Source organism: Acidovorax sp. ACV02, from assembly GCF_014851475.1.
Taxonomy (GTDB): domain Bacteria; phylum Pseudomonadota; class Gammaproteobacteria; order Burkholderiales; family Burkholderiaceae_C; genus Acidovorax; species Acidovorax delafieldii.
The window spans coordinates 113774-341568 of the sequence record NZ_JACUZU010000002.1; the positions used below are offsets into that span (position 1 = coordinate 113774).

203 protein-coding genes and 2 pseudogenes (1 of these 205 cut by a window edge) are annotated in these 227795 nt (G+C 65.8%); 97 read left to right on the forward strand and 108 right to left on the reverse strand.

What is annotated here, in order from left to right; genetic code table 11:
* Positions 1 to 580, forward strand: partial view of a TIGR03915 family putative DNA repair protein gene (locus IB236_RS04430; RefSeq protein ID WP_225580973.1) — the 3' portion only. 410 nt of this gene lie to the left of the window's left edge; only the last 580 of its 990 coding nucleotides appear in the window; the start codon falls outside the window, past its left edge; its stop codon occupies positions 578 to 580.
* Here IB236_RS04430 and IB236_RS04435 read toward each other — a convergent pair.
* Together IB236_RS04435 and IB236_RS04440 are read right to left on the reverse strand one after the other, a co-directional pair.
* Positions 474 to 1475 carry a pyridoxamine 5'-phosphate oxidase family protein gene (locus IB236_RS04435; protein WP_192419102.1) on the reverse strand — a complete coding sequence of 334 codons (1002 nt, stop codon included), beginning with the start codon at positions 1473 to 1475 and terminating at the stop codon, positions 474 to 476. The genes IB236_RS04430 and IB236_RS04435 overlap by 107 nt on opposite strands.
* Positions 1472 to 2113 carry a glutathione S-transferase family protein gene (locus tag IB236_RS04440; RefSeq protein WP_056742952.1) on the reverse strand — a complete coding sequence of 214 codons (642 nt, stop codon included), beginning with the start codon at positions 2111 to 2113 and terminating at the stop codon, positions 1472 to 1474. Before IB236_RS04440 ends, IB236_RS04435 begins: the two co-directional genes overlap by 4 nt.
* A gap of 117 nt (positions 2114 to 2230) precedes the next feature.
* Here IB236_RS04440 and IB236_RS04445 point away from each other — a divergent pair, with 117 nt between their 5' ends.
* Complete coding sequence (locus IB236_RS04445; RefSeq protein WP_056742950.1) at positions 2231 to 3169, forward strand: LysR family transcriptional regulator; 939 nt, start codon at positions 2231 to 2233, stop codon at positions 3167 to 3169.
* Between the two features lie 85 nt (positions 3170 to 3254).
* Entirely contained in the window at positions 3255 to 3581 is a 327-nt protein-coding gene (locus IB236_RS04450) for a hypothetical protein (RefSeq protein ID WP_056742947.1), read from the forward strand.
* Between the two features lie 140 nt (positions 3582 to 3721).
* On the opposite strand, the gene IB236_RS04455 is transcribed toward IB236_RS04450, so the two are convergent.
* From IB236_RS04455 to IB236_RS04485, 7 genes are all read right to left on the reverse strand, one after another.
* A complete protein-coding gene (locus IB236_RS04455) occupies positions 3722 to 4102 on the reverse strand; it encodes a hypothetical protein (RefSeq protein ID WP_156400932.1) in 381 nt (126 codons plus the stop codon).
* The gene (locus IB236_RS04460) at positions 4086 to 4562 is read right to left on the reverse strand and encodes a peptidylprolyl isomerase (RefSeq protein ID WP_056742942.1); all 477 of its coding nucleotides are present in this window, start codon (positions 4560 to 4562) and stop codon (positions 4086 to 4088) included. Before IB236_RS04460 ends, IB236_RS04455 begins: the two co-directional genes overlap by 17 nt.
* A 161-nt stretch (positions 4563 to 4723) precedes the next feature.
* Positions 4724 to 5803 carry a pirin family protein gene (locus tag IB236_RS04465; RefSeq protein WP_192419104.1) on the reverse strand — a complete coding sequence of 360 codons (1080 nt, stop codon included), beginning with the start codon at positions 5801 to 5803 and terminating at the stop codon, positions 4724 to 4726.
* 226 nt (positions 5804 to 6029) lie between these two features.
* Positions 6030 to 7475, reverse strand: a complete 1446-nt coding sequence (locus IB236_RS04470; protein ID WP_192419106.1) for an MFS transporter — start codon at positions 7473 to 7475, stop codon at positions 6030 to 6032.
* A gap of 149 nt (positions 7476 to 7624) precedes the next feature.
* Positions 7625 to 8113, reverse strand: a complete 489-nt coding sequence (locus tag IB236_RS04475; protein ID WP_192419108.1) for a DUF1579 domain-containing protein — start codon at positions 8111 to 8113, stop codon at positions 7625 to 7627.
* Between the two features lie 33 nt (positions 8114 to 8146).
* Positions 8147 to 8806, reverse strand: a complete 660-nt coding sequence (locus IB236_RS04480; RefSeq protein ID WP_121943837.1) for a glutathione S-transferase family protein — start codon at positions 8804 to 8806, stop codon at positions 8147 to 8149.
* A gap of 44 nt (positions 8807 to 8850) precedes the next feature.
* A complete protein-coding gene (locus IB236_RS04485) occupies positions 8851 to 9279 on the reverse strand; it encodes a VOC family protein (protein WP_099731825.1) in 429 nt (142 codons plus the stop codon).
* A gap of 112 nt (positions 9280 to 9391) precedes the next feature.
* Here IB236_RS04485 and IB236_RS04490 point away from each other — a divergent pair, with 112 nt between their 5' ends.
* A complete protein-coding gene (locus IB236_RS04490) occupies positions 9392 to 10057 on the forward strand; it encodes a TetR/AcrR family transcriptional regulator (protein ID WP_056742934.1) in 666 nt (221 codons plus the stop codon).
* A gap of 127 nt (positions 10058 to 10184) precedes the next feature.
* On the opposite strand, the gene IB236_RS04495 is transcribed toward IB236_RS04490, so the two are convergent.
* A complete protein-coding gene (locus IB236_RS04495; protein ID WP_192419110.1) occupies positions 10185 to 11171 on the reverse strand; it encodes a YafY family protein in 987 nt (328 codons plus the stop codon).
* 136 nt (positions 11172 to 11307) lie between these two features.
* Between IB236_RS04495 and IB236_RS04500 the strand changes: the two genes are divergently transcribed.
* Entirely contained in the window at positions 11308 to 12036 is a 729-nt protein-coding gene (locus tag IB236_RS04500) for an NIPSNAP family protein (RefSeq protein ID WP_192419112.1), read from the forward strand.
* A 51-nt stretch (positions 12037 to 12087) separates the two neighbouring features.
* Positions 12088 to 12624 (forward strand): hypothetical protein, encoded by a 537-nt coding sequence (locus IB236_RS04505; protein WP_192419114.1) that lies wholly within the window; start codon positions 12088 to 12090, stop codon positions 12622 to 12624.
* 99 nt (positions 12625 to 12723) lie between these two features.
* Here the strand turns inward: IB236_RS04505 and IB236_RS04510 are convergent, their stop codons facing one another.
* Positions 12724 to 13635 carry an oxidoreductase gene (locus IB236_RS04510; protein WP_192419116.1) on the reverse strand — a complete coding sequence of 304 codons (912 nt, stop codon included), beginning with the start codon at positions 13633 to 13635 and terminating at the stop codon, positions 12724 to 12726.
* Between the two features lie 157 nt (positions 13636 to 13792).
* On the opposite strand from IB236_RS04510, the gene IB236_RS04515 reads away from it, so the two are divergent.
* Positions 13793 to 14776 (forward strand): LysR family transcriptional regulator, encoded by a 984-nt coding sequence (locus IB236_RS04515; RefSeq protein WP_056068123.1) that lies wholly within the window; start codon positions 13793 to 13795, stop codon positions 14774 to 14776.
* 178 nt (positions 14777 to 14954) lie between these two features.
* Here IB236_RS04515 and IB236_RS04520 read toward each other — a convergent pair whose 3' ends face one another.
* Positions 14955 to 15752, reverse strand: a complete 798-nt coding sequence (locus IB236_RS04520; protein ID WP_056067920.1) for an SDR family oxidoreductase — start codon at positions 15750 to 15752, stop codon at positions 14955 to 14957.
* A gap of 141 nt (positions 15753 to 15893) precedes the next feature.
* On the opposite strand from IB236_RS04520, the gene IB236_RS04525 reads away from it, so the two are divergent.
* Positions 15894 to 16820 (forward strand): LysR family transcriptional regulator, encoded by a 927-nt coding sequence (locus IB236_RS04525; RefSeq protein ID WP_056067918.1) that lies wholly within the window; start codon positions 15894 to 15896, stop codon positions 16818 to 16820.
* A 76-nt stretch (positions 16821 to 16896) separates the two neighbouring features.
* Positions 16897 to 17598 (forward strand): aspartate/glutamate racemase family protein, encoded by a 702-nt coding sequence (locus IB236_RS04530; protein ID WP_056067916.1) that lies wholly within the window; start codon positions 16897 to 16899, stop codon positions 17596 to 17598.
* Between the two features lie 6 nt (positions 17599 to 17604).
* Here the strand turns inward: IB236_RS04530 and IB236_RS04535 are convergent, their stop codons facing one another.
* The gene (locus IB236_RS04535) at positions 17605 to 18585 is read right to left on the reverse strand and encodes an alpha/beta hydrolase (protein WP_192419118.1); all 981 of its coding nucleotides are present in this window, start codon (positions 18583 to 18585) and stop codon (positions 17605 to 17607) included.
* Between the two features lie 36 nt (positions 18586 to 18621).
* Positions 18622 to 19194 (reverse strand): hypothetical protein, encoded by a 573-nt coding sequence (locus IB236_RS04540; RefSeq protein ID WP_192419120.1) that lies wholly within the window; start codon positions 19192 to 19194, stop codon positions 18622 to 18624.
* 257 nt (positions 19195 to 19451) lie between these two features.
* Here IB236_RS04540 and ompR point away from each other — a divergent pair, with 257 nt between their 5' ends.
* Complete coding sequence (gene ompR / locus IB236_RS04545; protein ID WP_192419127.1) at positions 19452 to 20216, forward strand: two-component system response regulator OmpR; 765 nt, start codon at positions 19452 to 19454, stop codon at positions 20214 to 20216.
* Positions 20213 to 21601, forward strand: a complete 1389-nt coding sequence (locus tag IB236_RS04550) for an ATP-binding protein (protein WP_056742914.1) — start codon at positions 20213 to 20215, stop codon at positions 21599 to 21601. The genes ompR and IB236_RS04550 overlap by 4 nt, the downstream gene beginning before the upstream one ends.
* A 142-nt stretch (positions 21602 to 21743) precedes the next feature.
* Here IB236_RS04550 and IB236_RS04555 read toward each other — a convergent pair whose 3' ends face one another.
* Positions 21744 to 23702, reverse strand: a complete 1959-nt coding sequence (locus IB236_RS04555) for a sigma-54-dependent Fis family transcriptional regulator (protein WP_056742912.1) — start codon at positions 23700 to 23702, stop codon at positions 21744 to 21746.
* A gap of 314 nt (positions 23703 to 24016) precedes the next feature.
* On the opposite strand from IB236_RS04555, the gene IB236_RS04560 reads away from it, so the two are divergent.
* Together IB236_RS04560 and IB236_RS04565 are read left to right on the forward strand one after the other, a co-directional pair.
* The gene (locus tag IB236_RS04560; protein ID WP_192419129.1) at positions 24017 to 25540 is read left to right on the forward strand and encodes an aldehyde dehydrogenase family protein; all 1524 of its coding nucleotides are present in this window, start codon (positions 24017 to 24019) and stop codon (positions 25538 to 25540) included.
* Positions 25541 to 25721: 181 nt separating this feature from the next.
* On the forward strand, positions 25722 to 26099 hold the full coding sequence (locus IB236_RS04565; RefSeq protein ID WP_192419131.1) for a DUF779 domain-containing protein: 378 nt from the start codon (positions 25722 to 25724) through the stop codon (positions 26097 to 26099).
* Between the two features lie 102 nt (positions 26100 to 26201).
* Here IB236_RS04565 and IB236_RS04570 read toward each other — a convergent pair whose 3' ends face one another.
* On the reverse strand, positions 26202 to 28172 hold the full coding sequence (locus IB236_RS04570; protein ID WP_192419133.1) for a methyl-accepting chemotaxis protein: 1971 nt from the start codon (positions 28170 to 28172) through the stop codon (positions 26202 to 26204).
* A gap of 323 nt (positions 28173 to 28495) precedes the next feature.
* On the opposite strand from IB236_RS04570, the gene IB236_RS04575 reads away from it, so the two are divergent.
* Positions 28496 to 28936, forward strand: coding sequence for an acyl-CoA thioesterase (locus IB236_RS04575; protein ID WP_099731809.1), 441 nt, complete (start codon positions 28496 to 28498; stop codon positions 28934 to 28936).
* Positions 28933 to 29904, forward strand: coding sequence for an EamA family transporter (locus IB236_RS04580; RefSeq protein ID WP_192419135.1), 972 nt, complete (start codon positions 28933 to 28935; stop codon positions 29902 to 29904). Before IB236_RS04575 ends, IB236_RS04580 begins: the two co-directional genes overlap by 4 nt.
* A 48-nt stretch (positions 29905 to 29952) precedes the next feature.
* Here IB236_RS04580 and IB236_RS04585 read toward each other — a convergent pair whose 3' ends face one another.
* From IB236_RS04585 to def, 12 genes are all read right to left on the reverse strand, one after another.
* Positions 29953 to 30945, reverse strand: coding sequence for a succinylglutamate desuccinylase/aspartoacylase family protein (locus IB236_RS04585; protein WP_192419137.1), 993 nt, complete (start codon positions 30943 to 30945; stop codon positions 29953 to 29955).
* Positions 30942 to 31916, reverse strand: coding sequence for a tripartite tricarboxylate transporter substrate binding protein (locus tag IB236_RS04590; RefSeq protein ID WP_192419139.1), 975 nt, complete (start codon positions 31914 to 31916; stop codon positions 30942 to 30944). Before IB236_RS04590 ends, IB236_RS04585 begins: the two co-directional genes overlap by 4 nt.
* A gap of 169 nt (positions 31917 to 32085) precedes the next feature.
* Entirely contained in the window at positions 32086 to 32985 is a 900-nt protein-coding gene (locus IB236_RS04595) for a LysR family transcriptional regulator (protein ID WP_192419141.1), read from the reverse strand.
* A gap of 99 nt (positions 32986 to 33084) precedes the next feature.
* Complete coding sequence (pyrF, locus tag IB236_RS04600; RefSeq protein WP_116748285.1) at positions 33085 to 33909, reverse strand: orotidine-5'-phosphate decarboxylase; 825 nt, start codon at positions 33907 to 33909, stop codon at positions 33085 to 33087.
* 185 nt (positions 33910 to 34094) lie between these two features.
* Entirely contained in the window at positions 34095 to 34652 is a 558-nt protein-coding gene (locus IB236_RS04605; protein ID WP_056742900.1) for a FlgO family outer membrane protein, read from the reverse strand.
* Entirely contained in the window at positions 34649 to 35335 is a 687-nt protein-coding gene (locus tag IB236_RS04610; RefSeq protein WP_060985874.1) for a hypothetical protein, read from the reverse strand. The genes IB236_RS04605 and IB236_RS04610 overlap by 4 nt, the downstream gene beginning before the upstream one ends.
* Positions 35336 to 35551: 216 nt before the next feature.
* Positions 35552 to 36751 (reverse strand): phosphoglycerate kinase, encoded by a 1200-nt coding sequence (locus tag IB236_RS04615; protein ID WP_056742896.1) that lies wholly within the window; start codon positions 36749 to 36751, stop codon positions 35552 to 35554.
* 83 nt (positions 36752 to 36834) lie between these two features.
* A complete protein-coding gene (locus IB236_RS04620; protein WP_192419143.1) occupies positions 36835 to 37170 on the reverse strand; it encodes an AzlD domain-containing protein in 336 nt (111 codons plus the stop codon).
* Positions 37167 to 37940, reverse strand: a complete 774-nt coding sequence (locus tag IB236_RS04625; RefSeq protein WP_369817443.1) for an AzlC family ABC transporter permease — start codon at positions 37938 to 37940, stop codon at positions 37167 to 37169. The genes IB236_RS04620 and IB236_RS04625 overlap by 4 nt, the downstream gene beginning before the upstream one ends.
* Before the next feature lie 47 nt (positions 37941 to 37987).
* Entirely contained in the window at positions 37988 to 38962 is a 975-nt protein-coding gene (gene fmt / locus IB236_RS04630; protein ID WP_192419145.1) for a methionyl-tRNA formyltransferase, read from the reverse strand.
* 62 nt (positions 38963 to 39024) lie between these two features.
* Entirely contained in the window at positions 39025 to 39531 is a 507-nt protein-coding gene (locus IB236_RS04635; RefSeq protein WP_192419147.1) for a hypothetical protein, read from the reverse strand.
* Positions 39531 to 40040: a peptide deformylase gene (gene def, locus IB236_RS04640; protein ID WP_056067873.1), complete on the reverse strand. Its 510-nt coding sequence runs from the start codon at positions 40038 to 40040 to the stop codon at positions 39531 to 39533. The genes IB236_RS04635 and def overlap by 1 nt, the downstream gene beginning before the upstream one ends.
* A gap of 199 nt (positions 40041 to 40239) precedes the next feature.
* On the opposite strand from def, the gene IB236_RS04645 reads away from it, so the two are divergent.
* Positions 40240 to 41442 carry a LysM peptidoglycan-binding domain-containing protein gene (locus IB236_RS04645; RefSeq protein WP_192419149.1) on the forward strand — a complete coding sequence of 401 codons (1203 nt, stop codon included), beginning with the start codon at positions 40240 to 40242 and terminating at the stop codon, positions 41440 to 41442.
* 79 nt (positions 41443 to 41521) lie between these two features.
* Positions 41522 to 42688 (forward strand): DNA-processing protein DprA, encoded by a 1167-nt coding sequence (gene dprA / locus IB236_RS04650; RefSeq protein ID WP_192419157.1) that lies wholly within the window; start codon positions 41522 to 41524, stop codon positions 42686 to 42688.
* Positions 42689 to 42815: 127 nt separating this feature from the next.
* On the opposite strand, the gene IB236_RS04655 is transcribed toward dprA, so the two are convergent.
* The 5 genes from IB236_RS04655 to IB236_RS04675 all read right to left on the reverse strand — a co-directional run bounded on the left by IB236_RS04655 (position 42816) and on the right by IB236_RS04675 (position 52386).
* Positions 42816 to 45212, reverse strand: coding sequence for a DUF1631 domain-containing protein (locus IB236_RS04655; RefSeq protein ID WP_192419159.1), 2397 nt, complete (start codon positions 45210 to 45212; stop codon positions 42816 to 42818).
* Positions 45213 to 45229: 17 nt separating this feature from the next.
* The gene (gene secF / locus IB236_RS04660) at positions 45230 to 46180 is read right to left on the reverse strand and encodes a protein translocase subunit SecF (protein ID WP_099731795.1); all 951 of its coding nucleotides are present in this window, start codon (positions 46178 to 46180) and stop codon (positions 45230 to 45232) included.
* Positions 46181 to 46192: 12 nt separating this feature from the next.
* Positions 46193 to 48076, reverse strand: coding sequence for a protein translocase subunit SecD (gene secD, locus IB236_RS04665; protein WP_099731794.1), 1884 nt, complete (start codon positions 48074 to 48076; stop codon positions 46193 to 46195).
* A gap of 106 nt (positions 48077 to 48182) precedes the next feature.
* Complete coding sequence (gene yajC / locus IB236_RS04670) at positions 48183 to 48518, reverse strand: preprotein translocase subunit YajC (protein ID WP_015016243.1); 336 nt, start codon at positions 48516 to 48518, stop codon at positions 48183 to 48185.
* Positions 48519 to 48816: 298 nt separating this feature from the next.
* Positions 48817 to 52386 (reverse strand): indolepyruvate ferredoxin oxidoreductase family protein, encoded by a 3570-nt coding sequence (locus tag IB236_RS04675; RefSeq protein WP_192419161.1) that lies wholly within the window; start codon positions 52384 to 52386, stop codon positions 48817 to 48819.
* Positions 52387 to 52573: 187 nt separating this feature from the next.
* On the opposite strand from IB236_RS04675, the gene IB236_RS04680 reads away from it, so the two are divergent.
* Positions 52574 to 53059 carry an Lrp/AsnC family transcriptional regulator gene (locus IB236_RS04680; RefSeq protein ID WP_056067858.1) on the forward strand — a complete coding sequence of 162 codons (486 nt, stop codon included), beginning with the start codon at positions 52574 to 52576 and terminating at the stop codon, positions 53057 to 53059.
* 73 nt (positions 53060 to 53132) lie between these two features.
* Here IB236_RS04680 and IB236_RS04685 read toward each other — a convergent pair whose 3' ends face one another.
* Positions 53133 to 54356 carry a murein transglycosylase A gene (locus tag IB236_RS04685; protein WP_192419163.1) on the reverse strand — a complete coding sequence of 408 codons (1224 nt, stop codon included), beginning with the start codon at positions 54354 to 54356 and terminating at the stop codon, positions 53133 to 53135.
* On the opposite strand from IB236_RS04685, the gene IB236_RS04690 reads away from it, so the two are divergent.
* Together IB236_RS04690 and IB236_RS04695 are read left to right on the forward strand one after the other, a co-directional pair.
* Positions 54289 to 54432, forward strand: coding sequence for a hypothetical protein (locus tag IB236_RS04690; protein ID WP_192419165.1), 144 nt, complete (start codon positions 54289 to 54291; stop codon positions 54430 to 54432). The genes IB236_RS04685 and IB236_RS04690 overlap by 68 nt on opposite strands.
* A 197-nt stretch (positions 54433 to 54629) precedes the next feature.
* Positions 54630 to 55280, forward strand: a complete 651-nt coding sequence (locus IB236_RS04695; protein WP_056067856.1) for an OmpA family protein — start codon at positions 54630 to 54632, stop codon at positions 55278 to 55280.
* Positions 55281 to 55316: 36 nt separating this feature from the next.
* Here the strand turns inward: IB236_RS04695 and IB236_RS04700 are convergent, their stop codons facing one another.
* The 4 genes from IB236_RS04700 to IB236_RS04715 form a co-directional block, all read right to left on the reverse strand.
* The gene (locus tag IB236_RS04700; RefSeq protein ID WP_056067854.1) at positions 55317 to 55946 is read right to left on the reverse strand and encodes a response regulator transcription factor; all 630 of its coding nucleotides are present in this window, start codon (positions 55944 to 55946) and stop codon (positions 55317 to 55319) included.
* A gap of 86 nt (positions 55947 to 56032) precedes the next feature.
* Positions 56033 to 58081 (reverse strand): nitrogen regulation protein NR(II), encoded by a 2049-nt coding sequence (locus IB236_RS04705; RefSeq protein ID WP_370539882.1) that lies wholly within the window; start codon positions 58079 to 58081, stop codon positions 56033 to 56035.
* Positions 58078 to 58893 (reverse strand): carbon-nitrogen hydrolase family protein, encoded by an 816-nt coding sequence (locus tag IB236_RS04710; protein WP_192419166.1) that lies wholly within the window; start codon positions 58891 to 58893, stop codon positions 58078 to 58080. Before IB236_RS04710 ends, IB236_RS04705 begins: the two co-directional genes overlap by 4 nt.
* Positions 58890 to 63053, reverse strand: a complete 4164-nt coding sequence (locus tag IB236_RS04715) for a YhdP family protein (RefSeq protein WP_192419168.1) — start codon at positions 63051 to 63053, stop codon at positions 58890 to 58892. Before IB236_RS04715 ends, IB236_RS04710 begins: the two co-directional genes overlap by 4 nt.
* Positions 63054 to 63196: 143 nt before the next feature.
* Between IB236_RS04715 and glnE the strand changes: the two genes are divergently transcribed.
* The 15 genes from glnE to IB236_RS04790 all read left to right on the forward strand — a co-directional run bounded on the left by glnE (position 63197) and on the right by IB236_RS04790 (position 82461).
* Positions 63197 to 65962, forward strand: coding sequence for a bifunctional [glutamate--ammonia ligase]-adenylyl-L-tyrosine phosphorylase/[glutamate--ammonia-ligase] adenylyltransferase (gene glnE, locus IB236_RS04720; protein ID WP_192419170.1), 2766 nt, complete (start codon positions 63197 to 63199; stop codon positions 65960 to 65962).
* Between the two features lie 256 nt (positions 65963 to 66218).
* On the forward strand, positions 66219 to 66902 hold the full coding sequence (locus IB236_RS04725) for a CerR family C-terminal domain-containing protein (RefSeq protein WP_192419172.1): 684 nt from the start codon (positions 66219 to 66221) through the stop codon (positions 66900 to 66902).
* A 7-nt stretch (positions 66903 to 66909) separates the two neighbouring features.
* Entirely contained in the window at positions 66910 to 68292 is a 1383-nt protein-coding gene (locus IB236_RS04730; protein WP_192419174.1) for an efflux transporter outer membrane subunit, read from the forward strand.
* 267 nt (positions 68293 to 68559) lie between these two features.
* Positions 68560 to 69774 carry an efflux RND transporter periplasmic adaptor subunit gene (locus IB236_RS04735; RefSeq protein ID WP_192419176.1) on the forward strand — a complete coding sequence of 405 codons (1215 nt, stop codon included), beginning with the start codon at positions 68560 to 68562 and terminating at the stop codon, positions 69772 to 69774.
* A 12-nt stretch (positions 69775 to 69786) separates the two neighbouring features.
* Positions 69787 to 72927: an efflux RND transporter permease subunit gene (locus IB236_RS04740; protein ID WP_192419178.1), complete on the forward strand. Its 3141-nt coding sequence runs from the start codon at positions 69787 to 69789 to the stop codon at positions 72925 to 72927.
* A gap of 106 nt (positions 72928 to 73033) precedes the next feature.
* The gene (locus IB236_RS04745; RefSeq protein ID WP_192419180.1) at positions 73034 to 74245 is read left to right on the forward strand and encodes an HD-GYP domain-containing protein; all 1212 of its coding nucleotides are present in this window, start codon (positions 73034 to 73036) and stop codon (positions 74243 to 74245) included.
* A gap of 330 nt (positions 74246 to 74575) precedes the next feature.
* A complete protein-coding gene (locus IB236_RS04750; RefSeq protein ID WP_056742863.1) occupies positions 74576 to 75160 on the forward strand; it encodes a glutathione peroxidase in 585 nt (194 codons plus the stop codon).
* A 244-nt stretch (positions 75161 to 75404) separates the two neighbouring features.
* On the forward strand, positions 75405 to 76715 hold the full coding sequence (locus tag IB236_RS04755) for an NAD(P)/FAD-dependent oxidoreductase (protein ID WP_192419182.1): 1311 nt from the start codon (positions 75405 to 75407) through the stop codon (positions 76713 to 76715).
* On the forward strand, positions 76712 to 77503 hold the full coding sequence (locus tag IB236_RS04760; RefSeq protein ID WP_086928480.1) for a DUF1365 domain-containing protein: 792 nt from the start codon (positions 76712 to 76714) through the stop codon (positions 77501 to 77503). The genes IB236_RS04755 and IB236_RS04760 overlap by 4 nt, the downstream gene beginning before the upstream one ends.
* 35 nt (positions 77504 to 77538) lie before the next feature.
* A complete protein-coding gene (locus tag IB236_RS04765; protein WP_056057551.1) occupies positions 77539 to 78771 on the forward strand; it encodes a cyclopropane-fatty-acyl-phospholipid synthase family protein in 1233 nt (410 codons plus the stop codon).
* 50 nt (positions 78772 to 78821) lie between these two features.
* Positions 78822 to 79355, forward strand: a complete 534-nt coding sequence (locus tag IB236_RS04770) for a chalcone isomerase family protein (RefSeq protein WP_056057555.1) — start codon at positions 78822 to 78824, stop codon at positions 79353 to 79355.
* On the forward strand, positions 79352 to 80650 hold the full coding sequence (locus IB236_RS04775; RefSeq protein WP_192419184.1) for an MFS transporter: 1299 nt from the start codon (positions 79352 to 79354) through the stop codon (positions 80648 to 80650). The genes IB236_RS04770 and IB236_RS04775 overlap by 4 nt, the downstream gene beginning before the upstream one ends.
* A gap of 25 nt (positions 80651 to 80675) precedes the next feature.
* Positions 80676 to 81218, forward strand: a complete 543-nt coding sequence (locus IB236_RS04780; RefSeq protein ID WP_192419186.1) for a DUF3833 domain-containing protein — start codon at positions 80676 to 80678, stop codon at positions 81216 to 81218.
* Entirely contained in the window at positions 81215 to 81997 is a 783-nt protein-coding gene (locus IB236_RS04785) for an SDR family oxidoreductase (RefSeq protein WP_192419188.1), read from the forward strand. Before IB236_RS04780 ends, IB236_RS04785 begins: the two co-directional genes overlap by 4 nt.
* Positions 81998 to 82005: 8 nt before the next feature.
* The gene (locus tag IB236_RS04790; protein ID WP_192419190.1) at positions 82006 to 82461 is read left to right on the forward strand and encodes a nuclear transport factor 2 family protein; all 456 of its coding nucleotides are present in this window, start codon (positions 82006 to 82008) and stop codon (positions 82459 to 82461) included.
* 181 nt (positions 82462 to 82642) lie between these two features.
* Here the strand turns inward: IB236_RS04790 and IB236_RS04795 are convergent, their stop codons facing one another.
* From IB236_RS04795 to IB236_RS04830, 8 genes are all read right to left on the reverse strand, one after another.
* Complete coding sequence (locus tag IB236_RS04795; protein WP_056742851.1) at positions 82643 to 83548, reverse strand: sugar phosphate isomerase/epimerase; 906 nt, start codon at positions 83546 to 83548, stop codon at positions 82643 to 82645.
* Between the two features lie 16 nt (positions 83549 to 83564).
* Positions 83565 to 84464, reverse strand: a complete 900-nt coding sequence (locus IB236_RS04800; RefSeq protein ID WP_192419192.1) for a VOC family protein — start codon at positions 84462 to 84464, stop codon at positions 83565 to 83567.
* Positions 84465 to 84501: 37 nt separating this feature from the next.
* The gene (locus tag IB236_RS04805; RefSeq protein ID WP_108497021.1) at positions 84502 to 85410 is read right to left on the reverse strand and encodes a shikimate dehydrogenase; all 909 of its coding nucleotides are present in this window, start codon (positions 85408 to 85410) and stop codon (positions 84502 to 84504) included.
* Between the two features lie 81 nt (positions 85411 to 85491).
* A complete protein-coding gene (locus tag IB236_RS04810; RefSeq protein ID WP_099731779.1) occupies positions 85492 to 86496 on the reverse strand; it encodes a TRAP transporter substrate-binding protein in 1005 nt (334 codons plus the stop codon).
* A gap of 55 nt (positions 86497 to 86551) precedes the next feature.
* The gene (locus IB236_RS04815; protein WP_192419194.1) at positions 86552 to 87832 is read right to left on the reverse strand and encodes a TRAP transporter large permease; all 1281 of its coding nucleotides are present in this window, start codon (positions 87830 to 87832) and stop codon (positions 86552 to 86554) included.
* Positions 87833 to 87859: 27 nt separating this feature from the next.
* Positions 87860 to 88444, reverse strand: coding sequence for a TRAP transporter small permease (locus tag IB236_RS04820; RefSeq protein ID WP_146870580.1), 585 nt, complete (start codon positions 88442 to 88444; stop codon positions 87860 to 87862).
* A gap of 224 nt (positions 88445 to 88668) precedes the next feature.
* Positions 88669 to 89385: a TetR/AcrR family transcriptional regulator gene (locus IB236_RS04825; protein ID WP_146870579.1), complete on the reverse strand. Its 717-nt coding sequence runs from the start codon at positions 89383 to 89385 to the stop codon at positions 88669 to 88671.
* Positions 89386 to 89491: 106 nt separating this feature from the next.
* Positions 89492 to 90106 (reverse strand): glutathione S-transferase N-terminal domain-containing protein, encoded by a 615-nt coding sequence (locus IB236_RS04830; RefSeq protein WP_056742845.1) that lies wholly within the window; start codon positions 90104 to 90106, stop codon positions 89492 to 89494.
* A gap of 132 nt (positions 90107 to 90238) precedes the next feature.
* Here IB236_RS04830 and purB point away from each other — a divergent pair, with 132 nt between their 5' ends.
* Genes purB through IB236_RS04845 form a run of 3 tightly spaced genes read left to right on the forward strand, consistent with a single transcriptional unit; the run spans position 90239 to position 93921 of the window.
* A complete protein-coding gene (purB, locus tag IB236_RS04835; protein ID WP_056056582.1) occupies positions 90239 to 91618 on the forward strand; it encodes an adenylosuccinate lyase in 1380 nt (459 codons plus the stop codon).
* A 45-nt stretch (positions 91619 to 91663) separates the two neighbouring features.
* Positions 91664 to 93358: a hypothetical protein gene (locus IB236_RS04840; protein WP_192419196.1), complete on the forward strand. Its 1695-nt coding sequence runs from the start codon at positions 91664 to 91666 to the stop codon at positions 93356 to 93358.
* 2 nt (positions 93359 to 93360) lie between these two features.
* Positions 93361 to 93921 carry a YaeQ family protein gene (locus IB236_RS04845; protein WP_056742839.1) on the forward strand — a complete coding sequence of 187 codons (561 nt, stop codon included), beginning with the start codon at positions 93361 to 93363 and terminating at the stop codon, positions 93919 to 93921.
* An 84-nt stretch (positions 93922 to 94005) separates the two neighbouring features.
* On the opposite strand, the gene IB236_RS04850 is transcribed toward IB236_RS04845, so the two are convergent.
* Positions 94006 to 94311, reverse strand: coding sequence for a hypothetical protein (locus IB236_RS04850; RefSeq protein ID WP_056056585.1), 306 nt, complete (start codon positions 94309 to 94311; stop codon positions 94006 to 94008).
* A 52-nt stretch (positions 94312 to 94363) separates the two neighbouring features.
* A complete protein-coding gene (locus IB236_RS04855) occupies positions 94364 to 94804 on the reverse strand; it encodes a DUF3717 domain-containing protein (protein WP_099731773.1) in 441 nt (146 codons plus the stop codon).
* 524 nt (positions 94805 to 95328) lie between these two features.
* Here IB236_RS04855 and IB236_RS04860 point away from each other — a divergent pair.
* The 3 genes from IB236_RS04860 to IB236_RS04870 all read left to right on the forward strand — a co-directional run bounded on the left by IB236_RS04860 (position 95329) and on the right by IB236_RS04870 (position 97057).
* Positions 95329 to 96084, forward strand: a complete 756-nt coding sequence (locus tag IB236_RS04860; protein ID WP_099731772.1) for a TerC family protein — start codon at positions 95329 to 95331, stop codon at positions 96082 to 96084.
* Between the two features lie 86 nt (positions 96085 to 96170).
* A complete protein-coding gene (locus IB236_RS04865) occupies positions 96171 to 96629 on the forward strand; it encodes a hypothetical protein (RefSeq protein ID WP_192419198.1) in 459 nt (152 codons plus the stop codon).
* A 74-nt stretch (positions 96630 to 96703) separates the two neighbouring features.
* Entirely contained in the window at positions 96704 to 97057 is a 354-nt protein-coding gene (locus IB236_RS04870; protein ID WP_192419200.1) for a phage holin family protein, read from the forward strand.
* Here IB236_RS04870 and IB236_RS04875 read toward each other — a convergent pair.
* On the reverse strand, positions 97025 to 98503 hold the full coding sequence (locus IB236_RS04875) for a M48 family metalloprotease (RefSeq protein WP_192419201.1): 1479 nt from the start codon (positions 98501 to 98503) through the stop codon (positions 97025 to 97027). The two genes, IB236_RS04870 and IB236_RS04875, sit on opposite strands and share 33 nt — an antisense overlap.
* Before the next feature lie 65 nt (positions 98504 to 98568).
* A complete protein-coding gene (gene tfpZ / locus IB236_RS04880; protein WP_192419202.1) occupies positions 98569 to 99327 on the reverse strand; it encodes a TfpX/TfpZ family type IV pilin accessory protein in 759 nt (252 codons plus the stop codon).
* Positions 99328 to 99393: 66 nt separating this feature from the next.
* Here tfpZ and moaC point away from each other — a divergent pair, with 66 nt between their 5' ends.
* Together moaC and IB236_RS04890 are read left to right on the forward strand one after the other, a co-directional pair.
* The gene (gene moaC, locus IB236_RS04885) at positions 99394 to 99882 is read left to right on the forward strand and encodes a cyclic pyranopterin monophosphate synthase MoaC (protein WP_192419203.1); all 489 of its coding nucleotides are present in this window, start codon (positions 99394 to 99396) and stop codon (positions 99880 to 99882) included.
* Positions 99883 to 100379: 497 nt separating this feature from the next.
* Positions 100380 to 102668, forward strand: coding sequence for a tetratricopeptide repeat protein (locus tag IB236_RS04890; RefSeq protein WP_192419204.1), 2289 nt, complete (start codon positions 100380 to 100382; stop codon positions 102666 to 102668).
* Between the two features lie 12 nt (positions 102669 to 102680).
* Here IB236_RS04890 and IB236_RS04895 read toward each other — a convergent pair whose 3' ends face one another.
* The 10 genes from IB236_RS04895 to sucC all read right to left on the reverse strand — a co-directional run bounded on the left by IB236_RS04895 (position 102681) and on the right by sucC (position 115751).
* A complete protein-coding gene (locus IB236_RS04895) occupies positions 102681 to 104417 on the reverse strand; it encodes a PglL family O-oligosaccharyltransferase (protein WP_192419205.1) in 1737 nt (578 codons plus the stop codon).
* An 88-nt stretch (positions 104418 to 104505) separates the two neighbouring features.
* Positions 104506 to 105000, reverse strand: a complete 495-nt coding sequence (locus IB236_RS04900) for a pilin (RefSeq protein ID WP_192419206.1) — start codon at positions 104998 to 105000, stop codon at positions 104506 to 104508.
* Between the two features lie 318 nt (positions 105001 to 105318).
* Entirely contained in the window at positions 105319 to 106107 is a 789-nt protein-coding gene (locus tag IB236_RS04905) for an MBL fold metallo-hydrolase (protein ID WP_192419207.1), read from the reverse strand.
* A gap of 10 nt (positions 106108 to 106117) precedes the next feature.
* Complete coding sequence (locus IB236_RS04910) at positions 106118 to 108382, reverse strand: CHASE2 domain-containing protein (RefSeq protein ID WP_192419209.1); 2265 nt, start codon at positions 108380 to 108382, stop codon at positions 106118 to 106120.
* A 73-nt stretch (positions 108383 to 108455) separates the two neighbouring features.
* Positions 108456 to 109106 carry an FHA domain-containing protein gene (locus IB236_RS04915; protein ID WP_056056604.1) on the reverse strand — a complete coding sequence of 217 codons (651 nt, stop codon included), beginning with the start codon at positions 109104 to 109106 and terminating at the stop codon, positions 108456 to 108458.
* Between the two features lie 41 nt (positions 109107 to 109147).
* Positions 109148 to 109936, reverse strand: a complete 789-nt coding sequence (locus IB236_RS04920) for a Stp1/IreP family PP2C-type Ser/Thr phosphatase (protein ID WP_116748326.1) — start codon at positions 109934 to 109936, stop codon at positions 109148 to 109150.
* Positions 109937 to 109953: 17 nt separating this feature from the next.
* Entirely contained in the window at positions 109954 to 112584 is a 2631-nt protein-coding gene (locus IB236_RS04925; protein ID WP_225580975.1) for a CHASE2 domain-containing serine/threonine-protein kinase, read from the reverse strand.
* A 263-nt stretch (positions 112585 to 112847) separates the two neighbouring features.
* Complete coding sequence (locus tag IB236_RS04930) at positions 112848 to 113534, reverse strand: TerC family protein (protein ID WP_056056608.1); 687 nt, start codon at positions 113532 to 113534, stop codon at positions 112848 to 112850.
* A gap of 144 nt (positions 113535 to 113678) precedes the next feature.
* On the reverse strand, positions 113679 to 114575 hold the full coding sequence (gene sucD / locus IB236_RS04935; protein WP_056056609.1) for a succinate--CoA ligase subunit alpha: 897 nt from the start codon (positions 114573 to 114575) through the stop codon (positions 113679 to 113681).
* Positions 114576 to 114590: 15 nt separating this feature from the next.
* Positions 114591 to 115751 (reverse strand): ADP-forming succinate--CoA ligase subunit beta, encoded by a 1161-nt coding sequence (gene sucC / locus IB236_RS04940; RefSeq protein WP_192419213.1) that lies wholly within the window; start codon positions 115749 to 115751, stop codon positions 114591 to 114593.
* Positions 115752 to 115954: 203 nt separating this feature from the next.
* Here sucC and argC point away from each other — a divergent pair, with 203 nt between their 5' ends.
* Positions 115955 to 116887 (forward strand): N-acetyl-gamma-glutamyl-phosphate reductase, encoded by a 933-nt coding sequence (argC, locus tag IB236_RS04945; protein ID WP_192419215.1) that lies wholly within the window; start codon positions 115955 to 115957, stop codon positions 116885 to 116887.
* Positions 116888 to 116942: 55 nt separating this feature from the next.
* Here the strand turns inward: argC and recX are convergent, their stop codons facing one another.
* A complete protein-coding gene (recX, locus tag IB236_RS04950; RefSeq protein WP_192419217.1) occupies positions 116943 to 117401 on the reverse strand; it encodes a recombination regulator RecX in 459 nt (152 codons plus the stop codon).
* Positions 117402 to 117485: 84 nt separating this feature from the next.
* Positions 117486 to 118562, reverse strand: coding sequence for a recombinase RecA (recA, locus tag IB236_RS04955; RefSeq protein ID WP_056057577.1), 1077 nt, complete (start codon positions 118560 to 118562; stop codon positions 117486 to 117488).
* A 140-nt stretch (positions 118563 to 118702) separates the two neighbouring features.
* On the opposite strand from recA, the gene IB236_RS04960 reads away from it, so the two are divergent.
* Entirely contained in the window at positions 118703 to 119224 is a 522-nt protein-coding gene (locus IB236_RS04960) for a MarR family winged helix-turn-helix transcriptional regulator (RefSeq protein WP_192419220.1), read from the forward strand.
* Here IB236_RS04960 and IB236_RS04965 read toward each other — a convergent pair.
* The gene (locus IB236_RS04965) at positions 119197 to 120144 is read right to left on the reverse strand and encodes a LysR substrate-binding domain-containing protein (protein WP_192419222.1); all 948 of its coding nucleotides are present in this window, start codon (positions 120142 to 120144) and stop codon (positions 119197 to 119199) included. The genes IB236_RS04960 and IB236_RS04965 overlap by 28 nt on opposite strands.
* Before the next feature lie 107 nt (positions 120145 to 120251).
* Here IB236_RS04965 and IB236_RS04970 point away from each other — a divergent pair, with 107 nt between their 5' ends.
* The gene (locus IB236_RS04970) at positions 120252 to 121217 is read left to right on the forward strand and encodes a tripartite tricarboxylate transporter substrate binding protein BugE (protein ID WP_056057580.1); all 966 of its coding nucleotides are present in this window, start codon (positions 120252 to 120254) and stop codon (positions 121215 to 121217) included.
* A gap of 165 nt (positions 121218 to 121382) precedes the next feature.
* A complete protein-coding gene (locus tag IB236_RS04975) occupies positions 121383 to 122315 on the forward strand; it encodes an N-formylglutamate amidohydrolase (protein WP_192419224.1) in 933 nt (310 codons plus the stop codon).
* A gap of 24 nt (positions 122316 to 122339) precedes the next feature.
* On the opposite strand, the gene IB236_RS04980 is transcribed toward IB236_RS04975, so the two are convergent.
* The 3 genes from IB236_RS04980 to IB236_RS04990 form a co-directional block, all read right to left on the reverse strand.
* The gene (locus IB236_RS04980; protein ID WP_192419226.1) at positions 122340 to 123551 is read right to left on the reverse strand and encodes a serine hydrolase; all 1212 of its coding nucleotides are present in this window, start codon (positions 123549 to 123551) and stop codon (positions 122340 to 122342) included.
* 100 nt (positions 123552 to 123651) lie between these two features.
* Positions 123652 to 125064 (reverse strand): HAMP domain-containing sensor histidine kinase, encoded by a 1413-nt coding sequence (locus IB236_RS04985; RefSeq protein WP_225580976.1) that lies wholly within the window; start codon positions 125062 to 125064, stop codon positions 123652 to 123654.
* Positions 125061 to 125717, reverse strand: coding sequence for a response regulator (locus IB236_RS04990; RefSeq protein WP_192419227.1), 657 nt, complete (start codon positions 125715 to 125717; stop codon positions 125061 to 125063). Before IB236_RS04990 ends, IB236_RS04985 begins: the two co-directional genes overlap by 4 nt.
* 149 nt (positions 125718 to 125866) lie before the next feature.
* On the opposite strand from IB236_RS04990, the gene IB236_RS04995 reads away from it, so the two are divergent.
* From IB236_RS04995 to IB236_RS05005, 3 genes are all read left to right on the forward strand, one after another.
* On the forward strand, positions 125867 to 126541 hold the full coding sequence (locus IB236_RS04995) for a response regulator transcription factor (protein WP_056056624.1): 675 nt from the start codon (positions 125867 to 125869) through the stop codon (positions 126539 to 126541).
* Positions 126542 to 126621: 80 nt separating this feature from the next.
* On the forward strand, positions 126622 to 128073 hold the full coding sequence (locus tag IB236_RS05000; RefSeq protein ID WP_056056626.1) for a sensor histidine kinase: 1452 nt from the start codon (positions 126622 to 126624) through the stop codon (positions 128071 to 128073).
* A 152-nt stretch (positions 128074 to 128225) separates the two neighbouring features.
* Entirely contained in the window at positions 128226 to 129230 is a 1005-nt protein-coding gene (locus tag IB236_RS05005; protein ID WP_192419230.1) for an MBL fold metallo-hydrolase, read from the forward strand.
* 31 nt (positions 129231 to 129261) lie between these two features.
* Here the strand turns inward: IB236_RS05005 and IB236_RS05010 are convergent, their stop codons facing one another.
* The 4 genes from IB236_RS05010 to IB236_RS05025 all read right to left on the reverse strand — a co-directional run bounded on the left by IB236_RS05010 (position 129262) and on the right by IB236_RS05025 (position 132199).
* Complete coding sequence (locus IB236_RS05010) at positions 129262 to 129753, reverse strand: DUF6882 domain-containing protein (protein ID WP_225580977.1); 492 nt, start codon at positions 129751 to 129753, stop codon at positions 129262 to 129264.
* 262 nt (positions 129754 to 130015) lie between these two features.
* Entirely contained in the window at positions 130016 to 130747 is a 732-nt protein-coding gene (locus IB236_RS05015; protein WP_192419237.1) for an SPOR domain-containing protein, read from the reverse strand.
* A gap of 46 nt (positions 130748 to 130793) precedes the next feature.
* Complete coding sequence (locus IB236_RS05020) at positions 130794 to 131648, reverse strand: biotin--[acetyl-CoA-carboxylase] ligase (RefSeq protein ID WP_192419239.1); 855 nt, start codon at positions 131646 to 131648, stop codon at positions 130794 to 130796.
* Positions 131645 to 132199, reverse strand: coding sequence for an SET domain-containing protein (locus IB236_RS05025; protein ID WP_192419242.1), 555 nt, complete (start codon positions 132197 to 132199; stop codon positions 131645 to 131647). The genes IB236_RS05020 and IB236_RS05025 overlap by 4 nt, the downstream gene beginning before the upstream one ends.
* A gap of 119 nt (positions 132200 to 132318) precedes the next feature.
* Here IB236_RS05025 and IB236_RS05030 point away from each other — a divergent pair, with 119 nt between their 5' ends.
* From IB236_RS05030 to IB236_RS24280, 6 genes and pseudogenes are all read left to right on the forward strand, one after another.
* Entirely contained in the window at positions 132319 to 135228 is a 2910-nt protein-coding gene (locus IB236_RS05030; RefSeq protein WP_192419243.1) for a DNA topoisomerase III, read from the forward strand.
* A complete protein-coding gene (locus tag IB236_RS05035; protein WP_056057588.1) occupies positions 135228 to 135446 on the forward strand; it encodes a hypothetical protein in 219 nt (72 codons plus the stop codon). Before IB236_RS05030 ends, IB236_RS05035 begins: the two co-directional genes overlap by 1 nt.
* An 85-nt stretch (positions 135447 to 135531) precedes the next feature.
* Positions 135532 to 136308 carry a helix-turn-helix transcriptional regulator gene (locus IB236_RS05040; RefSeq protein WP_225580978.1) on the forward strand — a complete coding sequence of 259 codons (777 nt, stop codon included), beginning with the start codon at positions 135532 to 135534 and terminating at the stop codon, positions 136306 to 136308.
* A gap of 115 nt (positions 136309 to 136423) precedes the next feature.
* Positions 136424 to 137026: a YbhB/YbcL family Raf kinase inhibitor-like protein gene (locus tag IB236_RS05045; protein WP_192419246.1), complete on the forward strand. Its 603-nt coding sequence runs from the start codon at positions 136424 to 136426 to the stop codon at positions 137024 to 137026.
* A gap of 67 nt (positions 137027 to 137093) precedes the next feature.
* Complete coding sequence (locus IB236_RS05050) at positions 137094 to 137444, forward strand: DUF4124 domain-containing protein (RefSeq protein WP_192419248.1); 351 nt, start codon at positions 137094 to 137096, stop codon at positions 137442 to 137444.
* 147 nt (positions 137445 to 137591) lie between these two features.
* Positions 137592 to 137837, forward strand: a pseudogene (locus tag IB236_RS24280) (DUF2834 domain-containing protein); the annotation flags it as partial.
* A 53-nt stretch (positions 137838 to 137890) separates the two neighbouring features.
* Here the strand turns inward: IB236_RS24280 and IB236_RS24285 are convergent.
* A complete protein-coding gene (locus tag IB236_RS24285) occupies positions 137891 to 138721 on the reverse strand; it encodes a helix-turn-helix domain-containing protein (protein ID WP_370539890.1) in 831 nt (276 codons plus the stop codon).
* 194 nt (positions 138722 to 138915) lie between these two features.
* On the opposite strand from IB236_RS24285, the gene IB236_RS05060 reads away from it, so the two are divergent.
* Positions 138916 to 139671, forward strand: coding sequence for a tyrosine-protein phosphatase (locus tag IB236_RS05060; RefSeq protein WP_192419763.1), 756 nt, complete (start codon positions 138916 to 138918; stop codon positions 139669 to 139671).
* A gap of 36 nt (positions 139672 to 139707) precedes the next feature.
* Here the strand turns inward: IB236_RS05060 and IB236_RS05065 are convergent, their stop codons facing one another.
* A complete protein-coding gene (locus tag IB236_RS05065; protein WP_192419250.1) occupies positions 139708 to 141015 on the reverse strand; it encodes an MFS transporter in 1308 nt (435 codons plus the stop codon).
* A 307-nt stretch (positions 141016 to 141322) separates the two neighbouring features.
* Between IB236_RS05065 and IB236_RS05070 the strand changes: the two are divergent.
* From IB236_RS05070 to IB236_RS05080, 3 genes and pseudogenes are all read left to right on the forward strand, one after another.
* Positions 141323 to 141799: pseudogene (locus tag IB236_RS05070) on the forward strand (nuclease-related domain-containing protein); the annotation flags it as partial.
* Between the two features lie 143 nt (positions 141800 to 141942).
* On the forward strand, positions 141943 to 143448 hold the full coding sequence (locus IB236_RS05075; protein ID WP_192419251.1) for a hypothetical protein: 1506 nt from the start codon (positions 141943 to 141945) through the stop codon (positions 143446 to 143448).
* A gap of 235 nt (positions 143449 to 143683) precedes the next feature.
* Positions 143684 to 145105 carry a DUF2130 domain-containing protein gene (locus IB236_RS05080; RefSeq protein WP_192419252.1) on the forward strand — a complete coding sequence of 474 codons (1422 nt, stop codon included), beginning with the start codon at positions 143684 to 143686 and terminating at the stop codon, positions 145103 to 145105.
* 106 nt (positions 145106 to 145211) lie between these two features.
* Here IB236_RS05080 and IB236_RS05085 read toward each other — a convergent pair whose 3' ends face one another.
* Positions 145212 to 145808: a flavin reductase family protein gene (locus tag IB236_RS05085; protein ID WP_056742760.1), complete on the reverse strand. Its 597-nt coding sequence runs from the start codon at positions 145806 to 145808 to the stop codon at positions 145212 to 145214.
* 325 nt (positions 145809 to 146133) lie between these two features.
* Here IB236_RS05085 and IB236_RS05090 point away from each other — a divergent pair, with 325 nt between their 5' ends.
* Positions 146134 to 146517, forward strand: coding sequence for a VOC family protein (locus tag IB236_RS05090; protein ID WP_056056657.1), 384 nt, complete (start codon positions 146134 to 146136; stop codon positions 146515 to 146517).
* Here the strand turns inward: IB236_RS05090 and IB236_RS05095 are convergent, their stop codons facing one another.
* The 4 genes from IB236_RS05095 to IB236_RS05110 all read right to left on the reverse strand — a co-directional run bounded on the left by IB236_RS05095 (position 146518) and on the right by IB236_RS05110 (position 150154).
* Entirely contained in the window at positions 146518 to 147129 is a 612-nt protein-coding gene (locus IB236_RS05095; protein ID WP_192419253.1) for a hypothetical protein, read from the reverse strand.
* Positions 147130 to 147154: 25 nt separating this feature from the next.
* Positions 147155 to 147976, reverse strand: a complete 822-nt coding sequence (locus IB236_RS05100; protein WP_192419254.1) for a DUF899 domain-containing protein — start codon at positions 147974 to 147976, stop codon at positions 147155 to 147157.
* Positions 147977 to 148160: 184 nt separating this feature from the next.
* The gene (locus IB236_RS05105) at positions 148161 to 148853 is read right to left on the reverse strand and encodes a PQQ-binding-like beta-propeller repeat protein (RefSeq protein ID WP_192419256.1); all 693 of its coding nucleotides are present in this window, start codon (positions 148851 to 148853) and stop codon (positions 148161 to 148163) included.
* A 44-nt stretch (positions 148854 to 148897) separates the two neighbouring features.
* Positions 148898 to 150154: a helix-turn-helix domain-containing protein gene (locus tag IB236_RS05110; protein WP_192419257.1), complete on the reverse strand. Its 1257-nt coding sequence runs from the start codon at positions 150152 to 150154 to the stop codon at positions 148898 to 148900.
* A 124-nt stretch (positions 150155 to 150278) separates the two neighbouring features.
* Here IB236_RS05110 and IB236_RS05115 point away from each other — a divergent pair, with 124 nt between their 5' ends.
* The 7 genes from IB236_RS05115 to IB236_RS05145 all read left to right on the forward strand — a co-directional run bounded on the left by IB236_RS05115 (position 150279) and on the right by IB236_RS05145 (position 155258).
* Positions 150279 to 150899: a trans-aconitate 2-methyltransferase gene (locus IB236_RS05115; protein WP_192419261.1), complete on the forward strand. Its 621-nt coding sequence runs from the start codon at positions 150279 to 150281 to the stop codon at positions 150897 to 150899.
* A 29-nt stretch (positions 150900 to 150928) separates the two neighbouring features.
* Positions 150929 to 151738: a tRNA-uridine aminocarboxypropyltransferase gene (locus tag IB236_RS05120; RefSeq protein ID WP_370539883.1), complete on the forward strand. Its 810-nt coding sequence runs from the start codon at positions 150929 to 150931 to the stop codon at positions 151736 to 151738.
* 225 nt (positions 151739 to 151963) lie between these two features.
* Positions 151964 to 152380: a hypothetical protein gene (locus IB236_RS05125; protein WP_192419263.1), complete on the forward strand. Its 417-nt coding sequence runs from the start codon at positions 151964 to 151966 to the stop codon at positions 152378 to 152380.
* 245 nt (positions 152381 to 152625) lie between these two features.
* Entirely contained in the window at positions 152626 to 153504 is an 879-nt protein-coding gene (locus tag IB236_RS05130) for a PA4780 family RIO1-like protein kinase (protein ID WP_056742748.1), read from the forward strand.
* A 63-nt stretch (positions 153505 to 153567) separates the two neighbouring features.
* Positions 153568 to 154068 carry a GNAT family N-acetyltransferase gene (locus tag IB236_RS05135; protein ID WP_192419265.1) on the forward strand — a complete coding sequence of 167 codons (501 nt, stop codon included), beginning with the start codon at positions 153568 to 153570 and terminating at the stop codon, positions 154066 to 154068.
* 155 nt (positions 154069 to 154223) lie between these two features.
* The gene (locus IB236_RS05140) at positions 154224 to 154475 is read left to right on the forward strand and encodes a hypothetical protein (RefSeq protein ID WP_056056666.1); all 252 of its coding nucleotides are present in this window, start codon (positions 154224 to 154226) and stop codon (positions 154473 to 154475) included.
* Positions 154476 to 154685: 210 nt separating this feature from the next.
* A complete protein-coding gene (locus IB236_RS05145; protein WP_192419267.1) occupies positions 154686 to 155258 on the forward strand; it encodes a DUF1439 domain-containing protein in 573 nt (190 codons plus the stop codon).
* A 13-nt stretch (positions 155259 to 155271) separates the two neighbouring features.
* Here the strand turns inward: IB236_RS05145 and uvrA are convergent, their stop codons facing one another.
* On the reverse strand, positions 155272 to 158337 hold the full coding sequence (gene uvrA, locus IB236_RS05150; protein WP_192419269.1) for an excinuclease ABC subunit UvrA: 3066 nt from the start codon (positions 158335 to 158337) through the stop codon (positions 155272 to 155274).
* A gap of 134 nt (positions 158338 to 158471) precedes the next feature.
* On the opposite strand from uvrA, the gene cysC reads away from it, so the two are divergent.
* The 5 genes from cysC (at position 158472) to IB236_RS05175 (ending at position 162898) form a co-directional block, all read left to right on the forward strand.
* Positions 158472 to 159068, forward strand: a complete 597-nt coding sequence (cysC, locus tag IB236_RS05155) for an adenylyl-sulfate kinase (RefSeq protein ID WP_146870749.1) — start codon at positions 158472 to 158474, stop codon at positions 159066 to 159068.
* A 194-nt stretch (positions 159069 to 159262) separates the two neighbouring features.
* The gene (locus tag IB236_RS05160; RefSeq protein ID WP_056742744.1) at positions 159263 to 160441 is read left to right on the forward strand and encodes an MFS transporter; all 1179 of its coding nucleotides are present in this window, start codon (positions 159263 to 159265) and stop codon (positions 160439 to 160441) included.
* 126 nt (positions 160442 to 160567) lie between these two features.
* A complete protein-coding gene (ssb, locus tag IB236_RS05165; protein ID WP_056056677.1) occupies positions 160568 to 161122 on the forward strand; it encodes a single-stranded DNA-binding protein in 555 nt (184 codons plus the stop codon).
* Positions 161091 to 162080, forward strand: coding sequence for a hypothetical protein (locus IB236_RS24290; RefSeq protein ID WP_225580980.1), 990 nt, complete (start codon positions 161091 to 161093; stop codon positions 162078 to 162080). The genes ssb and IB236_RS24290 overlap by 32 nt, the downstream gene beginning before the upstream one ends.
* Before the next feature lie 104 nt (positions 162081 to 162184).
* Positions 162185 to 162898, forward strand: coding sequence for a Bax inhibitor-1 family protein (locus tag IB236_RS05175; protein WP_192419271.1), 714 nt, complete (start codon positions 162185 to 162187; stop codon positions 162896 to 162898).
* A 136-nt stretch (positions 162899 to 163034) separates the two neighbouring features.
* On the opposite strand, the gene mnmA is transcribed toward IB236_RS05175, so the two are convergent.
* Positions 163035 to 164204, reverse strand: coding sequence for a tRNA 2-thiouridine(34) synthase MnmA (gene mnmA / locus IB236_RS05180; protein WP_192419273.1), 1170 nt, complete (start codon positions 164202 to 164204; stop codon positions 163035 to 163037).
* Positions 164201 to 165142, reverse strand: coding sequence for a LysR family transcriptional regulator (locus IB236_RS05185; RefSeq protein WP_056056686.1), 942 nt, complete (start codon positions 165140 to 165142; stop codon positions 164201 to 164203). The genes mnmA and IB236_RS05185 overlap by 4 nt, the downstream gene beginning before the upstream one ends.
* Before the next feature lie 190 nt (positions 165143 to 165332).
* Between IB236_RS05185 and IB236_RS05190 the strand changes: the two genes are divergently transcribed.
* The 3 genes from IB236_RS05190 (at position 165333) to IB236_RS05200 (ending at position 168654) form a co-directional block, all read left to right on the forward strand.
* Positions 165333 to 166424, forward strand: a complete 1092-nt coding sequence (locus IB236_RS05190) for a 4-oxalomesaconate tautomerase (RefSeq protein WP_192419274.1) — start codon at positions 165333 to 165335, stop codon at positions 166422 to 166424.
* Between the two features lie 78 nt (positions 166425 to 166502).
* Positions 166503 to 167501: a tripartite tricarboxylate transporter substrate binding protein gene (locus IB236_RS05195; RefSeq protein ID WP_192419276.1), complete on the forward strand. Its 999-nt coding sequence runs from the start codon at positions 166503 to 166505 to the stop codon at positions 167499 to 167501.
* A gap of 88 nt (positions 167502 to 167589) precedes the next feature.
* Positions 167590 to 168654: a porin gene (locus IB236_RS05200; RefSeq protein ID WP_192419277.1), complete on the forward strand. Its 1065-nt coding sequence runs from the start codon at positions 167590 to 167592 to the stop codon at positions 168652 to 168654.
* Positions 168655 to 168775: 121 nt separating this feature from the next.
* Here the strand turns inward: IB236_RS05200 and IB236_RS05205 are convergent, their stop codons facing one another.
* Positions 168776 to 170437 (reverse strand): L-lactate permease, encoded by a 1662-nt coding sequence (locus tag IB236_RS05205; protein WP_056056694.1) that lies wholly within the window; start codon positions 170435 to 170437, stop codon positions 168776 to 168778.
* A gap of 349 nt (positions 170438 to 170786) precedes the next feature.
* Here IB236_RS05205 and IB236_RS05210 point away from each other — a divergent pair, with 349 nt between their 5' ends.
* The 5 genes from IB236_RS05210 (at position 170787) to IB236_RS05230 (ending at position 176923) form a co-directional block, all read left to right on the forward strand.
* Entirely contained in the window at positions 170787 to 171779 is a 993-nt protein-coding gene (locus tag IB236_RS05210; RefSeq protein WP_015016336.1) for a LysR substrate-binding domain-containing protein, read from the forward strand.
* Positions 171780 to 171971: 192 nt separating this feature from the next.
* Positions 171972 to 173438 (forward strand): FAD-dependent tricarballylate dehydrogenase TcuA, encoded by a 1467-nt coding sequence (gene tcuA / locus IB236_RS05215; RefSeq protein ID WP_192419278.1) that lies wholly within the window; start codon positions 171972 to 171974, stop codon positions 173436 to 173438.
* Positions 173425 to 174606: a tricarballylate utilization 4Fe-4S protein TcuB gene (gene tcuB, locus IB236_RS05220; protein ID WP_056056699.1), complete on the forward strand. Its 1182-nt coding sequence runs from the start codon at positions 173425 to 173427 to the stop codon at positions 174604 to 174606. Before tcuA ends, tcuB begins: the two co-directional genes overlap by 14 nt.
* A gap of 39 nt (positions 174607 to 174645) precedes the next feature.
* A complete protein-coding gene (locus IB236_RS05225; RefSeq protein WP_056056701.1) occupies positions 174646 to 175623 on the forward strand; it encodes a tripartite tricarboxylate transporter substrate binding protein in 978 nt (325 codons plus the stop codon).
* Positions 175624 to 175789: 166 nt separating this feature from the next.
* The gene (locus IB236_RS05230; RefSeq protein ID WP_158236093.1) at positions 175790 to 176923 is read left to right on the forward strand and encodes a DUF3089 domain-containing protein; all 1134 of its coding nucleotides are present in this window, start codon (positions 175790 to 175792) and stop codon (positions 176921 to 176923) included.
* Between the two features lie 48 nt (positions 176924 to 176971).
* Here IB236_RS05230 and IB236_RS05235 read toward each other — a convergent pair whose 3' ends face one another.
* The 4 genes from IB236_RS05235 to IB236_RS05250 all read right to left on the reverse strand — a co-directional run bounded on the left by IB236_RS05235 (position 176972) and on the right by IB236_RS05250 (position 180440).
* The gene (locus IB236_RS05235) at positions 176972 to 177469 is read right to left on the reverse strand and encodes an NUDIX hydrolase (RefSeq protein WP_056743200.1); all 498 of its coding nucleotides are present in this window, start codon (positions 177467 to 177469) and stop codon (positions 176972 to 176974) included.
* A 315-nt stretch (positions 177470 to 177784) separates the two neighbouring features.
* Positions 177785 to 178285 carry a GNAT family N-acetyltransferase gene (locus IB236_RS05240; RefSeq protein ID WP_056742711.1) on the reverse strand — a complete coding sequence of 167 codons (501 nt, stop codon included), beginning with the start codon at positions 178283 to 178285 and terminating at the stop codon, positions 177785 to 177787.
* 17 nt (positions 178286 to 178302) lie between these two features.
* Positions 178303 to 179007, reverse strand: coding sequence for a riboflavin synthase (locus tag IB236_RS05245; RefSeq protein WP_056056705.1), 705 nt, complete (start codon positions 179005 to 179007; stop codon positions 178303 to 178305).
* Between the two features lie 77 nt (positions 179008 to 179084).
* The gene (locus IB236_RS05250; RefSeq protein WP_192419279.1) at positions 179085 to 180440 is read right to left on the reverse strand and encodes an esterase-like activity of phytase family protein; all 1356 of its coding nucleotides are present in this window, start codon (positions 180438 to 180440) and stop codon (positions 179085 to 179087) included.
* Positions 180441 to 180620: 180 nt separating this feature from the next.
* On the opposite strand from IB236_RS05250, the gene IB236_RS05255 reads away from it, so the two are divergent.
* Positions 180621 to 180872 (forward strand): hypothetical protein, encoded by a 252-nt coding sequence (locus IB236_RS05255; RefSeq protein ID WP_056056709.1) that lies wholly within the window; start codon positions 180621 to 180623, stop codon positions 180870 to 180872.
* A 20-nt stretch (positions 180873 to 180892) separates the two neighbouring features.
* Here IB236_RS05255 and IB236_RS05260 read toward each other — a convergent pair whose 3' ends face one another.
* The 7 genes from IB236_RS05260 to IB236_RS05290 form a co-directional block, all read right to left on the reverse strand.
* Positions 180893 to 182611 carry an NAD(P)-binding protein gene (locus IB236_RS05260; protein WP_192419280.1) on the reverse strand — a complete coding sequence of 573 codons (1719 nt, stop codon included), beginning with the start codon at positions 182609 to 182611 and terminating at the stop codon, positions 180893 to 180895.
* Positions 182612 to 182622: 11 nt separating this feature from the next.
* The gene (locus IB236_RS05265; protein WP_192419281.1) at positions 182623 to 183615 is read right to left on the reverse strand and encodes a two-component system response regulator; all 993 of its coding nucleotides are present in this window, start codon (positions 183613 to 183615) and stop codon (positions 182623 to 182625) included.
* Positions 183612 to 187364 carry a PAS domain S-box protein gene (locus IB236_RS05270; protein WP_192419282.1) on the reverse strand — a complete coding sequence of 1251 codons (3753 nt, stop codon included), beginning with the start codon at positions 187362 to 187364 and terminating at the stop codon, positions 183612 to 183614. The genes IB236_RS05265 and IB236_RS05270 overlap by 4 nt, the downstream gene beginning before the upstream one ends.
* A gap of 122 nt (positions 187365 to 187486) precedes the next feature.
* Entirely contained in the window at positions 187487 to 189061 is a 1575-nt protein-coding gene (locus tag IB236_RS05275; RefSeq protein WP_056742696.1) for a polyamine aminopropyltransferase, read from the reverse strand.
* A gap of 77 nt (positions 189062 to 189138) precedes the next feature.
* Positions 189139 to 189357, reverse strand: a complete 219-nt coding sequence (locus IB236_RS05280) for a DUF350 domain-containing protein (RefSeq protein WP_015016355.1) — start codon at positions 189355 to 189357, stop codon at positions 189139 to 189141.
* A 70-nt stretch (positions 189358 to 189427) separates the two neighbouring features.
* Entirely contained in the window at positions 189428 to 190942 is a 1515-nt protein-coding gene (locus IB236_RS05285) for a DUF4178 domain-containing protein (RefSeq protein ID WP_056742694.1), read from the reverse strand.
* A 114-nt stretch (positions 190943 to 191056) separates the two neighbouring features.
* Positions 191057 to 192106, reverse strand: coding sequence for an SPFH domain-containing protein (locus IB236_RS05290; RefSeq protein ID WP_056056717.1), 1050 nt, complete (start codon positions 192104 to 192106; stop codon positions 191057 to 191059).
* A gap of 275 nt (positions 192107 to 192381) precedes the next feature.
* Between IB236_RS05290 and IB236_RS05295 the strand changes: the two genes are divergently transcribed.
* Positions 192382 to 192654, forward strand: coding sequence for a DUF2061 domain-containing protein (locus tag IB236_RS05295; RefSeq protein WP_056056719.1), 273 nt, complete (start codon positions 192382 to 192384; stop codon positions 192652 to 192654).
* 218 nt (positions 192655 to 192872) lie between these two features.
* On the opposite strand, the gene IB236_RS05300 is transcribed toward IB236_RS05295, so the two are convergent.
* Both IB236_RS05300 and IB236_RS05305 read right to left on the reverse strand, forming a co-directional pair.
* The gene (locus tag IB236_RS05300; RefSeq protein ID WP_015016359.1) at positions 192873 to 193178 is read right to left on the reverse strand and encodes a flagellar basal body protein; all 306 of its coding nucleotides are present in this window, start codon (positions 193176 to 193178) and stop codon (positions 192873 to 192875) included.
* A gap of 94 nt (positions 193179 to 193272) precedes the next feature.
* Positions 193273 to 194253: a LysR family transcriptional regulator gene (locus tag IB236_RS05305; RefSeq protein WP_099731720.1), complete on the reverse strand. Its 981-nt coding sequence runs from the start codon at positions 194251 to 194253 to the stop codon at positions 193273 to 193275.
* Between the two features lie 130 nt (positions 194254 to 194383).
* Between IB236_RS05305 and IB236_RS05310 the strand changes: the two genes are divergently transcribed.
* The 7 genes from IB236_RS05310 to IB236_RS05340 all read left to right on the forward strand — a co-directional run bounded on the left by IB236_RS05310 (position 194384) and on the right by IB236_RS05340 (position 202055).
* Positions 194384 to 195745 carry an aspartate aminotransferase family protein gene (locus tag IB236_RS05310; protein WP_108496902.1) on the forward strand — a complete coding sequence of 454 codons (1362 nt, stop codon included), beginning with the start codon at positions 194384 to 194386 and terminating at the stop codon, positions 195743 to 195745.
* Between the two features lie 29 nt (positions 195746 to 195774).
* Positions 195775 to 196404: a DJ-1/PfpI family protein gene (locus tag IB236_RS05315; RefSeq protein WP_192419284.1), complete on the forward strand. Its 630-nt coding sequence runs from the start codon at positions 195775 to 195777 to the stop codon at positions 196402 to 196404.
* Positions 196405 to 196474: 70 nt separating this feature from the next.
* Positions 196475 to 197995, forward strand: coding sequence for a CoA-acylating methylmalonate-semialdehyde dehydrogenase (locus tag IB236_RS05320; protein WP_108496904.1), 1521 nt, complete (start codon positions 196475 to 196477; stop codon positions 197993 to 197995).
* Positions 197996 to 198398: 403 nt separating this feature from the next.
* A complete protein-coding gene (locus IB236_RS05325; RefSeq protein WP_056742688.1) occupies positions 198399 to 200741 on the forward strand; it encodes an NADP-dependent malic enzyme in 2343 nt (780 codons plus the stop codon).
* A 154-nt stretch (positions 200742 to 200895) separates the two neighbouring features.
* Positions 200896 to 201303, forward strand: coding sequence for a ribonuclease domain-containing protein (locus IB236_RS05330; RefSeq protein WP_056056729.1), 408 nt, complete (start codon positions 200896 to 200898; stop codon positions 201301 to 201303).
* A gap of 138 nt (positions 201304 to 201441) precedes the next feature.
* Positions 201442 to 201867, forward strand: a complete 426-nt coding sequence (locus IB236_RS05335) for a barstar family protein (RefSeq protein ID WP_015016366.1) — start codon at positions 201442 to 201444, stop codon at positions 201865 to 201867.
* On the forward strand, positions 201846 to 202055 hold the full coding sequence (locus IB236_RS05340; protein ID WP_015016367.1) for a hypothetical protein: 210 nt from the start codon (positions 201846 to 201848) through the stop codon (positions 202053 to 202055). Before IB236_RS05335 ends, IB236_RS05340 begins: the two co-directional genes overlap by 22 nt.
* A 275-nt stretch (positions 202056 to 202330) precedes the next feature.
* Here IB236_RS05340 and rsmA read toward each other — a convergent pair whose 3' ends face one another.
* From rsmA to IB236_RS05355, 3 genes are read right to left on the reverse strand one after another with little or no spacing between them, the layout of a single operon-like run.
* Complete coding sequence (gene rsmA / locus IB236_RS05345) at positions 202331 to 203110, reverse strand: 16S rRNA (adenine(1518)-N(6)/adenine(1519)-N(6))-dimethyltransferase RsmA (protein ID WP_192419286.1); 780 nt, start codon at positions 203108 to 203110, stop codon at positions 202331 to 202333.
* A gap of 55 nt (positions 203111 to 203165) precedes the next feature.
* Complete coding sequence (locus tag IB236_RS05350; RefSeq protein WP_192419288.1) at positions 203166 to 204599, reverse strand: peptidylprolyl isomerase; 1434 nt, start codon at positions 204597 to 204599, stop codon at positions 203166 to 203168.
* 3 nt (positions 204600 to 204602) lie between these two features.
* Entirely contained in the window at positions 204603 to 206984 is a 2382-nt protein-coding gene (locus IB236_RS05355; RefSeq protein ID WP_056742682.1) for an LPS-assembly protein LptD, read from the reverse strand.
* A 153-nt stretch (positions 206985 to 207137) separates the two neighbouring features.
* Here IB236_RS05355 and IB236_RS05360 point away from each other — a divergent pair, with 153 nt between their 5' ends.
* The 3 genes from IB236_RS05360 to IB236_RS05370 all read left to right on the forward strand — a co-directional run bounded on the left by IB236_RS05360 (position 207138) and on the right by IB236_RS05370 (position 210513).
* Entirely contained in the window at positions 207138 to 208292 is a 1155-nt protein-coding gene (locus IB236_RS05360; RefSeq protein ID WP_225580981.1) for an aminoglycoside phosphotransferase family protein, read from the forward strand.
* A gap of 99 nt (positions 208293 to 208391) precedes the next feature.
* Positions 208392 to 209156, forward strand: coding sequence for a 16S rRNA (uracil(1498)-N(3))-methyltransferase (locus tag IB236_RS05365; RefSeq protein ID WP_099731712.1), 765 nt, complete (start codon positions 208392 to 208394; stop codon positions 209154 to 209156).
* 199 nt (positions 209157 to 209355) lie between these two features.
* Positions 209356 to 210513 (forward strand): diguanylate cyclase, encoded by a 1158-nt coding sequence (locus tag IB236_RS05370; RefSeq protein ID WP_099731711.1) that lies wholly within the window; start codon positions 209356 to 209358, stop codon positions 210511 to 210513.
* Here IB236_RS05370 and IB236_RS05375 read toward each other — a convergent pair.
* Both IB236_RS05375 and IB236_RS05380 read right to left on the reverse strand, forming a co-directional pair.
* Positions 210497 to 211051 carry a DUF3617 domain-containing protein gene (locus IB236_RS05375; RefSeq protein WP_099731710.1) on the reverse strand — a complete coding sequence of 185 codons (555 nt, stop codon included), beginning with the start codon at positions 211049 to 211051 and terminating at the stop codon, positions 210497 to 210499. The two genes, IB236_RS05370 and IB236_RS05375, sit on opposite strands and share 17 nt — an antisense overlap.
* 129 nt (positions 211052 to 211180) lie before the next feature.
* Positions 211181 to 212479, reverse strand: a complete 1299-nt coding sequence (locus IB236_RS05380) for an acyl-CoA dehydrogenase family protein (protein ID WP_192419290.1) — start codon at positions 212477 to 212479, stop codon at positions 211181 to 211183.
* 208 nt (positions 212480 to 212687) lie between these two features.
* Between IB236_RS05380 and IB236_RS05385 the strand changes: the two genes are divergently transcribed.
* Both IB236_RS05385 and IB236_RS05390 read left to right on the forward strand, forming a co-directional pair.
* Positions 212688 to 213449, forward strand: a complete 762-nt coding sequence (locus IB236_RS05385) for an SOS response-associated peptidase (protein WP_192419292.1) — start codon at positions 212688 to 212690, stop codon at positions 213447 to 213449.
* A 268-nt stretch (positions 213450 to 213717) separates the two neighbouring features.
* The gene (locus IB236_RS05390) at positions 213718 to 214491 is read left to right on the forward strand and encodes a hypothetical protein (RefSeq protein WP_192419294.1); all 774 of its coding nucleotides are present in this window, start codon (positions 213718 to 213720) and stop codon (positions 214489 to 214491) included.
* Positions 214492 to 215258: 767 nt separating this feature from the next.
* Here IB236_RS05390 and IB236_RS05395 read toward each other — a convergent pair.
* The 7 genes from IB236_RS05395 to IB236_RS05425 are packed head-to-tail and all read right to left on the reverse strand — an operon-like array spanning position 215259 to position 222920.
* The gene (locus tag IB236_RS05395; RefSeq protein WP_116748390.1) at positions 215259 to 215867 is read right to left on the reverse strand and encodes an alkylhydroperoxidase domain protein; all 609 of its coding nucleotides are present in this window, start codon (positions 215865 to 215867) and stop codon (positions 215259 to 215261) included.
* Positions 215864 to 216520, reverse strand: coding sequence for a CMD domain protein (locus tag IB236_RS05400; protein WP_192419296.1), 657 nt, complete (start codon positions 216518 to 216520; stop codon positions 215864 to 215866). The genes IB236_RS05395 and IB236_RS05400 overlap by 4 nt, the downstream gene beginning before the upstream one ends.
* A complete protein-coding gene (locus tag IB236_RS05405; RefSeq protein WP_192419298.1) occupies positions 216517 to 217620 on the reverse strand; it encodes a putative FMN-dependent luciferase-like monooxygenase in 1104 nt (367 codons plus the stop codon). Before IB236_RS05405 ends, IB236_RS05400 begins: the two co-directional genes overlap by 4 nt.
* On the reverse strand, positions 217553 to 219271 hold the full coding sequence (locus IB236_RS05410; RefSeq protein WP_192419305.1) for an ABC transporter ATP-binding protein: 1719 nt from the start codon (positions 219269 to 219271) through the stop codon (positions 217553 to 217555). Before IB236_RS05410 ends, IB236_RS05405 begins: the two co-directional genes overlap by 68 nt.
* Positions 219268 to 220248 carry an ABC transporter permease gene (locus IB236_RS05415; protein WP_192419307.1) on the reverse strand — a complete coding sequence of 327 codons (981 nt, stop codon included), beginning with the start codon at positions 220246 to 220248 and terminating at the stop codon, positions 219268 to 219270. Before IB236_RS05415 ends, IB236_RS05410 begins: the two co-directional genes overlap by 4 nt.
* Positions 220249 to 220259: 11 nt before the next feature.
* Complete coding sequence (locus tag IB236_RS05420) at positions 220260 to 221201, reverse strand: ABC transporter permease (RefSeq protein ID WP_192419766.1); 942 nt, start codon at positions 221199 to 221201, stop codon at positions 220260 to 220262.
* A 60-nt stretch (positions 221202 to 221261) separates the two neighbouring features.
* Positions 221262 to 222920 carry a TIGR04028 family ABC transporter substrate-binding protein gene (locus IB236_RS05425; protein WP_225580982.1) on the reverse strand — a complete coding sequence of 553 codons (1659 nt, stop codon included), beginning with the start codon at positions 222918 to 222920 and terminating at the stop codon, positions 221262 to 221264.
* 324 nt (positions 222921 to 223244) lie between these two features.
* Between IB236_RS05425 and IB236_RS05430 the strand changes: the two genes are divergently transcribed.
* Entirely contained in the window at positions 223245 to 223829 is a 585-nt protein-coding gene (locus IB236_RS05430; RefSeq protein WP_192419311.1) for an OsmC family protein, read from the forward strand.
* A 26-nt stretch (positions 223830 to 223855) separates the two neighbouring features.
* A complete protein-coding gene (locus tag IB236_RS05435) occupies positions 223856 to 224668 on the forward strand; it encodes a VOC family protein (RefSeq protein WP_192419313.1) in 813 nt (270 codons plus the stop codon).
* A 111-nt stretch (positions 224669 to 224779) separates the two neighbouring features.
* Here the strand turns inward: IB236_RS05435 and IB236_RS05440 are convergent, their stop codons facing one another.
* Positions 224780 to 226828, reverse strand: coding sequence for a family 2A encapsulin nanocompartment cargo protein cysteine desulfurase (locus tag IB236_RS05440; protein WP_192419315.1), 2049 nt, complete (start codon positions 226826 to 226828; stop codon positions 224780 to 224782).
* Between the two features lie 6 nt (positions 226829 to 226834).
* Positions 226835 to 227767, reverse strand: a complete 933-nt coding sequence (locus IB236_RS05445; RefSeq protein ID WP_056742658.1) for a family 2A encapsulin nanocompartment shell protein — start codon at positions 227765 to 227767, stop codon at positions 226835 to 226837.
* Positions 227768 to 227795 lie beyond the last annotated feature (28 nt).

Here is a 227795-nt window from a genome sequence, read left to right on the forward strand (position 1 = left end):
CTTTGTGCGCTTCCGGCCCGTGGTGGAACCCGACGGACAGACTCTGCACATGGCCTGGTTCGAGCCCGACCACTACATCACCGTGGCCAACGCGGGCTTCTTCATCCGCCGCTTCACACAGATGCGCTGGGCCATCCTCACCCCCGACGCCAGCGTGCGCTGGGACGGCCAGCAGCTGCACACCGGCCCCGGCGCGCAGCGCAGCGACGCGCCACCACCCGACGCAGGCGAGGCGCTTTGGCTCACCTACTACCGCCACATCTTCAACCCCGCGCGGCACAAGCTCAACATGATAAAAAAGGAGATGCCTACGCGCTACTGGCACAACCTGCCCGAGGCCGCGCTCATCACCGAGCTGGCGCAGACAGCACACGAGCGCAGCGCCAAGATGGTGGAGGCCGAGGCCACCGTGCCGCGCAGGCGCATCGCGGGGACAACAACACCCCGTGCGCGGCCCGCTGGTGGTGCGCCACTCAGTCCAGCGCCGCCTCGCGCATCACCCGGAACTGAGGGGCCGACACCGGCGGTGTCCAGCGCCACGGCAGCACCTGCGGCCGCCACAGGGCGCGCAGCACCGTGAGGCGTAGCACACGCTGTGCACCGGGCCAGGCAGCACGCGCTGCGCGGTCCCACAGCACCTCGGCCTGTACGGCAATGTGCAGCAAACCGCCCTCTTCATAGTCCACCACCAGCAGGCCTGCCAGCGGGTGCAGCGCAAGGTTGCCCAGGGTGTTGAAGAACTGGTTGCCAGGGTAGTCCGGCAGGCTCAGCACCACGCCGGCCTCCGTGTGCGCCACCTGCACAAAGCCCGGCTCACCGCCCCGGTGCGATACATCCACGCCTTCGCTGTGCCCGGCACCAGGGCGTGGCGCCGAGGCACTGGCAATGAACAGGGTGTCGGCACGCTGCACGCGCGCGATGGCGTCGGCGTCCAGTCCGGCCCCCAGCCACTGCACCGGGCCCTGAGCGACCAGCGCAGCGCGCAGGCCTGGCTGCCGCGCCTGGATGTATTTGGGGCAGTTGCCAAAGCTCTGCACCACCTGCACGCCCAGGCCGGTATCGCCAAACGTTGCCACCCGCCCGTTCATGCGGTTGCGCCGCCGCGTGTGCGGCTCCAGCCCCAGCACGCCCACGGCCGCACCTGGCGCCAGGTGTGCGAGCACCGGGTCCTTGGAATCCGGCGCGGTCGCGATCTGCATGCGCTGCGCATCGGGGGTGTGCACAAACCCGGGCGGTCCGGCAAGCATCGTGGTCCACGGCTGGCCTTGTTCATCCAACGTCCCCAGCAGCAAGGTGGGCAGCTTTTCAAACAGCTCGCGGTGCTGGTCGGGCATGTGGTCGCGCAACACCATGGCACCCACGGCCGCCATGCGCTCGCGCACGCCCACGCGCGCCTGCAAGGCCTGCTCACCGGGGTGGAATGCCTCGGGCGGCACCGGCACCCCAACCGATGCAGCGGGCACGGTGGCTGTCATGCCGTCACCTGCTCGGCAGCGGGCAGCTGGTCGGCCAGCACCGGATAGCCCGGCAAGGCCTGCATGCGCGCCACCCAGGCCGCAATGCGCGGGTAGGCATCCAGCGGCAGCCCTGCCAGGTGGGCCTGCGAGGTGTAGCTGACCATGGCCACATCGGCCAGGCTGGGCGCTGAGCCCCCGAGCAACCAGGCCCGCCCCTGCAGTTCGTCCTCCATGAAGGCGAGCAGGCGCTTGCCGGTGGCCTGCGCCACCTCGTTCACGGCACGGCCCGTCAACGTCGCAAAGCGCGGCCCCCCAATGCCCGGCGCCAGAAAGCCCGCCGCCAGGCTGAACCAGCGCTGCAGCTGCGCCTGCCCCACGGCGTCTTGTGGCAGCCAGGCACTGCCGGGGGCGTAGCGCTGCACCAGATACACCAGGATGCCATTGCTGTCGCTCAGCACCTGGCCCGCGTCCACCAGCACGGGCACCTGGCCCAGCGGGTTGAGTGCCAGAAACTCCGCGCGCTGGTGTTCGCCGCGCAGCAGATTCACATCAATCAGTTCATAGGGCAAGCCGAGCAGGGACAGCATCAGCTCCACGCGATGGCAATGGCCCGAGATGGGCATACGGTACAGCTGGAGTGGGGTGGAGGGGAACATGGTGAAGCCTCGTCGGTGGGTGAGTGAAAAGATGCCTCGACGATATCTATTGCAAGCTGCGATGTGAATAGCCAATCGCCGCTTTTCATAATTGCGGCATCCGCAATAATGGGTTGCATGGACTATCTCGACACCCTGCGCTGTTTTTTGGCCGTAGCGGACGCTGGCGGCTTTGCCGTGGCGGGGCGGCGGCTGGGCTGCTCCGCCACGGCCGTCACGCGCGCCATTGCGGCGCTGGAGGCGCGGCTGGGTGTGCTGCTGTTCCAGCGCAGCACGCGCATGGTGCGGCTGACCGAGGCGGGCGAGCGCTTCTTGCACGACTGCCGCCCCCTCCTGAACGACCTGCACGAGGCCGAGCAGGCCGCCAGCGGTGCACAGGCCGAGGCCCAGGGGCTGCTGTCCATCACGGCACCGCAGATGTTCGGCATCCAGCACGTGGCGCCCATCGTGCAGGGCTTTTTGCAGGCCCAGCCGCGCGTGCAGGTGCGCACGCTGTTCGTCAACCGCCTGGTGCACTTGCTCGATGAAGGCATGGACGTGGCCATCCGCATCGCGCACCTGCCTGACTCCGGCCTCACTGCCGTGCAGGTGGGTGCGCTGCGCCGCCTGGTGGTGGCGTCTCCCGCCTACCTGGCGCAACACGGCAAGCCACGCCACCCGGCCGACCTGAGCAGCCACCGGGCCATCGGCTTCGCCTTTGACGCACGCACGCCAGCGCCCTGGAAGTTTCGCGATGGCGCCACCGGCCAGCCGCAATTCACCTGGATCAGCAACAGCAACGAGGTGGACATTGCCGCCGCAGAGGCAGGCATCGGCCTGACCCGCTGCCTCGCCTACCAGGCCGCAGCCAGCCTGCGCGCAGGGCGCTTGCGCATCGTGCTGGCCGACCACGAACTGCCACCCGTGCCCGTGCACATCGTGTACCCCGCAGGCCGGCGGGCCCCGGCGAAAGTGCGCGCCTTTGTGGAATGGGCACGCGAACGCTTGACCAAGGAGCCGGTGCTGAACGGGCGCGGTCTGGGGCGCGGTAACGCCTTGTTGCCAATGACTTCGTAACCTGTCATCGCAACGCCTCCGAGCGCCGTTGCATAGCTAAGTCCGACGCTGTGTCGGGCGGTTATCCGATCTGAAAGGATTTCTCATGAACAAGCTCCTCGCTGCCCTGCTCGCCGGTTTCTTTGTGACCGCATCGTTTGCCCAAGCCCCTGCGGCCCCCGCAACGCCAGCAACCCCCGCGAAGGCCGCGGCGCCTGCGACCCCTGCCACATCGGCCATGCCTGCCACCCCAGCGACTCCAGCCACGCCCGCCACACCAGCGGTCAAAGCCGAAGCCAAGCCCGCAGTAACGCCAACCGCCACCGCGTCTGCCCCTGCAGAAAAGAAGACAGAGAAGAAGGCGAAGGCCAAGAAGACCAAGGCAACGGCAGAGAAAAAAGCCGACGCTGCCAAGCCTGAAGCAGCCAAGTAATTCACAACGCTTCACCGAACAAAAAAGCCCGCAATGCGGGCTTTTTTGTTGGATAGTTTTGTTGATGAAGGATCCGTCGACACGCACCAAGCAGTGCAGGAGTCAAGCCCGGTGCATTGCCATTGCACTTTGCCTGCGCGTCACACAGGGCTGGTGAACCAGATCGCCGCCAATGTGATCGCCAGCACCACGCAGCTCACCAAGGCTGACGCGGTCCGGCCAGGTGCCTCGTCGAATTCAAAGTGCAGGATGGCAGACACCGTGTCGCCCACCGCGTCCGCCGCGCGCTCGCGAAAAACAACGCCCCATGCTGCAAAAGCACCGCCGGAGTACTGCACCCAATGACGCAGCACGGGGTCCATGCCGGGACCTGAGTAGTTCAACGAGTGCGCCACCCCATACAACCACCAGCCCGCGATACCAATGATCGAGCCAAAGAAGGCACCGATCAGCGCATATCCCAAGCGATCAAGAAGCCCGTGCAAGACTCGGCTCCGCCGACCATCAATGGTGATGGCCATGCGCACCATGCACATGGCGGTGCGCAACTTCTTCGGGGCTGGCGGCGCGCACTTCGGTGACCTTGCAGCTGAAGGTCAACGCCCGGCCTGCCAGCGGGTGGTTGCCGTCCAGGTGCACTTCGGGGCCCTTGATCTTGACCACGTTGAACACGGCGGGCTGGCCGTCGTTGCCCACGCCTTGCAGCTGGCCGCCGACCTTCACGCCGGGCGGGAACTCGCTTTTGGGAATGGTGCGCACCAGGCTTTCATCGCGCGCGCCGAAGGCGTCTTCCACCGCCAGCTGCAGTGTGGTGCTGAAGCCCACGGCCTGGCCATCGAGTGCGGCCTCGACCTTGGGGAAGATGTTTTCGTAGCCACCGTGCAGGTACGACAGGTGCCCCGCATCCAGCGGCTTGCCCTGGGGCGTGGTGACCTTGTAGGTGATGGTGACGGCGGAGTCTTTGGTGATGGTGGTGGCCATGGTGGTGCTTGCGCTTTCAGGCGGTGAAGAATCGGCGCGGGGCTGGCAGGGGTATACCACCAGCCGCCACGCGGGTCAGAACGAAACCCCGGATTGTCCACGAGGCGCCGGACGGCTGCCGCAGCGCCCCGTGAAAGCTTGGCAGGGCCTGGAGAACAACCCTATGCGCCCGACAGGGCCTCGGCCGGGCGCTCTTCCTCCGTCTGGCCCGGGTAGCGCGCAAAACGCCGCGCCTCGGTGCCGTGCACCGGGTCCTGGTCGGGCCAGGGCCAGCCGCCGAACTGGGTACGGCGGTAGTCGTTCATGGCCTGCATGATCTCGGCCTGTGTGTTCATCACAAACGGGCCGTACTGCGCCACGGGCTCGGCGATGGGCTGGCCCTGCAGCAGCAGGCATTCCAGCGGCGTGGCGCCGGTGTTGGTCAGCTGCCAGTCCTGCCCGGCCACCAGCTCCAGCGCGGCGTGCTGGCCCACGTCCTGCGGGCCCACGCGCAGGCTGTCGCCCACAAAGAAGTACAGCATGCGGCGCGCGCCCTGGCCGCGCGCGGCGGGCAGCGTCCACTGCGCGCCGGGGTCCATGCGCAGCGTCCAGATGGCCACATCGCCCTCGGGCTGCGAAGCCCAGGACTCGGGTGGCGGCGCCAGCGGCGCAGGCGCGCCGGGCAGGGCGCCCGCCACCACCGTCACCGTGGTGGCACGGCCTGCGTCGTCGTGGTGGACCAGGCGCGGAATGCGCTCGTTCCACAGCATGGTGAAGTGCGGCTCCACCATCTTGTTCTTCGCGGGCAGGTTCAGCCAGATCTGGAACAGCTCCAGTGGGTTGGGCTCGGTGGCGTTGAGCAGCGGGAACATCTCCGAATGCACGATGCCCTTGCCCGCCGTGACCCACTGCACATCGCCCCCGCCAAAACGCGCGGCGGCGCCCAGCGAGTCGGAATGGTCGATGAGGCCCTTGCGCACGAGGGTCACGGTTTCAAAGCCCCGGTGCGGGTGGCCCGGAAAGCCGGGCACGGTGTCGCCGTGGTACATGCTCCAGCCGTCCTTGCGGCTGAAGTCGCTGCCGATCTGGCGGCCCTCCAGCGACACGGCGGGCGCAAACGCGCCGTTGCCTGCGGGGTAGGCGTCGTCATGGTGGGCGCAGAACAGGAACGGGTCCATCGTGGGCCACAGCGGACCCAGCGCCTGGGCCTGCACGACGGGCAGGCTGGCGGCAGACGAAGACACGGTGGGGGAGGACGACATCAAGGACTCCTTGGGTTTGCGCCACCGGCTATCGGGCAGCACGCCTGCCAAAGATAAGGCCAGCGGCCGCTTTCAGAAGTGCGCTGGGTGGAACAGTGCGGTGCGGCATACAGGACAGTGCCGCACCGCAGGCGCACACAACTTCGCCACCATTTCAAGCCAAAATGACTGCATGCGCTATTGGAATATGCCCGATCAGCTATCAATTAAATAGCACCATATCTCCTCACACGGCACCCGCGTGGGAAGGCGCGGCGGCGGACGGCTGCGGTGCCGGGCGCAACACGAAACCCCCCAGCACGGCGGCCACCAGCGAGCACAAGGCCGACACCCAGAACGCCAGCTGGTAGCCCGCATTGAGCGCCTGCTGCACGCTGGCCCCGGCCTCGCGCAGGTGGTCGGTGCGCGCATCGGCCAGGCTGGCCAGGATGGCGAGGCCCAGCGCGCCGCCCATCATGAACGCGGTGTTGACCACCCCCGAGGCCAGCCCCGAGTCTTCGGGCTTCACATCGCCCATGGCGGCCAGCAGCAGCGGGTTGAGCGCAATGCCGGCGCCCACGCCCAGCAGCAGCATGCCGGGCAGCACGTGGACCACAAACCGCCCCTCGGTGGGCGCCAGCGCAAACAGGGCCAGACCCACCGCCGCCAGCAGCAGCCCCCAGCCCAGCGTGCGGCAAATGCCAAAACGCATCACCACCCAGGCCGACAGCCCCAGCGAGCAGCCCGCCATGATGAGGTTGGACGGCAGGAACGCCAGGCCCACCTGCATGGCGTCGTAGCCCAGCACCAGCTGCATGTACAGCGCCGACAGAAAGAACCACGCAAACATCGACGCCGCCCACAGCACGCCCACCACGTTGGAGATGGCCAGGTTGCGCAGCCGCAGCAGCGGCAGGGGCACCAGCGGCGCAGCCACATGCGACTCGATGAACAAAAACGCCGCCAGCAGTGCCACCGCCGCCCCCAGCAGCCCCAGCGACTGCAGCGAGGTCCACCCGGCCGCGTTGCCGTTGACGATGGCGTACACCGCGAGCATCAGCGACGCGGTGATGGTGACGGCGCCCGCCACGTCCAGCCGCTGCCCGTGGGCCTGCCCCTTGCCGCCCGGCAGCAGCGCCAGGCAGGCCAGGTAGATGGCCACGCCCACGGGGATGTTGACCAGAAAGATCCAGTGCCAGCTCAACGCGCTGGTGAGCACCCCGCCCAACAGCACCCCAATGCTGCCGCCCCCGGCACATACAAAGCCGTAGACACCCATGGCGCGCGCACGCTCGCCGGGCTCGGTGAACAGATTCATGATGAGCGACAACGCCACGGCCGACACCACCGCGCCGCCCACGCCCTGCACCGCGCGCGCCGCCACCAGCAGCCCCTGCGTATTGGCCAGCCCGCAGGCCAGCGATGCGATGGTGAACAGCGTGATGCCCGCCAGGAACAGCCGCCGGTGGCCGTACAGATCGCCCAGCCGCCCACCCAGCAGCAGGCAGCCGCCAAAGGTGAGCATGTAGGCGTTGACCACCCACACCAGCGAGGTTTCGGTAAAGCCCAGGTCGGCCTTGATGCTGGGCAGCGCGACATTCACGATGGTGGTGTCGAGCACGATCATCAGCTCGCCCAGGCACAGCAGGATGAGTGCGGGCCAGCGTGCGCGGCCTTCGATGCGGAGGGTCATGGGACGGTGGAAATCAAAAGAGATTGGCAGCGCAGTGTGTCACGCGCGTTGCACTTGCGACTGGCGGAGGGCCATGCCAGTGCGCCCGTGGAGCTGGCTTGGCCAGTCCACCGGGTGCGTCCCCCTCCAGGGGGAAGCCGCGCAGTGGCTCAGGGGGTTCGCGTGTACTTGGCTTGCATGAACTGCTTCCAGCTGCCGTCCGGCTGCTGGCCGAACGAGGTGAGCGTGCGCTCGTTGGCGCTGACCAGGGTGATCACGTCCCGGTAGCGCATGGTGGCGCCGTCGGCCTTGAAGCTGGGGCCTTCGGTCTCCAGCGTCAGCACCTTCTGGTCGGCATCCAGCGTGCCGCGGTACACCCACATATGCGTCATCATCGAGCCCACCCAGGTGCCGACAAACGCCTGCTGATCCGGGTCGTAGCCCAGCGTCATCAGCATGCGGGCCTCACCACCCCCGCCGGGCATGGAGCCCGCCCCTTCGCACAGCACCCACAGGCTGCCCAGCGCGCGCACTTGCTCGGTGCCCCGGCTTTGCGCGGGGGGCTGGTCCGGGCCCATGTCGGCCAGGGATTCGCAGGTCCAGTCGCCCAGCAGCTGCTGCAGCCAGCGGTGCATGGCGTGGGGTTCGGGATTCATCATCGGAGTCTCCTGATGCCGTGGTGCGGGCGCTGCTCAGTCGCGGTCGGGCGCACCGAGCGGAAAGTAATGGCGGTAGGGGCGCCCGCCTTCCACCGCGCGTGCAAACGAGGGGCGTGCCAGCAGCCGGGCACGGTAGGCGCGCAGCTGCGGGTAGGTGGCCGCGATGGGGTGCGTCCAGTCGGCATAGAACAGCGAGGGCGCCGCAGCGCAGTCGGCCAGCGAGAATGGCTCGCCCGCCGCCCAGGTGCGCCCTGCCCACATGCCCTCCAGCCAGGCGTAGGCTTTCTCCAGCTTCTCCGCAGCCCAGGCCACGCCTTCTGCCTTGCGCTCGGCGTTGCCGGTCAGCGCGGCATTCACCGCGTGCTGCACCGGGGCCATCACGTGCAGGTCAAAGAAGCGGTCCATGAACCGCACGTCCAGTGCCGCCCGGGGGTCGGCGGGAATCAGCGGCACAGGCCCCGGGTGCGCGAGCTGCAGGTGCTCGATCACGATGCTGCTTTCCACCACCGTGTGGTCACCGTCCACCAGCACCGGAAACTTCGCCAGCGGCCAGTGGCGCAACCAGTCGGCGGAATGGCTGACGGGCTCTGCGGGGTCAAGATTGAGCAGTTCGAACGGTGTCCCGTTCTCGTACAGTGCGATCAGCACCTTCTGGGTGTAGGACGAAAAAGGGTGGCCATAGAGAGCGAGCATGCGGGTTCCTGTGGGGGAGTCGGTGGTAGTGATGGCGGTTGCACTCATTCGGGGGCCACCACCATCCAGGGCACGCCAAAGCGGTCGGCCACCATGCCAAACGCCTGCGAGAAAAAGGTCTTGGTGAGCGGCATCTGCACCTTGCCGCCATCGGCCAGCGCATCGAAATAGCGCTTGGCATCGGCCGCATTGGCGGGGCTCAGCGCCAGCGAGATGCCCTGGAAGCTGGCGTGGCCCGAGCCCATGCCGTCCGACGCCATGATCTGCGTGTCGCCCACGGTGAACGAGGCGTGCATGACCATCTCGGGCGTGGGGCCCGGGCCGCTGCCATCGGCGCAGCCCTCGCCGGCGGCGGGCTCGGGGTTGTCCTTGTAGCGCATGAGCATGGTGACTTGGGCGCCCAAAGCGTGGCGGTAAAACTCCAGCGCTTCATCGCAGCGGCCTTCGAACATCAGGTAGGGCTCGACTTTCATGGGGGTCTCCTGGGGAACATGGACGGGGCAGGAAGGGTTTCGGCGTGCAATTGTGAACACCGTCCACAAACAATAGCAAAGATAATGGACAGTGTCCACATCCCAACGATCCATGACCGTAAGCACCCGCAACAAAGCTGCCCCCTCCAGCGCACCCGCCGCACGCGCCACCTACCGCCACGGGGATCTGCACCGTGCGCTGCTGGACGCGGGCATCGAACTGGCGCGCCAGGGCGGGCCGGATGCGGTGGTGCTGCGCGAGGCCACACGCCGCGCGGGTGTGGCGCCCAATGCGGCCTACCGCCATTTCGCCAACCGCGACGACCTGCTGGGCGCCGTGCGCGCCGCTGCCGTGGCCGCCGCCGCGCGGTCCATGGAGGCCGAGCTGGCCCTTGTGCCCACCACCGGCACGCCCACCGAGCAGGCCCACGCCAAGGTGCGCGCCGTGGGCGCCGGCTACCTGCGGTTTGCGCACACCGAGACGGGGCTCTTTCGCACCGCCTTCGGTGGCCGCTTCACGGTGCAACAAACCCCCGACCCCGCCATGGGCGGTGCCACGGGGCTCAACCCCTTCCAGCACCTGAGCGCCGCACTGGACGACCTGGTGGCCGCGGGCGCCCTGCCGCCCGGGCGCCGCCCCGGGGCCGAATACCTGGCCTGGTCCACCGTGCATGGCATGGCGCTGCTGGCCATCGACGGGCCGCTGCGCGGCACGCCCCAACAGATGCTGGACCTGCTGGGCCAGCGGTTGCTGGACATGGTGGAACGGGGGCTGTGAGCGCACCGCGCACGCCGGGTCCACTCAAGAACTGCCTTGGTGCAGGCTTCGATGGTCCTATGGGCCGGTAGCGACCACAAACAATGCCCTTGCCGCTATCTAATTTGCAGCAGATATTTCCCATGCCTCATCCGGCGGCCAGCCCATACAGCCGCGCCGTGGCCTGCACCCGCGCCACCAGCGCGCGGCGCAATGCCACGGGCCGCAGCACTTCCACCTGCGGCGACAACCGCATCACCTGCCCGCAGGCATGCTCCACCGACTCGATGGGGATCGTCACGGCCGTGCGGCCGTCCTTGCGGCGGGACGGTGGAGCGGCAGCCACAGCACGCGCCACGGCGCTGCTGAGCGCGCGCAGACCGCGCAACCCTTCGGGCGTGGCCAGCAGTGCGGCCTCGCCCGTGTACAGGCCTGACTCAAAACGCCGGATCGACGCGGCCCAGTAGCCCGGCAGGTCAAAGCGTGCGGGGCGCCTGGCTGGTTGGTTCAGCGCTGTGGCCGCGAGGATGTTCGACACCCGGTAGGTGCGTGGCCCGCGCGTGTCGGCTCCCGTGGGTAAGGCCACCAGGTACCACACGCCCGCTTTCAGCACCAGGCCCAGCGGGCTCACCGTGCGCTCTGCCGTGCGCGCCCAGCCCTCATAGCGCAGGGTGATCTGGTGGCCGCTCCACACGGCGGCTGCCATCGTGGGCAAATGCGGCGTGGGGTCGCTCTCGCGGTACCAGTCCACGGGGTCCAGGTGCAGGCGTGTGCTCACGCGCTGCGCGTCGTCGCGCCAGGCGGCGGGCAGTGCGGCCAGCAGCTTCAGGCGCGCCCCCGCCACATCGCCGCCCAGGCCCAGGTCCTGCGCAGGGCCGGGCAGGCCGCTCAAGAAAACGGCCTGCGCCTCCGACGGCGTGAGGCCTGTGAGCGTGGTCTTCCAGCCCGGCAGCAGCGCAAAGCCACCGTGGCGCCCCCGCTCGGCATAGATGGGCACACCCGCAGCGCTGAGCTGGTCCACATCGCGGTATAGCGTGCGCACCGACACCTCCAGCGCCTCGGCCAGCGCCTGCGCGCTCATGCGGCCACGCGTCTCCAGCAGCATCTGGAGGGACAACAAACGGCTGGCGCGCATGGGTTTTGGCAGGGGTGGTGCAAAAAGACAGAACACCAAAGATAGCGCAAATACCTGCCATGGGTTGGCAGGTATTGGTGCGCACACTGCAGGCCTGTCTTGCCTTGTTGCCCCCCATACCTTTTCAGGAGCCCTCATGCCCACCACCGATCCCCACGCCATCGTTGAACTGCGCCAGTACACCCTGCACCCCCAACAGCGCGAGGTGCTCATCGACCTGTTCGACCGGGAGTTTGTGGAAACCCAGGAGGCGGTGGGCATGCGCGTGCTGGGCCAGTTCCGCGACCTGGACCGGCCCGACCAGTTCGTCTGGCTGCGCAGCTTTGCCGACATGCAGGCGCGCCACCGCGCGCTGGAGGGCTTCTATGGCGGCCCCGTGTGGGCGGCACACCGCAACGCCGCCAATGCGACCATGATCGATTCGGACAACGTGCACCTGCTCTGCCCCGCCTGGCCCGGCGCCACGGCGGCCCTGCCACACCATGCAAGGCCGCAGCCCGGCGCGCAGGGTGCCACCGCTGGCGTCCTGCAGGTCACCGTGTTGCCGTTGCGGGAACCCGCCACACCACCACTGCTGGACTTCTGCCGCCACCGCATGACGCCCACCCTGCAGCGCGGTGGCGCGCGCCAGATCGCCTGGTTCTGCACCGAGCCCAGCCCCAACACTTTTGCCCGCCTGCCGGTGCGCGAAGGCGAACCCGTTCTGGTGGGCCTGGCCCTGTTTGGCGACGAGGCTGCGCTGACATCGTTTACCGACAGCGGGGCCTGGGCGCGTGACGTGGCGCCCGGTCTTGCGCCCTGGCTGGCGGCAGAGCCCGAGGTGCTCCGCCTGCAGCCCACCGCGCGCTCGGCGTTGCATGCGTGACGCACCCGCACACCTCTCCCCCTGATGCATCAACCACCACGGAGCCCCACCATGTCCACCCCAGCCCGCCTCACTCCCATCCCGTCGCCAACCGTGGCGCCCAGCGCTGCGCGCGACTTCGACTTTCTCATGGGCCCCTGGCGCATTCGCAACACGCGGCTGGTGCGCAGGCTCGCGGGCTGCCACGACTGGGAGGTGTTCGACGCCACGGGCACCGCACATCCATTGCCCGGTGGCATCGGCAACTTCGACGACTTCACGCCGCTGGCATGGAAGCCCGGCTACGTGGGTATGGCACTGCGTGTGTTCAACCCCATGACGCAGCGCTGGAGCATCTACTGGCTGGACAACCTCACGGGCGGCCTGGACCCGGCCAATGGCCTGCTGCTGCCGCCCGTGGTGGGTGGCTTCCAGGGCGGTGTGGGCCTGTTTGAAGGCGAGGAGCTGTTCGAGGGCCGCCCGGTGCGCGTGCGCTTCGAGTGGTCGCAGATGCACACCGGCGCCCCGCGCTGGCAGCAGGCGTTTTCGGACGATGGCGGCGCGACCTGGGAGGTGAACTGGGTGATGGAGTTTGCACGGCCTGTGTGAGCGTGGTCAGCCCCCAGCACCGGCCCAAAAATGGGAGACCCAACAGCCCCTGCCGCCTGATGGCAGGGTGCTGCCAGCTACCCCAAGAGGAGCAGGGACTCACGCCGCCTGAAGCGCGGCTTCCTGCACCGGGAAGTCTGTGGACGCCGCCACCGCACGCCACTGCGCCGTCTCTTTTGCCACAAAGGCATGTTTGTCGGCGATGGTTTGGAGCGTGTCCGTGCCCAGCGGCAGGCGCAGCGGCGGCGTGGGGCAGGCCACCAGCTGCATCACGGCCTGGGCCAGGCGCACCGGGTCGCCGGGCTGGTTCAGGTTGATGCGGCGGGCGGCCTCGCGCACGGCACCGACGCTCTCGGCGTAGTCGTCCAACACCCGGGGCGACACGGCCAGCGAGGCGCTGTCCAGAAACTCGGTGCGGAAGTACCCCGGCTCCACCACGGTGGCGTGGATGCCCAGCGGCGCCAGCTCGGCATGCAGCGCCTCGGTGATGCCCTCGACCGCAAACTTGGTGGAGCAGTACAGACCAAACCCGGCGGCCGACTGCACGCCGCCCAGCGAGGAGATGTTGACCACATGCCCGGCGCGGCGCGCGCGCATAGCGGGCAGCACGGCGCGGGTCACATGCAGCAGGCCGAACACGTTGGTGTCGTACAGGCGCCGCACCTCGTCGGCGGTGGCCTCTTCCACCGCGCCCAGCAGGCCGTAGCCTGCGTTGTTGACCAGCACGTCGATGCGGCCGAAGCGGTCGAGCGCCGCGCCTACGGCATGGCGGGCCTGGGCCTCGTCGGTCACGTCCAGCGCCAAAGGCAGCAGGGCATCGTGTGCGCCCAAGCGCTTTTCAACCGAGGCGGCATCGCGTGATGTGGCGACCACGGCATCGCCCTGGGCCAGCGCGGCCTCGGCAATGCGCGCGCCGATGCCACGCGAGGCGCCGGTGATCAGCCAGACGCGGGGGTACGAAGAACGGGGGGCGGTCGTGGCTGTGGTGGGGGTGGTGTGTGCGGCGTTCATGACAGGTCCTTGAGGTGGTGTTGAGCAATGGGCGGTGCCCATGGCGGTGGACTTTAGGCAAGCCATTGCCATGCGACTAGCCCATAATCTCTGGATTCGTTCGCAAGCAATACTTGCCAATCCACCACGCAGCCGCCCCGCACAATGCCTGTCCACCATGGCCATCAATGAACTGCGCGCCATCGCCAACTTCGTCAAGGCCGCCGAGCTGGGCAGCCTGCGCCAAGCGGCGGCAGCGCAGGGCATCACGCCACAGGCGTCCAGCCAGCTGCTGGTGCAGCTCGAATCGCACCTGGGCGTGCGACTGTTCCACCGCACCACGCGCAGCCTGAGCCTGACCGAAGAAGGGCGCCAGTTCCTGGCGTCGGCGCAGCCGGGCCTGGCCACGCTGCAGCACGCGGTGCAGGGCGCGCGGCGCGGGCGTGAGGCAATGGCAGGGCCGCTGCGCATCGTGGCGCCGCGCTCCATCCTGCTGGAGGTGATCTGGCCGGTGCTGCACGAGTTCTGCCGCCGCCACCCGCTGGTGGAGCCCGATGTGCAGCTGGACGACCGCATCGGCAACTGGGTGGAAGACCGCGTGGACGTGGGCTTCCGCTCGGGCTACCCGCCCGAGGGTGGCGTGGTGGCGCGGCGGCTGCTCACGCTGCAGCTCATCGTGTGCGCCGCGCCCGCCTACATCGCACGCCACGGTGCGCCGGCCAGCATCGACGACCTGGCGCAGCACCGCTGCAGCGGCTTTCGCCATGCGTCCACCGGCAAGCCCATGCCCTGGGAGTTCCAGGTGGGCGACGACATCGTGGCGCGCACCATCCACCCCACGTTCTGCACCAACGACATCGAGGTGGAGGCCCGTGCGGTGCTGGGCGGCCACGCGGTGGGCCAGCTGGTGGGCGTGACGGCCGCGCCGCTGGTGCGCAGCGGCCAGTTGGTGCCGCTGCTGCCCCAGCATGTGGCGCAGCACCTGGCGCTCTACGTGTACTACGGCAGCCGCACGGCGCTGCCAGCGCGCGTGCGGGCCTTCATCGACCTGGCGGTGGAGATGATGGCCAACAACCCCGCCTACCTGCTCACGCCCAAAGAGCTGACGACCCACGGCCCGGCTGTACAGAAAAAGCCCCGGGCGCGAAAGCCCACGCAGTGAGCGCCGTGCTGACAGCTCAGAAGGTGTGAACGGATCCGGCGTGTCCGAGCAGGCCGCTAAAACACGGCCGGTCTAGGCGCAAAGCACAGCCATAGCGCGGGCTATGGCGAGCATTTGCAACGACGAGCGGGCGTGTTTTGGCGGGATGAGCGGGCATGATGGGTTCGTTCACACCTTCTCAGGCCGCAAAGCCGCCGTCGATCAGCAAGCTCGCCCCCGTCACCATGCCCGATTCCGGCCCGGCCAGATAAGCCACCATGCCCGCGATCTCATCGGGGTGAGCATGGCGGCTCAGGGCCATCAGGCCGTGCATGTCGCCCGCCATGGGGCCGTCAGCGGGGTTCATGTCGGTGTTCACGGGGCCGGGCTGCACGTTGTTCACCGTGATGCCACGCGGGCCCAGGTCGCGCGCCAGGCCCTTGGTCAGGCCGACGATGGCGGCCTTGCTCATGCCGTACACGCTGAATCCGGCCCACGGCACGCGGTCGGAGTTGGTGCTGCCGATGGTGATCACGCGGCCATAGGCACCGCCCTGGCCCATGTGGCGCACGGCGGCCTGGGTGGCTACGAACACGGCGCGCACGTTGACGTTAAGCGTGTGGTCAAAGTCGGCCAGCGCAAAGCTGCCGAGCTCACCCGCGATGGCGACGCCCGCGTTGTTGACGAGGATGTCCAGGCGGCCCAGCTCGCGCGCGGCGCGGTCCACCGCCTGCGTGAGGGCGACGGCATCGGCGCTGTCGGCCTGCAGGGCCAGGGCCTTGCCGCCGCTCGCAGCAATGTCCGCCACCAGCGCCTGCGCAGGCGCTGTGGAGCTACTGTAGGTGAAGGCCACGGCCGCCCCGTCGCGCGCCAGACGCCGCACGATGGCCGCGCCAATGCCGCGCGCGCCGCCGGTGACGAGCGCGACCTTGCCCGCCAGCGGGCGGCCAGGCGATGAAGGGGCGGAGACCGGGGATGTTTCAGACACGGAAGACATGGTGTTGTTTCTCCAACGAGATGCATGCAGAAAATGGTTCGCAACCGAACCGGGAAGACCTGCAGTGTCAGAAAAACACTCATGCTCCGGTAGCCATGAATGGGCTGTATATCTTTCAACCCTTGGTTGAAAATACACCGCATGCAGCCCCTCAGCCACCTTGAATCCTTCGTACAGTCCGCCCAGGCGGGCAGCTTTTCGGCCGCTGCACGGCTCATGGGCCTGACGCCCGCCGCCGTGAGCAAGAACGTGGCGAGGCTGGAGGCCAGCCTGGGCGTGCGGCTGTTCCAGCGCAGCACGCGCAGCCTCACGCTGACCGAGGGCGGGCAGCGCCTCCTGGCGCAAGTGGGCCCGCCACTCACCGCCCTGGCCGATGCGGTGGACCACGCGGCCGAGGCCGAGCAGCAGCCAGCGGGCACGCTCAAGGTCAGCATGGGCCAGGCCTTTGGCCGCGCGTACCTGGTGCCGCTGCTCACCGAGTTCCTGCAGCGCTACCCGGCCATCCAGCCCGACTGGCGCTTTGAGAACCGGCAGGTGGACTTGATCGGCGAGGGCTTTGACGCCGGCATTGGCGGCGGCCTGAACCTGAACCCCGATATGGTGGCGCGCACGCTGGGTCCCATCCACCTGGTGGTTGTGGCCGCACCTGCACTGCTGCAGGGCCGTAAGCGGGCACCACGCCACCCGGCGGACCTGGCGCAGTGGGATGGCATTGCACGGCGCAACATCCGCACCGGGCGCATCAACCTCACCACGCTGCGCAACAAGGCGGGCGATGCCGCCCCCGTGGAGCTGCGCCCGCGCGTCGTGTTCGACGACCCCGAGGCCATGTGCCAGGCCGCGCTGATGGGCCTGGGCGTGGCCGTGCTGCCCATGCCGTTTGCGCAGCCCTGGCTGGCGCGGGGCGACCTGGTGCGGGTGCTGCCCGGCTGGTGGGCCGATGCAGGGCCGACCTCGCTGTACTACCCCAGCAAGAAGCTGCTGCCCGCCCGCACCCGGGTGTTTGTGGACTTTGTGCTGGAGCAGTTCAGCACGCGCGGATTTGCGCAAAGGGTGCGCGGGGACTGACGGGCACAGCGTTGGACCCGGGCCACGGCAGCGCGGTGGCAATAATGGGCCTTTGCAACCGCTCTGGACCACCGTCATGCCCCAACACATCGGCATCGTGGGCTGCTCCGCCGAAGGTGCCGCCCTGTGTTACCGCACCCTGTGCGCCGAAGGCGCCGCATTGCTGGGCCGCCCGCATGCGCACCCCGAAGTGACGCTGCACACGCCGTCGCTGGCCGACTATGTGGACTGCCTGGACCGGCATGACCTGCAAGGCGTGGCCGACCTGATGCTGGCCTCCGCCCACAAGCTGGCGCGTGCAGGCGCAGATTTTCTGATCTGCCCGGACAACACCATCCACCAGGCGATGGACCGGGTGCTGCCCCACTCGCCGCTGCCCTGGCTGCACATTGCCGAGGTGGTGGCGGCCGAGGCGGCAGCGCGCGGCCACCGGCGCCTGGCGCTCACCGGCACGCGCTGGCTGGTGGACAGCAACGTGTACCCCGACGCGCTGCAGGGCCGGGGCCTGCAATGGGTGCGCCCCACGGAGGCCGAGCGCAGCGAGATCAACCGCATCATCATGGACGAGCTCGTGCCCGGCGTCATTCGCCCCGAGGGCGTGGCCCTGTTCCAGCAGATCATCGCCCGCATGCAGCGCGAGGACGGCTGCGATGCCGTGGTGCTGGGCTGCACCGAGATCCCGCTGATCCTGAGCGACGCCAACTCCCCGCTGCCCACGCTGGACTCCACCCGCCTGCTGGCCCGTGCCGCGCTGCGGCGGGCCGTGCAAGCGGACTGAGCGCAACTACTTGAGCCGCTGCGCCACCACCGCATCCAGCGAGGCCATGAAGGTCTCCACGGCCCGCGTGTAGGCGCTCTCCAGGCCCAGCTGCGCGTTGATCTCGCCGTGGGTCAGCTCCTGCGGCAGCACCTCGGCACGGCCGCCCAGGTCGCGCACGCGGCGGGCCATGCCCTGGGCCTGCAGGCAGGGGTGGTCGGGGCGCTCGGTGGAACAGACCAACTGGAACGGCGGCACCGGCCCCGACAGCGCGTGGTACGGCGACACTGCGGCCCAGAACAACGGGTTGGCACCCATCACCTCGTCATAGAACGGGTAGTGCGGCGCGGTCATCACCACCGGCACATTGAGCGCCGCGCTGTCCAGCGACACCGTGCCCAGCCAGGGCCAGGCCCCCTCGCGCTGGGCCAGGGTGGGCGATGCATTGATGAGCGACACCAGGTGCGCGCCCGCTGAGTGCCCCATCAGGATGAACCGCGATGCATCGGCGCCCCAGCTGGCGGCGCGGCTTTGGGCGGCGGCCAGTGCCATGGCCACGTCCTGCGCCTCCTGCAGCACGTTCACGGCGGGGTACAGGCGGTAGTTCACCGAGATGAACACAAAGCCCTTGGGCACCCAGCGCGCCACCTTCTCCTGCACCACGCGGGACATGGCCTTGTCGCCCGTGCGCCAGGCGCCGCCATGCACCATGAAGATCACCGGCGCGCGCGTACCGCTGGCCACCGCAGCGCTGCTGGCGGCTCCGCCAGCGGCGAGCAGGTAGACATCCATGCGCTGCAGCGGGTCCGCACCATAGGGCACATCGGCCACGCGCTGCACACCGGCGGGCAAGGCCGCAGCGGTGTCGCGCACCTGCGCGAAAGGCCCCAGCCCCCGCAGCTGGGCGTGGGCGGGTGGGGTCAGCACAGCGGCGAGCGCACACAGCGCTGCGCCCAGGCCTGTGCGCAGGGAGGCGATCGCGGAGAGCGGGGTGGAAGGACGGAACATGCGGGATCTCCTGGCTCAAGGATGGAAGGTAATGGATCAGGGCCGCGCAGGGCAGGCCATCGGGGCGCCGCTGGCGTCAAAGCAGCTGGCGCTGCGGGTGCGGCCGGTGTCTGCGGTGTACGAGCTGCTGGTCTGCACGCTGTTGCCGGTGGCTGCGCTGGTGGCCGTGGTGGTGCGGCCCTGGGTCACGCTGCCGTCGGCGCTGCGCGTAGCGGCGCCCGTGCTCTGCAGCGTGCCCCGGTCGCCCTGAGCGGCCAAGGTGCTGCTGTGGCTGGCCATGCCATCGGCATTCCTTGCGCTCTGGCCCTGGCGCACCGCCATGGCGCCGTTGGGGCCCACCACGGCAGCGCCGCTGCGCACACTGCCGTGGCCCTGGCCGTCGGTGGACACGCTGCGGCCGCGCAGCACGCCCCCACCGCCCGGCGCTGCGCGGACCACGCCGGTGCGGGCGGTGGTGCTGCCGTCGGCGTTGTGCTCCACCGTGTGGCGGCTGCGTGCGTTGGCATCGTTCGCTGCCAGAAGCAACAGTGCAGCCACGGCCAAGGCGGCCAGCAGCATGGCGCGGTAAGTGGCAACGGGGGCAGTTGGTGTCGGGACGGAAGGGAACATGGCGGTCGGCTCCTTGCAACAGAACAGGGGGTACGAAGCAGCGGGGTGCTGCTCTGGCCTGAACTATGGCCACCAGGTATGAGCCAGTTGTGGCGCCCGATGCACGATGTATGACAAAGCATGACAAACCACCGGCGCGTGTCATGCGTTGTCATGCACCGGAGCACCTGCCCGCGCTGGCACCCCGTGTTTTCGGCCCTACCATTGGCACGCAGCCTTGGCTGCACCCACCCGCTGCCACACCCACACACCGCCCCATGACGGAAGCCTTGGCCAAGATCCTGGTCGCCGACGACGAACCCGACCTGCGTGCGCTGCTGCAGCGCTACCTGAGCGACCAGGGTTACAGCGTACGCACGGTCGATGGCGCGGGCCCGCTCGATGCGCTGCTGCAGCGCGAGCGCTTTGATGTGCTGGTGCTCGATGTGATGATGCCGGGCGAGGATGGCCTGTCGATCTGCCGCCGCCTGCGAGCGCAGGGCGAGACCATTCCCATCCTGATGCTCACGGCCAGGGGCGACCCCGTGGACCGCATCGTGGGCCTGGAGATGGGCGCCGACGACTACCTGCCCAAACCCTTCAACCCGCGCGAGCTGCTGGCCCGCATCCAGGCCATGGTGCGCCGCCAGCGCCTGCTGGGTGCACACACCGGGCCGCGCCAGACGGGCGGACGCATTGCGTTTGGCGCATTCACGCTGTGGCTGGACGAGCGCCGGCTGGAGCGCAACGGTGGCGAGGACGGCCAAGGTGCGCAAGACGTGCCCCTGACCACGGGCGAATTCGCGCTGCTGCAGGCGTTGGCACAGCAACCGCACCGGCCCCTGGGCCGCGACCGGCTCATCGCACTGGCCTATGGCCCCGACCACACGGCCACCGACCGCAGCATCGATGTGCAGGTGATGCGCCTGCGCAAACTCATCGAGGCCGACCCTGCCCAGCCGCGCCACATCCGCACCGTGTGGGGCGTGGGCTATGTGTTTGTGCCGGATGGCGCAGCGCCGGGCGGCGGAGGCAAGCCATGACGCCCTCCGCCACACCCCAAGCCACCGGGGGCTGGTGGCCGCGCAGTCTGCTCGGGCGCAACCTGCTGCTGATGGCGGTGCTCATCGTGCTGGGCCAGCTGGTGGCGGCCGTGCTGGTGCGGCAGATGATCTTTCAGCCCCGCGTGGCACAGGTGGCCGATGGCGTGGCGCGCAATGTGGGCGCGCTGCGCGCAGGGCTGCAGGCGCTGCCCCCGGCACAGCGGGCCGCATTTGTCGAAGCCTTCAACCAGCAGGCTGTGCGGTCGGCCCCGCCGGTGGCGGCGGAGAACGCTGCGCGGCGTGCGCTGCTGTCGCCCATGGAGCGGCAGTTTGTGCAGGCGGTGTCGCGCCGCCTGGGGGCGGACGATGCGGCAACGAACACTTCGCAACCCGTATGGCGCCGCGACAGCACGGGCGTGCTGGCCCTGCGTGTGGTGCACCAGGGGCCGGAGGGAGCGGAGACCTATTGGCTGAACCTGCCCAGCGTGTTCCCCACGCGCGAGTTCACCGGCGCCTGGCTGGCCGCCACGCTGGCCAGCATGCTGCTGGCGCTGCTGGGGGCCTGGTGGCTGCAGCGGCACATCAACCGCCCGCTGGCGCAGGTGGTGGCGGCGGCCCGGCAGCTGGCGCAGGGCCAGCCCCCAGCGCCGCTGCCCGAAGACGGACCCGAAGAAATCGCCACCGTGGGCCGCAGCTTCAACCACATGGCGCACAGCCTGGCCGCGGCCGAGCAGGAACGCGCGCTGATGCTGGCCGGGGTGTCGCACGACCTGCGCACCCCGCTGACCAAGCTGCGCCTGGGCGTGGAGATTGCCGGTGCACAGGTGGATGCGCCCCTGGCCGCGAGCATGGCGCGCAGCATCGACGAGATGGACGGGATCGTGGGCCAGTTCCTGCAGTTTGCGCGGGTCGGTTCCAACGCAGGCGAGGCCGAGGTGCCCACCCCGGCATCGCTCAACGACCTGGCCCAGGCCGTGGCCGAGGCGCAGGCCGATCATGGGCGCACCGTGCGGCTGGCGCTGGGCACGCTGCCCGACGTGCCGGTGCGCCCCCAGGCCCTGCGCCGCGCGCTGGACAACCTGGTGGAAAACGCCTGGCGCCACGGCACGCCGCCGGTGCTGCTGCGCACGGGGGCGGATGCCGACGGCGTGTGGCTGGAGGTGCAGGACCAGGGCCCCGGCATCGCACCGGCAGAGCTGGACCGCATCCGCCAGCCCTTTGCGCGCGGCGATGGCGCGGCACGCTCGGGCACGCCGGGCGCGGGGCTGGGCCTGGCCATCGTGGAACGCGTGGTGCGCAGCCACGGCGGGCGGCTGGAGCTGTTCAGCACGCCGGGCGCGGGGCTGCGCGCGCGGCTGGTGCTGCCACGGGGCGGGCAGGCCTGAGAGGTTGATGCCACCCGACGTGCCCTGCGCACGCCCTGGGCATGCTGCGCACTGAAAATTCAGCCAAAAGTGCCACAAGCGCTATTGCGATATGCCGCAACAGCTATCAAATGAATAGCAATTCAGTAAGTCCGGCAGACCCTCAGGCCACCGGCATCTTCAGTTTGCGGTACAGCGTCTGGCGGCTGATGCCCAGCTGGCGAGCGGCCTGCGACATGTTGCCGCGCGCAGCCTGCAGCGCCTGGTCGATGGCGGCCTGGGACAGCTGCTGCAGGCTCAGGCTGGCAGGCAAGCCGTCCACACCAGTGCCCGCTGCAGCATCGCTGCGCGGACCGGCGGGCACCGCCGTGAGGGCCTGCACCAGGTCGTCGGGCATGTGCTCCCAGCCCAGGGTGTCTTCGCCCTCGGCCAGCATGGCGCAGGCGGTGCGCAGCACATTGGCCAGCTGGCGCAGGTTGCCGGGCCAGGGGTAGGCGGCCAGGCGGGCCAGCAGGTCGGGCGCCACCTGCACCTCAAAACCCAGGCCCTGCTCGGTGGCCAGGTCGGCCAGCAGGCGCTGCAGCAGCGCCACAAAGTCGCTGCGCTCGCGCAGTGCGGGCAGCTGCACCGTGAGGCCGTTGATGCGGTAGTACAGGTCTTGCCGAAAGCGCCCCTGTTCCGCCGCCTGCATGAGCTGGTTGTGCGTGGCGCAGACCAGCGCAAAGTCCACCGGCACGGCCTTGCTGGCGCCCACGGGCGTCACGCTGCGCTCTTGCAGCACACGCAGCAGACGGGTCTGCAGGGCCAGCGGCATGTCGCCGATTTCGTCGAGAAACAGCGTGCCGCCATGGGCCTCACGCAGGCGGCCCAGGTGGCCCTCCTTGCGCGCGCCGGTGAAGGCACCGGCCACATGGCCGAAGAGTTCGGATTCGATCAGGTGCTCGGGGATGGCTGCGCAGTTGATGGCCACAAACGGCGCATCGCGGCGCGGGCCGCTGGCGTGCAGCGCGCGCGCAAACACCTCCTTGCCCACGCCCGACTCGCCCTGCACCAGCACCGCAATCGGTTTGCCCACCACGCGGCGGGCCTTGTCGGCGGCGGCGCGCCAGCGCGCGTCGCCGGTGTCCAGCTGGGCCAGGGCGTCTTGCTGGGGCGCAGCAGTCGCCGCAGCGGTGGGCCGTGTGGGGGTGGCGACCCAGGCGGCGTCCATCTGCACCTGGGCAAACAGCAAGGCGCCTTGCAGTGTGCGCAAAGCCTGCGGCTGTTGGGGGCGGCGCTTGTGGTGCGAGAGCAGGTCATCCAGCCGCACGTCCAGCACCCGCTCCAGCAAGGTGGCGCCCACGTCCCCCGCATGCAGGCCCAGCTGCGCCAGGGCCACGCGGTTGGCACCCACGATCCAGCCGTCGGCCGACACGGCCACGATGCCCTCGGCCACGCTGCCAATGCCCTCGGGCGCGCTGTGCAGGTGCAGCCGGATGTTGCGTTTGCAGGTGGCCGCCAGCAGGCGGTTTTCGATCATGCGGGCGGCCGTGCTCACCAGGCCCAGCGTGTGGGCGTGGCCGTGGCGGTAGTCGCCCGAGATGTCGAGGATGCCCAGCAACTCGCCCGCGGCCGACAGGATGGGCGAAGCCGCGCAGGTGAGAAAGTTGTTGCGCTCCAGAAAATGCTCGCCGCCGTGCACCTCCACCGCGCAGGCCTCGGCCAGCGCCGTGCCGATGGCATTGGTGCCCCGGTGGGCCTCGTGCCAGGAGGCACCGCTGGTCAGCGCCACGCGCTCGGCCTTGTCCACAAAGTACGGATCGCCCAGCGTGTGCATGAGCATGCCGCGCCGGTCGGCCAGCACCACCACGCTCTGGCTGTGGCGCACTTGCTCGAACAGGTATTCCATCACCGGCCGCGAATGCGCGAGCAGCTCGGGGTTGCTGGCCAGCACCTGGCGCAGCGTGCCGCTGCTGGGGTGGTCGATGGCCTGCGGCCGCCCGGTGGGCAGCAGGCCGGCCGCCATGCTGCGCGACCAGGAGCGCGCCAGGCGCTCGTCCACCAGGCCACTGGGGCACTGGCCAGAGTCCAGCAGGTGCTGGCGGGCCTGTCGCAGGGCGACGGGGGAAGTGTTGGGGCGCACGCTTTGTCTCCGTGCGGGCTCAGGGCGGCCCGCTTGTGGTGTGTGGGCCAGTATGGCGGGCTCGACGGCGTGGGGCAAGGGTGTGGGCGCACGCGGTGTGCCAACTGTTCCATTTCGTGACAGGTGTCGCGGCCCGGCACACCACGATGCGGGCGGCTGCAACAGGTGTCCGCCCTGGACGGCCGAAAAAAAACCAATGAAATCAACACTTCGCGCGCCGTGGCCTGCTGGCATGTGTTTTGAGTAAGGGGTTGGCATCGGACAGGCTCCACCGAGTCCGCCCGATGCACACAACCATCGCAGGAGACAACACCATGACCGTTTACGCAGCCCCCGGCGCCGCTGGCGCCAAGATCACCTACAAGCCCCGTTACGACAACTTCATCGGCGGCAAATTCGTGCCGCCCGTCAAGGGCCAGTACTTTGATGTCATCACGCCCGTGAGCGGCAAGGTCTACACCCAGGCCGCGCGCTCCACGGCCGAAGACATCGAACTGGCCCTGGACGCCGCGCACGCCGCCGCCGACAGCTGGGGCAAGACCGATGCCGCCACGCGCGCCAACATCCTGCTCAAGATCGCCAACCGCATCGAAGAAAACCTGGAGCGCCTGGCCTACGCCGAGACCGTGGACAACGGCAAGGCCATTCGCGAGACGCTGAACGCCGACATCCCGCTCACCGTGGACCACTTCCGCTACTTTGCGGGCTGCGTGCGTGCGCAAGAAGGCGCCTTGAGCAACATCGACGAGAACACGGTGGCGTACCACATCCAGGAACCGCTGGGCGTGGTGGGCCAGATCATTCCGTGGAACTTCCCCATCCTGATGGCCGCCTGGAAGCTGGCACCCGCGCTGGGCGCGGGCAACTGCGTGGTGCTCAAGCCTGCAGAGTCCACCCCCATCTCCATCCTGATCCTGGTCGAGCTGATTGCCGACCTGCTGCCGCCCGGCGTGCTCAATATCGTCAACGGTTTTGGCCGCGAGGCGGGCATGCCGCTGGCGCAGAGCAAGCGCATCGCCAAGATCGCGTTCACCGGTTCCACCAGCACCGGCCGCGTGATTGCGCAGGCCGCTGCCAACAACCTGATCCCCGCCACGCTGGAGCTGGGCGGCAAGAGCCCCAACATCTTCTTTGCCGATGTGATGGACAAGGACGATGCGTTTCTGGACAAGGCGATTGAAGGCCTGGTGCTGTTTGCGTTCAACCAGGGCGAGGTCTGCACCTGCCCGAGCCGCGCGCTGATCCAGGAAAGCATCTACGACCAATTCATGGAGCGTGTCTTGAAGCGCGTGGCCGCCATCAAGCACCAGAACCCGCTGGACACCGACAGCATGATGGGCGCGCAGGCCAGCAAAGAGCAGCTCACCAAGATCCTGAGCTACCTGGACCTGGGCAAGCAGGAAGGCGCCGAAGTGCTCGCCGGTGGTGGCCAGGCCCACCTGGGTGGCGACCTGGAAGGCGGCTACTACGTGCAGCCCACGCTGTTCAAGGGCCACAACAAGATGCGCATCTTCCAGGAAGAGATCTTTGGCCCCGTGCTGGCCGTGACCACCTTCAAGGACGAAGCCGAAGCCCTGGCCATTGCCAACGACACGCTGTACGGCCTGGGCGCCGGTGTGTGGAGCCGCAACGGCAATGTGGCCTACCGCATGGGCCGCGCGATCAAGGCCGGCCGTGTGTGGACCAACTGCTACCACGCCTACCCCGCGCATGCGGCGTTTGGCGGCTACAAGGAGTCGGGCATTGGGCGTGAGACGCACAAGATGATGCTGGACCACTATCAACAGACCAAGAATTTGCTCGTCAGCTACAGCGAAAACAAGCTCGGCTTCTTCTGATCTGGGGTGGCGGTCCAAAAACCGCCCCTGGCGTCGTTGCTCCTTCTGGCCGTGGCGCTGCCACTGTCTGCGACGGAGGCGCCTAGCCAGAGACGGTTTGTGAACCGCTGGAAACGTTTCTACTGACGCGGCTCGTTGTTCCAACTGGCCGCGTTTTTTGCATTGCACGCTGGAGACAACCATGGTCGAAAAAGTCATCGCCACCCCTGCCGCGCTGGAGCTGGTGGCCTTTCTGCAAGCAAAGCATGGCCCTGCGCTCATGTTTCACCAGAGTGGCGGCTGCTGCGACAACAGCGCGGCCAACTGCTATCTGCCGGGTGAGATCACGATGGGCGCAGGCGATGTGTACCTGGGCGACATCGGTGGCTGCCCGTTCTACATCGGGCGCGCGCAGTACGAGACCTGGAAGCACACGCAGCTCATCATCGATGTGATCGAAGGCACGGGCGGCACGTTTTCGCTGGAGGGGCCGGAGGGCAAGGCCTTTCACACGCGCTCGCGGGTGTTCACCGACGCCGAGCTGACCGAACTGGGCATCGCGCACGGGCCTGCGGCGTGACCCCCCGGGGGCTGTACGGCCCTCCATGACGCCCCTTCATGCCCGCTCCTGCGCATTTCGGGTCATTCAGACCGGTAGCGCTAGTGCAATATGCCGCTGCAGCTATTGAATTCGTAGCACGCCTGCGGCCGTGCGCCCGCCGCCATCGTCCCCCAGGCGGAACACCGACACCACGTGCACCAGGTCTTCGGCCTGGTTCTTGAGGCTGCTGGCGGCGGCGGCCATCTCTTCGACCAGTGCAGCGTTCTGCTGGGTCACCTGGTCCATCTGCGTCACGGCCTCGCCCACCTGGGCCACGCCCAGGGACTGTTCGTGGCTGGCGGCGCTGATCTCGCCCACGATGTCGGTCACGCGGCGGATGGCGCCCACCACCTCGCTCATCGTGGCACCGGCGCGGTCCACCAGGGCGCTGCCCTGGGCCACGCGCTCCACGCTGGCGCTGATGAGCGTCTTGATCTCGCGCGCGGCCTCGGCACTGCGCCCGGCCAGGCTGCGCACCTCGCTTGCCACCACCGCAAAGCCCCGGCCTTGCTCGCCCGCGCGGGCCGCCTCCACCGCGGCGTTCAGCGCGAGGATGTTGGTCTGGAACGCGATGGAGTCGATCACGCCGATGATGTCGGAGATCTTCTGCGACGAGGCGTTGATGCCGTGCATGGTGTCCACCACCTGCGCCACCACTTCACCGCCCTGCACGGCCACGGTGCTGGCATTGGCGGCCAGCTGGCTGGCCTGCTGGGCACTGTCGGCGTTCTGGCGCACGGTGGCGTTGAGCTGCTCCATGGACGCGGCGGTTTCTTCCAGCGCGCTGGCCTGGCTCTCGGTGCGGGCCGACAGGTCGGTGTTGCCCTGGGCAATCTGCACGCTGGCGGTGGCCACGCTTTCTGACCCGCTGCGCACGTTGCGCACCACCTGCGTGAGTTGTGTGCGCATCTGCTGCAAGGCCTCCAGCAACTGACCCACCTCGTTGGTGCCATGGGCAATGGGGGCGCCGCTCAGGTCTCCCTGCGCCACGGCGCGTGACAGCGCCACGGCCTGCGACAGCGGCCCGGTCATGGAGCGCACGAACACCAGCGCCATCGCACTGGTGGCCGACAGCGTGATGACCAGGGCCAGCGCCACCCACAGCAGGTTGCGCTGCAGCCCCGCCACGCGCGCCTGCAGCGCCTGGTCCAGGCTGGTCATCGACAGGTTGTTGAGCGCGTTCAGCGCCTCGATGGTGCGGGTGAACGCGTCAAAGTAATCCTTGGACGGCAGCTGCAGCTCCGTGGCGTTGAGGATGTCGCGCTCCACCATCTGCAGCGACTGCTGGATCTGCCCTTGCACGGCCTGCACGCTGCTGCCCAGCGCGCGCTGCAGCTCGGCGTTGCCCTGCAAGGCGCGGTCCAGCCCCCGGAAGGTGTCGCCCTGCAGTTCGGCCACGCGCTGCTGCAGCACCAGCAGCTGGCCCTTGCCCTGGGGCGTGAGCTCGCGCTTGCCCAAGGCGCTGGCGCCCTGGGCGCGCAGCATGCCCAGCTTTTCTCCCAGCATGGGGGCTTGGGCCAGCGACGCCTGCACCAGCGCGTGGGTGTCGGCCTCGGGGTCGATCTGCAGGCCATAGGCATGCACCAGCGCCTCGTTGAGTTGCAGCAGCGTTGCGATGAGCTGGGTGTGCTGCGCCGTGCTTTGCACCTGTTCGATGCTGCGCGCGGCCACGGCCTGTTCCAGGGTGCGCCAGGTCTGCTGCGCCTGGGTCCAGGCCGCCATCTGCGCCGCAGGCACCTTGGCGGCGGCAAAGCGGGCGCTCACGTCGTCCAGGGCGGTGTTGACCGCATCGCGCGCGGCGGGGCGGCGCGCGGCCAGCGACTCATCGCCGCCCAGCATGCCCACCGACAGGCCCCGGTGCACCTGCATGCGCTGCACCAGGTGCGTGAGTGCCTGGGCAGGGGCCACGCCCTGCGCCTCCAGGCGCGCATGGTCGATGGCGTGGAGGGAGTCGCGCACCACCAGGTAGGTGGGCAAGGCGCTCATCATGAGCCCGATGGTCCCCAGAATGAGGAATTTTTCGAGCAGGTTCAAACGGTGAAGCAATGACATGGCAGTGGGCGCAGGCAACGCGGCGTGCGCAATGGAATAGGCCCCAGGGGCGGGTGTCGGCACCGCCGACTGGACAGCAGCCCTCTCAAGAACGTGTGAACGATCTCGCAGGGGATCACCGACACGCTCTGAAGGCCAAACGGAATGGTTCTCAATGTAGGGACGTGTCCGCAGTAGGGTTTTGACTCAGGTCAAGTCACGCAGAGCTTCCCCGCCCGTGGCGGGACGGCCGGCATCGGGCTGTGTGCCGGTGCGCAGAGGGGCTACGGCCGCCGGGGCGCTGGAGAATAATGAACACATCCCCATCCTTTGGAGCCCCTGGCATGCACTCGATCACCCTGCGTTTCCTGGCGTCCCAGTCCACCCTGCCTCAGGCGGGCCGCGTACCCGGTGGCACGGTGCTGCGCTGGGTGGATGAGGCTGGATTTGCCTGCGCCAGCGCCTGGGCCCAAGGGGATTGCGTGACCGAATTTGTGGGCGGCGCCCACTTTGTGCGCCCTATCCGGCCGGGCAATCTGGTCGAGGTGCACGCGCGCCTGGCTTACACCACCGACACCAGCATGTGCCTGGCGGTGGAGGTGCGCAGCGGCGCCGTACACGGCGCGCCGCTGGAGGACGTGGTGCACTGCGTGGCCGTGTACACCGCCGTGGATGCCAGCGACCAGCCGCGCACCGTGGACAAATGGAGCCCCGAGACGCCCGGCGACATTGCACTGGCCCAGCGTGTGAAGGCGCACATCGACGCAGCGCGCGCGGCGCAATGACCGGCGCAGCACAGGCCGCACCCGCGACCAGCCCGCTGCGGGCGCGCGACCTGCTTGCGGCGCTGGTGGTGGTGATCCTCTGGGGCGTGAACTTTGTGGCGATGAAGTGGGGGCTGCGCAGCTTCAGCCCGTTCCAGCTGGGTGCCGCGCGCTACCTGTGCGCGGCCCTGCCCCTGGTGCTGCTGGTGCGCCCGCCACGCATGCACTGGCGCTGGGTGCTGCTGTTCGGCTTGTTCCAGGGCGTGGGGCAGTTCGGCTTTTTGTTCATCGGGCTCAAGGTGGGCATGACGGCCGGGCTGGCCAGCGTGCTGCTGCAGACCCAGGTGTTCTTCACGGCGCTGCTGAGCTTTGCGCTGTTGCGTGAGCGGCCGGGGCTGCCGCTGCGCGTGGGCATGGGGCTGGCCGCACTGGGGCTGGTGTGTTTTGCGATGAACTATGTGGGCCCGGGCTCCGGCATGGGGGTGGCGGTGGCCACCACGCTGGCGGGCCTGCTGCTCACGCTGTGTGGCGCGGCCATGTGGGCATCGTCCAACATCGTGGCGCGGCTGGCGCAGCAGCACAGCCCGGGGTTTGATCCCTTGGCCTTTGTGATCTGGAGCAGCCTGGTGCCGGTGCTGCCGTTCATGGCGCTGTCCGCCCTGTTCGACCCTGACGCCGCGCGCTGGCTGCAGTGGCAGACGCTGGCCAGCGTGCCGCTGCTGTCATGGGCCGCCGTGGCCTACCTGGGCTGGGCCGCCACCATCGTGGGCTACGCGCTGTGGACCAACCTGCTGCAGCGCTACCCCGCCAACCGCGTGGCGCCATTCAGCCTGGCGGTGCCGGTGGTGGGCCTCACCGCAGGCTGGCTGCTGCTGGACGAGGGCGTGGCGCCCTGGCAGTGGGCGGGCATTGCGCTGGTGGTGGCCGCGCTGGCCTGTGTGGTGCTGGGGCCCAGACTACAAGCCAAAATGGCCGGTAGCGCTGGTTGAATATGCCACAGCAGCTATCAATTGGATAGCATTCAGCCGCAGCACCGGCTACAGCAACCTGCGCCGCGCAAAGCGCACCACGGTCACCCCGGCACGTGCCTGGCGCACCGAGGGCATGACCAGCACGCAGTCGTCGTACGGAGTGACCACCGGCACGCCGTCGTTGTCACCAATCACCGTGCCCGCCTTCTCGAACACTTCCAGGCCCGTATACGGCGCCACGAAGCGGAAGGCGCTGCTGGTGGCGACCACGGGGCCGGTCACCTCCAGCGCCCACTGGCGCGGTGCGTCAGGCAGGCGCCAGCCGGGCAGCTGCTGCGCCAGCGCGTCGGCGCTCAGGGCACCGGACTGTTCGACAAAGCGCACACACTGGTCCTGCGCCACGGCGCGGCTGGCCGGGTCGCCATGGAAGCCACATTCGATGAGCAGCGAGCGGGTGCCGTTGTCGTCCAGGTCGCCAAACCGGCCGTAGTCACGCATGCGCACGCCGTCCTTGTGGCCGGCGTCCACCACGATGTGTTCGGGCGAGCGCATGGCACGCGCCAGCGCCAGGTTGCGCGGCTGGATGCCAGTGAGCAGCAGCGGCGCCGAGGGCTCGTGCATGGAATGGATGTCGAGCAGCCAGTCGGCCTGCGCCACCCACGGGCGCAGTGCGGCGGCGCGGCGGCGCTCGTTGGTGTTGGCCGCGTCGATGCGCTCGTCCAGCCACTGGCGGTTGAGGTCTTCGTCGGTGAAGCGCGAGGCGTCGTGGTTGCCGGGGTCAAACCGGTCGAAGGCGTCGAGGTTGCAGAACGCAAGCGTGAGCGTGCCCTGCTGCGGGCGCACACCGGCGTCGAGCAGGCCTTTGAGCGCCCAGGCGCCGCACAGCTCGTTGCCATGCACCAGGGCGCTGATCATCACGTGGCGGCCGGGCCGGCCCGAGTCGAAGTGCCACACGCCTTCGGTGCCGGTGTTGCCAACACGCCAGGCGCCGATGTCGGGGGCGGGCAGCGCAAACACCAAGGGTTGCACGGATGCGCGGGGAAGAGTGCTGCTGCTCATTCTTCGATCTTGGCGAATTCAACAATCTTCTTGTACTTGGCCACTTCGGTGGTCAGGAACTGGTCGATGTTCACGGTGGGCGAGGCCACGGTGGACCCGCTGGCTTCCATCTTCTTGCGGAAGTCCGGCGATTGCAGGCTGTCGGCCAGAGCCTTCTTGAGCTTGTCGGTCACCGGCTTGGGCAGGTTGGCCGGTGCCATGAGCGCAAACCACACGCTGATGTCCACGTTCTTGTACTGCGGCGACTCGGCCAGCGCCGGGATGTCGGGTGTGGTGGCAGAGCGCTTGGCCTCGGTGGTGCCCAGTGCAATCACCTTGCCGCTCTTGATGTGCGGCAGGCCGCTGGAGAGCACGAACACGCCGTACTCCAGGTTGTTGCCCATGAGGTCGCTGGTGAGCGGCGCCACGCCCCGGTAGGGGATGTGCGTCATGAACAGCTTGCCTTGCTCCTTCACGGCCTCGCCCGCCAAGTGCAGCGCCGTGCCCACGCCCGAGCTGCCGTAGCTGAACTTGCCAGGGTTCTTGGACACCTTCTGCGTGAACTCCGCCATGTTCTTGACGCCCGCGCCGGTGGAGGCCACCAGCACCAGCGGCTGGGAGGCAATGAGACCGATGGCGGTGAAGTCCTTGATGTCGTACTTGACCTTCTTGGTCACGAGCTTGTTGATGGCGATCTCGTTGTTGGCGCCCACCAGCAGGGTGTAGCCGTCAGGTCCGGCGTTGGCCACCTTCTGCGCGCCGATCGCGCCACCGGCACCGCCCAGGTTCTCGATCACCACCGGCACGCCGAGCTTGTTGCCCAGCTCGGTGGCCACGGTGCGCGCGGTCAGGTCGGTGCTGCCGCCGGGCGGGTAGCCCACCACGATGGTGATGGGTTTGCTGGGGTAGGCGTCTTGCGCGATGGTAGGGACAGCGAGAACGGCCAGGCCGCACAGCAGTGCAGCACGGCGCAGGGGGTGGGCGGTGGTCATGGTGAAACTCCTTGGCAAAGGCGTGGGGCTGAATGGGGCGGGTGAGATATGGATTGGATTGTGAAAAACCGGCTCCTGGCTGTTGGTGCCAAAACGGCACCAGGTCGTGCTGATTCACCATGTCGGCCGCGGGGAAACCCGCAGGTCTCTCACGGTGGACACACACTCATCAGCGCTGCGCCAGGGCCTTCCACAGTGCCTCGGCCAGCGGCCCCAGACGGCGCTTGGGGCGGTACAGGCGCACGTCAAAACGCACCTCCATGCGGGCGTCACCCGCCAGCGCGAGGCGCTGGGCCTTGCAGTCGGCAAACACCATGGACCAGGGCAGCCACGCAACGCCCAGGCCTTTTTGCACGTATTCGTAGTGGGCGTCGGCCGAGTCGCACTCCACCACGCGCTGCAGCCGGGGCGCATGGGGGTTGTGCGCCAGGTGGTCTTCCACCAGCCGCCCCAAGGCCAGCTGGGGGGCGTAGGCCAGGTAGGGCACCAGCGTGGCGTCGGGCCCGAACCGGTGCAACGCCTGCCCCTGCGCCGTGGCGCGCGAGACGGGCACCAGCCGGTCGGAGGCCACCGTCAGGTGCGTGAACTGCCGCGCATCGAGACGGATGGCCAGGGCCGGGTGGTGGTACACGAGCGAAAAATCAGCCTCGTTGCGCTCCAGCATGCCCACGGTGTCGGCCAGCGCCCGGGTGCGAATGCACAGCTCGCCGCCTTGCAAAATGGGCTGCAGGCGCACCAGCCAGTCGGCCACCACGGTGCGCGCCAAGGTGCGGCCCGTGGCCAGGGTCACGGTGCGGGCCTGCCGCCCGGCCAGGCTTTGCAGCTCCTCGTGCGACTGGGTGAGGTTGCGCACCATTTGCCCGGCGGTGTCCAGAAAACTTTGCCCGGCGGACGTGAGGGTGACGGGGCCGCCGCTACCGCGCTCCACCAGCGGCGTGCCTGCCCAGGCCTCCAGCGCGCGGATGCGCCGGCCAAACGCGGGGTGGGTGACATGCCGCAGCTCCGCCGCGCGGGTGAAGCTGCGCTCCTGCGCCAGCACGATGAAGTCTTCCAGCCATTTCAACTGCATCGTCGGCTCCTGGAGGGGCGGCTGTCCGGTCGGTGGGCTGGTGCCTGGGCTGTGCCGGCCCCGTTAGAGGACCAGACACCGCGGTCGGAGTGAGAGGGCTCAGCCCCGGGCAGCTTCCAGAACGCCTCGGGTGCGCATGGCTTCGGCACGCGCAGCCGCAGCAAAGTCCTCGCCTTTGGACGCGTAAAGAATGGCCCGCGACGAGTTCACGATGATCGGCCCGTCACTGCGCAGCCCGGCGCGCACGGTGGCGGCGGCATCACCACCCTGGGCACCCACGCCCGGAATCAGCAGCGGCAGCGTGGGCGCGATGGCACGCACGCGCTCGATCTCCTGCGGGTAGGTGGCGCCCACCACCAGGCCAAGCTGGCCGTTCTTGTTCCAGGGGCCTTGCGCCAGACGCGCCACATGCTCGTACATGAGCGGCTGGCCCTCGACGCTGGCCAGGCGCTGGGTCTGCAGGTCGTCGCCGCCGGGGTTGGACGTGCGGCAGAGCAAAAACGCGCCCTTGCCGTGGTAGGCCAGATAGGGCTCGATGGAGTCGAAGCCCATGAAGGGCGACAGCGTGACGGCATCGGCACCGTAGCGCTCGAAGGCCTCCTTGGCGTACTGCTCGGCCGTGGAGCCGATGTCGCCGCGCTTGGCGTCCAGGATCACCGGCACCTGCGGTGCGTTGGCCCGCATGTGCTGCATCAGGCGCTCGAGCTGGTCCTCGGCACCATGCGCGGCAAAGTAGGCGATCTGGGGCTTGAAGGCACACACCAGGTCGGCGGTGGCGTCCACGATGGCCGCGCAAAAGTCATAGATCTTGCGGGGGTCGCCCTGCATCGCGGCGGGAAACCGCGTGGGTTCAGGGTCCAGGCCCACGCACAGCAGGGAGTTGTTCTGTGCCGTGGCGTCGCGCAGCATGTCGGTGAAGTTCATGGGGCGTGATTTTAGGTGGGTGGGCACGGGATGCCCCCGCCGGGGATCGTGATCGTCGAGGAGAGGCTCTGCGAAGCGGAGGTTTCGGGCACCCCGGGGTGTGCCGATGGGCAACAAAAAAGGCCGTCGAGACGGCCTTTTTGCGGTAGCACAGGGAGCAACAAGTCCCTGGTGAGAACGAAAGATCAGCGGGGCACAGCCAACAGGCGTTGCACGTCGCGGTCGTTGGGCAGCGCGTAGTCGTAGCCACGCACGATGCGGCTGTCTTCGGTGCGCACCAGCTTCAGGCTCACGTAGGTGTAGTTGGCGGCCGCCGAGTAGGTACCCACCAGCACCAGCGAGGCGTTGTGGTTGCGGGCAATGTCCTTGATCTCACGCGACAGCAGCAGCTCGCCCTGGCCTTCGCGCACGAACACGTCACCGCGCAGCTTGATTTCCTTCACGTTGAAGCCGCTGGCAGCCATGCTGGTGGCGTACTGCTCGGACAACGTGCGGCCCAGCGGGGCGGCGCGGCTGAGGTCGTTGACGTTGACCACGGTGGCCACGAGCACGGGCCCGCCACCCAGCGAGTTCATGTCGAAACCGGTGGTCAGCTTGGTCACCGCGTCGCGGCTGCTCTGGATGAACTGGCTGCTGGCGGCTTCCTGGTAGGTGGGCTCGACGCGCACCGGCGCAGCGTTGTTGGCGCAACCGGCCAGCACCACGCCGGCCAGCACCGTCAGAAGAAGTGCGGGGGTTTTCATTGCGAGACAACCTTCATGTTGACGTTCTTGTACGAGGGGCGCGTGAACAATGGGGTGTCAGCGTTTTCCAGGTAGTACACGTCGGTCTTGCGGGCCAGGTACTGGCCGCCGCGCGTGACGGTGGTGGTCAGAATCAGCTCGGTGTTGGTCGGGCCACCGGAGTTGATGCTGTTGGCATAGTCGGCGGCGATCGACAGACCCAGGCCTGCGGCCAGCTGGGCGTCGATGTGCTCATGGCGCAGGCCGTAGGCGGCAAACAGGCCTGCAGCCAGCATGGTGAACTGACCAGGGATGAAATGCGGGCGGTCGCTGTTGTGACGCACGACCTGGATACCGTAGGAGACTTCCAGGGCCTGGCCCAGGTTCTGCTGCACCACGGCGCCGTTCTGGACCAGTTTGGTGATCAGGAACTCGCGGAAGGCGGTTTCAAACTGCGTGGCATTGGCGGGCAATGACACATGCAGGGGGGTGTTGGGGGCCACGCCGGCCTTGTCCAGGGTGCCCAGCGTCTGATTGACCACATCGCGCGAGACCAGGTCCCAATGTCCGGCGGAGCGAACCTTGGGCTGCGAGGTGTACTCGAAATTTTCCGCGACGGGAATAGGCGCCCTCTGTGCGCACCCCACCAAAGTTGCCACAGCGCCAGCCAGCACGGCCAAGCTGATTGCCTTTGAAAACGACATGATTCCCTCCTACGGACTGAATTTGCGAGGATCCGAACAGATGCGACCCGCACGATTGAAAAATAATTCTGGGCGGTATCCTCAACAAAAACAAGAAAAAATTACGCTAACTACGCTCCGGCGTACACAGTTCGTTGTTTTTGGTCACAGTTGTGTGCCGATGCAAGGCGTGTAAGCAGGCAGAGCCACCTTTGCGATGGCCCGCCTTGCATTTGCTTACACGGAAGCGGCTGCGCGCTGCTCCAGGATGTCGAAAGCGGGCAGCTTTTTGCCTTCCAGCACTTCCAGGAAAGCGCCGCCACCGGTGGAGATGTAACCCACCTGTTTGTCGATGCCGTACTTGGCAATGGCGGCCAGCGTGTCGCCACCGCCGGCGATGCTGAAGGCCGAGGATTCGGCAATCGCCTTGGCGAGTTGCTTGGTACCGTTCTCAAAAGCGGCAAACTCGAACACGCCCACGGGGCCATTCCAGACGATGGTGCCAGCAGACTTGAGCTGGGCCGCGAGGCGGGCAGCAGTCTCGGGCCCGATGTCCAGGATCATGTCGTCGGGCGCCACGTCCGTGGCGGCCTTCACCGTGGCGGGGGCATCCGCAGCAAATGTCTTGGCCACGACCACGTCCGTGGGGATCGGCACCTCGGCGCCACGCGCCTTCATGGCAGCCATCACGGACTTGGCGGCGTCCAGCAGATCGGGCTCAGCCAGACTCTTGCCGATGGGCAGGCCTGCCGCCAACATGAAGGTATTGGCAATGCCACCGCCCACGATGAGCTGGTCCACCTTGTCGGCCAGGCTTTGCAGGATGGTGAGCTTGGTGGACACCTTGGAGCCCGCCACGATGGCCGCCAGCGGGCGCTGAGGATGGGCCAGGGCCTTGGTCAGGGCATCGATCTCGGCCGACAGCAGCGGGCCGGCGCAGGCGATGGGGGCGTACTGGGCGATACCGTAGGTGGTGCCTTCGGCGCGGTGGGCGGTGCCAAACGCGTCGTTCACGAAGATGTCGCACAGCGCGGCCATCTTGCGTGCCAACTCCTCTTTGTTTTTCTTCTCGCCCACGTTCAGGCGGCAGTTTTCCAGCAGCACGATCTGGCCGGGGGCCACTTGCACACCGTCCACCCAGTTGGCGACCAGCGGCACTTCACGGCCCAGCAGTTCGGCCATGCGCTGGGCCACGGGGGCCAGGGAGTCCTCGGGTTTGAATTCGCCTTCAGTCGGGCGGCCCAGGTGGCTGGTGACCATGACGGCGGCACCGGCGTCCAGCGCCATGCGGATCGCGGGAATGGAGGCACGGATGCGGGTGTCTTCAGTGATGTTGCCGGCATCGTCTTGCGGCACGTTCAGGTCGGCGCGGATGAAGACGCGCTGGTTGCGGGCCTTGCCCTGGGCGCACAGATCGGAAAAGCGAAGGATGTTCATGGGGGAAGGTTTCCTGGAGGGGCCGGTGGATCAGGGGCGCCATTTTAGGCGGCCCTGCTGACGCGGCCGGCCGCCGCCAGCACCTACCAGCCCCATCCGATGTGCAGTGGCAGATACACCGCCATGCCCACCACAATGGTGCCCAGGATGCCCCGGCGCCAGAAGTAATACACGCTGGCGAACAGCACGGCCGGCAGGCGTGCGTCCATGAAGGTGTCGATCAGCTCGCCCTGCACCATGAGGATCTCGGGTGCAATGACGGCGGTGAGCGCGGCCAGCGGGGCATATTTGAGGCCCCGCTTGAGCCAGTCGGGCAGGGGCAGCTCACGCTCCGGGATCATGAAGAAGGAGCGCGACACCACCGTGATCACCGCCAGGCCCACAGTGGCCAGCAAGGGATAGATCCAGGACCAGCTCATGGGTGGCGCTCCTCGCGCAGCGGCACCACATCGCCCGCCTCGACATGCTCGCGCTCCTCGGGCGGCATGACGCTGTCAGCGGGCACCAGCAGCAACTCGGGTTGGCGACGGCGGCGGTCCACGGCCTCCATCAGCAGTCCCGCGGCCACGGCGGCCGCCAACGCCACCAGGATGTTGAGCTTGAGCGGCAAGGCAAACGCAGCAATCGCTGCAGTGGCCGCAACGCCCGTGGCGAGCCAGGTGGCCCGGTCGAACAGCAGGGACAGCAGCACGCCCAGCAAGGCCAGCACCCCCGCAAAACCCAGCCCCCAGGACAGGGGCACCGCGTTGGCCAGCAGGATGCCGGCGATGGACGGCACCTGCCAAGCCAGCCAGTTGGTGGAGGCCGCGCCCCAGAAATACGGCACCTGCTCCGGGGCCGGCCGGGGTTCCGGAAAGCGCTTCATGAACGCCACATAGATCACGTCCCCGCTGAAATACCCCACGGCCAGGCGCTGGCGAAGCGGCAGGTGCGCAAAGTAGCTGCGCCACATGCTGCTGAAAATCACAAACCGCAGGTTGACGCAGGCGGCCGTGAGCCACACCACCCACAGCGGCGCGCCCACGGACAGCAGCGGAATGACGGCGAGCTGGGCGCTGCCGGCATACACCAGCAGCGACATGAACACGGCCATGCCGACCGACATGCCACTTTTGACCATGGCCACCCCGGTGACCAGCCCCCAGGCTGCAATGCCCAGCGAGGTACCGGCCATGTCGATGGCGGCCATTCGGAAGGAGGGGTGGCGCAGTGTCCGGCCCAGCGCAGCAGACACGCTCATGCAGGGTTTGCGCCCAGCACCATGCCCGGCTGCAGGTCAAAGCCGCGCAAGAAATCAGCCGCCGCCAGCCGCTTGCCACCCGCCCGCTGCAGCGTGGTCAGGCGCAACGCCGTGCCGCTAGCGCATGCGACGGTCACTCCCGCGCCATCCGCAGCCAAAATCTGCCCGGAGCGCTGGTCGGATTTGCCTTGAACGCTATCAATTGCATAGCTCCAGATCTTGATCGTCTCGCCGTTGCACTCGGTGCTGGCCCCCGGGAAGGGATCGAACGCGCGAATGCGCTGGCCAATGACTGCGGCAGGCAGTGTCCAGTCGATCGTGCTCTCGGCCTTTTCGATCTTGTGGGCGTAGGTGATGCCGTCTGCCGGTTGCGGCACGGCAGTGAGGCCACCGCAGGCGGCCAGCTCCAGCGCCTCGACGATCATGCGACCCCCCAGCGCGGCCAGGCGGTCGTGCAGGGTGACTGTCGTATCGCCCGGGGCAATAGGCAGGCGCTCGGTCAGCAGCATGTCGCCCGTGTCCAGCCCTGCATCCATCTGCATGATGGTGACTCCGGTTTCGGCATCGCCTGCCTCGATGGCGCGGTGGATGGGGGCGGCGCCGCGCCAGCGCGGCAGCAGGCTCGCGTGGATGTTCAGGCAGCCCAGGCGCGGTAGATCCAGGGTCCACTGCGGCAGGATCAGCCCGTAGGCGGCCACGACCATCACATCGGCCTGGGCTGCGAGCAGGGCTTCGCGCGCTGCAGCGGCATCCTCGGGGTATTTGCCATCCAGGCGCAGGCTGCGGGGCTGTGCGACAGCAATGCCGTGCTCCAGTGCGCATTGCTTCACAGGCGAGGCCTGCAGCTTCATGCCACGGCCAGCGGGGCGATCCGGTTGCGTCAGGACCAGTGGAACGGTGAAGCCTGCAGACAACAGCCGCTCCAGGGCCACACGGGCGAATTCGGGGGTACCAGCAAAAATGACTCTCATGAAAGCAGATAGCGGCTCAGGTGGGCGCGGGACTCAGTGGCCCAGCGGGACCACCCATCCAGTCAATCGCGCGCGTTGTCAAAATTCGGCGGTTCGTCGGTGAACAACACCTGGCGCACCCCCCCTTGGCGATCCAGGTGCACATGGGCCTGTCGCAGGTCCGAGTTCTGCCGGAAGCGGTAGGTCCAGATATCACCATCAAAGCGCGCCACCTGCTCGACACGCAAGGGCATTCCGAAGGTGTTTTGCAGGTCGGCACGGGTCCAGGTGCCCACGGGTAGGTTCTCGAATCGCTGCTGCGTGAGCACCTGCTCGTTGCGCACCAGCCGGCCGCTGGCATCAAAGTCGAGGTTGTAGGCGGCAAACCCGGCGGGTAATTCCGAGTACAGCAGCCGCTCGCCTGAGGGCAGCGCTATCGTGGCGGTTGGCGGGCCCAGGCGAGCGATCACTTCGGCCCGCAACGCGCCGGGCCGTTCGCGGGCCGGCAGCACACAGCCCGCCAAATGGCAAGCCAGCGCCACCAGCGCCAGCACTCTGACGCCCCGGCGGACGCAGAGCGCTGCGCGCATCACCCGCGCGCCTCCCGCTGCTGCTTGACCATCTTGGTCTTGATGCGGTTGCGCTTGAGGGGGGAGAGGTATTCCACAAACACCTTGCCCATCAGGTGGTCCATCTCGTGCTGGATGCAAACCGCCAGCAGTCCGTCGGCCTCGATGACGCGGGACTGGCCCTGAGCGTCCAGCGCGCGCACATGCACCGCGTCAAAACGCTCCACGCCGTCATAAATGCCAGGCACCGAGAGGCAGCCTTCTTCGTTCAGGTGCTTTTCGGCGCTGGTCCAGACCAGCTCGGGGTTGATCAGCACCAGGGGCTGGTCGCGCTCCTCCGACACGTCGATGACCACCAGCCGCTCATGCACATCCACCTGGGTGGCCGCCAGGCCAATGCCGTGTGCGTCGTACATCGTGGCCAGCATGTCGGCCACCAGCGTGCGAATGCGGTCGTCCACCGCCTGGACGGGGCGGGCGACCTTGTGAAGCCGGGGGTCCGGGTAACAGAGAATGGGAAGGATTGCCATGGCTGCAGGTAAGAGATGTCGCTATTTTCGCCACTTTTGCGGCCTACTGCCGCCTTGCGAGCCAATAATCGTTGCCGAATCAAGGGCTTGAGCAGAGAATCTAAGAAGCTTTGTAACGTATTTGCCCGGCCGCACGCCTGCTTTGTGCGCCGAGGTGCCAGCGAGGGGGCGTTTCCCAATGCATGAGAAAAGGAACAACATGACGGCATTCACCAGCGTGCGGCGGACCGCCCTGGGCGCGCTCACCATCATTGCTGGCGCCCTGCTGGTCATGCCGGCCCAGGCCCAGAACTACCCCATCTCCAGCGGCCAGCGCGCCACAGCACAGCAGGTGTCCGAGCGGGGTGTACCGCTGGAAGAGCTGGCGCCCAACGCCCCAGACACCTACACCGTGAAGCGGGGCGACACGCTCTGGGGCATTTCGGGCATGTATCTCAAGCGCCCATGGCGCTGGCCCGAGCTCTGGGGCATGAACCTCAAAGCCATTCCCAACCCGCACCTGATCTTCCCGGGCCAAACCCTGTACCTGATCAAGGAAGACGGTTATGCCCGGCTGAGCACCAGCCGCTCCAGCGAACCCGAAACCGTGCGCATCTCGCCCCGCACGCGCAGCGATAGCCTCGCTGATTCGGCGCTGCCCACACTCAAGCAGCACCTCATCGAGCCCTTCCTGGTCGAGCCCCTCGTGGTGGACGAGCAAGTGCTGTTGCGCGCCCCACGCGTGATCGCAACAACCGACGAGCGTGTGTTGATGGCGGCCGGCGACCGCGCCTATGTGCGTGGAGATGCGACGGCGCCCATGCTGGCCGAAGCGGGCGAGCCCCGTTACTACCGCGTGTTTCGCAATGCCGTAGCCCTCAAGGATCCCATCTCAGGCGAGGTGCTGGGATATGAGGCCCAGTACCTGGGCAAGGCGGAACTGGTGCGCGGCGAGTCGTTTGAGGAGATTCCGAATGGCAAGGGCGGATACACGGCGGAATATATCCCTGCCACTGTGGATCTCTCAGCCACCAAGGAGGACGTGCGCGCGGGAGACCGCCTCCTGCCAGCACCGGCCCGACCCTTCATGAGTTTCACCCCGCGAGCGCCCCAGATCGAAGTCGATGCGCGCGTAGTATCCATCTATGGCAGCTCTGCAGTGGCCTACGCGGGTCAGAATCAGGTGGTAGCCATCAACATGGGTTCGCAGGACGGGCTGGAGCCTGGCCATGTGCTCAGCCTGCTGACCAAGGGTGACCGCATCAAGGACATGACGGACGACAAGAAGGCGATGGTCAAGCTGCCCAGTGAAATCAACGGCACGGCCATGGTGTTCCGCACCTTCGAGCGCGTGTCCTATGTGCTGCTGCTGGAAATCCGCAACGGTGTGCGCGTAGGCGACCGCTTGCTCAACCCCAAGTAACGCTGAGGGCCCGCAGTTCCTATCGCCGCGCGGGGTTCCTTCGCTGCGGTAATCAGGCTGCCGCGCCGCATTGGTATCCATGGACCACGACGAGCTCGGCGCCTGGCTGCGGCTGACCTTAACGCCAGGCATTGGCAACGGTGCCGCGCGGCGACTGCTGGCACGCTTTGGCTTGCCGCAATCCATCTTTCAGCAGACCGAAGCCGCCCTGCAACTCTGTGTGCCCGCCGCGCAGGCCAAGGCGTTGCGCGAGATTCCGCAGGGGTGGGAAGCCCTGTGGCAGACCACCGCCCAATGGCTTGCCAGTGCTGTGCCACAAGGCCCCGCGCGCGCCATCGTGAGCCTGGGCGACCTGCGCTATCCGCAGGCCTTGCTGGACACGGAAGACCCACCGCTGCTGCTCTACCTCATGGGCCCGGCATCACTGCTGGAGCACCAGCCTTTTCCCAGCGATCGCTGCCTGGCTGTGGTCGGGAGCCGCAACCCCACCGCCCAGGGCGCAGAGAATGCTCGCCTGTTTGCCCGGGCGCTGCACAGCGCAGGCTTGACCATCGTGTCGGGGCTTGCGCTGGGGGTAGACGCTGCCGCCCATGAAGGTGCGCTGGACTCGGCGACGCCCCCTTGCGCAAGGGCCGCCACCATCGCCGTGGTGGGCACCGGGCTCGACCGCGTGTATCCGCGCAAGAATCTGGACTTGGCCCATCGCATTGCAGCACTCGGACTGATCGTCAGCGAGTACCCCCTGGGTACTCCACCGCTGCCAGGTAACTTTCCCAAACGCAACCGCATCATTTCGGGCCTTTCGCAGGGCACGCTGGTGGTGGAAGCCGCACTGGCATCGGGCTCGCTGATCACAGCCCGCATGGCGGCCGAGCAGGGGCGTGAAGTGTTTGCCATTCCAGGTTCCATTCATGCACCGCAGTCACGCGGCTGTCATGCGCTGATCCGTCAAGGCGCCAAGCTGGTGGAGTCTGCCCAGGATGTACTGGAAGAACTCAAGATCCCCGCCACCACTATGTCCGGCCTGCCCCACGAAGGCGCGAACGCCGTGGGAGTCGCTGTATCGGACGGCAGCGAAGACCCCGTGCTCGCCGCCTTGGGCTACGACCCCATGGGGCTGGATGCTCTGGTCGCCCGCACGGGCATGGGCGCATCGGCCTTGCAGGTGGCCCTGCTGGAACTGGAACTCGACGGCAGCATTGCGCGGTTGCCGGGGGGGTTGTTTCAGCGGGTCGGCAGGGGCTAGCTGATCGCTCCGGGATCGCCCGGGGCCAGAGGAGCGCAACGGATGCCAACACGCATCCCGGATAAAAGCGCCTGTTGACGATCTCACAGGAGATCTCACACAGGCTCTGAGCAACGCCTGCGGGGGCTCAGTCCAGCAATCGTTCCGGGTTGGCGTCCAGCTTGGCCAGGGCATCGCGCGTGGCGCGCAGCGTGAGTCCTTCCTCGTCCTGGGCCACCAGCAAGCCAGCCTGCAGGTACGCCGCCAGGCGGCGCAACTGGATCAGGTAACTGCTGCCATCCACCGCAGCAAACAGGTGCAACTGCTTGCGCTGGCTTTGCCAGGCGTACTGCACCTGGGCCGATGCGCCGTTGTGGTCCAGCGTATACCAGGTGCCAGGCTGCAGATCCTGCGCCCAGGCCACCATGGCATCGTCCACCGGAGCACCGTTGTCAGCAATCACGTGGATGGACGAGGCGTCGATGCCGAGCATCATCTCGATGTTGTCCGCATTGAGCGGCATGTCACCCAGTGTGGCATCACTGATGAAGTCTTCGAGGTTGGCCAGGCGTTTGGCCATGGCATCGATGTGCGCCTGGGGAATGGACGCCGTCTTGGACAAAAAGGCGTCGGCCAGGGTGTCTGTCAACACTTTGACCTGCGCATCCTGCGCCGCGCCGTTCACGCCCAGCAGGGTCAGCCCTTGGCGCAGACGTTGCAGCAGCGCGGGCAGGTTCTGGATGACCTGGGCCCGGTCGCTGCGATTGGGTTTGGCGCTGGCGGCCCAGACGAGGTCTGCTGCCGTGCGCTTGAAGGCCACCGTGTCGGCATGTTGAGGGCCATCACGCACGGCCGACAGCGCCAGCACCTCGGCCCAGGTCTTGAACAGGAACTCGCGGATCTCGTCGCGCACCGGCATGTCGCGCAACATGGTGCGCAGCTCGATGGTGTACTGGATCGCCAGCGTTTCCCGTTGCTCGACCTGCTGGGCGACGCTCACCAGGCGCGAGGTGACCTGCTTTTCGGTCAGGAACTTGGCCAGGAATTTCTCGAACTCGTCATAGACGAGCTGGAAGACGCGGCGTCCGGTCTCGGGGTACTGCTCGATCACCTGCACCACACGGCGAATCTCGGCTTCCAACGCGCTGCCATTGATGCTGGTCGCGTCAAAACCGAGTACGCAGGCACCCATGCGGTCGATCAGCTTGCGGGCGGGATGGTCGAGATTGCTGAAAAATTCGGGCTCTGCCAAGGCCACACGCAGCACCGGCACCTGCAGCCGGGCAAACCACACCCGTACGGCGGGCGGTATCCGGTCCTCTGCGAGGATGCTCTGGAACATCAACGCCACCACCTCGATGATGGCCTTCTCGCCCGAGGTGGTCGCTTTCTTCTTGAGTTCGGTGGAGCGCTCCCGCACGGCGCCCACCAACTGGACCACGGCTGCAGGGCTGTAGTCCTCCATCAGCGTGGCCACGCCACTGTAGTAGGTGTCCGCATGCACGCGGTGCGCCGTGAGCGCATGGGCCAGCGCGGCCGAAGCGGGGGGCGCATTCACCATGTCAAAGCCGGTGGCGGGCTGCGTGAGCAGCCGCCGCAACTGCCCCATGACACCCTGCGCACGCTGGCGTGCCCGGGCGAGCGGCGTCATGCCCGTGGCAAAGGCCGTGGGCATTCCGTGTTGTGGCCGGGGGTAGCCGCCATGTCCGGGGGGCGGCATCTGCGTGCCCGGTGGCCCCATCGGCCGAGCCCCAGCGGGCATGCCGGGAGGCTGCTGCACACCTCCGCGCGCGGCCATCATGGCCTGGCGGGTCTGCGCCAGGGCCTGCGAAGCCAGGCCTCCAGAACCCGAATCGCCCCCGCCACTGCCCGTGGCGGTGCCCCCCTGCGTGCGGCGTACCTTGGATTTGAGATCGACCTGCGGCGTGATGCCCTGCTCTACGTAGAACACGTTGACCGCCTGGTAGTGCTTCTGAAGCAGGTTGGCCAGCTCGCGCTGCAGGGGGTCCACCACGGTTTGCAGGTCCGTGCGGGGTAGCCCTGCCTCCACCCATTGTTCCACCAGCAACAGGCATACGGTGTCGGGTCGCAGGATGTCGCCACTGTCTAGCTCCTGCCCCTCCAGCGACTGGGTGCGCTGGCGCAAGGTGTCGAACTGATGGCTGACCTGCTCGTTCACCGTCAACGCCATGCGCGAGGCGAGGATCTTGTTCTCGACCACATCGTCGCTGAGCAGCTCGAACTGACTGAGCCCACCACCAGCCGCCAGCTGGCCACGTGTAGAGCTGACGTGGGGAGCCAGCGCCTCTTGCCAGGCCTTGCCGGCGCGCTCCGTCCATGCGGAATGTTTTTGCTGGTACTGCAGCCACGCATCCCGGCGCGACTGCATCTCGCGGGCTGTACCCGTCTGGTTCATCAACGCGGTGAGGAAGTCCTGGACGGTCTTGTCCAGATCCACCAACCCTCCACAGATCCCCTCTACAAACCGCTGGCGCGCTTGGCGGGCCAGGCGGCGTTGCGGAACAGAAGGGGGCGTGGTGTGCATGAACAGATATTAGCGGGTCAGACGGTAGCTCCGGCATGGGGATCGTTGGGATCCCCCTCCTTTTTGGCGGGCTTGACGAGGTCCTCGCGCTTGACGCCCAGCCACATGGCAATAGCCGCCGCCACGAACACCGAGGAATAGATACCGAACAGGATACCGATGGTCAGCGCCAATGCAAAGTAGTGCAAGCTCGGGCCGCCAAAGAAGAACATCGACAGCACCATCGCCTCGGTGGAGGCGTGGGTGATGATGGTTCGACTCATCGTGCTGGTGATGGCGTGGTCGATCACCTCGTGCGTGGTCATCTTGCGGTACTTGCGGAAGGCCTCGCGGATCCGGTCGAAGATCACGACCGATTCGTTCACCGAGTAACCCAGCACTGCGAGCACGCCGGCGAGCACCGACAGCGAGAACTCCCACTGGAAGAACGCAAAGAAGCCCAGGATGATCACCACGTCGTGCAGGTTGGCAATGATTGCAGCGACGCCGAACTTCCACTCAAAGCGGAAGGCCAGGTAGATCACGATGCCCACGACCACCATGGCCAGCGCCATCAGGCCGCCGTGCACCAGTTCCTCGCCCACCTGCGGGCCTACAAATTCGGTGCGACGCAAGATCACTGCGGGGTCTGCAGCCTTCAAGGCGCCCAGCACCTGCTCGCTCTGCTGTGCGGACGTCACGCCCTTTTGCACGGGCAGGCGGATCATCACGTCACGCGAGGTGCCGAAATTCTGCACCTGCACGTCGGGGTAGCCCAGTGCGGCCACGGTGTCGCGGACCTTGGCCAGTTCGGCGGGCTGGCTGTAGGCCACTTCCATCACGGTGCCGCCCGTGAACTCCACCGACAGGTGCAGCCCACGCGTAAGCAGGAAGAACACCGCCAGAGCGAAAGTGATGAAGGAGATCGCGTTGAAGACCAACGCGTGCTTCATGAAAGGGATGTCTTTGCGGATACGGAAGAATTCCATGGTCTTCCTCCTTTAGTTTGTCTTGGCCACAGCACTATCGGACTCAGGCTTCCACACCTGACCGATGGCCACGCTCTTGAGCTTCTTCTTGCGGCCGTACCACAGGTTCACCAGGCCACGCGAGAAGAACACTGCCGAGAACATGCTGGTCAGGATGCCGATGCAGTGCACCACAGCAAAGCCACGCACCGGGCCGGAGCCAAATGCCAGCAGCGCCAAGCCCGCGATCAAGGTGGTCACGTTCGAGTCCAGGATGGTGGCCCAGGCACGCTCATACCCCGCGTGGATGGCCGCCTGGGGCGACACACCCTCGCGCAACTCTTCGCGGATGCGCTCGTTGATCAGCACGTTGGAGTCAATCGCCACCCCCAGCGCCAGCGCCATGGCAGCGATGCCGGGCAGCGTGAGCGTGGCCTGCAGCATGGACAAGATGGCCAGCAGCAGCAGCACGTTCACCGCCAGCGAGACGGTGGAGAAAATGCCGAACAGTGCGTAGTAGATGCACATGAACACCGCAATGGCCACCATGCCCCACACCACGCTGTGGATACCGCGCTCGATGTTGTCGGCGCCCAGGCTGGGGCCGATGGTGTATTCCTCGATGATTTCCATGGGCGCGGCCAGCGAGCCAGCGCGCAACAGCAGGGCGGTGTCGTTGGCCTCGGCCGTGGTCATTCGGCCCGAGATCTGCACGCGGCCGCCACCGATTTCGGAACGGATGACAGGGGCCGTTACGACCTCGCCCTTGCCCTTTTCGAACAGCACGATGGCCATGCGCTTGCCCACGTTCTCGCGCGTAATGTCCTTGAAGATGCGGGAGCCCTTGGCGTCCAGCGTGAGGTTGACAGTGGGTTCCTGCGTCTGGCCGTCAAAGCCCGGCTGCGCATCGGTCAGGTTTTCGCCGGTCAGGATGACCTGCTTCTTGACGATGACGGGCTGGCCGTTGCGTTCCAGGTAGCGCTCGGAGCCGAACGGCACGGGGCCACGGCCTGTCTCTGCAGAACGGGCTTCGGTGCCCTCGTCCACCATGCGCACTTCCAGCGTGGCGGTGCGGCCCAGGATGTCCTTGGCCTTGGCGGTGTCCTGCACGCCGGGCAGCTGCACCACGATGCGGTCCAGGCCCTGCTGCTGGATCACGGGCTCGGCCACGCCCAGCTCGTTGATCCGGTTGTGCAGCGTGACCATGTTCTGCTTGAGCGCCTGCTCCTGCACGCGGCGTGTGGCCTCGGGCTTGATCGAAGCGCGCAGCTTGAACTCAGTGCCTTCTGGCGTGGTGGTGACCTGGAGATCGGCGAACTGGTCGGCGATCAGGTTGCGCGCGGCCGTGGCCGTGGCTTCATCGCGCACCTTGATGTCGATGGACTGGCCATCGCGGCTGATGCCGCCGTGGCGGATGTTCTTGTCGCGCAGTGCCGTGCGGATGTCACCCGCATAGGACTCGGCCTTCTTGGTCAGCGCCGCCTGCATGTCCACCTGCAGCATGAAGTGCACGCCACCGCGCAGGTCCAGCCCCAGGTACATCGGATTGGCGTGCAGGGCCTTGAGCCACAGCGGCGAACGCGACACGAGGTTGAGGGCCACGATGTAGGAAGGGTCGTTGGCGTCAGGCACCAGCGCCTTCTGGATGGCGTCCTTGGCCTTGAGCTGGGTGTCGGGCGTGTCGAAACGCGCGCGCACCGAGTTGCCCTCCAGCGCCACAAAGTCAGGTGTCACACCGGCGGCCTTGAGGGCTTCTTCCACCCGCTGCTGCACGGCGGTATCCACCTTGATGGTGGCCTTGGCCGACGACACCTGCACAGCAGGCGCCTCGCCAAAGAAATTGGGCAGGGTGTACAAGGCCCCCACCAGCAGCACGATCACCAGGATCGCGTACTTCCAGACCGGATAACGGTTCATGATCGCGCTCTCACCTCAGTTGTGCTGGCGCCCTACGCGCCAGCGCCCCCTGACCCCGCGCCCGGACGGGCCGGGGCGCGCAGCGCCTCAGGGGGATGTTCATGGATTACTTGACGGAGCCCTTGGGCAGCACCTGCACCACAGCGCTGCGCTGCATTTGCACTTCCACGCCACTGGCGATCTCGATGTGCAGAAACCCTTCGGACAGGCGCGTCACCTTGCCCACGATGCCACCGGCGGTAGCCACTTCATCGCCCTTGGCAATGGCGTCGATCATGGCGCGGTGTTCTTTCTGGCGCTTCATCTGGGGGCGGATCATGACGAAGTACAGCACCACAAACATGAGCACCAGGGGCAGCATGCCGGTCAGAGAGGACATGATGTCACCGCCGCCAGCGGCTGCGGCAGGTGCGGTTTGGGCGAAAGCGGAAGAAATAAACACGGACTGGACTCCACAACGGATGGTCAAAATTCACACAACCCGCCCACACCAAGCGCCAAAGCGCCTGCGGGGGCAGAACAGGGCATTGTATGCGGCGCCTCGAGCGCCGCCCAAGGGGGAAGACCCAAGCGCGCAGCGGGTGTTTGCCACCTGCGGGCCCCACAAGGGCCTGCCAGCGGAAATACAGGCCAAAAACGGGTGATGCGCTAGGGATTCATGCCTCGATAGCTACACTATTAATAGCAAAAGCCCGCACAGAGGCGGGCTTTGTGGGAGACACTGACGGCAGAAGGACCTATCAGGCGACCTGACGCTGGACCGGGGCGCCCGTGCGCCACTGGGCCATCAGGCCGTCCCACTTGGGACGCGCCGCCTTCAGGTGCCGTTCCTTCACGTGGCCGTAACCACGGATCTCTTCGGGAATGCGGGCAATTTCCACCGCCAAGGCCAGGTTGTCAGCGTTCAGGCGGGCCAGCAGCTCGTCGACGCAGGCGCGGTATTCGACGATCAGTGCACGCTCCATGCGGCGCTCCTCGGTCTTGCCGAAGATGTCCAGTGCCGTGCCGCGCAGGCCTTTCATCTTGGCCAGCAGGCCGAAGGCGCTGCGCATCCAAGGGCCAAACGGCTGCTTCACCAGCTCGCCCTTGTCGTTCTTCTTGGCGGTCAGGGGTGGTGCCAGGTGGTGCACCAGCTTGTAATCGCCTTCGAACATGTTCGCGATCTTGTCCGTGAAGGCCTTGTCGGTGTGCAGGCGCGCCACTTCGTACTCGTCCTTGTAGGCCATGAGCTTGAACAGGTAGCGGGCCACAGCCTCAGACAGGCGGGTGCCGCTGCCCAGTTTTGCTTCCGCCGCCTTCACTTTCTCGACGAAGGCCTGGTACTCGGAAGCGTAAGCGGCGTTCTGATAACCCGTCAGGAACTCCACGCGCTTGGCCACCATCTCGGCCAGCGACGGCTTCTTGACGAACTGGATCACTTGCGCGGCCTGGAACAGCGCCTGCACCGCCGCCAGGTCGTGCGCGCAGCGGCGGCCCCATTCAAACGCAGCCTTGTTGTTGTCCACCTGCACGCCGTTCAATTCCATGGCGCGCATCAGCGATGCGTAGGTGAGTGGCACGCGGCCCTTTTGCCAGGCGTAGCCCAGCATCAGCGGGTTGGTGTAGATGCTGTCGCCCAGCAGCTGGGTGGCCACTTGCTCGGCGTCAAAGCTGCCCACACCTGCCGCGCCCACGGCGGTGGCAATGGCGGCGTCGCAGTTGCCACCAGGGAACTGCCAGTCCGGGTTGTTCACAAACGCCGCCGTAGGCGTGCTGTGGGTGTTGAGCGCTACAAAGGTGCGGCCGGGCTGCATGACAGCCAGGGTGTACTTGTGCGCGGCCACGATGGAGTCGCAGCCGATCACCAGGTCGGCCTTGGCGGTATCAACCTTGGTGGTGTAGATGGCGTCGGGGCGATTGGCGATCTGGATGTGGCTCCAGGTAGCGCCGCCCTTTTGCGCCAGGCCCCCGGCGTCCTGCGTGATCACGCCTTTGCCATCGAGGTGCGCGGCCATGCCCAGCAGCGAGCCGATGGTGATCACGCCCGTGCCGCCCACGCCGCCCACCACAATACCCCAGGCGCTTTCAGCCACGGGTAGCACGGGCTCAGGAATGAAGGGCAGCGCCGACAGGTCGCCCTTCTTCTCCTTCTTGGGCTTCTTGAGCTGGCCACCTTCCACCGTCACAAAGCTCGGGCAGAAGCCGTTGACGCAGGAGTAGTCCTTGTTGCACGTGCTCTGGTTGATCCGGCGCTTGCGGCCGAACTCGGTCTCCACGGGCTCCACGCTCAGGCAGTTCGACTTCGTCGAGCAGTCGCCGCAGCCCTCGCACACCAGGTCGTTGATGACCACGGTCTTGTCAGGGGTGGCCAGCTTGCCGCGCTTGCGACGGCGGCGCTTTTCGGTGGCGCAGGTCTGGTCGTAAATGATGGCCGTGCAGCCCTTGATCTCACGGAACTGGCGCTGGATGGTATCCAGATCGTCGCGGTGGTGCACCGTCACGCCATCGGCCAGGGCCACACCGTCGTATTTGTGCGGCTCGTCGGTCACGATCACGAGCTTTGCCACACCTTCGGCCTTGAGGCTGTTCATGATCTGCAGCACCGAGTGGCCCTCAGGCCGCTCGCCCACCTGCTGGCCGCCGGTCATGGCCACGGCGTCGTTGTAGAGCACCTTGTAGGTGATGTTCACACCCGCCGCAATGCTCTGGCGAATGGCCAGCAGGCCGCTGTGGAAGTAGGTGCCGTCGCCCAGGTTGGCGAAGATGTGCGCGTCAGTGGTGAAGGGCTGCTGACCGACCCAGGTCACGCCCTCGCCGCCCATTTGCGTGAAGGTGCTGGTGCGGCGGTCGGGCATCCAGTTGACCATGTAGTGGCAGCCAATGCCGGCGACGGCGCGGGAGCCTTCGGGCACGCGGGTGCTGGTGTTGTGCGGGCAGCCGCTGCAGAACCACGGAGCGCGTTCGCCCGTGTCCACCTTCAACTCCGTCATGGCGCGTTCGCTGGCCTCGATGATGGCAAGGCGTGCCTCCATGCGGGCCACGATGTCAGAGGGCACACCCAGCTTCTTGAGGCGCTTGGCAATTGCCTTGGCGATGATGGCGGGCGTGAGGTCGGCCTTGGCGCGCAGCAGCCAGTTCTGGCTGGGGTTGGGCATGCTCCATTCGCCGCCGGTGGCGTCGCCCTCGGGCTCGTCGAACTTGCCCAGCACGTTGGGACGCACATCGGGGCGCCAGTTGTACAGCTCCTCCTTGAGCTGGTATTCGATGACCTGGCGCTTTTCCTCCACCACCAGAATCTCTTGCAGGCCCTGGGCAAAGTCACGCGTGATGGTGGCTTCGAGCGGCCACACCACGTTGACCTTGTGTACGCGGATGCCCAGGCTGCGGCAGGTGTCGTCGTCCAGGCCCAGGTCCACCAGCGCCTGGCGCGTGTCGTTGTAGGCCTTGCCGCTGGCGATGATGCCGAAGCGGTCCTGTTTGCCTTCGATGACGTTGTAGTTGAGCTTGTTGGCGCGGATGTACGCCAGGGCCGCGTACCACTTGTAGTCCATGAGGCGCGCCTCCTGCTCCAACGGCGCATCAGGCCAGCGGATGTGCAGGCCGCCGGGCGGCATCACGAAGTCCTCGGGCATCACGATCTTCACGCGGTCCGGGTCGATGTTGATGCTGCTGGACGACTCCACCACCTCCTGAATGGTCTTCATGCCCGACCACACGCCCGAAAAACGACTCATGGCAAAGGCGTGCAGGCCCATGTCCAGAATTTCTTGCACGCTGCTCGGGAAGAACACCGGCGTGCCGCAGGCCTTGAAGATGTGGTCGCTCTGGTGCGCGGCCGTGCTGCTCTTGCTGATGTGGTCGTCGCCCGCAATCGCGATCACGCCGCCGTGCTTGGCGGTGCCCGCCATGTTGGCGTGCTTGAACACGTCCGAGCAGCGGTCCACGCCCGGGCCCTTGCCGTACCAGATGCCGAAGACGCCATCGAACTTTTTGCTTTGCGGGTACAGGTCGAGTTGCTGCGTGCCCCACACGGCCGTGGCGCCCAGTTCTTCGTTCACGCCGGGCTGAAAGACGATGTTGTTGGCCGCCAGGTGCTTCTTGGCGGCCCACAGCGCCTGGTCGTACGTGCCCAGGGGCGAGCCCCGGTAGCCACTGATGAAGCCCGCTGTATTGAGCCCCGCCGCCGCATCGCGCTGGCGCTGCAGCATGGGCAGGCGCACGAGGGCCTGCACGCCGCTCATGAAGGCGCGGCCCTCGCCCAAGGTGTATTTGTCATCCAAAGTGACCGTCTCTAGCGCTTTGCGGATGGACTCGGGCAGGGGGGCGTTCATGGCTATGTCTCCAATGGCTTTTGTGGGGTCCGCGCCTTGTGGGCACGCTGGGGCAGCACCTGCGGCCCGTTTAGGGCCACGGCACTAATGTGCAGGTAAGTGTATGTCTGCGCCGCTGATATGTCTTTGCGTTCTGTGCCGTGTTTAGGCTATTCTGAGAAAGGATCTTTCTCTTTTCTGCCACTTTGTGAACACTCTCGACAAATTCGATATCGCCATCCTCAACGAGCTGCAGGCTGACGCCCGACTGACAAATGCCGAGCTGGCCCAGCGGGTGGGCCTGTCGGCCGCACCCTGCTGGCGCCGCGTGCGGGCGCTGGAGGAGCAAGGCTTCATCAAGGGCTACCGCGCAGAGATCGACCGGCACAAGATCGGCCTCGGGGTACTGGCCTTCGTGCGGCTGGATGCAGACCGCAGCACGGGCAACCTCACGCGCAAGATGGAGGAAGCCATCCGACAGATTCCGGAAGTGGTGTCGTGCCACTACATCAGCGGCACCGGCACCTTCGAGCTGCAGGTGGTGGCACGGGATCTGGACAGCTTCTCGCAGTTTGCGCGCGACGTGCTGCTGAACCTGCCCAATGTGAAAGACATGCACACCAGCTTCTCGCTGGGTGAGGTGAAGGCCAGCGGGGCGCTGCCGCTGACACACCTCACACGCACACGGGCTTGAAGGCGCGCCGCCCTGGCTCTGCCAGCTCCAAAAGGCAGGGCAGATTGGGGCCACGCCTCATTTCATGAGCGCCTCAGCGCGGCCACAGCGCCCAAAGGCGCAAGTTCTGCTTGAGCCGGCCCGCGATGTCACCCGCCTCTGGCCCCCAACCCGTGAAATAGTCCGCACGCACTGCACCGAGGATGGCGCTGCCTGTGTCCTGTGCGAGCACCAGGCGGTTGAGCTGCACCTGCGGGCCGGACGAAGCCAGCCACACGGGTGTGCCGTAGGGAATGCTCTGCCGGTCCACCGCAATCGATCGGCCCGGCGTCAAGGGCACGCCCTGCGCACCACGCGGGCCAAACCCGGCGTCCAGCGGGCTCAAAGGCTCTTCGCGGAAGAACACATAGCGAGGGTTGTTCCACAGCAGCTCATTGGTGCGCTGGGGGTTCGCGGCCACCCAGGCTCGGATGCCCGGCCAGGTCGCATCGCGCGTCAGGCCCTGGTCCAGCAGCCAGCGGCCCACGCTCTGGTAGGGCTGGTCATTGGTGCCTGCGTAGGCTACCCGCACCAGCGAGACCGAGCCATCGGGCTCGGTGATGCGCAGACGGCCCGACCCCTGGATGTGCAGCACCATGGACTCGATGGGATCACGCAGCCACGCAATGGCCCGACCCGCGAGCGCGGCCTGGGCCTCCGGCAGGGTGTCAATCTGCTGGCGGGTGTACCAGGGCTTGCGCGCCCCCAGGCTGGCGGGTACCCGATAGATAGGCACCGTGAAGCCATTGCCGGGCTGCCGTGCCGCGTCCATCATGGGTTCGTAGTAGGCCGTCAGCAGACCATCGGCGTTGCCGTCAGTGGCCTCGACGCGGTAGGGCTGCAAGCGTGCGATGAGCCAGGCGCGCTGCTCATCGGCCGTGGCAATGCTCAGCTGCCGGACCTCGCTGCACAGCGCAGTGAAGGGCGGCTGGGGCCGCTCGCAGCTCTTGATCCACGCGTTCCAGGCTTCGTGCAGCGCGTCTTCGGTAAAGCCCGGCAGCTCGGCCCAGCGCACGGGAATCCAGCGGCTTTTGGGCTGCACCATGGGAGATGGCAGCGGGCCGGTGTCGCCCGGCAGCACCACCGCACTGGGCGGCTGCGGCGCAGGAGTGCCCCCAGGGCGTGCGGGGACTGGGGCAGGGGGCGTGGAGCAGGCGGCCAGCGTTCCTACAATCAGCGCGGTTAACGCAACGCGCAGGAGTGTCAATTTCATGGGGCTGATTTTGCTTGAAGCGCTGCTGGCGCTGGTGGTACTGGTGGCTATCGTGTGGTGGACCATGTTCTCGGGCCGCAAGGGAGGGGAACTGAAGTCCCCACCGCCCGCCGACAGCGACAAGCATCCGCCATCGCCTTGAACGGGCAGTGGGTTGCGCCCCAGGGACGGCCCTGTCCTACAACCGATGGGCCAGCGCGCCGATGGCACAGCTTCATTGCGGGCCCCACGATGGCGTGAGCTGGGTGACGCCACTGCACGGGACGCGATAACGCTCCGACAGCGCGGCGGGCGCAAGGCCCGCCCACCCAGCGCCACCGCTTTTCAAGGAGCACACACATGCGCACACACATTCAAATTCTCGGCGCTGCCGCCGCCATCGTTCTGGTCACCGGATGCGCCAGCATGGATGACACCCAGCGCCGTACGGCCACCGGAGCGGGCATTGGGGCGCTGGCAGGCGCGGTCATCGGCTCCGCGACCGGCGGCAGCGCCGGGACCGGCGCCGTGGTGGGGGCCGGTGTCGGGGCACTGGGCACCTACATCTGGTCGCAAAATATGGAGCGCCAAAAGCGCGAGATGGAACAGGCCACCCAGGGCACCGGTATCGCCGTGACCCAGACGGCTGACAACCAGCTCAAGCTCAATATCCCCAGCGACATCTCGTTTGCCGTGGGCCGCTCGGACATCCAGCCCAACTTCGCGCCGGTCCTGGACCAGTTTGCCGCAGGCCTGCGCAACAACCCGAACACGGACGTACGCATCGTGGGGCACACCGACAGCACAGGCAGCGATGCCACCAACAACCCCCTGTCGATGGACCGCGCCGCAAGCACCCGCAGCTACCTGACAGCGCGCGGTGTGGATGGCCGCCGCATCGTGATCGAAGGCATGGGCGAGCGTTACCCCATCGCTACCAACGACACCGCCGAGGGCCGTGCGCGCAACCGGCGGGTCGAGATTTTTGTGGGCGAACGACCACGGGGCTGATCGCCCGGACTGCGAACTCCCCGTCAGAAGGTGGACTCAGTTACCCGTGCGCAGCAGGTTGGCCAACTCCACAGCGGACTTGACCTGCATCTTGTCGAACACCCGTGAGCGGTGAACCTCGACCGTGCGCACGCTGATGTCGAGCTGGTCAGCGATGAGCTTGTTGGGAAGACCGGCCACCACCAGGTCCATCACATCACGCTCCCGCTCGGTCAGTTCGCTCAGCCGCACCTGCAAGTCACTGCGTTCGCGCACCTGGGCCAGCCGCTCGGCCGATTGGGCGAGTGCCTGCTCGATGCGGTCCACCAGCGCGTTGTCGGAAAACGGCTTCTCGCAAAAATCAAAGGCCCCCCGCTTGACGGTGTCCACGGCGGTGGGCACGTCCGCATGGCCAGTGAGAAAGATCACCGGCATGGTGGCCAGGTCGCCCCGCGCGGCCAACACGTCAAACAGTGCCAGCCCGCTCATGCCAGGCATACGCACATCCAGCAGCAGGCAACAGGGCTGGCGTTGGGGGGGCCGCTTTTGCAGCATGGCATCGAAGGCTTCGGCCGAATCAAAGGACTCGCTGGGCAGCCTGCGCGAGCGCAGCAGCCAGGCCAGCGCCTCGCGCACGCTGGCGTCATCGTCCACGATGTACACGGTGGCGTTGGTGATGGGCTCCATAGATCAGTTCAGTTGTCCATTGCAATGTCAGTCACGCGCAGACGATGAAAGCACCAAAGCCCCATCGCTGGCAGCCGTAACGTGCCTCAGGGGGTGGGTCCATTGTTCACGGGCAGCGTGAAGGTAAATACCGTACCACGGGGCTCATTCGGCGCAAATCCGAGAAAACCGCCGTGTTGTTCGATGACGGTGCGGCACATGCTCAACCCCAAGCCCATGCCCTCCGGGCGGGTGGTGAAAAACGGGGTGAACAGTTTTTCTGCGACCTCAGGGGGAATCCCGGTTCCCACATCGGTCACAGCAAATTCAATCCAGCCGTTATGCGGATTGGAGGCAGCACGCCGCACCCGGATATCCAGCACGCGATTGCGCACGCCGGGATCATCCATCGCCTGCATGGCATTGCGCGCCAGGTTCAGCAACACCTGCTCCACCATCGTACGGTCACACAGCGCGGGCGCCAGGCCCTGCTCCACCGATGTGTTGACGCGCACGCCCAGTTTGCGGGCCTGCAGGCTCACCAGCGGCAGGATGGCATCGAGCAATTGCTGCGCATGCACTGCCTCACGGGCTTGGTCGCGGCGCCGGACGAAGTCGTGAACACTTTTGATCACTCGGCCCGCTCGCTCGGCCTGGCGGGCAATCTGGCGCATGGCCATGCGCACATCCTCCAGCGCGTCGGGCTCGGGTACAGACGCACTGGCGGGAGTGGCATGTTCCAGCAGGTTGATGGAACCATTGGCGTAGCTGGAGATGGCGGCCAGCGGCTGGTTGAGTTCATGGCTGAGCAACGAAGCCATCTCGCCCACCGTGGCCAGCCGCGCCGTGGCCTGCAGCCGCTCCTGCGAGGCGCGGGACAGCTCCTCCACCCGGCGCTGTTCACTGATGTCCAGGAACGCGCTCATCCAGCCGGTGTGCTGGCCTTGGGCATTGATGAGCGGGGCCTCGATGATCAGCACGGGAAACCGCGTGCCGTCCTTGCGCATGAACTCGGACTCAAATCCCTCGCGCGGCGGCATGGTGCCGGCAAAACGGATGGCCTGGCGCTGGCGGTATTCCTCCACACGCTCGGGGGGCCAATAGGGTGCCGACATGCTCAGGCCCAGCAGCTCCTGCGGGCTGAAGCCCACCATCTCGCAGAAGGCCGGGTTGACGTAGGTGATGCGCCCCTCCAGGTCGCGCGCGCGAAGCCCGGTCACCAGCGAGTCCTCCATCGCCTTGCGAAAGGCCAGCGCATCGGCCAGGTCACGTTCGGCGCGCAGGCGGCGGCGGTTGTCGCGCACCAGCACCACCATCACCGTCACCAGCGCAATCGACATGGCCGTGACCAGGGCCGTCAACACATTGGGGAACAGGCTGGGTGCACTGTGCCAGCTGTCCATGCGCAGCACCAATGTACTGCCTGGCAAGTCCAGCAGATGCTGCGCCGAGAACATGCGCGACCCCCGTCGCGCCGCTCCCAACACCGCCAGCCGGGTGCCGTCAGCCTCTGTGAAGGAGGCTTCCTGGCTGCGCGTGAGGTTGTGCCCCACCAGATTGGCCAGGATGTCCTGCAGCGCATACGTCGCGACCAGATACCCCATGGTGCGTCCGCTGGCAGACAACGGAACACACAGCTCCATCATCTCCGAGCCCAGGCCGTCACCATGGGGCTGAAAGTAGCTGCTGGAATACGCTGGCCCCCCCAGGCGACGCGCGTTGGCACAGGCGATAGTGAGGTCCGACTGGCCACTGTCGCGCAGCCGCATGTCCCAGGCCACCGGGCGGTAGGGCGACTGCACGTGGGTGCGCATGCGCAGATTCGCATCGCGCAGCTCAATGCGCACGAGCTCGCGCCGGTTACGCAGCAGGTCAGACGCCTCGACCTCCCAGGCCAGATGGCTCGGGTTGTCGCTGGGGAGTGCCTGCAGGCTTTGCAGGTTGTGCGTCAGCGCGGTGCGGATGTCCGAGACTGCATCGGCTGTGTCCCGCTCCAGGCGGGTCTGCACCTGGCTGGCTTCATAGCGCCCGGCAAGCCACACCATGGTGGCAAGCATGGACACCACAAGCAGTACCAGCGCCGTCCATAACGACCAGCGACGCCAGGCTCCGCGCCAGAGCTGCAGCAGGGTGCGTTTGACGGGCGTTGGCTTCACAGCACGCGGTGGGTCAATGCGGGCAGCTGAGCGCGCACGGCACTCAGGCGCTGCGCGTCCAGCTCGCCGGCTACCACGCCAGCGCCTTGATCGCGCTGCGCGATGATGCTGCCCCAGGGGTCCACCAGCATGCTGTGGCCCCAGGTATGGCGGCCGTTGGCGTGCACACCGCCTTGGGCAGGGGCCAGCACATAGGCCAGGTTTTCCACCGCGCGGGCACGCAGCAACACTTCCCAGTGCGCCTGACCCGTGGTGTGCGTGAAGGCGCTCGGCACCAGCAGCAGGTCCGCACCTGCGCGGGCATGCGCGCGGTACAACTCCGGAAAGCGCAGGTCGTAACACACGGACAACCCCACCCGCCAGCGCTGACCGCTGCGCGCTTGCAGATCAAACTGCACCGGGGTGTCACCGGCGTCGATGACACGGCCTTCGTCGTACTGTTCAGCGCCGTTGCTGAAGCGAAAGAGATGGATCTTGTCGTAGCGCGCCACACAGGCACCCGTCGGGTCGAAGACCAGCGTCGTGTTGCGCACACGGTCCGGCGTACCCGTGGCCATCGGCAGCGTGCCGCCCACGATCCACATCTCAAGCGCGCGCGCGGTATCGGCCAGAAACTGCTGGATCACTCCGGAACCAGCGGTCTCGCGCAAGGCGAGCTTGTCAGTGTCCTTGTGCCCCATCAGGCAAAAATACTCCGGCAGCACCGCCAGCTCAGCGCCGCCCTGCGCAGCCTGTTCCAGCAGCTGGCGCGCAACGCGCAGGTTATCGTCCAGCGCGATGCCAGACACCATCTGGATGGCGGCGACTTTCATGAAGGTTCTCCAGTCTTGGGGGGTGGGTTGGCCCGGGGCGTCGCCTCGGTGGCAGGGCTCGATTCGCGCCCGCGGCGGGCCACGCGCACCACCCGCGGGTCGGCCCAGGTGCCATCGATGCGGAATTCCTGCGTGGCAGCCTCGATGAGCGGACCGCGCAAAAACACCTGTGCCAAAAAGCTGCCCAGACCAATCACCGGGTTGATGGCTGTGGCTACAAGCGACGCCGTCATGGCGTTGATCTCTGGCACCACCACCACACGCAGGTCCTGCGTCTCCTGGTCGATGTTGGCGCTGCCTTCCATCAGTACGGCCGCATTGACACCCTTCATCTGCAGGTTGTTGGTGGTGGCCACGCCGCGCTCGATGCGTACATCACCGCGTACAAAATCAAACGCAAAACCTTCACTGAACACATCGCGAAAATCCAGTGTCAAGCGGCGCGGCAATGATTGCAGGCTGAGCACGCCCAGCAGCTTGGCCAGACCAGGATCAGCCTTCAGAAACTGGCCGGATTCGACATTCAGGTTGATCTGCCCCGTCATGCTGCGGTAATCGGGGCTGAAGGGAGCGCCAATCCAGCCCACCTGCCCTTCCATGCGGCCCTTGCCGCGCCGCACCACGTTGGCCATGCCCAGGCGGGCCAGCAGATCGCCCGAGTCGCGGATATCGAGCTTGAAGCTGAGCACGGTGCGCCGCTCGGCCGAACGGGGGCCTGCAGAGGCTGCATTGAGCACCGCCCAGTTGCCGTTGGCAGTGAAAGCTGCTTCGGGCGCCGTGATATTGAACTTGGACAGGCGCCATTCGCGCTGCACCCCCTCGCCGCCCCGGTTCTGGGCCTCCATCTCCACCCGTCCCAGCCGCTTGCCACGCAGCTCGAAATCCTCCACGACGATGTCCAGCGCAGGCAGGTTGCCCGGTTGCTCGTTGAGCAGTTCTTCGACCTGGGTCACGTCGCTTTGCGGCATGTTCACACGCGACAGCCGGGCAAACAAACGGCCGTTGCTGAAGTCGGGCGATCCGGGCTGGCGGTACTCCAGGTAGCCATTGAGTTCGGTGGCATCGAGGTTGGCACGCCAGGTGGAGCCGTCGCGCAGCGCACCTGCCACCACGTTGTGCAGCGTGCGGCCTTGCAACGTGAGCTCGCGCGCGCGCAGCGCCAGGGTGGTGGGCAGATAGTCCTGTGCCACGGCCTGCCCTGCAGGCGTGGTCGCCACTGCGGCACCCCGGGGGGCGGACTCGGCGGCAGTGGCCCGGGCGAGCACCTCGTCCCAGGCGTCCACATCCAGCTTGCCCTGGTTGATGTTGGCAGCCACGCCTTGCGCGGGCATGGGGGCGGACTCGCCATTGCTCAGGCCCACACCGATGGCGCCGCGCAGCACGCGCGGCTGGGCGCCGCTCAGGTCGCGCACATAGGTGGCCGATCCAAGCGGCCCCAGGTCCAGCACGATCTGGTCCCGCAACGGGGGGGCACTGCTCCCGTTGCCGTTGCCGTTGCTGCTCGCCAAGCCCACCAGTGATTCGCGCGCCACCTGGTTGTCAAAGCGCAGGGGCAGGCTGCTGTCCGCCGTCTTGCCCAGCGGGGGCGGCAAGGCCAGGGCCAGGCCCTGCAGGCTGGTGTTGACCTGCAGCTCGGGCACCCCCCGGCGAAACGACAGGGCCAGCGTGTACGGTGCGCTGCCGGTGGCACGCCGCGCCAGTTGCGACAACATGCCCAGCTGCGGGGTTTGCTGCAGGCCTTCGGCCGTGGCGGTGCCCTGCGCACGGATCTGCACCGCCGACTCGGTGGCCGGGGCATTGGCCGCCAGCGCACGCATGCCGCCTTCCAGCCGCACGGGGCCGCCCAGCGCCTGGGCCTGCACATTGGACAGCGAAAACCCGGTCTCGCTGAACTGCACCGCGCCCCGTACGCGGGTGAGTGCAGGGGTGTCGGGGGTGATGCGCAGCTCGTTGCCCGCCAGCGTGACGCTGCCCTGCACCTTGGATTTGTTGATGTCGCTGATGGGCAGGCTCAGTCGCAACTGAAAGTCGGCATTGCCCGTGCCGCTGGCCTGCTCCAGCGCATTGCCCGTCATACGGCCCAGCGGTGACGTGGTCATGAGCGTGAGCAGCTCTGCCAGCGGGCCGCGTGCATCGGCGCTCACGCCCACCACGGTGTGCGCCAGGTCTGGAATGCGGGCATCTACCTTGGACAGCCGCAGGCCCTTGCTGCCAGCAAAACCGCCACTGGCGCCGCGCACCTGCATGGACGAACGCTCAAAAATCAGCTCGCCGCCGAGGTCAGTCAACGCAGGCCAGGGCAGGGTGCCCGCAGGCTGCAGCGCAGTAGGAACGTAGGCATAGGTCACGTCCTTGACGCGCGCCGCAATGCGGAATTCGCCCTGCTTGGGATCGTTGAAGGGCAGGTCGTGCAGATCGCCCTTGACGCGGAACTGCACATTGCTGGCGCTGCCGGCGACCACCGCATCGCGCACATAGTGACGCGAATCGGCAGGAATGGACAAGGGCAGGTAGCGGTGCACCCGGGTGCCGTCGGCGCGGTGCAGCGTGCCCGTGAGGTCCAGCACCCCCGGAAAGCGTGACCGGTGGGGCGCCTTGGATGCGTCGCTGGTGTGCCAGGTGGCACGGGCATCGCCCTGCGCATCGGCGTTGGCGAACTGCACATCATTGGCCTGCACGGCAATACGGCTGCCGTCCAGCTGCCAGCGCACGTCGGCACTGAGCCGGTCCAGCGGCAGGACGGGTTCCTCGAACACCCCTGGCAGGACCAGCGCACCTGACGCCATGGTCAGTGCCGCCTTGCCCCCTGCCTGGTTCATGTCGATGTCCACATTGGCGCCACGCAGACCCAGGTGGGCGGGGGCCGAGCCATCCGTGGCACCCGCCAGTGCCAGCCCCTGGATACGCCCCTTGACCTGGTACTGCTGCAACGCATCCAGAGGCCCCTTCCAGGTGGCCTGGATCTCGCCCACCAGTCCTTGGGGCGTGTAGGTGCGCAAGGCGTCGTGGGCGACCGTCCCCAGCGGCAGGCGGCTCGCCACCTGCGCCAGGGCTGCCAGGTCCAGCCGGTCAGCTCGCAACTCGCCTTGCGCCAGGGCCTTGCCGTTGGCATCGGTGTGCACCAGCCGCAAGTTGCCACCGGGCCAGGTCAGGCCGTCATCGGTCTGGAACTGCAGTGCCTGCGTCGAGAACTCAAAGCCGCCGGTGAGCCTCCGCCCCCCCAGCCGGCCCTGGATGGAAGGAAGAACCAGCGGGCGCAGATCGGCGGCCAGCGTGGTGTTCACATCGGCCAGCGCCAGGTCGGCCGTGCCCCCCACCACCTGGCCGCTGCGCACATCGGCCCAGGCCCGCAACGCGCCCCGGCCCTGCGCCACCTCGATGCCCACATCGGCGTGGTGCCGCAGATGCGACACATCGACCCGCGTGAAGTGCGCAAACACCTGACCGTTCCAGTGCTTCCAGTTGCCATCGCGGGCGCGCAGCAGCGGCGCGCGAAACAAACCCACCAGGCTGAAACGGTCCCCCCATTCCGGCGGCGGCGTGGCATCCACCCGGAGGTTGTGGCGCCAGTTGCCGTTGCGCAAAACCAGATCCACCTTTTCCAGCGCCAGCTCGGGAGCGCCGCGCTGCTCATCGGTCCAGCGCACCGTGCCGTCCTTGATGTAGACCTCGCCCTGCGAGAACAACCAGTCGGCCGCCGCACTGCTGTCGCCCTGGTTCTGGGCAAACTCCAGCCCCGCCACATAGATGCGTCCGTCACTCGCCCGTCGCACATCCAGGTCGGGGCCTTCGATGTAAAGCTGCTCGAACCCCCACTGCAGCAGCGAACGGGGTGACAGCGCCACCACCACACGGGGCAGGCGCAACGCAGTGCGGCCCGAGGCATCCAGCAGCGCGACATCAGACAGCTCGATGGACGGGATCAGCCCCTCGGTGCGGGCCACGATGGCGCCGATCTGCACGGGAACCCCCAATACCCGTGCGGCCTGCGCCTGCAACTGTGGGCGGAAATCACCGATTCGCGGCACAATCCAGCCATGAAGAGCCCCCCATGCGATGGTCAGCAACAGCCAGAAGGCGAGCAACAAGCCCAGCGACCACCGTGCAAAACCTGCGACTATTTTCAGCAGGCGTGAGGGGTGCGAGGTGGGATCGATCATGGTGAGATGGAAAGTGGCAGGAATTATGACCCGCAGCCCTGGCGTGGGTTCACTCGTGACCCGAGTGCCCAGTGAGCTTTTGTATGCCGTCGGGCCCGCAGACCAGCACCCCGCTTCCCGTCCAACATCCGGCTGTGGCTGCCATGCATCCTTCTCTGTCTGACCCCCGCTGCCATCAGCCCCTGCCCGAGGGACCTCTGGCCGAGCATTCCCGCTTCTACCAGCGCCTGCACCGCCGCTACGCCAACGACCTGCCGCTGCTGCCACCCGGTGTTCCGGTGCTTGCGACCATGGAGCAGGCCTACGACGCTCTGTGCGCGCGTGGCTGCGACACCGGGACCGCGCTGCGGGTGCTGCGCCAGCTGGTCATGGAACGACTGATCCAGCTGGACTGCGAAGCGCAGACACCGCTGGCCGACATCACCCGGGCTGTGACCGAACTGGCCGAGCTGGCCCTGGACCGCGCCTGCCAGCAGGCCCGCCGCGAGCTGGACGAACGCCATGGTGCCCCGCGCGGCCCACAGGGCCAGCCCGTGCAGCTGTGGATCATCGGCATGGGCAAACTGGGCGCCCGGGAGCTCAATGTCTCGAGCGACATCGACCTCATCTATGTGTATGAGCACGATGGCGAAACCGCCGGCATGCCCGATGGCCGGGGCCGCATCTCCAACCACGAATACTTTGCGCGCGCCGTCAAGGCCATCTACAGCCTGGTGGGCGACACCACCGAGCATGGCTTCGTCTTCCGGGTGGACCTGGCCCTGCGGCCCAACGGCAACTCGGGCCCCGCATCGGTGTCCCTGGCCGCGCTGGAGGAATACCTGCAGGTGCAGGGCCGCGAATGGGAGCGTTTTGCCTGGCTCAAAAGCCGCGTGGTGGCCCCCCGCGAGTGCATCGGCCGCCCCGAGGTGCAGGCCCTGCGCGGCGTGGTGCTGCCGTTTGTGTTTCGCCGTTACCTGGACTACAGCGTGTTCGATGCGCTGCGCTCACTGCACAGCCAGATCCGGGACCATGCGTCCAAACGCAGCGCCGGGCACCCCGAGCGTGCCAACGACGTCAAGCTCTCGCGCGGCGGCATCCGCGAGATCGAATTCACCGTGCAGCTGCTGCAGGTGGTGCGCGGCGGGCAGTTCCCCGAGCTGCGCCGCCGCCCCACACTGGATGCGCTGCAGCGCCTGGCCCATGCGGGCCTGATGCCGCAGGAAACCGCCGACGCGCTGGCCCGGGCCTATGTGTTCCTGCGACGGGTGGAGCACCGCATCCAGTACCTGGACGACCAGCAGACCCACGTGCTGCCCACCCGCGACGACGACCTGGCCTGGATCGCCTGCACCCTGGGCTACAAGGACTGCTGCGCCTTCCTGCACGAGCTGGACGCACATCGCGAGCTGGTGGCCCAGGAGTTCGACACCCTGCTGGGTGGCAACGGCAAAAAACAATGCAGTGGCGGTGGCTGTGGTGGCCCCCGGGCGGCGGCACCGCCGCCTCCTGAGCTGGAAGGCCTGCTGGAGCAACTGCCACCGGGCTTTCGCGAACGTGTGGCCGAGTGGCGCAACCACCCACGCGTGGCCGGACTCCGTGACGAGGCGCGGGCCCGCCTGTTCCGCCTGGTGCAGCGCACGGCCCAGTGGCTCAAGGAAGGACGCGTCACCGAAGAGGCCACCGTGCGCCTGGCCAACTGGCTGGAGCCGCTGCTGCGGCGCGAAAGCTATCTGGCGCTGCTGCTGGAGCGGCCCTCGGTGCACGAGCAGCTGCTGCACCTGCTGGGCGCGGCCAAGTGGCCCGCGCGTTACCTGCTGCAGCACCCCGGCGTGATCGACGAGCTGGTGGGCGATGCACTGTTGTCCGAACGTTTTGTGGTGGCCGACTTTGAACGCGAGCTGGGCATGCGCCTGGCGTCGCTGCGCTCCACCGGCGAGGACGACGACGAAACCCTGCTCAACCTGCTGCGCCGTGCGCAACATGCCGAGACCTTCCGCACCCTGGCGCGCGATGTGGAGCGCCGCATCACCGTCGAGCAGGTGGCCGACGACCTGAGTGCGCTGGCCGACAGCGTGCTGCGGATCACCAGCCAGTGGTGCTGGAGCCGCCTCAAGAACCGCCACCGCGACGAGCCCCAGTTCGCCATCATTGGCTACGGCAAGCTGGGCGGCAAGGAGCTGGGCTACGGCAGCGACCTGGACATCGTCTTTGTATTTGATGACGACGACGAACGCGCCCCCGAGGTGTACGCGGCCTTTGTGCGCAAGCTCATCAACTGGCTCACCGTCAAGACGGGCGAGGGTGACCTGTACGAGATCGACACAGCCCTGCGGCCCAATGGCAACTCGGGCCTTCTGGTGACGAGCTTCGAGGCCTACGCCAACTACCAGCAGCAACGCGGCAGCAACACCGCCTGGACCTGGGAACACCAGGCCATGACACGTGCGCGCTTCGTGATGGGCAGCGAGGCCTTGCGCGAGCGCTTTGACGCTGTGCGCGAGGCCGTCATCACCTCCGCCCGCGACCCGCTGGCGTTGAAAGACGAGATCGTGACCATGCGCGAGCGGGTGCGCTCGGCCCACCCCACGCCCGCCGGCCGCTTCGACGTGAAGCACAGCCCAGGCGGCATGGTGGACGCCGAATTTGCCGTGCAGTACCTGGTGCTCTCGCAGTCTGCCGCCCACCCCGAATTGCGCGGCAACCTGGGCAACATTGCCCTGCTGCAGCGGGCCGAGCAAGTGGGCCTGCTGCCCCCAGGCGTGGGCCACGCAGCCGCAGATGCCTACCGCGAACTGCGCCGGGTACAGCATGTGGCGCGGCTGGACGAGGCGCCCACCCAGGTCACGCCACCCGCACTGCAGGCCGAGCGCGATGCCGTGCTGGCACTGTGGTCGGCGGTCTTCGGCTCCGCCGCCCCATCGGCCTGATCGGCCGGGTGCACCGCGCCAGGGATGGCCGACTTCTGGAAGGGTCGCGCACCCCTCTACGCCATGTATTGGGACGGTACAGAACATCCATCTGATCTGTCCGCCCCTCGCTGCAACCAACAGGTCAGCCCTGACAGAAACACGGCCGAAACACCCGCGATATTTTTTGAAACAAAAATTTAATCAATCGTTTGATTAAATAGTGCTGTAATCCGGCTCCATGCCAGATTCAGCCCCCAAGCCAACCCGGCCTTCCATGCCCCCCCCACCGCCCACGGAAGGCGCACAGGCCCGCGCGCGGCTGCTACACGCCGCCTTGCGCCTCTTTGCCGAAAACGGCTTTGCCAAGGCGTCCATCCGCGACATTGCCCAGGCGGCGGGTGTCAACCCGGCGTCCATCAGCTACTACTTCGGCGACAAGAACGGGCTGTACCGCGCAGCGTTCACCGAGCCCATGGGCAGCCCCATCGCCGTGGATGCCTGGCCGGACACCTTGCCCGCGTTCATCGAGCTGCTGATCCAGAGCTTCATGCAGCCCCTGCACGAAGGTGATCTGGTCGAGCTGTGCATGCGCCTGCACTTTCGCGAAATGCTGGACCCCACCGGGCTGTGGCAGCAGGAGCTGGAGTGCGAGATCAAGCCCGCCCACGCCGCGCTCGTCGGCCTGCTGTGCAAGGAGTTCGGCCTGAAAACTGCCGATGACGATGTGCACCGCCTGGCCATGGCCATCACCGCCCTGGCGCTGCAGTACTACGTGGGCCGCGACGTGGTGCAGGCCGTGCGCCCCGGCCTCACCGCCACGCCGCGGGGGCTGGCCGCCACCACATCGCGGCTGGTGGACTTTGCCCAGTTCATGGTGGACGGGGAACGCCAGCGCCGCGCTGCGGCCCGCGCGGCCGCCCCCGTCAAAAAAGCCCCCTCTCCCCGTACCCCAGAGTGACTTGCACATGCGACTGATCTCACACAAACCCTTGTGGCTGGCGCTGGTCCTGCCACTGGTGGCCTGCTCCACCACCGCACCACCTGCACAGGTATCGGCACCCACACCTGCGGCCTTGCACGCACCCTTGCCGCACCAGGGCTCCCTCACGGGCATGGCCCGCTGGTGGACCCAGCTGCAAGACCCGCTGCTGGTCGAGCTGATCGACGCCGCCCAGGCCGTGAGCCCGGGCATCGCACAGGCCCAGTCGCGCATTGCGCAGGCCCGCGCCACGCAGGTGGGCAGCCGGGCAGCCTTACTGCCCTCGCTCGACGCACAGGCCAGTGCCAGCCGGGGCTTCAATGACCAGCTGGCGCGTGTGGCCACCACCTCGCAGGCGGGGCTGCAGGCGAGCTGGGAGGTGGACCTGTTGGGCGCCAACCGCGCCGCCAAAACCGCTGCCGATGAGCGGCTGGCCGGCGCGCAGGCCCTGTGGCACGAGGCGCGCGTGAGCGTGGCAGCCGAGGTGGCGCAGCAGACCAGCAGCATCCGCACCTGCCTGGCCCAGCAACAGGTGGCCGAGCGCGACGCGCAGTCCCGTAGCGAAACCTCCCGCCTGTCCCAGCTCAGCGAACGTGCGGGCTTTACTGCGCCCGCCACGGCCTCACTGGCACGCGCCAGCGCCGCCGAGGCCCAGGCCCGTGCCTCACAGCAACGCATGCAATGCGATGTAGAGGTCAAGGCCCTGGTGGCGCTCACCGGCTGGGAAGAACCCACGCTGCGTATCCGGCTGGCCCAGCCGGTGGCTGCGGCCCCGGACGCGTTATTCACCGTGGACGCACTGCCCGCCCAGGTGCTGACCCAGCGCCCTGACGTGTACAACGCTGAGCGCGAAGTGGCTGCCGCCAGTGCGGACGTCGCCAGCGCCCAGGCCCAGCGCTACCCGCGGCTGACCCTCAGCGGCAGTGTGGGTGCAGCCCAGGTGCGCACGGGGGGCGTGACCACCGACCTGAACACCTGGACCATCGGCCCGCTGGCGCTCAGCGTGCCGATCTTTGACGGTGGCCGCCGCGCCGCGCAGACCGATGCGGCGCAGGCCCGCTACGACGAGGCCGCGTCGCAGTACCGCGCCAAGGTGCGCCAGGCCGTGAGCGAGGTCGAGCAAGCCCTGGTGCGCCTGCAAAGCACGGCCGAGCGCAGCGCCAGCGCGCGCACTGCCGCCGAGGGCTACCGCGCATCGTTCGACGCGACCGAGGCGCGCTGGCGTGGTGGCCTGGCCAGTCTGGTGGAGCTGGAAGATGTCCGGCGCACAGCGCTGGCCGCCGAGAACGCGCTGGTCGCACTGCAGCACGAACGCCAGACCGCCTGGATTGCGCTGTACCGCGCCGCCGGTGGTGGATGGAAGCTATGAGACACCCCCCTGAGGCGCTTTGCGCCTCGGTGCGTCCGCCGGAGGCGGCCGCTCTTCACCGCCGTCCAAGCCTGCGCAGGCAGGCTCGGAGCCGCGGCGCTCAGCCCCCGCTCTCGCATTGCTGCGCAATCCGGGCAGGGGAACGCAGCCCTCGCTGCGGGGCGGCCCTTGCTGGGCTGCCCTCGTCTGCGCATCGCCAGTTTCGAGCGCAGTGGGCCACGCCCAACACCATGCACAGCTGATATGAACTCCCCAGGACAGATGCACATGCAACACTCCTCTTTCTCCTTCAAGTTTTCCCCCACCGCCTTCGCCGTGATCGCCGCCTGCGTGCTGGCCACGGGCGGTGCACTGGTTTTCTCGGGCGCATCGCGTGCCGCCGATGAACCCAAGGCGGGCCAGCCCCGGCCTGCGCTCACGGTGAGCACGTCCCAGCCGCAGCGCATGCCAGTGCCGCTGCGCCTGGCCGCCAACGGCAACATCGCCGCGTGGCAAGAGGCGAGCATTGGGGCCGAGAGCAACGGCCTGCGCCTGACTGACGTGCGTGTGAACGTGGGCGATGTGGTCAAGGCCGGGCAGGTGCTGGCCACCTTCTCGGCCGACACGGTGCTGGCCGATGTGGCCCAGAGCCGCGCGAGCCTGCTCGAAGCCCAGGCCAATGCGGCCGAGGCCTCCGCCAATGCCGACCGCGCCCGCTTGTTGCAAGCCACGGGCGCACTCAGCCAGCAGCAGATCCAGCAGTTCACCACGGCTGAGCAAACCGCCCAGGCCCGCGTGGAAGCGTCCAAGGCCGCGCTGAACGCGCAGCAGCTGCGCCTCAAATACACGCAGGTGGTGGCGCCTGACAGCGGCGTGATCTCGGCCCGCACGGCCACCGTGGGCGCGGTGGTGGGGGCAGGCACGGAGCTGTTCCGCATGGTGCGCAAGGGCCGGCTGGAGTGGCGCGCCGAGGTCACGTCCACCGAGCTGCGGCGCATCCAGCCCGGGGCCAAGGTCAGCGTTACGGCTGCCAGCGGCGCCGCGGCCGAGGGCACCGTGCGCATGGTCGCACCCACGGTGGACCCGCAAACGCGCAATGCGCTGGTCTATGTGGACCTGCCCGCCAACACCGACTTCCGTGCCGGGATGTTTGCGCGGGGCGAGTTCGCACTGGGCAGCAGCGACGCACTCACCGTGCCGCAAGAGGCGCTGGTGGTGCGCGACGGGTTCTCGTACGTGTTTGTGGTGGGCGGAGACCAGCGCGTGCAGATGCGCAAGGTCCAGACCGGCCGCCGCGTGGCCGACCGGGTCGAGGTGCTGTCGGGCCTGGACGCAGGAGCCTCCGTCGCCGTGCGCGGTGCGGGCTTTTTGAACGATGGCGACCTGGTGCGCGTGGCGGCCCCTGCGGCGGCGCCAGCGGCTGGCAAGCAGTCCTCCAGCCAGCATTTCATGCAAAAAGTGCCTGTAGCGCTAGTGGATCATGCGCAAGCAGCTATCAATTAAGGAGCATTCCACATGAATGTGTCCACCTGGTCCATCAAGAACCCCATCCCGGCGCTGATGCTGTTTGTGCTGCTGACCTTCGGCGGCCTGCTGTCCTTCAACGCCATGAAGGTGCAGAACTTTCCCGACATCGACCTGCCCACGATCTCCGTGACCGTGGCGCTGCCGGGCGCCTCGCCCGCGCAGCTGGAGAACGACGTGGCGCGCAAGATCGAGAACAGCATCGCCACGCTGCAGGGCCTCAAGCACATCTACACCAAGGTGCAGGACGGCGGCGCCACCATCACCGCCGAGTTCCGGCTGGAGAAGCCCACACAGGAGGCGCTGGACGACGTGCGCTCCGCCGTGGCCCGTGTGCGCGGCGACCTGCCGGGTGACGTGCGCGACCCCATCGTGACCAAGATGGACCTGGCCGCGCAGCCCGTGCTGGCCTTCACCATCGCGTCGGCCCGCATGGACGACGAGGCGCTGTCCTGGTTTGTGGACGATGCCGTGGCCAAGAAGCTGCTCACCGTGCGCGGCGTGGGCGCCGTCAACCGCGTGGGCGGTGTGCAGCGCGAGGTGCATGTGGCACTCGACCCGGTCAAGCTGCAGTCCCTGGGCGCCACGGCGGCTGACGTGTCACGCCAGCTGCGGCTGGTGCAGACGGAGAGTGCCGGCGGCCGCACCGACCTGGGCGGCAGCGAGCAGCCGGTGCGCACGCTGGCCACGGTGCAGTCGGCGCAGGAGCTGGCGGGCCTCACGCTCGCACTGTCGGACGGCCGCCACGTGCGGCTGGACCAGGTGGCCACGGTGACAGACACCATCGCCGAGCCCCGCGCGCTGGCCCTGCTCAACGGCAAGCCGGTGGTGGGCTTCGAGGTCGCACGCAGCAAGGGCGCGAGCGAAGTGGAAGTGGGCGCTGCCGTGCAGGCGGCCCTGCAAGAGATGCGCGCGCAGCACCCGGACCTGGAAATCACCGAGGCCTTCAACTTCGTGCAGCCCGTGCAGGAGGAATACGATGGCTCCATGCACCTGCTGTACGAAGGCGCGCTGCTGGCCGTGCTGGTGGTGTGGCTCTTCCTGCGCGACTGGCGCGCCACCTTCGTGTCGGCCGTGGCGCTGCCGCTGTCGGTGATCCCGGCGTTCATCGGCATGTACTGGCTGGGCTTCTCGATCAACGTGATCACGCTGCTGGCGCTGTCGCTGGTGGTGGGCATCCTGGTGGACGACGCCATCGTGGAAGTCGAGAACATCGTGCGCCACCTGCGCATGGGCAAGACGCCCTACCAGGCGGCCATGGAGGCGGCCGACGAGATCGGCCTGGCCGTGATCGCCACCACCTTCACGCTGATCGCGGTGTTTCTGCCCACGGCGTTCATGAGCGGCATTGCGGGCAAGTTCTTCAAGCAGTTTGGCTGGACAGCATCGCTCGCGGTGTTTGCCAGCCTGGTGGTGGCGCGCCTGCTCACGCCCATGATGGCGGCCTACATCCTCAAGCCCATCGTGGGGGACCACAAGGACCCGCGCTGGATGACGGTGTACCTGCGCTGGGCCGCGTGGTGCATCAAACACCGGTGGATGACCTTCGTTGCCACGGCGGCCTTTTTCATCGGCTCGCTGGCGCTGATCCCGCTGCTGCCCACCGGCTTCATCCCGCCGGACGACAACTCGCAGACCCAGGTGTACCTGGAGCTGCCACCCGGCGCCACGCTGGCGCAGACGCGTGCCGTGGCCGAGGACGCGCGGCAGCGCATCGCCAAGGTGGAGCATGTGCAAAGTGTGTACACCACCATCGGCGGCGGCTCGGCCGGCACTGACCCCTTCATGGGCGGCGCCAGCACCGAAACGCGCAAGGCCACGCTGACCATCTTGCTGTCCGAGCGCGGCGACCGTCCGCGCAAGCAGGGCATCGAGAACCAGATCCGCGCCGCGCTGGAGACGCTGCCTGGCGTGCGCAGCAAGGTGGGCCTGGGCGGCTCGGGCGAGAAGTACGTGCTGGTGCTCACGGGCGACGACCCGCAGGCGCTGACCACGGCCGCATTGGCGGTCGAGAAAGACCTGCGCACCATCCCCGGCCTGGGCAGCATCTCGTCCACCGCCAGCCTCGTGCGCTCCGAAATTGCCGTGCGCCCCGACTTTGCGCGCGCCGCCGACCTGGGCGTGACCAGCAGCGCGATTGCCGAAACGCTGCGCATTGCCACCGTGGGCGACTACGACGTGTCGCTGCCCAAGCTCAACCTGGCCGCGCGCCAGGTGCCCATTGTCGTCAAGCTGCAGGACGATGCGCGCAAGGACCTGTCGCTGCTGGAACGCCTGCCCGTGCCCGGCGCCAAGGGCCCGGTGATGCTGGGCCAGGTGGCCACGCTGGAGTTCAGCGGCGGCCCGGCCGTGGTGGACCGCTACGACCGCGCGCGCAACGTGAACTTCGAGATCGAACTCTCGGGCCAGCCGCTGGGCGACGTGACGAAGGCGGTCGAAGCGCTGCCCTCCATCCAGAACCTGCCGCCGGGCGTGCGCCAGATCACGATTGGCGATGCCGAGATGATGGGCGAGCTGTTTGCCAGCTTTGGCCTGGCCATGCTCACCGGCGTGCTGTGCATCTACATCGTGCTGGTGCTGCTGTTCAAGGACTTCCTGCACCCGGTGACCATCCTGGCGGCGCTGCCGCTGTCGCTGGGTGGCGCGTTTGTGGGGCTGCTGATTGCGCAGAAGAGCTTCTCGATGCCCTCGCTCATCGGGCTGATCATGCTCATGGGCATTGCCACCAAAAACTCCATCCTGCTGGTGGAGTACGCGATTCTGGCGCGGCGCGAGCATGGCATGACGCGCTTTGAGGCGCTGATCGACGCCTGCCACAAGCGCGCACGGCCCATCATCATGACCACGCTGGCCATGGGTGCGGGCATGCTGCCGATCGCCATCGGCCTGGGTGCTGCGGACGCGAGCTTTCGCTCGCCCATGGCGGTGGCGGTGATTGGTGGACTCATCACCTCCACGCTGCTGAGCCTCCTGGTGATTCCGGCGGTGTTCACCGGGGTGGACGACCTGGGCCAGGGGTTCGGCCGGCTGGCCCGCCGCCTGCGCGGGGGGCGCCATGCCCCGGGCGCACCTGCAGCCCCCACAGCCACAGCCGCCGCCACGGCGCAACCAGCACCTCCCTCCGCCCCCTGACGCCAAGTCTTGGCGCGCCCCCCGGCGTGAGCCCAAAAAGCAGGGCAATCACGGGGGTCGCGCGGGCTTTGGCGGGAGGTAGCCGTCGGATAATGCAACGCGCACCATGAACCTCGTCAGCCTCAACATCGAATCCATCCAGCTGGGCCATCCCCTGCCTTTTGTGCTGCGGGGGGCCGACGGCGTGTTGCTGGCGCAAAAGGGCTATGTGATCCGCACCCGCGACGAACTGGCCAAGCTGGTCGAACGTGGGCGCGAGCTGTGTGTGGACACCGACGAATCCGGCGGCAGCCACCGCGCCTACCTGGCGCAGCTGCAGCGCATGCTGATCGCCGATACCAACCTGGGCGAGATCGCCGCCATGAAGATGACGGCCGGCGAGCAGGCCGCCGCAGCGGCCGCTGCGCGTGCGGGCAGAACCCTGCCCGACTGGCCCGAGCTGCAGTTGCGGGCCACGCAGCTGCTACGCGCTCCGTCGCACAGCGACTTTGGCGGGCGGTTTCAGGCGCTGCACGACGAGCTGGTGCGCCATTGCGAGCAGACGCCCGACGCCACGCTGCTGGCACTGATCTATCTCTCGGCCCAGGAAACGCGCATGTACAGCGCCACGCATTCCATGCTGGTCAGCTGCGTGTGCATGGTGGTGGCCCGCGAGATGCTGCGCTGGCCCAGCGGCCGGGTGCAGCAATTGGGGCACGCAGCGCTGAGCATGAACATCGCCATGACCGAGCTGCAGGACCAGTTGGTGCTGCAGACCCAGCCCCTCACCGCGACCCAGATTGCCGCCGTGGAAGACCACGCGGCGCGGTCCGAGGCGCTGCTGCGCCATCTGGGCGTGGCCGACCCGGTGTGGCTGGAGGCCGTGCGCTGCCACCACCACCGCACGCCCGGGCCCCTGGCCAAAAAGACCGAAGCCCAGCAAATGGCCCGCCTGCTGCAGCGCGCCGACATTTTTGGCGCCCGCCTGGCCCCCCGCGCCGCGCGGCTGCCCATGCCTGTCACTGCCGCCATGCAGGCCAGCTACTACGACGAAGAGCACCAGGTGGACGAGGCCGGCGCCGCCCTCGTCAAGACCCTGGGCGTCTATCCCCCCGGCGCCTTTGTGCGCCTGGCCAGTCGTGAAGTGGGCGTGGTCATCCGCCGGGGCACCACCGCCACCACCCCCCGCGTGGCCGTGGTGACCAACCGCGACGGCATGGCCACGGGCGAGCCCATTCCCCGCGATACGGGCATGCCGCCCTGGAAGGTCACCGGTGTGGTGGCTTTCAAGGACGTGCGGGTCAACCTGTCGCTGGACCGCCTGCTGCAGATGGTCTGACGCCTGGGAGGGCGCTGCGAGCCCCCCGGTTCTGCGTGCCGCCGCTGTCTGCGGCGGACAACCCCCTGTTTTCAGCATTGAGCGTCGCCTCATGCCTGGCTCCTGGTGCCTGGCACCGGGTCTGACGCCGCGCTCGCCCCTTTTCCCTGCCGGGTGATCGGCCGGCGCCGTTTGGGCTGCACGGCCGTTTTGGGCCCCCTCACCCCGTTACTTCCGAAATCTGAATCCAAATGCGTTCGCACCACGTAAACCATTCAGTACAAATAAAAACTCATGTGGACAAAAAATGATGAAATGGTTAAATTGGCCGTACTCACTGCCCAAAGTCCTATGAACCGCCTTACAAGACTCCTCTCGACAGCCACCGCGCTGGCGGCCTGGCTGCTGCTGGCGCCCGCCGCCCAAGCGGCCGATGCGCCTGCAGCGTGCCCGGCCACGCTGCAGCACACCTTTCCGCGCCTGCAGGACGAAAAGCCGCAGTCGCTTTGCCAGTACAGCGGAAAAGTGGTTCTGGTGGTCAACACGGCCAGCTTCTGTGGCTTTACCGGCCAGTACAAGGGACTGGAAGAGCTGTATGCCCGCTACAAGGACAAGGGGCTGGTGGTGCTGGGCTTCCCGTCCAACGACTTTGCCCAGGAAAAAGGCAGCAACAAGGAAATCGCCGACTTCTGCGAAAACACCTTCGGGGTGAAATTTCCCATGTTTGCCAAAAGCAGCGTGAAGGGCCCGGAGGCTTCGCCGCTGTACCAGCAGCTGGCGCAGCTGTCGGGCACGGCGCCCCGCTGGAACTTCCACAAATACCTGCTGGGCCGCGACGGCAAGCTGGTGGACAACTACTCCAGCCTGACCGGGCCGGACAACAAGGGCCTGGTGCGTGCCATCGAACAGCAGCTCGCCCTGCCCACACCCCGGTGAGCGCAATGACTTCTTTACATTTCTTGAAAAAAAATACAGAAGGCCTCTGGAACTTCGCCGGGGCGGCCTCACTCTATCCATTGCGCAAGACGATTGCGCAGCGTACAGTTTTAATGTTGCGAAGCCTTTCGGGCCCCCGGGTTCCGACTGACCTCCTGGAGCGCTTCTCCTCCCTCCCTCTCTTATTCGTTTCGGGACGCTTCGCAACCTTTTTATTCCGTGCACCGGCCAGAGGGAGCCGGTCATGAAAATCGCCATCATCGGCTCCGGCATCTCCGGGCTTTCCGTCGCGCACCAGCTGCGCGGCCAGGCGGACATCACGCTGTTTGAGGCGGGCGACTACTTCGGCGGCCACACCCACACCGTCGATGTCACCCTGCCCGATGCGTCAGGCACCCCGGTCACCCACGGCGTGGACACCGGCTTTCTGGTGTTCAACGAGCGCACCTACCCCCACCTGATCCGCCTGTTGGCCGAGCTGGGCGTGGAGACTGCCAAATCCGACATGTCGTTTTCGGTGCAGGTGCCCGCAGCACTGGGCGGCGGCCGCGCGCTGGAATGGAGCGGCACCAACCTCAGCACCGTGTTTGCCCAGCGTTCCAACCTGGTCAACCCGCGCTTTCTGGGCATGCTGCGCGACCTGCTGCGCTTCAACCAACTGTGTACTCGCATTGCCGACAAGCAGGCCGAGGCAGCGCTGATGCAGCCCCTGGGAGACTTCTTGCGCGAGCACCGCTTTGGCGACGCCTTCCGTGACTGGTACTTCCTGCCCATGCTGGGCTGCATCTGGAGCTGCCCCACCGACCAGATGCTGAAGTTCCCCGTGGCCACCATGATCCGGTTCTGCCACAACCACGGCCTGATTCAGGTGAGCAACCGCCCCCAGTGGTGGACGGTGTCCGGCGGAGCGCGCCACTACGTGGACAAGATCGTGGCGGGCATTGCCGACAAGCGACTGAACACCCCCGTGCGCCGCATCGAGCGTGATGCCGCCGGCGTGCGCGTGGTGACTGCAGGCCACACCGAGCACTTTGACAAGGTGGTGCTGGCCACCCATTCGGACCAGTCGCTCGCCCTGCTGGCCCAGCCCACGCCGCACGAGCGCGCGGTGCTGGGTTCCATTCGCTACCAGGCCAACCGCGCTGTCCTGCACACCGATACGTCCGTGCTGCCCGAGCGCCGCGCCGCCTGGGCCGCGTGGAACTACGAACGTGCGCCGCAACGCAGCCGCGAGTCGGCCCGCGTGTGCCTGCACTACCTCATCAACCAGCTGCAGCCCGTGCCCTTTGCGCAGCCCGTGGTGGTGTCGCTCAACCCGGTGCGCGACATTGCGCCTGAGCATGTGATCGGCAGCTACGAATACGCCCACCCGGTGTTCGACATGGCCGCCATCCGCGCGCAGCAGCAGGTGGGCAAGCTGCAAGGGCAGCAGCACACCTGGTTCTGCGGCGCCTGGACGGGCTACGGCTTCCACGAAGACGGCCTCAAATCGGGCCTGGCCGTGGCCGAGCAATTGCTGGCCGCCCTGCCGGCCCCCCTGGCGGAGGCTGCGTGAGCCACGCGCCGGCCCCCACCGCAGCGCCCCTGATCGGCTTCGGCCAGGTGCGCCACACGCGGCTGCGGCCCCGGCGGCATGCGTTCGCCTACCCCACGTTTTTCCTGATGCTGCCGATGCGCAGCCTGCCCGGCATGCGTGGTGAGCTGGCTGTGAACCGGCGTGGCGCCATCAGCTTCCATGATGCGGACCACGGCGACGGCCGCAGCGCCGCGCAGGGCGGGGCGCTGGCCTGGCTGGACGAGTTGCTGCGCACCGAAGGCATCACCGACGCCACAGGTGAGGTGTGGCTGCACTGCTACCCCCGTGTGCTGGGCTACACCTTCAAACCCGTGAGTTTCTGGTACTGCCACCGTGCCGATGGCCACCTGCGCGCCATCGTGGTGGAAGTGAACAACACCTTTGGCGAGCGCCACTGCTACCTGCTGGATGCGCCGCAGTACGGCGTGGAACAGCAGGCACGCAAGGTGTTCCACGTGTCGCCGTTCTGCGAGGTGAGCGGCGGTTACCGCTTTCGTTTCATGCGCACCGAGGCCGGTGCACAGGACGCAGGCCGCACCGTGGTGCGCATCGACCACGACGACGACACCGGCCCGCTCATCCAGACCAGCGTGAGCGGCACCCTGCAGGCCATCACCGCACAGACCCTGCGCCAGGCGCTCTGGGGCTACCCCGCCATGACGCTGGCCATCATTGCCCGCATCCACTGGCACGCGCTGCAGCTGTGGCTCAAGCGCGTGCGTTTCCATCGCAAGCCCGAGGCGCCTGCCTCCATCGTGACCCGTTGATCTCCATGTCGTTCCAGCCCCGCGAGACCGCCGCCATGAACTCCACCACCGCCACCCGCTCCGACCGCAACGCGCAGGCCCTGCCCGCAGGCACTCCGGCAGCCGCCCGCACCGCGCTCAGGTTGCTGCAGCGACTGCAGCACGGCCACCTGACGGTGCAGTTGCCTGACGGCACCCTGCAGCACTTCGGGCACGGCGATGGCCCGTCGGCGGCCATCACACTCAAGAACTGGAATGTCTGCAGCGCAGCGCTCAAGTCGGGTGACATCGGCTTTGCCGAGAGCTACATCGCGGGCGACTGGACCACGCCGCACCTGACCGACCTGCTCAAGCTCTTCATCGCCAACCGCCAGCAGGTGGAAGGCGTGATCTACGGCACCTGGGCCGGCCGGCTGCTGTACCGCATCAAGCACCTGCTCAACCGCAACACCCGCGCCAACAGCCAGAAGAACATCCACGCCCACTACGACCTGGGCAACGCGTTCTACGAACTCTGGCTGGACGATACGATGAACTACTCGTCCGCCTGGTTCGAAGGCGATGCAGGCGGCGACATGCGCGCGGCCCAGCACGCCAAGGTGCGGCGCGCGTTGCGCATGGCCGGTGTGCAGCCAAATTCCCGGGTGCTGGAGATCGGCTGTGGCTGGGGCGCGCTGGCCGAGATGGCGACCGTCGAATTCGGCGCCCACCTGACGGGCGTGACACTCTCCACCGAGCAGCTCGCCTTCGCGCAAAAGCGCATGGCGCAGCAAGGGGTGGCCGAGCACGCCGACCTGCGCCTGCAGGACTACCGTGACATCCAGGACGGCCCATACGACGCCATCTGCTCCATCGAGATGGTCGAGGCCGTGGGCCGCGAATACTGGCCTACCTACTTCCAGTCGGTGAACCGCTTGCTCAAGCCCGGCGGCCGGGCCTGCATCCAGAGCATCGTCATCGACGACAGCCTGTTCGAGCGCTACATCAGCTCCACGGATTTCATCCAGCAGTACATCTTCCCGGGTGGCTGCCTGCCGTGTCCGCGCGAGTTCCGCCGCGAAGCCGAGGCGGCAGGCCTGCGCGTGGTCGACGAGTTTGCGTTTGGCCAGGACTACGCCGAAACCCTCAAGCGGTGGCGCGAGCGCTTCCTCGCGCAGCGCACGCAGATCCTGCAGCTGGGCTTTGACGAGCGCTTCATGCACATCTGGGAGTTCTATCTGGCGTATTGCGAGGCGGCGTTTGCGATGAGCAACATCGACCTGGTGCAGTACACCCTGGCCAAGGACTGATGACTGCTATGAAAAATATAGCTGCTACCGCAATATTCACTAGCGCATTGATGGCTTTTGGCCCTCAAACCGCGCTGGCGCAGGTTGCAGAGGCCAGCGCAGCCGCCGCAGCCCCGCTGTCGGGGGCCCGCCTGGTCGGCCAGGGCGTGCTGCGGTTTCTGGGGTTTGAGATCTACCGTGCGCGGCTGTGGGTGCAGCCCGGCTTTGATGCCGACAACTACGCCGCCCATCCCCTGGCGCTGGAGCTGACTTACCACCGCGATTTTTCGGCCGAGGCCATTGCCAAGCGCTCCATCGAAGAGATGCGCCGCGTGGGCAGCTTCACGCCGCAGCAGGCCGCGCGCTGGCAGCAGGCACTGACCGCCGCGCTGCCGGATGTGAAGGCCGGCGACCGGCTGCTGGGCCTGTACCAGCCCGGCACGGGCGCCGTGTTCAAGATGGGCGGGCGTGTGGTGGGCGAAGTGCCTGACGCCGAGTTCTCGCGCCTGTTCTTCGGCATCTGGCTGTCGCCGCAGACCTCCGAGCCCGGACTGCGGCAAGAGCTGATCGCGGCCACCCGCACGGCGGGACAAGGGCAGCAATGACCACCACCACGCCCATGCGCGCCGGCCAAGGCCTGGCCTATGGGCTGCTGGGCCTACCGCTGGCTTTTGTGGCGCTGCCACTGTATGTGCTGTTGCCCAACCACTACGCACGCGAGTTCGGCATGCCGCTTGCCACGCTGGGCTCGGTGCTGCTGGCGGCGCGGCTGTTCGACGCGGTGTCCGACCCGCTGCTGGGGCGTCTGTCCGACCACCTGTTCGGCCGTTCGGTGCGCGCCGTGCTGGCGGTGGGCGCGGTGTCGGCCGTGGTGCTGGCACTGGGGCTGACCAGCCTGTTCTTTCCGTGGGTACGTGGGGCGGATGCACTGATTGCCTGGGCGCTGGTGGCACTGCTCATCACCTACACGGCCTATAGCCAGCTGGGCATTGCGCACCAGTCCTGGGGCGCACGGCTGGGCGGCGATGAGCTGCAGCGCGGCCGCATCGTGGCCTGGCGTGAGGGCGCCGCGCTGGTGGGCGTGGTGCTGGCTTCGGTGCTGCCCGCGCTGCTGGGCCTGCCCGTGATGCTCAGTGTGTTTGCCCTCACCCTGCTGCTGGGCTGGTGGGCGTGGACCAGAGCCCCACGCCCCGCAGACCATGCTGAGGCCGTGGCAGGCGTGTACCGCCCGGCACAGCGCGCCAGCCTGTGGCGGCCCTGGGGACGGGCTGCCTTTCGCCGCCTGCTGGCCGTGTTCATGCTCAACGGCATCGCCAGTGCCATCCCGGCCACGCTGGTGCTGTTCTTCATCCAGGACCGTCTGCAGGCCCCGCCGGCGCAGGAGCCCATGTTCCTCGCGGCCTATTTTGTCTGTGCGGCGCTGTCCATCCCGCTGTGGCTGCGTGCCGTGGCGCGCTGGGGCCTGGCGCGCACCTGGCTGGCGGGCATGCTGCTGGCGATTGCCGTGTTTGTTTGGACGGCGTTTCTGGGCGCGGGTGATGTGTTGCCGTTCATGGTGGTCTGCGCGCTGTCGGGTGTGGCCCTGGGCACAGACCTGGCCCTGCCCAGCGCCCTGCTGGCGGGCGTGATCGCGGCCGAGGGCGACAGCGGCCGGCACGAGGGCGCGTACTTCGGCTGGTGGAACTTTGCCACCAAGCTCAACCTGGCCCTGGCCGCAGGCCTGGCGCTGCCCCTGCTGGGCTGGCTGGGCTACACGCCGGGCACGCGCAGCGATGACGGCCTGCAGACACTGGGCCTGGCCTACGCCGTGCTGCCCTGCGCGCTCAAACTGGCGGCAGCGGCAGCGCTGTACGTCCTTTTTCTGCGGCACCCACGCGGTGCGGCGATGGCTGGAACCTGACACCCATACCCCCAAGGCACAACCCATGATGCAAAGACGCCTCCTCCTTTCCGCCGCTGTGGCTGCGCCCGTGGTGCTGTCCGGCTGCGCCAGCCAGAACCTGGATGGCTACGCCACCGAGAAACCGGTGCTGGACCTGGCCCAGTATTTCAACGGCAAGATCGACGCCTACGGCATCTTCCAGGACCGCAGCGGCCAGATCGTCAAACGCTTCACCGTGGTGATGGACTGCAGCTGGAAGGGCAACGAGGGCGTGCTGGATGAAGCCTTCACCTACTCCGACGGCACCACACAGCGCCGCATCTGGCGCCTGACCAAGCACGCGGACGGCCGTTACACCGGCACCGCCGACGATGTGGTGGGCACGGCCAACGGCCAGACGCGCGGCAACGCCTTCCACTGGAACTACACGCTGGCCCTGCCGGTGGATGGCAAGGTCTACAACGTGGACCTGGACGACTGGATGTACCTCATCGACGACCGCGTGATGCTCAACCGCGCCACCATGACCAAGTTCGGCGTGCGCCTGGGCGAGATCACGCTGTCCTTCACCAAACGCGCACCATGAGCCTCAACCCTCCCTTGCGCGACTGGCAGGGCCGCCGGGCCTGGCTCATCGGGGCCAGCAGTGGCATTGGCCGGGCCACCGCAGCCGCGCTGCATGCGCGTGGTGCGCAGGTCATCGTGTCGGCGCGCAGCGGTGATGCACTGAACGCCTTTGTCGTGCAGCACCCCGGCAGCACGGCGCTGGCTTTTGACACCGCCGAACCGGCACAGGTGCAGGCCGCCGCAGCGCAGGTGCTCGCGGGAGGGGCGCCCGACCTGGTGTGCTACTGCGCGGGCTACTACCGCGACATGCGCGCCACCGACTTCGATCTGGCCGTGATGCTGCGCCATGAGCAGATCAACTACAACGGCGTGCTGCACGTGCTGGCCACCGTGTTGCCCGCCATGCTGGCCGCAGCGGAGGCCGGGCGCCCGGGCCACGTGAGCCTGATCAGCAGCGTGGCAGGCTTTCGCGGCCTGCCCAAGAGCCTGGCCTATGGACCCACCAAGGCGGCCCTCATCAACCTGGCCGAGGCGCTGTACCTGGACCTGCACGACCTGGGCATGGGCGTGAGCGTGATCAACCCTGGTTTTGTGGCCACGCCACTCACGGCGGGCAACGACTTCACCATGCCGGCCCTCATCTCACCCGAAGCAGCAGCGGCGGCCATCGTGCAGGGCTGGGAGCGGGGGCATTTCGACATCCACTTCCCCAAGCGTTTCACACGCGTGATGAAGCTGCTGCGGCTGTTGCCGTACCGTTGGTACTTCCCCGCCGTTCGCCGCTTCACAGGCCTTTGACTTTTGCGATGCAGCCCCCGAACACACCCCCATCCACCGAAGAAGCCGTCACGCGCGTTGTCGCGTTCTTTGAAAACCTCTCGCCTGCCGACATAGCGGCCATTGGCCATTTCTACGCACCACAGGCGCGCTTCAAGGACCCCTTCAACGAGGTGCAGGGCGTGCCTGCCATCCAGGCCATTTTTGCCCACATGTTCGAGGCGCTGGAGCAGCCGCGTTTTGTGGTCACCGGGCGGGTGGTGCAGGGCACGCAGTGCTTCTTGACCTGGGACTTCCTGTTCGCTTTCAAGGACTTTCACAAGGGCGTGACGCAGACGGTGCGTGGTGCCTCGCACCTGGTGCTGGACGAACAGGGTCTGGTGACGCTGCACCGCGACTACTGGGATGCGGCCGAAGAGCTGTACGAAAAGCTGCCCGTGGTGGGCGCACTGATGCGCTGGCTCAAAAAGCGCGCCAACAGCTAGGGATCCTCCGCACGCATCGAGCGGTATGTGGGCGCTGCGGATCGGGATGGTCTGCTAGGCGCAAAACGCAGCACTAGCTGTCGCTATTGCGAGGTGTTGCAACACCGCAGGCTGCCCGGGACCGCAGATGCACACGGCGCGGCGATTCGTGCACAGGGTCCCCGGGGCCTGTTCACCCTCTTCACCCCACTGCCCGGATGCGCGAATGCCCGGGCAAGGGCACTGCGCGTTGCAACACGCCTTCGGCCAGCCACAGCGCACTGTTCCACGCCCGTTGCGCCACATAGGGCAGAGGCAGCTGCTGGTAGTCGTCGTTGAAGACCTCAAAGCTGTAATCGCCCTGATAGCCCATGCCGTCCAGCGTGCGTACCAGTTCGGCCAGCGCCTTGCTGTGCACGCCTTCGCCGGGGAACACGCGAAAGTGCCGCGCGGTCTCGATGCGCTCTTGCACTGTGCGCGTTTCCTGCCACATGAAGTCGGACAGCTGCACGAGGTAGATCTTGGCGGGGTCCACGTCCTCCAGCGCCGCGAGCGGCGTGCTGGTGGCGAACTGGTGGTACGAATCAATGGCCAGCCCGAGGTTAGGGCAATCGGCCTGTTCCACGGCGGCCCAGGCCTGGTGCACCTCGTTGATGTGGCGGCCCCAGGAGAGGCCCTCAAACGCCACGCGGATGCCATGGGGCAGCGCCAGCAGGGCCAACTTGCGCAGATCGCGCGCAATCGCATCGGCGTCAGACGTGGCGTGCGAAGACGTGGAGCTGCATGCCAGCAGCACGGGCGCGCCCAGGTCGCGCGCCATCAGGATCATCTGCTTGGCGATGTCCACCTTGTAGCTGTGCAGGTGGCCGGACAGACCCTCGAAGTCGCGCAGCACCTGGAAGCCCGTCACCCGCAGGCCGCTGCTGCGCACGGCGTGCACGGCGGCCTCGATGCCTTCGGGGTGGCCCACGATGTCGCGTGCGGCCAGCATGATCTGGCCAAATCCGGCGGCCTTGACGGCGGCGAGCTTGGCCTCCAGCGGGCCGGCCAGGCTGATGGTGTCCATGCCAAAGTCGGCGACGTTGCGTTGCATGGTGGATGTGCGCATGGGGCAGTCTCCAGGCTCAGCGTGCGTCCAGCACCAGTTCGAAGCTGGGTGCGCCGGCATCTGCGCGGGTGAGGGCGCCGCGCGTGCCCGTGTGCACGCCGGTGGGGGACTCGACGAAGTCCACACCGCGCTCGCGCAGCGCTTGCACCGTGGCCAGCACGTCGGGGGCGCCAAAGGCCACGCGTTGCAGCAACTCTTCGGGGTCGGCTTCCAGCGCATCGACCAGCGGTTCGATGAGCTGCCAGTGCAGCGTGCCACAGGGGCTGGCCAGGATGCGGCCGTGGGTGAGTACGCCAAACGACTGGTCCGGTGCCAGCTCGGCGAAGCCAAACAGTTCCCTGTAGAAGTGGATCCAGTCCTCCCCACGGCCCAGGCCGATGTACTGCACCACGCCAAACAGGTGCAGGCCCTGCAGCGCGGGCGGGCGCTGGTTGACGGTGGGGATGGGCACAAAGTCCACGTCGTAGATGGAGAACTCCTTCCAGCGGTCGACAAAGTAGATGCGGCTGGCACCCACCCCGTGGATGGCGGGGATGTTCAGCTCCATCACCTCGACCTCGGTGTGCACGGCCCAGGCGCCCAGTTCCAGCACCCGGCGGTAGGCCGCGGCCGCATTGCCCACGCGAAAAGCAATGGCGGCGAGCACCGGCGCTTCGGTGAGCGCGGGCGGGGCGTGCACGCCGGTGAGCTCGTTGTCCTGGTGGGCGTTGACGATGATGTTCATGTCGCCCTGGCGGTACAGCAGCACCTCGCGCGAGCGGCGGCGTGCCACAGGCTGAAAGCCCATGCGCTCCAGCGCCTGGCCCAGGGCCTGCGGACGGCTGGTGGCGTATTCGATGAACTCCACGCCCTGCAGGCCCAGGGGGTTGGGCAGTTCGCCCAGAGTTTCGCGGGCGGCCATCATCGGGGTGCTCATGGTGTCGGCTCCTTGGGGGTTGCAGCGGGCAGCGGCATCAGCGCGTGCTGACCAGGCGGCGGAAATGCGCATCCATGCGCGCCGCGTCGGGCGCCTCGCCGGTGAACAGTTCGAACGCGCCCACGGCCTGGCCCACAGCCATGCCACCGCCGTCGGATACCCGGCAGCCCAGCGCGCGTGCGGCCTGCACCAGGGCAGTGTCGAGCGGGAAATACACCACTTCGGACACCCACATCGGGGGCCGCAGCAGGGCCACATCGAGTGGCAGGCCGGGCAGTTTGTCCATGCCCGTGGGCGTGGCGTGGATCAGGCCTGTGGCCTGCGCCATGGCCGATTGGATGTCGGAGGCTTCGGCCCGGGCGCCGTACAGCGCATTCACATCGGCTGCCAGTTGAGCCGCACGCTCGGGCTGCGCATCGACGATGCTCAGGTGCTCAGCGCCCAGCCGTAGCACGGCGTGTGCAATCGCAGCGCCTGCACCGCCCGCGCCGAGCAGCACCACGCGGCGCAGGTCGGCGCCAGGCAGTGCGCGGGTAAAGCCCCAAGCCCAGCCCGATCCGTCGGTGTTGTGGCCCACGAGTTTTCCGCCCTGGATGACCACGGTGTTCACGGCGCCCATGGCGCGCGCTTCTTCGGACAGGCTGTCGAGGTGCGGAATCACCGCCTGCTTGCAGGGGTAGGTCACGTTGCAGCCCGCGTAGCCCATGATGCGCGCCGCCGACAACAGCGTGGGCAGATGCTCCGCCGAGGAAGCAGAGCGGTCAAGGTCGATGAGCTGGTAGTGCAGGCGCATGCCGTGATGGCGCGCTTCTTCTTCGTGCAGCGCGGGCGACAGCGATTTCTGGATACCGGCACCGATCAGTCCGATCAGCACCTTGCGGGGGCTTGTGGATGGCATGGCGGACGTGGGTGTGGTGACCGGGGGATCAAGCAGCTGGATGCTCATGGGGCGGGCGGGATACGGGGTGAATGCACGGCCGGGCGTGGCGGGGCCACTGGCAGCCGTGCAGGGAGGGCAGCGTGGGGCTTACTTGCCGCCGCGCAGCTTGGCCAGCGTGGCGTAGACCTCTTTCACCGTCTCTGCGCCCACTTTTTCGCTGTGCTTTTCGACCACGGGTTTCACCTTGGCGCGCAGCTTGTCCAGCTCGGCAGGCGAGAACTCGGACACCTGCATGCCGGCCTTCTTGAGGTCTTCCAGCGCCACATTGGCCTGCACGCGCGACACACCGCGCTGGAAGGTGGTGGCTTCGGCCATGGCGTCGGTCAACGCTTTCTGGTCAGCAGGGTTCAGACTGTCCCAGAACTTCTTGCTCACGATCACGGCCTGGGGGTTGTACATGTGGCGCGTCACGGTCAGGTACTTCTGCACCTCCGCAAACTTGGACGACAGGATGGTGGAGAACGGGTTCTCCTGGCCGTCCACGGCCTTCTGCTCCATGGCCGTGTACAGCTCGGGGAAGGGCATGGGCACGGCATTGGCGCCCAGCGCGTTGAACATGTCGATGTAGATGGGCGACTGGATCACGCGGATCTTGAGGCCTGCAATGTCTTCAGCCTTGGTGATGGGGCGCTTGCTGTTGGTGAGGTTGCGAAAGCCCAGCTCCCAATAACCCAGGCCCACCAGGTTCTTGGCCTGCAGCTTGTCGAGCAGCTTCTTGCCGAAGGGGCCGTCCGTCACGGCGTCAGCCTCTTGGGGCGTAGCGAACAGGAAGGGGAAGTCGTAGATGCCGAATTCCTTGGCCTGGGCCGACAGAATGCCCGCGTTGAGCACCGTCATCTCCACCGTGCCACCTTGCAGCGCCGACACGGTCTGCAGGTCGCCGCCCAGCGTGCCGCCGGGGAAGAGCTTGACGGCAATGCGGCCGTTGGTCTTGGCCGCCACCAGGTCGGCAAACTTTTGCGCGCCCTGGGCCTGCGGGTGGTCCTTCTGGTTCTGGAAGGCGAACTTGATGGTGCGCTCCTGCGCGTGCGCAGCGGGCAGCAGCGATGCGGCGACGAGGGCCGTGGCGAGCAGGGTCTTGAGCAGCTTCATGGGATGGTCTCCTTGGTTTTTTGGCAGGCAGAAACGGTAGGCGCGGGAGGGAGGGTCAGCCCCCCAGCAGGCGCAAGGGCACGAGAACAATGGACGGGAACAGCACCAGCAGGAACATGACGATGAACTGCGCCACCATGAACGGCATGACGCCCCGGGTGACTTGCGACATGGAAATGCGGCCCACCCCGGCCACCACGTTGAGCACGGTGCCCACGGGCGGCGTGATGAGGCCAATGGCGTTGTTGATGATGAACAGCACGCCGAAGTACACCGGGTCAATGCCCGCGGCCTTCACCACCGGCATCAGCACGGGCGTGAGGATGAGGATGGTCGGCGTCATGTCCATCGCGGTGCCCACCACCATGACCAGCACCATGATGGCGATCAGCAGCAGCGTCTGGTTGCCCATGAAAGGCTCCAGCATGCCGATGACAGCGGACGGAAGATCGGCCACGGTGATGAGCCAGGCCGACACCATGGCAGCTGCGACCAGGAACATGACCACGGCACTGGTGCGTGCGGAGGTCTGGAAGATATCCACCAGCTGGCGCAAGGTCAGCTCGCGGTACACGACCATCGCGACAAACAACGAGTACACGGCGGCCACCACAGCAGCCTCGGTGGGTGTGAACACCCCCATGCGCAGACCCACCAGGATGATGATGGGCAGGCCCAGGGCCCACACGGCTTCACGCAACGCCAGCAGCAGCTCGGCGCGCGTTGCGCGCTTCGGCGGCGCCACGTTCTCGCGCCGCACCAGCCACCACCACGTCACAGCCAGCGAGAGCCCGAGCAGCACGCCAGGAACAATGCCCGCCAGGAACAGCTTGCTGATGGACACGTTGGCGGCCACGCCAAAGATCACAAAGCCGATCGATGGCGGTATCACTGGCGCGATGATCCCGGCGGAGGCAATCAAGCCCGCCGAACGCTCCTTGTTGTGCCCCGCAGCCACCATCATGGGCAGCAGCAGCGACGCCAAGGCCGCCGCGTCCGCCACGGCCGAGCCCGACACTGCCGCCAGGATCACGGCCGCCATGATGGCCACGTAGCCCAGGCCACCGGGGACATGGCCTACCACGGTGAGCGCCAGCTTTACGATGCGCTTGGACAACCCCCCCACATTCATGATCTCGCCCGCCAACATGAAGAAGGGCACGGCCAGCAGCGGGAAGCTGTCCGCGCCATTGATCACGTTCTGCGCGAGGATTTGCGCATCGAACAGGTCGAGATGCCACATCAGCGCCACACCGCAGAGGAGCAGAGCGAAAGCGATGGGGACGCCGATCGCCATGGCGAGCAGCAGGGAACCGAGGAAGATGGTGACGGTCATGGTGCGCGTTCCAGTGCAAAGGAGGGGTCAGCGACGGGGGCCTGGAGGGGGAGTGCTGGCACTGGCGTCTTCCGTGCGGTGTTGCAGTGCCGCGAGTTCTTCGCTTTCCTGCACCATGACCAGCTCATGCTCGCCCAGCGGCACAAAGAGCGTGCGCAGCAGATCGCGGACCAGAATGGCAATGGCTGATGCGCCCATGAGCACACCGCTGGCATAGAAGATGCCCACGGACGCCCCGGTCACCGGCGCCTCGGTGTCGGCATTGATCAGCATCTGGGCCCAGCTGCCTTTGAGCAGGAGCCAGGAGACATACAGCATCGATATCTGTGCGAGAACCAGGCAGACCTTCTTGCCCGCAGCGGGCAGGCGGGACACCAAGACATCGGTGCCCAGGTGCCCATGCTCTCGCAAAGCCACCACGGCCCCCATGAAGGTCAGCCACACAAACAGCCATCGCGACAGCTCTTCGGACACCGTGATGCCCGAGTTCACCGTGTAGCGCAGCACCACGTTGCCGAACACCAGCACCACCATGATGGCCAGACACAGGCCGGAAAGCATGTCGAGTGCGCGGGTGTATCGCCCGAGCCAGCGGTCGGCCAGTGCAAGCATGGTGTCTCCAGTCGTTATCAGTGAGTGGATTTAATTTTGTACGAACTGGTTAGTATTTGATCTAGGTGCAAACCCTGCTCGCGAACAGCGATAGGGCAGCACCGGGTGGCGCGGCGTGGGGTCGCGATGGATGGGTCAACCACGCCCGGCGAAGAGCGTCCTCCGGCTCATGGCCCTGAAGAACAGCAGGGTGCCAGGCGCGCAGCGCGCCGGCGGGATTCGATTCAGGGCCGCAGAAAGCGCACGATCATTTCAATGATCGATTCACGGCGTTGCGCCGTGGCGGCAGGCGTATCCAGCGAGCGCTTGAAGATCGCGCCAAAGGTGTGGCGGTTGGCCACGTTGAAAAAGCACAGCGCCGAAATCGACATGTGCAGATCGACAGGGTCCACATCCGGACGAAAAACCCCCACCGCCACGCCACGCTGGTACACGTCGCGCACGGCATGGATGACCGGGATATTCAGTTCCTGGATCGTGGCGGATTGGGTGATGTACTCGCCCCGGTGCATGTTCTCGTTCATGACCAGGCGGATGAAGTCGGGGTTGGCAAGCTGGTAGTCCACCGTGAAACCGACCAGCGTGCGCAGTGCCTGCTCGGGCGCCAGGTCTTCGAGGTGCAGCTCTGACTCAATGCGCCGGATGCGGCGGTAGGCGTCTTCCAGCACCGCCACATACAGACCTTCCTTGCTACCAAAGTAGTAGTAGATCATGCGCTTGCTGGTGCTGGTCAGTGCCGCGATCTCGTCGATGCGGGCTCCGGCCAGGCCCTTGTCGGCAAACTCTGCCGTGGCCACCTGCAGGATGTTGGCCATGGTGCGGTCTGGGTCGTTCACGCGCACCCGGTCGGCGCCCGGCGTGGCAGCGGCCTCGCGCGCGGCGCGCTGGCGGGTCGCCCTGATACCAGCGGTGGGGGGTGGGTTTTGAACCATTTCGTTCATACGCCCGGGAGCATACGGCAAGCAGAGGACCGGAACTGCACAAAGACCCGCGGCACTCCGCGGGAGGACGGACTCGCCGGAGCCTTTCAGCAGCCGAGCGACGGGGTCAGGCAGGCTTGGTGTCCGCGAAACTCGGGCGCTGCATCAGCTTGTCGAGCAGCTTGCCCAAGTTGGGGTACTCGCTGCGCCAGGCGATCTCGGGAAAGCGGAACTCCAGCCAACCCAGAGCGCAACCCACGGCGATATCCGACAGGCTCAGGTGGATGCCGCTGCAATAGGGCTTGTCGCCCAGCCCCTGGCTCATGGACTTGAGGCCATCGTTCACCTTGAGCAGTTGGCGGTCGATCCAGGCCTGGCTGCGTTCGCTGTCCTTGCGGTGAACCCAGGTGGCTTCCAGGCGGGCCAGGATGCCGGCATCCATCACGCCGTCGGCCAGGGCCTCCCAGGTTTTGACTTCAGCGCGCTCGCGGCCCTGGGAAGGGATGAGCTTGCCCACGGGCGACAAGGTGTCGAGGTATTCGACGATGACGCGCGAATCAAACACAGCCTCGCCGCCTTCCATCACCAGACAGGGCACCTTGCCCAGGGGGTTGGATGCGGAGATATGGGTGTCGTCTGCCCAGACGTTTTCTTGCACGAACTGGTAGTCGAGCTTTTTCTCAGCCATCACGATACGTACCTTGCGCACGTAGGGGCTGGCGGTGGCTCCGATCAATTTCATGGTGTGTCTTCCAGTGCGCGGGGAATGCTGAACAATTCGGGTTTGATTCTATCGACAGCGACCCGGCATGAGGCTGACTGATGCGCCGCCCCCACAAACCCCGCCGACCGGCCCCGCCTACAATCGTGCGCCATGAGCCTGTCCACCATCACCGCCCTGTCGCCGCTTGACGGCCGTTACGCCCCCAAACTTGCCGCCCTTCGCCCGATCATGAGCGAGCACGGCTACATGCACCGCCGCGTGCAAGTGGAAGTGGCGTGGTTCATTGCCTTGTCGGATGCAGGGTTTGCAGAGTTCAAGCCCCTCACCACCGGAGCGCGCGCTTACTTGCTGGGCCTGGTCAAGAACTTCTCCGAGGCCGATGCTGCAGCCATCAAGGAGATCGAGAAGACCACCAACCACGACGTGAAGGCGGTCGAATACTGGATCAAGAGCAAGTTCGAGGCACGCCCCGAGCTGGAAAAAGCCTCCGAGTTCGTGCACTTTGCCTGCACCAGCGAAGACATCAACAACACCAGCCACGCCCTGCAGCTGCGCTCGGGTCGCGACCAGGTGGTGCTGCCAGGGCTGGACCGCATCGTGCTCAAGCTGCGCGAAATGGCACACGCCTTTGCCGAAGTGCCCATGCTCAGCCGCACCCACGGCCAGACGGCAAGCCCCACCACCGTGGGCAAGGAAATGGCCAACGTGGTGATGCGCCTGCAAACCGCCTGCGACCGCATCGCCAGCGTCAAGATCATGGGCAAGATGAACGGTGCAGTGGGCAACTACAACGCCCACCTGTCTGCCTGGCCCGACTTTGACTGGGAAGCCTTTAGCAAGAAGGTCATCGAGACACCCGAGCCTCTGGGCCTGGGCCTGACTTTCCAGCCGTACAGCATCCAGATCGAGCCCCATGACTACATGGCCGAGCTGTTCGATGCCGTCGCCCGTGCCAACACCATCCTGATCGACCTCTCGCGCGACATTTGGGGCTACGTGAGCCTGGGCTACTTCAAGCAGCGCCTCAAGGCGGGCGAAATCGGCTCGTCCACCATGCCGCACAAAGTCAACCCCATCGACTTCGAGAACGCCGAAGGCAACCTGGGCCTGGCCAACGCGCTGCTCAAGCACCTGTCCGAAAAGCTGCCCATCAGCCGCTGGCAGCGTGACCTGACCGACAGCACCGTGCTGCGCAACATGGGCGTGGCCCTGGGCTACGCCACGCTGGCCTATGCCTCGTTGCTCACGGGCCTGAACAAGCTCGAAATCAACGAAGAAGCCCTGGCCGAAGACCTGGACGCGTCCTGGGAAGTGCTGGCTGAACCCATCCAGACGGTGATGCGCCGCTTTGGAGTGCAGGGTGCCTACGAAAAGCTCAAGGAAGTGACCCGGGGCAAGACCGTGACAGCCGAAGCGCTGCACGGGTTGATCCAGTCGCTGGAAATTCCTCAGGCCGAAAAGGACCGACTGCTGGCGATGACGCCCGGCAGCTATGTGGGCAAGGCGGCCGAGCTGGCCCGTCGGGTGTAGCGCTACCTCCATGCGGCAGAGCGGTACACCCAAGAGAGCACCTGGATGACAGCGCCTTTCATTCGAGGGCGTTGGTCAAAGGAATCATTGTTTGCTCTGCTTGTTTTTATCGTAGTTTTGGCAGTCGCGGCGGCGCTGTACGGCCCGTACCTGGAAAATCCGTTTGTTTTTGACGACGGAAATCTCTTCTTCACCTCCCGTCTGACGACCGCGGCCGTGGAGCCCTGGGAGCTGCTTACCCGGTCGTTGCCGTACTTCACCCTGGGCTGGGTCCAAACACAATCGGGCACCATGGAAGCGCATCGGCTTATCAGCCTGGTGCTGCACGTTTTGGTCGCCTGGCAACTTTATCAATTGCTCAAGCAGATGCTCATTCTGGAGGAGCGCCGAAGCGAGACGGCTGCCATAGCCCGTGAGCAGGCCTGCGTCATTGCAGCATTGCTGGCCGTTGTGTTTGTGGTGCATCCAGTGGCTGTCTATGCGGCGGGCTACCTGATACAGCGCACTACCGTCATGGCCGCGCTGTTCTCGCTGATCAGCTTGCGCTATTTGCTGATGGCCCTGCAGGAAGGTAGCCATGTCAGGGCGCTGCGTGCGGCGCTGATGTCATCTTTGGCCATGCTGTGCAAGGAACATTCAGTGACTGTTCCATTTGCAGCCTTGTCACTCGTTTTGCTGCTGGATCGGGTGGATCGACGAACGGTACAAGTCTGCTCCACGTTCATTTGCGCGAATTTGCCGGCCGTTGCCTTGGTGTTCAGCGTGGGGATGGGATTCGTTGGCCAGCCGTACGAACCCAGACTGAGCGATCTGACAGGTGAAATCTACGGCCTGCCTGCATTCCAGGGCCGCGGTGATCGGTGGCTATTTTCGGCCTACATGCAGGCCCAGCTGTACTACCAATACTGGCTGCAGTGGCTGATACCCTCCACCACCAGAATGTCTGCAGACTTGAGGGTCGATTTTCTTCAACCCTGGACTTCCGTTCACGCTTTGCTGCAACTGGGTCTGTTTGTGGCAGTGCCTTCAGTGGTGGCAGGTCTTTCGCTGCGGACGGGCAAGCATCGTTTGTTCGCTTTTGGCCTCGCATTCAGCGCTTTGCTGTTTCTGGTTGAGTTCAGCCTTGTGCGCTTTCAGGAGCCGTACGTGCTCTACCGCAGTTATATCTGGGCCATTGGGTATGCTGCGACGGTCGCCGCTTTGGCACGACACCTTCCGTGGCGCATGACACTTGCACTCGGCGTGTTGGTGATCCCTCTGTTGTTTGTACAGTCACAAGACCGGCTGGAGAGCTTTTCTTCACGGGCCGCTCTTTGGGAAGACGCCGCAGCCAAACTCCCGAAACCTGAAGTAGCAGGAGCGAGCCGGATCTTCTTCAACCGGGGCAACGAGCGCTTCCAGAAGGGCAACGTTGAGGGAGCACTGTCAGATATCAGCAAGGCCATCGAACTGAGCCCCGAGAACTCCAGTTTCTACCTCGCTCGCGCAACGACGCTCACCCGCACAGGCCGCCCCCAAGAAGCACTTTCTGATCTGGAAACCGCCGAGCGGATAACGCCCCACGACGAACCGCGAATTTGGTTTGAAAGATTTCGCGCGCTTTATGCCTTGCAACGCCCTGACGCGGAAGATGCGCTGCAAACTGCCGCACGCCTGGGCAGTTTTTCGGCCCGATATGTCATTGAAAAACGTCGAAGCAATGGGGCTGACGTAGAAGTACAAATTGAAGGAACCCGCTGAGAATGGCGATCAAATCCACAATATTCAAAGCGAACCTTGCGATCGCCGACATCGACCACGGCTACTACGCCGACCATGCGCTCACCCTGGCACGCCACCCCAGCGAAACCGACGAGCGCATGATGGTGCGGCTGGCAGCCCTGGCCATTCAGGCGCACCAGCTCAATGACCTGTGCAATGGCGACGCCACACTCGCGTTCGGTGCAGGGCTGTCAGACCCGGATGACCCAGATGCATCGCTGACGGACTTTACCGGCCGCAAGCGAGTGTGGATCGAAGTGGGGCAGCCGGAAGACAAGCCGCTGACGAAAGCCTGCAGCAAGGCTGACTCGGTGATCGTGTACTGCTTCAACCACGCGGCCGAGATCTGGTGGAAGGGCATTGAAACCAAGCTTTCGCGACTGGACAAGCTGCAGGTCTGGCGCATTCCGACCGAGGCGTCGCAAGCGCTGGCACAGCTGGCCGAGCGCAGCATGCAGCTGCAGGCCACAGTGCAGGAAGGATCCATCACCCTCAGCAGCACACAAGGCAGCGTGCATGTGGAGCCCGTACGCTGGAAGTGAGGGCGTTTTGGGGCAAAGTTCCTGGTAGCGCTAGAGGAATATGCCTTAATAGCTATTAAATATATAGCAAACCACCCAATGCCGTCAGTCGCGCGGCATGAACGCTCCGCAATTCCAACACTGCTCAAACCCGCCTTCCACCAACTCGCCACAGAGACAGGCCCAGTGGCGCTGCGGCAGGTTGTGTAACTCTTGCAGCAAGGCTTGTGCACGCGCAGCGTGCTCTTCGTGGTCCAGCCAGATCTCGGGCAGGCACTGATCGGGTGGCAGGTGTCCGGCGGCAGCGCCCAGGTACTGGCGCTGCACAGAGGCCGTCATGCCCGCTTCGCACAGCAGATCCGCCCACAGGGTGGCGATGGCGATGTTCGGAGCTTGGGTCAGGCGCAGCATGGCGCCACCTTAGCGGTTTGCCGGGCGAGCGTACAGCCCATCGCCCATCAACCTACCCCGCCGTTGGCGCCCCTGGCGCGGTCACGCCCTCTGCGGCGCGCTCGGCGTATCGGTTGAAACGCCAGGCCGAGTGCTCCAGCGTGATACGGCGCCACACCCCCCGCTTTTCCGCCGGAGTGTACGAGGGCCAGAATTGCACCTCGTCGAAGGTGCGCCCGCAGCCCTTGCACAGGTCGTCGCCTTGGCTGGTGGAGCAAATCGCGATGCAAGGTGTGTCGGGCGTCGTGTCGTACCAGGCCTGCCATGCCGCCATGGCTGCGGAAGGCAGGCTGTCCTCGTCGATCTCTGTGGTGTGCCCGTAGACCATCAGCGCATAGACCTCCCCCAGGGCCTGGACCTCAGGCGCCAGACCCAACCCATCGGGTGATGCGGGCGCACGGTGCCGCCAGTGATTGATGGCAGCTTCGATGTCGGTGATGTGGATGGCAGCCATGAAAGCGGGGCAAGGGACGCGCAAGCGCAGGGGCACAAGAGGGGCTGGATGATAGCGGCCCGCCACAAGGGATGCTGGCAGTGGTGGTATCCGCCGTATTTCCCCGAGCGAGGCAGCACGCCCAGCCCCACCCCGGCGTGTACGCAGTAACCACAACACCCCGGCCCTTGCGCTGCCTCGCCGGTAATGTTCCAATCGCGGTCTCGAAGGGGAGTAGCTCCCGCCTTGCCAGCCAGCCCACCGCCATCCGGGCTTGAGCGGCACAAGGCATCGGATTTGTCGTCAATACGAAGCTTTGCTTCCGGCAATCCGGGTTCACGCACAACCAGCTTGTGTAGAACTGAGCAAGACCTTTGATGGGCCCACCGTGGGCTGATCAAGGCCGTCCCTTCGCTTGCCATGTCTCCCCTGTCTGGGGCAAGCCTTCCTTGACCAGGTCACCGTAAGCCCCCTATCCCTGCGGGGGACTCGGCGCTACAGTGGCGCCAGGATCCTCGTTTCGCGCCACTGACATTGAGGAATTTATGGACTTTTTGGCTTCGCCCGAATTCTGGCTCGCACTCGGCCAGATCATCATCATCGACATCCTGCTGGGTGGTGACAACGCCGTGGTCATTGCCCTGGCCTGCCGCAAACTGCCCCCTGCACAACGCACCAAGGGCATCATCTGGGGCACTGCGGGCGCCATCGTGCTGCGCGTGATCCTGATCGCCTTTGCGATGACCTTGCTGGCGCTGCCCTTCCTCAAGTTCGTGGGCGCGCTGCTTCTGGTGTGGATCGGTGTGAAGCTGCTGGCTCCCGATGAAGAGGGCCATGGCGACGTGCAAGGCAGCGACAAGCTGCTGGCTGCCATCAAGACCATCATCGTGGCCGACCTGGTCATGAGCGTGGACAACGTGATCGCTATTGCCGGCGCGGCCCAGAATGCGGGCGACCATTCGTTCCTGCTGGTGGTGCTGGGTCTGCTGATCTCTATCCCGATCATCGTCTGGGGGAGTCAGCTGGTCATCAAGCTCATGGAGCGGTTTCCCCTCATCATCACGCTGGGTGGCATGCTGCTGGGCTGGATTGCCGGCGGCATGCTGGTCACCGACCCAGCCCTCGCCAACCCTGACAAGTGGCAGTGGATGCTCAAGATGCCCGTCGATAGCGTGAGCGGCGAAGTCACCGATGTCGTGAAGTACGGGGCCAGTGTGGCCGGTGCGCTGCTGGTTTTGCTGGCTGGCAAGATCATCCTGGCTCGCCGTGCCAGTGCTGGCTCGGCACCGGTTGGGCACTGACCGCTTCACGCGAATTGCATTGCATCTGACGCGGCGCAGGGGGCCATACCGCTCCCCTGTGGTCAGCATCACACCTGGAGGTGGGTATGGACAGAGTCATCGTGTATGTGGACGACGCAGCGTACGCACAGCAAGTGCTGGCATCCCTGTGTGGGCGCCCAGCCAGCGCACACACCCATTGGGTGCTGGTAGCGTGTGCGCCACGCATGACCCACCGTGTCAGCAAATGGGTGAGCCACAGCACCCGCGAGAACTGGCGTACGAAGTGGGCGGATAAGCTGTTCGCACAAATTGTTCCGACACTTCATACCCCCTCGGGGGCTGTAACCACCGTGGTGGCCAAGGGCCCGTTGGCCGAGCTCACGGCTCAACTTCAGGCAGATGCCGGCGGCATGGTGACCGCACCCGTGGTGGACGCGCGCCGGCCCAAGTCCGAGCCTGTGCAGCCCACTGGCCGCGTGGACGGGCGCTGGTCGTCACTGTCGGGCACGCTAGGCAGCGTGCTCACCGGCTTTGGTGTGTTGTGGGTGCTGGCGCTCGAATAGGCCGGTAGGTGTGTGTGGCCAGGCAAGCCACATCCAATGATTGCAGCACAGCAGGCCAGTGCTATTCTCCGGCCATGCGACTTCTTCTGAAATGGCTGCTCAGCGCTGCATCGCTGCTGTTTGTGGCTTACATCTACAGCGGTGTGGAGGTGAAAAGCTTCACCTCGGCGCTGATCGCGGCCTTCGTGATCGGCCTGTTCAATGTGGTGCTGCGACCGGTGCTGGTCGTACTCACGTTACCCGTCACCATCGTTACGGTCGGGCTGTTTCTCTTCGTCATCAACGCACTCATGTTCTGGGCAGCGGCCACCGTGCTGGACGGCTTCCACGTCGCCGGTTTTGGGGCTGCACTGCTGGGTTCGCTGATCTACTCGGTGCTGGGCTTGGTCATCGAATCAGCGCTCGGTGGCCTGTTCGCGAAGAAGTGACTCCATCGAGCGCAGACGCGTGTCGATGATGGAGGCCTCAATGTGGTCCACTGCCGCACCGCCTCGGCGAGCCATATCCTGGCCGGCCTTGAACCGGTCTACAGCGGCGGCATAGTCATAGCGCGCAGCCTGCGCTTCGGCCTCCGCACGAATCGCCCGGAGCGCCTGGCCTTGTGCTTGCCAGGTGGACGCCAGTAGTTGCCATACAGTCGCATCCTTGGGGTGGGTTGCCACCCAGGTTTGCAAGGCTTGCGTGGCGTCAGCGGGTCGGTTGGCGCGCAGCAGGGCTTGGGTACGCAACACAAGTTCTGGCCTGCGTGCGTTGTTGCCATCTGGAATGGACGGCAGGGCCGCAGATGCATCGCCAGCTGCCAATTCGGTCTCTGCCACCAACAGGCGTGCGAGACGATGCGCAGCGGCGTCCTGCCGCACCAAGTCGTCCAGTTGGCGCGCGATCAGACGCGCATTTGCCGCATCACGCAACTGGCTGCTTGCCAACGCCGCCGCATACAGCGCGCCGGCCCGTCGCGGCAGTGGCTGCGACTGAAACCCCGAGCCCTTGGGCTCAGCGATCCACTGGCGCAAGGTATCCACTCCGGGGTTAGACAGCACACGCGCCCTCGCAGCCACCATGGCATGTTCGCTGGAAGCCTGCATTGCGGCGCCCGGCGCAGATGCTGCACCCGGAGGGATGCGCGACTGCATGTCTGCCATACGCTCCGTGGTCAGCGGGTGGCTGCGCAAATAAGGCCACGACCCATTGTCATTGAGTCGATTAGCTTGCTGCAGCTTTTCAAACATGCTCACAAACCCTTGGGGCGCAAAACCCGCGGGGGCCATCAGCCCGTAGCCAATGCGGTCCGCCTCACGCTCCATGTCCCGCGAGAAATTGAGCTGATTCTGAATGGCCAAGGCTTGGCCTCCCACGACCAGGGCCTGCGTGGCGCCTGGGTTCTTGCTGGCCGCAAGTGCGCCCAACACCATGGCCCCCAGCAGCAAGGGCGTCTGCTTGCTCTGCTGCGTGATCAGTCGCGAGATGTGACGCTGGGTCACATGGCTCAGCTCGTGCGCCAGTACCGAGGCCAGTTCATCGCGCGTGGCCACCACACCGATCAACCCCAGATGCACCCCCAGGTACCCACCGGGCAAAGCGAAAGCATTCACCGTGCGATCGCGTCCCAGCAGGATTTCCCAGGCAAAGCGTTCGTCCAGTTCGGCACTGAGTTCTCCCCGAGCCTTGGCTGCTGCCAGGAGGGGGTGCCATATGCCTTGCACATAGTCGGCCACCACTGGGTCATCGACGTAGTCCGGGTCACGGTACAGCTCACGAATGATGCGATCACCGAGACGGCGCTCGGCGCTGGTAGTAAGTTCGCTGGTATCGCCGAGGGTGGGGAGGCCCACTTGAGCCGCTGCCTGTGGCGAGGGGCATGTCAAAAATGCCATCAGAAATAGGACACGCAACGTCGTTTCCACTGGGACCGTAAGCCGGTAACGCATCAGAAATGAAATTAGAATGAGTCGAGTGGAAGGAATCCCAGAGGCTCGGCAGTGGCTTCGTCAAGTAGCACGGTCCACGCGTTATCGCGACCAACCAGTGGCAGGGTGCGCAATTGGACTACGGTTTTGCCCGTTTGCTCGATGGCGCGAGCGATCAACGCCGAATCATTGGGAAAACGAGCGACTAATTCGCTTGCCGGTTTAGCTACCTTCAAGATATCTTTGGCGCTGTCTGTATAGGGCTGCCAAAGATCGGCCCGCGCCGAGAGCGGCGCGCCGCCTATAGCTGCCATGGTGGAGTCAAACTGCTCTGCCGCGTCTTTGAAGGGACGTAATGCGATGGTGGTTGGACCTGTGATCGGCAGCTTTTGCAACGAAGTAGGGGCCTTGCTCAGCAGTTCGGCGTCAACGTCAATCGCATGAACAACGCTCATGCGTGAGTATTCAAAAACGAGATGTACAGGCCTTGCCACAAACACCGTCCACAAACCGTAGCTCAACGCGGCGATCTGGAGCAAGCCCACGATGGTGAGGTCTGTGGCAAGCTCACGCCGGGGTTTGGTACGGTTGAAAACGATCAAAGTAATTAGAGGCCCCATGATGACGTCTACAGCTGTCACCAAGACAAAAAGCGCCCGGCCCCCAGAAATTTCTCGGTAGGGATACGGGTACCAAACTCCAAACACCAAGACAGCAGCCAAAGCCGCAACACAAAGGCTGACTCCCAGATGAATGCCACTGGCGCGGAGGCGCTCTTTCCACTTCTGCATGGTCGTATGATGTCTTTGTCTGATGAATGTTCGATGAGCAACTGCCCACCACCGCGTTTTTACCTCATGTCCGCCCTCACCCACTTTGATGCCAAAGGCCAAGCTCACATGGTCGATGTGGCCGCAAAATCCGCCACCCACCGTATTGCCATTGCCAGTGGGCGGATTGAAATGCAGCCAGAAACACTGGCATTGATTGAAGCAGGAACCGCCAAAAAGGGCGATGTGCTGGGCATTGCACGCATTGCAGGTATCCAGGCTGCCAAAAAAACCAGCGACCTGATCCCGCTATGCCACCCTCTCGCCTTGACCCATGTTGCTATTGAATTCGAAGCTGCCAGTGTTCACCAATCAGACGTTATCGGCATACATTGCACTGCAACCGTAGAAACGGTGGGCCCCACCGGCGTCGAGATGGAGGCCCTCACCGCTGTACAGATAGCGCTCCTCACCATTTACGACATGTGCAAGGCGGTGGATCGGGGTATGTCGATCACCGGCGTACACGTGGCAGAAAAGCACGGTGGCAAATCGGGGAGCTTTGTCAAGCGTTAAGGGTCGCCGGCAGGAGAGCTAACTTTGACTATGACTTTCAAGGTGCTTTGTCCTCACAAAAAAGGGGGCGACCTGCACTTGCTGTTTCTTGAGATCAGGAATTGACGTTTACGGTCAAATTTCCCGCCTGCGGCTTGCGAAAATTTGGAGCTATGCACGAGGTGATTTTCAATGTTTGGTAATTTTTTCAATACCTCTCAAGTAGATGCCTTTGCAATTCTCGTGGTCCGAGAGTTGGTGAAGGGACTTGCTCCGCAGCAATTGGACGCGCAATCCAGACAAGCGGAGAGGGCCCGGACACGTATTGATGACAAGATCAGGAGCCATGCCCTACTACTTGTCGGTAAGCACCGATTGAACATCTATCAAAAGGCTAAGTTGGGAAGCCGGCTGCAAGATGGTCTTCTAGATGCAGGTTACCCAGAAACTTTCAGTAAGTCTTTTGCGTATGACGTTGTTCGGCTCGTAGCACTGGCGTCCACGCAGACGCATCCAAGATGATGCTGGCGTGGCTCAAAAAAAAATGGGCTTCTCCCCGAAGTGCTGCTTCATTGACAACAGCGGAGGCCCTCATCGCATCTGAGCGCGCGCCTGTGCTGACACCTATAGGCCCTTGGGCCTTGTACTTGGCGGGTCAGATCGCCGAGGCCGAGCAAGCAGCATTGGCGCAATTGGCCATTGAACCGGACCATGCCGATGGCCTTCTGGTGCAAGGCCTTATCGCCTTGGAGCGGGGGCATAAGGCGGATAGTCTGCGTGTTCTGGACCGAGCGGCATCGTTGCACCCCTCGAACGCTGATATACATGTCGCGCGCGGTCAAGCGTTAATGATCTCAGGCCGTGGCAAAGCATCTGCCGCCGCATTCCATCGGGCTCTCGAGGCGGTTCCTGGTCACGCGATGGCCAGGTTGCATCTCGCCAAACTATCGCTTGCTAGTGGGCAAGCGGGAGATGGCATGAAACTATTGCAGTCGGTGGTGGCCAGCGATCCTTCTTTGGCGGAAGCTCAGTTTCATCTCGGCAACTTGCTTCGTGTTCGCGGTGATCTGGATACTGCAGAGAAGCACTATCGCAATGCAGTTTTCTCTCGTCCCGACTATTTAGATGCGTTGGTCAATCTGGGCGGCCTCTTGAAAGACCGGGGTCGCAATGACGAAGCTGCCTTACATCTGGAACACGCTCTGCGACTGAAGCCAGATTCAGCCGATGCTGCGTTTAATTTGGGAATGGCTCGCGTAAATCAAAGGATGTGGGTAGAGGCCAGCCATTGGCTTCAAAGTACGCTCGCCGCCAATCCCAAACAGGCAGACGCGCAGTATTGGTTGGGTAACGCATCAATGGGGCTTGGCGACGCGGCGACAGCGCGAAAAGCCTACCAAGCAGCCATTCGAGTCAATGGCAACTACGTGCAGGCAAGATGGGGTCACGCCATGGCCCAGTTACCTGCTGTGCCACAGTCCGACGAGGAACAAATCCACGCAGTAGGGGCATTTGCGAAAGAAGTGGACAAGTTAAGAACCTGGTTTAGGGTCCATCGTCCGACGGATGCCTATAAGGCTGTTGGTGCCCAGCAACCCTACTACCTTGCTTACATTCCGCAAGATCATCGTGCGGTATTGTCACAGTATGGCGAATTGTGCACATCTCTCATGGGGGCGTGGGCACGCAAAGTGGGAGTGCCGACACCTATTCGGAGTACTGGCTCAAAATGCAAAATTGGTATTGTTTCGGCACATATTCATGAGCATTCTGTCTGGCGCGCTATTGTGCGCGGATGGGTTGAGCATTTCGATCCCACCCAGTTTGAAATTCATATTTTTTATACAGGAACTGGACGGGATGCTCAAACGGACTTGGCGGCGCAAAGATCCACTCGTTTTTATTATGCCGAAGGGGACTGGGTAGCCTGGTCCAAGGTGATTTCAAACGCTCGTATCGATGTCTTGGCATATCCAGAGATTGGCATGGACTCAACGACTGTACGGTTAGCCTCCTTGCGATTGGCACCTGTGCAACTTGCCAGCTGGGGACATCCGATCACCACCGGTTTGCCAACCATGGATTTGTTTGTCAGTGCCAAGGCTCTAGAGCCGCAAGGTGCTGAAGCACATTACACCGAGAAACTTGTTGAATTACCTGGTCTTGGATGCTGCTATCACCCATTCGCCCTTGCGCCAACTCCAATCGACCTCTCTCCATGGGGTCTTGGCAAGACTGATCGCATTTTACTTTGTGCCGGCACACCTTTCAAATATGCGCCACAAAATGATGCATTGTGGATTGATATTGCAAGACGTTGCCAACCTTGCAAACTAATTTTCTTCCGATCAAAACCAGAATCTCTGTCTTCTTTGCTTGAGGCACGCCTTCGCAAGGCATTCGTGGATGCAAACATGGATTTTGACACACATGTACGGTTTATCCCTTGGCTACCTCAAACAGATTTCTTTGCATTACTTGATCGCGCCGATGCTTATCTTGATAGCGCAGGATTCTCTGGATTTAATACAGCAATGCAGGCAGTCGAACGATGCACTCCTATAGTGGCGTGGGAGGGACAATTTATGAGAAGTAGATTTGCAAGCGGTATCTTGCAAGAACTGGGACTTGATGAATGGGTTGCCACCTCGGTGAACGAGTACGCAGCGCTGGTGGAAAGATTGTGCGCGAACAGTGCGCTTCGCGATGATGTGAGACATACACTTAGCACTCGCCAAGCTAGAGCATTCGGCGACGCTCATCCTGTTGATGCATTCGCTCAGAAAATAATATCCTTCAGAGGATAAAACAACCCCCAATCAGCGATTTTCAGAATATCCAGGAAATGGGATACCCACCAATGCCGGATATTTATCTCTTCCAAGCTCCTCCCAGTGATTTTTTGCAGCTCGGCACACACTCTCAGCTTGCATGGAGCACATTTTTTTCAGCGTTGTCAACGCGTTTTCTGGCTGGTGATTTAAAGCTAGTGCGAGTGCGTACTTGAACATAGGAGCGGCATAAGCAAAGCGAACAGAATTACGGCGCATTTCCTCTAGTTCATCAATTGACATGCCCGCTTTTGTCTCGCTGCGAGAGAATTTCAAGAATCGCTGGAGACTTGTCAGAATCACGGCAGACGGTGGTTCTGTTGGTTCCGGATTTCCAATTCTTGCTTCTTGAAAGCGCATCAGAGCCCAATCGGCCTCAAGTGGAAGATATTCCACGATGACAGTTATAGTTAGTATGGCCAGGACAGTGCTTGTTACCATAGCTGCCACACGGGTCGCTGTGGAGCCTATCGCCTTTTTCTTAACGGGGGCCCGAAGGGTTGCTGTAGCAGATAGCCAACCAATGAGAAAACCGACAGGCAATAGAAAATACGCGTAGTTCAGCGGGTATTCAACCATCGAATGGTTGAATACTATTGCCACCCCCACAAGAGCTACCCACCCTGCGGCGGTGTTGCAGCGTCGAATCTGCTTCAAGAACCAAACTGTCAAGCCCGCTATAAGGGCAAGTGATATTGGCAGCCCATTCCACAAGGCAAGATCCAAAAATAAATTGTGCGCACTTTCAATAACTAAATAAGTTGGAGGGTAGTCCAATGCAACAGACAATTGCGCACTACTAATTTGACCCCAGCCATATCCAAACCAAGGCTCACGCCATATCGCATCAAGCATGGATAGCCAAATTACACTACGGATGCCAGGGGATGTCATGCGCTCTAATGTGGAACTTGTTTGGGTCTTTAGCAGTAGCAAATCACCCAGCATAGGCCAGAGCCACATCATTAAAAAATAATATCCCACGGCTAAACCGACTACCATCGGCGTCGTCCGCAAGGTGCAACGCTTGCGCATAAATAAGAATGCCGGTATTAGCCAAGCAAAAGCCAGTAGAACCGACCGAGACCCAGTCATTACCAACGTACCCAACAATAGGGCAGCAGACAATCCCGCGATCAACGCGCGCACACGGCGTGTTTCCCAAAAATACAACAACCCAACAGTACCAAGCAACACCAAAGTCGCTAGTTGATTAGGCTGAGCGAGATTTCCGAAAGGACGGGATTTTGGTGGAATTTCTGCAATGTAGATCCCCTGATAACTTGGGATCAACCATTGGTGCAACGCCAGTCCCGCAGAGCATAGCCCCGCCACCAGCAGCCCCCCCCAGAACGGTGCAATCGAAATATTATTTTCTTCACCACCTATTTTCGCCGAGACAGTTGCGCAAAGTGCCCCTGCATAGATTGACAATGAAAGCCCTAAAAGATAAAGGCTAGTCATCCACGCATCCGTAGCGAATAGAAGTCGGCCCGTCGCGAGTTGCAATAAGGGCACCGCCGCTAGTGCCCCAACCCCATAGGCAATAGCTGGGGCACAAGCAGTTTTCGTACACGCCCAGAAGAAAAGAGGTGCAAATGCCAAAGCCGCCCCCAGTTCTTGGTGAAAACTCAGCCAAGGGGGATAGTGATTTGGAAGCAAATAACAGAGGCACAATATACCTCCCATCCACACCAGCATTCTCTTTTCTAGAAAGGCACTCATCACTGAATAAATGGTTCAAAAAAAAGTGCGCCCTTAGGCGCACCGTTATATTTGAATATCTGCCAACTAGTCGACAGATACCAGTAGTTTAGCCGCGGCAGGAGCCTGGCAAATACTTTGCCGGCATGGGCGTTGCACCACCAGGGCCGCACTTCCATTCATACACAACCTTATTCACATCGGCGTTTGTGATAACGCCCGTCTTCAAGTAAGGAGTCATCTGAATAGTGGAATCCTTGGCGTCTTTAAGACTAGCTTCGCTGGTAGTCTTAATCGTGACTTGACCTGCATCACTAGTAGTAATCGAGAAAACGTACTTTGTTGGAACGCTGTTGGCATCTGCTGCCGTATTTTGTTCGCATCCCCAAGAATTACCTGCTGGGAGCACATTGCTCGATATCGTTTGGATCGTTTCTGTGATGCTCGTGCGGCAAGCCGATCCCGCCAAAATCACTTCCGACACCTTAGCGCGGATGGTGTAGTCCTGGTACGCAGGCAGAGCCACGGCGGCCAAGATACCGATGATCGCCACAACGATCATCAATTCGATCAGGGTAAAACCCTTTTGCAGAGTGCGCTTCATGAAAAACTCCTAGGAAAGTTGCAAATGCGCTGTTGCTATGCAATCGCCGTGCCTGCACGCTGGAACAAGTCACGATCACTTCAAGCAGCTACTCAGCACATCCAAACGGCAAAAATGCCTGCCTCGGCCAATCACCAAACCAGAAGTCAAGCGCCTTTTCGCGCACCACCCCAAAAAAGACCCCATTCATAGCAACGTCGGCGACTCCAGCCAGCGATATCGAGCACCGGGATAAGTCCCCCCCAAACTACCGCCCTCCGCAGTCCTTTGAAATTACATTTTTGTCGATCAGTATTGTCACAATCGTCAAAGCAATATTCAAACCTCGATCGTCTGGCCCGCAACCAACCAACGAACGTCATGCGGGCGGTGCGGAATGCCAACAGTGCAGTCGAGTTGCGTTATCTCGTCCATGATGAGCGATGTCTCCGAAGGCTTCGTGTGCGTTATGTAAACGGGATAGCGCTCCGTGCCCGGGATGAGCGCCAGTTCCTGCGCCAGAGTCTCGGGCGAGAGATGCATGCTGCGGCGAGCCAGATCACGTTCGCGGTTGCTGAAGGCGGTTTCGATTACCAGGCAAGCTACCGGCAGTGCATTGATGCGGTTCCAGAACGCAGGATTACGCTCTGTATCACCACTGAACACCCACCAACCGGTGTCGCCCTGCACTGCAAAGCCTACGGCTGGTACGGCGTGGTGGGCGGATAGCACCTCAATTTGGGTGCCAGCTATGCTCAGCACATCGCCGGTGACAAAGGTTCGATACTGCAAAAACGGGGATGCAGTAGAAGGTATGGCGCTGAAATCTGGCCAGATGACGTTGTTGAACACATGCGTCTGCAACGCCGCGATGGTGGCAGCCAGGGCATGTACCCGAACCGGGCGACGGCGCAGGGACGACACCGCGTCAAGCATCAGGGGCAGTGCGGCGATGTGATCCAGGTGGGAATGGGTCAGCAGCACATGGTCAATCTTGGCCATCTCTTCCAGCGTAAGGTCGCCCACACCAGTTCCCGCATCGAGCAAGATGCTGTCGCCAATCAAGAACGATGTCGTGCGACAGTCCTTGGCGATAGCGCCGGAGCACCCCAGCACGCGAACCTTCATGTCAAGCCTTCTACTTGGTGTCGAAATTGGTGGCGCTGTCCCAATCCGGGTTGAAAGGCAAATTACGCAGGCCTTCGACCCGTGCTGCGTACAACTCATAGAGGATGCAGCGAGGTTTAAGACCTCGCAACTGCACCAACAGTTTGTCGCATTGTGCCCATTCTTGCGCTGCGTAGGCACGCAGAAAACCCTCCCACACCGCCAGTTCTTCAGCGAGATCGGTGGGTAGCCGCCCCCGGGGTGCGAGGGGCTGATAAATCGGCACGGCCTGCGCCTTGCCCTTGACGCGCACGCGATCCATGGCCTGCCATACAAACTGAGGGGCGAGCTGCATGGCAGATTCGCTCACTACGATCGAAGTACCGTAGTGCTTAGACAGCCCCTCCAGGCGGGAGCCAAGGTTGACCGCATCGCCGATGACCGTATAGCTGCGCCGGATGTCCGAGCCCATGTCACCCACGCACATGACCCCGGTGTTGAGGCCGATGCCCACCCCGATCGCGGGCAACCCGCGCTGGCGATGATTGGCGTTGATTTGCCCAATGGCCTGTGACATTTCCAGGGCCGCCGTCACTGCCAGTTGCGCATGATCAGGCGTGGCCACTGGAGCCCCCCAAAAAGCCATAACGCAGTCGCCCATGTACTTGTCAATCGTTCCCCGGTGGCTGCGGATGATGTGGGTTAGCTTGCTGAACACCTCATTCAACAAGCCTTGCAATTGCAGCGGCTCCATCCGTTCAGACATCGCGGTGAAACCGCGCATGTCGCAGAACATCACCGTCAGCTCCCGGTTGGTGGCCTGCATGCTGTAGCGCTCAGGCTGCTTGACCATCTCGGCCACCAGCTCTGGCGGCACATAGGCGCTGAACAGCGCTGCGAGCTCGCGCTTGGAGCGGCTCTCCACAAAGTAGCCATACGCCATGTTGAGGGCAAAGGCCAGCATAGCCATCACCACCGCAGTGGCGAGCGGCAACGCCAGCCCCTGCGCGATGTACATCCACAGATTGAGTCCTACCAGCGCACAAAGCACACCACCACTGAGCAAGACCGCAGACGATGCTGACAAGAGCGGCAAGGCAACTGCCAATAGCAAACCCGCGCACAGCAGCTGCAGCACATCAAACCCAGCGGCATAGTCAGGCCGAACGATGCTCTTGCCATCCAGGAATGCCGACAACACGTTGGCATGGGTCTCAACGCCTGGGTACGTCCTGCCCACCGGCGTCACACGCAAATCCAGCAAACCAGGTGCTGTCGAACCTACCAGCACCAATTGGTCCTTGAGTTGACCAGCCGGCAGCAAGCCATCCAGAACGTCCGACGCCGAGATGTACCGAAAGGAACCACCCTTGGCATCGCCCGGCCCACGGTAGGGGATGAGCGTGGCCAACTGCTGGTCCACGGGGAGCGCCAGCGTACGACCATCTTGGCGCAGCACGATGCTTTGGAGCACATCATGCGTCCCGGACGGCTTGGAATTCACAAAGCCCGGGTGAATCTCTGGCAGACCGATGGCGGTGCGGAACATGGCCAATGCCAGCGATTCGTAATACTGCCCCTGGTACTCTGCCAACAGGGGCAGGGAACGAACAACTCCGTCCTCGTCCGTGATCGAGTTGAAGAAGCCTGCAGCAGGTGCCGCCTGGGTCAGGGACTCAATATTGCTGCTGTACCCACGCCACGTAGTCGCCCCCAGAGGCAAGCCCCGCAAGCGCTCCACGGGCAGGGCGGGTTCTGGCAACATGCCTTTCGTGATGCCGTCGCGGTCTTCGCCCGAAAGGTAGTAACCCAGCACCACTGGCTGCCCGCGCAGAGACTGCGCAAAAAGAGCGTCATGGTCCAGTGAGGGCGCCAGACGTTCCAGTTGCTCTTTGAAGGCCGGCTGGCTGCGTAAAGGGCCCTGCGCCAGTTGTTGCAGCGTAGAGAGTCCCGAACTTTCATCGGCCTCCGCAAACAGAACGTCAAACCCTACCACGGCCACTTGTTGGCGCTCAAACAGCTCATGCACCAACGCAGCCATCTTGTCCCTGCGCCAGGGCCATTGCCCCACACGCCCCAGGCTCTTCTCGTCGATATCGACGATGACGATCCGCTCGTCCAGCGTTCGTGGCATGGTCACCCGCAAGCGGGTGTCGTAGATGATGTTGTCCAGTCGCTCCAACACCTGCAGGTGGAGCACATCGGCTACGTGCAGCAACGCAAAAACCAGCGGTATCAGCGTGACTGCGATGCGTTGCCAGCGTCGGAGGAACAGCTGCGACAAGGACTGCAACATAGGTCCACGCGCAGGAATAGGAGTGTCCAGTCAGCAAGGGCCCGCAGCGATGATGCGAGCCTTTTGCAGAGTGTCAGCTTTGCTCGAACTGCATCTCGGTGCCCGCCAGCTCCAGGCGATCCCCGTGCTTCAGGGGAACCGGCGATGCACCAATGGCAGCGCCGTTGAGCAGCGGCATGTCCGGTCCTTCGACATGGGCCAAGACAAAACCCTGGTGCCGCTTGGTGATGGAAGCCACAGCCACACCCGGCTTGCCAATCGTGGTGACCACCTTCTGCAGCGACACTTCACGCCCCGCAGCAGCACCGGACATGACCCGAATCACGGCCGAAATCGGGGCTGGCGCGGGCGCGGCCGGAGCGGGCCTGGCAGCGGCGACCGCAGGCGGCACCATTCCGGGCTTGAAGATCATGGTCTTCTCAAAGTTCTGCCCTTCGGCGTCCTGGAGGAACCGAATCTTGTACTTGCCCACTTCCACTGTATCGCCATTGCGCAACTCCTGGCGCTTGACGGCCTTGGCGTTCACATAAGTGCCGTTGGTGCTGCCCAGGTCTTCAATCTCCACATCCTGTCCCACCATATGGAGCACGGCATGCTCACCGCTCACCGCAAGGTTGTCGATCACGATGTCGTTGTAGGGGCGCCGGCCCAGCGTGGTCCGCTCCTTGGTCAGCTGCACTTCCTTGATGACAACGCCGTCGATTGAAACGATCATTCTCGGCATGATCCACTCCTGATGTGATGAATTGTTGTAGTTCGGGCCGTTCAAGAGGCCCCTAGCAATCGGGACATGAGGCCACGCTTCTTGCCCCCAGCGGCAGCCTGCACCAGCAGCACGCTCACGTTATCACGACCTCCGTTGGCGTTGGCGGTGTCTATGAGCAGTGTCGCTTTTTCCTCCAAAGGCATGGGCGCCCGCACAAGCTCCGCCAGATCCGAATCGGACACCATGTCGGTGAGCCCATCGGAACAGAGCAGAAACAGATCATTCGGCGCCACCTGAAACTCGTTGACTTCCATCAGCACATTGGGCTCCACACCCAAGGCCCGAGTCACCAGATTGCGATTGGAAGACATGGCCGCCTGCTGCGCCGTCAGCAGCCCCGCATCGACCTGTTCCTGCAACCAGGAATGGTCGCGCGTGATTTGCTGCAAAGCACCATCACGCAGACGGTAACAGCGCGAATCGCCAATATGTCCAAGGATAAGGCGGCTGCCGTGGAACACGGCAACCACCAGCGTCGTACCCATGCCCGCGTACTGCGGATTGGAGAGAGATGCACCCAGAATGGCGTGATTGGCGTTTTCCACGCAGATTTCCAGCGCCCGGCGCACGTCCGTGGACTGAGGACTCGCGCCGGCTTGGGCCAACCAGCGGGCCATTTCGGTACGGATAAAGGTGGTGGCCATGCCACTGGCCACTTCGCCCGCGTTGTAGCCGCCCATGCCATCGGCCAATATCGCGACCTGCGCATCGCGGTCAACGGCTACCGCGTCTTCGTTGTTGGAACGCACGCGGCCCTTGTCGGTCCGCGCAGTGAATTCGTAGGTCATGGATGTGGAGGCGTGCGTCATGGGGCGCCCGAAATCGGCGGGGCTGCCGCACCCCGCACAGCGGGGGGCTCCATCACGGTTTCCTGAAAATCCGCCATTTCTTGCCCTGTTGCATCGCGGTCCGCATCATAGACGACTGGTTCAGGGCTGAATCGAGCATCGCCGGCCATGGCCTGCCGCAGATCCGCCGCGAACTGCCGCCCGGTCTGATAACGCGCCTCTGGCCGCTTTTGCAACGACAGCGCCACCACCCTGGCCACCGCGGCTGAGAGTTCGGGGCGCAGTTGGCGCACATCGGGCGCCTCCACGCTCGCGATCTTGTGCATCAGCTCGGTCATGGACGCGCCCCGCAGCGGCAGCGTGCCCGTCAACAACTGGAAGAGGGTGATGCCCAGCGAATAAAGGTCGGAGCGCCCATCGACTTTCTTTCCCGCCAGTTGCTCCGGAGACATGAAGCTGGGTGTTCCCAGAACCAGCCCCGTACGGGTCTTGCTCGAATCCGTGATGCGGGCAATACCGAAGTCCGTCACTTTGACCGCGTCTGAGCCGCTGTCAAACATGATGTTGGCGGGCTTGATATCGCGGTGCACCACATTGTGGGCATGGGCATAGTCCAGCGCATCGGCCACCCTGGCTGCAATGGAGAGCACGGTGGGGACCGGCAGCAGCCGGTCCTGGCCACAGACATGGGTCAGGTCCTGACCCTTGAGGAACTCCATGGCGATATAGGCCAAGTCATGCTCCTCACCGGCATCAAAAATGGTGACGATGTTCGGATGCTGTAATCGGCCAGCAGTTTCGGCCTCGCGGAAAAACCGTGCGCGCGCATCGATCAGGGCGTCACCTTCGAACTCCTGCCCCAAGGCCAGTGTCTTGATGGCTACGACGCGGCCGATCTTCGGATCGCGCCCCAGATACACCACTCCCATGGCGCCTTTTCCAATTTCGCGATCAATCTGGTAGCGCCCCAACATGGGCACGCCGACACTCGCATCGCCTGGCAGGCGGGGCGCTGCAGCGCCGGCACCCGGCAAAGAGTCTGTGGCGCCCTGCGGAGCTTGCGCGCCACCTTGTGCCTGAGCCTTGGCACGCTTGTAGCGGCTGCGGGCGTCCTTGTAGTGCCGGTCATGGCGCAGGATATGTTCGTAGACCGTCTGCGCCTTGCCGAAGTGGCGCTTGCGCTCGAAATCCTCCGCCAGATGGTAGAGATTGTCCAGAAGCGCGTCGCTGGCAGGTACCTTGCGCAGGCGCTCAAAGGCCATATCCAGTTGTCCCTGGCCCTGCAGGGCCAAGCCCATCATGCGGTCCGTCTCGGCGGCGTCTGCGGAACGTCCGGAGGCGTCACTCAGCCGGCCACGGTGCAAAAGCAACACCACGGTAGTACCCGCCAACACAGCCAGCGCAGGCAGCAACAACGGAACCCACGCCCCCCCATAGCGCAGAAGGGTCCATTCGGCGATGACAACGGTGAGCACGAGCGCCGCACCGACCCCCATCCCGACGGGGCGCGCCAAACGCGGCGCCAACCGCACCAGATACACCGCCCCCAGCGCCAACACCAGCCAAGCGACCGGAGTAGCCCAGCCTGGCTCTGTCACGCCCAGCCCGAGGCGAATGGATGACAAGGTTTGCGCCAACACCTCCACCGGATAGGCAGCATGCTCCCCCAGCTGCGCCGCTGGGGCGCCCAGCTTCTCCGTCATTTCGCCCACCAACACGGTCTTGCCCTGCAGGCTACCGGCGGCGGTTCCATCGAGCACGCTGGCAGCCGACAGGATAGGGAAGGTGCCCGCTCCATCGCCAGCCACCTGCCAGCGGGGACGCAGCACGGCGGCTGCATTGGTGGCAATGTTCAGCCCTCCGAGCCGCAGCCCCGCAGGCGCATCCACCACGCGGATATCACCCAACCCCAGATGCAGGCTGTGTTGCGCCGCCAGCAACGCCAGAGACGGCACCCCCACGCTGTCGTAGCGAAGAAGCAGTGGAACCTGGCGTACACGCCCATCCAGGTCAGCCTCTGCATACAAGTGCCCCACCCCAGCCGCCACTGCGCCCAACGACGGGATGGGGTGCTGCGCAGATTGCATCGGGGTTGCAGCAGCACCCGGGTCGGGCAACGTGCTGCGACGCACGTACGATGGCAGGGGCGCAGCAGCCCCGCCACTTTCATAATACGAAGCTAGGAGCACGTTGCCCGCCCGCTGTATGGAGGCTGCCAGACGCGCATCGCCGTCGAGTACAGCTTCTGCCTCACCCACCACACGGCCGAGCTCGGCCGTCAGTGCGGTTCCCTCAGGCGCAGCGGCAAGGGTTTCGCGGATTTTCCTCAGGTAACCCAGGCCCCTGTCGTTCTGGGGCTGTGTGAGCGGGGGGGTGTAAACAACGGTTTGGGCGCCAGCCGCTGATAGGCGATCGACCAGGCGCGCGTGGATGTCACGCGACCAGGGCCATGGCCCCAGAGCGGCCAAGCTGGCATCGTCGATGCCCACAATCACCACGTCGGCCAACGGGGCGGGGGACGAGGTGCGGATGGCTGCGTCGTAGAGCTTGTGTTCGAGCGACAACGATGCGCCCGTGACCGCGCACAGGCCCGCTACGGCCAGTGCCACCAATCCGCCCCAAAAGCCATCGGTACGCCATCCATCCATCCGCCGCGCCGAGGTTTTTCGTCCCACTTGCTGTTATTCCACTCAGTATTGGGTGGGTTTGAAGCAATAACTGCGCCCATGCAATCCAAGGGCCTCAGGACCGTTGAAAAGAGGAGATTTGGAGCGAATGGGCAGCAGGGGTGGCGTTGCGTGTCGTTCTTGTCACGCAACCCCGGGATGGGACGCCAGCGCCATGCCATTTTTGTCACTCGCTGGCCTCAAAGAGGGGTTGCACCTTCGTGCGAGCCCCCTGGTTGCAACCCTCAGGTCGCGGATGCGCTGTTGGATCCCTTGCGCCAGAACTTGCCCACGCCCACCACCAGCGCGGCGCCCAGCGCGGCCGCTACATAGTGCAACGCTGGGTGCGCCACTGCGTAGTCATGCAAGATGGCATCGCTGGCGATGGTTTCTCCACCCACCCAGCCGATCAGCGCGGCGCCGAGCACCACGATGACAGGGAAACGCTCCATGAGCTTGATCATGAGGGTGCTACCGAAAATCACCAGCGGGATACTGATGGCCAAGCCCAACACCAGCAGCACCACGTTGCCCTGGGCCGCAGCCGCCACAGCGATCACGTTGTCCAGGCTCATCACCAGGTCGGCGATGAGGATGGTGCGGACGGCGGCCATCAGGCTGCCATAGGTTTTGGACTCGCCCTCGTCCTCCTCGTCGTCGCTGAGCAGCTGAAAGCCGATCCACAGCAGCAGACAACCGCCCACGATCTGCAGGAACGACAGCTCTAGCAGCTTGGCAGCCACAACGGTCAGCAAAATCCGCAAGACCACGGCAGCGCCGGAGCCCCAGAATACGGCTTTCTTTTGCTGATGGGGGGGAAGAGACCGGGCTGCCAGCGCAATGACCACCGCGTTGTCACCCGACAAGATGATGTTGATCCAGACGATCTTCACCAGGCCGATCCAAAAATCGGCGCTTTGCAGAAACTCCATGACTGACTCCACTGTTATGAATGCAAGAAGCGCCCGGAACCGGGGTTCCGAGCGCTTCTCTTTTTGTAGGAGCCACTAGTCTAGCGGCCTGTGTCGCGCTCCGCGTCCGTAATTGTGCTTACGGACGGGACGGCGACAGCCCGCTTACTTCAGCTGGGCCTTGAGCAGCTTGCCCAGTTCCGAAGGGTTGCGGGTGATGATGAAACCCGACTCTTCCATGATGGCCAGCTTGGCATCGGCCGTGTCGGCGCCGCCAGAGATCAGGGCGCCAGCGTGGCCCATGCGCTTGCCAGGAGGGGCGGTCACGCCAGCGATGAAGCCGACGATTGGCTTCTTCATGTTGGCCTTGCACCACTGGGCGGCTTCGGCTTCGTCAGGACCGCCGATTTCGCCGATCATGATCACGGCATCGGTGTCTGGATCGTCGTTGAAAGCCTTCATCACGTCGATGTGCTTGAGGCCGTTGATGGGGTCGCCACCAATGCCCACGGCGCTCGATTGACCCAGACCGACTTCGGTCAACATGGCCACGGCTTCGTACGTCAGCGTGCCCGAGCGGGACACCACACCGATACGGCCCTTGCGGTGGATGTGGCCGGGCATGATGCCGATCTTGATTTCGTCAGGCGTGATCAGGCCAGGGCAGTTGGGGCCCAGCAGCAGCGTCTTCTTGCCGCCAGCGGCTTCCTTGGCCTTCATCTTGTTGCGCACCATCAGCATATCCTTGACCGGAATGCCTTCGGTGATGCAGATGGCCATGTCCAGGTCGGCTTCGACAGCTTCCCAGATCGCGTCCGCAGCGCCTGCGGGCGGCACATAGATCACCGACACGGTGGCACCGGTCTGCTGGGCAGCTTCCTTGACGGAGGCGTAGATCGGGATGTTGAAGATCGACTCGCCCGCCTTCTTGGGGTTCACGCCCGCCACGAAGCAGTTCTTGCCATTCGCGTATTCCTGGCACTTTTCGGTGTGGAACTGGCCAGTCTTGCCCGTGATGCCCTGGGTGATGACCTTGGTGTCTTTGTTGATGTAGATCGACATGTGTGTTCTCCGGGCTTACTTGACGGCAGCAACGATCTTGGTCGCAGCTTCGGCCATGGTGTCTGCGGCAATGATGGGCAGGCCAGACTCGGCCAGCATCTTCTTGCCCAGCTCTTCGTTCGTGCCCTTCATGCGCACGACCAGCGGCACGTTCAGGTTCACGGCCTTGCAAGCAGTGATCACGCCGGTGGCGATGGTGTCGCACTTCATGATGCCGCCAAAGATGTTGACCAGAATGCCTTCGACCTTGGGGTTCTTCAGCATGATCTTGAAGGCTTCAGTCACCTTCTCGGGGGTGGCACCGCCGCCCACGTCCAGGAAGTTGGCTGGCTCGCCGCCGAACAGCTTGATGGTGTCCATGGTGGCCATGGCCAGGCCGGCGCCGTTCACCAGGCAGCCGATGTTGCCATCGAGGCTGATGTAGGCCAGGTCGAATTTGGAGGCTTCCACTTCGGCCGGATCTTCTTCGTCCAGATCGCGGAAGGCCACGATTTCTGGGTGACGGAACAGGGCGTTGGCGTCAAAGTTGAACTTTGCGTCCAGGGCCATCAGGTTGCCCTTGGAGTCGCAGTTCAGGGGGTTGATTTCCACCAGCGACGCGTCGGTTTCCATGTAGCACTTGTAGATCTTGGCGAAGATGTCTACGGCTTGGTCGATGGAAGCGCCGGTCAGGCCGATGGCGGCAGCCACCTTGCGGCTCTGCGCTTCGGTGATGCCGGTCAGCGGGTCGATCATCTCGGTGATGATCTTCTCGGGCGTGGAGTGGGCCACTTCCTCGATGTCCATGCCGCCTTCGCTCGAAGCGATCAGGGCGACCTTCTGCGTGGCGCGGTCGGTGACCAGCGAGACGTACAGCTCATTCTTGATGTCGGCGCCGTCTTCGATGTACAGACGGCGGACCTTCTGGCCCTCAGCGCCGGTCTGGTGTGTGACCAGCTGCATGCCCAGGATGTCGCTGGCGCGTGCCTTCACGTCGTCAATGGTCTTGGCAACCTTCACGCCGCCGCCCTTGCCACGGCCACCGGCGTGGATCTGGGCCTTGACCACCCACACGGGGCCGCCGAGCTTCTGGGCTGCTTCAACGGCTTCTTGCACCGTGAATGCGGGAATGCCACGCGGAACGGGCACACCAAAATTGCGCAAGATTTCCTTGCCTTGGTATTCGTGAATCTTCATGAGGTCTCTCTCAGGGAAGGGTGGTAGTTACCCGTTTACCATGAACAGATGTCTGGCCGCGGGCTTGGGACATGGCAACCCGCGACTGTATCATGCTGCAACGCACCATCCTTGTGCCCGACTTACACCCTGGGTGGGCCTGGCGGCCTTCCCGCCCCCACTTCTATCCGGCAGACGCTGCCATCTTTTTGCAGGAGCACCCTATGTCCAAAGTCTTTATTGATGGCGAAGCCGGTACCACGGGCCTGCAGATCCGCGAGCGCCTGCAGGCCATGTCGCAGATCGAACTGGTCAGCATTGCGCCCGAGCTGCGCAAGGACCCGGCCGCCAAGCGCGACCTGATCGCGGGGGTGGATCTGGTGGTGCTGTGCCTGCACGACGACGCTGCGCGCGACACCGTGGCGATGGTGGACGAGATCGAGCGCAGCTCGGGCCGCAAGGTCAAGGTGATCGATGCCAGCACGGCGCACCGCACTGCCAATGGTTGGGTGTACGGGTTTCCGGAACTCGCGCCAGCGCAGACACAAGCGGTGCGCGACGCCACCCGCGTCTCCAATCCCGGCTGTTACGCCACGGGGGCGATTGCCATGCTGCGCCCGCTGGTCGATGCGGGCCTGATCCCGGCGGACTACCCTTTGAGCCTGCCCTCGGTCTCGGGCTACTCCGGCGGCGGCCGCACCATGATCGAAGCCTACGAGGCGGGCACCGCAGCGCCGTATGAGGCCTATGCGCTGGGCCTGTCGCACAAGCACATCCCCGAAATCTTGCGCTACACCGGGCTCACACGCCGCCCGGTGTTCATCCCTGCGGTGGGCAACTTCCGCCAGGGCATGCTGGTGCAGTTGCCGCTGCACCTGGACCTGCTGCCAGGAGCCCCCAAGGCCAGCGACCTGCACGACGTGCTGGCCAGCCACTACAGCCGCACCAACACGCAAGAACAATGGGTCAGCGTGCTGCCCCCCTCCGACGATTTGAAGCTGGCCGCCGACACGCTGACCGACACCAACAAGCTGGAGCTGCGCGTGTTTGCCAACGAGCAGTACCGGCAGGCCGTGGTCATCGCGCGCCTGGACAACCTGGGCAAGGGCGCCAGTGGCGCTGCAGTGCAGAACCTGCAATTGATGCTGGGCGTGTAAACACCTCAGAGCGCATCAGGAAGCAGGGCCGGCGCCCCGCTTGTTGGCGTTGCGGTCAGCCCTCGTCAGACGCATCGGCGCCCCGCACAGCGAGCCGCGCCACATCGCCTGAGAACCCCCGCACCAGCAAAAACCGCATCTGCTTGGCGCGGGTTTGCGGATCTGCGGCGGGCTCGCCAAACTTGCGGCGCCACACCTCGCGGGCACGCTCCAGTTCGCTGCCCTGCAGCTGGGCCACTGCTTGCTGCACAGCCTCTGCCCCCAGCCCCTTGGACTGCAGCTCCTGCCGGATGCGCGATGCACCCAGACGCCCTGCGCGCCGGTGCAACACCGACTCCACCACCCTGGCCTCGCTGATGAAGTCCTTGGCCTGCAGGTCGTCCAGCACAGCCTCCAGGTCTTCGCCCTCCTGCACATGCGGCGCGAGCTTGCGCTGCAGCTCGGCGCGCGAATGCTCCCGCTGGCTCAGTAGCCGCAGCGCACGGCCCTTGAGCGAGAGCGCAGTGAATCCCATGACTTACCAAATGCTATATTTTCAATAGCTACAGACGCATATGATATGAGCGCCTGCAGGCTATTTAGCTTCAAAAACCGGAAATCACTCGTCTGCAGCCGCTGCTGGGGCCTGCAGTGCGCCAGGCAGCAGCGCAATGCCCAGGCCTTCACGCACCTTGTTCTCAATCTCGCGGGCCAGGTCGGGGTTTTCGCGCAAAAACTCACGCGCGTTGTCGCGGCCCTGGCCGATCTTTTCGCCGTTGTAGGCGTACCAGGCACCGCTCTTTTCCACGATCTTGGCCGTCACGCCCATGTCGATGATCTCGCCCTCGCGGCTGATGCCTTCACCGAACAGGATGTCGAACTCGGCCGTCTTGAAGGGCGGGCTCACTTTGTTCTTGACCACCTTGACCTTGGTCTCGTTGCCGATGGCTTCGTCGCCCTTCTTGATCGTGCCGGTGCGACGGATGTCGAGGCGCACCGAGGCATAGAACTTGAGCGCATTGCCGCCGGTCGTCGTTTCGGGCGAGCCGAACATCACGCCGATCTTCATACGGATCTGGTTGATGAAGATGACCATGCAGTTGGTCTTCTTGATCGTGGCGGTGAGCTTGCGCAGCGCCTGGCTCATCAGGCGGGCTTGCAGACCGGGCAGGGCGTCGCCCATCTCGCCTTCGATTTCGGCCTTGGGCGTGAGCGCAGCCACCGAGTCCACCACGATCAGGTCCACGGCGCCGGAGCGCACCAAGCTGTCCACGATTTCCAGCGCCTGCTCGCCGGTGTCGGGCTGGCTGATCAGCAGGTCGGACAGCTGCACACCCAGCTTCTGGGCGTACTGCACATCCAGGGCGTGCTCTGCATCGACAAACGCGCAGGTGCCGCCTTGCTTTTGCATTTCGGCAATCACCTGCAGCGTGAGCGTGGTCTTGCCCGACGATTCCGGGCCATAGATTTCGACCACACGGCCACGGGGCAGGCCACCCACGCCCAGCGCAATGTCCAGGCCCAGCGAGCCGGTGGAGACGACCTGGATGTCCTCGATCACCTCGCCTTCACCCAGGCGCATGATCGTGCCCTTGCCGAATTGCTTCTCGATCTGGGCGAGTGCGGCGGCCAGGGCCTTGGCCTTTTCCGTGTTCACGGGCAATGCGGGGTTGGTGCCTTTGACTGCGACGTCCATGAGAAACTCCTTGAAAAACAACAGGTTGGATGCTTGCATCGCTCTGCGGTTAATCACAGGCTGGATGCTTGAACAGTAGTTTATGCGAGCAATGAAATCCAGATAAAGCGATTTTTAGTCAGTTTGCCTGACAATATCGGATGCCCGATTTTTCTCCAGCTGTCCCCCTTGCCACGCCCGCCCCGGGGCCTGACGACCGCTGGCGCCAGACCCACCTGGGCCGCCTGATGGGCAGCGCCCTGCGCCGCTTCGACGCGCGGGTACTGCAGCTCATGGCGCGCAATGTGGAGGTGCCGCTGGCGCTGTCCAACCTGGCAGCACGCGACCAGGTGACGGCTGCACACGTGCACATCACCCGGCACCTGGCCTTGCAGGGCGACCGGCTGACCGACCTGGCCCAGCGCGCGGGCATGACCAAGCAGGCCATGGCCAACCTGGTGGACCAGTGCGAGGCCTGGGGGCTGGTCACGCGCGAGGCCGACCCGCTGGATGCGCGGGCGCGCCGCGTGTGCTTCACGCCCACCGGCCTGGCGTGGCTGCAAGCGTTCCGGGATGCCGTGGCGCAGGCCGAGGCGGAGTTCCGCGCCGAGGTGGGCCATGACGTGGCCACCGTGGTGGCCATTGGGCTGGAGGCCTATGCGGGCGGCGATATGGGTGCCTGAGCCCCCATCGGCTCGGCGCACGCCAGCAGCCATTCCCTGAAGCACTGCAGCGCGTGCAACTGCGTGCGGCCTTCGGGGTAGCAGAACCAGTAGCCCACATCACTCCGGTAACCGCCGCGCAGATCGGCGTCGGGCAGGGGCTCGCGCACCAGGCCTGCCGTGATTTCATCCTGCACCAGGCAGCGCGGCACCAGCGCCAGTCCCATGCCCGCCATCACGGCGCGGATCATGGTCTGGAACTGGTCGAACTGCGGCCCGGCCAGCGGATCGATGAGGCCCTCCACCCCGTGCGTCTCGCTCCAGCGCAACCACGCCTCGGGCACGGTCACGTGGCGCAGCAGCGTGTAGCGGGCCACATCACGCGGGGTGTGCATGGGCCAGTCGGCCACCTTGGTGCGGGGGGCGATCAGCGCCACCTCGTTGCCCGTGATGTGGTGGGCGTGCGCGCCGGGCCAGTGACCGTCGCCGAACAGGATGGCGCAGTCCAGCTCGGGGCGGGTGAAGTCGTAGCTGTGCACATAGGGCACAAAGTGCAGCGTGATTTGCGGGTGCTGCTGCTGGAACTGCGGCAGGCGTGGGATGAGCCATTTGGCCGCAAACGTGGGCAGGCTGGACAGGTGCAGCGCCCCCCCACCGTCATCGCTGGTGATCAGTTCCAGCGTGGCGGCCTCCAGCTGCGCCAGCAAGCCACGCACCGCCTTTTCGTAGCGCTCGCCGGCGGGGGTGAGCGCCAGGCGCTTGCGGCTGCGCTCGAACAGCGGCACGCCCACCCAGGTCTCCAGTTCCTTGACCTGTTTGCTGACCGCACTTTGGGTGAGGTGCAGGGCCTCGGCCGCGCGGGACACCCCGCCGAACCGCGTCACCGTGGAAAAAGCCCGCAGCAGGTGAACGGGTGGCGAGAGGCGGCGAAGGGATGACATAGTAAGTAATCAAATCATTCCAAATAGGAATGTTATCAGGCATATCCATTGCTTGGTAGAGCGCATTGAATCCTTTAACCTCAATGCAAACCATAGGAGAAACGCCCATGCAACGCCGTCACCTGCTCTCAGCGCTGGCCGCCGTATCTTTCGCTCCCGGAATGTCTCTGGCGCAAGAGGGCAAGCCCCTGCGCATCATCGTTCCGTTCCCGCCCGGGGGCGCCACGGACATCACGGCCCGCAGCCTGCAAGAGTCGCTGGCGCGCATCCTCAAGCAGCCCGTGGTGCTGGAAAACCGGGGCGGCGCAGGCGGCTCCATCGGCATGGCCGAAGTCGCCCGCGCGCCGGCAGACGGCCTCACCCTGGGCGTGGCCACGCTGTCCACCCATGGCGTGAACCCCGCCGTGTACACCAAGCTGCCCTACCACCCGACCAAGGACTTCATCGGCGTGACCGAGATCGTCAAGGCCCCGGGCGTCATCGTGATCAACCCGGCCGTGGTGCCCGTCAAGGACTTTGCGGAGCTGGTGAAGTACCTCAAGGCCAACCCCGGCAAGGTGTCCTACGCCACCCCCGGCAACGGCACCATCGGCCACATGTGGGGCGAGCTGTTCAAGAGCAGCACAGGCACCTCCATGGTGCACATCCCCTACCGTGGTGCAGGCCCGGCCATCAACGACGTGCTGGCGGGCCAGGTGGCGGTGTACTTTGACCAGGTGGCTTCGTCGCTCCCGCACGTCAAATCGGGCAAGCTCAAGGCGCTGGCGGTGTCGTGGCCCGAGCGGCTGGATGTGTTGCCCGATGTGCCCACCTACGCCGAACTGGGCTACAAGCAGGCCAACGAGCCCTCATGGTTTGGCCTGGTGGCCCCTGCGGGCACGCCCCCAGCGGCGGCAGAGCGCATCCAGCAAGCCGTCGCCCAGGCCCTGAAGGAGCCCGCCGTGCGCGAGCGACTGGCAGGCCAGGGCCTCTACCCCTCGGGCACCACACCCAAGGAATTCACGGCCCAGATCGCCAGCGAGATCGACAAGATGAAGCGCGTGGCGGCCTACGCCAAGGTGGTGCTCGACTGACCTGACTCCCCCGGACCCTGGGCCCCGGGAACGGCCACAGCTGGGATGGTGAGACGACGCAGGCAAGCCTGCTTCCCGGGCCTGCTCAAGGTCTCAGGGATAACCATAGTCACATCCCGGTCTGGGCGGCTAGGCCAGCCGCCCTCCTTTGCGCACACTCTGCCTATGCATGCAGCCTTGAAACTGATCCACCACCGCTTCCAGCAAGCCCAGCCCGGCGTCACCGGCTCGCCGGGGCTTGCCACCCAACCCGCCACCGCCACCGTCACTGCGGTGCCCGGCAGCACACCGCTGGTGCTCGACTCCCCCCACAGCGGCACCCGGTACCCCGACGACTTTGGTTCCGCCCTCGACCTGGCCACGCTGCGCCGGGCCGAAGACACCCACGTCGAAAAGATCTACGCCTTTGCCCCCGCGCTCGGCGTGGCCTGGGTCGAGGCCCACTTCCCCCGCATCTACCTGGACGCCAACCGCGACACGACCGAGCTGGACACCAGCCTGCTCGACGGCGACTGGCCCGACCCCATCTCCACCGATCCCAAGGTGCTCAGCAAGGTGCGCCTGGGCAAGGGGCTGATCTGGAAGTTCACCGACCAGGGCGAACCCATCTACCAGCGCCAGCTCACCGTGGCCGAGGTGCGTGCGCGCATCGACCGCTGCTGGCGCCCGTACCACGCCGCCGTGGCCCAGGCGATTGACGCCGCCCATGCGCGCCACGGCTACAGCATCCACCTCAACTGCCACTCCATGCCCGCCGTGGCCGGGCGCTTTGCCACCGAGTTTCCGGGGCTGGACCATGCCGACTTTGTGGTGGGCGACCGCGATGGCACCACCGCCAGCCAGGCGCTGTCGGCACTGATCTGTGAGCACCTGCGCGCATGCGGCTACAGCGTCGAATACAACCACCCCTACAAGGGCGTGGAGCTGGTGCGCCGCTACGGCAACCCCGCGCAGCACCGCCACAGCATCCAGGTCGAGATCAACCGCAAGCTCTACATGGACGAGCAGACGCTCGCCCAGATGCCCGAGGGCATGGCGCGGCTGCAGGAGGACCTCAAGACCCTGGTGCAGAGGCTGCTGGCACACGATCCGCGCTGAGCACCCGACGCAGGCCCGGCGGGCTCAGGCCACCAGCGTGGAGACCCCTTCGTAGAGCAGGCCCATGCTCTCTGCCGTGGCGATGTTGCTGTGGGCCAGGCCCGCGCGCGAACCATCGAGTGCGACCACCGACATGGCCTGAAAGCCCGCGTCCTGGCCGTTGTGCAGCAACCAGCCCGTGCCGTGCGCCGCATGCACCAGCCAACCCAGGCCATAGCGGCCTGCGGGGGCGTGCCCCAGGTCCTGAAGACCCTTCACGTAGCTGCGCGGCAAGGGGGTGGCTTCGCCGCGCAATGCCCGCAGATGCCACTGCAGCCACCGTGCGTCCTCCTCCACCGTCAGGCTCACGGCGCCTGCCGGGTCCAAGACCTCCAGCCACACACGTTCCGGCGCCTCGGCCAGCGGCAGGGGCTGCAGCCGCCCGTCCAGGATTTCATGCCCGGCGGGCTGCTGGCTCCCGGCACGCATCGGCTCTCCCACAAAGAGCGAAAGACCCAGGGGCTGGGCCACGCGCTGGCGCAGCAAATCCTCCCACCCGAGACCCGTGGCCGCGCGCAGCATGCGGGCCGCCAGCGCATAGCCTGCGTTGGAGTAGGCAAAGCCCGGGTCTGCGCCCGTGCCGCGAACGGGCGGCTGGCGCAGCAGCCACTGCAGGAAGAACGCCTCCGCCTCCGCAGGTTGCTGCCAGCGCGCCAGCACCTCGGGGCCCACTGCATTCACGAACAGGTCCACGTCTTCGATGGCTGAAAAACCCATCACCCCGGCGCGATGGTCCAGCAGGTCGCGCAGCGTGATCTGCTGGTAGGCGGGCAGGGCGCTCTGCGCCAGCTCGGGCAGCGTCTGGGCCAGCGTGCTGTCCCAGCGCAGCAGGCCCTGGTCAACCACGCTCGCGGCCGCGCAGGCCGTCATGGCCTTGGTGTTGGAGCCGATGGCCATCAGGTCGCCCGTGGCCAGGGGCGCATTGCCACCCAGGCGGCGCAGCCCCGCGACGGCTGTGCGGACCTGGTGCGGGTCCGCCCACCCGGCTGCGGCGCCCACCACGCCCTGCTTCACCAGCCCTTGCGCCAGGGTCTGCACTCGCTTGTGGGCTTCGCGGGGGTCGTCGTCGTCGCCACCGCCGCAGGCGGTGAGCACGCCGCCCAGCGTGGACAGGCCTGCAGCGGCCAGCCAGTGGCGGCGCGAGAGGAGGAGGGCGCTGCGCGCCGTGGAAGGGGTAACAAGGTGGGTAGGGTTCATGGCATCTCGTGAAGTGAAGAAGATGCCGGGATTGTTGAAACGCGAACCTTGGGCGAACCCAAAGATCTGCGCTGGGCGTGGAGCTGCCGGGTGCGGATTGTCAGCCCGCCACCGGCCAGCGCAGCGTGAAGCCCACGCCCCGCCCGTGAAGCCCCGGCCCCAGGCGGACCTGCCCGCCCAGGTGGCCGATGGCCTGCTGTGCAATGGTGAGTCCCAGGCCCGATCCGCTGCTGCGCGCGCGCGGCGAGCGCCAGAAGCGCTCGAACACCCGGTCTTGCTCGCCGGCCGCTATGCCCGGGCCGTCGTCGGCAATCCAGACCACCACGTCGCCGCCCTCCTGCCACACCCGCAACTGCACCTCGCGCCCCGCACCGGGGCCGCAGCCGTGCTTGAGCGCGTTGTCCAGCACATTGCCCAGGGCGGACCAGAGCAGCTGGCGGTCCAACGGCAGCTCCAGGGTGTCCGGGCCGTCCAGCGACAGCTCCGCGCCCAGGCCCTCGGCCCAGCCCACGCGCTCTGCCAGGCAGTCCTGCAGCAGCGCCATCAGGTCCTGGGGCGCGGCGGAGTCCAGCGCGGGGGCTTCTTCCAGGGCTGCCAGCATGAGCAGCTGTTCGCTCAGGTGCGCGGCGCGCTGCACGGCGCGCGTCAGCGCCTCGCTGGCCTGCGCGCGTGCGGGGCCTTCGGGGGCTTGCGCCAGCACATGGGCCTGGGTGGCGATGACGGCCATGGGCGTGCGCAGTTCGTGGGCCGCGTCGTGCACCAGGGCCTTTTCGCGCGCCAGGTGGGCCCGCAGGCGGGCCAGCAGCTGGTCGAACGACTGGGCCAGGCCGTGCAGCTCGCGCTGGGGCGGAAGGTGCTGCAGCGGCCGCAGGTCGTTGGCCGAGCGCGCGGCGATCTGGGCATCCAGCCGCGCCAGCGGGCGCAGCCCGGTGCGCACGGCCAGCCACAGCGGCAGGCCCACCAGCGGCAGCGCCAGCAGCACCGAGGCCGCCAGGTCTTCGCCCATGAAGCCCAGCAGCCGCGCATCGGCCAGGCGGGGCTCGGCCACCACCACGCGCCAGGGGCCCGTGCTTTCCCAGGCCACCCAATGGGGTGTGCCGGCCACGTCCATCGCGGCATGGCCCGCGTCGCCTGCCAGCACCACGGCGCGCACACCGGCCGTGCTGCTATGCAGAAGCTGGCCTGTGCGGTCCTGCAGCTGCAGCAGCACCGAGGTGCCCTGCAGCAGGTCCACATCGGCGCGCATGGCGTTGAGGGTGTGGGCCATGCCGTGCACCAGCGCGCGGGCCTCGGCGGGTTGCTCCAGCGTGGCCAGCGCCCCTGCCAGCCCCTGCGCCAGCTGGCGCACGCCGGGGTTGGTGTCCATGGCGCGGTAGTGGGTGATGGCCGCCTGGCCCAGCAGCACCAGCCACACCAGCGCCATGGCCGCGAGCAGTGCCAGCAGGGTGCGGCGCATGAGGCTCGGGCCCCACCAGCCGCGTGGGGGCGCGGGGGTTTCGGTCGGTGGTGTCATGGCTGCAGCCGGTAGCCGACGCCACGCACCGTGACCACCCGCTCTGCGCCGATCTTCTTGCGCAGGTTGGAGACATGCACCTCCAGCGTGGCGGCGTCCAGCGCATCGCCCAGGGGTTCGAGCCGCTGGGCAAGCACGTTCTTGGCAACCACCTTGCCTGGTTCGCGCGCCAGCTCCACCATCAGCCGGAACTCGCGCGGCGACAGCGCCAGGGGCTCGTCGCCCACCCAGGCCTCGTGCCGCCGGGGCGCCACGCGCAGCGCGCCCAGCGTCCACTCCTCGCTGGCCTGGCGCGCACTGCGCCGCAACACGGCGTGCAAGCGCGACAGCAGCTCGGGCACATCGAAGGGCTTGAGCACGTAGTCGTCGGCACCGCCGTCCAGGCCGTCGAGCCGGTCCTGCAAGGCGGTGCGGGCCGTGATCACGATCACCGGCAGGCTGAGGCCCGCGCGGCGCCAGCGACGCAGCAACGCCATGCCCTGGCCGTCGGGCAGGGTCAGGTCCAGCAGCACGGCGGCGACCTCGTTGGCGTCGGGCAGGGGCGGCGTGGCGGCCACGCTGCGCAGCCATTGCACAGTGAAGCCGCCCTGCTGCAGGGCTTGCAGCAGGGCCTGGCCCAGGTCCAGGTCGTCTTCGATGAGCAGGATGTGCATGGCCGCCATTTTCCGCGTCCCCAGCTTGCAGTCAGCCAAAGACGCCGGACCGGGAGCTGGCGTCTTTGGGCACCCTAAAATCCTCGCACAGGCAGACAATGACGACACAGGCCCGCCCACGGGCCGCACCACCCAAGGAGACAGTCCGCATGCGCATCCTCATTGCCGAAGACGACCAGGTGCTGGCCGATGGCCTGCTGCGCACGCTGCGTGCCTCGGGCGCCGTGGTGGACCATGTCGCCAGCGGCAGCGAGGCCGACGCGGCGCTCATGACCAACAACGAGTTCGACCTGCTCATCCTGGACCTGGGCCTGCCCAAGATGCATGGGCTGGAGGTGCTGAAAAAGCTGCGCGGCCGGGGCTCCGCCCTGCCGGTGCTCATCCTCACCGCCGCAGACAGCGTGGAAGAGCGCGTGAAGGGCCTGGACTTTGGCGCCGACGACTACATGGCCAAGCCCTTCAGCCTGCAAGAGCTCGAAGCCCGCGTGCGTGCCCTCACGCGCCGGGGCATGGGCGGCACCAGCAGTGCCATCAAGCATGGCCCGCTGGTGTACGACCAGGCCGGCCGCGTGGCCACCATCGACGGCAAGATGATCGAGCTGTCCGCCCGCGAGCTGGGCCTGCTGGAAGTGCTGCTGCAGCGCGCCGGCCGGCTGGTGAGCAAGGAGCAGCTGGTGGAGCGCCTGTGCGAGTGGGGCGAGGAGGTGAGCAACAACGCCATCGAGGTCTACATCCACCGCCTGCGCAAGAAGATCGAAGGCGGGCCCATCCGCATCGCCACCGTGCGCGGCCTGGGCTACTGCCTTGAGAAGATCCCCAATTAACTATCAAAACGATAGCAGCTTGTGCATATGAATCTGGCGCTATCGGGTGTTTTGGCTTCAAAAATGCCACGGCGGCCGCTGTGAAGATCTTCCAGCGCGAGCAGCGCTCACTGTTCGGCGAAATCCTGGACTGGATGCTCACGCCGCTGCTGCTGCTGTGGCCTGTGAGCCTGGCGCTGACCTGGCTGGTGGCGCAGGGCCTGGCCAACAAGCCGTTTGACCGGGCGCTGGAGTACAACGCCCACGCCCTCGCCCAACTGGTGAGCGTGGTGGGCGACAAGGCCCAGTTCAACCTGCCCCAGCCCGCCAGCGAGATCCTGCGGGCCGACGACTCCGACATCGTGTACTACCAGGTCATCGGCCCGGGCGGCGAGTTCCTCTCGGGCGAGCGCGAGCTGCCCGAGCCCCCGAGCGACGAGGTGCCCCTGTCGGGCGAGGTGCGGTTGCGCGATGCCGAGATGCGCGGCATTGACATCCGAGTGGCCTATATCTGGGTGCGCCTGCCGCTGAAAGACACGCCGGTGGCGCTGGTCCAGGTGGCCGAGACGCGCGAAAAGCGCAGCGTGCTGGCCACCGAAATCATCAAGGGCGTGATGCTGCCGCAGTTCGTCATCCTGCCGCTGGCGGTGCTGCTGGTGTGGCTGGCGCTGGCGCGCGGCATCCAGCCGCTCAACCAGCTGGAGCAGCGCATCCGCGCGCGCAACCCCGACGACCTCTCGCCGCTGGACGACCGCACCGTGCCGCTCGAAGTGGCGCCACTGGTGTCGTCCGTCAACGACCTGCTCACGCGGCTGAACGATTCGCTGGCCACGCAAAAGCGCTTTCTGGCCGATGCCGCGCACCAGCTCAAGACCCCGCTGGCGGGCCTGCGCATGCAGGCCGACCTGGCCCAGCGCGAAGGCACCAGCACCGAAGAGCTCAAGCGCTCCCTGCAGCAGATCGGACGCTCCAGCATCCGCGCCACGCACACCGTCAACCAGCTGCTGGCGCTGGCGCGGGCCGAGGGCAGCGGCGTGGGCATTGCCCGCCAGCCCTGCGACCTGGCGCGCCTGGTGATCGAGGTGGTGCGCGACTCGGTGCCCCGTGCGCTCGACAAACACATCGACCTGGGCTACGACGGCGCCGAGCCCGGATCGCCGGGTGTGCTGATCGACGGCAACCCCACGCTGCTCAAGGAGCTGGTGCGCAACCTGGTGGACAACGCCATCAACTACACGCCCTCCACGCCCGACAAGCCCGGCGTGGTCACCGCCCGCGTGCTGGCCGACACCTTCGGCCATGTGCTGCTGCTGCAGGTCGAGGACTCCGGCCCAGGCGTGCCGGAGGCCGAGCGCGAGCTGGTGTTCCAGCCGTTCTACCGCGCCCTGGGCAGCGAGGCCGACGGCTCCGGCCTGGGCCTGCCCATCGTGCTGGAGATCGCCAGCAAGCACGATGCCGAGGTCACGCTCGAAGACGCACGGCCTGGCCAGACCCCGCCCGGTGCACGCTTCAGCGTGCGTTTTGCGGCGCGGGACGCGGTGGCGGGCAGCTGACACCGTGGCGGGCGCTGCCGCTGGCGTGGCAGAGGACAAGACCACCACGCCGCAGGGTTGATGCGCTGGCAACCCGCCACAGCACCGGGCATCCGGCATCATGCGGCCTCGTAGCCTGGCCCGATCTTTTTGCACGGACGCAGCCCCCCTCCATGACCTCACCGCCCCGCCGCTTTGCCAACACGCACCCTGCCGTGGTGATCGGCAACTTCCCCTGGTACGAAATGGTCTGGCGCTCGCTGCGCGGCGATTTCAAGCCGCGCAGCGAGCCTGCGGGCGGCTACGGGGCCTTTGCCCGGCAGTGGACGCAGCCCGTGGACCCCGCGCGCCTGGCACAGCGCCAGCAGGCCCCCGTGATCACCTGGCTGGGCCATGTCTCCATGCTGCTGCAGGTGGCGGGCCTCAACGTGCTGATCGACCCCACGCTGTGCGATTTTGCGGGCCCCCTGGGCCGCTTTGGTGCCCCGCGCCGTGTGCCTGCGCCCCTGGCGCCCGAGGACCTGCCGCCCATCGATGTAGTGCTGATCTCGCACAACCACTACGACCACCTGTGCTACGGCACCTTGCGCCGCCTGCGCGACGCGGGCCAGTCGCCCCGCTTTGTGGTGCCGCTGGGGCTGGCCGACTGGTTCACACAGCGGGGCATGGGCCCCGTCACCGCGCTGAACTGGTGGGAGCACGCCGACATCGCCCCCGGCGTGCGCGTGGTGTTCACACCGTCACAGCACTGGAGCCGCCGCACCCCGTGGGATACGAATGCCTCGCTGTGGGGCGGGTACCTGCTGGAATGGTCGCGCCCGCAGGCGGCTGCGCCCTGGCGCTTTCTGTTCCCGGGCGACACGGGCTACAGCGACGACTTCAAGGCCATCCGCCAGCGCCTGGGGCCGGTGGACTTTCTGGCATTGCCCATCGGCGCCTATCTGCCCCGCGACTTCATGAAGCCCATGCACGTGAACCCCGAGGACGCCGTGCAGCTCATGCTGGACGTGGAAGCCAGGCAGGCCATGGGTGTGCACTGGGGCACGTTCATGCTGACGCAGGAGGCCTTCGACCACCCGCCGCGCGACCTGGCCGCCGCACTGGCGCAGCGTGGCCTGCCGCTGGACCGCGTCTGGCTCATGCGGCAGGGCGGGACGCGCGCCATACCGTTGCCATAGCGCTGCACCGGGGTTGGCGCAGCAACCGTGCTCACGCCACGCGCTGCACCGACATCAAGGCCATGTACAAAAAACCCCGGCCCGTGGGCACGCGGTACACACCCTGGGCGCCCAGCACCTGCGCGGCCACGCCCGACAGCTCCCAGCCATCGGTAGCATCGCCCTTCCACAGCGGCACCGTGAGGTGCAGGAAGCCTTGGGTTTCGCCCCACTCCCGCACCGCAGCGATGCGCGACACCACCGGGGCCTCGTTGTGGAAATTGGCCCAGGCCCACAGCCAGGTGCCGCTGGCCTCCGACACGGAGCCGATGAACTCGATGTCGGCCACCAGGCGGGGCACACCGCCGTCTGAAAAGGTCAAGGTGCCTGCCGCCTGGTCGTAGTCCCAGCGTTCAAAGTGCGAGATGCCGTGGTCCTGCTCCAGTGCGCGCTGCTTGTCCCGCAGCGCATGGTGCCCCTGTGTCACCACATCGATCCAGGCGGCCTCGGCATCACCGTCCAGGGCCTCCACGCTGCTTGCCATGGAGTCCTGGTAGAGTGGTGGCACAGGATCTGGAGGTCCAGGCAGTCCGCGTTGTGTTCGTTCCACTCGCCGCCTGTCTTGAGCAGCTCGGTATGGCAGCTCGCACACCAGGCGTCCGGGTAAGGGGTGTCTGGCGACGGCGCATCGCAAAACCAGCGCTGCACCGGGTGGCGGCACAGGTGGCCGCACACGTAGGTGGGCGCGGCCTCTCCGTGCTCGCCGCACTGGATGGATGTCTGCTCTTCGTTCATGGTGAAGGTGCTCAGCCGCAGGTGCGCAGCGTCTTGCCCGCCATGGCCGTGCGCAGCACATCCAGCTGTGCCCGCAGCGCGTCGTTCACGGCAGACAGGCGCAGCGTGAAGCCGGGGGATTCGGCGCGCTCCTGGATCACGCGCGCCGTGCGCACGCCTTTGTTGCCAAGGTTGGCCAGCTCGCGCTCGGCCGCCTCTTTCGATGCAAAGCGGCCCAGCGACAAGCCCAGTTCGAGCGTGCCCCCGGCGCGGTCGTGGTCCACCTTGCGGGCGCGCAGCTCGGCACGTTTGCGGTCCAGTGTTTCCACGTCGTCAAAGCGCCCCATGTAGACCATCCAGCGGCCCGGCACGGGCGTGGGCTCCAGCGTCCAGCTGCCTGAGGGCAAGCCAGCAGCCGCCGTGCGCAGCACTTCGGCCTGACGGTCGTCGAACACGCCGGCCTGCAGGCACTCCGCAGAGTCTGCGGGGGCCGGGGCAGCCGGTGTGGAGGCGGGGGTGGGGGAGTCGTTGGCGGCGGTGGCCTGGGATGGGGAAGTAGATGCGGGGGCGGGAGGCGCAGCAGAGGAGGTCTTGCTGGGGTTGACCTTCAGGATCTGCAGCGTCTCGGGCCGGATCTGCTGGTTCATGCGCTGGGGCTCGGACTGCTCTTGCGGCGCATAGCCAAACTGGCGCAGCAGCCCCTGCGACCACGCGTAGTAGCCCGCGTTGGCCAGCAACAGCACGATCACGGCAAGACGGAGCATGGGGCGCGGCCTTTCAAGAACACTCGCATCGGAAGAGGAAGCTGTCTCACACCGGTGGCACCGCCGCCGGCCGGACGCTGATTTCAGAACTGGTGATGGCCTGCATGCCACCGGCTGTGTGCACCAGCAGCGCGCCATCATCGCCCACGCCATGCGCGGTGCCGGTGTGGCCGTCGCTCAGCGTCACCGCGCGGCCCTGCAGCACATCACGTGCCGCAAAGCGGGGCTGCATGGGCGCAAACCCATAGCCCGCAAACGACTGCAGCATGGCCACCAGCGGCGGCACGATGCGCAGCAGGGCGGTGGGTGCGTCCAGCCCCGGCTCCACCTCCTGCAGGCTGCCGGGGGGCATGCTCATGCCCTCGGGGCTGCGCCGCAGCACGTTGATGCCAATGCCCACCACCACATAACGCGCGGTGCTGGTGCTGGCCTGCGAAGCCACAGCCTGGGGTGCCACAAAACTGGCCGTCTCCACCAGGATGCCACCCAGCTTGCGGTCGCCCGCAGCGCCGCCAAGCCACAGGTCGTTGGGCCACTTGAGCCCCACACGCGCAGGCTGCCCCGCCCCCAGCGCAGGCAGCACGGGCTGCAGGCTTTCAGCCACGCTCACCCCCACGGCGAGCGACAGGCCGGACCAGTCCTGGGGGGCCAGCGGCAGTCCCAAGGACATCATGAGAGAAGCCCCCACATCGCTTTGCCACACCCGCCCCAGCCGCCCGCGCCCGGCAGTCTGCTGCTCGGCCACCAGCAAGGTGGGCTCGCACTGGCCGTTGCGCGCACGGCGCATCAATTCGGTGTTGGTGGAGTCGATGGTGGGCAGCACCTCGACGGTAAAGCCCGGTAACAGCGGTGACACCGCTTCCCAGACGGCCTCGGCAGGCCAGCGGATGGGGGCATTCATCGCCGGGCCTTTTTGCCGGCCTTGGCGGAAGGTTTGGACGGCGGCAGCGGCACGGGAGGTGCCCAGCCGCGCTTGGGCGCCAGCAGCGTGCCCCGGCAGTTGGGGCTGCCACACCAGCAGGGGTATTCGGCCTTGAGCTTCGGGGTGTAGCGCTCTTCAATGATCAGGCCGTAGTCGTAGTTCAGCTCTTCGCCCGCCTTGATGTTGCGCAGCGCGGTGATGAAAATGCGGCCGTCCCGCTCGTCGGCATAACAGTTGGGGTTGCAGCTGTGGTTGATCCAGCGCGACGAATTGCCACCGAACTTTGCATCGATCACGTGGTCTTCATCCACATGGAAGTAGAACGTGTGGTTGGGCTGCAAGGGGTCGTGCGGGTGCCGGTCCTGCGCCTCCTGCCAGCCGATCACTTCACCCGTGTATTCGACAAGGACTTCGCCCTCTGCAATATCCTGCACGGCAAAAACGCCCTTGCCGTGCACGCCCGAACGCCGGGTCTGGATGCGACGGCCCTGCGCGGGGGTCGGGGTTGCAGGCGGTGCGGTGCGGGGCATGGCAAAAACTCTGTTAACTTGAATATGCACACATGCGCGTGCGCGTGTACGCGTGAGGCAACGAATTGTAGAAGCGACCGGCCGGATGCCGGACAGCCAGACTGGCGAGAAACCAAAAAATGACCAAGACCCTGGTAATTGCAGAGAAACCCTCGGTGGCGCAAGACATCGTGCGCGCGCTGACCCCCGTGGCGGGCAAGTTCGAGAAGCACGAAGACCACTTCGAGAACGACCGCTATGTAGTCACCAGCGCCGTGGGCCACCTGGTGGAGATCCAGGCCCCCGAGCAGTTTGACGTGAAGCGCGGCAAGTGGAGCTTTGCGCACCTGCCTGTGATCCCGCCGTACTTTGACCTGAAGCCCGTGGACAAGACCAAGAGCCGCCTGAACGCGGTGGTCAAGCAGGCCAAGCGCAAGGACGTGACACAGCTCATCAACGCCTGCGACGCGGGCCGCGAGGGAGAGCTGATCTTCCGCCTGATCGAACAGTACGCCGGTGGCGCCAAGCCCCTGGGCAAACCGGTCAAGCGCCTGTGGCTGCAGTCCATGACGCCCCAGGCCATCCGCGACGGCTTTGATGCGCTGCGCACCGAGCAGCAGATGGCGGGCCTGGCCAGCGCGGCCCGCAGCCGCTCCGAGGCCGACTGGCTGGTGGGCATCAATGGCACGCGGGCCATGACGGCGTTCAACTCGCGCGATGGTGGGTTCTTCCTGACCACCGTGGGCCGGGTGCAGACGCCCACGCTGTCGCTGGTGGTGGAGCGCGAGGAAAAGATCCGCAAGTTCATCAGCCGCGACTACTGGGAAATCCACGCCACCTTTGGCGCGGAAGCCGGCGAGTACCCCGCCAAGTGGTTCGACCCCAAGTGGAAGAAAGGCGAGGATGTGGAAATGCGCGCGGACCGTGTGTGGTCCGCCGCCGAGGCACAGTCAATAGCCAACGCCGTGCGCGGCAAGCAGGCCACGGTCACCGAAGAGAGCAAGCCCACCACACAGGCATCGCCCCTGCTGTTCGACCTGACCAGTCTGCAGCGCGAGGCCAACGGCAAGTTCGGCTTCTCGGCCAAGACCACGCTGGCCCTGGCGCAAAGCCTGTACGAGCGCCACAAGGCCCTGACCTACCCACGTACCGACTCGCGCGCGCTGCCGGAAGACTATTTGCCGGTGGCCAAGCAGACCTTTGAAATGCTGGCCGACAGCGGCATGCGGCATCTGGCGCCGCACGCGCTCACGGCGCTGAACAACAACTACGTGCGCCCGTCCAAGCGCATCTTTGACAACAGCAAGGTCAGCGATCACTTCGCCATCATCCCCACGCTGCAGGCACCGAGCGGCCTGAGCGAAGCCGAGCAAAAGCTGTACGACCTGGTCGTGCGCCGCTTCATGGCGGTGTTCTTCCCCAGCGCTGAATACACGGTGACCACGCGCATCAGCACCGTGGCCCCGCACAGCTTCAAGACCGAAGGCAAGGTGCTGGTCAAGCCGGGCTGGCTGGCCATCTATGGCAAGGAAGCGGCCGACGAAGTGGAAGGCGGCAAGGACGGCGACAAGGGCCAGAACCTGGTGCCGGTGAAGCCCGGCGAGAGCGTCAACACCCTGGCCGCCGACCCCAAGGGCCTCAAGACCAAGCCACCCGCCCGCTACTCCGAAGCCACGCTGCTGGGCGCCATGGAAAGCGCGGGTAAGCAGATCGACGACGACGAACTGCGCGAAGCCATGCAGGAAAAAGGCCTGGGCACGCCTGCCACGCGCGCGGCCATCATCGAAGGCCTGCTGACCGAAAAGTACATGCTGCGCGAAGGCCGCGAAATCATCCCCACGGCCAAGGCCTTCCAGCTCATGACACTGCTGCGCGGTCTGGAAGTGGAAGAACTCTGCCGTGCCGATCTGACCGGCGAGTGGGAGTACAAGCTCTCGCAAATGGAAAAGGGCCAACTGAGCCGCGAAGCCTTCATGGCCGAGATCGCTGCCATGACGGAGCGCATGGTCAAGAAGGCCAAGGAATACGACCGCGACACCATCCCCGGCGACTACGCCACGCTCGAATCGCCCTGCCCCAACTGCGGCGGTGTGGTGAAGGAAAACTACCGCCGCTTTGCCTGTGTGGGCAAGCCCGGGTCGGAAGGCTGCGGTTTCAGTTTTGGCAAATCGCCTGCAGGCCGCACCTTTGAAACCGCCGAGGCCAACACCCTGCTGCGGGACAAGAAGATCGGCCCGCTGGAGGGCTTCCGCTCCAAGGCGGGCTGGCCCTTCACGTCCGAGATCGTCATCAAGTACGACGACGAGGCGCACAACTACAAGCTCGAATTCGACTTTGGCGACGACAAGAAGGGCGAAGAGTCCGGCGAGATCGTGGAGTTTGAAGACGCCGCGCTCGGCCCTTGCCCCATCTGCGGATCGGAAGTGCACGAACACGGCAGCAACTACGTGTGCAGCAAGGCCGTGCCTACCGCGGCGCAGCCGACGCCCAGCTGCACCTTCAAGAGCGGCAAGATCATCCTGCAGCAGCCCGTAGAGCGCGAGCAGATGCACAAGCTGCTGGAGACCGGCAAGACCGACCTGCTCGACAAGTTCGTGAGCATGCGCACGCGCCGCAACTTCAAGGCCCACCTGGCGTGGGACAAGGAGGCGGGCAAGGTCAACTTTGAATTCGCGCCCAGCAAGTTCCCACCCCGCCCGGGCGCCGCTTCAAAAACAATAGCAACCAAGGCAAAAGCCACTGGCGCTGCCGCCAAAAAAGCTCCTGCAAAGAAGGCCGCAGCCAAAACGACGGCTGCCAAAGCCCCGCGCAAGGCCGCCGCGGGCAAGGCCCCCAGCGCAGCCCTGGCCGCCGTGATTGGCAACGAGCCGGTGGCGCGCCCCGAGGCCGTGAAGAAGATGTGGGAATACATCAAGGCCCACAACCTGCAAGACCCCAAGGACAAGCGCACCATCGTGGCCGATGACAAGCTGCGCGCCGTGTTCGGCAAGGACAGCGCGGGCATGTTTGAGCTGGCGGGCATCCTGGGCAACCACCTGGGCGGCGAATGATGAAGCCGCTGAACATGGTGCCTATCGCGTCGATGGCGGGCAGCGTCTGCCGCACCGCGCTGGTGGCACTCGCGGTTGCCGCTGCGCTGGGGGGTTGCACCACCACAGGCTCCGCGCGCTCCAGCGACCCGGCCAGCCAGCAGCAGCCCCAGGGCGCGAGCGGCGTGACCGTGTTTGGCGATATCGACGTGAACGTGACGCGGGAGCGCACCCGCTGACTGCAAGCTGCCACCGCGCGCAGCCCGTCTTCAACCAGGACGGGGACGGGCGGATGATGGAACGTGAGCCGCAAGGGAGAGATTGATGGTCGAACCCGCACTGTCGTTGCAGATTGCCACCACGGTGCACCACCGCATCCACACTGTCACGGTGCGCATGGATTCGGTGGGCTGGGTGGTCTCTGGCACCAAGCACCTGGTCACACCGGGCGGGGCGCACCGCTATCCCAGCGGGCGGGTGTTTGTGCTGCCGCGTGGCGCGCAGTGGGAGGTGGTCAACGACCCCGCCCCGCAAGGCCGCTATGTGGCGCGACTGCTGTGTTTTGCGCCCGAACTGGTGGAGCAGTTTCACCGCCAGTTCGGCCAGTTTGCGGCCGTGCCTGCGGTGCAGGGCTGTGCGGGCCTGGCGGCCGATGCGGCATTTGAAGACAGTTACCGGCGTGCCCTGGCCGCGCTGGAGAGCGATGCCAGCTCGCAGGCGCTGCGCGAACACCGCGCGCTCGAGGTGCTGCTGATGCTGGCCGAGGCAGGCATCGTCTTCGCCCCGCCCGGCGAGCTGGGTTGGGCCGAGCGGGTGCGCCGTCTGGTGGGCCCCAGCCCGCAGGCTGACTGGACGGTGGAGCGTATCGCCACTGCCTTTGCCACCAGCGCCAGCACCCTGCAGCGCCGCCTGGCACAAGAGGGCGAAACCGTAAGCCAGTGCCTGCGCGATGTGCGGCTGGAGACGGGGCTGGTTCTGCTGCAAAGCTCCACGCTGCAAGTGTCCGAAATCGCAGCGCGCTGCGGCTACGAGTCGCACAGCCGCTTCAGCGCGGCCTTCCGCGAGCGTTTTGGCTTTCCGCCCTCGCAACTGAGACCCTGATTACTTCGGCTGACGCACAGCGCACAGCCTTTGATGCCGCCGAGCCAGTGCGAAGGCGTGGCACACCGCACCATCAAGTCCTTGTTTCACACCGCTACTGCAAGGAGCTTTTTGGATGAGCCACCCACTTTCACGCCCCCGTCGCGCTTTTACCTCCATCGCGGCGCTTGCCACCATCGGCCTGGCATTGGCTGCCCACGCCCAGGCGTTCACGCTCAGCAGCCCCGACTTTCCGGCGGATGGCACCTTGCCCCAGCGTTTCGAGTTCAAGGGATTCGGCTGCGCAGGTGAGAACCAGTCGCCCGCGCTGCGCTGGAACGGTGCGCCTGCAGGCACGCAGAGTTTTGCCGTCACCGCGTATGACCCTGACGCCCCCACAGGCTCGGGCTGGTGGCACTGGTCAGTGGTGAACATCCCCGCCAGCGTCACCGAGCTGCAGCCCGACGCCGGTGCTGCTGGCGGCGCCAAGCTGCCCGCAGGCGCCAGCCATGTGCGCATCGACTACGGCGTGGCCGCCTGGGGCGGGGCGTGCCCGCCCGAGGGGGATGCGCCGCACCGCTACATCTTCACCGTACACGCACTCAAGGTGCCACGCCTGGACCTGCCTGCCGACGCCACCGCTGCGCTGGCGGGCTACATGATCAACGCCAACAGCCTGGGCAAGGCCACACTCACGGTGCGCTACGGGCGCCCTGCGGCCCAAGGCAGGCAGCAGTGACCGTGTGGGGTGGGGCACTGTGATGTTTTAAGCTTGGTGGTCATTCACCCCACTGCAGGCCCACCCCATGCGCAGCCCCCGCGAACGAGCCCTCTGGTCCCTTCTGGCCGCACTGCTGCTGGCCGCCGCAGCAGCGGCGTGGTGGACCGCCGACCAGTGGCTGCCCCAGGCCGGACCCTGGACCGAACAGGCCTGGAAAAAGATCACCCGCCCCGGGCCCGAGTCCCTGCCACCCGACAAGCGCCCCGCTGCTGCGCAGGCCCGCCCGGCGCCGGCGGGCGCGTCCCAGCCCGTGGCGCCGCAGCCGCGCAAATGCGTGCGGGACGGCCGCACCGCCTACACCGACCAGCCCTGCCCCCAGGGCAGCCAGGAGCTACCGGTGGATGGCGCAGTCACGTCGCTGCCGCCTGCGCAGTAAGCGGCTGGCGGCCAGCTGTTGATGGCGTGCAGGCCTGTGGTGGGCATGTCGTTTTTTTCCTAGCCGGCGAGGGGGCTGCACAGATTCAATCGGTGCATTGATTCACTACCCCAGGCCTCTCTCTTTCTTTGGGGGCCGCATGCACCGATGCACCACCACCAACCCCTGCGCGTTTTTCTTTTTCTGCTGGCCGCCCTGGGCCTGGCCATCCCCTGGTACTTCAACACCGTGTACTTTCTGGCCGGTGGCAGCGTGATGCCCGATGTTTTCTGGCGCGACGCCTTTGCCAACGCGCTCACCACCGGCATCACCTGCGATGTGTACCTGGCCGCCGTGGCGTTCTCGGCCTGGGTGGCGGCCGACCGCCGCCTGGGCGCGTGGCGCTGGGCTTACATCGCGGCTTGCTTCGGCATTGGTCTCGCGTTTGTGATGCCGCTGTACCTGGCTCAACGCCTGCGCAGGGACGCTGATCCCTCCAGCGGCGGACCCAGCTGCGCCTGTGCGCCCACCTGCAGGGGCCAGTGTTCGGTGACCGGCCTGCGGCTGCCCTGCACCAGGGCCTGTAGCGGCTGGCCCGCCAGCCTGCGCACATCACGCGCCATGTGCGACTGGTCGTAGTAGCCCTGGTCCACCGCCAGTTCCACCACAGGGCCGTCGGGCGCGGCCAGCGCGCTCCCCAGTGCGGTGTTCAACCGCGCAATCACCTGAAACTGCTTGGGCGCCATGCCCCAGTGCGCCACAAAGCGCCGCTCAAACTGCCGCTGGCTCAGGCCCAGACGCTGGCCTGCGTCTTTTGCATCGTCGTTGGCCGCGTGTAGCAAAGCCAGCGCCTGTTGCCGCCGCGCCTCGCAGGGCGATGGCGGCGCAACCCACTGGCGGATGAAGTCGCACAGCACCTGCAGCCGCGCACCATCGTCCGCGGCTGCCCGCACCGCGTGTTCCACCTCCGCCCACCCAGGGCCCACCAGGTCTGCCAGCGGCCGCAGCGTGTTCACCACTCCACGCGCACTGGCAAACAGCGCCGCCGCTGCCGAAGGCTGCAGCACCAGCCCCACGGCCTGCACCGGCCCGCTGTGTTCATACACCGTGGCCGTGGTGCTGGCGCTCATCCATGCTGACTGCGGCACGGGCGCGCCCCGGCACACCACCTGCCCGGCCAGCCGCACCACCAGCATGCTCGCCACCATGGCCGGGAAATGCGATTGCGTCAGCGCCGCCGGGGCATTGACCACCACGGCAGCCATCAGCCAGGGCTGCAAATCGGAGGGGACGGGCACCAAGCGCTGCATATCCGCATTCTGCATATCGACGTGGCGCAGGTGGCGGCTTTCGGGGTGGGTGGCCAGCCAGTCAGCCGTCGTACTCGACTTTCTCCAGCCACCCGTGCGACATGCAGCTGCCGCAGTGCCCGACTATCCTTGTTGCTTTCGTATCCCCACCCACCACCCACCACTCAACCGTGCCAAGCACCATGCAGCAAGAGCAAGCCCCCACCCGGTCCGTCCACCTCGCGGGCGCCACCAACTTCCGCGACCTCGGCGGCTACACCGGCCACGGCGGCCGCCCGGTGAAATGGCGCCGCATCTTCCGCTCTGACCACCTGGCGGGCCTGACGCCCGAGGACCAGGCCCTGCTGGCAGACCTGGGCGTGGCCCGCGCGGTGGACTTTCGCGGCCAGGCCGAAAGCGCCGCGTATGCCTACGCACTGCCCGGCGTGGCCTACCACCCACTGCACATCGAACCCACCGTGGTGCAGCGCGCGCTGGAGCTGCAACGCACCGGCCGCCAGCTCACGGCGCAAGACGCCGTGGGCCTGATGCAGGACACCTACCGGGGTTTTGTGCACGACAACGCCCCACGTTTTGCCGAGCTGTTCCGCCTGCTGCTCGCCAGCGAAGCACCCACCGTGTTCCATTGCACCGCTGGCAAAGACCGCACCGGCTTTGCCGCCGCCCTCATCCTGCTGACCCTGGGCGTGCCGCGCGATGTGGTCATGCACGACTACCTGCTCACCAACGCGCTCTACCAGCGCCCGCCGGGCATGGGCAGTCACGCGCCGGAGGAAGTGCTGCGCGTGCTGTGGCGTGTGCAAGAGGAGTTTCTGGACGCCGCCCTGCACATGGTGGACAACGACTATGGCGGTCTGCAGCCCTATCTGGTGGACGTGCTGGGGGTGGACGCCGCAGCGCAGACAGAGCTTGTGGGGCGGTATCTGCAGGCGGCCTGAGCTGCCGATGGTGCCAGCTGGCAGCGCCTGCCCGGCCTAACCCGGGCTGTGCTGCGGCCGGGCTGTCACAGCGCGCTGCTGGCGCACGCGCCAGAACAGCCAGCCCACGATTGACAGATTCAGCAGGTTCCACGCCATACCGTTCAAAAACGCCGCGCGGTAGCTGCCCGTCAGGTCAAAGATCCAGCCCGACATCCAGCCCCCCAGCGCCATGCCGATCAGCGTGGCCATGATCACCGCACCCACCCGCGCACCGGCCTCCTGTGGGGCGAAATACTCGCGGATGATGATCGCGTAGGCGGGCACGATGCCGCCCTGAAACAGCCCGAACATGGCCGAGATGACGTACAGCGGCACCAGCCCGTCAAACGGCAAAAACAGCGCCAGCCCCACGCCCTGCAGCGCCGAACCCAGCAGCAGCGTGCGCACGCCGCCAATGCGGTCGCAGATCACGCCCGACACCAGGCGGCTGACGATGCCGCAGGCCAGCATCAGCGACAGCATCTCTGCCCCGCGCGCTGCGCCAAAACCCAGGTCGGTGCAATAGGCCACGATGTGCACCTGCGGCATCGCCATGGCCACGCAGCAGGCCACACCCGCCACACACAGCAGCAACTGACCATGCAGCGGGCGCAGGCCAAACGGGCGGCTACGGTCGAGCGGCAACGGCGAGGGCGCTGCACCCGACGCGGCCGGCGCCACCGCTGCCGATGCTGCATCCATCTGCGCCACCGGCGCGCGCTGGCGCATACGCAGTGCCAGCAGCAGCATGCCCACCCCACACACAATGCCCAGCAGCACATAGGTGTGGCGCCAGCCGATCAGCTCAATGCCGTGCTGCACGATGGGCGGCCACAGCGCGCCCGCAATGTAGTTGCCGCTGGCGCAGATCGCCACCGCAATGCCCCGCCGCTTGTTCCACCACAGCGCGGTGTCAGCCATCAGCGGCGCAAACGTGGCCGAGCTGCCAATCAGCCCCATCAGCCCGTGCGCCAGCCCAAACCCCCAGATGCTGCCCGACAGCCCCGCCCACACAAACCCGCCACACACGGCCACCGCGCCCACGCACAGCACCGGCATCAGCCCATGCCGGTCGGCCATGCGGCCCGTCCAGATTCCGCCCAGCCCCAGGCACACCATCATCAGCGTGTAGGGCAGCGACGCATCGGCACGGCCCACGCCAAACTCGGCCTGCACGGCGGGCAGCACCACCGACACCACATACATGCTGCTGTTGCCCAGCACCACCAGGCCCAGCGTGGTCAGCAGGCGCCACGCGGCTTGGCGAGAGTCGATGAGGGATGCGGGGGCGGTGGCAGAGGGGGGCGAAGAAGTGTTCGGCATGCGGGGCAATTTACCTGACGGCACTGTACGGACTTGCAGGGCGGCACCAGTGCACGCCGAGGGCCATGGTGTCGGTAATTCGTTGGTATGAAATTGATAGCTGCTAGCGCTTATTGGATAAGCGCTACAGGCCAATATGGTTTGAATGGTCTTGGCTGAGTAGGTCTCTCTGCAGCGGTCCACTCAACCAGCGACCGCCAACACGCTTGGCATCGAAAAGTTGCGCCCCACTGCCACACCACCTAAAGTGCCTCAACAACTGCATACAAAGATAGGCAGTGCACAACATAGGGGGGCAACTGGCGGCATGGCGACACTGATACCGGCAATAGGCTTGTCCGCATTTGATTCCATCGGCGAGCGTCGCCTGGCCGAGCGGCTGGAGCAAAAGGTCGATGCCGACTACCTGTTGTGGCACAACGTGCCCATCGGCCCCAAGCAAACCCACCCCGACTTTGTTGTGCTGCACGCCCGCAGGGGCTTGCTGGTGCTGGAGACCCAGGACTGGCGCCTGCAAACCGTGCAAGACGCCACGCGGCAGACCTGGACCATTCTAGACAACTGGCGGCCCAAAGTCGTCATCAACCCCCTCGCCCAAGCCCGCCACTGCGCCATTCAGGTAGTTAACGCACTAGAACGCGCACCGCAGCTGGTGCAAGCCGAAGGGCCGCATAAAGGCAAGCTGGCCTTCTCGTGGGGGCACGGCGTGGTCTTTACTCGTATCACCCGCAAAAAGTCTGAAAACTCGGGCCTGACCGAAACCATCGCCCCGCATTGCGTGATCTGATTAAAGAGTTTGCCTTACTTTCGATAAGAGCGATATCGAAACTTCTCGAACTTGCCCAACTTGCACGACAGCCATTCAAGCCAATGAAATGCTCAGATTGTCTTTAGATTTTGATTTCAATAGTTGATAAGGAGATATATATGGGGATGTTTGGACCTACAAATGAAGAGTTTCTAGATCTAAAAAATGAGATTAATCAACTCAATAACGTTGTTGATAGAAATTTTAGAGAAATACGGTCTGAGATAGAGCGTAGCGCTACTGCATCAGAGGCTGAGGCAAGAGCAGCAGCAGAAAGTTCTATTCAACTAGAAGAGGCGGCGAGAGCAGCTTCGACGAGGATTGGCGAGGCTCTTTCTGAGATTGATGCGTACCGAAATAAATTGATCGAAAGCGTCGCAAATCTGGATGAGCAGCTAAAGAGGAGTTCGGAATCGGAAGAAGAGTTGCGCGAGAAGATTGCATCTGTTGATTCCCTTCACGATGACTTCATTGCAAGAAAAGAGGGAATTGATGCAAGCGTTAATGATCTTTCGGAAAAGATAGTTAGCGCCAATGAGTTTTTGGAAAAATCTAAAAAATTGCCCGATGCAGTCGAGGAGGTTGAGGGTTTAATAGATAGTCTTAATTCTCTGGCTGATAGTGCGAAAAATATTCTTGGAAATGTAGTCGCTAGAAAAAGCGAAGTGGATAAGTTGCATAAAGAAATCTATGGAGAGGACATAGACGACTCTGATGGAAACGCCACACACATTAATGGGTTAAAAGATGATTTAGAGTCTGCTTATCATTCTGTACGGGCGAGCGTTGACGGGCTAGAGAACTCCGTAGAGAAGACGGTAGAACTTGTAGTGGAAAAGCACGAAAAATTATTGATAGAGCGCAGGAATAACTATGAAATTCTGTTGAGAGAAGCCGGCGCGAGATATGAAAAAATAAATTCTCAAATTACAGGTCTGCTACCAGGGGCGATGGCAGAAGGATTGAGTGCGGCCTACGAGAAAAAAAAGGAAGCGGAAGAAGTTTTTTTACAAGGCTTCGAGAAAAAATTTTCATACGCAATATATGGATTGGTAGCGATATCCATGATTCCTTTCGCAGTTGATATATATTTATTGGCTTTTGAAAAAAGAGCTTTGGTAGACGTCGTCAAGGAAACACCAAGCCTTATCATTGCCATTTTTCCAATATATTTCCCTGTATTGTGGCTGGCCTATTCCGTGGGAAAAAAGGCAAAACTTTCCAAGCGATTAATCGAGGAATATACGCATAAATCTGTTCTTGGTAAGACATTTTCTGGTCTTTCAAATCAGATTGAGACTCTCCAACATCAAGGAGCTATCAAGGAAGAGTTGCGGACCAAATTGTTGTTTAACGTTTTGCAGGTAAGTGCTGAAAATCCTGGGAAATTAATAACAGACTATAAAAAATCTGACCATCCCCTGATGGATGCTTTAGAAAAAAGCGGGAGGCTGTCGGATTCTCTGGATGCGCTATCAAAAATACCTGGGCTATCTTCACTGGCAAAAAAAATTGCTGAGAAAGGTGGTGCGGAATTAAAGCTACAGGAAAAACGGGTGGAGGCTGGATTGGCTGCAAACGAAAAACTTACGGAGAAAGGTGTTCAAGAAGTCGAAAAAACTTGAGAGGGCTAAATCAAGATGTGGCATACGTTGGCTATTCCCGAGCTATCGACCGCGAGTGCCCCAGTCTTTCTCCACTCTGATTTCTGCGACCAGCTAGCGCGCTGCGTGGCTTGAAGCGTTACAGATACGAGGTGTCGTCCAGTGACTTGCGCAACCCATCGATCCAGCCATCAGGCGATGGCGGCTCAGCGCTATGCTCCCCCAACCCAACGCGACGCGACATACAGTGACCGCCATGCACGACATCATCTGCCCCCACTGCAACAAGGCGTTCAAGATTGACGAGACCGGGTATGCCGACATCCTCAAGCAGGTGCGGGACGCGGATTTCGCCGCGCAGTTGCACGAGCGGCTGGAGCTGGCCGAGCAGGACAAGCGCAATGCGGTGGCGCTGGCGCAGGCCCAGGTGGCCAATGAGCTGCAGAAGTCGGCGGCGGCCAAAGATGCCGAGATTCAGGCCCTGAAGGCGCAGCTGGGCGCGGGCGCGGTGGAGCGCGACATGGCGGTGGCGCAGGCCCTGGGCGCGGTGGAGAAGCAGCGCGACGCGCTGGAAAACAAGCTGGTGAGTGAGCTGGAGCGTGCGCGGCAGGCGCAGCAGGCAGCGGACCAGTTGGCACAAGCACGGCTGGCGCAGCAGCTGCAGGGCGTGGCCGCCCAAAAAGACGCCGAGATACAGCAGCTCAAATCACAACTGGACGCTGCCGAGGTGGCGCGCAGGCTGGCGGTGACCGAGGCAGTCACGGTGGTGGCGCGGGAGCGCGACGAGCTCCAAAACAACCTGAACCTGGTGGTGGTGAAAAAGCAGCTGGAGGAGGCCGCCATCAAGGAGCAGTACGCCCTACAACTGCGCGACCGGGACGGCGAGATTGCGCGCCTGCGGGACATGAAGGCGCGCCTGTCCACCAAGATGGTGGGCGAGACGCTGGAGCAGCACTGCGAGACGGAGTTCAACCGCATCCGCGCCACGGCGTTTCCCCGCGCCTACTTTGAAAAGGACAACGACGCGCGCAGCGGCAGCAAGGGCGACTACATCTTTCGCGACCTGGACGAGGCGGGCAACGAGATCGTCTCGATCATGTTCGAGATGAAGAACGAGAGCGACGAAACCGCCACGAAGAAGCGCAACGAAGACTTCCTGAAAGAGCTGGACAAGGACCGCAACGAAAAGGGCTGCGAGTACGCGGTGCTGGTGTCGCTGCTGGAGCCCGAGAGCGAGCTGTACAACACCGGCATCGTGGACGTGTTCTACCGCTATCCCAAGATGTATGTGGTGCGGCCGCAGTTCTTCATCCCCATCATCACGCTGCTGCGCAACGCTGCGATGAAGTCGTTGCAGTACAAGTCGGAGCTGGCGCTGGTGAAGGCGCAGAACCTGGACATCACCAAGTTCGAATCGCAGCTGGAAGAGTTCAAGGGCGCGTTTGGGCGCAACTGGCGCCTGGCATCGGACGGGTTCGAGGAAGCCATCAAGCGCATTGACGAGGCCATCAAGGACCTGGAGAAGACCAAGGAGGCGCTGCACAAGTCGGCCAACAACCTGCGCCTGGCCAACGACAAGGCCGAAGACCTCACGATCAAGAAGCTGACTCGCGGCAACCCGACGATGGCGGCCAAATTTGCAGAACTCAAGCAGTTGGGGATTTCGGACGGGGAGTGATGCGGGGCGGGGTGAGGCGGCTGGCGGACGGGGCCTTGCAAACAGGGCGGGCACAACCGGTCTGCCGCTGCTCCGTCCCCATGGGTTGCATGGACGTTGAGCGGCACTAGCCGCGCACCGACGCCCCCGTCGCATAAAACTGCCCGCCCGCCACGTAGTGCAGCGTGCGCAGCTCATCCGGCGCGGTGTCGAACTCCCAGTGCCCGTTGCGGAACACGCGGTCGTCAGCCCAGGCGGCCACCACTTCGCCGATGAAAAGGTCATAGGCCTGCTGGTTGTGCGGCTCAGGGATCACGCGGCACAGCAGCCAGGCAGCGCAACCTTGCACCAGCGGGGGCGTGGCCTGCGCCGGGTGGCCGGGCGCTTCAAACAACGGCACGCCATGGCGCTGCAGCTTGTCGGGCGTGGTCTTGGCGCTGTCGGTGCCCAGCGCCACAGTCAGCGCGGCCAGGGGCACGGTGGGCAGCTGCAGAGCAAAGAAGCCGCTGGCCTCCACCAGTTCGCGCGTGCGCGTGGCCTTGTCGAGCACCACCGTGACCTTGGGCGGTGCAAAGTCCAGTGCGCAGGCCCACGATGCCGCCATGACGTTGTGCTGGCCCGCGTGGGCGGCCGACACCAGCACGACGGGGCCGTGGTTGAGCAGGCGGTAGGCCTTGTCGAGGGGCACCGGGGTGAAGTGGCGGTGGGAGGCAGTGGGCAGCATGGGGGGTGAGGGTCTGTTCAAAGGGCAATACCAGGGGATGGGGCAGTGCGTGGAGCCTGTGGGCGTTGCTGAAATTTGCTATCAATTAGATAGCTATTCAGGCATATTGCACTGGCGCCATGGCGCATTTTTGCCTCAAAACGGCTTCCATGAAGCCTGTGGGGGCGCTCTGGGGCCAGCGGCACGGCCCGCCCAATGCCCCCGCCCCTGAGTGCCGCACAGGGGCTTGTGGCCCGCGCCGGTGATGGCGATAGCCACCCGCTAACATGCCAACGCCAACCGTTGGCCACAACCCGCCCCCTGAGGGGCCTACAGGAGACGATGAATGTTCAGTCATGTGATGGTCGGTGTGAACGACCTGGAGCGGTCCAAGAAGTTTTATGACGCGCTGCTGGGGGCGCTGGGCGTACCGCCCGGTGTGGCCAACAAGAACCGCTACTTCTATCGCGGCCCCACTGGTACCTTTGGCATCACCACCCCCATCAACGGCGAGCCCGCCACCTTTGCCAATGGCGGCACCATCGGTTTTGCCATGCAGTCGCCCGAGCAGGCCGATGCCTTCCACGCCGCCGGTGTAGCGAACGGTGGCATCACCTGCGAAGACCCACCCGGCTGGCGCGAAGGCCCCGGCGGCAAGCTGTACCTGGCGTACCTGCGCGACCCGGACGGCAACAAGATCTGCGCCCTGCACCGCCCGGCCAAGGCCTGATCAACGGGCAGGCCCCCCGCTGCAACCCCGGTAGCGTTGCAGCCAGCGCTGGGCGCCCTGCACACTGTGGCAGGCCGCAGCGGCCATGGCCCCGGTGACGGCCAGCATGGCCAGGGTGTGAACCCCCAGCGCGGCCAGCGCGAACAGCAAGGGGGTGGAGAGCCCGTCGCCCCCAGAGGCCACCCCACCTGCCGCGCCATCGCCCCCGCACAGCGGCGCCAGCGCAGGCACCAGCGCCAGCCCGGCACCGTGCACCGTGGCCACCCCAAAGGACCAGAGCGCCATGCCCACAGGCCCGGCGGGCTTGCGCAGGCGATGCCACGCCGCCCCCGTCAGACGCACGCGAGCGACTATCACCACCCCGCCCAGGCCGCCCGCCACCGCCAGCAGGGCAGTTGGCGACAACGACAGCCCCCACCCCACCGCAGCCGCCGTCAGTGCCACGGCGGCCAGGTGCCCGACGGCCATGGGCAGCAGTGCGCGCAGCGGCATGCTGTGGTCACGCGCACAGAGGCTCCAGCTGGTGGCCAGCCCCCAGCCCGTGAGGGGGTTGAGCCCGTGCAGTGCCCCCATGGCCGCAGCGGCCAGCCAGGGCCAGAGGGTGGCGTCCATGGTCGCGGTCTCAACCGTGTGTGGTTCAGCCCCGTGTGAAGCAGCACCCGCCCGGCGCCGTGTGGGCCGGTGAAGGCTGTGGCGCCTGTGCAGCTGGTGCCGCCGCAGACCCAGCCGCTGGCAGGAAAGGTGCATACCGGTCGTGGTGGCGCACCCAGTCCATGGGGTAGGCGGGGTTGGTCTCGTGGCGGCCATTGGGCGTGAGGTCCAGCAGCTGGTAGGTGCCCATCATGGCCTCCACGCCGCGCCCGAAGGTGGAGTAGGCGTGGAACACCTCACCCGCGTCACTGCGCACAAACACGCTGATGCCCGGCGCCTCATCGGCGGGGAACGGCTGCATACCGTAGTTGTAGAACACCTCGCCGTTGCCGCGTGCGCGCTGCTCGGGCGTGAAGCTCACGGCAAAGTCGTGGTTGAAGTCGCTGCCGTGCGACGACGCCCAGCGAAACTGCCAGCCCATGCGCTGGCGAAAGCGCTCGATCTCGGCCAGCGGCGCGCGCGAGACGGCGAGCACCGACACGTCGCGGTGCTGCAGGTGCAGCTCCATGCCGCCCATGTGGTCGGCCATGAAAGAGCAGCTGGGGCAGCCCTGCTCCCACCCCGGGCCGAACATGAAGTGCTGCACCAGCAGCTGGCTGCGGCCATCGAACAGGTCGGCCAAGGCGCGCGGGCCCTGCAGGGTGTCCAGCGTGTAGCGCTTGTCCACGCGGGTCCGGGGCAGTGCGCGGCGCTGCGCGGCGACCTCGTCATGCAGGCGGGTCAGGGCCTTTTCGCGGGCCAGCAGCGCATGGCGCTGGGCCAGCCATTCGTCGGCAGAAACCACGGGGTGGGAAGTGGGTGCGTTCATGGGAGTGCTCCTGGTGGGTGGTGGATGACGTTGCGGGACGGAGAATTGCGTGGGGAGGGAGGCGCTGGCAGGCGCACCTGTCCCCGGCCTGCGACATCGCGTGATGCGCGCAGGGCCTGTGGTTGCAGGGGGTGGTGGGTGCGGCGGGGCGCCGCGTCGCTCAAGGGCTGAAGGTGTCAGTTGCTCAGGGGCGGGCCGCCTTGGGCCGGCGCACGGCGCGGACCTTGCCACTGCCGCCGCCCCCGCAGTAGAAGAGGTCGGCACCGTCCGATTCGAGGCCGCTCACGCCCACGCCTGGAGGCATGTCGAGCTGCTGCAGCACGGCGCCGGTGGCGGGGTCGATGTGGCGCAGCGTGCTCTCGTCACCCTCCCAGGTGCCGTGCCACATCTCGCCATCCACCCAGGTCACGCCGGTCACAAAGCGGTCGGACTCGATGGTGCGGCGGATGGCGCCGGTGGCGGGGTCGATCTGGTGGATCTTGCGGTCGCGGTACTGGCCCACCCACAGGCTGCCCTCGGCCCAAGTGAGGCCCGAGTCGTTGCCGTTGCCGGGTGCAGGAATGGAGGCCACCACCCGGCAGGTGGCGGGGTCGATCTTGTCGATGCGCGCCTCGGTGATCTGGTACAGGTGCCTGCCGTCAAACGCAGTGCCGGCATCGCTGGCTACGGCCAGCGTGCGCTGGGTCTCGCCCGTGGCGGCATCGAAGGCCACCAGGTGCGCCCCCGTGGCCGCCCAGACATGCTGGCCGTCGTGGGTGACGCCGTGCACGCTGTCTGCACCCGCAAAGGGGCCGTATTCGCGCACGATCTCGGCGGGTTGTGAAGGGTGGTGGCGGAGGGTGGCGGGTGTCGGGTCGCTGTGGGTGCATGCGGTCATGGTTGGCTCCTGTGGGGTGGCCCGGTGGGGGCTTGGCGTCCACTTTATGCAATCGGCAGCGCAGCAGGGAGTAACAAGATCGTCGTGAATCCGGACAGCGGCGGTGCCAGCCAGCGCTGCGCACGCGCGCGGCCGATGGAGCGCACACAGCCTTGTGCTTCCAGCTCGGCCAACGCGCGCTGCACGGTGCGCTGGCTGGCATCCGTGGCCAACGCGAGCGCCGAGGTGGACCAGCCCGCACCGTCCGACAGCAAGGCCAGCAGCGCTGCCTGCTCGCCATCGATGGGCGGCGCCAGCACCACCACCGGCCGTGCGTCCAAGGGCTGCAGCGCAAAGCCGCGCGCTGTGGCCTCGATACGCGCCAGCGGCCGCAGGAGCGCGCGCAGGCGCCCCACCTCCACCCGCAGCCGCGCACGGTGGGTGTCGTCGGGGTGGCGGGTGCGAAAGGCCTGCGCAATCAGCGCCTCGCGCCCTGCATCGCCGGGCCAGGCTTGCGCCAGCGCACACACCAACGTGAACAGGATGGGCCGGCGTGCCAGCGGTTGCCACACGGCGGCGTCTGTGGAGGAGGGGCCACCGCCCACCCCCACGCAGCGCCGACATGCATCCACCACCAGCGCGCCCGATGCCAGCAGGTCTGCCACATCGGAAAGGCGCAGCGGCTGGTCGCCCCCTGCCCCCACGCGCCGCGCTGCGGGTTGGTCCAGCACGGCGCGCGCCTGGGCCACCTCAGCCAGCAGGGCGGGTACATGGGCTTGCTCAGCGGCCTCCTGCGCACGGTCCAGCGCCGCGCTGGCGGAGGCGATGTGCAGCGAGCGCAGCGCCAGCTCGGCCAGGGTCAGGTCGGCCATGGCCCGCAGGGCGGGGGGCAGGTCGCCCGCTGTGGGGGCGGTCGCCATGGCGTCCATGGCCGCTGCGGCTTCGTCCAGGCGGCCGATGCGCAGCAGCCGCCGCGCCGCAATCAGCCGCGCCTGTGTGGCGTTGGCGGTGTCACCGTGGGCTTGCAGCGTGTCGGCCGCCTCCAGCAGCGGGCGGGGTGAGCCGCCCAGGTCGCGCATGGCCAACGCCACCTCCGCCTCGGCCACCACGCAACGGGCACGCGCCTGGGCTTCGCGGGTGCCAAAGGCGCGCGCAGCCTGCCGCAGCAGGTCGCGCGCACGGGGGTGTTCGCCCAGCTGCGCCATGCCAATGCCGCGCAAGGCCAGGGCGGGGGGGTCGTCGCGCAGGGCCACGCGCTTGAGGGCGCCCAGCGGGTCGCCGGCGGCCAGTGCGCGGGCGGATGCGGAGATCAGCGAATCCATGGCCGCAGACTACACCGCCAGAGGTCCATACGCCCGTGGGCGATACTCGCCGCCTCGAACAGCCACCTCGAATCGCCATCGTGCGGCCACCCCTGCAGGCGGTTCTTGGCAAAAGGAAGCAGCAGTGAAACCAGTGACCGGCAGCGCAGACGCGGCCATTTTTGACGAGGCGTACTACCAGCGCTTTTACTTCGACAAGAAGACCAGCGTGGTGGACCCGGCGCACACCGAGCGCCTGGGCGCATTTGTGTGCAGCTACCTGCAGTACCTGCGCGTGCCCGTGCGGCGGGTGCTGGATGTGGGCTGCGGCATTGGCCTGTGGCGCGATGTGATCGCACGGCATTTTCCGCAGGCGCAGTTCCACGGCGTGGAGTTCAGCGAATACCTGTGCCAACGGTTTGGGTGGGAGCGCGGCTCGGTGGTGGACTACAAGGCCCGCACGCCCTACGACCTGGTGATCTGCCAGGGCGTGCTGCCCTACCTGAGCGAGGCCGACGTGCAAAAGGCCATGCGCAACCTGGCGCGCCTGAGCCGGGGCGCCCTGTATGTGGAGGCCGTCGCGCGCGAGGACTGGGAGCAGGATGTGGTGGACGAGCAGGTGACCGACCCGCGCATGTTCCGCCACCCCGCACAGCTGTACCGCCGCACGCTGGGCGAGGGCTTTACCGAGCTGGGTGGTGGCGTGTGGCTGAGCCCGCTGGCAGAGCTGCCGCTGTTTGCGCTGGAACGTGCGGGCGGCCGGTGACACAGCCCGCAGCCCCCTCGGCGACCGACGTGGCCACCACCGACACGCCGTCCGTCACACCACCTGTCCCACCGCATGCGGTGGCACGCCTGCGCGCCGAGCGCCTGGCCCGCAGTGCCAAGCCCTTTCTGGCCCGGGGCGGCCCCAAGGGCGAACGCTGTGCGGGCTGCCGCCTGGTGCCCAGCCACTGCATCTGCGCGCTGCGGCCCGTGCTGCCCACGCGCGCAGGCATGTGCCTGCTGATGGCGGACATCGAGCCCCTCAAGCCCAGCAACACCGGCTGGCTGATCGCTGATGTGGTGGCTGACACCTATGCGTTTGGCTGGGCGCGCACCGAAGTGCACCCCGACCTGCTGGCGCTGCTGGCCGACCCGCAGTGGCAGCCGTATGTGGTGTTCCCCGGCGAGTTCGTGACGCCCGAGCGCGTGGTCACGCAGGTGGCCCAGGCCGAGGGCAAACGCCCGCTGTTCGTGCTGCTGGACGCCACCTGGCCCGAGGCGCGCAAGATGTTCCGCAAGAGCCCCTACCTCAACCACCTGCCCGTGCTGAGCCTGCAGCCCGAGCAGCTCTCGCGCTACCACCTGCGCCGATCCACCCGCATGGACCACTTCTGCACCTCCGAGGTCGGCGCGCTGTGCCTGGAACTGGCGGGCGAGCTGCAGGCCGCACAGGCGCTGGAGGCATACCTGGATGTGTTCACCCACCACTATCTGCAGGCCAAGCACCAGTTGCCGGTGGCTGCGGACGATGCCACGCACCTGCGGCTGCGCGGTGTGACCGAGACACATGAGGCAGCGCCAGAGCCCCCAAGAGGACGGTGCGTGCCGTTGCCGCGCTGACGCGCGATGGGGCAGCGCACCGCCCAAAGAGTGGGCGATGGGCGTGACATGAACGCTTACAAAAATGCACGTTTTGTAAGGTGCAGCGCGGCGAATGCAGCGCCCCTGCGCGGCACAATCCGCAGCGCTTGAACCATCAGGTCGAGCGCGGGCCGCCGGCCAGGGAGGGGCAGGTGACCGCAGTTGTGAGAACAGGTTCTCCAAACCGTCCATTGAAAGAACACTATGAAAAAACACGCGCTGGTGATTGCATCCCTGAGTCTGGCGGTTGCGTCGGTGGCCCATGCAGGCAAGGCCGAACGGGATTTTTTTGCGGCTGAGGTGACCCCTGCTCTGCAATCTGCCGCCAGCACCCTCAAACAGTCTTGCGGATGCAATGTGAAGATGGAGGTGAAGCAGGAGAGCTTCCAGACCGTGGACCACCTGCGCCAGGTGCGCTACGCGGCCGGCACCATCGTGGACAACGCTCCGCGCTACTGCAACGATGCTCCCTCCAAGGCGGCAGTGTGCAAACTCAAGACGCTGGAATTCGCCCGCACCGGCACTACCGCTTTCAAGTTTGTCGCCGGCAAGGGGGCGATCACCTTGGACGAAAGCTCTTATCCCAGCTGGGACATGTTGACCGCCGAGCTGGACAAGTAAGCGTCCCGGTTCAGCACCCAGGTCCCACCAACGCCCGGCCTGCCTAGCGCAATGCCGGGCGTTGTTGTGTGCGCACGGCCGTCAGCCGCCTGAGGCAACCGGGTCGTTGGTGTTGTCACACCGGAGCATCGCTGCGCTCGCAAAAGCCATCAACGACCATCATGCTTGCGCCCACATCTGCGGCGCACCGTGTCGGCACCGGCCTTGCAACGACAATGGCCCATTCCCCCTACCGCATAGACCTGATGAAAGCTCCCCCCCGCCTGCAGTCCCTCATCGAGGAAGGCCTGATCGACACCGTGGTCCGGCAACTCATGAGCGGCAAGGAGGCCATGGTCTACGTGGTGCGCTGCGGTGACGAAACGCGCTGCGCCAAGATCTACAAAGAAGCGAACAACCGCAGCTTTCGCCAAGCCGTGGATTACACCGAGAACCGCAAGGTCAAGAACTCGCGCTCGGCCCGTGCCATGGCCAAGGGCAGCAAGTTTGGCCGGCAAGAACAAGAGGCCGCGTGGCAAAGCGCCGAGGTCGATGCGCTCTACCGCCTGGCCGCGGCGGGCGTGCGCGTGCCGCAGCCCTACAACTTTCACGACGGCGTGCTGCTGATGGAGCTGGTGACCGATGCCCACGGCGATGCCGCCCCGCGCCTGAACGATGTGAGCTTCACGCCCGAAGACGCGCGCACCCACCACGCCACGCTGGTGGCCGAGGTGGTGCGCATGCTGTGTGCGGGTGTGGTGCATGGGGACTTGTCGGAGTTCAACATCCTGCTGGCCCACCTGCCTGGCACAGAAGGTGAAGAGGCGGGCCACGACGGCCCCGTCATCATCGACCTGCCCCAGGCCGTGGACGCTGCGGGCAACAACCACGCCCAGCGCATGCTGCTGCGCGACGTGGCCAACCTGCGCGACTTCTTCGGCCAGTTTGCCCCCGAGCTGCGCACCACCCAATACGGCCCCGAAATCTGGAGCCTGTACCAGAGCGGGCTGCTGAGCAATGAGACGCCGCTCACCGGCATCTATGCGCCCACGCATGCCGATGTGGACATGCAGGCCGTGCTGCGCGAGATTGACGACGCGCGCGACGAAGATGCAGCGCGCAGGCTGCGCATGGCGGCGGGCTGACGCCGTCTCCACCACGCAGGGCTGTGGCACCATCGCGGCCTTTTTCAGTGTCGCTTGCCCGCCATGCCGTTCATCCCCATCCGCAACTTCTGCCCCGGCGACGAACCTGCATTGCGCGCCGTTTTCCATGCCTCGGTGCATGGGTTGGCTTGCAAGAACTACACCGCCGAACAACTCGCCACCTGGGCTCCGCTGCACCATGACGCCCCACAGTGGGCAGAGCGCATGCGTGCCAACCAGCCCTTCATCGCGCAAGCGCAGAGCAGGGGCGCCATCGCCGGGTTTGCCGACCTGCAGGCCAACGGCTATATCGACATGTTCTTCGTGGCCCCGGAGTTCGCACGACAGGGCGTGGCCCGGGCGCTGATGGCGCACATCCACGCGCAAGCGGCGCAGCGCGGCATCACCCAGTTGCACGCGCACGTCAGCCTGACCGCCGAGCCCTTTTTTGCCGCCCAGGGCTTCGTGGTGGAAGCGCGCCAGCAGGTGGAGCGCGCGGGCGTGGTGCTGCACAACGCGCGCATGGCCAAGGCCCTGGCAGCACGCCTGAGGGATCAGTCCTGATTTGATAGCTAGTTGCGCTTATCAATCAAGCGCCAGAGGCCAATTTGGCTTGAAATGAAACCACAGCGCTGTGCCCCTGCACCTGCAGGTGCCTTACAGTAGCCGCCCCGCACACACAAACCCACCCACATACCAGCCACGACGGCTGCCACCCCATGACCAAAGACCTGGCCCGACAGAACGAACTCAAACCCATGGCCCTGTGCGAGCCCTGCCAGGGCATTCAGCGCAACTGGCGCAAAGCGCCGGGCCATGCCGAGCTGGTGCAGCGCGGCAACCGCAAGGAAGACCGTGAGGACGGCACCGTCACCATCACCCGCTATGTGTGCGACCGCTGCGGCACCGCGTGGGAGTACGAGAACGACAAGAACAACCAGCGGGCGGGCTGGTCGGTCGTGGGGCGCTGAGCGCGGCGCTGGTCGCACCGGTGGCGGCCGAGCCCCGCCACCGCCATCCCGCAGCCCACGTGTAAATGCAACTATTTTGATAGCGCCCAAGGCATATAGCACCAGCGCTATCGCCACAAGATCCACAAACTTCTGGTAACAACGCCTGCAGCAAGCCTTGGGCACCTTTTTGCTACCGCGGTGTCACAACGGTTTTGACGGAAAGCACCCATGCTGCATCGCCGACGATTCCTGACCCACGCCACCCGGGGCATTGCCCTGGGCGGCGCGGTGCTGCTGGTGGCGCGGGGCGCGCTGGCACAGCCCAGCTACACCGTGCCTCTGGCCCAACTGCAGGCCATGGTGGACCCCAAGTTTCCGCGCAACGTGCCGGTACAAGGCCTGTTCAACCTGAGCGTGCAGGCGCCCCACCTGCGCCTGCTGCCCGAAGTGAACCGGCTGGGCGCAGCCATGGCGCTGGATGTGGCCGGCCCGGCGCTGCGGCGCAGCCACCAGGGCAGCCTGGAGGTGGAGTTTGCGCTGCGCTACGAGGCCAGCGACCGCACGCTGCGCGCCCACCAGATCCAGCTGGGGCGCATGGAGTTTCCCAGCCTGCGCCCGGCGGTGACCGAACTGCTCAATGCCTACGGCCCGCTGCTGGCCGAACAGTCGCTGCGCGAGGTCACTTTGCACCAACTGCGCCCGCAAGACACGGCGGTGTTTGACGGCCTGGGCCTGCAGCCAGGGCCCATCACCGTGACGGCCAAGGGGCTGGCCGTGGCGTTTGTGAGCAAGACGCCCTGACGGCCAACAGGGCTCAGGCGGGCGATTTTTTCAAGTAAGGCGCCAGATACCGCCCCGTATGGCTGGCCGGGTTGGCCGCCAGCTCCTCGGGCGTACCCACACCCACCACGGTGCCGCCGCCGGCACCGCCCTCGGGCCCCATGTCGATGAGCCAGTCGGCGGTTTTGATCACGTCCAGGTTGTGCTCGATGATGACGATGGTGTTGCCCGCGTCGCGCAACTGGTGCAGCACCTTGAGCAGCAGATCAATGTCGGCAAAGTGCAGGCCGGTGGTGGGCTCGTCCAGGATGTAGAGCGTGCGGCCCGTGTCGCGCTTGCTCAGCTCCTGCGCCAGCTTCACGCGCTGCGCCTCGCCGCCCGACAGCGTGGTGGCGGCCTGGCCCAGGCGGATATAGCTCAAGCCCACATCCAGCAGCGTCTGCAGCTTGCGCGCTATTGATGGCACGTCCTTGAAGTAGGCCGCAGCGTCTTCCACCGTCAGCTCCAGGATCTGGGCAATGTTCTTGCCCTTCCACAACACCTCCAGCGTCTCGCGGTTGTAGCGCTGGCCATGGCAGATGTCGCAGGGCACGTACACGTCGGGCAGAAAGTGCATCTCCACCTTCACCACGCCGTCGCCCTGGCAGGCCTCGCAGCGGCCGCCGCCCGATGACTGCGACACATTGAAGCTGAAGCGCCCGGGGCCGTAGCCGCGTTCCTTGGCGGTGTTGGTCTCGGCCATCAGCTCGCGGATGGGGGTGAACAGGCCGGTGTAGGTGGCAGGGTTGCTGCGCGGCGTGCGGCCAATGGGGCTCTGGTCCACGTTGATGACCTTGTCGAAATACTCGATGCCTACGATCTCTTCGTGCTCGGCCGGTTCTTCATGCGCACGGTGCACCTGCCGCGCCACGGCGGCATAGAGCGTGTCGTTGACCAAGGTGCTTTTGCCCGAGCCCGACACGCCCGTCACGCAGGTGAGCAGCCCCACCGGGAAGTCCACCGTCACCCCCTTGAGGTTGTTGCCCGTGGCACCCACCACGCGCAGCGCCTGCACGGCGCCCTGGCGCGCATGGTGCTCGGCCATGCGCTCTGCGCGGCGCTTGCTGGCTTCGGTCTGCGGAAAGCGCGACTTGGGCTTGGCCTCCACCACGGGCGCAGGCTGGTCCAGCACCGGCAACCAGGGCGTGCGGCGCTGGGGCACGGCAATAGTGCGCGTGCCCGACAGGTACTGGCCCGTGAGCGACTGCGCATTGGCGCGCACTTCGTCGTACGTGCCCTGCGCCATCACCCGCCCGCCGTGAACGCCCGCACCGGGGCCCATGTCGATCACATGGTCGGCGGCGCGCATCATGTCTTCGTCGTGTTCGACCACGATCACGCTGTTGCCGATGTCGCGCAGGTGCTGCAGCGTGGCGATCAACCGGTCGTTGTCGCGCTGGTGCAGGCCAATGCTGGGCTCATCCAGCACATACATCACACCCGTCAGGCCCGATCCAATTTGGGACGCGAGGCGAATGCGCTGCGCCTCGCCGCCGCTGAGCGTTTCAGCGCTGCGGTCCAGACTCAGGTAGCTCAGGCCCACGTCGTTCAAAAACTGCAGGCGCGTGGCGATCTCGCGCACCACCTTGTCAGCAATCTCGGCCTTGGCACCGGTGAGCTGCAGGGCGTGGAACCATGCGTGCGCGTCGCTCAGCGTGGCGTGGCTCACTTCGTAGATGGCACGGGCCTGCGTGCCTTCGCCCACCTTCACATGGCGGGCCTCGCGGCGCAGGCGCACGCCGTGGCATTCGGGGCAGGGCTGGGTGCTGCGAAAGCGCGCCAGGTCTTCGCGCACCACCACCGAATCCGTCTCGCGGTAGCGGCGCGCCATGTTAGGCAGGATGCCTTCAAACGGGTGCTTTTTGGTGTGCACCTTGCCCTTGGAGGCCCCACTGTCCATGATGTAGCTGAAGGCGATTTCTTCATCGCCCGAGCCGTGCAGGATGGCGTGCTGTACCGGCGCGGGCAGCGACTCAAACGGAGCCTCGATGTCGAAGGCGTAGTGCCGTGCCAGGCTCTCCAGCATCGCAAAGTAGTAGCCGTTGCGCCGGTCCCAGCCCTTGATGGCGCCGCTGGCCAGACTGAGCGACGGGAAGGCCACCACACGCGCCGGGTCGAACACCTCGCGCTGGCCAATGCCGTCGCACGCCGGGCAGGCGCCCATCGGCGAGTTGAACGAGAACAGGCGCGGCTCCAGCTCGGCCAGCGAGTAGCTGCACACCGGGCACGCAAACTTGCTGCTGAACAGGTGCTCCTGCCCCGTGTCCATCTCCAGCGCCAGCACGCGGCCATTGCCCTCGTTGCCCCCCACGCGCAGGGCCGCCTCAATGCTCTCGGCCAGGCGCTGCTGCAGGTCAGCGCGCACCTTCACCCGGTCGATCACCACGTCAATGTCGTGCTTTTCGGTCTTCTTGAGCGGGGGCAGGTTCTCGTGCTCGTAGATCTGCCCATCGACCCGAAAGCGGATGTAGCCCAGCGCCTGCATCTGCGCAAACAGCTCGGTGAACTCGCCCTTTTTCTCGCGTGCCACGGGGGCCATCACCATGAGTTTGGTGTCCTCGGGCAAGGCCAGCACGGCGTCCACCATCTGGCTCACCGTCTGAGCGGCCAGCGGCAGGCCGTGATCCGGGCAAAACGGGGTACCCGCGCGGGCGTAGAGCAGACGCAGGTAGTCGTGGATCTCCGTGACCGTGCCCACGGTGGAGCGCGGGTTGTGGCTGGTCGCCTTCTGCTCAATGCTGATGGCGGGCGACAGGCCTTCGATCAGGTCCACATCCGGCTTGTCCAGCCGCCCCAGAAACTGCCGCGCATAGGCCGACAGGCTCTCCACATAGCGCCGCTGGCCCTCGGCATACAGCGTGTCGAACGCCAGGCTGGATTTGCCCGAGCCCGACAGCCCCGTGATCACCACCAGCTGGTTGCGCGGAATGTCCAGGTCAATGTTCTTGAGGTTGTGCGTGCGCGCCCCCCGGATGCTGATGCGCTGCTCGCGCAGGGCGCGGGCGAGGTAGAGGCCGCTGTCGGCGGCTTGGGCATCAATGGGGGAGTGAGAGTCTGTCACGGAATGAAGTAAACAGCAGGGAAACCGACCATGATAGGTCAACCCCTACAGCTTTGCTCACCAAAGCCTGCGTGAAACCGTCTGTGCCGCCACCCCATTACCATTACATGCCCAGTATCTTCGCCAGCGCCAAAATGCCCCATCTGACCAGCCCCCACACCCCTCATCTCCATTCACAGGTGCTCACAGTGAGTCGCGCGGAACGGGAGCAACTAGGCGGTCATGCGGGCCGGGTCGTGTGGCTCACCGGACTATCGGGTGCCGGAAAATCGACCATCGCGAATGCGCTGGAGCTAGAACTCCATCACCAGGGCAAGCGCACCTACATCCTTGACGGAGACAATATCCGTCAAGGGTTGAATCAGGATCTGGGGTTCTCCGACGCCGACCGGGCAGAGAATATCCGGCGCATTGCTCATGTAGCCCGCCTGTTTGTCGAAGCTGGCGTGATTGTGGTGGTGGCGTTTATTTCACCCTTCCGCGCTGAGCGCGAGACCGCCCGGGCTTTGTTTTCGCCAGGGGACTTTCTTGAGATATTCGTGGACGTACCCTTGGCTGTTGCCGAGGAGCGCGATCCAAAGGGCCTGTACCGCAAAGCGCGGGCGGGGCAACTTCGCCAGTTCACGGGCATTGATTCGCCCTATGAACCCCCGCTGGCGCCAGAGCTTGTGCTGGCAACAGCGCAGATCACGCCGCAGGAATGTGTGCAAAAAATCTGCCGTCTGCTGTGACTATTTGAGTTGACAACGCCTGTCCGCCCTGCCTTGGCGAGATGGCTTGGTGCCCAGGTCGCATCCAGGTTTCTGCGCCATGGGCGAAAATCCCCGCTTTATCTGCCCTACAGGGCACCACCGTGCCGGAATCTCCTTCTTCATTACGGGGCGCTGCCCTGCCCCCCTTGTCGTCACCTTCATTTGGCACCGCAATGACCGCGCTGGAGCGTCGCTCCAGCGTAAGCCTGGCCCTCATTTTTGCGCTACGCATGCTGGGCCTGTTCCTGGTGCTGCCCGTGTTTGCCCTGGAGGCACGCAAGTACCCCGGTGGCGACGACCCTGCACTGGTGGGTCTGGCCATGGGTATCTACGGCCTGACGCAGGCAGTCCTGCAGCTGCCGCTGGGCATCGCGTCTGACCGCTTCGGGCGCAAGCGGGTGATCGTGCTCGGTCTGCTCGTCTTCGCAGGCGGCAGTCTGATGGCTGCGCTGGCGGATTCTCTGACCGGACTGCTGCTGGGCCGGGCGCTGCAGGGTGCAGGGGCTGTGTCGGCAGCCGTGACCGCGCTGCTGGCCGACCAGACACGCGACAGCGTGCGCACCAAGGCGATGGCGCTGGTGGGCGGCAGCATCGGGCTGATGTTTGCCGTGGCGCTGGTGGCGGCACCGATGTTGGCTGCCCATATCGGCCTGGCGGGGCTGTTTGGCCTGACCTGTGCGCTGGCCCTGGCCGGTGTGGCCGTGGTGGTGTGGTGGGTGCCGCCCGAGCCTGCGCTGCATCGGAACGCCCCCCGGGGCCGCCTGGCCGATGTGTGGGGACACCCTGACCTGCTGCGCCTGAACCTCGGCGTGTTTGTGCTGCACACCGTACAGCTGTCCATGTGGGTGGCCGTACCCGCGATGCTGGTACAGGCAGGACTCACCAAAGACCACCACTGGCAGGTGTACCTGCCCGCCGTGGTGCTGTCGTTTGCCGCCATGGGCGGACTGTTTGCGCTGGAGCGTGCGGGCCGACTGCGCGCAGCCCTGCTCGGAGCCATTGCCCTGGTGCTGGTGGTGCAGGCGGGGCTGGGCCTGCTGGCGGCCAGCGGTGTGCCTGCCACGCTGTGGGTGCTGGGGCCTTTGCTGTTCGTCTTTTTCTGCGGATTCAATGCGCTGGAGGCCAGCCAGCCCAGCCTGGTGTCGCGCATGGCGCCAGCCCAGCTGCGCGGCGCCGCGCTGGGCAGCTACAACACCCTGCAGTCTCTGGGCCTGTTTGCGGGCGGTGCGATGGGTGGCGCGCTGGTGAAATGGGCTGGGGCTCCAGGTCTGTTTGCCGTGACCACGGCGCTCACGGCTCTGTGGCTGGTGCTGACCTGGCCGCTGCGGCCCGTGGGGCGTGGCGGGCACTGAACCGCCAAGCCGTGCCACGCCGTCAGGGCTTCCATTGCCCCCCGGTTGCGGCACAATGGAGCGTTTGGCGCCTGGAATCTCTCTCCAAATCCGGCGCTTTTATCCCTTAAAGGCAAAGACAGCACCATGGCATCCGTAAACAAAGTCATCATCGTCGGCAACCTGGGCCGCGACCCTGAAATGCGCACCTTCCCCAGTGGCGATCAGGTGGCCAACGTGACGATTGCCACCACCGACAAGTGGAAAGACAAGCAGTCTGGCGAAATGAAGGAAGCCACCGAGTGGCACCGCGTGGTCTTCAACGGCCGCCTGGCCGAAATCGCCGGCCAGTACCTGCGCAAAGGCTCGCAGGTGTATGTAGAGGGCAGCCTGCGTACCCGCAAGTGGACCGACCAAAGCGGCGTTGAAAAGTACAGCACCGAAATCCGCGCCGACCAGATGCAGATGCTGGGCAGCCGCCAGGGCATGGGCGGTGGCGGACAGGGCGGCGGACAGCAAGGCGGTGGATACGACGACGGTTACGGTGGCGACCAGGGTGGCTACGACCAGGCCCCGCGCCGTGCAGCGCCAGCGCCGCGCCCCATGGCCGCCCCCGCTCAGCGCCCTGCACCCGCTCCCGTGGCACAGGCACCGCGCGCGGCCTCCGGATTTGACGACATGGACGACGACATTCCGTTCTGACAGCTTCTGGCACCGGATTCAGTACCCAGCCCGCACCCGCAAGGTGCGGGCTTTTTTTCGTCTGTGCGCAAGGCATGCCCAACCCCACGGAAAACGTCGCCTGTGGGCGTCAAAACGTAGCAACTCGCAACAGGAGGTGCTGGAGCCCGCCCGACTCACAAGCGCCAGCGCGGCCATGGAGCGATGGCTTTTACAACGGCGCTCACGGGCGCCGCTTCTCAGTTTTGTCCAGTTCGGCACCACCGCAACAAACCAACAATTCCTTACATTCGATACGGAAATATCAAAGATCATCGCGGTCTGGCTCGCCAAAGAGGTGCAAAACCCGGCGGCCAGCAGTTACCAAAATCAATATTCCAAACTGAAAAGAGAGAGGGTTGTGATGCCGGGGTTCGTCCGAAAGATTTTGATATTTGTCACTGGCTACGCGTGGCTCCTGCTGCTGGCGGGTCCGGGGCTCATCGGGCTGTCGGTGTACAGCGGCTGGAAGGCGGAAGATGGCCACGCCTACGTGGCGCGCGAAAGCCTGCAGACCGTGTCCGGTACCGTGACGCAGGCCTCTGAAGTCACCGTCAAGCGCAAGCGTCGTACAACCAAGAAGTACTACGAAATCACGGTCCAGCCCGACACCGCTGGTGCCGAGGCGCGCAAGCTGCGCATCGACCACAGCACACCGCAGCAGCTGGTGGGCAACCTGATCGACGAAAAAGTCACCGCCTTGGTCGATGGCAGCGACAGCGACCTGGTCTATGAAGTATCGGCAGACGGCGCGACCGTTATCAGCTACGACACCACCAAACAGCGGCTGCAGGCCGAAGCCGCCTCTTCCGCGCAGTCCTTCAGCGGCGCAGGCACCTGGATCTTTGCCATTTTGCTCACGCTGGTGGGAGCGGCAGGCGTGTGGTCCAACCGCAAGCTGCGCGCCGCCGACGAAGCACACCAGCTGGCCGCCGCCTGACGGCCATACCCCATAAAAAGAGAGAGGGAGGGAGGGGCAGCGCCCGGGGCGCGCTCCTCCCATCGTTTGCGCCAACCTGCGCGCTCACTACGGAGGACCACACCATGAACCCCAACGCACTTTCGCCACAAACCCCTGCGGGCGCTCCGATGGAGCGGCGCGATTTCATCGTCTCTACCTACAAGCACCTGGGCGTGGCCATTCTGGCCTTTGTCGTGCTGTCGGCGGTGCTGATGGTGAGCGGACTTTCCACCGCCGCGGCCAAGATGCTCATGGCCAGCGGTAGCAAATTCCTGTGGCTGGGGGTCATGGGCGCTTTTATGCTCGTGGGCTGGCTGGCATCGCACCTGGCCGACAACTCGGACAACCCTCAGACACAGCTGATGGGCCTGGGCCTCTACGTGCTGGCGGAAGGGCTCATCTTTGCCCCGATGTTCGGCATTGCCCAGCTTTTGGTGCCCGGTGCCATCGGCGCTGCCGCCTTCATCACGCTGCTGCTGGTGGCGGCGCTCACCTGGACGGCGTTCAGCAGCAAGACCGACTTTTCGTTCCTGGGCGGCATCCTGAAGGTGGCGGGCCTGGTGGCACTGGGCACCATCATCGCGGGCGCCATCTTCGGCTTCAAGCTGGGCATCTGGTTCTCAGGGCTCATGGTGCTGTTTGCGGGCGCCTGCGTGCTGTACGACACCTCGTGCATCATCCACGACTACCCTGCAGACCGCCCCGCCGGCGCAGCGCTGCACCTGTTCGCATCGATTGCGCTCATGCTCTGGTACGTGCTGCGCATCCTGATCAGCCTGGCCACGAACGACGACTGACACGCCGGGGCACCGCCCCACAAAAAAGCCGGAGCGATCACCGCCCCGGCTTTTTTGCATCTGGAAAGAGAGTTTCAAGACAAATCAGGCGCAAGCGCTGGATTCCATTGCCCTGACAGCTATCAATTTTGAAGTATCAACGGGCCATGGCTGGCTGCACCGTCGGCGCATGGCCGGTGGGCTGCGGCAACCCCTCCACGGCAGCAATCACGCCACCGCCCAGGCAGACATCACCGTCGTACAGCACCGCGCTCTGCCCGGGCGTCACGGCCCATTGGGCGTCCGGAAACTGCAGCGCAAAGCCATCGGGCACGGTCTCCAGCGCGCACGCTGCGTCCTGCTGGCGGTAGCGCGTCTTGGCAGCGTAGGCGCCGGGCCCCGGGGCCTGCCCAGCGCACCAGCTCACGTCCTGCGCCACCAGGCGGTGCGACAACAGCCAGGGGTGGCCGTGACCTTGCACCACCCGCAGCGTGTTTTTCTCCAGGTCCTTGCGGGCCACGAACCAGGGCTCGTGCGCGCCGCCACCGCGCTGGGCGCCCTTTTCCTTCACGCCCCCAATGCCCAGGCCCTGGCGCTGGCCCAGCGTGTAGAAACTCAGGCCCACATGCTGACCCAGCTTGCGTCCCCGGTCGTCCAGAATGGGCCCGGGCGCATGGCTGATGTAGCGGTTCAGAAACTCGCGGAAGGGCCGCTCACCGATGAAGCAGATGCCGGTGGAATCCTTCTTCTTGGCGTTCGGCAGGCCGATCTCCTCGGCAATGCGGCGCACTTCGGTCTTGTGCAGCTCACCCACGGGGAAAAGGGTCTTGGACAGCTGCGCCTGGTTCAGGCGGTGCAGAAAGTAGCTCTGGTCCTTGCTCGGGTCCAGGCCCTTGAGCAATTCATGCAGGCCCGTGGCCAGGTTGTGCCGGACGCGGGCATAGTGGCCGGTGGCGATCTTCTCCGCACCCAGGCGCATCGCGTGGTCCAGGAAGGCCTTGAACTTGATCTCGGCGTTGCACAGCACATCGGGGTTGGGTGTGCGGCCAGCCTGGTACTCGCGCAGGAACTCGGCAAACACCCGGTCCTTGTAGTCGGCCGCGAAGTTCACATGCTCGATCTCGATGCCGATCACATCGGCCACAGCGGCGGCATCCACAAAGTCGATGTTGGACGAGCAGTACTCGCTGTCGTCATCGTCTTCCCAGTTTTTCATGAAGATGCCGACCACCTCATGGCCCTGCTTTTTGAGCAGGTAGGCGGTCACGGCCGAGTCCACGCCGCCGGAAAGGCCGACGACAACGCGCTGTTTGGTAGGGGAAGTCATTGCCCCGATTGTATTTTTGATGCCGCCGGGGCACTGCGCGGGCGCGCAGAACGCGTAGCCACCAGCAGGTCATACAGCTGCTGCGCGGCAGGCGACAGGGTTTTGCCCCGGCGCTTGATCAGCCCCATCTGCCGCGTGACGATGGGCTCCACCAGCGGAATACTGACCAGCGTGGGGTGGTCCTTGCCCGGCATGGCCAGGCTGGGCACGGCCGCCACGCCCAGGCCTGCCTCCACCAGGCCCAGCAGCGTGGTCACGTGCTTGGCCTCGTACAGGCACTGGGGCCGGTCGGGCACGTTGGCCAGCGCCAGGTCCATGAGCAGGCGGTTGCCCGAGGTCTTGCCCACCGACATGAAGTCATGCTGGCCCAGCTCGGCCCAGCTCACCTTCTTGCGGCGCGCCAGCACATGGTCGCGCCGGCAGGCGGCCACAAAACGCTCGGCCAGCACGGGTTTGAACTCGATCTCGGCCTCCTGGCTGCCGATGAAGTTCAGGCCAAAGTCCGCATCGCCCTGCGCCACGGCCACCAGCACCTCGTTAGCGCTGGCGTCGTGCACCTTGACGCGGATTTTCGGAAACCGCTCGTGGTAGCGCTTGACCACCTGCGGCAGGAAGTAATACACGGCCGAGGGCACGCAGGCAATCGTGACCTCGCCCATGCGCCGCGCGGCCACATCGCCCAGGCCCATGAGCATGCCGTCCAGGTCGTCCAGCCACACGCGGGTCTTGCGCGCAAAGTCGCGCCCCACTGCCGTGAGCGTGACGCGGCGCGTGGTGCGGTCGAGCAGGCGCACACCCAGGGCTTCTTCGAGCTTGTCGATGCGGCGGCTGAAAGCGGGCTGCGACAGGTGGATGGCCTCGGCGGCCGCACGAAAGCTCTGCAGCTCGGCCACAGCCGCAAAGGCCTGGATGTCGGCAAGGTCGAATTTGTTGTTCATCGCGGCGTCCTTCCAGTGCGCTTCAGGGTGTTGTCAGCGTTGCAAGCCGTGCATCAAACGATCAGAACATTGCAATTCACGGCCGTAATTGGAGCATGTACAAGCCACGTAAGCCTATTGCACAGCATGCATCAATCGTTGCCAACAATGCAATTCACAGATCATCGAAGGCGTCGCACCATGCCGACCCATGAGCACCAACATTCCTTGCGTTCTGATGCGTGGCGGCACTTCCCGGGGGCCGTTCTTCCTGGCCGACTGGCTGCCGCGCGACCCCGAAGCCCGCGACCGCACGCTGATTGCAGCCCTGGGATCGCCCCATGAGCTGCAGATCGACGGCCTGGGCGGAGGCAACTCGCTGACCAGCAAGGTCGCCATCGTCTCGCGCTCCACGCAGCCCGACTGCGATGTGGACTACCTGTTTGCCCAGGTCAGTGTGCAGGAGGCCCGCGTGGACACACGACCCAACTGCGGCAACATGCTGGCCGGTGTGGGGCCCTTCGCCATCGAGCAGGGGCTGGTCCCCGCAGACCGCGCAGGCCAGACCACCACCGTGCGGGTCTACAACGTCAACACCCGCTCCCGCATCGACGTGCAGGTGTGCACGGCGGGCGGCCAGGTGCACTACGACGGCGATGTGCGCATCGACGGCGTGCAGGGCACGGCAGCCCCCGTGCTGATGAACTTCCTGGACGCCTGGGGCGCCGTCACCGGGCAGATCTTTCCCACCGGCCAGCGCATCGACACCATCCAGGGCCTGCAGGTCACCTGCATCGACGCGGCGCAGGTGATGGTGCTATTGCGCGCCGCCGACCTGGGCCTGCGCGGCGACGAGACACCTGCCGAGCTGGACGCCAACACCGCCTTGCTCACCCGCATCGAGGCCCTGCGCCTCGAAGCAGGCCAGCGCATGGGCATGGGCGATGTGACACACAGCGTGCTGCCCAAGCCGGTGATCGTGTCACCGGGCGCGCAACCGGGCAGCGTGGTGTCGCGCTACTTCACCCCCCACCAGTGCCACCGCTCGCATGCGGTGACGGGCGCAATTGGCGTGGCGGCGGCCTCGGTACTGCCGGGCACCGTGGCCACCGACGAACGGCATGCACCCGCCGCCGGGCTGCGCCGCGTGGAAGTGCAACACCCGGCAGGCCGCATCCAGGTGGAGGTGGAGCTCAGCGCGGTGGATGGCCAGTTCAAGCTGGTGCAGGCCGCGCTGGTGCGCACTGCCCGAAAGATTCTGGAAGGCACGCTGTTTGTGCCCGAAAGCGCCCCCGCGCACTGAGCGCTCTTCAGGGCACCGCTTGCGCAGCGCCCTCCCAACGATTTCGACGATTCCAACCATTACGACAGGAGACAAACCATGCCCCGTTCCATTCACTCCAACACGCGCCGCACGGCGCTGGCCACGGCTGCGCTGGCGCTTGCGTCCAGCGCCTTCTGGGCCGCAGGCACCGCCCATGCGGCCTATCCCGACAAGCCCATCACGCTGGTCGTGCCCACCGCCGCCGGGGGCGGCAACGACGGCATGGCGCGCGTGGTGGCCATCAAGCTCTCCACCCTGCTGGGCCAGCAGGTCATCGTGGAGAACAAGGCGGGGGCCAATGGCGCCATTGCGGCCGAATACGTGGCCCGTGCGGCACCCGATGGGCACACCATCTTGTTTGGCTACATCGGCACCCACGGCATGAGCCCCGCGCTGCAAAAGCTGCGCTACGACCCCATCACGCAGTTCGAGCCCATCGGCATGGTGAGCTACTCGCCCACGCTGATGGTGGTGAATCCCAAGGTGCCGGCCAAGACGGTGGGCGAACTGGTGGCGCTGAGCAAGGCCAAGCCCCACGACTTCAACTACGCATCGGCCGGCAACGGCACAGCCCCACACTTCTCGGCGGAAATCTTCAAGCTCGAAAGTGGCGCCCAGATGGCCCATGTGCCCTACCGGGGCGCAGCCCCCGCCATGAACGACACCATGGCCGGGCAGACGCAGGTGATGTTTCCCAGTCTGTTCTCGGCCTACCCGCACGTGAAGGGCGGCAAGCTGCGCGCCCTGGCGCTGGCCGGGCCCAAGCGCTCGTCGCTTCTGCCCGATGTGCCCACGCTGGACGAGGCAGGCATCAAGGGTGTGGAGATCACCCAGTGGTACGCCCTGTTCGCACCCGGCAAGACGCCCCGCCCGGTGATCGACCTGCTCAACAAGACCTTGAACACCGCACTGGCCGACAAGGACGTGGTGCGCCGCATCGAGGAACAAGGCGCGGTGGTGGACACCAGCACGCCCGAGCAACTGGCCCTGACGGTGAAGCAGGAACTCGCCAAGTGGAAGGGTGTGGTGGTCAAGGCCCAGCTCACACCCGATTGAGCCCCTGCGAAGAAGGCTCTGGGAGACAGAGGGGCGCCACCGCCCCTCAGCGGCACACATGCCCGCATTTCAACAAGAGGAGACACCCATGAAAACGAAGATGGCAGCGGCCTGCGCTGCATTGGTCGGCCACTGCGCGATGGCACAAGGCACTGATGTGACGCTGTACGGCGTGGTGGACCTGGGCCTGCGCAATGGCAGCGGCCTCACCGCATCCAACGCGCCCACGGCCGGCTCCAGCCGCAGCCTGGGCAGCGGCATCCACACCACCAGCCGCTGGGGCCTGCGGGGCAGTGAAGACCTGGGCGGCGGCGCCAAGGCGCTGTTCAACCTGGAGAGCGGCCTCAACGCCGACTCGGGTGCCCCGGCCAACGCCACCAAATACTTCGACCGCGCATCCTGGGTGGGCCTGCAGGGCGGCTGGGGCACGCTGGCCCTGGGCCGCCAGACCACGACGCTGGCCGACGCCATCTCGCCCGTGGACCCGCTGGCCATGCGCTTTGCCAGCTTCAACCCCAACATCGGCGTGACGGCGCTGAGCCAGCATGGCCTGGGCATCGAGTACGGCAGCGCAGGCGCCAACTCGGGCTCGTACCGGCTGGACAATTCACTGAAGTACACGGGCCGCTTCGGCGGCTTCACGGCGCGTGCCATGTGGGGCGTTGGCGAGGTCGCATCGCAGGCCTCGGCCCTGTCGTCACGCGGCGTGGGCCTGGCCTGGGCTGCGGATGGCTTCGTGGTATCCGGCGCCTACCAGAGCTTCAACGACACCAACAAACGCGCACTGGACGCCACCACGCTGGGCGCCGCGTACCAGTGGGGCAACGTGCGCTTGGCCGCCAATGCCGGCCGCAACAAGGCCGAAACGGCGGCAGGCCGCTTCACTGTGCAGCGCGTGTTGTCCGCCGGTGGCACCTGGGCGGCCACCCCGTGGGTGGACCTCACAGCGGCCTACTACAAGGTGGACCGCTCGCGCACCGGCGCCGCCGACGACGGCTACGGCCGCCTGGTGGCGTTTGCCGAATACAAGCTCTCGCGCCGCACCAAGGTGTATGCCGAGCTGGACAACACCCGCTGGCGCAACGGCTTCCAGGGTGTGGCGAACAAGGCCACGGCCACCGGCATCTCGGCCGGTGTGGTGCACACGTTCTGAGCCCTGTAGGCCGATACGGCGGGCGCTGGGCACAGGTCTCTTGGAGGCTTATGCCCCAAAGCCCCCGGTGGCGCGGCGCACACCCGCCGCAGGGGGCCGGAAGGGAGACTCTGTCGACCCGCTATCGCACCACCATGGACGTGAAGGGCCACACATAAGCCTGCAGGCTCACCAACAGCCCCACCAGGCAGGCCAGCGCGATCGAGTGGAAGAAGACGAAGCGCAGGATGTCCCCTTCATGGTTGAACCAGCGGGTGGCGGTAGAGGCCACAACAATCGACTGCGCATCGATCATCTTGCCCATCACGCCGCCCGAGCTGTTGGCGGCGCCCATGAGGTTGGGCGAAAGGCCCAGCTGTTCGGCCGCCACCTTCTGCATGCCCCCGAACAGCACGTTGGAGGCCGTGTCCGAGCCGGTCAGCGCCACACCCAGCCACCCCATGAGGGTGCCAAAGAAGGGGTACAGCACACCGGTGTTGGCAAACGCCAGACCCAGGGTGGTGTCCGTGCCCGAGTAGCGGGTGAGCGTGCCCAGTGCCAGCATGAGCACGATGGTCAGCAGCGAATAGCGCACCAGCCAGACGGTGCGGAAGAACGTACCAACGATAGCGACGGGGCTGTAGCGCATGAGCAGGGCGCTGACCAGTGCAGACAGCAAGATGCCCGTGCCGGTGGCCGACAGCAGGTTCAGCGTGTAGACCGCACCTTCCTTGGTGGGCTTGGGCACCACAGGCGGCATCTTCTCGATGAGGTTGTGCAGCCCGTCCATCGGGAAGGCTGGCGAGAAAATGCCATTGAGCCATGCCTTGACCGATGGCAGCCCCCAGACAAACACACACACCGACAGGATCACCCAGGGCATCCAGGCATTGATCAGCTGGGCGCGTGAATAGCGCACCGGGGCCTGGGCGGGCTTGGTTTCGCCGGCACTGGGGTCGTGGCCGCGCATCGAGGGCGAGGTCCAGATCTTCTTGGGCTGCCACACGCGCAGGAACGCGATCAGGCTCGCCATGGAGACGATGGCCGCAATGATGTCCACCAGCTCAGGGCCGATGTAGTTGGAGACCAGGAACTGCGGAATGGCAAACGACACACCGGCGACCAGAATGGCGGGCCAGATTTCCCACATCGCCTTGCGCCCGGCAAACGCCCAGATCAGCCAGAACGGCACCAGCACCGAGAAGAAGGGCAGCTGGCGGCCGATCATGGCCGTCACCTCCATCAGGTCGTAGCCGTGCACCTTGGCCAGCGTGATCACTGGCGTGCCCAGTGCACCAAACGCCACGGGGGCGGTATTGGCGATCAACGACAGCCCCGAGGCAGCGAGTGGCGAGAAGCCCAACCCGATCAGGATCGCGGCAGTGACTGCCACGGGCGTGCCAAAACCGGCGGCCCCTTCAAAGAATGCGCCAAAGCAAAATGCGATCAGCAGCAGCTGGATGCGGCGGTCTTCCGTGATGTTGGACAGCGAGTCCTGCAGCACCTTGAAGCTACCGTTCTGCTCAGTCAGCTGGTGCAGAAAAATGATGTTCAGCACGATCCAGCCGATTGGCAGCAGCCCCACAAAACCGCCATACAAGGCGGCGCGACCCGCCATCTCGGCGGGCATGCCATAAGCGAATATGGCCACCACCAGCGCTGCGATGAGCCCCATGCCGGCAGCGATGTGGGCTTTGATGTGAAAGAACCCCAGGGCGGCCAGCATGATGATCACCGGGATCGCGGCCAGCGCGGTGGACGCAACCATATTGCCCGCCGGGTTGTAGATTTGTTGCCAGATCATGGCCTGTCTCCGTTCGGAAAGGGTTGAAGTGAAAAGATGCGGGCGCAGCATTCGCCTGTGCCAGCTCGCCGGCGGATTCTTCGGGAAAGCGCTGGTGGCGCTCTTGAAATGCAGTCCACCGGCGGTGCAAATAATTTCAAGTCCCCAGCTTCCACAGGGAATTGACGCGCCCCGGATGCACGGACTGCGTGTTTACCCGGAGCAACGGCGTCAGCCTGCTGAAAGTGCTGCGTTGCGCGCGCCGCACGCAGTCGCCAACGAGTCAGGTGCGAGTGGCGGCACCGGTGTATTTGTGCTCCCGGGGCAACGGACACGCCGGAGTACAGTGCCGCATGACCAAAAGGGCGCCATGGAACTGAGACAACTGCGCTATTTCGTGCGTGTGGTGGAGCAAGGCTCCATGAGCCGCGCTGCGCTGGACCTGGACGTGGTGCAGTCCGCGCTCAGCCAGCAGATCACCCGGCTGGAGAGCGAGCTGGCCACGCGGCTGCTGCAGCGCACGCCGCGTGGCGTGACGCCCACCGAGGCGGGGCTGGCGTTCTTTCGCGAGGCGCAGCTCACCCTGCGCCATGCCGACCAGGCCGTGCGCGCAGCGCAGCAGGCGCGGCTGTCGGGCACTGTCACCGTGGGGCTGGCGCCCACCACGTCGGGCGTGCTGGGCCTGCCGCTGATGCAGGCCATGCGCACACGCTACCCGGACGTGCGGCTGCACATGGTGGAGAGCATGTCGGGCCACCTCACAGCCATGCTGCATGCGCGCGAGCTGGACCTGGCCGTGCTGTTCGACACCCGCCTGCACCAGGCGCAGCAGGCCACCGGCGCGCGCCGCTGGGACATGGCGCCGCTGCTGGAGGAGGACCTGTTCCTCATCTGCGCCCGTGACCGAGGGGAGGGCCCCGGCCACCCCCGTGGCCGGCAGCTGCCGGAAACCATCACCGTCGCCGAGCTGGTGCAAGAGCCGCTGATCCTGCCCACCGGCCCACACGGCCTGCGCAGCACGCTGGACACCGCCTTTGCCCGCGACCGCGTGGCGCCGCACGTGGTGCTGGAGGTGGACTCGCTCGCCATGGTGATGGCCGCCGTGGACGCGGGCCTGGGCTCCACCGTACAGCCCTGGGCCGCCATGGGCCGCTACCCCGATGCGGCCGAGCGCTTTCAGTGCGCGCGCCTCACCGACGCGCCCGCACGCCGCGTCAACCTGCTGTGCAGCCTGCCCGACGAAGAGCTCTCGCCCGCTGCGCTGGCCGCGCGGGTGGTGCTGACGGACTGCGTGCGTGAATTGGTGACGAGCGGCCAGTGGTTTGGCACGACATGGATAGGCGGACAAGACACCAGCGCCTGAGCGGCCACCCCGCAGCCATCACGATCCGTGATACCCCCATGACCTGAACCCGCTGCACAGCGGGCCTGCGTCTCCCTACAGTCGCCATCACCCCGATGAACGACACGGCGACCACGCCAGGAGACACCCCATGGGCCCCACACCCCCTTCTTCATACCCCCGCGCGCAACGCACCGCCTGGAGCCACCGGCCATGAGCGGCGATGCTGTGGTCGATGTGCTGGTCATCGGCGGCGGCAACGCTGCCCTGTGCGCCGCCCTGATGGCGCGCGAGGCGGGCGCCAGCGTGCTGCTGCTCGAATCCGCCCCACGCGCCTGGCGCGGCGGCAACTCGGCCCACACGCGCAACCTGCGCTGCATGCACGATGCGCCGCAGGACGTGCTGGTCGATGCCTACCCCGAGGAAGAGTTCTGGCAAGACCTGCTCAAGGTGACGGGCGGGCTGACCAACGAACACCTGGCGCGCCTGGTGATCCGCGAGTCGAGCACCTGCCGGCCCTGGATGCGCCGCCACGGCGTGCACTTCCAGCCCGCGCTGGCGGGCACGCTGCATGTGGCGCGCACCAACGCGTTCTTCATGGGCGGCGGCAAGGCGCTGGTCAATGCCTACTACCGCAGCGCGGAGCAGCTGGGCGTGCAGATCCGCTACGAAGCGCCCGTGGAGCGCATCGAGATGGAGGGCCCCCACTTCGTCGCAGCCCACCTGGCCAACGGCGAGCGCATTGCCGCCAAGAGCTGCGTGCTGGCCGCGGGCGGCTTTGAATCGAACCGCGAATGGCTGCGCGAAGCCTGGGGCCAGAACGAGCGCGGCGAGTGGCCGGCCGACAACTTCCTGATCCGCGGCACGGCCTACAACAAGGGCGTGCTGCTCAAGCACCTGCTCGACGACCACGGCGCCGACCGCATCGGCGACCCCACGCAGGCGCACATGGTGGCCATCGACGCGCGCGCGCCGCTGTACGACGGCGGCATCTGCACGCGCATCGACTGCGTGTCGCTGGGCGTGGTGGTCAACCGCGCGGGCGAACGCTTCTACGACGAGGGCGAGGACTTCTGGCCCAAGCGCTATGCCATCTGGGGCCGCCTGGTGGCGCAGCAGCCGGGGCAGATCGGCTACTCCATCATCGACAGCAAGGCCATTGGCCGCTTCATGCCGCCCGTGTTCCCGGGCGTAAAGGCCGACACGCTGCCCGAGCTGGCGCAAAAGCTCGGCCTGCCCGTGGACACCTTCACCCGCACGCTCGATACCTACAACGCCGCCTGCCGCGTGGGCCAGTTCGACCACACCACGCTGGACGACTGCCATACCGAAGGCGTGGCACCCGCCAAGACACACTGGGCCCGGCCCATCGACACCGGCCCGTTCTACGGCTATGCGCTCAAGCCTGGCGTCACCTTTACCTACCTGGGTCTGCACACCGACGACACGGCTGCGGTGCGCTTTAACAACCAGCCCAGCCCCAACCTGTTTGTGGCCGGCGAAATGATGGCCGGCAACGTGCTGGGCAAAGGCTACACCGCCGGCGTGGGCATGAGCATTGGCACTGCGTTTGGCCGCATTGCGGGCACGCAGGCAGCTTTGGCCTCCAAACGCCCGGTAGCGCTAGTCGAACATGCCTCAAACGCTACAAAACAAGGAGCAAACCATGCAAACGCTTGAGGCCCTGACGCGCGACGCCCGGGCGCTGGCAAATGGCGACATCGTGCTGTCTGCGCCCGAGACCGAGGTGGCGCGCCAGCTGCAGATCTGCAACGCCTGCCGCTACTGCGAAGGCTTTTGCGCCGTGTTCCCGGCCATGACGCGGCGGCTGGAGTTTGGCAAGGCCGACATCCACTTCATCGCCAACCTGTGTCACAACTGTGGTGCCTGCCTGCACGCCTGCCAGTACGCGCCGCCGCACGAGTTTGCGGTGAACATTCCGCAGGCCATGGCCCAGGTGCGCGGCCAGACCTATGCCGACTACGCCTGGCCACCCGCGCTGGGCCAGCTGTACCAGCGCAACGGCCTGACCCTGGCCCTGGCACTGGTGGCCGGGCTCACGCTGTTCCTGCTGCTGGCCGTGGTGCTGCATGGCCAGGGCATCGCCGCGCTGTGGCAGGCCCCTGTGGGCGGCTTCTACGGCATCTTCCCGCACAACCTGCTGGTGGGCCTGTTTGCGCCCGTGTTCCTGTTCGCCGTGCTGGCGCTGGGCCTCGGCGTGCGCCGCTTCTGGCGCGACGTGACGCCCGCTACCAGCGGCGCGCCGCTGAGCGCGCCCGCCACGGCCGAGGCCACCGATGCCGTGCTGCGCCTCAAGTACCTGGACGGCGGCCATGGCGATGGCTGCCACAACGAGGACGATGCCTACACCCTGTCGCGCAGGCGCATGCACCACCTCACGTTCTACGGCTTCATGCTGTGTTTTGCGGCCACCAGCGTGGCGACGCTGTACCACTACCTGCTGGCCTTGCCTGCACCGTACGACCTGCCCAGCCTGCCCAAGCTGCTGGGCGGCATTGGCGGTGTCAGCCTGGCCGTTGGCACGGCCGGCCTGTGGCGGCTGAACCTGCGCCGCCACCCGCAACACGGCGATGCCGCACAAAAGCCCATGGACCGCGCCTTCATCGCCCTGCTGTTCCTCACCGCCACCAGCGGCCTGGCGCTGTGGGCGGTGCGTGGCACCGCAGGCCTGCCGCTGCTGCTGTGCCTGCACCTGGGCGCGGTGATGGCGCTGTTCGCCACCATGCCCTACGGCAAGTTTGCGCACGGCATCTTCCGCACCGCGTCGCTGCTGCGCCATGCCGTGGAGAAGCGACAGCCCAACCCCATCGGCCTGGGCGCCGACTGATCCCCAGCCCCCCAACAACCCACAATGAAGGAGACCCCCATGAACCCCAAAAGAACCCTGCTGCGTTGCGCCTTGGCGCTGGCCACCCTGCCTCTCGCCTTGGGCGCTGCGGCGCAAGACTTTCCGCCCAAGAAGCCCGTCACGCTGGTCGTGGGCTTTGCCGCAGGCGGCGCGGCCGATGCGGCGGCACGGCTCATCGCCAAGAAGCTGGGCGAGAACATCGGCCAGTCGGTGGTGGTGGACAACAAGGGTGGCGCAGGCGGCAACATCGCGCACCAGTTTGTGGCCAATGCGCCCGCCGATGGCTCGGTGCTGCTGCTCGGGTCGGTGGGACCGCTCACCATTGCGCCCCACCTGATGAAGGTGGCCTACGACCCCTTCAAGGACCTGGCCGCCGTGTCGGGCGGGGTGAACTTTCCGAACGTGCTGGTGGTGCACAAGGGCGCGGGCGTGAAGACGCTGGCCGAGTTTGTGCAGCTGTCCAAGAAGAAGCCCGGCAGCGTGGACTTTGCCTCCACCGGCGCGGGCTCGGCATCGCACCTGGCGGGTGAACTGTTCAACCAGCGAGCCGGCATCGACATGACCCATGTGCCCTACAAGGGCGGCGCCCCCGCGCTGCAGGACCTGCTGGGCGAGCGCGTGACCTCGTACTTTGCCGCGCCCCCCACTGCGCTGCCGCATGTGGAGACGGGCAAGCTCATACCGCTGGCCACCACCGGCCTCACGCGTCCGGCCTACCTGCCCAACATCCCTACCGTGGCGGAGTCGGGCTATCCGGGCTTTGAGGCGCTCAACTGGTACGCCTTTGTGGCGCCGGGCAAAACGCCCGCGCCGCTGCTGGACCGCTGGAACCAGGAGATCGTGAAGGTGCTGAACGACCCGGGCGTGAAAGAGGCGCTGAATAAGCACGGCCTCACGCCGCAGCCCACCACACGCGCCGAGCTGACGGCCTTCATGAAGAAGGAATCGACCCAGTGGGCCACCATCATCAAGGAACGCAAGCTGACGGCGGACTGATGGAAGCGGGCGCAGGAGCTGCGGCAGCGGGGGCAGTGGCGCCCGCCCGCCATCCTCGTTTTCCCGGAGACCGTCACACAGCCGACACCCGCCGCCGCGCCGGGTGCGCAACACTGTGGCAAACCTCCCAGGAGTCCTGTCGATGCATGCCCGCATTTCCTCCCTTTTGACCGTTTTGCTCGGTGCCTTTGCGGTCGCCCCCGCGCTGGCCCAGCCCGCTGCCGCCGCCAACTACGACGCGCCGGATACCTGGCTGTGCCGCCCCGGCCGCGCCGACCTGTGCAGCACCGACCAGACGGTCACCACGCTGGCCGCCGAAGGCCAACGCACGGTGCAGGTGATCAAGCCGCAGGCTGATGCGCCCATCGACTGCTTTTACGTGTACCCCACGATCTCGCAGGACCCCAACCCGCACAGCACGCTGCAACCTGGCCCGGGTGAGCAGCGGGCGGTGGCGCAGCAGTTTGCCCCCTTTGCCTCGGTGTGCCGTCCGTTTGCACCCATGTACCGGCAGATCACGCTGGCGGGGCTGCGCGCGGCCATGTCGGGCAACCCGGCCGGGGTGAACCCGGAGATGGCCATCGAGGACGTGCGCGCCGCGTGGCGGCACTATCTGGCCAATGACAACAAGGGCCGGGGCGTGGTGCTGGTGGGGCATTCCCAGGGCAGCCGCATGCTGCTGGAGTTGCTCAAGCGCGATGTGGACGGCCAGCCGGTGCAGCAGCGCCTGGTGTCGGCCCTGCTGATCGGCTTCAACGTGATGGTCCCTGCGGGTGCGGACACCGGAGGGTCGCTGCCCACGCTGCCCCTGTGCCGTACCGGCGCGCAAACCGGGTGTGTGGTGACATACGCCACGTTCCGCGAGACATCACCGCCGCCCGCGAACTCCCGCTTTGGCCGCAGCAATGCGGCGGGCGCCGAGGTGGCCTGCACGGACCCGGTGCGCCTGAGCGGCCAGCCGCTGCGCAGCATGCTGGCCCGCGAGGCCAACCTGCTGGGGCAGCCCGTGTTGCGTGCGCAATGGGCGCAGGGCCTGGAGGGCGTGAGCACCCCGTTTGTGAGCCTGCCGGGCCTGATGCGTGCAAGCTGTGTGAAGGACGGCCCCGCACACTACCTGGCGCTGGGCCTGGACAGCAATGGGCGTGGCAGCCTGCCCAGCGATGTGCCGGGCGATATCGTGGTCAATGACCGCACTCTGGACGACTGGGGCCTGCACCTGATCGACATGAACGTGGTGATGGGCAACCTGCTGGACCTGGTGCGCCAGCAGGGCGCTGCCTGGAAGGCCAAGGCGAACTAGCGCCTGTTCACACCGGGGGCGGTGCGCAGCCCCGTGCGGCACCAAGGCTTATCGCGCGGTCACGCCGTCCGGCTCGGTCACCGAGATGTCGGTGTGCACCAGCGTCAGCGGAAAGCGCTGGCCCGCCAGGTAGTCCTCCAGGCCGCGCAGCAGCAGCGGGCTGCGGTGGCGCTCGGGGCAGGCGCGGATCTCGTCGGCCGTGAGCCACAGCGTGCGCACGATGCCGGTGTCGAGCGTGCGCCAGTCATGGTGCGTGCCCAGCGTGCCCGCAAACGCAAAACGCATGTAGGTGATGTCGTCCCCCGTGCGCGTCTTGGTGAAGCGGTTGAGGTACACGCCGATCAGCGCCGTGGGCTCGAAGTCGTGGGCGGTTTCTTCCAGCACCTCGCGCGCGCAGGCCTGGATGGGCGACTCGCCCGGGTCCAGGTGGCCGGCAGGGTTGTTGAGCTTGAGGCCGTCGGTGGTTTCTTCCTCGACCAGCAGAAAGCGGCCGTCGCGCTCGATGAGGGCGGCCACGGTGACGTTGGGTTTCCAGCGGTGGGGCATGGCGGGCATTATGACGAGGGCGGGTGACACTGTGCCTACAAGGTCTAAGAACGTGTTTACGCTCTCGCAGGGGATCGCGTTGGAGCGCAATCGGGATGAGTGGATGCTTCGGATGCGCCGCATGGGCTCATGCCCATGCAAGCAGCTGGGGCGTCCAATCACCCGATTTCGCTCCAACCCTTCGGGCAGTGGTCTTTGCGGGCGGTCTGCAGCGTTGCGGCGCTTGTGGATAGCCAAGCTATCCACTACGCACAGCGCCTTGCATCCCATCCCGCAAAGACCGCTGCGCGACCTCTGGGAGATCGTAAACACGTTCTAAAGCGCTCGCGCCATGTACACCGCGCCTTCGCCATAGCTGGCCAGGCGGGCCTGCTGGGTGGCGTCCTGCAAGGGGTGCAGCGCATAGCCCTGCCGCTGCCAGTAGGCCTGCGAGCCCTGCACCGAGACCAGCGCGCTGTGCCGCAGCCCCTCGGCGCGGGCCTGCGTCCACAGGGGCTGCAGCAACGCATGGGCCAGGCCTTGCCCCGCATGGGCAGGCAGCACGGCCATGTCGTGCAGGTACAGCGTGTCGGGCGCAGTAGCGGTTTCAAAGTCGCCGTGCAGCGGGGTGACCTTGCCACGCACGCTGCGGTAGGCCGCCAGATAGGCACACACCGTGCCGCCCTGCTCCAGCACCAGCGAACAATTGGCGGGGCTGGCGAGGCGGCGGGCAAACACCTCGCCGCTCTCCACAAACCCCTCGCCATAGCAGGCCAGTTGCACGGCCAGCAGATCGGCCAGGTCGCTCAGCGCCAGCGGGCGCACCACCAGGGACATGAGTGAGCTTGGTTCGATCAGTGCGGCAGCACGGGCGCCTGCACGAAGTCGTCCAGCGACAGGCCCTTTTCCTTCAACAGCGCCTCCAGCACGGGCTGCAGGCGGCCCAGGCTCTCCTGCACGGCCTCTCGCACGGTGTCCACCACCACCTGGGTGCTGCGCTCGATCTCGATGTTCAGGCGGTCGCCCACCTGTTTGTTCTCAAACACGGTGGCGCGGCGGGTCTCGGGGATCATCCAGATCTCGAACCAGCCCTCTTGCCGGTTCACCTCGGCCACCGTGAGGCTGGCGCCGTGGATGGCGATGTAGCCCTTGGCAAAGATGTAGCGGCGAAACGCCTCGGGCACGGCCACGCGCCACACCAGGTTGTTGTCAAACTCGCGCCGCTCGATGAGCGTGCCAGTGAAGTCCACATGGCCCGACAGCGGATGGCCGCCGATCTCGGCACCGTCCTTGGCCGCGCGCTCCACGTTCACGCGGTCGCCCTGGCCGTAGCTGCCCAGCGTGGTGATGTTCAGGCTCTGCAGCATCACGTCGAAGTTGGCCTGCGTGGGCGACAGGATCTCGGTGACCGTGAGGCACACGCCATCGGTGGCCACACTGGCGCCAATGGCCAGGTCCTGGCAGAAGCCCTCAGGGAAATCGAGCGTGAACGTGCGCAGCCCTGCGCGGTCGTGGATGGCGGCAATGCCTGCCGTGGCTTGGACGATGCCTGTGAACATGGTGGCGCGGTGTGTGGAGCGTTGGAAGGGGAACCGGGAATTTTGCCACCCGGCCCCCACCGCGCGCTGGCGCCGGGTTACTTGGCGCGCAAGAGTTCGCCCACTTCCAGCAACACCAGCTCGTTGTCATCCGCCTTGTTCGGATCGCGGCTGCTGCTGAAGGGCAGGTTGTTGTCGTTGCCCACCACGATGTGCGTGCTGTCCACGGTGTCCACGTTCTCGATGGTGAAGAACGGGAAGGTCAACACGCCGTTGTTCAGCGGCTTCTTGGCCAGGCGCTGCGGGTCTTGGATGTTCATGAGGTCGATGTAGCCCACCTTGCGGATCTCGCCGCCCACATTGGCGTCGCTCAGCTCGACCTTGTAGACGCGCTTGAACTTGGCGAGGTCGTGGAAGCAGTCCGTGCGCTTCTGGCCTTCGGGGCAGGCCTTGTCGGCCGTGCCTTCGCCGTTGTCGCGCTCGATGATGAGGCCCATGCTGGCGTCGATCATGTTGAAGTCGCCAATGGCATGGTGGTTGGCCTCCAGCACGTACTTCCAGTGGCGGCCGGTCCATTGCTCGGTCTTCACGTCAAATTCGAGCACACGCAGGTACTGCTTGCCGCCCACGTTTTCGTACGCCTTGGCGCTGTCGTTCCACAGCGCGCCTTCGAGCAGCGCATAGAGCTTGCTGCCGTCCTTGCTGGAGGCCATGCCTTCGTAGCCCTTGGAGCGCTTGACTTCAAACGGCGTGGGCTTGGCGTCGGGGGCACCGGGCATCAGCACACCGGGCGCATCGGGCGAGCGCACGACCTTGCCGTCCACCTGCGTCTCGAACACGGCCAGCACCTTGCCGTTCAGGTCGGCCTTGATGAGGAAGGGGCCAAACTCTTCGCCGATCCACAGTGCGCCACCGGCGAACTGGAAACTCTCGGGGTCGAAGTCGGCGCCGGTCAGGTAGCGCTTGTCGGTGCCTTCGTGGGTGATGCGAAACGGCACCTTCTTGTCGGGGTCGTGCAGGAAGAGGGTCTTGAGGCGGTTGAACTGGCCGCTTTGGAAGTCCACGGTGTAGTGGCTCAGGTGCAGCATGAAGTCGGGCGAGTTGGCCTTGGAGCCCGCGCCGTTGTCGGTCAGGATCCAGAACGAGCCGTCGGCCATGCGCTTGATGCCCGAGTGGCCCTGGAGGGGCTGGCCCTGGAACGGCAACGACACACCCGTGTCGCGGCCGCCCGACTGGCCCATCACGCTGCCCACGGCGTCCACACGGCGGGGGGTGGTGAACTTGCCGGCCACCTGCAGGTCTTGCGGCGCGTCCTTGGGCGCGGCAACCACGGTGAGGGCTGGCATCACGGCGTGGCCGGCCAGGGTGGCGGGGTAGGCCTGCTGGGCGATTGCGGGGGTGGCGGCAGCGCACAGCAGCGCTGCGCAGGCGGCAATTTGGGACAGTCGGGACATGGTGGTCAAGGGGAAGAGAGCCAAAACCGTGAACGATGCCGCCGCCCTGTGACACCGCCATGAAAAGCGGTTCTCCGACGCCCCCACCAGGCAACGCCGAATCGGGCACATGCACGGACCTTTTGCCGCTGGCAGGGATCACACCTGCCTCACCCCACCCGCACGGCCTGCGCACCCGCCATGGAAACCCTCTCTGCACTGCAATCCCTCGGCCTGGAGCTGCCCAGCCCGGCCTACATCGTGGGCGCCATCCTGTTTGGCCTGATCGGCATGGCGGCGTACTGGCACGGCAAGCGTGCGCAGCAGCCGCGCACCCGCTGGTGGGGCGTGGCGTTGATGTTTTATCCCTACGTGGTCTCGGCCACCTGGCTGCTGTACGCCGTGGGCGTCGCGTTGTGCCTGGGGATGTGGTGGGACGGGCAGCGCGGCTAGGGATCCTCCGCACCAAGGAATCAACCGGCGGCGGCCACCAGCCCTGCGCCGTGCCCGCGCGTGAAGGCTTCTTCAAACACCGAATACCCCGACCAGTCGGCATGCGCAAACGCCAGCCGTGCGGTGGTGGGCGTGGGCAGCCAGGCGGCACGCTCACCATTTGATAGCACCTTAGGCATGAAAGACCTGCGCTCCAGGCCGATTTTGCTCAAAAACTGCTGCAAACCCGGTGTGGGGATGGACATGGCGTGCCCGTAGCGGGTGATGTCCACGCGCGTGGCGCGCTGGCGCAGGTCGGGGTGCGGCACCGCCAGGGCGGCGAGGGCGGCGTCGGCCCAGTGCTGCCAGGGCTGGGTGGCCAGCTGCTGGCGGCCGTCCGCCCGGTCGCCCAGCGCCTGGTAGTAGGTGAGCACGGTGGGGCCGGCCAGCGTCGCACGGGTGTCCAGGCGCTGGTGGCCGGCGTTCACATAGCCCAGGCCCCCCGCCGTGGGGTCGGCATACAGGACGTTGTCCCAGGCCGGCGCGGCGCCGGGGCGGTCGGTGAGCGGACTTTGGATGTGGATGTTGGCCACCAGCCAGGGCGCCCACGACAGACGCTGGGCCGCCCCGGTGAGGAAGGCGGGCGGGTTCTGCACCACGCGCGCCGCCACGAAGACGGGCAGCGCCACGATGCAGCGTGGCGCCTGCCAGCGCTCCACGCTGTCGGTGGCGTGATTGAACGCATCCACCTCCACGCCGTGGCGGCCTTCGGTAATGCGCAGCACGCTGGTGCCGGTGCGCAGCTGGCCGCCGCCGTGGGACGTGTTGGCCAGCGGCTCGGCCAGGCGCCGGGTGATCCAGCCATTGCCCTCGGGCCAGGTGAGCACGCTTTCGCGGGCTTCGTCCACGGCCTCGCCGGGCGCATGAAAGCCATGGCGGCTGGCAAAGTAGTGGATGCCCGCCCAGGCCGAGACGCGGTCGGCCCCGGCGCCGTAGTCGTCGCGGCAGCAGTAGTCCAGGTACCAGCGCAGGTGGGCATCGTCCAGCCCTTCCTGCGCCAGCCAGGCGGCAAACGTCATCGCGTCCAGCGCCTGCTGGCTGGGCGCCAGTGGGCGCTTGGCGGTCCACAGCTTGAGTGCGGGCATGGCAAACCGGGCGGCGCGGGCCTGCGCGTCCACGGCCTGGGCAAAGCGGCGGTACTGCGCCAGCGTGGCCTCGCCCACGCCCTGCACGGGCAGCAGGCCGTCTTGCCACTCGCCATCGAAGTACAGGCGCTCCTGCGGGCTGTGGCACAGGTGGCGTTCGTCGTACTGCCAGCGCCCGGCCACACGCTGGCGCAGGCCCAGCTCCTCCAGCAGGTCCTGCACCTCGCGCGCGTCGTCGCCAGGCACGGGCAGGTAGTGCGCGCCCTGCGGGCAGGTGATGCCGTTGACGGCGGTGCCCCGGCTGTTGCCGCCTGCGGTGTCTTCCAGCTCCAGCAGCGCAAAGTCCTGCACGCCTGCCAGCCGCAGCGCACGCGCTGCGGCCAGCCCCGCCACGCCACCACCGGCAATGATGACCTGCGCGCGGCGCACCACGGCGGGCTCGGGCCAGGTGCCGCGCGCCAGCCACTCACGCAGCTGGTGGCCGCGTGCCATGTTGATGCCGGTGAAGCCGCCTTCCAGCGGCGGCACGGCGCGGTCGCACCCGCCCAGCGCAGCCGTGGCCAGGGCGGCGGCGCCCGCCACGAACTGGCGGCGCTGCAGGGTCCAGGGGGTCATGCGGTCACGCCTCAATCGGCCCAGCGGGCGCGGATCTCAAGCAGCTGCGGCACCAGCGGGGCAAACAGCGCCACCAGGGCGGGGTCGAAGTGTTTGCCGGCCTGCGCTGCAATGTGGTCCAGCGCATCCTGCACGGGCCAGGGTTCCTTGTAGGGGCGGCGGGTGGTGAGCGCATCGAACACATCGGCCACCGCCACGATGCGCGCCGACACCGGGATGGCCTCGCCCGCCAGGCCGCGCGGGTAGCCGCTGCCGTCCCACTTTTCGTGGTGGGCCAGCGCAATCTCACGGGCCAGCTGCAGCACGCCGGACGGGTGCTCGCCAATGATCTCGGCGCCGATCTCGGGGTGGCGGCGCATGGTGTCCCACTCATCGGCGTTCAGCGGGCCGGGCTTGCGCAGCACGGCGTCGGGGATGCCGATCTTGCCCACGTCGTGCATGGGCGCGGCGTTGAGCAGGTCTTCGGCCCAGGCCTGGCTGTGGCCGGCAGCCAGGGCCAGCAGCTGGGCAAAGTGGCTCATGCGGATCACATGCATGCCGGTTTCGTTGTCCTTGTACTCGGCCGCGCGGCCCAGGCGCTGCACGATCTGCAGGCGGGTTTCGCGCAGCTCGTCCATGCGCACCAGCGACAGGTGGGTGCGCACCCGCGCGCGCACCACGGGCGGGCTGACGGGCTTGGTGATGTAGTCCACCGCGCCCGCGTCAAACCCGGCAGTTTCGTCCTGGCTGTCGGTAAGGGCGGTGATGAAGATCACCGGGATGGAGGCCGTGGCAGCATCGGCCTTGAGCGCGCGGCACACGGCATAGCCGTCCAGGTTCGGCATCATGATGTCAAGCAGCACCAGGTCGGGCCGCTGCTCGCGCGCCACCTGCAGCGCACGTTCACCGTCGGTGGCAAACAGCAGGCGGTAGTCGGACTGCAGGATGTGGCGCAGCACCTGCAGGTTGGTGGGCTCGTCGTCCACCAGCAACAGGCGGGGCCGCTGGTCAGGGGCCGGTGTCATGCGGGGTTCTCCAGGGGTTCGTCCAGCCAGTGCGTGCGCAGCTGCTGCAACTGCACCCCGGCCTGGTCAAAGTCAAAGCGGTCGATGGCCTCTTGCAGGCGCTCGGTGGCATCTGCAGGCAGCATCTGCACCAGCAGGTCCAGCGGCGGCTGGGCCAGCTCGGACTGTGCCAGGGCCTGCTGCAGCGCCTGCGCGGCGTCCCGGGCCTGCTGGCGTTGGTCGGCGGTCAACGGTGCGTGCTGACCCACGCCGGGGGCGGGCGCTGCGGCGGCCACGGCCTCGTGGGCCAGGGCCTGCTCCACGGCCTGCAACGCGGCGGGCAGGGCGGCCACCAGCGGCTGCAGAGCCGTGCGGTCCAGGCTGTGGGCGGCTTCCTCGATGCGCTGCGCCAGCGTTTGCAGCGGGCCCAGCGCCAGGTTGCCTGCCGCACCACGCAGGCGGTGGGCCAGCGCACGGGCAGCGTCCATGTCGGGCTGCGCCACCAGGGCCTGCAAGGTGGCGGGGGTGGCGGCATGGTCGGTCAGCAGGCGCGCCACGGCATCGCGCAGCAGCGCACGCTGGCCCCAGAGGCGGGTGCCACGCTCCCAGTCCACCGCGGCGACGGTGGCGTGGGGGACCGGTGGCAAGTCGGTGGCGCGCGTCAAGGTCTGCAGACTGCTCCACCCCGATGTGGAGGTGTCGGGCTGCAGGTGCAGCACGCGGGCGATCTCGCGGAACAGGCGGGCGGGCTCCAGCGGCTTGCTTGCAAAACCGTCCATGCCCGCAGCGCGTGCGTTGCGCCGGTCCTGCTCCAGCACGCTGGCCGACAGGGCGATCACCGGCACCGGCTTGCGCCGTTGCGCCTGCTCGAACGCGCGGATGCGGCGCGTGGCCTCCAGGCCGTCCATGCCGGGCATCTGCAAGTCCATCAGCACCACATCGAAGCGCCCGGCCTCGTAGGCGGCGACAGCGCTTTCGCCATCCCGCGCCACGGTCACCTGGTGGCGCCCCCGGTCCAGGTGGATCTGCAGCAGCTCGATGTTGGCCGGCACATCGTCCACCACCAGCATGCGCAGCGGCGGCAACTGCACCGCATGGCTCACGGTGGCCACTGCCGCCGTCGCCTGGCCCACCGGCAAAGGTACACACACGGTGAACGTGGTGCCCACACCCAGGGTGCTGCGCACGCTGATGCTGCCACCCATCAGCTCCACCAGCTGGCGCGAGATGGTGGTGCCCAGGCCGGTGCCGCCGAACTGCCGGGTGGTGGATGCGTCGGCCTGCGCAAAGGGGTCGAAGATGCGCTCCAGGTGCTGCGCCGCGATGCCGATGCCCGTGTCCTCCACCTCCATCACCAGCGTGCCGTCGTGGTAGTCCAGCCGCAGCAGCACATGGCCGCGCTCGGTGAACTTGAGCGCGTTGCCCAGCAGGTTGAGCAGCACCTGCTGCAGGCGCAGCGCATCGCCCCGCAGGTAGGGCGGCACCCGGTCGTCCGTCAGGCACTGCAGCGCGAGACCCTTCTTGCCCGCATGGATGCGCAGCGAGGCAAGGATCTGGTCGCACACCTCTTGCAGCGAGAAGTCCGCAATCTCCAGTTCCACCGCGCCTTTTTCCAGCTTGGCAGTGTCCAGGATGTCATTGAGCAGGCGCAGCATGGAGCGCGCCGCATGCTGCACCGTGCCCAGGTGGCGGCGCTGCTGCGCGTCCATGGGGGTGTCGAGCAGGGCCTCGGTGAAGCCGATGATGGCGTTCATCGGCGTGCGGATCTCGTGGCTCATGTTGGCCAGGAAGGTGCTGCGCGCGGCGGCGGCTTGCTCGGCACGCTCCTTGGCGGTGCGCAGCTCTTGCTCCATGGCGCGGCGCTGGGTCAGGTCGGTCGCAAACTTGACGACCTTGAACGGCTGGCCCTGGGCGTCGAAGATGGGGTTGTAGGTGGCCTGGATCCAGATGGGCCGGCCGTCCTTGCCCAGTCGCTGATATTCACCGCCATCGAGCTGGCCAGCTCGCAGTTGCGCCCAGAACTGCGCGTACGCCTCGGTCTGCGCGTAGGCGGGCTCGCAGAACATGCGGTGGTGCTGGCCCACGATCTCTTCCAGCCGGTAGCCCATGAGTTCTCGAAAATTGGCGTTGGCGTTGAGCACATGGCCCTGCATGTCGAACTCCACCACCGAGAGCGCACGGTTGATGGCACGCACCGTGCTCTCGAACTCGGCGTTGCGCTCGCGAAAGACGGTCATGTCCATGATGACGCCGTCGATCCACAGCACCTGGCCGTCATCGCCGACCACGGGGCGGCCGCTTTCCGACACCCAGCGCAGGCGCCCATCACGGTCCCGCAGGCCAAACTCCACGTGGTAGGGCCGGTGCTCCTGGATGGCCATGGAGACTTCCGCCCACAGGCGGTCCACCTCTTCGGGCAGCGTGAGCTGGGTGAAGTTGATACGGCCGTCCAGAAAGTCCTGCGGCAACCAGCCCGTGAGTGCGGTCACCGCATCGCTGATGAACAGCATGGTCCAGTCGGCATCGTGGCGGCATCGGAAAGTGACGCCCGGAATGTTGGCCATGAGCGAGCGCAGGCGCTGCTCGCTGGCCTGCAGCTCCTGCTCCATGGCGCGGCGCTGTGTCAGGTCGCTGATGAAGCCCACGAACACCGGCGCGCCATCCAGCGGCACGCGGCCTATGGAGATGCGAATGGGCACGGTACTGCCATCCGGCCGCAAAGCCAGCACCTCGCGGCTGTTGGCGCCGACCACGCCACCGCCCTGGCCTTGCAGGTAGCGCTGCAGGTAGGTGTCGTGGCGCGAGCGGTCGGGCTCGGGCATGAGCATGGACACGTTCTGGCCCACCACTTCGTCGGGACGCCAGCCCAGGATGCGCTCGGCCGCTGCGTTGAAGGACTGCACACGGCCCTGCGCATCGATCATCACCATGCCGTCCACGGCGGTGTCGGCAATGGCGCGCAAGCGGGACTCGCTCTGGCGCATCTGCAGGAACATCTGCCGGTAACGCAAGCCCGCGTTGATGGCGATCACCAGCAGCCCGATACCCGACGCCACTGCAGCAACGGCCAGTGCCAGGGGCGCGCCATCGGCCGCAGTCAGCAGTTCCAGCTCGTTGGGGGCGTCAATGAAACGCAAGGCCGCCATGCCGGTGTAGTGCATGCCCGCAATCGCCAGCCCCATGACCACACCGGCCACCGCATTGAGCCACCGGGCGCGCCAACGCACCACGCGCTCCAGCCCAAACCGCACCCACAGGGCCACGATGGCCAGCAACACGGCCACCAGCACCGAGGCGGCAAACCCCCAGGGGTCGTACCGCATGACAGGCGCCCACTGCGATGCTGCCATGCCGATGTAGTGCATGGCGCCAATGCCAGCGCCCACCAGCACCCCACCCACCACCAGGGCGGAGCGGCTGATCTCGCGGCGCATCAGCAAGCCCAGCGCCACCCACGACGCGCCCACGCTGGGCAGCAGGGACAGCACGGTGGTCCACGCATCAAACTGGCCCCGCGCGCACACCGTGAAGGCCAGCATGCCGATGAAGTGCATGGACCAGATGCCGCCGCCCAGCGCCATCGCCCCGGACCCCCGCGCCATCTGGCGCATGAACCGGGTGTCGGCGCGGCGGGCCAGACCCGCCATCTGCAGCGCCAGCACGGAGGCCAGCACCGCCATGCCCACCGACAGCGTCACCAGCCAGGGATCGTGCTGCGCCCACAGCAGCGGATAGGGCTGTGCGTCAGAAAGGAAAAAAAGGTCCAGCATCGGGGGCGCCCACGGCGATCAGGTCTTGACAGCTTTGTAGCCGATTGTGCTGCCCATGCCAGCGGGCAGAACCCCTGCAAATTGCTCGGCGAATGCCTGTTGGGGCCCTGGCAAACGGCGACTCAATGCGCCACCACCTTGCCCCATTCGCGCTCGTAGCTGTGCACCAGCGCCTGGTTGGACAGGCGGTTCACGTCGGCCGGCACCCGCGCCATGTCGAGCGGAAAGTCGAACAGCAGGGGCAGCGACGGGGCGCTCAGGAACCGGAGCCCGGGTGGCAGGGCGTCGGGCAGGCGCCACGGCCTGCGGCTGGCGATGACATAGCCCCATTCGCCAAAGCTGGGCACATGGGCGTGGTACGGCGCTGTCGAGAGGCCCACGGATTCGATGGTCTGCACCACCGTCCAGAAGCTCTGGCGCGCCACCAGCGGCGAGGTGGTCTGCACCACGGCGTAGCCACTGGCCGCCAGCCGCTTGTCCAGCAACGCATAAAAGCTGTTGGTGTATAGCTTGCCGATGGAGAAGTTGGTGGGATCGGGGAAGTCCACCACGATCACGTCAAAAAGGTCCGTCCCCTGCTGCAGCCACCCAAAGGCATCGGTGTTGACGATGGTCACCTTGGGGTTTTGCAGCGCGTGGCCGTTGAGCTTTGCCAGCGTGGGGTTCTCGCTGAAGATGCGCGTCATGGCCGGGTCCAGCTCGACCAGGGTGACGGACTCGACCGAGGGGTACTTGAGGATCTCGCGCACCGCCATGCCGTCGCCGCCGCCCAGCACCGCCACCCGCTTGGGCGCCCCATGCGCGGCCATGGCGGGGTGCACCAGAGCCTCGTGGTAGCGGTATTCGTCGGACTCGGAGAACTGCAGGTTGCCGTTGAGGTACAGCCGGTGGCCATAGCGGCCCTGCGTGACCACAATGCGCTGGTAGGGCGTGGCCGTGGTGAAGATGATGCGGTCCTGGTAGAACTTGTCTTCGGCAAAGCTCGTGATCTGCTCAGACCCCGCCAGTCCCGCCAGCAGCAGGCCCACCACCATCAGGCAGGCGAACAAATGGGCTTGGAGGCGCCGCAGCTCATGCCGGAACAGCCACACCGCCCACAGCGCCACTGCGGCATTCATCAGCCCGAACAACAACCCCGTGCGGATGAGCCCCAGGTGCGGCACCAGCAGCAGCGGAAACGCCAGCGACACCGCCAGCGCGCCCAGGTAGTCGAACGTGAGCACCTGCGAGACAAGGTCCTTGAGCACCACGTTGCGTTTGAGGATGCGCATGACCAGCGGAATCTCCAACCCCACCAGCGTGCCCACCATCAGCACCATGCCGTACAGCAGGAACCGGAACGCACCCGGCGCATACGCATTGGCGAGGAACAGCGTGGCTGGCAGCGCGCCGCCGATCAGCGCCACCAGCAGCTCGATGCGCAGGAAGTGCGCGGGCAGCTGCCGCTCGAAGTAACGCGACAGCCACGACCCCAGGCCCATGGCAAACAGGTAGGTGCCGATGATGGTGCTGAACTGCAGCACCGAGTCGCCCAGCACATAGGAGGCCAGCGCCCCGGCGGCCAGCTCGTACAGCAGGCCGCAGGCTGCCACCACAAACACGCTGATGAGCAGCGCGATGTCGATGGGGCGGGGGCCAGAGGATGGGGGCGGCACCGCAGGCGCGGGCGCGACGGGCGACGGGGTGGGAGACGACAAGGCAGCGGTCAGCGCACCCTGCCGGGTGCGCCGCTTCGTTCATTCAGGCGGTAGGGGCTCGAAAACGCGTCAATGCGTCAATGGATGGCAGCCGCCACGATGATGCTGATGCCCAGGCACATCGCGGCCACCACCAGGCCCAGGGCCTGGTTCTGCTTTTCGACGATCTCGCGCCACAGGTCATAGGGCGTGATCTTGTCCACGATGACAAAGGCCAGCCAGAAGATGATGACGCCAATGATGGCGTAGAGGATGGACCCGAGAAATGCCGCGGGTTTGAGCCATTCGAATCCCATCATGGTGTGATCTCCTTGAAACGTGGTGTCGGTGAGTGTGGCTGGCGGATGAACAGAAGCAAGCGCCGCACTACTTGTGGCTGCCGCCCGACGAATATCCGCCGTACGAGCCCCCCGAGCTTCGGTAGCTGGAGGACGAGGAACAGTTTTCGACCCGGGGATCGCAGCTGGAGCAACGGCTGAGCAAGATGAGCAGGATCAGGATCACCACGGCGATGATGATGATGGTGCCGCAGCCCAGGCCGGATTTGGCCACGAACGGGCCAGGGTCGTCGCGCTGGAGCACATCTTTCTTGTCGTCCAGCTTGAACGCCTTGGCCACCGTGTCGCTGGACAGCTTGTCCCCCGCAGACCAGGTGATCTCGTTCGGGCTCTGCTCCATCGACAGCAGGCCCTTGGCGCTCGCAAAGTCGCGGTTGGTGGTCTTCTGGCCGCGCGTGACCTGCCAGTAGAACTCGCCCAGCACATAGGTGGTCTCGGCCTCGTAGGTGTACTTGAGGTCGTACTTGGTGCCCATGTACGTGGCGGAGCGACCCGTGGCTGCCATCTGCGGCGCGCCGGTGGTGGGGCGCACCATGCTCCAGCCTTCTTCGGAATCGACCAGGAACGCGAAGCCACGCTTCTGGTTGTAGAGAAGGTATTCGCTCCAGCCAAAGTGCTCGTCATCGCCGGGCTCCACGCCCATCCGGTGCTGAAAGCCCACCACCTGCCAGTGCACGCCCTGCAGCTGCCCCTTGCTGCCCAGCGGGATCAGGGGCTGGACGGGTTCGTCCTGCTCCGCCGAGCGCAACTCTCCGCCCACGCCACTGTCCAGGCTGATGATGCTGGCGCACGAGCCGCAGGTGATGCTCTTGGAGGTGGACAGCTGTACCTGCACCGGCGCACCGCAGTGCGGGCAGTTGAACTGGCGGCCTTTTTCGTCCTTGGCCGATTCGTCCTTCAGACCCTGCAGCTGCAGGTCTTCCAGGAGCACTGCCTTGCCACGCTCCACATTGGGCGGGGTGTGGCCGTAGTCGATGCTGACCACTTCGCCGTCGGCACTGCGCAACTCGACCATGCCGAAGGGCTGGCCCAGCGGCGGTAGTTTGGGCAGCTCGCCCTGGGCCGAGATCAGCTGTGCCTGGCCGGTGTAGGCCACGCTGTAGGGTTTGCCGTTGATGGCCGTGGTGGTGCCGATGCGAAAGCGCTCGGGCGCAGGCATCTCGCGGCCGGGGTCGATGGGCCGGGTGAAGACATAGGCACCGTTGTCTTCGCCCAGCGTGGCCAGCGTGCCGTCATTCAGGAAGGCCGCCCATTCGGTCCACACGCCCGCGTCGCCCTTGTATTGCAGGCGGCCGATGAGGGTAAAGGGAACGTCCTTGCCGTCGAGCTGGATGCGCCCGCTGGCCATGAGCTGCAGCGGGCTGTGGTCGTCGAACAGCTCGGCCATCTTGCCCAGGCGCGTGAGCACATCGCCACTGCGCACGACGGTGCTCTGGCAGTAGCCGCAGACGGCATGGGTGGACTGCGCGCTCTTGAACTCCACCGGCGCGCCACAGCCGGGGCAGGGCGCGCGGTAATAGCGCTGGGTGGGGTCGGTGGCCATCGTGTGGAGTGTTCTGCCCGCGCCGCGCTAAACGGCTTTGAAGCCCTATTGGCCTCTAGCGCTTATCCCTCCAGCGCAAGCAGCTATTTTTATGATAGCAATCGATCCGATCGATCAGACGAGCTTCTTGAGCAGTTCGGCCTTCTTGGCGTCGAACTCTTCCTGCGTGAGGATGCCCTTGGACTTGAGCTCGCCCAGCTTCTCCAGCGTGGCCATCACGTCTTCGGGCTTGACGCCCACTGCAGCGGCCGCCGCTGCGGGCGCTGCCTGGGCTGCTGCGCCGCCGCCTTGCAGGCCCTGCTGCAGGTTCTGCGCGAGCACCTGGCCCAGCGCCACACCCGCGCCCAGACCCATGGCGTCACCCGCCACACCGCCACCGTTGCCCGCGCCCTCGGCAAATTTGGGGATGGCCTGCGCCGTCTGGTACTGCATGAATTTGGCCATGTCGTTGCCAACCATGCCCATGCCGATCTTCTGGTCGAGGATCTTCTGCAGCTCTTCGGGCAGCGAGACGTTCTGCACCGTGAGGGACTCGATCAAGATGCCCAGTTTGGCGAAGATGGGCGCCAGCTCCTTGGTCAGCGCATCGGCAAACATGACCTGGTTGGCCGCCAGGTCCAGGAACGGCAGGCCGCTACCGGCAATGGCGTTGCTGATGTTCTGCAACACCAGGCCACGCAGCTGGCCTTCCAGGTCGGCCACGGGGTAGGACTCGCGCGTGCCCGAGATTTCGGTGTGGAACAGCTTGGGGTCGGCGATACGGAAGGCGTAGTTGCCGAACGCGCGCAGGCGCACGGCGCCAAAGTCCTTGTCGCGGATCGTGATGGGCTGGGGCGTGCCCCACTTCTGGTCGATCTGCTGGCGTGTGCTGAAGAAGTACACATCGCTCTTGAAGGGGGACTCAAAGAGCTTGTCCCAGTTCTTCAGGTATGTGAGCACCGGCAGCGTCTGCGTGGTGAGCTTGTAGGTGCCGGGGCCAAACACGTCGGCCACTTGGCCTTCGTTCACGAAGATGGCCATCTGCGACTCGCGCACCACCAGCGTGCCGCCGTTCTGGATTTCCATGTCGCGCATGGGGAAGCGCCAGGCCAGCGTGCCGTCCCCCTCTTCGGTCCACTGAATGATGTCAATGAACTGTTTCTTGATGAAGTCCATGAGGGCCATGTGTGCTCCCAAAGCAAAAGAGGGGGTTGAAAAGAGCGGCCATCATAGCAACGGGGGCTTTGGTGGCAGCGGCTTTTTTCAGTGGCGGAACGTGAACTAGTTCACGCGCAGAACCAGTCTGTTTGGGATAGGCGCTGCGGCGCTTCGTAAGGCGTCATTGGATAGCGGCTATCTGCGCCTTAGCGATGATCAATTGGCTTTCGCTATTGCGAATCACTACCATTCAACCATCCCTGCTGCACCGCCGCAGGCTCTGTTGAACCAAGGAGTCCGCCATGTCCCTCATCCGCCGCGTTGCCCGCCAGAACCAAACCATGCTGATGAAGACGGGCAGCTACTACCTCATCCACATCTGCGTGGCCGCTCTGGTGGCCTATGCCGTCACCGGCAACCTGTGGGCCTCGCTCACCCTGAGCCTGCTGGAGCCCACGGTGCAGGCGGTGGCCTTCTTCTTCCATGAAAAGGCGTGGGACCGGGCTGGTCGGCGCGCTGCACGCCAAAGCGCTACCCCATCGCCCCACAGCAATCCCGCCATCCAGGGCGCCTGAACAAACTCACGACAAGGAGTACCGCCATGTACGCCATTCCACTGCGCAGCCGCACCGCCACGGGCTTGGCCTTTCAACGCTGGCTGGTCCAGCGCCTGGCGGGGCTGGCCGATACCAACTGATAGCGGGCAGTCCTCTCTGCCTGCGCCAGAAACGAACATGCCCCGACCGGCGGGGCATGGGGGTGGGAACACAAACAGGCGGTGAATGGGCAGCGCTCAGGCTTTCACATCCAGCAAGGAGCCCATCATTTCGTCCTGCGTCTTGATGGTCTGCAGATTCGCCTTGAACGCGTAAGTGGCCGACATCTGCTCCACCGCCTCTTGCTCCAGCGCCACGCCCTTGGCGTCCTGTTCGCGCTGCACGGTGGCTCGCACGCCGGCGCTTTCGGCCACTTCTTCTTGTGCAACCACCTCGCGGCGGTAGCCGGGGGTGTTCATGTTGGCCACGTTGTTGGCCGACGCGTCCAGCCGCAACTGGGCGGCCTGGAGGCCTGAACTGCCGATGGAGGAAATGCTGGCCATGGGCGCTGCTCCCGATGTCACACAATGTTGCAAAGAAGGCGAATTGTCCGCCGCGCCGCGGCGGCTGGCAAGCCGCAGCCCCGCAATACCCCTGTCAGCGACCGGGCCGGTGCGCATCCTCCAGGCATTGCGCAAACGCCTGCGCCGCGCGGGCGGGGGCGGGGGAGCGGCGCATCAGGCTCACAAACTGGCAGTGGTAGTGGAACAGCGACGGGTTCACCGCCTGCATGCGGCCCTGGCGCTCGAAGGCCTCGGCGTAGTGGTCGGGCAAGAACCCGAGAAAGCGGCCCGACAGGATCAGCGTGGCGATGGACTCCTGGTCAAACCCCGTGGCCGCACGCTGCAGCCGGGCCTGATGGCTCAACTCCATATTGGGCGAGTGGTAGCCCAGCCCCGCAAACTGGTAGCCGCGCACGGCATGCCAGTCGGCCGGAGGCGATGACGCCCCAAACAGCGGGTGGCCCGCGCCGCAATACAGCAGCATGGTCTCGCCAAACAGGTCGGCGTAGGCCAGGCTTTGCGAGCTGCGGTGCGCGGGGATGATGCCCACCTGGTAGCTGCCGTCGATCACACCGCGCTCGATGGCGTTGATGGAGCCCACATGCAGTTGCAGTTGCACATCGGGGGCCTGGGCGGTGAAGGCGGCAATCGCCTCGCCAATGCGGGCGGCCGGGTTGCTGGCGGTTTTGTCGAACACCGCCACGGCCAGCTGCCCGCCCATGCGCGAGTGGATGTCGTCCACGCTGTCGCGAAAGCTGCGCACCGAGGCCAGCAGGCGCAGGGTTTCGTCATACACCCGCTGCCCCTCGGCAGTCAGCGCAAACCCCGCCCGCCCCCGGCGGCACAGCGTGAGGCCCAGGCGGGCTTCCAGGTCCTTGATGTGGCGGCTGACGGTGCTGGTGCCGATGTTCAGCTCCAGCTCGGCGGCCGACATGCCGCCGCACTCCACCACGCTCTTGAACACCTGCAGCAGGCGCAGGTCCATGTCGCTGAGCTGGCCCAGCACAGCGCGGTGTTTGCCCGGTACTGCGGGCACTGAAGCTTGGGGGGATGGAACCGGGTCTTTTACTTGCATAAATCGTCAAGTAAACATTGATATTGGATTATTTGAGAGATTAACAGGCGGCGCAACAATGCCCTACGTCAAGCCCCAGGCCGCTGGGGCTGTCCGCTTTTTTGTCGCCGCCTTTGCACTGGAGAACCCCATGAGCTTCGTCAACATCGAAAAACCCGCCGCTGGCGCCGAAGGCCCCCGCATGGACGCCGAGTGGCTGGACGCGCACTGGATGCCCTATACGGCCAACCGCCAGTTCAAGGCCAACCCGCGCATGATCGTGGAGGCCAGCGGCGCCTATTTCACCGACAGCGAAGGCCGCAAGATTTTTGACGGCCTGTCGGGCCTGTGGTGCTCCGGGTTGGGCCATGGCCGCCGCGAGATCGCCGAAGCCATCGGCAAGCAGGCGATGAAGCTGGACTACGCACCCGCTTTCCAGTTTGGCCACCCGCTGTCGTTCGAGCTGGCCAACCGCGTGAAGGAACTGACGCCTGCTGGGCTGGACTATGTGTTCTTCACCGGTTCGGGCTCCGAGTCGGCCGACACGTCTCTGAAGATGGCCCGCGCCTACTGGCGCGCCAAGGGCCAGGGCACCAAGACGCGCCTCATCGGCCGCGAAAAGGGCTACCACGGCGTGAACTTTGGCGGCATCTCGGTGGGCGGCATCGTGGCCAACCGCAAGCTGTTTGGCCAAGGCGTGGAAGCCGACCACCTGCCCCACACCCAGCCGCCCGCAGGCTCGTTCCACAAGGGCATGCCGCCCACGGGCAAGGAACTGGCCGACCGCCTGCTGGAAGTGATTGCACTGCACGATGCGAGCAACATCGCCGCCGTGATCGTCGAGCCCTTCTCGGGCTCGGCCGGTGTGGTGATCCCGCCTGTGGGCTACCTGCAGCGCCTGCGCGAGATCTGCACCCAAAACAACATCTTGCTGATTTTTGACGAAGTGATCAGCGGTTTTGGCCGCAGCGGCGCCTGGACGGGTGCCGAAGCCTTCGGCGTGACGCCCGACATCCTGAACTTTGCGAAGCAGGTCACCAACGGCGCGCAGCCGCTCGGCGGCGTGGTGGCCACCAAGGAAATCTACGACACCTTCATGGCCGCAGGCGGCCCCGAGTACATGCTCGAATTCCCGCACGGCTACACCTACTCGGCCCACCCCGTGGCCTGCGCGGCGGGCATTGCGGCGCTCGACATCCTGCAAAACGAAGACATGATCGGCCGCGTGAAGGCGCTGGCCCCGTACTTCGAGCAGGCTGTGCACAGCCTCAAGGGCGCCAAGCATGTGGCCGACATCCGCAACTTTGGCCTGGCGGCCGGCTTCACCATTGCGGCGCTGCCCGGCGAGCCTGCCAAGCGCCCCTATGAGATCGCCATGAACTGCTGGAAGAAGGGCTTTTACGTGCGCTACGGTGGCGACACCATCCAGCTGGCACCGCCCTTCATCAGCACCCAGGCCGAAATCGACCGCCTGATCAGCGCACTGGGCGACGCCCTGCAAGAAACCGCCTGAGCTTCCTTCGCCAGCCAGCCTGCCCTTCCATGCGCATTTCCATCCTCACCTTCGATGCCTTCAACGACCTGGATTCGCTGGTGGCGTTTGGCATGCTCAATCGCATCGCGCTGCTGGGCGACAAGGACTGGCAGGTGCGCATTGCGAGTCCCACACCCCGCATCACGTCCATGAACGGGCTGACCATCGACGCGCACGAAGACCTGAGCCAGTTGGCTGCGGCCGACGCGGTGCTGGTGGGCAGCGGCATGAAGACGCGTGAGGTGGCCAACACCCCCGCGCTGATGGAACAGCTAAGGGTGCTGAACCCCGCCCGCCAGTTGCTGGCGGCGCAGTGCTCTGGCACCTTCCTGCTCAGCCGCTTGGGCCTGCTGAGCGGCACGCCCGCCTGTACGGACCTGACCAGCAAGCCGTGGGTGGTGGAGTCGGGCGTGGACGTGGTGCCGCGCGCGTTTGCGGCCCACGGCAACGTGGCCACGGCGGGCGGGTGCCTGGCCTCGCAGTACCTGGTGGCGTGGCTGATCGCCCGTCTCAAGGGGCTGGACGCCGCGCGCGAAGTGCTGCACTACTTTGCCCCGGTGGGCGAGAAGCAGGAGTTCATCGACCGCGCCTTGGGGCATGTGCTGCCCGCGCTGGAGCCCCAGGCTGCTGCGGCTTGAATACTATAAATTTGATAGCTTTCAGCGCATGTTTCACTAGCGCTTGTGGCACTTTTTACTTGAAATCACCATGAACCACGACAAAAACGTCACCACCACCATCGGCCACCTGATCGACGGCCAGATCGTCGCCGACACCGCCCGTACGCAGCCCGTGTTTGACCCCGCCACCGGCCTGTCCACCACCAGCGTGGCCCTGGCAAGCCAGGCCACGGTCGAGGCGGCCATTGCCTCGGCCGAGGCCGCGTTTCCGGCCTGGCGCAACACGCCGCCGCTCAAGCGTGCGCGCGTGATGAGCAAGCTCAAAGTGCTGCTGGAAGAAAACGCCGACAAGATCGCCGCCCTGATCACCGCCGAACACGGCAAGGTGCTGGCCGACGCGCACGGCGAGCTGCAGCGCGGCATTGAAAACGTCGAATACGCGAGCTACGCGCCCGAACTGCTCAAGGGCGAGCACAGCCGCAACGTGGGCCCCAGCATCGACTCATGGAGTGAGTTCCAGGCGCTGGGCGTCACTGCAGGCATCACGCCCTTCAACTTCCCGGCCATGGTGCCGCTGTGGATGTGGCCCATGGCCGTGGCCTGCGGCAACACCTTTGTGCTCAAGCCATCGGAGCGGGATCCCTCCTCCACGCTATTCATCGCCCAGCTCGCGTTGGAAGCGGGCCTGCCGCCCGGCGTGCTCAACGTGGTCAACGGCGACAAGCTGGCCGTGGACACGCTGCTTCGCGACCCCCGCGTCAAGGCCGTAAGCTTTGTGGGCTCCACCCCCATTGCCGAATACATCTACGCCGAAGGCTGCAAACACGGCAAGCGCGTGCAGGCCTTGGGCGGTGCCAAGAACCACGCCGTGCTGATGCCCGACGCCGACGTAGGCAACGCCGTGAGCGCGCTGATGGGCGCGGCCTACGGCTCGTGTGGCGAGCGCTGCATGGCCATCCCTCTGCTGGTCGCCGTGGGCGACGAAGTGGGTGACGCCGTGATCGCAGGCCTGAAGACCGAGATCGCCAAGATGAAGGTCGGCCCCGGCACCGACAACAGCAACGACATGGGCCCGCTGGTCACCAAGCCCCACTTCGAGAAGGTGAAGGCCTATGTGGACAGCGGCGTGGCCGAAGGCGCCACGCTGGTGGTGGATGGCCGTGGCGTGAAGGTGGCGGCAGGCCACGAGAACGGCTATTTCCTGGGCGCCTGCCTGTTTGACAACGTCAAGCCCGGCATGAAGATCTACCAGGAAGAAATCTTCGGCCCCGTGCTGGGCGTGGTACGCGTGAAGACGCTGCAGGAAGCCATGCAGCTCATCAACGACCACGAGTACGGCAACGGCACCTGCATCTTCACCCGCGACGGCGAGGCTGCCCGCTACTTCACCGACCACATCCAGGTCGGCATGGTGGGCGTGAACGTGCCCCTGCCCGTGCCCGTGGCCTACCACTCGTTCGGCGGCTGGAAGCGCAGCCTGTTTGGCGACCTGCACGCCTACGGCCCCGACGCCGTGCGTTTCTACACCAAGCGCAAGACCATCACGCAGCGCTGGCCCTCGGCGGGCGTGCGTGAGGGGGCGGTGTTCAGCTTCCCGAGCAGCCGCTGAAGCACCAGCGTCCACTTTTCGACGAAAAGGCCCCACGTGGGGCCTTTTTTCGTTCTGTGCCGTGCCAGTGGGTTTGAAGGCGAGCCATGCAAATGCGCATGGCTGGCGTGGCATGCCGTCTTTTGGCGCAAGAAGAGCCCATGAAGCGACCCGTTTTCGGATGCCGAGGTCTTACCCATCAAAAAGCAAAACACTTCATAGCTTTTGTGCATGGATACGGAGGTCTCAAAACCCTGCCCGCACGACACAATCAATGGGCAAACAGCCCCTCTGTAAGCAGATTCGCTTACTAGGGTTTTTACGCACATCCCCCTACAATCGCAGACCCTTACAAAGCTGACAGCCTGCTGCAGACCCGCTGGAGTACGGTTTTGGCCCCTCACCCCTGAGTTGGAGACACTGAATGCCCGAGAACACCACGGCCCAGAACAACAACGATTCCGACAAGCGTGCCCAGTTGCGCCGTGCCGCTCTCGAGTACCACGAGTTTCCCAAGCCCGGCAAGCTGGCGATTGCCGCGACCAAGCAGATGATCAACCAGCACGATCTCGCGCTGGCCTACTCGCCCGGCGTGGCCGCGCCCTGCGAAGAGATCGTGAAGGACCCGGCCAACGCCTTCCGCTACACCTCGCGCGGCAACCTGGTCGCCGTGATCAGCAACGGCACGGCCGTGCTGGGCCTGGGCGACATTGGTGCGCTGGCCTCCAAGCCAGTGATGGAAGGCAAGGCCGTTCTGTTCAAGAAGTTCGCGGGCGTGGACGTGTTCGACATCGAGATCGACGAGAAGGACCCCGCCAAGCTGGTGGAGGTGATTGCGGCACTGGAGCCGACCTTTGGCGCCGTGAACCTCGAAGACATCAAGGCCCCCGACTGCTTCTATGTGGAGCGCGAGCTGCGCAAGCGCATGAAGATTCCGGTCTTCCACGACGACCAGCACGGCACGGCGATCACGGTGGCGGCTGCCGTCGTGAATGCGCTCAAGGTCGCCAACAAGAAGATCGAAGACGTGAAGCTGGTCACCAGCGGCGCGGGTGCGGCGGCCCTGGCCTGCCTGAACCTGCTGCTCAAGGTGGGCGTGCAGCGCAAGAACGTGTTCGTCACCGACCTGGCTGGTGTGGTGTATGAAGGCCGCGAAGAGCTGATGGACGACGACAAGCGCCAGTTCATGCAGAAGACCGACGCGCGCAAGCTGGCCGAGGTGATGGTGGGGGCGGACGTGTTCCTGGGCCTGTCGGCCGGCAACGTGCTCAAGCCCGAGATGGTGGCCACCATGGCCGAACGCCCGGTGATCTTCGCGCTGGCCAACCCCAACCCCGAGATCACGCCCGAGCTGGCGCACAGCGTGCGCAACGACATCATCATGGCCACGGGCCGCTCGGACTATCCGAACCAGGTGAACAACGTCCTGTGCTTCCCGTACATCTTCCGTGGGGCACTGGACTGCGGTGCCACCACCATCACCGATGAGATGGAGATTGCCGCGGTGCACGCGATTGCCGAGCTGGCACAGGCCGAACAAAGCGAGGTGGTGGCCGCCGCCTACGTGGGCGAGAAGCTGACCTTCGGGCCCGAGTACCTGATTCCCAAGCCGTTCGACCCGCGCCTGATGATGAAGATTGCGCCCGCCGTGGCCCAGGCCGCCATGGACAGCGGCGTGGCACAGCGCCCCATCGCTGACATGGACGCGTACCGCGATCGGCTGCAGACCTTTGTGTATGCCTCGGGCACGACGATGAAGCCCATCTTCGACGCGGCCCGCAATGCCGCCAAGAAGCGGGTGGCCTATGCCGAGGGCGAAGAAGAACGCGTGCTGCGTGCTGCGCAGATCGTGGTGGACGAAAAGGTGGCGCGCCCCACGCTGATCGGCCGCCCCGCCATCATCGCCCAGCGCATCGAAAAGTTTGGCCTGCGCCTGAAGGAAGGCGTGGACTACGACGTGGTCAATACCGACTTCGACCACCGCTATCGCGACTTCTGGCAGACCTACCACCGCATGACCGAGCGCAAGGGCATCACCCAGCAGGTTGCCAAGATCGAGATGCGCCGCCGCCTCACGCTCATCGGTTCGATGATGCTGCACAAGGGCGAAGTGGACGGCCTGATCTGCGGTACTTGGGGCACCACCGCCAACCACCTGATGTACATCGACCAGGTCATCGGCAAGCATGCAGGCGGCGCCGACAGCACCGAGCAGGATGTGCCGGTGTACGCCTGCATGAACGGCCTGATGCTGCCAGGCCGCCAGGTGTTCCTGGTGGACACGCACGTCAACTACGACCCCACGCCGCAGGAGCTGGCAGAGATCACCGCCCTGGCCGCCGAGGAAATGATGCGCTTTGGTATTAAGCCCAAGGCGGCGCTGCTGTCGCACTCCAACTTCGGCACCAGCAACAGCCCCAGCGCCGTGAAGATGCGCCGGACGCTGGAACTGCTGCGCCAGCAGGCCCCCTGGCTGGAAGTGGACGGCGAAATGCATGGCGACGTGGCGCTGGACGGCAAGGCCCGCTCGGCGCTCATGCCCAGCAGCGAGCTGACCGGCGACGCCAACTTGCTGGTGTTCCCCAACATCGACGCCGCCAACATTGCCTACAACCTGCTCAAGACCGCAGCAGGTGGCGGCATTGCCATCGGCCCCGTGCTGCTGGGCGCAGCCAAGCCGGTTCATATCCTGACACCCAGTGCCACCGTGCGTCGTATTGTGAACATGACAGCCCTCACCGTGGCCGATGCCAATGCCCTGCGGTAAGCCTTAAAAGAATAGCAAGCGCTAACTTAAAACCCTTGCAAAGCCCTTCAGCGTCTGCCCAATCTTTGTGCAGACGCTTGCTTTTTGGAGACCGTTGAGCGACACTAGCGGGTCGAAATTTCGGGTTAACCCGTAGTTTCTGAAAGGTTCGTTGATGCTGAAGGCTGTAGCCACCCGGGCGCGCAAGGCAGGGTTATTGTGTGTTTTGGGTGTTGCTTTCGTGCTGTCTCCGGTCGCGGGACATGCCCGGAAATCCCCGTCCACCGACGGGTCCATCACCCCCATCGCACTGGCCGAGTTGCCGCCCCAAGGGCGGACTACGTATGCGCTGATCCGTGAGGGCGGGCCCTTTCCGTACGACAAGGACGGATCGGTTTTTGGCAATCGCGAGCGGCTGTTGCCCGCCCAAAAGCGGGGCTACTACCGTGAATACACCGTCAGAACACCAGGATCGCGCGACCGGGGAGCCCGGCGCATAGTGTGTGGCGGCAAGCCCCGGATGCCGGATGCCTGCTACTACACCAGCGACCACTACGCCAGTTTTCGCGAGATCGTCGAGTAACCCCAATGCGTCGTACGCCAGCCAGCCCATCCCTGAAAGCGTACGCCGCGCCCCATTGAATTCCCCATTCACAGGCCGCATCCTGCAGCCTGTGAGATGCCAGAAGTTTGTGGACTTTATAAAGAAAGAGTAGCGGAGATGCAGACGCCACTTCGTAAAGACCTGGAAACGCCACTGCGTGGCGTGCGCACCAACATCGTGCAGTCCATTCGCGCCTTCCGCGTGCAGGACCTGCAGGATGCAGCCACCTCCATGGGTCACCATTTCTTGTACGCCAATCTGGCCCACGCGCAGTCCAAGCAGGATGTGCTGGACCTGATTGCCGCCCAATTCACGTTCCCGTCGCACTTCGGCAAGAACTTCGATGCGTTGTACGACTGCATGACAGACCCCTTGCACAAATCAGGCCCGCAGCCTGGTTTTATCGTGGTGCTGGAGCAGATTCCTGCCACGGGCAAGTTCGACAAGGAAGCGCGCGAGCAGCTGCTCGACATCTTCCGTGATGCAGCCGACTACTGGGGTGATCGCAAGATCCCCTTCCGGTGTTTCTATTCTTTTCTGTAGCCCGTTCTGCATCCACCAGCCAAGCAGAACGGGCGAACGAGGCTAGCGACACCCAGGCCGTGGAAGGCATCGAGATCAACGGTGAACCCGCTGAAAAAATGCCCACCGACAAGCTTGTGGACGTGTCGCCCATGGCGCTGCGCATGAGCAGCCCTTTCAATGCCGGGTATTGGCTCAGCGCCGCATAACTCGGTACATCCCCCTGAGCGGCTACGCCGCTTCCCCCTTCTCTCGGCTTCGCCGGGAAGAGGGACGACATCAGCGCGGCGGGGCGGCCCTTGCGCGGTATCTCTAGCATGGTATCTCGCCCATCGTCGAGGGCAGAGTTTAATCAAGCGCCCTGCCACACCCGAGGCAGGCCTCTTTTCCTGCCATTGATGCGGATGATACGGGTGCACTGCGCCCCATTTTTTGCATCCATAGACCGCCAGCGCCTATTCAGCAAGCGCCGCCAGCTATCAATTCAAGAGCATTTCTGCGCTAGTGCCACGTATTCGGCCACGGGCACTTCCTCGGCGCGGCGCTGGGTGTCGAATTCACCAGCAAACTGGCGGGCTTCGAGCCAGCGGCCCAGCGTGTGGCGCAACAGCTTGCGGCGCTGGCTGAAGGCGACCTGCACCAGCTCTTCCAGCAGCGGCACAGACAAGGCCGCAGGCTCTGCATGCGGCACCATGCGCACCACGGCGCTGTCCACGCGGGGCGGCGGGTCAAAGCTCTCGGGCGGCACGAACAGCACGTTTTCCATGGCGTAGCGCCATTGCAGCATCACCGACAGGCGTCCGTAATCGCCCGTGGCGGGGCTGGCCACCATGCGGTCGATCACTTCCTTTTGCAGCATGAAGTGCTGGTCTTCGATGACCTGCACATGGTCCAGCAGATGGAACAGGATGGGTGTGGAGATGTTGTAGGGCAGGTTGCCCACCACGCGCAACCGCAAACCGGGCTGTCCTGCCTTGTCACGCAGGGTGTGCGCCAATGCGGTGAAGTCCACTTTGAGCACGTCCGACTCAATCACGTCGAGCTGGCCATGCAGGCGCAGGCGCAGCGCCAGGTCGCGGTCCAGTTCGATGACCGTGAGGCGCCCCAGACGTTCCACCAGGGGCTGCGTCAGCGCGGCCAGACCGGGCCCGATCTCGACCATGGGTTGGCCGGGCAGCGGCGCAATGGCCTGCACGATGCCGTCGATGATGCCCTGGTCGGACAGGAAATGCTGTCCGAAGCGCTTGCGGGGAATGTGTTTCAACGCGGGCTTACCTGTTGTCGTGTCTGAGAGTGCTTGGAGCTCGTGTGCGCTGCACTCACTGGGGTGGCTCGCGGTACTCGACATACGCGCGCCCGCGCAACTCCTGCGCCCAGGTAGCATATGCCTCGTCGAGCTTCTTCTCGCGCACCGTGCTGCGGGCCATTTCGCGCTGCTCGCGCTGGGTGAGCTTGGCCTCGCGGCGTTCGAGCAGCTGGATCAGGTGCACGCCAAAACGCGAAACCAGGGGTTCGCTGATGTCACCGGGCTTGAGGGCGTCCAGCGCTTGCTCGAACTCGGGGACATACCGGCCTGGGTTGGCCCAGCCGAGGTCACCGCCCTCCTTGGAACTGCCGTCCTGCGAATGCTCGCGCGCCAGGGCTGCAAAGTCGGCCTGCCCCGCCAGCACGCGGCGGCGGTAGTCGGCCAGGCGCGCGGCGGCGGCGGCTTCGGACAACTGGGGGCCCGTGCGCAGCAAGATGTGGCGCGCATGGTTTTGCACTACGGTGGTCGGCATACCCGCCGTCACACGTTCCACCACCTTGAGCACGTGAAAACCCGCTGGCGAGCGCACCGGGCCCACGATGGAGCCCACCGGCAGGCCGAGGGTGGAGTTCACAAACAGCTCCGGATAACGATCCGCAGGCCGCAAGCCCAGCAATCCACCAGCGCGCTGGCCTTCGGGCGCATCGGAGAACTCGCGGGCCACCGCCGCAAAGTCTTCGCCCGCACGCACCTTGTCGGCCGCGCGCTGTGCGCGTGCCTGCCGCTCAGCCACCTGCGCGGGGGTGGCGTTTTCAGGCACTACCACCAGCACATGGCCGAGGTTGATCTCCATGGCGGCGACATCCGTGCCCTTTTGCTCTTCACGCAGGAACTGGTCCACGTCCAGGTCGCTGACCTTCACGCGTGCTTCGACTTCGCGTTCGCGCAGGCGCTGCTGCAGCAGCTGGTTGCGCAGCTCTTCGCGAAAACGGTCCTTGCTCATGCCGTCGCGGGCCAGGCGCGCATACAGCTCGTCCACCGTCATGTCGTTCTGGCGGGCCACGCCCTGCTCGGCCTGCGACACGGCGTAGTCATCGACCTTGATGCCCGATTCGCGGGCCTGCTGCAGCTGCACCTTCTCCAGGATGATGCGTTCGAGGACTTCGCGCGCCAGCGCATCGCGCGGTGGCATGGCACCGCCCTGCTTGGCGATCTGCGCCTCGGCACGTGCCAGGCGCGAGCGCACCTCGTAGTTGGTCACGGGCTCGGAGTTGACCACCGCCACAATGAAATCGGCCGAGCGCGGGGCCGTGCTGGTGGAGGGCGCGGGCAGCGTGATGGAGGGCACGGCAGCAGGGCGCGCATTCAGCGAAGACGGCGATGAAGACAACCCTGTCTTGCCCGAGGACGAGGTCCCTGAGGGGCGCAGGCCCTGGGCCGCAGCGCCTTGCGCCACGAGGGATGCCAACGCGGCCGTCAAGGCCAGTGCGAATACACGGTGGTTCATGGTCTAGTCGTAGTTGCTGAAGCGGCTGGGCGTGGAGACCTGCTCGCGCAGGTTCTGGTAACGCGGCACATTTTGCTTGAAGGAGTCGAGCGGGCTGGAGCCCAGGCTCAGGCGGGAGAAGCCCACGAATTCGATCTGGAACAGCAGGCGCGTGTTGGAGCTGGTCACACTGCTTTGCAGACGCTCCAGCACCACGCGGCCGATCCAGCAGCAGCTGTCGTACTCGAAGCCCACCACGGTGTCCACGAGTTTGCGGTCCTTCATGCTGTAGTTCAGGCGGCCCACGCTGTACCAGCGCCCGCCGCCCTGGCCGCGGCCGGGGCCCAGGTCCTTGCCCTTGTCGCCCCACAGGTCGTTCAGCGGCCACTGCCAGCCGATGTCGATCTGCTCGCTGGTGCCACGTTGCAGGCGGTAGGCCGCGCTCACCGTGCGGTAGTTGCTGGGGCTGTAGCGCGCACCGATGGTCGAACGGATGGACTGCCCGGTCTTGGGGTTGTACTGCACGGTGGAGTCAAAGCCCCACTGCGGTGTCCAGTTGATGCCCGCGCCCAGCAGCAGGTCCGACAGGCGCTCGCTCACCGGCGTGCCCCCTGGCAGGGTGACCTTCTGGTCCGAGAAACGCACCCGCTGGGCAATGCCGAAGCGCGCTGCCTGGGCACCAGTGTCGGGGTCCAGCAGGCGTGTGGTCACGCCCAGGGTCAGCAGGTTGTTGTCGGCCAGCCGGTCGTTGCCGCCAAACGCGTTCTCTGTGTAGATGGTGGCGAAGTTGAAGTCATTGGCCGCTGTGTCATACACCGGCAGCATGCTCTGGTCGCGGTAGGGCGTGTAGGTGTAGAACGCCCGGGGCTCCAGTGTCTGCAGGAAGGCGCGACCAAAGTAGGCGGTGTCACGCTCGAACACCAGGCCGCTGTCCAGGCTGAAGGTAGGCAGCGTGCGGCTGGCCGAGCGCTGGCCGTTGGACAGGGCCGAGTCAAACTGGTACTGCGTGGCATGCAGCTGCAGGCGCGGGGTGATGAAGCCACCCGGCGACAGGAAGGGGCGGCTGATCTGCGCCATGGCGTAACTGCGATCGGCATTGGGCTGGCCCGTGAGCGCGCGGGCCGCTTCAAAGCGCGTGGTGTCCAGCTCCACGCTGGCATCGAATCCACCGCCCAGCTGCGAGGGGTTGTAGCGCCATTGCACCTGCGGCATGCGGTCATACGGAGGCACGATGGGCGAGCTCACGTCTTGCAGCGTCTGCCACTTGAGCGTGCGCACGGTGGCCGACATGTCGTTGCGGCCCCAGGACAGGATCGCATCGTTGGGCAGCAGGCGCTGGCGCAGTTGATCCGTAGCACGGCTGAAGTCGCGCCAGTAGTTGTCATCACTCACGCGGTTGAGGTTGAGGTTCAGCCCCAGCCCGCCGATGCCGGTGTCGAACGCGCCTTCGTGTTTGCCGCTAAAGCTCCAGCGCACACGGTCGCGCAGACGGTCGGTGGGCATCACGTCGGCACTGATCTGGCCTTTGTAGGTTGGCTCCAGGTAGCGGAACTCGCCGCCCACGTTGGCGCCTCGTTTGGTCATGAGCGCGGCGCGCAAGGTGGCATCGCGGTTGGGCGCGATGTTCCAGTAGTACGGCTGCATGTAGGTCACGCCATCCCGACTGTCGAGCCCGACGGTGGGCGGCAGCAGGCCGGACTTGCGCTTTTCCGACAGCGGGAAGCTGATGTACGGAATGGGCAGCACCGAGATGCCCTTGAACTCCAGCACCGCATCTTCGGCCGTGCCCACCTCTTCCTCGTTGTCAATGCGGATGGTGGCGGCGCGCAGCACCCAGTCGGGCTGCCAGCTCTCCTCGTTGCCACGCTCGCAGGTGGTGTAGGTGCCGTTGTGCACCACGGCGCGGTAGCGGTCCACAAAATCCACCCGCGTCGCATCTCCATGCGCCTGCGTGGCCAGGAAGCGGTAGCGCGCGTCGCTGAAGAAGCCCTCGAAGGCCTCCACCCGCAGCTCCAGCGCCGTGCCTTCGTAGACGTTGCCTGCGCGGTTGATGCGAACCTTGCCGTTGGCCTTGGCCAGGTCCTCGGGCACGTTGTAGTCGAGCCGGTCGGCGCGGATGACCGTGTCGCCGCGGCGCAGCTCGGCGTTGCCTTCAATCAGTGCGTTCAGGTCGGTCTGGCCGCTGATGTGGTCGCCCTTCACAAAGACGGGCAATTGCGAGCGCACGGCGTCGGGAATCTTTTCCTGCAGCAGGGGTGACGTGCGCAGCACCGGCGGCGCATCCCAGGCGCTGGGCGCGGCTCCGTCCTGGGCCAGAGCCGCCAGCGGCAGGCCACACCAGGCCAGCGCAACGCCCAGGGCCAGCACGCGGGGCACGGGGGGCCGCAGCCGTGCAGACTTCGCCATGGCGGGCCGGGCGCGAAGGGAGGTGAGGTTCTGCACGGTGAGGGGCTGGCAGCGTGGCACGTGGGGTGTTGAGGGGCGGTAGCGGACAAAGGGACCGGTCCTGGCCAGCGCGCACGGCGCCAGCCACGACCGGTTTGTAAAATCGGATTATCCATGAGCCACCCCATCCCCCCATCGCCCGCCGGCCAGCCCCTGGGCGCCACCGTAGCCGCACCTGCTGCGCCCGCCGCCTCCACCCCTGTCAGCTGGCCTGATGCAGCCCGCCGCGCCGCCTTCGAAGCCTGGTTGGCGCCTCTCGTGGGCCCCCACCAGCTGCTGCCTGCCACGCTGCGCCCCGCCTCGGCCGATGCCAGCTTCCGCCGCTACCTGCGCATCGACACAGCCACGGGCGCCAGCCGCATCGTCATGGACGCACCGCCCGACAAGGAAAACTGCCAGCCGTTTGTGCAGGTGCAAGGCCTGATGGCCGCCGCCGGGCTGAACGTGCCGCAGATCCTGGCGTTTGATGCGCCCACCGGCTTCATGCTGCTGTCCGATCTGGGCCACCAGACGGTGATCGAGCGGCTGAACCCCGAAAATCCCCGGGACGCCTACGCCTGGTACCAGCAGGCCACCGATGTGCTGCTGCAGTGGCAAAAGGCGTCCACCCCCGGCGTGCTGCCCGCATACGACGAGGCGTTGCTGCGCCGCGAGCTGGCGCTGTTCCCCGACTGGTACCTCGCCCAGCACCGCAGCGTCACGCTGGATGACAAGCAACAGGCCACCTTGAGCAGCGCCTTTGACGCCATCGTGGCGCACAACCTGGCCGCCCCGCAGGTGTATGTGCACCGCGACTTCATGACCCGCAACCTGATGGCACCTGCCGAACAGGGCGCCCCCTTGGGCGTGCTGGACTTCCAGGACGCGGTCTACGGCCCCATCACCTACGACATTGCCAGCCTGCTGCGCGATGCGTTCATCAGCTGGGAAGAAGAATTCGTCATCGACATTACCGTGCGTTACTGGGAAAAGGCGCGCAAGGCCGGACTGCTTGGAGCCACCAGCGCCAGCGGCTGGGGCGATGACTTTGGCGAGTTCTACCGCGCGGTGGAGTGGATGGGCCTGCAGCGGCACCTCAAGGTCGCGGGCATTTTTGCGCGCCTGACCTTGCGCGACGGCAAGCCCAAGTACCTGGCCGATGCGCCCCGCTTCATCGCCTACATCCGCGCCACCGCCAACCGCTACCGCCAGCTGGGGCCCCTGCTCAAGATGCTGGACCAGATCGAAGGCACCGAGCCCGTGGTGGGCTTTGCGTACGGCCGGATGTAGCCCTGGCCGCCTGCACGCACGGCACACCCCCATAAATCAAGCAAAAACCGGCTCAAGCGCACACAAATTATGCGCTAGCAGCTATTACAAAGATAGCAAATGCCCCGTTTCCATTGCCCGGCCCCCCTGGCCACCGGCGCCGAGCTGGACCTGCCCCCGGGCGCTGCACGCCATGTGCAGGTGCTGCGCCTGCAGCCTGGTGACGGCATCACGCTGTTCCACGGCGGCCAGAGCGCGGCCGACCCGGGCGGCGAGTTCGATGCCACCGTGGTCAAGATGGGCCGCAGCGATGTGCGCGTGCTGGTGGGGGCGCACCACGCCATCGAGCGCGAGGCGCCCCGCGCCGTGCACCTGCTGGCGGGTATCACCGCCAACGAGCGCATGGACTGGCTGGTCGAGAAAGCCACCGAACTGGGCGTGGCCAGCATCACCCCACTGGTGGCCGAGCGCAGCGTGCTCAAGCTCAAGGGCGAGCGCGCCGACAAGAAGATCGCCCACTGGCAGGCCGTGGCCGTGGCCGCCTGCGAGCAGTGCGGCCGCAACCGCGTGCCGGTGGTGCACGCCGCCATCGACCTGGCGGGCTGGCTGCGTTCACCAGGGCAGGGCCTGGCGTCTCCCGAGACACGGGACACCCCCCAGCGCCTGCTGCTGTCGCTGCGGGCCGGAACCGTGCCGCTGCGCGAGGCCACGGGCAGCGCGGATGGCCAGCGCCCCGTGCTGTTCCTCTCGGGTCCCGAGGGCGGGCTGAGCGCTGCGGAAGAGGACCTGGCGCTGCAACACGGCTTCGCCCCAGTCACGCTGGGCCCGCGTGTGCTGCGTGCCGAGACGGCCCCGCTGGCCGCCTTGGCCGCGCTCACGCTGTAGCGCGACACCCCGCGCGCAGGCCGGGCTCGCCACGCGGGCCCCACGCCCGGTCAAGGCCAGGACAAGCCCTGGGGGACTATACGCACGGCACTACCTCACCGTAAAATCTCCGACCGGCCGGTAACCCAGGATCCCACGGGTTTCGGGCCACCCCGCCCGCGCGCCGCGCGGCCCTCTCTCCTGGCCGGAGCCCCCCACCTTGCGCCCACCCGCCCGCTGGCAGCGCCTCAAGGATGTGATCCTCTCCACCGACCCTCGGCGGCGCACGCTGGTGGGCATGGCCTTGCTGGCGCTCACGCTGATGGCAGGCAGCGCCGGCGTGATGCTGCTGGTGGCGCATTCCAGCACCACCGTGGACCAGAACGCCGTGCAATGGTGGGCCGCCCTGTCGGTGGGCGGCCTGGTGGTCATGACGGCCTTCATCCGCTCCGGCGAAACCGCCCGCCTGCGCGACCCCTCGCTCACCATCCCGCAAATGGTCTGGACCATCACCAGCGGCGCCGTGGCCTATGTGCTGGCAGGCGATGCGCGCGGGCTGGTGCCCAGCGTGCTGGCAATGATCCTGTTCTTTGGCACCTTCGGCCTCACGGTGGCCGAGGTGATCGGCATTGGCGTGTATGCGCTGCTGGCCTTTGCCAGCGCCATCGGCGTCAGTTCGCGCTTCAACGCCAACGCCTCGGGCTACCTCGACACCGCCTACGCGCTGATGGTGCTCATCGTGCTCAGCGGCTGCATTGCGCTGAACCTGCGCATCCAGCGCATCCGCGCCAAGCTGCAGCAGCAGCGCGAGGCGCTGGCCCAGGCGCTCGAAGTCAACCGCGAACTGGCCACCCGCGACGAGCTGACAGGCCTCATCAACCGCCGCGCCATGCTCGACCTGATGGCGCTGGAGCACCGCCGCAGCCTGCGCAGCGGCCGCCCGATGCTGCTGGCGCAGCTGGACATCGACCACTTCAAGCCCATCAACGACCAGCACGGCCACGCCACCGGCGACCGCGCGCTGCAGGCGTTTGCAGGCACGGTGCGCGCCAGCGTGCGCGACACCGACGTGCTGGCCCGCTGGGGTGGCGAGGAATTTGTGCTGATGCTCACCGACACCTCGGCAGACCACGCGCGCGAGTTGCTCGAACGCATCCGCCAGGCCGTGCAAGCGCTGGAGATTGCCCACAGCGCAGGCTCGCTGCACCTCACGGTGTCCATCGGCCTGGCGCAGCACCTGCCCGGAGACACCGTGGAGCACACTCTGGAACGCGCCGACCAGGCGCTGTACCACGCCAAGGCCCTGGGCCGCAACCGTGTGGTGGTGGCGCCTGCCGCCCACCGTACCGTGGCGGCGGGGTCTAACGCACGGGCTTGATCGTGCCGCAGTCAGCGGCGAGCCACTTGCCGTTTTGCACCATGTCGATCTGCTCGGGTTTGCCGTTCGACGTGGTCTTGACCTTGAAATTGCCCGTGTAGGCCGTGGGGCCCTGGAAGGTCATCGTTCCTTCGCCCGTGGTGGGCGGCTGACCCTGGGCGCCCTTGCAGCTGAACGTCATCGCCACCGCGTTGGGGCCCGTGCGTTGCACGTTCTGCGTGCAGCCCTCCTGCGCCGGAATGCGGTCCAGGTCGGCCTGCTCGGGGCTGATGCAGACCTTCACGGTGTTGCCGCTGGGGCCCATGCTCACGCCCTGCTGGGCCATGGCTTGCTCCATCTGCTTGCGCTGCGCGGGCGTCAGGCTGGCCATGGACTTCTGCATCTGCGCCATTGCGGCCTCCAGCTGGCCGCTCTGGCTTTTCATGGTCACGCTGTTCTCCCACAGGCCGGGCCGCAGCTTCTGGGGCTGGGCGTGGGCAGTGCAGAGCGCAGCGAAGGAAACGGCAAACACGAAAGCGCGGGAGATGGTGGTGTGCATGGTGTGGGGGCCTCAGTGCCAGCGGCTGGGACCACAGTATCGGCAAGCACGCCCCGGCTGCCAAGTGGAGACGGAGCACTTCAGGGGCCACGATCGACGGCACGCACTCTCAGAAAGACGCCGGACCGCTCAAGCACTCAGGTGCGGCGGCGCGCGCAGCTGCTCGGGGGTGGTGAAGTAGGCCGCCGACGCCCCCAGGGCCGCACGCGCCTGCGCCAGCTCGTGGCGCGCCACGGTGCGCAGGTGCACCTCGTCGGGCCCATCCATCAGCCGCAGCGCGCGGCCCCAGGTCCAGAAGGCGGCCAGCGGCGTGTCGGGCGACAGGCCCATGGCGCCAAAGATCTGCATGGCGCGGTCCACCACGCGCTGCTGCAGGCGCGCAGCCACCACCTTGATGGCAGCGACCTGGGCACGCACGGCGCGCGCGTCCGCCGCATCGGCTGATTCGCCCTGGTCCAGCAGCCACGCAGCGTGCAGCACCAGCAGGCGCGCCTGGTCGATCTCGATGCGCGACTCGGCCAGCCACTCCTGCACGTTGGCCTGATCGGCCAGCGGCTTGCCAAACGCCGTGCGCTCCAGCGCGCGCTCGGTGGCCAGGCGCAGCGCCAGCTCGCACTGGCCGATGGTGCGCATGCAGTGGTGCACACGGCCGGGGCCCAGGCGCGCCTGCGCCATCGCAAACCCCGCCCCCCAGTCGCCCAGCAGGTGGTCCGCAGGCACACGCACGCCCTGCAGCAGGATCTCGCAATGCCCCTCGGGCGCATGGTGGTGCAGCACGGGGATGTTGCGCACGATCTGCACACCCGGCGTGCCCACGGGCACCAGCACCATGCTGTGGCGGCGGTGGCTGTCTGCACCATCGGCATCCGCATTGCGGCACAGCACGATGAGCAGTTGGCAGTGCGGATGCGCCGCGCCGGTGATGAACCACTTGCGGCCGCTGAGCACCAGGCCATCCCCCTCGCGTCGCACCGTGGTCTGCAGGTTGGTGGGGTCGGACGAGGCCACGTCGGGCTCGCTCATCGCAAAGGCCGAACGCATCTGGCCGTCCAGCAACGGCACCAGCCAGCGGGCGCGCTGCGCGGGTGTGGCAAAGCGGTGCAGCAGCTCGATGTTGCCGGTGTCCGGCGCCTGGCAGTTGAACACCTCGGCCGCCCAGGGCAGGCGGCCCATGGCCTCGGCCAGTGGTGCGTAGTCGAGGTTGGACAGGCGCGTGCCCGGCTCGTCCTCGCGCAGCGTGGGCAAGAAAAGGTTCCACAGCCCTTCTTCACGGGCCAGGGCCTTGAGGTCTTCCAGGAACGGCGGCGGGTAGTCGCGCGCGGCCACGGCCGCATGCCAGGCGGCGTTGTAGGGCAGCAGATAACGGTCGATGAACGCCAGCAGGCGATCACGCAGTTGCAGAGCCAGGGGGGAAGGTGCGAAGTCCATGTGGGCATTGTGAAAACAGCGCCAGCACACGTCACAACGCAAGCGACAACGGGCTTGACGCACATCACGGCCTGCCCGGAGCGCCCTCAGGGGGGCAAACGCAGCGCTATTCTATTGATAGCTATCAAGGCATATTGCACTAGCGCTACCAGCCCCTTTTGCTTGAAATCTCGCTGAGCGCCACCCTGCACACGGGTACCATGGCCCCATGAGTACCCACTACGAAACCCTGCAACACGCCGACACCTACCGCGAGGCGTTTGCGGTCGAGCCCCCTGCGGCGCTGGGTGAACGCCACCTGTGGCCCCGCAAGCCAGGTTTGTTTATCGTGCATGCGGCGACGGCCGCCGCCCTGGCACAAGGGCCCACCAGCCCGACCGAGGAGACCGCTCCACCAACAACTGCATCTGACACCCCCAGCAACGCCGCCCCCCACCGGGTACTGGTGCCTGCGCAATGGGGCCTGGTGCCGCACTGGGTCAAGTCGGCATCCGACGCCAAGCTGCGTGCACCCAAGCTGGTCAACGCCAAGTCCGACACCGCCTCCACCGGTACGGCGTTTCGCGACGCATGGCTGAACGGCCAGCGCTGCATCGTGCCCATGGCTGCGTTTTATGAAGACGACCTGCGCAGCGGCAAGGCCGTGCCCACCCGCGTCGCGCGCGTGGACGGCAAGCCGATGGGCGTGGCAGGCCTGTGGGCGCGCTGGCAGGGCGCTGACGGCGAGGTGATCATCAGCTACTGCCTGCTCACGGTGAACGCCAACAACCACGCGCTGCTGCACCGCTACGGCCAGCCCGGCAGCGAAAAAAGCATGCCCGCCATCCTGAACGAAGGCGCGTACGACGCGTGGCTCACGGCCCGGCCGGAAAAGGCCAAGGAGTTCATGCGCCAGTACGCGGCGCAGTGGCTCACGGCCAACCCGGTGGAAAAAAAGGCGGACAAGGTGCCCAGAGCGTTTCCAGGCTGACGTCTTTGCCAATGTTCCGGCATGGCATGCAGTTCATGCTGGAGGCGAAACGACAGCTCGCGCGCCTCTTTCCACATCACCAAGACCCCCGAGCCCTCCAGTCCATTGGATGAAACCGTTACGCGATTCAGTTGTACATAGAGGATACAAATCAATACACTCATTTCTGCATGGGCTTGCCAACCCCCCGTGCGGGAGCGTGCTGTCAACCAATCAACACGATCTATCAGCGGTTGGTTCATGGTCTGACTAAACGAAAGAGATCAATATGAAAACGTCTTTCTCAAAATGGGGAGTATTGCTGTCGGCCGCGCTCCTGCTGGGGTTGAGTTCCTCGGTCTATGCGCAAGCAACACGAACCTGGGTGTCGGGCGTCGGCGATGACGTCAATCCCTGTAGCCGCACAGCCCCCTGCAAAACATTTGCCGGGGCCATCAGCAAAACGGCTGCTGGCGGGGAGATTGATGTATTGGACGATGGCGGGTTTGGGTCAGTCACCATTACTAAATCCATCACCATCAATGGAGGCGGGCATCTTGCTGGAATACTGGCTGCCGGTGCAGGAGTGAATGGCGTGATAATTAACGCAGCTGCTACTGATGTAGTTGTGTTACGCGGCCTTTCATTTCTGGGCGCATCTGGCGCGGCAAGTGCAGTACGCTACCTCGCTGCGAAGTATGTTGTAGTGGAAGACAGTACGATTGACGGTTTTGCCTACGGCGTTAATATGGCCGTCAGCGTAGTCAATGGGCGCATGAATATCCGTAACGTTCAAATGACCAATGCGACGACGGCCACCAGTACTTACGGCATCCACATAGGGGCACCCAATTCCATCTCAACCATCAGCAATGTGACTATTCGAGGTTACAGCTATGGCCTGACCACACGGGGAGGCACAACCTACCTGCGCGGTTCCACCATCGTGGCCAACGACACCGGCTATAACAACTTGGGTGGTAGTCTGTTATCTTTTGGCGATAACATGGTCAACGGCAATACTCTAGACGGCACCCCCACGGGAAGTATTCCACATTTCTAAAATTCGGCCATTTTCTTTCAGGGCTGCCCCAAGTTTATTTTAAATGGGGCCCTGTTTGATTTTGCCATTTTCAAATAAATATCATATTCGACTGCTTGATAAATTTCCCTGATTTACACAAAGCATCATAGACAAGTTATATTAATACATAATACTCTTAAAGCCGTAGCTCAAACAGCACAGATATATAATAGCTATCAGATAGGTGACAATTTCACGCGCAATCGCGGCACTAAAGATTAGCGCTACTTTTACCCGCACCCCAAATCTTTTGGCTCCATGATCAAGGCTCTGCATTTTCTCGGCAAGAATTTAAGTGCTTCCAGTCCATCTTGGGCAAAACACAAAAATTGATGAAGTCTGGGGTACTGCCTTCTTCATGAAGTTGATTCATGATGCAGAAACACTTGCACTAGAACCGCGTGTACCAGCAGACTCTGTCGCCAAAGTGAGGATCACCTGCGTCGAGTCCTCCACATGATTTCTAGCAGAGACCAGCCAGACTGAATTTGAGCTACACCAAGTAGCGTGAGCGCACGAATTCCCTCAGGCCATTGGCCTGAAAATTCCGCAGTCAGAGCCTGTTGCCCGAACAAAACCTGCAGGCCACAGGAGTGGAGACCAGTGTTGGGGAAACAGAAAACACGTCAACGCCACTTGAGGCACAAAATTGGGCCCGCAGCAAAGGCAGGGAGCATTGATGGACAGGGCTTCCTAGAACGACCAAGCCCCCTCCAGCATCAGACACTCCCCGATGACCTGCCCGCCTACCCACCGACCTGCAGCTGCGGCTCCCCCAGCGACAACATCAACCGGTTGGCCCAGTTGAAGAAGGCGGCGCCTTGCAGCGCATCGGCAATGGCGTAGTCATCCAGCCCCACCGCACGCAAGCCGTCGATATGCTCCGGGCCAAAGTCCGACGGTGTGGCCGACAGTGCTGCGGACGCGGCCACGATGGCGTTCCAGCGGGGGCCCAGGTCGGCAGACACCCCTTCATCGAGCAGGCGCTGCACATCGCCCTCGCGGTGCGAAAAGTGCGACGCAAACCGGGCGTGCACCGACGCGCAATAGATACAGCCATTGAAACGCGACGTGGCCGTGGCCGACAGCTCGCGCTCTGCGCGCGGCAGGCCTGCATCGGGGTTGTAGAAGATGTCCTTGTCGGTGCGCGTGCGGGCGCCCAGAGTGTCCGGGTCGCGCGCCAGCAGGCGAAAGTAGGGCGACTTGGCGCGCGCGGCGTCCACCAGGCCTGCATAGTGGCGATCGGTCAACTCGTCCTCGGGCAGCGGCGCCAGCCAGGGCAGCCATTCAAGCTGGGCCTGCGTGAAAGCGGTCGGCTCCTGGTTGTCGGGGTGTGTCAGTGGGGTGTCGCTCATGGCTGGACCTCGGTGGTTTGGGGCAACGCAGGGTGTGCCGCCAGTGCCCGCAGGCCGACCACCACACGGATCTGGAACGACAGGAACGCCACCAGCTGCGACAAGATCACGATGTCGGTGGCCGACCAACCCGCGTCCAGCAGCTCTTGCAGCGCTTGTGGGCTGGCATCGCGCGGGCGAAACACCAGCAGGTGCGCGTGCTCCAGCGCGGCAGACAGCCGGGCGCCCAGCACCGCACGCGCGGTGGGCGCCACGCGGTACACAGGCCCCTCGGCATCTTCTGCACTCAACGGCCCTGCGGGATAGCGGCCATACGGGCCACGCGCCGCGCCTTGAGCGATCTCTGCCGCAATGGCAGGTGCCAGCCCGGGCGGTGCATCGTGGGCCACCAGGGCGGCGGCATAGAAGCCCGCCGCCTCGGGCTGCTGGTGCAGGCCCGCCACAAACGCGGCCACCGCATGCCGCTCTGCCAGTGTCACGCTGCCGGGCACCGGCGCTGTGGGCGCAAACAGCGCCAGGTAGCTTGTGTGGGCATGGGTGCGCGCCTGCAAGCGATGGCGGCGCACGGTGTCGAGGGCATCGCCCGGCCGGATGCCGACCAGCAGGTCGATCACGTCAGGGACTGTGCCTTGGAGAGCAGGGGTGTTTGTCATGCGGGTTCCGGAGTACGTTCAGCAGGCGATGGGGCCAAGGTGGAGGGCACAGATACAGGCTTGCGCACCCAGCCCAATGCCGGAGCCACCTGGGTCGCAGTCAATTCGATGGAGCGCAGGATGTGCTCGTGCGGCGGGTCCACCGAATGCACCTGGAACACGATGTCAGTGGTGCGCGCCAGTGCTGTGTCGGCCTGCAGCGAGGCGATCACATCGTCCGGTGTACCCACGTGCACGTCGTAGGCGGCAATCAGCTCGGCCAATGGGGCTTGTGGCCCAGGGCGCGGCGCTTGTCCTGGCAACACAGCGGCGGCAAAGCGCGCGGCGGCGCGGCGCAGGCCCACATCGGCCAGGTGCAATGCCTCCTCGCGATCATCGGCAACGAACAGGCTGCGCGATCCCACGATGCGTGGGGTGATGCCGGGCGGCAGCGCTGCCAAGTACGCATCAATGATCGGGTGCTGCAGGTCTGACAGCGAGGCCGCAGGCGCCTCTACCGAGCGCGGCTGGGTGCGCGACAGCATCAGCCCGTCGCCCGCCTGCCCCGCACGCACACCACCCGACACCGAAAACGTGGCCTGCCAGATGCGTGCCAGCAAATGTTCGGCGGCGGGGTACAGCCGGTCACCGCCCGCCAAGGGCCGCCCGGCCCAGGCTTCGCGCACCAGCGCGAGGTGCCTGGCATAGACGCTGGCGCGGTCATTGCTGGTGATGCCAAAGGCGGCGAACGACTCGGGCGTTCCGCCCGTGCCCACGCCCACCTCCAGCCGCCCACCCGAGAGCAGGTCCAGCACGATCGCGTCCTCGGCGACACGCACGGCGTTCTCCATGGGCAGTGTCACGATGCCAGTGCCCAGGCGGATGCGCCGCGTGCGCGCCGCCACATGGGCCAGAAAGACAAACGGTGAGGGCAGGCCGCCTTCGTGTTCGTGGAAGTGGTGTTGAGCCACCCAGGCGGAGTCGAAGCCAAAGGCCTCGGCGTGGGCGATCTGCTCGGTCACCAGCCGGTAGCGTTCACCGGCTGGCACATCGTCAAGCAGCCTGCTGAAAAACCCCAGGCGCTTGGCGGAGGTGAGTGGTGTGGGTGTCGATAGGGTCATGGTGATGGTTCTTCTTTCCGGGGATGGCTGCAATGAGTTCACGCGTGTAGTCGCTGCCGGGGCGCAGGAACACGTCTTCCACGCGGCCCGCGTCCACCTGGCGGCCGGCCTGCAGTACCGAGACGGTGTCTGCGATCTGGCGCACCACGGCGAGGTCGTGCGAGATAAAGAGGTAGGTCAGGCCCAGGTCGCGCTGCAACGTCTCCAGCAGCGCCAGGATCTGCGCCTGCACGGTCACGTCCAGGGCCGATACGGCCTCGTCGAGCACCAGCACGCGGGGCTGCAGCACCAGGGCGCGCGCAATGGCCACACGCTGGCGCTGGCCGCCTGACAGGGCGCGCGGGCGGCGCTCCAGCACAGCGGGCGGCAGGCCGACGCGGGCCAGGATGTCGTGCACGCGGCGCGCGCGCTCGGCGGCGGGCAGCGGCTCGAAGTTGAGCAGCGGCTCTTCGATGATCTGGAAGATGGTCTGGCGCGGGTCCAGCGAGCTGAACGGGTTTTGGTAGACCAGCTGTACCGTGCGGCGAAACTGCCGCAGCACCTCGCCGCGCAGGGTGGTGAGGTCCGTGCCCTCGATGAAGATGCGACCCGCCGTGGGCTGGCGAAAGCCCACCACGTCGCGGATGGTGGTGGTCTTGCCCGAACCGGACTCGCCCACGATGGCGTGCGTGGTGCCGCGCCGCACGCGGAACGACACACCGTCCACCGCGCGGAACGGCTCCTTGCGCCCGGCCACGTCGAAGTCGTGCACCAGGCCGTCCACCACGATGGCGAAGTCCTCGGGCCGCTCGGGCGCATCGTTGGCGGCGGCGCCACGGGCCGGGCGAAACGCCCCCTGCGAAAGCGAAGGCGCATCGGCCAGCAGCTTGCGCGTGTAGGCGCTGTGCGGGTTGCGCAGCACGCTGGCGGTGTCGCCCTGCTCCTGGATGCGCCCGCCCTGCAGCACCACCAGCCGGTTGGCCCGGTCGGCCGCCACGCCCAGGTCGTGCGTGACCAGCAGCACGGCGGTGCCGAACTCGCTGCGCAGTTCGTCGATGAGGTCGAGGATGCGCCGCTGTACCGTCACGTCGAGCGCGCTGGTGGGCTCGTCGGCAATGATGAGCGCGGGCTGCAGCGCAATGGCAATGGCGATCAGCACGCGCTGCTTCATGCCGCCCGACAGCTCGTGCGGGTACTGCCGCGCACGCAGCTCGGGCTGCGACAAGCCCACCTTGGCCAGCAGGTCAACCACGCGCCGCGCGATGGCCTGGCGATCGCCGTAGCGGTGGATCTTCAAAATCTCGCCCACCTGCTCGCCCACCGTGCGCACGGGGTTGAGCGAGCTGGTCGGGTCCTGCGGGATGAGGCTCACCACGCGGCCGCGCACGCTGTCGAAGCGGTCGGGCGACCAGCCAGCGACGTCCGTACCGTTCAGGCGAATCGCGCCATGCTCCACCCGGCCGTTGTCGGCCAGCAGCCCGATGAGGGCTTGCGCGGTGGTGGTCTTGCCCGAGCCGGACTCGCCCACCAGCGCCACGACCTCGCCGGGTGCAATGGCGAACGACACACCGTGCACGACGCGCTGCTCGTGGTCCTTGTCGCGGTAGGTGATGGAGAGGTTCTCCACCTCCAGCACCGGCGGCGGCGCCACGGCCTGGGCGATGGTGGTCATGCGCGCCCCTTCGTCAGCGCCGCGCTGATGCGGTTGGCCGCCAGCACCACGGCCACCACCACCAGCCCGGGCACGGTGGTGAGCCACCAGGCCGTCGAGATGTAGTTACGCCCCTCGGCGATGAGCAGGCCCCACTCGGGTGTGGGCGGCGGTGCGCCGTAGCCCAAAAACCCCAGCGTCGAGATCGACAGGATGGCCGAGCCGAACTGCAGCGCCGCCATGGCGATCACCGAGGTGAGCGAGTTGGGCAGCACGTGGCGCCACAGCACGGCACCAAAGCGCCCGCCGCTGCCAAAGGCCGCCTCCACATAGTCGGAACGGCGCACGCGCACCACCTCGGACCGTGTGAGCCGCGCAAAGCTGGCCACCGACGCCACGCCCACCGCCACCGCGGCATTCAGCGTGCCGAAGCCCAGGATGATGATGATGGAGAGCGACAGCAGCAGCGACGGCACCGACAGCAGCACATCGACGGTGCGCATGATCACGTCCTCCACCCAGCCGCCGATGGACCCGGCCAGCACGCCCAGCAGCGTGCCCAGCACCAGCCCCACTGCCACCGCCAGGAATGCGCCTGACAGCGAATGCACCGCACCGAACACCAGCCGCGCATAGCCGTCGCGCCCCAGCGCATCCGTGCCCAGCCAGTGCGCAGCCGACGGCGCCTGCAGTTGCTGGCCGGCCACGCCCACCGTGGCGCTGTAGCTGGTGAAGGCACTGGGCGCGACGGCCCACAGAGCCACCAGCGCAAGAACGCCCCAGGCCAGCCACAGGCTGATGGGTGCCCTGCGCGCGCGCTGCACCAGGCGGCGGCCCCATGTGCCACTGTGCGCGCGCGGCGGCGGGGCGGCAGGGATAGGCACCGTGGGCACCACGACAGCAGCAGGCGCCGCCACGGCACGTTCAAAGCGGTGCGGGGCCGGCTGTGCGGTACCCGTGAAAGCGCCCAGGCTGGCGGTCGAAGACGTGGTGGTCATGCGGGATCTCCTCAGGTGCCCAGGCGCGAACGCAGGCGGGGGTCGAACACGGGGTAGAGCAGGTCCACCACCAGGTTGATGAACACGAAGGCCGTGGCCGAGACCACCACCACCGCCTGCAGCACGGCGGTGTCCTGGTTGCCCACGGCCTGCTGCGTGAGGCTGCCCAGGCCGTTGAGGCCGAACACTGCCTCAGTCACCACGGCCCCAGCCAGCAGCTCGCCAAACAGCACGCCCGCAATCGTCAGCGCGGGCAGCACCGCGTTGCGCGCCACGTGTTTCCACAACACCCACTGGCGTGTGGCGCCCTTGGCGCGCGCCACGGCCACGAAAGGCTGGGTGAGTACCTCGTCGATGTTGCGGATCAGGATCTGCGCCAGCGGCGCGGCGATGGGGATGGCCAGCGTGAGGGTGGGCAACACCAGGCCCTGCCACTTGCCGGGGTTGATCACCGGAATCCACCCCAGGCGGAACGACACCACCTGGATCAGCATGATCCCCAGCCAGAACACCGGCACCGAGATGAACAGCGAAGGCAGCGACTGCAGTGCCGAGCGCAGCCAGCCCCAACGCGTGAGCTGCGAGGCAAAGGCCAGCACCACCGCCAGCAACAACGCCGCCGCAAAACCCAGCCCCGCCAGCCGCAGCGTGGGCGGCAGGTTGGTGGCCAAGCCCTGGCTCACCGGCACGCCCGCCTGTACCGAGTAACCGAAGTTGCCACTGAGGAAGCCCAGCAGCGTGTGTTGGTACTGCTGCCACACCGACGTGTCGGCCCCATAGGCCGCGCGGATGTCGGCGATCTCCTGCGGGCCCAGGCCCAGCTCGGGATTCAGGAACTTGATCAAGATCGCATCGCCCGGCAACAGCTGGAGCAGCACGAACGACGCCGTGAAGGCGGCCCACAGCACCAGCAGGGCCTGCCCGGTGCGGTTGGCGAGGTACTTGATGAACATATCGATCATTCCTTGTGCTGCAAAGGGCGCTGGGCCTGCGAAACTGGCGGCGTCAAAAGGTCAGTGTTTTGCAGCGACCCAGGTGCCGTAGAAGCTGGGGCGGCCCACTGCCTCAAACTCCACACCCTTCACCGAAGGCGCACCCGCAAAGGCCTGCGGCTCTTCGAACACCGGGATCACATAGGCCTGGTCGATCAGGTAGTTCTGCACGTCGGCCGTGAACGCGAGCCGTTTGGCCGGATCGGTCTCGGCAGCAATGGCTTCGAGCAAGCCGTTGAGCTTCGTGTCTTCGAACGACTTGACCTTGCTGCTCACCCCACCCTTTTGCAGCAGCACGTTGCGGTTGGTGGGGTAGTAGTTGCTCTTGATCACGTCGGGGTCGGCGCGGCCGACCATGCCGGGGGCGACAGGGGTCTTTTCGGGATCGAGGCTGTCCACGGTGCGGCTGCCAGAGTCGCCCGCCAGCACATTGAGCTTGACGCCCACCTTGGCCCACTGCTGGGCCACGAGCTGCAGGGTTTCCTTGTTCTGCGGCTGCGGCAGCGACTCGTACGCGGCCAGCACCAGCTCCTTGCCGTCCTTCTCGCGCAGGCCGTTGGCATTGAGTTTCCAGCCGGCGTCATCCAGCAATTGTTTGGCCTTGGCCTCGTCGTAACCCAGCTTGGCCGACAGGTTCACATAGCCCAGGGCCGTGGACGCGATGACCGATGTGGCCTGCGGGTAGTTGGCCGAGAACAGGGTCTGCACGATCTCCTTCGTGTTGGTGGCATGCAGCAGCGCCTGGCGCACCTTCACATCAGCCACCAGCGCGTTGTCCGGGCGAAAGACCACGCTGTTGTTCACGCCGCGCGTGGAGGGCGCGTAGATGGCGAACTTCTGGTCGAGCACGCGCTTTTCGTCATAGGCCTGCACCTGGCGGATGAAGCCCGCTTGGCCAGACAAAAGCGCACCGATGCGCACGCTGTCCTCGGGCGTGACGATGAGCTTGATCTCGTCGAGGCGCGCACGGCCCTGGTGGGCGTGCTTGGCGGGGCCCCATGTGTAGTCCTTGCGGGCGGTGAGCGTGAGCTCCTTGCCCAGCGTCTCGGCCGCCACCACGAAGGGCCCGGAGCCGATGATCTTGGTCGCATCGCCCAGCTCTTCAAACGGCCGTGCCAGCGTGGCCAGCGACACCAGGCCCGAGCCGATGACGGACGTGCCCTGCAGGAAGCCGGGCGATGGCTTCTTGAAGTAGAACTTGACGGTCAGCGGGTCCACCACCTCACTGCGTTCGTAGTTGTTGAGGACTTCTGACACGGGCAGCTTGAGCTCCTTGTTGCCCAGACCGTAGGTGTCGTAGTTTCTGGCCACGGCGACGGCATCCAGCGGGGTGCCGTCCGAGAAGGTCACGCCTTTCTTCAGCTTGAAGGTGTACTCGGTGGCGGTAGGGTTGACCTCCCACGACTCGGCGATCCAGGGCTGGATCTCCAGCGTCTTGGGGTCTTGGTAGGTGAGCTTGTCGGTGATCTGGTTGAGGATGCCGCCGTTCGGATAGAAGCCCCCTGCAGGCGGGTACAGGTTGGTGTGGGCCTGCTGCTCCAGATACACCAGCGTGCCGCCCTGCACGGGTTGGTCGGTGGCGGCACCGGTGGAGGCGGCTGGCTCGCTGGCCTGCTTGGAGCAGCCCGCCACCAGCACGCCCAGCGCCAGCGCAGACGCACCCCACACCCTCCATCCCATTGATTTCTTCAGAGAAAACACGTTCGTACCTCGTCGCCGGACCGGCATTGACAGACCATGAAACACCGGCCCCAAAGTGGGCCGATTCATGTGTATGCATGCTATCGACGCACCATCCAAACGTGCACCTATTACGTAGCATGCATATTCGGAAAACGACGAAGCAGGCCGCAGCACACAGCCCCGCCCGGCATATCTGAAACCCGCATATGCGAGCGCAGTTTTGTTTGTTTCCAGCGCGGGTGTGGCCCCGAACAATGCATGTGCGACGCCGCTTTACCCACGCCCGATGTCCGGGCGCGGAAGGCGTTGGAAAGAACATCCATGCCCCATTCGAATAGCCACCTCAACGACTACCTGGCTGAAAAGCGTGCCGCCGTGCTCGCGCGCAATGCCGCCATCGACGCAGGCACTGCACAACCGGCCGCCCTGCAGGCGCGCGTGAGCGCCGAGGGCCGCAGCGGCGTGCGCCGCATCCGCATCCGCGACCACCAGGTCATCAGCGACAGCCCGCCCGACTTCGCGGGCTACAACCTGGGACCCAGCTCGCCCGAGTTGCAGCTCGGTGTGCTGGGCAGTTGCGTGACACACATCTTCCTGATCCAGGCGGCCTTGCGCCAGGTGCCTTTGACGAGCCTGGAGGTAGAGGTCAGCGGCGTGATCGACCCGCGCGGCGGCAAGCCTGGGCACGAGGCCACGCCCATCTGGCCGCACCACATTGCCTACACGGTGCATATCGACTCACCCGCCAGCCGGGCTGACATTGACGCGCTGTTTCTGGCGGTCGAGCAGACCTGCCCCATCCTCAGCCTGCTGCGCAACCCGCAGCACATCCACGCCGAAGTGAAGCTGGTGAACTCCGTTGCCTCCGCACCCCTACGCGCCACCACAGAGGCCGTGGCGGCCTGAACTCGACGAAAGCAACAAGGAACCCCATGGCATTGACACTCGACCACATCGTGATCGCGGTGAAGGATCTGGAGCAGACCATCACCGACTACCGCGCCCTTGGCTTTAACGTGCTGCAGGGTGGCGAGCACCCGGGCCGGCCCACCTATAACGCGCTGGTCGTGTTGGCCGATGGCGCCTACTTTGAACTCATCGCCTGGCGTTCCCCTTCGCCCGGCGACCGCTGGTGGGAACTGCTGAACCAGCATGGAGACGGCATCGTGGACTTTGCATTGCTGCCGCCTGGGACTGCGGCCACCCTGAGCAACGCACAGGCCCGGGGCCTGGCGTACAGCGGCCCGCACGACGGAGGCCGCCTGCGGCCCGATGGCGAGCGCCTGCAATGGCAAACAGCCCGCCCGCCGTCGGCCGATCTGCCGTTTCTGTGCGGAGACCTCACGCCCCGCGCGCTGCGCGTGCCCGAGGGTGACGCCCGCGTGCACCCCAACGGCGCACGCGGCGTGCTCAGCCTGTCGATTGCGGTGGAAGACCTAGATGCCAGCCTGGCCCACTACCGCGCCTTGCTGGGCGAGACACAGGCGGCACACATTGGCACGCCGTTGGTGTTGCCTGGAGCCGGCGCACGGGTGGCCACCATAGCCCTGGGAACCACCACGCTGGTGCTGACGCAGCCAACCCAAAGTGCTGCGCCGCACGCCGCCGGAGCGCAGCAGCTTGCCACGCGTGGCCCCGGGCCGTTTGCCGTGGTACTGGGCGCCAGCTTGCCTGCAGCACAGACTGCCCCGGCATGGGGACTGGATCAGACCCACGGAGCAGCCATTGAGTTGGCGGTGGCCTGATAGCGGCTGATCCACACACTGCCGCCCCATAAAAAAAGGGGAAGTGGGCACAACACCCACTTCCCCTTTTTTGATCGCCAACCGGCTGACAGTGCAGCCGGTGTGCGCTGGCTATCGCCGTTGCGCCGCCAGCCTGCGCACCACGGTCGTGAGGCAGTCGATTTCGTCAAACGTGTTGTAGAACGCCAGCGACGGCCGCACCGTGGTCTCCACGCCAAAGCGGCGCAGGATGGGCTGCGCGCAGTGGTGGCCCGTGCGCACCGCAATGCCCTCCTGGTTGAGCGCCTTGCCGACCTCTTCCGTGGTGTAGCCCGCGAGAACGAAGGACATCACGCTGGCCTTGTGCGCCGCCGTGCCGACCAGGCGCACACCCGGAATGGCGCCCAGCTGCTGCATGCCATACACCAGCAGGTCATGCTCGTACTGCGCAATGTTCTCGATGCCCACGCGGTTCACGTAGTCGATGGCGGCCCCCAGGCCCACGGCGTCGGCGATGTTGCCGGTGCCGGCCTCGAACTTGTTGGGGATGGGCTGGAACACCGTCTTCTCGAAGGTCACGTCGGCAATCATGTTGCCGCCGCCCTGCCAGGGTGGCATGTCTTCCAGCACCTCGCGCTTGCCCCAGACCACGCCGATGCCGGTGGGCCCGAACACCTTGTGGCCCGAGAACACGAAGAAGTCGGCACCGATGTCCTGCACGTCCACCCGCATGTGCGAGATGGACTGCGCGCCATCGACCAGCGCCTTGGCCCCTGCGCGGTGCGCCAGGGCCACGATCTCCTTCACGGGCACCACCGTGCCGAGCGCGTTCGACACCTGCGTGACGGACACGATCTTGGTGCGGTCGTTCAGGAGCTTCTGGTATTCATCCAGCAGCACCTGGCCCGAATCGTCCACCGGGATCACGCGCAGCCTGGCGCCCTTGGCCGCCGCAAGCTGCTGCCAGGGCACGATGTTGGCGTGGTGCTCCAGGTGGCTGACGATGATCTCGTCGCCCTCGCCAATGTGTTGCGCGCCCCAGCTCTTGGCCACAAGGTTGATGGCCTCGGTGGTGCCGCGCACAAAAATCACCTCGTTCACATCCGGCGCGTTGATGAAGTTCTTCACGCGCTGGCGGGCGCCTTCGTAGGCGTCCGTGGCACGTGCAGCCAGCTCATGGGCGGCGCGGTGGATGTTCGAGTTCTCGTGCTCGTAAAAGTAGCTGATGCGGTCGATGACCGCCCGGGGCTTGTGCGTGGTGGCCGCGTTGTCGAACCACACCAGCTGCCGGCCATTCACGCGCTCGGAGAGCACGGGAAAGTCGCGGCGGATGGCATGCACGTCGAACGGCGGATGCTGCCCCTGCCCCGCCAGCGGCACCGTGGCGTGCGGCGCGGGCTTGGCCGGGGTGACATAGCCGCTGGGCAACACCACCGCATCGGCAAAGTAGAACTGCGGTGCAGTGCCAGGAGACGCCTGCGCCAAAGGTGCGGACGAGGGCGCTGGTGTGCCGCGCAGGTCCACCCCTTGCAGGTTAGCAAACGGCTGGCGGGCCAGTTCGTCGCTGACACGGGTGGGGCCCAGCGCATTGCCTGGCGTGCCGCTGTGGCCACCGGGCGAGGGCTGCCCGTGCTGGGGCGAGAGGTAGTAGAACGGTGATGCGCTGGCCGTAGGGTGGCTGCCAGCAGATGCACCGCTGGCACCCGCCGCCTCGGGCACACCCAGCACGCCACTGCCAAAGCGGGGCTCATAGCCCGGCACGGCAGTGACCACGGTGTCGGGCACGCCGTTGGCGGCGGTGGCGTGAGGCAGCAAAGCGGGCGCCCGGTGCGCCAACGACAACACGGGCGTGGGCGAGCCCGGCACCACGTTGGCGCCCGGCACCTGCCCTTGCGGGAACGGCGTGCCCGGCACGCTGGGCCCAAAGCCTGCCGGGCTGGCCAGCGGCGAGCCAGCAGGCGCGATGTTGACCGGCGCCTGCACACCGGCCGGGCCGGGCGATGCCTGGGCAAAGCTCGGGACTGTGGCCGGTGATGTGGAGGGGTTGCCTGTGGGCAGCTGCGGCGTCTCGCCCGGCCGGGCCGAGAAAAACGCCGTGGCCATCTGTGCCAGCAGCGCCGGGCTGATCGGCGCCTCGGGTGCGTCGGGCACGCCCGCTGAGGTGGAAGGGATGTTGCTCACCGCAGATTACTTGTAGGTGTCAGGGTAGTCGTGGTACTTGTTGACCTCGACGTCATCCAGCACCGCCAGCGCGTCGCTGGTCAGCACCGCCAGCGAGCAGTACAGCGAGATCAGGTACGACGCGATCGCGTGGTTGTTGATGCCCATGAAACGCACCGACAGGCCGGGGCCCTGCTCGCCCGGCAGGCCCGGCTGAAACAGGCCCACCACACCCTGGCGCTTGTCGCCCACGCGCAGCAGCAGGATCTTGCTCTTGCCATCGGCCACGGGCACCTTGTCCGAAGGGATCAGCGGAATGCCGCGCCAGGTGATGAACTGCGAGCCGAACAGGCTCACGGTGGGTGGTGGTGTGCCACGGCGGGTGGCTTCGCGCCCGAATGCGGCAATGGCCAGCGGGTGCGCCAGGAAAAACGCGGGCTCTTTCCAGACCTTGGTCAGCAGCTCGTCCAGGTCGTCCGGCGTGGGTGCGCCGGTAAGCGGGAAGATGCGCTGCTCTTCCGTCACCTGCGCCAGCAGGCCGTAGTCGGGGTGGTTGATGAGTTCGCTTTCCTGGTTTTCCTTGATCGTCTCGATCGTCAGGCGCAGCTGTTCCTTGATCTGGTCGTGGGGGCTGCTGTACAGGTCCGACACGCGGGTGTGCACGTCAAGCACGGTGCTCACGGCATTCAGGTGGTACTCGCGGGGGTTTTCTTCGTAGTCCACAAAGGTGCGTGGGAGCTGGTTCTCCGACTCCTTGGCGGTGCACGCCACCTTGATGGCTTCAGGGTTCTTGACCTTGTTGAGGCGGTAGATGCCCGCCTCTACCGGCACCCACTGCAGCAGGTGAGTCAGCCAGCGGGGGCTGATGGTCTCCAGCTGGGGAACGGTCTTGGTTGCATTGGCTAGTTGCCGTGCGGCGCTATCGCCGAGTGCGGTCGTGCCGCCCACTGTTGCCGACATAGTGAAACTCCCTGGGGTAAAAATCAGT

Coding starts and splice junctions, on each gene's coding strand:
- IB236_RS04435 (WP_192419102.1), bottom strand. CDS start 1,475: ATGACAGCCACCGTGCCCGCTGCATCGGTTGGGGTGCCGGTGCCGCCC.
- IB236_RS04440 (WP_056742952.1), bottom strand. CDS start 2,113: ATGTTCCCCTCCACCCCACTCCAGCTGTACCGTATGCCCATCTCGGGC.
- IB236_RS04445 (WP_056742950.1), top strand. CDS start 2,231: ATGGACTATCTCGACACCCTGCGCTGTTTTTTGGCCGTAGCGGACGCT.
- IB236_RS04450 (WP_056742947.1), top strand. CDS start 3,255: ATGAACAAGCTCCTCGCTGCCCTGCTCGCCGGTTTCTTTGTGACCGCA.
- IB236_RS04455 (WP_156400932.1), bottom strand. CDS start 4,102: ATGGCCATCACCATTGATGGTCGGCGGAGCCGAGTCTTGCACGGGCTT.
- IB236_RS04460 (WP_056742942.1), bottom strand. CDS start 4,562: ATGGCCACCACCATCACCAAAGACTCCGCCGTCACCATCACCTACAAG.
- IB236_RS04465 (WP_192419104.1), bottom strand. CDS start 5,803: ATGTCGTCCTCCCCCACCGTGTCTTCGTCTGCCGCCAGCCTGCCCGTC.
- IB236_RS04470 (WP_192419106.1), bottom strand. CDS start 7,475: ATGACCCTCCGCATCGAAGGCCGCGCACGCTGGCCCGCACTCATCCTG.
- IB236_RS04475 (WP_192419108.1), bottom strand. CDS start 8,113: ATGATGAATCCCGAACCCCACGCCATGCACCGCTGGCTGCAGCAGCTG.
- IB236_RS04480 (WP_121943837.1), bottom strand. CDS start 8,806: ATGCTCGCTCTCTATGGCCACCCTTTTTCGTCCTACACCCAGAAGGTG.
- IB236_RS04485 (WP_099731825.1), bottom strand. CDS start 9,279: ATGAAAGTCGAGCCCTACCTGATGTTCGAAGGCCGCTGCGATGAAGCG.
- IB236_RS04490 (WP_056742934.1), top strand. CDS start 9,392: ATGACCGTAAGCACCCGCAACAAAGCTGCCCCCTCCAGCGCACCCGCC.
- IB236_RS04495 (WP_192419110.1), bottom strand. CDS start 11,171: ATGCGCGCCAGCCGTTTGTTGTCCCTCCAGATGCTGCTGGAGACGCGT.
- IB236_RS04500 (WP_192419112.1), top strand. CDS start 11,308: ATGCCCACCACCGATCCCCACGCCATCGTTGAACTGCGCCAGTACACC.
- IB236_RS04505 (WP_192419114.1), top strand. CDS start 12,088: ATGTCCACCCCAGCCCGCCTCACTCCCATCCCGTCGCCAACCGTGGCG.
- IB236_RS04510 (WP_192419116.1), bottom strand. CDS start 13,635: ATGAACGCCGCACACACCACCCCCACCACAGCCACGACCGCCCCCCGT.
- IB236_RS04515 (WP_056068123.1), top strand. CDS start 13,793: ATGGCCATCAATGAACTGCGCGCCATCGCCAACTTCGTCAAGGCCGCC.
- IB236_RS04520 (WP_056067920.1), bottom strand. CDS start 15,752: ATGTCTTCCGTGTCTGAAACATCCCCGGTCTCCGCCCCTTCATCGCCT.
- IB236_RS04525 (WP_056067918.1), top strand. CDS start 15,894: ATGCAGCCCCTCAGCCACCTTGAATCCTTCGTACAGTCCGCCCAGGCG.
- IB236_RS04530 (WP_056067916.1), top strand. CDS start 16,897: ATGCCCCAACACATCGGCATCGTGGGCTGCTCCGCCGAAGGTGCCGCC.
- IB236_RS04535 (WP_192419118.1), bottom strand. CDS start 18,585: ATGTTCCGTCCTTCCACCCCGCTCTCCGCGATCGCCTCCCTGCGCACA.
- IB236_RS04540 (WP_192419120.1), bottom strand. CDS start 19,194: ATGTTCCCTTCCGTCCCGACACCAACTGCCCCCGTTGCCACTTACCGC.
- ompR (WP_192419127.1), top strand. CDS start 19,452: ATGACGGAAGCCTTGGCCAAGATCCTGGTCGCCGACGACGAACCCGAC.
- IB236_RS04550 (WP_056742914.1), top strand. CDS start 20,213: ATGACGCCCTCCGCCACACCCCAAGCCACCGGGGGCTGGTGGCCGCGC.
- IB236_RS04560 (WP_192419129.1), top strand. CDS start 24,017: ATGACCGTTTACGCAGCCCCCGGCGCCGCTGGCGCCAAGATCACCTAC.
- IB236_RS04565 (WP_192419131.1), top strand. CDS start 25,722: ATGGTCGAAAAAGTCATCGCCACCCCTGCCGCGCTGGAGCTGGTGGCC.
- IB236_RS04570 (WP_192419133.1), bottom strand. CDS start 28,172: ATGTCATTGCTTCACCGTTTGAACCTGCTCGAAAAATTCCTCATTCTG.
- IB236_RS04575 (WP_099731809.1), top strand. CDS start 28,496: ATGCACTCGATCACCCTGCGTTTCCTGGCGTCCCAGTCCACCCTGCCT.
- IB236_RS04580 (WP_192419135.1), top strand. CDS start 28,933: ATGACCGGCGCAGCACAGGCCGCACCCGCGACCAGCCCGCTGCGGGCG.
- IB236_RS04585 (WP_192419137.1), bottom strand. CDS start 30,945: ATGAGCAGCAGCACTCTTCCCCGCGCATCCGTGCAACCCTTGGTGTTT.
- IB236_RS04590 (WP_192419139.1), bottom strand. CDS start 31,916: ATGACCACCGCCCACCCCCTGCGCCGTGCTGCACTGCTGTGCGGCCTG.
- IB236_RS04595 (WP_192419141.1), bottom strand. CDS start 32,985: ATGCAGTTGAAATGGCTGGAAGACTTCATCGTGCTGGCGCAGGAGCGC.
- pyrF (WP_116748285.1), bottom strand. CDS start 33,909: ATGAACTTCACCGACATGCTGCGCGACGCCACGGCACAGAACAACTCC.
- IB236_RS04605 (WP_056742900.1), bottom strand. CDS start 34,652: ATGAAAACCCCCGCACTTCTTCTGACGGTGCTGGCCGGCGTGGTGCTG.
- IB236_RS04610 (WP_060985874.1), bottom strand. CDS start 35,335: ATGTCGTTTTCAAAGGCAATCAGCTTGGCCGTGCTGGCTGGCGCTGTG.
- IB236_RS04615 (WP_056742896.1), bottom strand. CDS start 36,751: ATGAACATCCTTCGCTTTTCCGATCTGTGCGCCCAGGGCAAGGCCCGC.
- IB236_RS04620 (WP_192419143.1), bottom strand. CDS start 37,170: ATGAGCTGGTCCTGGATCTATCCCTTGCTGGCCACTGTGGGCCTGGCG.
- IB236_RS04625 (WP_369817443.1), bottom strand. CDS start 37,940: ATGGCCGCCATCGACATGGCCGGTACCTCGCTGGGCATTGCAGCCTGG.
- fmt (WP_192419145.1), bottom strand. CDS start 38,962: ATGAGAGTCATTTTTGCTGGTACCCCCGAATTCGCCCGTGTGGCCCTG.
- IB236_RS04635 (WP_192419147.1), bottom strand. CDS start 39,531: ATGCGCGCAGCGCTCTGCGTCCGCCGGGGCGTCAGAGTGCTGGCGCTG.
- def (WP_056067873.1), bottom strand. CDS start 40,040: ATGGCAATCCTTCCCATTCTCTGTTACCCGGACCCCCGGCTTCACAAG.
- IB236_RS04645 (WP_192419149.1), top strand. CDS start 40,240: ATGACGGCATTCACCAGCGTGCGGCGGACCGCCCTGGGCGCGCTCACC.
- dprA (WP_192419157.1), top strand. CDS start 41,522: ATGGACCACGACGAGCTCGGCGCCTGGCTGCGGCTGACCTTAACGCCA.
- IB236_RS04655 (WP_192419159.1), bottom strand. CDS start 45,212: ATGCACACCACGCCCCCTTCTGTTCCGCAACGCCGCCTGGCCCGCCAA.
- secF (WP_099731795.1), bottom strand. CDS start 46,180: ATGGAATTCTTCCGTATCCGCAAAGACATCCCTTTCATGAAGCACGCG.
- secD (WP_099731794.1), bottom strand. CDS start 48,076: ATGAACCGTTATCCGGTCTGGAAGTACGCGATCCTGGTGATCGTGCTG.
- IB236_RS04675 (WP_192419161.1), bottom strand. CDS start 52,386: ATGAACGCCCCCCTGCCCGAGTCCATCCGCAAAGCGCTAGAGACGGTC.
- IB236_RS04690 (WP_192419165.1), top strand. CDS start 54,289: ATGGGGCTGATTTTGCTTGAAGCGCTGCTGGCGCTGGTGGTACTGGTG.
- IB236_RS04685 (WP_192419163.1), bottom strand. CDS start 54,356: ATGGTCCACCACACGATAGCCACCAGTACCACCAGCGCCAGCAGCGCT.
- IB236_RS04695 (WP_056067856.1), top strand. CDS start 54,630: ATGCGCACACACATTCAAATTCTCGGCGCTGCCGCCGCCATCGTTCTG.
- IB236_RS04700 (WP_056067854.1), bottom strand. CDS start 55,946: ATGGAGCCCATCACCAACGCCACCGTGTACATCGTGGACGATGACGCC.
- IB236_RS04710 (WP_192419166.1), bottom strand. CDS start 58,893: ATGAAAGTCGCCGCCATCCAGATGGTGTCTGGCATCGCGCTGGACGAT.
- IB236_RS04715 (WP_192419168.1), bottom strand. CDS start 63,053: ATGATCGATCCCACCTCGCACCCCTCACGCCTGCTGAAAATAGTCGCA.
- glnE (WP_192419170.1), top strand. CDS start 63,197: ATGCATCCTTCTCTGTCTGACCCCCGCTGCCATCAGCCCCTGCCCGAG.
- IB236_RS04725 (WP_192419172.1), top strand. CDS start 66,219: ATGCCCCCCCCACCGCCCACGGAAGGCGCACAGGCCCGCGCGCGGCTG.
- IB236_RS04730 (WP_192419174.1), top strand. CDS start 66,910: ATGCGACTGATCTCACACAAACCCTTGTGGCTGGCGCTGGTCCTGCCA.
- IB236_RS04735 (WP_192419176.1), top strand. CDS start 68,560: ATGCAACACTCCTCTTTCTCCTTCAAGTTTTCCCCCACCGCCTTCGCC.
- IB236_RS04740 (WP_192419178.1), top strand. CDS start 69,787: ATGAATGTGTCCACCTGGTCCATCAAGAACCCCATCCCGGCGCTGATG.
- IB236_RS04745 (WP_192419180.1), top strand. CDS start 73,034: ATGAACCTCGTCAGCCTCAACATCGAATCCATCCAGCTGGGCCATCCC.
- IB236_RS04750 (WP_056742863.1), top strand. CDS start 74,576: ATGAACCGCCTTACAAGACTCCTCTCGACAGCCACCGCGCTGGCGGCC.
- IB236_RS04755 (WP_192419182.1), top strand. CDS start 75,405: ATGAAAATCGCCATCATCGGCTCCGGCATCTCCGGGCTTTCCGTCGCG.
- IB236_RS04765 (WP_056057551.1), top strand. CDS start 77,539: ATGAACTCCACCACCGCCACCCGCTCCGACCGCAACGCGCAGGCCCTG.
- IB236_RS04770 (WP_056057555.1), top strand. CDS start 78,822: ATGGCTTTTGGCCCTCAAACCGCGCTGGCGCAGGTTGCAGAGGCCAGC.
- IB236_RS04775 (WP_192419184.1), top strand. CDS start 79,352: ATGACCACCACCACGCCCATGCGCGCCGGCCAAGGCCTGGCCTATGGG.
- IB236_RS04780 (WP_192419186.1), top strand. CDS start 80,676: ATGATGCAAAGACGCCTCCTCCTTTCCGCCGCTGTGGCTGCGCCCGTG.
- IB236_RS04785 (WP_192419188.1), top strand. CDS start 81,215: ATGAGCCTCAACCCTCCCTTGCGCGACTGGCAGGGCCGCCGGGCCTGG.
- IB236_RS04790 (WP_192419190.1), top strand. CDS start 82,006: ATGCAGCCCCCGAACACACCCCCATCCACCGAAGAAGCCGTCACGCGC.
- IB236_RS04795 (WP_056742851.1), bottom strand. CDS start 83,548: ATGCGCACATCCACCATGCAACGCAACGTCGCCGACTTTGGCATGGAC.
- IB236_RS04800 (WP_192419192.1), bottom strand. CDS start 84,464: ATGAGCACCCCGATGATGGCCGCCCGCGAAACTCTGGGCGAACTGCCC.
- IB236_RS04805 (WP_108497021.1), bottom strand. CDS start 85,410: ATGAGCATCCAGCTGCTTGATCCCCCGGTCACCACACCCACGTCCGCC.
- IB236_RS04810 (WP_099731779.1), bottom strand. CDS start 86,496: ATGAAGCTGCTCAAGACCCTGCTCGCCACGGCCCTCGTCGCCGCATCG.
- IB236_RS04815 (WP_192419194.1), bottom strand. CDS start 87,832: ATGACCGTCACCATCTTCCTCGGTTCCCTGCTGCTCGCCATGGCGATC.
- IB236_RS04820 (WP_146870580.1), bottom strand. CDS start 88,444: ATGCTTGCACTGGCCGACCGCTGGCTCGGGCGATACACCCGCGCACTC.
- IB236_RS04825 (WP_146870579.1), bottom strand. CDS start 89,385: ATGAACGAAATGGTTCAAAACCCACCCCCCACCGCTGGTATCAGGGCG.
- IB236_RS04830 (WP_056742845.1), bottom strand. CDS start 90,106: ATGAAATTGATCGGAGCCACCGCCAGCCCCTACGTGCGCAAGGTACGT.
- purB (WP_056056582.1), top strand. CDS start 90,239: ATGAGCCTGTCCACCATCACCGCCCTGTCGCCGCTTGACGGCCGTTAC.
- IB236_RS04840 (WP_192419196.1), top strand. CDS start 91,664: ATGACAGCGCCTTTCATTCGAGGGCGTTGGTCAAAGGAATCATTGTTT.
- IB236_RS04845 (WP_056742839.1), top strand. CDS start 93,361: ATGGCGATCAAATCCACAATATTCAAAGCGAACCTTGCGATCGCCGAC.
- IB236_RS04850 (WP_056056585.1), bottom strand. CDS start 94,311: ATGCTGCGCCTGACCCAAGCTCCGAACATCGCCATCGCCACCCTGTGG.
- IB236_RS04855 (WP_099731773.1), bottom strand. CDS start 94,804: ATGGCTGCCATCCACATCACCGACATCGAAGCTGCCATCAATCACTGG.
- IB236_RS04860 (WP_099731772.1), top strand. CDS start 95,329: ATGGACTTTTTGGCTTCGCCCGAATTCTGGCTCGCACTCGGCCAGATC.
- IB236_RS04865 (WP_192419198.1), top strand. CDS start 96,171: ATGGACAGAGTCATCGTGTATGTGGACGACGCAGCGTACGCACAGCAA.
- IB236_RS04870 (WP_192419200.1), top strand. CDS start 96,704: ATGCGACTTCTTCTGAAATGGCTGCTCAGCGCTGCATCGCTGCTGTTT.
- IB236_RS04875 (WP_192419201.1), bottom strand. CDS start 98,503: ATGGCATTTTTGACATGCCCCTCGCCACAGGCAGCGGCTCAAGTGGGC.
- tfpZ (WP_192419202.1), bottom strand. CDS start 99,327: ATGCAGAAGTGGAAAGAGCGCCTCCGCGCCAGTGGCATTCATCTGGGA.
- moaC (WP_192419203.1), top strand. CDS start 99,394: ATGTCCGCCCTCACCCACTTTGATGCCAAAGGCCAAGCTCACATGGTC.
- IB236_RS04890 (WP_192419204.1), top strand. CDS start 100,380: ATGATGCTGGCGTGGCTCAAAAAAAAATGGGCTTCTCCCCGAAGTGCT.
- IB236_RS04895 (WP_192419205.1), bottom strand. CDS start 104,417: ATGAGTGCCTTTCTAGAAAAGAGAATGCTGGTGTGGATGGGAGGTATA.
- IB236_RS04900 (WP_192419206.1), bottom strand. CDS start 105,000: ATGAAGCGCACTCTGCAAAAGGGTTTTACCCTGATCGAATTGATGATC.
- IB236_RS04905 (WP_192419207.1), bottom strand. CDS start 106,107: ATGAAGGTTCGCGTGCTGGGGTGCTCCGGCGCTATCGCCAAGGACTGT.
- IB236_RS04910 (WP_192419209.1), bottom strand. CDS start 108,382: ATGTTGCAGTCCTTGTCGCAGCTGTTCCTCCGACGCTGGCAACGCATC.
- IB236_RS04915 (WP_056056604.1), bottom strand. CDS start 109,106: ATGCCGAGAATGATCGTTTCAATCGACGGCGTTGTCATCAAGGAAGTG.
- IB236_RS04920 (WP_116748326.1), bottom strand. CDS start 109,936: ATGACCTACGAATTCACTGCGCGGACCGACAAGGGCCGCGTGCGTTCC.
- IB236_RS04925 (WP_225580975.1), bottom strand. CDS start 112,584: ATGGATGGATGGCGTACCGATGGCTTTTGGGGCGGATTGGTGGCACTG.
- IB236_RS04930 (WP_056056608.1), bottom strand. CDS start 113,534: ATGGAGTTTCTGCAAAGCGCCGATTTTTGGATCGGCCTGGTGAAGATC.
- sucD (WP_056056609.1), bottom strand. CDS start 114,575: ATGTCGATCTACATCAACAAAGACACCAAGGTCATCACCCAGGGCATC.
- sucC (WP_192419213.1), bottom strand. CDS start 115,751: ATGAAGATTCACGAATACCAAGGCAAGGAAATCTTGCGCAATTTTGGT.
- argC (WP_192419215.1), top strand. CDS start 115,955: ATGTCCAAAGTCTTTATTGATGGCGAAGCCGGTACCACGGGCCTGCAG.
- recX (WP_192419217.1), bottom strand. CDS start 117,401: ATGGGATTCACTGCGCTCTCGCTCAAGGGCCGTGCGCTGCGGCTACTG.
- recA (WP_056057577.1), bottom strand. CDS start 118,562: ATGGACGTCGCAGTCAAAGGCACCAACCCCGCATTGCCCGTGAACACG.
- IB236_RS04960 (WP_192419220.1), top strand. CDS start 118,703: ATGCCCGATTTTTCTCCAGCTGTCCCCCTTGCCACGCCCGCCCCGGGG.
- IB236_RS04965 (WP_192419222.1), bottom strand. CDS start 120,144: ATGTCATCCCTTCGCCGCCTCTCGCCACCCGTTCACCTGCTGCGGGCT.
- IB236_RS04970 (WP_056057580.1), top strand. CDS start 120,252: ATGCAACGCCGTCACCTGCTCTCAGCGCTGGCCGCCGTATCTTTCGCT.
- IB236_RS04975 (WP_192419224.1), top strand. CDS start 121,383: ATGCATGCAGCCTTGAAACTGATCCACCACCGCTTCCAGCAAGCCCAG.
- IB236_RS04980 (WP_192419226.1), bottom strand. CDS start 123,551: ATGAACCCTACCCACCTTGTTACCCCTTCCACGGCGCGCAGCGCCCTC.
- IB236_RS04985 (WP_225580976.1), bottom strand. CDS start 125,064: ATGACACCACCGACCGAAACCCCCGCGCCCCCACGCGGCTGGTGGGGC.
- IB236_RS04990 (WP_192419227.1), bottom strand. CDS start 125,717: ATGCACATCCTGCTCATCGAAGACGACCTGGACCTGGGCCAGGCCCTG.
- IB236_RS04995 (WP_056056624.1), top strand. CDS start 125,867: ATGCGCATCCTCATTGCCGAAGACGACCAGGTGCTGGCCGATGGCCTG.
- IB236_RS05005 (WP_192419230.1), top strand. CDS start 128,226: ATGACCTCACCGCCCCGCCGCTTTGCCAACACGCACCCTGCCGTGGTG.
- IB236_RS05010 (WP_225580977.1), bottom strand. CDS start 129,753: ATGGCAAGCAGCGTGGAGGCCCTGGACGGTGATGCCGAGGCCGCCTGG.
- IB236_RS05015 (WP_192419237.1), bottom strand. CDS start 130,747: ATGCTCCGTCTTGCCGTGATCGTGCTGTTGCTGGCCAACGCGGGCTAC.
- IB236_RS05020 (WP_192419239.1), bottom strand. CDS start 131,648: ATGAATGCCCCCATCCGCTGGCCTGCCGAGGCCGTCTGGGAAGCGGTG.
- IB236_RS05025 (WP_192419242.1), bottom strand. CDS start 132,199: ATGCCCCGCACCGCACCGCCTGCAACCCCGACCCCCGCGCAGGGCCGT.
- IB236_RS05030 (WP_192419243.1), top strand. CDS start 132,319: ATGACCAAGACCCTGGTAATTGCAGAGAAACCCTCGGTGGCGCAAGAC.
- IB236_RS05035 (WP_056057588.1), top strand. CDS start 135,228: ATGAAGCCGCTGAACATGGTGCCTATCGCGTCGATGGCGGGCAGCGTC.
- IB236_RS05040 (WP_225580978.1), top strand. CDS start 135,532: ATGGTCGAACCCGCACTGTCGTTGCAGATTGCCACCACGGTGCACCAC.
- IB236_RS05045 (WP_192419246.1), top strand. CDS start 136,424: ATGAGCCACCCACTTTCACGCCCCCGTCGCGCTTTTACCTCCATCGCG.
- IB236_RS05050 (WP_192419248.1), top strand. CDS start 137,094: ATGCGCAGCCCCCGCGAACGAGCCCTCTGGTCCCTTCTGGCCGCACTG.
- IB236_RS05060 (WP_192419763.1), top strand. CDS start 138,916: ATGCAGCAAGAGCAAGCCCCCACCCGGTCCGTCCACCTCGCGGGCGCC.
- IB236_RS05065 (WP_192419250.1), bottom strand. CDS start 141,015: ATGCCGAACACTTCTTCGCCCCCCTCTGCCACCGCCCCCGCATCCCTC.
- IB236_RS05075 (WP_192419251.1), top strand. CDS start 141,943: ATGGGGATGTTTGGACCTACAAATGAAGAGTTTCTAGATCTAAAAAAT.
- IB236_RS05080 (WP_192419252.1), top strand. CDS start 143,684: ATGCACGACATCATCTGCCCCCACTGCAACAAGGCGTTCAAGATTGAC.
- IB236_RS05085 (WP_056742760.1), bottom strand. CDS start 145,808: ATGCTGCCCACTGCCTCCCACCGCCACTTCACCCCGGTGCCCCTCGAC.
- IB236_RS05090 (WP_056056657.1), top strand. CDS start 146,134: ATGTTCAGTCATGTGATGGTCGGTGTGAACGACCTGGAGCGGTCCAAG.
- IB236_RS05095 (WP_192419253.1), bottom strand. CDS start 147,129: ATGGACGCCACCCTCTGGCCCTGGCTGGCCGCTGCGGCCATGGGGGCA.
- IB236_RS05100 (WP_192419254.1), bottom strand. CDS start 147,976: ATGAACGCACCCACTTCCCACCCCGTGGTTTCTGCCGACGAATGGCTG.
- IB236_RS05105 (WP_192419256.1), bottom strand. CDS start 148,853: ATGACCGCATGCACCCACAGCGACCCGACACCCGCCACCCTCCGCCAC.
- IB236_RS05110 (WP_192419257.1), bottom strand. CDS start 150,154: ATGGATTCGCTGATCTCCGCATCCGCCCGCGCACTGGCCGCCGGCGAC.
- IB236_RS05125 (WP_192419263.1), top strand. CDS start 151,964: ATGAAAAAACACGCGCTGGTGATTGCATCCCTGAGTCTGGCGGTTGCG.
- IB236_RS05130 (WP_056742748.1), top strand. CDS start 152,626: ATGAAAGCTCCCCCCCGCCTGCAGTCCCTCATCGAGGAAGGCCTGATC.
- IB236_RS05135 (WP_192419265.1), top strand. CDS start 153,568: ATGCCGTTCATCCCCATCCGCAACTTCTGCCCCGGCGACGAACCTGCA.
- IB236_RS05140 (WP_056056666.1), top strand. CDS start 154,224: ATGACCAAAGACCTGGCCCGACAGAACGAACTCAAACCCATGGCCCTG.
- IB236_RS05145 (WP_192419267.1), top strand. CDS start 154,686: ATGCTGCATCGCCGACGATTCCTGACCCACGCCACCCGGGGCATTGCC.
- cysC (WP_146870749.1), top strand. CDS start 158,472: ATGCCCCATCTGACCAGCCCCCACACCCCTCATCTCCATTCACAGGTG.
- IB236_RS05160 (WP_056742744.1), top strand. CDS start 159,263: ATGACCGCGCTGGAGCGTCGCTCCAGCGTAAGCCTGGCCCTCATTTTT.
- ssb (WP_056056677.1), top strand. CDS start 160,568: ATGGCATCCGTAAACAAAGTCATCATCGTCGGCAACCTGGGCCGCGAC.
- IB236_RS05175 (WP_192419271.1), top strand. CDS start 162,185: ATGAACCCCAACGCACTTTCGCCACAAACCCCTGCGGGCGCTCCGATG.
- mnmA (WP_192419273.1), bottom strand. CDS start 164,204: ATGACTTCCCCTACCAAACAGCGCGTTGTCGTCGGCCTTTCCGGCGGC.
- IB236_RS05185 (WP_056056686.1), bottom strand. CDS start 165,142: ATGAACAACAAATTCGACCTTGCCGACATCCAGGCCTTTGCGGCTGTG.
- IB236_RS05190 (WP_192419274.1), top strand. CDS start 165,333: ATGAGCACCAACATTCCTTGCGTTCTGATGCGTGGCGGCACTTCCCGG.
- IB236_RS05195 (WP_192419276.1), top strand. CDS start 166,503: ATGCCCCGTTCCATTCACTCCAACACGCGCCGCACGGCGCTGGCCACG.
- IB236_RS05200 (WP_192419277.1), top strand. CDS start 167,590: ATGAAAACGAAGATGGCAGCGGCCTGCGCTGCATTGGTCGGCCACTGC.
- IB236_RS05205 (WP_056056694.1), bottom strand. CDS start 170,437: ATGATCTGGCAACAAATCTACAACCCGGCGGGCAATATGGTTGCGTCC.
- IB236_RS05210 (WP_015016336.1), top strand. CDS start 170,787: ATGGAACTGAGACAACTGCGCTATTTCGTGCGTGTGGTGGAGCAAGGC.
- tcuA (WP_192419278.1), top strand. CDS start 171,972: ATGAGCGGCGATGCTGTGGTCGATGTGCTGGTCATCGGCGGCGGCAAC.
- tcuB (WP_056056699.1), top strand. CDS start 173,425: ATGCAAACGCTTGAGGCCCTGACGCGCGACGCCCGGGCGCTGGCAAAT.
- IB236_RS05225 (WP_056056701.1), top strand. CDS start 174,646: ATGAACCCCAAAAGAACCCTGCTGCGTTGCGCCTTGGCGCTGGCCACC.
- IB236_RS05235 (WP_056743200.1), bottom strand. CDS start 177,469: ATGCCCCACCGCTGGAAACCCAACGTCACCGTGGCCGCCCTCATCGAG.
- IB236_RS05240 (WP_056742711.1), bottom strand. CDS start 178,285: ATGTCCCTGGTGGTGCGCCCGCTGGCGCTGAGCGACCTGGCCGATCTG.
- IB236_RS05245 (WP_056056705.1), bottom strand. CDS start 179,007: ATGTTCACAGGCATCGTCCAAGCCACGGCAGGCATTGCCGCCATCCAC.
- IB236_RS05250 (WP_192419279.1), bottom strand. CDS start 180,440: ATGTCCCGACTGTCCCAAATTGCCGCCTGCGCAGCGCTGCTGTGCGCT.
- IB236_RS05255 (WP_056056709.1), top strand. CDS start 180,621: ATGGAAACCCTCTCTGCACTGCAATCCCTCGGCCTGGAGCTGCCCAGC.
- IB236_RS05260 (WP_192419280.1), bottom strand. CDS start 182,611: ATGACCCCCTGGACCCTGCAGCGCCGCCAGTTCGTGGCGGGCGCCGCC.
- IB236_RS05265 (WP_192419281.1), bottom strand. CDS start 183,615: ATGACACCGGCCCCTGACCAGCGGCCCCGCCTGTTGCTGGTGGACGAC.
- IB236_RS05270 (WP_192419282.1), bottom strand. CDS start 187,364: ATGCTGGACCTTTTTTTCCTTTCTGACGCACAGCCCTATCCGCTGCTG.
- IB236_RS05280 (WP_015016355.1), bottom strand. CDS start 189,357: ATGGGATTCGAATGGCTCAAACCCGCGGCATTTCTCGGGTCCATCCTC.
- IB236_RS05285 (WP_056742694.1), bottom strand. CDS start 190,942: ATGGCCACCGACCCCACCCAGCGCTATTACCGCGCGCCCTGCCCCGGC.
- IB236_RS05290 (WP_056056717.1), bottom strand. CDS start 192,106: ATGGCCCTCATGGACTTCATCAAGAAACAGTTCATTGACATCATTCAG.
- IB236_RS05295 (WP_056056719.1), top strand. CDS start 192,382: ATGTCCCTCATCCGCCGCGTTGCCCGCCAGAACCAAACCATGCTGATG.
- IB236_RS05300 (WP_015016359.1), bottom strand. CDS start 193,178: ATGGCCAGCATTTCCTCCATCGGCAGTTCAGGCCTCCAGGCCGCCCAG.
- IB236_RS05305 (WP_099731720.1), bottom strand. CDS start 194,253: ATGCAAGTAAAAGACCCGGTTCCATCCCCCCAAGCTTCAGTGCCCGCA.
- IB236_RS05310 (WP_108496902.1), top strand. CDS start 194,384: ATGAGCTTCGTCAACATCGAAAAACCCGCCGCTGGCGCCGAAGGCCCC.
- IB236_RS05315 (WP_192419284.1), top strand. CDS start 195,775: ATGCGCATTTCCATCCTCACCTTCGATGCCTTCAACGACCTGGATTCG.
- IB236_RS05320 (WP_108496904.1), top strand. CDS start 196,475: ATGAACCACGACAAAAACGTCACCACCACCATCGGCCACCTGATCGAC.
- IB236_RS05325 (WP_056742688.1), top strand. CDS start 198,399: ATGCCCGAGAACACCACGGCCCAGAACAACAACGATTCCGACAAGCGT.
- IB236_RS05330 (WP_056056729.1), top strand. CDS start 200,896: ATGCTGAAGGCTGTAGCCACCCGGGCGCGCAAGGCAGGGTTATTGTGT.
- IB236_RS05335 (WP_015016366.1), top strand. CDS start 201,442: ATGCAGACGCCACTTCGTAAAGACCTGGAAACGCCACTGCGTGGCGTG.
- IB236_RS05350 (WP_192419288.1), bottom strand. CDS start 204,599: ATGAACCACCGTGTATTCGCACTGGCCTTGACGGCCGCGTTGGCATCC.
- IB236_RS05355 (WP_056742682.1), bottom strand. CDS start 206,984: ATGGCGAAGTCTGCACGGCTGCGGCCCCCCGTGCCCCGCGTGCTGGCC.
- IB236_RS05360 (WP_225580981.1), top strand. CDS start 207,138: ATGAGCCACCCCATCCCCCCATCGCCCGCCGGCCAGCCCCTGGGCGCC.
- IB236_RS05365 (WP_099731712.1), top strand. CDS start 208,392: ATGCCCCGTTTCCATTGCCCGGCCCCCCTGGCCACCGGCGCCGAGCTG.
- IB236_RS05375 (WP_099731710.1), bottom strand. CDS start 211,051: ATGCACACCACCATCTCCCGCGCTTTCGTGTTTGCCGTTTCCTTCGCT.
- IB236_RS05380 (WP_192419290.1), bottom strand. CDS start 212,479: ATGGACTTCGCACCTTCCCCCCTGGCTCTGCAACTGCGTGATCGCCTG.
- IB236_RS05385 (WP_192419292.1), top strand. CDS start 212,688: ATGAGTACCCACTACGAAACCCTGCAACACGCCGACACCTACCGCGAG.
- IB236_RS05390 (WP_192419294.1), top strand. CDS start 213,718: ATGAAAACGTCTTTCTCAAAATGGGGAGTATTGCTGTCGGCCGCGCTC.
- IB236_RS05395 (WP_116748390.1), bottom strand. CDS start 215,867: ATGAGCGACACCCCACTGACACACCCCGACAACCAGGAGCCGACCGCT.
- IB236_RS05400 (WP_192419296.1), bottom strand. CDS start 216,520: ATGACAAACACCCCTGCTCTCCAAGGCACAGTCCCTGACGTGATCGAC.
- IB236_RS05405 (WP_192419298.1), bottom strand. CDS start 217,620: ATGACCCTATCGACACCCACACCACTCACCTCCGCCAAGCGCCTGGGG.
- IB236_RS05410 (WP_192419305.1), bottom strand. CDS start 219,271: ATGACCACCATCGCCCAGGCCGTGGCGCCGCCGCCGGTGCTGGAGGTG.
- IB236_RS05415 (WP_192419307.1), bottom strand. CDS start 220,248: ATGACCACCACGTCTTCGACCGCCAGCCTGGGCGCTTTCACGGGTACC.
- IB236_RS05420 (WP_192419766.1), bottom strand. CDS start 221,201: ATGTTCATCAAGTACCTCGCCAACCGCACCGGGCAGGCCCTGCTGGTG.
- IB236_RS05425 (WP_225580982.1), bottom strand. CDS start 222,920: ATGGGATGGAGGGTGTGGGGTGCGTCTGCGCTGGCGCTGGGCGTGCTG.
- IB236_RS05430 (WP_192419311.1), top strand. CDS start 223,245: ATGCCCCATTCGAATAGCCACCTCAACGACTACCTGGCTGAAAAGCGT.
- IB236_RS05435 (WP_192419313.1), top strand. CDS start 223,856: ATGGCATTGACACTCGACCACATCGTGATCGCGGTGAAGGATCTGGAG.
- IB236_RS05445 (WP_056742658.1), bottom strand. CDS start 227,767: ATGTCGGCAACAGTGGGCGGCACGACCGCACTCGGCGATAGCGCCGCA.